Genomic DNA, 230,686 nt, shown 5'->3' with positions numbered 1-230,686 from the left:
TATATAGACAATAAGGAAGGTGGAGTGAAAAATATGTTCAATACAGATATTAGTCATTATAATACTAGACCGATGTCTATCCTATAAGATGTATATGAATAAAGTAACGATAAAAGGGTCACCCGGGATAGTGGTGACCCTAAGTAAAAATTCGGGAGGTCTCAAGTTAAACCAGTTTAGCTTAACACTATTATTTATATGCTAAGTACACTTGGGATTTATAGTTTATTGCCCTTTGATAATAAATGGTCAAGTAATCACACCTTTAAATGCATCTGATGTTCTTACTTTAAGAAATATTGATGACAGCCCAAAACCTTTATTAAATGGAAATGCAGGCATTCCGGCTGTTATCAGCATGTCTATTGTTATTTTAAGATTAGTGTAAGGGTTTTATAGTAGATCTAGAGTATGGGTCTAGAAGAGGTAAAGCTCAATTATTTTAGGTTGAAACTTCTCGACGTATTTACCAAAATAAAAGAGGTATCTATTTTAATCCTCATTAGATATACCATGTAAAAAAATGAGGAGTTTGTTCATTGTAAAGCTATTATAAGTTGCTTAAAGTTATTTAAGTTGATGTCGTTTCAGTAGGTGGTAAGCAAGATTATGTGATCAAAATACTTGATTTACGAGGAAATTCAGAATAATATCGGAATATTTGGATGGGTATGGAACAAATGGACGGGAATATCGTTAATGTATTAAACGAGATTATTTTGGGAGTGTGGAATGGATCATAAGTTAATGTCTAAATATTTATCGTACATAGTTTATTTTGTAATAGGACTTATTTTAACTTATTGTATGCAATGGGTAACAGTGCTTTTTATGGGCAGTGTAAGGTTTACAGCTGCAGATAGTTATCCAGGAGATTTGAGTACTCTTTCTTTAGTTGTATGGAGTTTTTTGTTTTCAATAAGTCATTTTGTAGTTTTGACAATATTTTCTTTTTTATATAAATTTCTAGTATCTGTTTTTAAAATTAAGTTTCAAGCCAAAATTGCGTTGATGTTTAATGCTTTTGTTACAGGCTGTTTAATAATGTATTTTATAAATGTTTTTTTACACTAAGTATCCTCTTTGGTGGATGCTTTTTAGTTGTGTCAAAAAGGATGTAAAGGACCAATATACGAATGGGATTCGATCATGAAGAAATGACGATACATGTACTTCAAAGGATTGTGCATACTTTTAATAGGAGTTCCTTGGAAACAAAAAAACCGGCAGTGGTTGCCGGTTGTGGAGCTATTGATTATTTGTATTATTTTCGTTTGCAAAACGACCAGAAGCAAATTTTTTGTTCGCTTCCGCTTGTTGGATTTGTTGTCTGATTTGATTTACATCAGTTTCTCTCCCAAATTCAACGTTCATGGAATTCATTGCATTTCTTGAACCAGAAGCTTGTTGTTTGTTCGCTTCTGCTTGTTGGATTTGTTGTCGAACCTGATTCACATCAGTTTCACTACCAAATTCAACGTTCATGGAATTCATTGCATTTCTTGAACCAGAAGCTTGTTGTTTCTTCGCTTCCGCTTGTTGGATTTGTTGTCGAACCTGATTCACATCAGTTTCACTACCAAATTCAACGTTCATGGAATTCATTGCATTCCTTGAACCAGAAGCTTGTTGTTTCTTCGCTTCCGCTTGTTGAATTTGTTGTCTAACTTGGTTCACATCAGTCTCATTCCCGAATTCAACATTCATTGAATTCATTGCATTTGGCGTTGCATTAGGAATTTTCGAGCTGAAGTTTTGGTTGTTGTTATTATTTTTTGCCATTGAAAATCACCTCCTGAAAATTAGTTTGACCAGAAGGTGCTTTAGTATCCGTAAATTTTAAAAAAACTTGGTCGAAGTAAATGGCAGGTAGTTTTCTTCTAAAAGACTACCTCATATGGAAAATAAACCAAAACTTACATTGAGGAAGTGATTTTTATGAAATTTGGAAGGAAAATAGCTTCAAATTTGTTGATCATTTATTTTTTCGTTTTTTTTAGCATATCGACTATCTTTTCATTCTCATCTACATTCAATTATATAGTTTGTGGCATAGGGATGATTATGGCAATTATTCTACATATGTATTTTAAATGTACTAATCAAAATAATTAATTCCTGATGAAATGAGAGAAGATGCAATTCCGTAAGGTATGATAGATCAATTAAAACTTACATACATAGACGATGTTGAGAAATCCAGTTTTACTAGTATAATTGGAATAGGTTTGGAGATTGGAGAAATGTATGAAAGATCGTAAACAAGTAGTCATCGAATCAACAATACAGTTATTTACGGAAAAAGGTTATCAACATACCTCTGTGCAAGATATTTTAGATAGAGCCAATATTTCAAAAGGGACATTTTATAATTATTTTTCATCAAAGAATGAATGTTTGAAGGCCGTTTTAGAACAAAATCGGCGAGAGAGGGATGTTTTAAAAGAGGAAATTCTTGTTGGACAGAAAATGAATGATGTCGAAATTTTGGTTGATCAGTTAATGGCTTCATTAAGAATTAAGGAAAAATATAATTTAATGCCATTATTTCGTGAAATCTCTTTTTTACATGATGAAGAGTTACAAAAAATTCTTGCGGATCATCGTTTCCATGAAATCACATGGTTAAAAAATAGATTGTATGATATTTATGGCGAGGACGGAAAGCCTTATTACTATGAATGTGCCGTGATATTTTTCGGTACATTTCAATACTTGTCTTTTTACTGGAATTTAGCAACGAATACGACGATCGATATCAAAAAGGTAATCTGTAGATCATTAAGATATGTAGAAAATTTCCTTCCAGAGATGATAGCATGTGGTGAGGTTTTTTTAATCCAAAAGATATGTATTTGATCGAAAGTGAATTCGAAAACAAGATGGTAACGAAAGACATGATACTAGAGAAATTGGGGAAGTTTGATAAAAACATGTCGTCTGTCGAGCTTCCCCAACAATCCATCGAACTAACTTCTTTGCTTTTAGAAGAAATGGGTCGGGAAAAGCCTAGGATTAGTGTGTTAGAAATTATGCTAAAACCATTTCGTAATGCATTTACTGACACAATCTATACTGTCGAGGCTGAAGAGATAGCCAATATTTTTTGGCTCTATATAAAAATGCAAAAAAATAGATCGTGATGAAAGATGAATGCACTTAAAACAATTTAGGATGTCTAATTTGGGGAGTCATAAGGCTTCTTTATTCAGTTGAGATTAAGTGTAGAGAATGGCTGGTTACCAGTGATAGCTATATATATGATCCTATTTGTGCTTTATCACAATAAATTACAATTTACAGGATTTTATGAAGGTCCAAACCAGCAAAAGCTACCACATTCAATATCAGTCACTTTCCTTATGACCTTTCCTGCATTATTTATCGCTATACGCATAGTTGAACCTATGACCATACAAAAGGCAGAAATGTTGCATGCACAACATTTCTGCCTTTATTAATTCGCTATTTTTGTGTAATACGTTCGAAAAATTCGTGAGTTCTGTCCATATCTGTGACATGCTCATTACATGTTTTACTATCGGCGCAAATGTAATTACTATGGTTGGTAAATGTGCCTACCACTTGGCCTTTAATGGACGTTGTAAATAAGCCGACATCTGAATGACGATTACAGATGGCGCATATACCACGCACAGTGTTGTTGGCAAATATGCCCTTAATGCCTTTTAGCTGTCCATTTTGTTCAAGAACAACATATTTACGATGTGTTCCTGGATCATCCCAAGCAAGATAGCAAATTTGTTGAAAATCCAGTTCTTCTAAATTTGGTAACTTTAGCTTTTTTCTTTTTTAAATAGAGCCTTGAGCGTGCTGGCTGTCACTGGCTTGAACGGGATGACATATGGTTTTAATTGTTCTAAAAATGCATCTCCCTGCGCACGATCTGTCACAGCAAATAGCTGTTCAATTAATTTTAATTCCTCGGCGGAAAGCTCTAATTTAGTTGTAATTTCAGTATCAACAAGCCCACGTACGGCAAGAATAACATTTTTATCCTTTGTTGTCGTAAGGGCATGTAAAATTTTATTTAACTGTTGTTCTAGTAAGTGATAATTTGCGACCGTTAAAAACGGCTGAATTGTTTGGTTTTCCATTTGAAATCTCTCCTGATTCTTAGGCTATTTTGTTAATCTATGGCCTAAAGAGATCATTCAATTTTATGTTATTCGTATAACTTAAACTAGACCTCTTTGACCTAAAGAAGTCGTTCTAGAGCAAGCATTACAAGTGAATGCTATCATTTCAATCCCTCCTTTAAAGATAACATTGATTATATAAGGTTTATTTAAGATTACATAATAAATTGAATTTAACGAGGACCCATAAACTACCCATCTTCATTTTTAGCTTTTTCTTCAATCATTTGGATCTTATAAGTACCTCTCTTTATATATTACCATGTGTATGACTTATTTGCTTTTTAAAAATCTACTTCGAGCAAAGGAATGTCATATCCCTTTATTTATTTTAACAAATTTTAACCAGAAACTCGATAATGAATTTGCTTTTTTATTGAGCAATTAAAGACAGCGTTGATAACTACACCATTGCCAAAATGGATGCGAGAAATATGAACTGGTAAGGGAGTTCAAAGTATATTTTTACCTACTTAGGCATTTCCAATAAGGTATTTATCGGAGCACACATATAGATAGCAAGACAATAAAAATAGGAGGCTAAAATAATGAACAGAAATCTGCTTATTTCATTAGTTGACAAAGTTGTTAGGGTTGATAGGGGAGGTCCAGAATCGCGTATTGGCAAGTTATTGACAGCAGGTGAGGATCATTTTGTTTTACTAACAGAAAAAGACGGTATTGTTTATTATAAAACGCAGCACATAAAAAGTATTACGGTCAATTCAAGAGATGGAATGGAATTTAAAGTTGAAGATCCAGAAGATGATTCCTACTTACTCCCAACTAATTTTAAAACAGTTGTTAGTAATTTTCTACATCAATGGGTTAAAGTAAATCGTGGTGGACCAGAAATGCTAGAGGGCATAATGGAAGAGGTCACTGATGATTATATTACCATTTTTTCAAAAGATGAAATTATCCGCCTTGCCATGTATCACGTTCGTAATATTAGTTTAGGTACTAGTAAAAAAGAAGAGGAAAATAAAAATGAAGGAAATAATGAAACAACAAACAATAATACTACCAACAATAATAGCGTAAACAATAAGGGAAGAAATGCAAGAAATCGAAAAAGATAATACTTTTTTGTACAAAGCCTAGCTAAAGAAAGGAGGAAGGAATGTGATTATGCTCCTTTACTTCTCTATCGTTGGTGGATTATTTTATAAATTATTTCTTAGGAAACCTGACGAACGTAGCAAAGAAATTACAATCAATCCTACCACATCAACCATTACTAAACATAAGGCGGCTGATGTGAATGTTGGATAGTTCAATTACTATCATGTTGGTTGTTTTTATTTTAACTATAATATTCATGCTGTGGAGACCATTTGGAATAAATGAAACTATTCCAACAACGATCGGTGCAGTGATTGTGTTGATGACAGGTATTGTATCTTGGAACGATGTCCTAGGGATATTGGGTATTGTCAGTGGTCCATCACTGACAATACTTTCAACGATCATGATGTCAATTGTACTTGAAAGTATAGGATTCTTTCGTTGGATTGCTTATAACATCGTCATTAAATCCAAGGAATCTGGTATTAGACTATACGTGTATATTATTTTGCTATGTTTTTTAATGACTATGCTTTTTAATAATGATGGAAGTATTCTCATTACAACGCCCATAATTATACACATAGTCAAGCTCCTTCGTTTTAAACCTCATCAAGCATTACCCTATTTAATTTCAGGTGCACTTATTGCCACAGCTGCTAGTGCACCTATTGCTGTAAGTAATATCTCTAATCTGATCGCATTAGAGATTGTTGGTCTTAGTTTAAATAGTTATGTGGAAATGGTATTTATTCCATCAATGATTGGTATCATAACTATTACGTTTTTATTATATTTCTATTTTAAACGATCTATCCCTAAAAGAACTAAGGCTCTACCAATCAATGTTAATACAAATGAACAGCTCTTGTATTCGCATCCGCTAGATATTCGTACAGACTATGTAACGATCGATTGGAAAATGTTTAGAATATGCTTAATTATCGTTGTAGCAACAAGGGCAAGTTTCTTTGCACTATCCCCATTAGGTATTCCAATAGAATGGATTGGTTTATTTGGTGCTGCCATTTTAATTACAGTTAGATGGCTTAGAATGAGAACAGGACTAACAGATATCATTAAAAATTCGCCATGGTATATTTTTTTATTCGCATTTAATATGTATGTGCTAGTGTATGGTCTTAAAAATGTGGGACTGAATGATATTATCATAAAAACTTTTAAGACATCAGTAGAACATGATATTTTAAACGCAGCCATGATTATGGGACTATTATCTACATTCCTGTCAAATGTCTTTAACAATCTTCCTACAGTGATGATCGGTACATTGTCCATAATGGAGATGGGACTTGACCCTTTATACTTACAAGTAGCTTATTTAGCAAATGTGATAGGTAGTGATATTGGTGCATTATTAACCCCAATTGGTACATTAGCAACGCTCATTTGGATGTTTATTTTAAAAAGACATGGAATCCTTATTACTTGGGGAAATTATTTAAAAGTTACAATCCTTGTTGTTCCAATTGGGTTAATTGTAAGCTTATTTAGTCTATATTTATGGGTTGCCTTAATATTTGAATAGAGGAGGGGAGACTTTGAAGAATTTGATTCAAGATTTTGATAAAGAAATCGTTAAATTAGAAGTAACAGGGAAAAAAATACTCAAAGGAATCATAATTGATAGCAGTAGTGAATTAGTTGTTTTATTTAACGGTAAAGAATTTTTTTATATTCCTTTTAATCACATTCATGAGATAAAAATAGATGATGTTAATGAAGATGGACTTAAAATTCCTTCATCTATAACACAGGATAAAATATTTAACGATTCAAATGAAGAAATGACGTTTGCAAAAGTTCTAACAAAATCTTTAGGGACATTTTTAGAAATTCAGGTGTTAAATAATCAGCCATTCCATGGATATATCTCCAGTATTTTAAATGATTATATTGTATTTCAATCTCCCGTTTACAAAAAAATGTATATTCCCATTAAACATATAAAAACAATCGTACCTTATAGTCACCAACAGAAGCCGTATCAACTAACAGATGATGAATTTTTAATTACTGCATGTAACGAACATTTCCCAAGTACTTTTGAGGCTCAAATTGGAAATTTAAGAAATAAACTTATAGTATTAAACTTAAGTGAAAAAAACAATTTTACAGGGAAAATAACTGAAATAAAAGGTTCAATTATCCAATTTCAAACTGCTAAGGATATCGTCTATTATAATCTCCAACATATAAAAACTATTCATACTCCATGATGCTTCATTGTTTTTTGTAGGATAAATACAATAGTTTTTATGCAATTGAATTCAATCATATCAAAATAAGAATAATATAAGAGTAAAAAAACAAACGAGAGATAATTTTTCTTGGACTACACAAAATTTTGTATTCTGTGTGGTCTTTTGTATTTTATTTTATCAATACATTCGGTTTATACATTTAGATAATGTAACAGGTCAATAGACTCACAGCACTATAATGGGAAATTGATTAAGGTAATATGATGCGATAATTACATAGGCATGCATTAATTAAGCTATTTAACGAAAGTGAATGTTTTATTGAAATTAGTTGTTTCATACAAGCATACTCATTCGAAAATTCATAAGCTATGTTAATTATAAGAAAAGGATGTAATGCCGTGGAACAACTTAACCAATATTCTATCACTATCCTTGGAAGTAAGGGCGGTGTTGCTAAGTCAATACTATCTATTCTTAATCATTCCGCTATAGATAAAAACGATCCTATCCATCATGTTATTACAAGTTCGAAACTATTTCTAATAGATATCGAACAAAATCCATTAGATTATTATGATACTTTGTTTCCACATTTAAATGATAAAATTACCCTCTTACAATTTGACCTAAGTGACACAGCTAAGTTTACTGAACATCTACAATCAACAAACACAAAATTAGTTATTGATGTATCCTGGGCTGATACAATTGACATGCTACAATGCTGTAATAAACTGGGTGTTCATTATATTAACTCCGCTTTAGAAAATACTGCGGTAGATCTGGATGAGAGTTTATATGGTTTCCCCTTGACTGAACGCTATTATCGATTTGAAGATATAAAAGAAACACTTACTAATACAAGAGCGATTATTGGCTCAGGTATGAACCCGGGAGTCGTTCAATGGATGGCATTTAAGTTATTGGAAGATCATGCTGATAACAAACCATTAGCTTGTTACATTATTGAACATGACAGCTCTTTCTATAAAGACAAAACGCTTATTCAGCCTAAAACTATTTATTCTACTTGGTCTGTTGAATGTTTTCTGGATGAAGCAATTTTAAGCTATCCAATGTTTGTCCACCACCATTTACCATTATACTTATACGATGACGTCTATGCTTCTGAATTTAAGGTGAAATTGGGGGAAAAGGAATTTTACGGTTGTCTTATGCCTCATGAAGAAGTACTGACATTAGGTGAAATATATGATTTTGAAATAGGATTTATCTATCGAGTCAATGAATATACAACCGAATTAATTAGAAAAAATCTAGATAATGTAGATGATCTTTGGGATTGGAAGCAAAAACTGATTGACCCATCTGATGGAGAGGTGGAAGGAGAGGACCTTGTTGGTGTTCTATTAGTATACAGTGATAAGGAAATTTATATGTATAACTCGATGAAAAGTAGTGATATATTCCCAAAATATAAAACTAGCGCAACTTACTTTCAAGTAGCTTGTGGAATATATGCAGGGACTGCGAGTTTAATGTTAGATAATGTTCCTTTAGGTGTATACTATGTCGATGAATTATTATTAAATACACAAAGTGATTATGGAAAATACTTGAAATATTATATGCAGAATTTCGTCTATGGTGAAAATAACAGTTCGGATGGTTTATTACATCAAAGGATGAAGAGAATGGAATAATCACTAACATACAAATGATACGCTAGACAAGATAAATAATCTTGTCTAGCATATTTTATAAATTATTTAAAGTTTACCTTTTGGAGAATATAACATTGAATTTGAAAAAAATACTACATACAAATGCAATTTTCTTCTACTTACTTTGTATGAAATTGCTCCAGATTAATAAGGCCAAGTTATGAACAAGGCTGCTCTTATTAAAGTGGTCAATAAAAAAAAAGCGACCAAAAATGATGCAATATCCAATTACAAATTGAATGAACTCTAAAGGGCAACTTCAATCATTTGATAAATGATAAAGTTCGAATTATTTTCTGAATTGTTCGATATACAAAAAATTGGTATAATAGCATGAATTGGTTAAAGAAGGGAGCGTTTTTTATGAAACAGACTACAAATCGTACAATAACAAAGGCTTGGAGAATTTATCAATTGTAGGAGGCACTATGATATTAAATAAACAGGGATTCGATTTATGGACGGATGATTATGATCAAACCGTTCAACTAAGTGAGGAAAACAATCAATATCCATTTGCAGGCTATAAGGCGATATTAAATAAAATTTTTAACGAAGTAATGGACGTTCCAGCTTCGACTGTTTTAGATATAGGCTTTGGAACAGGCATTTTAACAGCCAAGCTTTATGAGCATGGCCATAAGATCAATGGATTCGATTTTTCTTCTAACATGATAGCTATTGCGAAAGAAAAAATGCCACAGGCTAATTTAATCGAGTGGGATTTAACGAAAGGGTTACCTACCGTGCTGTTGCAGCAGTCATATGATGCCATTATTAGTACCTATGCGCTCCATCATTTTACAGATGAGCAAAAGGTGTCGTATATTACCCAATTATTAGAGCATCTAAAGCCCAATGGTAAAATGTTAATTGGCGATGTTGCCTTTAACACAAGGGAGCAGCTAGAACAATGTCGACTGGATAGCAAAGGCTATTGGGATGATGATGAATTTTATTTTGTCCACGAGGAGCTACAAGCTTTATTGCAGGATAGTTGTCAACTAACATTTGATCCGATATCACACTGTGGTGGAGTTTTTGTCATTACAAACCATATTAAGGACAATGGTTAAATGCTGATTACAGATGCATGTATGGATCATTCGAAATTGATGGTCTGCTAGAAGAACTTATTTTAAGCGAGCGAGTGCAACGATTAAAAGGAATTCATCAGGCTGGAGCGAGCTTTCTAGTCAACAGCAAGTGGAATATTTCGAGATTTGAGCATTCGATAGGTGTTATGCTACTGATCAAAAAGTTTGGGGGATCAGTGGAGGAGCAAATTGCGGGCCTATTATTTGATGTATCCCATACTGTTTTTTCTCATGAACATGTTGAAGTATGCGAGAATCAAGAGAGTTTTGATTTTCATTTTCGGAATAAGGTACGTTTAATTGATCCATTTGTTTATCACGAACAGCAATTATGGAAGGCAAACGAACTATCAGACAATGTAAAATATATGAATACCCAAGCGATTGACAGGTTTAAGAAGGGTGTTTATGTGAAGATTATCAACAGGTTGACGAATTTTCGATCTACTAAAAAAGGGGCTGTCATATGGCAGCTCCTTTTTCAACGTTAAGCGAACATCGATAGTATATATTTGCCAGATAGCATAAATACGGCATAGACAGCGAGTGCGCTCATGACCGAAATACTTGGCTTCAACCAATTCGTTAATAAAAAGACAAGTACGGTAAATAACAACATACCGACCGCGCCAAATACTGTATTTTGTAAGACGGTATGAAAGGTATCTTCTTTCATATTTTTCATTTGCATCCCCATATTGATGAGCGTCAGAATCGGTAATGCGGTAATAATGCCTGACAAAAATAAGTATTTTGATTGGCTAAGTAGCAGCGCCAGTACCATGATTGTGCCACCAACTAGAAAATAGAGAAAGTATAACATTGGATGCCCTCGATTAAATTCAGAATAGGGTAATAATAATGTAGAAAGTTGATGATGACAAGTACCTATTTCACATCGTTAGCAAGATACGCAGAAAGATAGATGATTATGAAAAATAGATAGAAATTTTAAGAAGGTTGTTGGGGAACTGTCTGAAAATAAAAACTTTAAGGATGTCTCTTTCGTTATGTCGTATTATACGATATAATCGTGTGGAACGATATAAAGGAGTCTAGACGATGATTAAAGATATAAATGACTATTTTACAACGATTTTCTATCATCTACATACAACACATGAGGATGTCATTTCCCATCAAAGCGTCCGTATTTTACAGATGATTCAAAAGGAAGCGGAAGTAACAGTACGTGATATTGCTGGATTACTAAATATTTCTCCCAATACAGCGTCAGAGCATATTAAAAAGCTGGAGCGCCATGGCTGGGTGACAAAGGAGCGGGCGAGCGATGATCAACGGAAAGTTATTCTTCATTTAACCCCAGAAGGGCTACAGGTGCTGAAGAAAAACTCCGAATTAGATGAGGACAAGCTACAGCAGGCACTTCTTCAGCTAACTGAACAGGAACAGCAAGCTATCCTACAGGCATTTAGACGCCTAAGTGAGGTGGCGAAATAATGTATACATTTTTTAAAATTCTTAGCTCGGCGGCGATTATTGGTGTTGTAACCGAGGTAGCACGAAGATTTCCAACCTATGGTGGCATTATTGCCGCATTGCCGTTGGTGAGTATTTTAAGTATTATTTGGCTGACGGTGCAAAGTGAGTCGAGCGAGCATATTCAGCGTTTTACCGTAGGAGTCATCGTTGGCCTGCCAGCAACAATGTGCATGCTTTTTGTGATTTACATGGCGATGAAATCCTCAATGCATATCGTCCTTGCTATTGGTCTAGGTGTGCTGTCATGGGCAGTGTTCCTAGGCATTCAAAAGGCGATTGCAGGTGTTTTTCATATTTCGATTTAAAAAAGGGGTTCTAAACATGACATTGACAAAAATTCACCAATTACCCCAACATGAGGTGCTTCATTTTTTTGAGGAGCATTGGGGCAGTACAGAAATGGTCATTTCCAGTGGGATCTATGACTGCAGTCAATTAGAAGGCTTTGCTTTTTTGGATGAGCAGCGAGCGATCATTGGATTGATTACCTATATCATGCGCGAAGAGGACTGTGAAATTATATCATTGGATAGTACAGTTGAGGGGAGAGGCATTGGTTCAGCGCTTGTAAAAGCTGTAGAGCAAGAAGCTGTTGGACAAGGTTGTACAAGCATTTCCCTTATCACAACGAACGATAACTTACATGCCTTGAAATTTTATCAAAAACGAGGCTATTATTTACTCGAAATATTGCGCAATGCAGTCGAACAGGCGAGAGCCTATAAGCCTTCTATCCCTTTCATTGGTAATGATGGTATCCCGATACGAGATGAAATACGTTTACAAAAACAACTTGACTATCAATAGGTCAGGTTGTTTTTGTTATACTGATGAAAGAGAAAGAGAGGGAAAGTATGAAAAAATTACTATTTATTTTTGTATTGAGTGTACTCGTGGTCGGTGCCGTTTTTATGATTTATCTCAAAAGTAATCCGCCACTTGTCATTCAAAGCTATACAAGCAAACAGGACAATGAGGCAGTCAAAATAATAGCGCTTGAAAATAAAGGGCTACGTGAAATTAAACTCAAACAACTTCTTGTGAACGATAAGCTTCCAGACAGCGTAGAGCTTGTCATTAGTAAGTCCGAACCATTTGAGGTAGAAACAAAACTAGAGGGAAATAGCCAAATGTCTTTTCATAAATTATCACAGCGCATAATTTTACCAAGTCGATACATAGATCAACAAGCGATTGGCAAGCAGCCCCAGCATTATGCTGTTCAAGTTCAAGCTTCTGACATTAAGAAAGTAACGATTCACTATGAGTATTTAAAAATACCTTTTACACTAACAGCCGAGCTTCAAGCGGGGAAATAAGGATAAGCGAAGCAAATTTTGTCTTATCCTTTATGCCCGTGTCTATTTCTAAGATTGTTTGATGAAAAGCACCTATCTCTCCTAAATCATGGTAATATTTTAGTAACAGCAATCTTGATACTAGGAGGGACCTAATGGCATTTATCATTTTTGGTATAGTACTATTTATCTGTATTATCACTGTGACGTTAGTGTTAATGAAAAAGCTTTCGAACAATGATATTATGCTTGACGTGACAGCCACTTGTAATGGGAGAAATGAAGACAATCAAACGATAATGAAAATATATTTTATGTATTCAATTGGTCGGGTTGCCAGTCGAAGACGAGAAATAATAGGTAGTATTGAATGGTCTGAAGGTTGGATGCCAGTTAGCTACAATTTAAAAGAGAACGGTGCTTATCATGAGGAGCGGCTTCTATTTGCAACAACTGAGCAATCCTATTGTACTTTTGACATCAATGCAGCAAAGGCAATTGATGAACAGGGGCGGGGAGAGGGCTATGTAGTTCTTGTGCTGGAAAGTACGACCCATTCTAATATATCGAGAGCGGGGGTTGTTCTCGCGGTCACAGCCAATATGGTCACATATCAATTATCTGACTCAACGAGCTGGCACAATGATGTTGTAGTCAATTAGCTTAGCTATCCAATGTCTTAGGGCAATGGAAAATACGTTGACGTATCCTTAAAAAAGACAACTAGCAGAAGATTTGAGGCTACTCAGAACGAACCATCGCTTGAGCATTTATGAAATTGGAGCCTTTATTCGAGTTATGGCAAAAATCTATGTTATTGCAAACTACCAAACTCTCAGGCATACAAGCATCAACAAATGCTTTGCAGCGTGAATAGACAATTCATAACGTCTCCTACATATGTAGGGGACTTTTTGTTTTCTATTGTTTGGCCGTAATAAATTTGCGAAAATTTTTAAAAAGGTGGTTTAAAATTGAAAAAAAGTTATATTTGGGGTGTTCTTTTGGTAGCTGTAGTGTTGAGTATAGGTGTTGCTTTTTGGATAAATGATAAAGAAACAGAGTCCATTGTTGAAGATGATGGGGAAGAATCACTTAATGAAACGGATTTATCTTGGGTAGACGGTGTTCATGCCGCTATGCTTGATGATTGGCAAAGTGGAGATAAAACGTTTGATGAACGTTTAGTGCAAGAAGTGATGTTAGATATGACACACCAAAAGGTTGATACGCATGTAGAAGAAGGTACAATGGAGATAACAGCGGAACGAATTGATCATTTGATGCAGATAACAGAAGAAGAGGAAGCCGTCTTTTTTCATAATGAAACATATATTGATATATTAAAACGTAGGAAAGAAAATGATTTTTCAACAGTTGAGGATGACCATCAACTACTCCATTCTCTTTATGATCGATGATTTAATTACGCTAATACAGTTTTTGTCCTTATATAGAGGCACTTACATTGGAGTAAGTGCCTCTTATTTTGTTGTATTTACTAAAATACTAAAAAAATCACTATCGTTTACAATGGCATAATTTTCTCGATTATTAACAATATGCAGCGACTTTTTGTCTGAAATAAGATACATTGTATAACCTGTATTTAATGAAATCGTTATTCGGTAATCGTACTCAATGGGGTCTATTGTTGTTTTAGCAAATTTTGCATTCTGAAAAGCTTGTATAAGCTTTTTTTACGTTTCTTCTGGAATTTCAATTCGTGTAAATATATCTTTTTTATCTGTATCAATGGTATGAACGGTTATAGTCTGCTTTTCCACATTAAAATCAGCGTTTGCTAATATATCCTTTGCGGAGTATTCAGTGTTCTCCAGTACGTCTGTTGTAGAGTTGTCATTTTTCATAACATCTGTTGTAGAATCGCTTTGGTCTTTTTTTACAATTAAAAAACCAACAGATAATGATAAGGAAAGACAAGATCATGATGATTTTTTTCATATAGACCCCCTTTTTTAATTAACTGAATTATAGCAATTTTGGTACTTGAAAGTAAAATTAGGCTGTTTATGGAACCAAATGGTGGGAATATCGTATAGAAAGAAGAAGGATCGTAGGATGGAGGAGGAGTTGGATGTCTAAAATGCCAAGCAAGGGCTACGACGACCCAAGGCTAGAAGAAATAGACGAAGAAATTTGTGTACTGTTGCAACTACGGAAAGAGCAATTCAGTCATACCCCAGGTTTCCCCACTGATGAAACCATCTCGGAATGGGCGCAAAAGTATGGCCTTGATGACTTATTTTTAACCATGCTCTTTAGTTTAATAAGATCAGAAAAATACTATCAAGCAAAGGTAGAACCTACAGGCTTTCTTCAATATATTCCCGTATTACAGACAGTTGAAGCGGGAGAACGGTTATATACAGTTTCCTATATTCGCCAGTACGAAAATGCAAGTGTGGTCCAGCTGTTAATTGACTGGGATGCGCAACAAGACGCTACTCAGCGTATTCATGAAAAATTGGACTGCAAATATTTAAAGTTGTTTATAGATGATCATTACGAATGTCGGAATACGGGTGCGAGCGGCTCGGATGGGCATGAAAGCAATAAGTTTGTGGTGACACCACCCTTACCAGATGACATCCAAGGACTCGACTTCGTTTTTACAGAATATCATGATGTTTTTGAAGAAAGGCCAACTGGATTTACTGTCACTATGCATTGTTAGGGGGAAGGCTTGTTGAAAAAATGGATACTTCCACTGGTCCTGTTTATCCTTTTAGCAGGCTGTCAAAGTGAAGAACAAGAGATTCATTACATTGCTAAAAGTGAACATTGGAAAGCGATCTATCATAATAATACCGAAGAAGGCTTACGTTTATATTATCTGGGTGACTCCCATGATTTGGGGCCTTTACAAATTACAATTGAAGGAACAAAAATCACTCAATCGTTGGATGATGCACATTTAAATAAAGAGGGATATTATTCATTCACGAAAAAAGAGAGTGAGAAAATGTTTAAACGTGATGCGAAACCTATAATTCATATGAAATGGCAAGCTAAAAGCGAGACTTTAGAAGTGAAAAATCATTAAGAGATAACAAAAATGTGCAAATTGAGCAACGGGGAAATGTAGTGGTCGTGAATAAAGATTAGCGGAACCAAAATACTCCACTTGTCAACGTTATGTCATTTATGATGATACCTTTGATAGTTTTATTTTTCACATGCTGTAATGAGTTGAAAGAGGAAATATGTGATGATCTGCATTGCCGCTACTGTGTACAGCGGCCTGATTACACACTGCCTAGCAATCGTTAATTTTTTCAAATCAGTGTTTGACAAAAAATCCACTATTCGTTATAGTAATTAACAATTTCATGCAAGATGAAATGGGCAATGATAAGGACAAGAGATTTAATCAACCATTTTCAGAGAGGGAGGCAATCGCTGCAAGCTTCCTAATGTCGTGATTTCTTCTTACTACCTTGGAGCCGTGCTTGGAAACTTGCACCGTTTTTGCAACGTTACAGCAAAATCAATGAGCCACTAGCAAATAAACTAGTGGGAATTTGGGTGGAACCACGGGTAATAACACATACTCGTCCCTTTGCTGGGGCGAATATGTGTTTTTTTATTTTGATTCAGCAATTGTTTTTATTTCGAAAACATAGCGACAACGGAATCAAGATAAACGCTCCGGCGGGTGTCATGGATGAATTTTGGAGAGAGCTTTTCGAGCAAACTCCAAAAATCTAGACAGAAACAATGCCGAGGCGCATATTATTAAATTTTTACTAAAAGGAGTAGAGAACATGTCAAATCAAGTTATTCACATTCAATTTCCAGATGGTCAACAGCAAGTATTTACGAAAGGCGTGACACTAACCGATATTGCGCAGGCAATTCGTCCCGAGCTTCGTAAAAAGGCAATGGCAGGAAGTGTTAATGGAACCATCGTTGATTTGACGCACCCGATTATGGAAGATGCTCAAGTTACATTGTACGATGCAAGCTCGAAAGAAGGGATCGAGGTTATTCGCCATTCTACGGCCCATTTATTAGCGCAAGCTATTAAGCGACTATACCCACATGCACAATTTGGGGTAGGACCAGTCATTGAAAACGGCTTTTATTATGATATAGATATTGCCAACACATTAACACCAAGTGATTTGCAGCAAATTGAGAAAAAGATGAAACAAATTGCGCAGGAAAGTATCCAAATTCACAGGCGTGAAGTATCTCGGGAGGAAGCACAGCGGCTATTTGCACACGATTCGTTGAAGCTAGAGCTAATTGAGGCTATTCCGGCAGATGAAGCGGTAACGATTTATGAGCAGGGAGAGTTTTACGATTTATGTCGAGGCCCACATGTCCCAACTACAGGTAAATTGCAGCACTTTAAATTAATGCATGTGTCAGGAGCTTATTGGCGTGGCGACAGCAGTAAGCCAATGCTTCAGCGCATTTACGGTGTAGCCTTTGCTACAAAAGAAGAGCTGCACAACCATTTTGTCTTTTTAGATGAAGCGGAAAAGCGTAATCATCGCAAGCTTGGTAAAGAGCTATCCTTATTTATGTTTTCAGAAGAAGCGCCTGGCATGCCATTTTATTTAGCAAACGGTCAAATTTTGCGCAATGAGCTGGAATCCTATTTGCGACATTTACAAGCGAAATATGATTATAGGGAAGTAAGGACACCACTAATGATGAATCAGCGCCTCTGGGAGCAGTCGGGCCATTGGGATCATTATAAGGATCAAATGTATTTTACACAGGTGGATGATCAAAGCTTTGCCTTAAAGCCAATGAACTGCCCAGGACATATGCTCATTTTTAAAAACAGCCTCCATTCCTATAGAGACTTACCAATTCGCATGGCTGAATTTGGGCAAGTACATCGACATGAATTTAGTGGAGCCTTAAATGGTTTATTACGTGTCCGATCATTTTGTCAGGATGATGCCCATATTTTTGCAACACCACAGCAAATTGAGGATGAAATTGCGCTGGCATTAAAGATTATTGACGAGGTGTACAACGTATTTGGTTTCCGCTATACAATAGAATTATCGACACGACCAGATGATTATATGGGCGATTTGGCACTATGGGATCAAGCAGAAGCGGCACTAGAGAACGTGCTAACAAATTTGGGTATTGCCTATACAATCAATGAGGGCGATGGCGCTTTTTATGGACCAAAAATTGACATTCATATTAAAGATGCAATTCAGCGCAGCCATCAATGTGCAACAGTACAGCTTGATTTCCAGCTGCCAGAGAAGTTTGATTTAACATATATTAATGAACACAATGAAAAAGTAAGACCTGTTGTTATCCATCGAGCGGTATTTGGCTCGATTGATCGCTTCTTAGGCATTCTTATTGAGCATTTTGGAGGAGCATTCCCAACTTGGCTAGCACCACAGCAAGTACAAGTTATTAATGTTGCAGAAGTGCATCATGACTATGCCAAACAAGTAGTAGAAGTATTACAAGAGCAAGAAATTCGTGTGCAATTAGATGATCGCCAAGAAAAGCTTGGGAAAAAGATACGTGAAGCACAGCTACAAAAAATTCCGTATATTCTTGTCATTGGAGATCGTGAGGTTGAGAACCAACGAGTGGCTGTTCGTAGACATGGTCAGCAAAATTCCGTTGAGCAATCACTACAGCAACTAATAGATGACATCACAGGAGCTATTCAAGAAAAAAGGTTATCTTAATTCCACTGTAGAAAAAAGCTTGCTTTGAATGTACGTGTTCAAAGCAAGCTTTTCAATTTTTAGAAAAATTTTATTTCTATTTTTTTGAAATGACTACTAGAATCTACGTGATGTGCATACAATGAATTAAAGGTCCTTGGAACTTTCTAGAAAATGTGAATGTCCAAGTATTACTTCTTGTGTTTCAGCATCGATGACAAGAAATTTTTGATAGGACTCATCGGTATTGTGCTGAAAGGATGCTAAAAAATAAACTTGTCGATTGGGATGAATAAAAGTATGTTGAGAGAGGTCGATTGTTTCCTGATTACTATTTGTTTGTAAATAAAAGTTTTGTGTCGCATTTTCTACATCTCTAAAAGCCATTTTTTGACGAATATTCAATGAAGCATTAGCATATTCCTCATAAATTGTACGATTAAGCTGCTGATAAAATTCGTCCTCATCACGAAACGATTGAAATTGGTTGTTTGGATATTGATATAGTGTATTGATTTCAGTTGGTGTGCAAAGTGTGGGTGTTGTTTGGTCTACTGAATGTTGAGGTGGCAATAATATTTTAGAAACAACCATAAAAGTTAAGATGAATACTTGCATCATTCAACCTCCAAATGTCTTCTTAAGAAAAACATCGCCTACTTTTACTGTATCTATACATTTCGGCTTGATGAATGAATGCATGCATGAAAGATAAAACCAGCCAAAAAACTTGTCTGGCTTTATCTCAATCTATTCTTTCTTCTATATAGATGCCTCGTTTGATTAGGAAGCTTGAGCTTGTTTTAAATATCTATTAAGTAGGACATCCAATTCTTGACTGTAATCTACTACAATAGGGTGGGTGAAACCAAGATCCTTTGCCTTTTTATACATAATTCTTCGTTTGATCTCAATTTCCGCCTTCAAGAATTGTTTAAGTAATAAGTTTACCAAGATATTTTCCTCCTAATTTTTTATCCATATTCCTGAAATTAATTTCTCATGACCTCGATTCAACTTTTTCATTGTATATCACTTATATTAAAAAAAATGTCATATTGTGTATCGTTTAGCAAATTCGTAATTTAGTCACATGTAGGGACCTTTATCCTGTTTAATAAAATGAAATGCTTTTTATAATGTTGAATAAAATGGTCTATTAAATTCCCTTTTTATAGAAAATTATACCATACTTAAAACCCTATTCATTGACTTGATAGGGTTATTTGCTTGCTTTTATTTAGAAAAAATTAAGTGAAAAAAAAGAAGATATTGAACCTTTTATACTATGAAAATAGTTGTGAATAGAAATTGAATTTTCCGATAATTTATCCTGTGATTTTTATCTTGTCACATTTTAGCAAATTCCCTTTTATGTTGTTTAGAATTGTGGACATTTCATTATGTATGGTGAAATGTTGAGAATTTTTGAAATTAATGGAATAATAAAAGATAGATTTGAGGTGATGAAGTGTATGGTGAAAAAGCTAGTTTATGTTGCAGTTATTGCAAGTTTACTAGCAGCATGTGAAGCGAAAGAACCCGCTCAACAACCTACCATTGATGCTGACATCGTCAAGACAGCTGCGACTGACTTTAGTTATGTAGCCAATTTACCATCAGAAAAAAAGGAGCACTATCAGACGTTCTTAAATGACGGCGATATAGCAGTTTTGCAAACCTTTTCGCCAGAGGAGATGGTACTGATAATGCTCGATTTAGTGCACGAAACACGAATAGATGCATTATATGCAATTACTTACCAAAATAGTGCAACTCCTACAAAAGAAAAGTTTGAACAGCAATATATGGATTTACGGGCATATGATTTGTTAGAAACCTATCTAATGTTTCGTTATTATGATCAAGTAGCTATTAATGAAGCGAGCACCCCAGATAGGCAGGTTGTTCAACTGGAAATTTCCGCGAGTAATCACAACTTCGCAAAAACCTTTGCTCTTCAAAGGCAAGATGGTATTTGGAAGATTCTTTTATTTTGAAAACAGGGGAGATGAAAAGAATAGGATGACTGTTATGTATTTTGTAAGACATGCTCATGCACATTATTCAGTGGATGAATATCACCGACCTCTCTCGACGCAAGGGATAAAGGATGCGGAGCGTGTTACAAAATTATTTAAAGAGAAACAAATTGAAGCAATCTATGCTAGTCCATATCGTCGAGCAATTCAAACAGTGGAGGGCATTGCGCATGCTCATCATCTACCCATACAAACCGTGGATGCTTTAAAAGAACGGCAGCTTTCAAGTGGAGCGATGACGGATTTTCATGCAGCTATTCAGCGAGTGTGGCAGGAGCCAAGCTTTGCGTGGGAGGGTGGGGAGTCAAATGAACAGGCGACGGCACGTGCTGTCGAGAGCTTGCAATCCATCATTCTTACCCATCCACAGGAGAGCCTTGTTTTAGGGACACATGGCAATATCATGGTATTGATGATGCAATACTTTGATGCCCGCTATGATTACGCATTTTGGCAACAGCTTACTATGCCGGATATCTATAAACTAACATTCCAAGGATTAGCCCTACAGCAAGTAACACGCGTATGGCAAGAGGAATAAACAAAAAGAGATACTACAGCAACCATAGTATCTCTCTTGTAGTTATTGGTTAATTTTTCTCCCATTCCGAGCGTAGTAAGCCAAACAATAGGATGTCATGAAATGTACCGAAGCGAAAAATTTCTTGGCGTAAAGTACCTTCTTTTGTGAAGCCGCATTTTTCATAGGAGCGAATAGCTGCCTGATTAAAGCTAAAAACCTGAAGCTTGATTTTTTGTACAGCGATGTATTGGAAAATAAAATCTATGAGTGTTTTCATTGCATCAGTACCATATCCTTTGCCATGCCACGCTTTTCCGATTGCAATGCCTACAGAGCAAGTGCTGTTTTGCCAGTTGACGGAAAAAACACCGCAGGAGCCAATCAGTTGATGGGAGTCCTTTTCATAAATGCCAAAAAAGAATTCCTCCTTTTTTCCACTTATACTATGAAAGAATGCAGTGTGATCCTCTTTCGTTTGAGGAAAGGGAATATCATCATTGGCAAGAAGCAATGTAGTTATTTCACTTTCGTTGGCTACGAAGGCTTCTAAATCAGTAGAAGCCATTTGCTGTAGCATAACTGATTGACCAGTTAGAAATGTGTTGACATAGTGTTCCATTGTTATTCTCCCTTGTATCAGGGCTGCAAGTAGCGTTACAACCCTTTGATTGTTGATAAAACTTTAACGTCTACTGCATAGAACGAACTCATAGGCACAACTCCTTCTTCATGAATACTTCCATAGTAGCATGACGGAATAGTAAAAGTATATTAATGTAAAAAATAAGTTTAATAGAAAGAGGGATTAATATGCGTACTAGCTATTTTCAACATTTACTCCAACACTTACCTGAAGAGGAACAACGACAATTAGAGCGTGCAACTGGTGCAACAGATACACAAATTCAGGCATTGCTTGAAGTTTTTCCGGATTGTCCGCAGTCCTTACTAGCATTACTTCAGGATGTCAATGGTACCTATTATTGTAAGCATGGTCAAGAAACAATCTGTGTTCTTGTCCTAGGTTCCGATTTAGGTGACTACCCGTATTATCTGAAATCCATTGAGCAAATCATTGAAGATTATCATGACAATCGTGAATCAATATATGAACGTTATCAAGAGTTTTTGGAGTATGTCGAAGTCGACGAAAAAATCAATATGCATGTGCCATTAAATGAACGATTATGCTTTGCCGATTGCATGAATAATGGTGGAACATCTAGCCTGTTTCTTGATTTTTCACCAAATGAAGCGGGACAAGTAGGGCAAGTGGTTCGTTATGTGCATGATCCAGATAGCTTTGAGGTCATTGCCTCCTCCTTTGACGACTACTTACAGCAGCTTCAAGAAGGGGACTACGAATTTACAGCTATTTACGAGGAGGAGTACTAAATGTCCATGAAGCTTATGTTCTATGAGGATAATGCGCAATCTTTAATAGAAGAATATACAATAACAGATGAGCAGCTCCGCTATACAAAGTCACCACAGGAAAATATTGAACTCGCTAGGCAGGATCACAGTCGGCATGCTATTTTAGCCATGGATGGAGACAAGCTGGTAACCTTTTTTGTGCTACATGAAAAAGACGGGGTCAAGCCTTACACTTCTAATGATAAGGCATTGTTAATCCGTTCATTTTCTACTGATTATTACGAGCAGGGTAAAGGCTATGCCAAGAAGGCACTACAATTGTTACCTGATTTTGTGCGGCAGCATTTCCCTCATATAAATGAGCTTGTGCTAGGTGTAAATGTACCAAATAAAGCGGCGCAAGCCCTTTATACAAAGTGCGGATTTGTGGATGAGGGAAGACGGGTCATGGGATTTCGAGATGAGATTAAGGTGATGAGCTATTCCATGAAGGATGATGATAAATGCAAAATATAATAGAAGCAGGAATGGAGCACTTACAGGTACTTTCTGCGATTGATCAAGAAGTAATTGGCGATCAATCAAGAAGCCATGAAATTCAACAAGCTATTAAAGAGCAACGCTGCCTTTTGTATCAAGCTAATAAGGATGCTGCGGGTTTTCTACTATTTAATAACGACTTTTTTGGTCATAGCTTTATTTCTTTAGTGATTGTCAAGCCTTCCGAGCGGAGAAAAGGGGTGGCGACTAGCTTAATGCGTGCATATTTGGAAGTCGCGAGGACACCAAAGGTATTTTCTTCTACTAATCAATCCAATACAAGCATGCAGCAAGTATTTCAAGCCTTAGGGTTTATTAAAAGTGGCTTTATTGACAACTTAGATGAAGGGGATCCAGAAATTCTTTATGTAAAAAAAGCCTCACCACAGGAGTAGGGTGAGGCTTTTACTTATTTTTTAGCTTTTATAAATAAAAAGGACGGACGGCGTAGCTCCTTTTCTAGGGAAGGAAGCTGAAGGATAGCTTCTTTGCTAGGAAGAGGTTCGACTATTTTCTCAATGGTTAACCCGTGGGCAATCAATGTATTGATCATCGTCGCAATGGTACGATGATATTTGACAACCCCTTCCACGAGCCATGTCTGCTCACGCAAGCCCTCTTCATGATAATGATCGATTGCATAGTGAAGACGATTATGCTCGTCATCATAAATCCAATTATCCTCCATTGCTTGACGAGCTGTAGCAATCGGATGCTCGACAGAAAAAACAAAAACACCGTTATGACGTAGCATTCGAGCTATTCGGTCAATAACCGCATCGAAGTCTTTAACATAATGAAGGGAAAGGGAGCTTGTTATACAATCAAAGCTATAGGAAGGCCCTTCATAATCCTCGATTGCTTGTAGCTGATAGTCAATTTGCGGATGGGCATGCTCTTGTTTCGCCATTGCCAACATATTACTAGAAACATCCAGTGCGGTCACATGCTTGGCCTGATGGTCGATACAATATTTGGCGAACTCACCCATACCACAGCCGATATCGAGAATGTCGCTATTCGTTAATGGTGGTAGTAAAGATTTCATTGTGGGCTGCTCCAACAGACGATTATAATTCAATTCCTTTTGCCTTAATACTTTGTATTGATGGAAAAATATCGGATTATCATAAATATTTTGTTTCATGGAAAACCTCCAATTTGTGAAACATAACGTTATGTCAATTGTGCGCATCATTATTTTCCCATGGGAGGCAAAAAAGAAATAGACTTTTTTTGCAATTTTTTGTAGGATGTAGATAGAGGCATATCACTTTTTCTATTACCATCTATTTACAGTTAGATGGTTTTTTGTTATGCTCTACGTCCTTCAATTCTCCTGCTATTTCACCGATTTGTAACAATTCAAAAAAATAAAAATATTTTCAGGGAAAACATGGCACCTCTTGCAATCTTGTATCGTTCCTATTAGTTGGAAGCAAATTCCGAAAAAGAACATGGGAGGGATTCATGTGAATCAAGAAACCTTATTATCTATTAGCAGCAATTCTTTATTTGTTGCCTTTATCTTACTACTGATTGCAATTGTGCCATTAGGACTTGCGGTCAAATCAAAGGGCAAATTATTCGGCAAGCTAGGACTGTTTCTCACGTATGTAGCCTTTGCTTTACAGCTCGTCTATTTTGTGGTGAGATGGATGGCTGTAGATCATGCACCTGTGAGTAATATGTATGAATTTATGACATTCTTTGGCATTATGCTGACAGGAAGTTATTTAATTATTCATTTCCTCTATAAACAAATTGTAGTGGGCTTATTTACTATTCCTGTTTCATTAATCATCCTTGGATATGGAAGCGTTTTCGCGAAGGAAGTATCACCACTTGTTCCTTCACTGCAAAGCCACTGGCTAACTATTCATGTTATGACAGTTGCCTTTTCTAGTGCAATTTTATCAGTGTCCTTTGCTACAGGATTGATTTATTTATTAAGAACGTTGGATGTCTCGAAGAAATCCATCAGTACATACGGTCTAGAGTTTGTTTTATATTGTTTAGTTGTGGTCATCGGCTTTATCGGTGTTTCCACGACATTTAGCTTTGCCTCAGACGATGTCAAAGTACAATTTGACAATGCGCAGGGACAGTCAGAACAAGCCGTTTACTCGATGATGCCACTTATTGTGACAAAAGGTGCGGTCACAGAAAATGGAGAAGCAGTCGGTATGATTGAAATCACGAACAAAATTGATGCCAAAAAGTTAAATTCCATTGTTTGGGCATTTATGGTCGGTACGATTTTATACGCTGTCATTCGATTAATTACAAGAAAATCTATTAGTGCATTATTAAAGCCATGGACAAGCCGAGTGCAGCCCCAATTAATGGATGAAATATCCTACCGTGCTGTCGTCATCGGCTTCCCCTTATTCGCATTAGGCGGCCTATTGTTTGCTATGATCTGGGCACAAATTGCGTGGAGTCGCTATTGGGGCTGGGACCCAAAAGAGGTTTGGGCATTGATTACCTTTTTATTCTACGCTGCCTTTCTCCATTTCCGACTATCCAAAGGCTGGGAAGGTGAGAAAACAGCCTGGCTAGCCATCATCGGCTTCGGCATCATCGTATTCAACCAAGTCTTCGTCAATCTAGTAATTGCCGGCCTACATTCCTATGCATAATTTAGAGTGCACTTGCTTGGAAGTAGACCAACCAGTGCGAGAACCGCTCCAAATCGGGTGGGTAGTGATCCAAAAGGTGAGGAAACCGCTCATTAGTAAGGGGAAAGTGATCCAAAAGGTGATTGAACCGCTCAATAGTGAGGGGAAAGTGATCCAAGAGGTGATCGAACCGCTCCAAAGTGAGTGGGAAGTGATCCAAAAGGTGATCGAACCGCTCATTAGTGAGGGGAAAGTGATCCAAAAGGTGATTGAACCGCTCCAAAGTGAGTTGGAAGTGATCCAAACAGTGAGGGAACCGCTCCAAAGTGAGTGAGAAGTGATCCAAAAGGTGAACGAACCGCTCATTAGTGAGGGGAAGGTGATCCAAAAGGTGAACGAACAGCTTCACCCCGAAGAGAACCTCTTAAATCCTCCGCTTCTCAACAAAAATAGGACGAGATGCTTGATGCATCTCGTCCTATCAATTTTAATTATGCTTTGCGAAGTAGTCTAATGTTGCTTGGCCTAGAACGTTGGCAGCAATTCGTAAGGAGCGTTCGTCGATATCGAATTTCGGGTGATGGTGAGGATATACTTCCTCCCAATTTGGATTTTTTGCGCCTGTAAAGAAGAAGGCACCTGGGATTTCCTCTAAGTAATAGGCAAAATCCTCACCACCCATATTAGGGTCAACCAGTTCAACAGCTGCTACATCTGCAATTTTCTCTGCGGATTCCATAATATGCTCTGTCTCTGCTTCATGGTTAACAACAGGTGGATAGCCTCGTACAAACTCATATTCGTAGTCTGCTTTTGTTAAATAGCATGTGGCCTTTAATAGTTCTTCAATTTCACGCTCTAGCAAACTGCGCTCTTCCTCGTGGAAAGTGCGTACAGTACCTTTCATATACACTTGATCAGCAATGACATTGAATGGATTGAGGGCCTCGATATGCCCAATCGACACTACTGCTGGACGTAATGGATTGACGCGACGTGCCACGAGCTGCTGTAAATTCGTAATAAACTGTGCCGCTAAAACAATGGAATCCTTGGTGTCACTTGGGTTGGAACCGTGGCCACCTTTGCCTTTGATCGTTATATAAATACCATCTGCTGCAGCCATTAATGGTCCCTTCGCTGTTTGTACTTTTCCAAGTTCAGTTGGAGCCCATAAATGTGTACCAAAAATAGCATCGACACCTTCTAGGCAGCCGTCCTTAATCATTGAAATAGCTCCACCCGGGGCCAGCTCCTCTGCATGCTGATGAATAAAGACGATAGTTCCTGCTAGGTCATCCTTCATTTTGTTGAGGGCCTTCGCTAAAATTAACAGGGAGGCTGTGTGTCCATCATGTCCGCAAGCATGCATACGACCTTTAATTTTTGATTGGAAAGGTAAGCCTGTTTCTTCTGTAATGGCTAAGGCGTCAAAATCCGCGCGTAACGCTACGGTTTTCCCGGGTTTACCACCTACTAGCTTTGCCACAACACCATTGCCACCTACACCTTCATGAACCTCATGACCTAAGGCGCGATGAAAGGCTGCGATTGTTTTCGGCGTTTCTACTTCCTCGAAGGAAAGTTCAGGATTTTCATGGAAATGACGACGAAGCTGAATCATTTCTTCCTCATATTGCTTTAATAACTCTGCTAATTGTTGTTGTAATGCTGTCATGTAAAACACTCCTTATTTTAAGTAAATATAATCACCAGGTCCTAGCGGTAAACCGAATAGGAACCAAAGAGCAAATAATATAATCCAGCCGATTGCAAAGAATACCGAGAACGGTAATAAAGAGGAAATAAGTGTTCCGATACCGATATTTTTATCGTAGCGCTTTGCAAACGACAGAAGAATCGCGAAATACGGTAACATCGGCGTTATTGGATTTGTAATCGAATCCCCTACACGATAGGCTATTTGTGTAATCGCTGGGGTATAACCTAAGTAGAGGAACATCGGAACAAAAATCGGTGCAAGCAAAGCCCATTTGGCTGATGCACTGGCGATTAATAAGTTAACAAATGCACAAATTAAAACAAAGCCAATCATCATTGGTAAACCTGTAAAATTTAATGCTTGTAACAGCTCAGCCCCTTTTATGGCTAAAATAGAACCAATATTACTCCAGTTGAAGAAGGCGATCATTTGTGAAGCGGCAAAAGCTAATACAATAAATGGTGCCATATCAGCGATGGATTTAAAAATTTTCTCCGCAACTTCTTTATCGTTTTTAACCTCCTTCGCTGCAATACCATAGGCAAGACCAGGTAATAGGAAGAAGAATAACATGATGGGTACAATGCCTGACATGAAAGGTGAATTTAAAAAGCCGCCTGTTTCAGGATCACGTAAAAGCCCATTCGATGGAATAACTGTAATAGCAATGACTAAAATATAAGCTAGCGTTACGATTCCAGCCCATTTTAATCCTCGTTTTTCTAGGGCTGTCAATGGCTCTAGCTTTTCAACCTCTCCGTTAAACGTACCGAAGCGAGGCTCTGTAAATTTTTTCGCAACCCACGTGCCAATAATGACTAGTAAAAACGTCGAAGCAATTAAGAAGTAGTAGTTCATCGTTGCACGACCAGTATACGTAGGGTCTGCTATATGTGCTGCTGATTCGGTAATTCCTAGTAATAATACATCGAGAGAGCTAATCAAAATGTTGGCACTGAAGCCTCCAGCTACAGCTGCATATGTAATAATTAAACCAGCTAATGGATTGCGACCAATACTCATAAAAATCATAGCTGCAATAGGTGGTAAAATGATAAATGCCGCGTCAGCAGCTAAGTTTCCAACTAAACCTGTAAAAATAATAAAAGGTACAATTAACTTTGTCGGTGCTGACATCACGATCTTCTTCATGACAGCCGAAATTAGCCCTGTTTGCTCAGCTAAACCAATACCAATCATCGTCACGATAACTAGCCCTAGAGGAGCAAAGCCTGTAAATGTAGATACCATTTGCGTTAAAATTAAGATGAGTCCTTCTTGACTTAGCAGGTTTTTGACTTCAATGACATCATCTGTACCGGGTTGAACTGCTGAAATACCTAGCATAGATAGAACCCATGATAAAACTAGTACTATACCTGCTAGAATAATAAATAACGTGATTGGGTCTGGTAATTTATTGCCTGCACGTTCGATTTTATCTAACATGTTGTCAATCCAAGATTTTTTCTTAATTGTTTGTGAATTCCCTTGCATAAATTTCATCTCCTTTTATACTTTATTAGACTTATTCTTTAAAAAATGAATGTCTGTAATTTAAGACATTAAAAATCTATGTCCTTTATACAAAGAAACCATATTTTCTGACTATTTTCAATATTTATTTTTCAATAAGGAGATATATGTATGTATAAAATTAATGTTTTTACCGCAAAACGTTCGCTTTCTTGGGTTCAGCAACTTGAAAAAATTAAACCCGCTTTTTGTAAATTTCATTACTATGCTTATAACGATAATGCACATTTACATGAGCTTTTAGAGAAGCATTTAGATGGGGGAGATGGAGCACTTTTTAGCGGGCAGATTCCTTATTTCTTTGCTAAAAGCTATTTTCAAGAAGTAACAGTACCCATGCATTATTTCGATATTTCAGAGCGTGATTTTTACCGTACCGTTACGGAGCTTTTTTATGAGAAAAAGATAGCTATGAATCGTATCGCCATCGATTTTTGTTATGAGGAAAACGGCTATCTTGGTATTCATGAATGGTCGATAGGTGAAAAACCGTTTCTTTTTAGCCAAACAATGAGCGAGTTCGCTAGTAGCGATATTATTGACAAAGCTGCAGAATGGCACATACAATTGCATAACGAAAACAAGGTTGAGCTAAGCTTTACACGCATTGCAGAAATACGTGAACGATTAGCGCTTCAAAACATACCGTTTATTGCTTTTTACCCATCTCTGTATGCCATGCAATTAACATTGGATCATTTTGTCAAACAGCTTCAAATTCGCCAGCTTAATCAAAACAAAGTCGTTGTTGTACATATTTTAATTCCGATAGACAAATCGAATCTAGATGACTTAGAATATCGGCAAATCGCCTTATATAAAGCGATTTTAGATTTCAAACAACTATATGCTTGTTCGTTTATCGTGCATCGAGAGGCTTCATTCCTTGCGATTATCACGACATATCAGCAATTCTTATCTACAACAGATCAATATACACATTGTCAGTTAGTTGATTTTTTAAATGATAAGCTATCCTTTCCTGTCAAAATAGGGTGGGGGATTGGTGACTCTCTTATTGAAAGTCAGGAGTTTGCTAAAAAAGCCGCAACCCTCTGCTCCTCAAAGGAAACACAGGGCTATATAATTGAAAATACACGAGAAATCGGACCTTTATTATATGCAACAAAGCTACAGTTTGACGATGAAAAACAACAATACTTAAAAACGTTAAGCACTACCTATGACATTCCTTTATTACAATTACAAAAAATTGACGCTATGCTGGAAAAGCTAACGACCACTATCGTCAGTGGCGAATTGCTCAGCACTCATCTTGGCATAACAGTCCGCTCGGCAAACCGAATTTTAAAGCAGCTCCATGAAAAAAATTTAGCACACGAATTGCCAAGCAATACCTCTTCAACACGTGGGCGCCCAAAAAAGTATTATCAAATTACTTTAACGAACAAGGATATTAACTAAAATTACTATCAAACAGGGGCTTAGTGGACAGTTCCTTGGAGCTTGCATGATATAGCCTTGAAACATGAAAAAGAGACATCCAATGTAGGATGTCTCTTTTTGATGCACGTCTATGTTAAGTGAAGATTATAGTTTCACTACATTCGTTGCTTGAGGTCCACGGCTTCCTTCTTCTACGCCGAATTCTACTTTTTGGCCCTCTTCTAAAGTTTTGAAGCCATCTGCTTGGATCGCTGAGAAATGTACGAATACATCGTTGCCACCTTCAACTGCGATGAAGCCAAAACCTTTTTCTGCGTTAAACCATTTTACTGTTCCTTGTGTCATGTAAACACCCTCCCAAAAAAATTCAACAATCAATTGCTTCCATCACATATAAAAAACGTATTCAAAAGCTTGTATTCCTTGTGTATACGCGTTTTTAATCATCGCAACGAAGTAATGTAATTATTACCTTTATTATAGTACAGAATTGTTTGTATATCCAGTATATTCCGTTTTTAGTAAAAGAAATTTTACAATTGTCATCAAATGGTAATGAAATTAATCAATCCATGCTTTTTCCTTGGCCACAATGACGGCCTCTGCTCGGGATTCAACATTCAGTTTGACGAATAGCTTCGATAAATAATTTTCTACCGTGCGCTGAGTGACCCCTATAGCTGAGGCAATGGCTTTGTTCGTACAGCCTTGTGCAACGAGCTGTAATATTTCCTGTTCTTTATCACTTAATAATACCTCTTGCTGAACATTAGGTAGGTTGGTACGTTGCTGGACAAAGTCTAAGAAATCGGCTGCCAGCAAAATTTCGCCTCTTAGCGCTGCTTGGATCGTTTGAATCACCTGTTCCTTCGTTGCAAGCTTTGATAATAAGCCATCAATTTTTTTCTCAATGAGTAGCTCATAATAATCGGACAGCTCGTAGCCTGTATAAAGAATAATGAGTGCTTCAGGTTGTTTTTTCTTAATCATTTCTGATAATTGAATGCCATTGATTGGCTTCATATTAATATCAATTAGGAATAACTGGAAAGCTTCGGTATCCATTCTTGGTAAAACAGCTGCACTATCCTGTTCGGTTTCGATTTTGACATTGGCTAAATCCTGTAACAATGTTTTTGTACCATCTAAAACGACAGGATGGTCATCTATAATAAGTATGTTCATCATATGAATCCCCGTCCTCTTGTATTTGTATAAAAATATGCATGCCCTCATTGTGGCTAGATTGGATGGTAATATTACCATTAAAAGCACGGACACGTTCGCGAATGCCATTAATGCCCATGGATGCAGAGGACTGGATCAAATCGTCTATGTCACAGCCTATCCCATTATCGTCATATTGAAGGATAAAGCCATGGGGAACTGCTTGTAATTGGAGCGAGACCTCCGTTGCTTCGGAATGCTTGATTGCATTATTGAAAAGCTCCTGAACGAGACGATAGACCACGAGATGGAGGGTTACATCCTGGAATTGCACCCGATCTATTCGAGCATCTAATAAAAAGTCGGCACGTATCTTTACCTTTTGAATCAGTTTTTTTAAGGCTATTTGTAAGCCAAAGGTATCTAGTAGAGGGGGACTTAAGTTCTCGCAATATTCTCGTAAGTCCTTCGTCGCATTTAATAGTTGCTCACGAATATCCAGCACGGTTTCTTTGTTAATAGTAGGTGAGCCAGCAAGAACATCAAGCTCTCTAGCTAAATGCAGCTGCTCCTGCAAAATGGTATCGTGTAATTCCTGTGCTAAAATACTTTTTTCTTTCTCAATAATATTCCACAGCAATTTATCGAGCCAATGAAGCGGTGTATCACTGGTGTTTTTAATTTGCTGTATGTCACGAACTAAATCCTCAATTTGCTGTAAATTATTGATGGACATGGACACATACAGCGCGAGCAACTCTAACCAAAGCAGCTCTTCCTTTTGTAAGGCATGTTGTATCTCTAACATAATTTTTTCCTCACCAGCATCATGTAGCAGCAGCCTCGTATAGGAGCTGGCAAGCTGTGGGGAATCTTCTGTTATCGTACAGATATGAAAGGCTGTCGTGCCTAGTTTTTCGGTAATTTCATATTTAAAACGGTCTAATAATTCTTGCTGGTTTTTTGCTTTCCCCATACGATGAACCGCCGCATATAAATTATGTACATAATTTCCAGTGGAAGAAAAGATAATTTTTCGATACTTAAAATCAATGCGTTCTTTTACATAAAAGCTAGCAATGATAACCAAAAACAGCAGTAAAAAAATACTTGTCATATGAACAATGGAAAGCTCGCCTAAAAATAATAGCGCAATCCCTGCTGTGGCTAGAAGGGCACTGAAAAAGGCCAGTGTTGAATAATAGCGTAAACGGGATAATTGGTATTCAATATCAAATAATCGTTCGTTCACCTGAATAAACAGAAATGAGAATGGAATAAATAATAAAAATAAAGCAGCTATTTCGGCGTGTAATAACGGCTTATGTCCTAAAATTTCAGGTGCCACGAAAAACAATAAAAATGGTAAAAATGGCACAATAAACGCAATGGCAATCAAACGAATTTTAGCTAGTTTCGTCCGTAAATAACTCGTTAATAAAATATAAATAGCATAGAGCACAAGAATAGCAAATAAGCTCAAGTTTAAGAGAGGTGTCAACTCACGAACGGTTGGCAAAAATTCTCCTAGTAAATCACAGACCGGGATGATAAGTGGAAACAGATATAGCCATTTACTGTCGATATAGGTCCATTTAATTCGTAAGTAGTTGAAAAAATGCTGTAAAAAGTGAAGGAAGAGAACCATACAAAAAATAATACATATGCCGATGACAAACTTGCCAATGACATTCCCTCTTGCAGAAGCGCCTGTGCTAATGTAGGCCAGGGAACAGGTTAATAAAAATAGAATCAATAAAAAAGTGGATAGATTATTTTTATTACGCTGACATAAATAAAGTGCAACAACGAAAGCTAAAAGAAAATAAAAGATAGGAAACAAAATTTGTAAATATAATTCTTCCGGCATATCTCGATGTTTTACAGCAATGGTTTGAATCGCCCCATCAGGTTTTTGAATCGTTAATGTATGGGCACTTCTAATGATGGAATATAGCTGAACAGAGCGGTCTTCTAAAGTCGGCTCTCCATCAATGGCTAGAACGATGTCCCCTTTATTAATATTTTTTTGCTGTGCCCATTGAGGATAGTAGCTATCGATGAAGACAGGTTGTCCATTTGTTAAATCAACGCTCATACTAATAAAGGGCGACTTGATTGCAATGGCTAATACATAAATGCCAAGTATAAAATAGGTAAGAAAAATACTATATGTCCATTTTTTCATTATGAAACCTCAAGTTTGCTTATGATAATAATCTCCTATATATTATCGCTAATTATTGATAAATTTGGAATACCGAAATGACGCGTTTCGGAAAACCACTATTATTTTTTCGGAATAACGAAATAGTGTTTTCGGACATGGCTATGATAGGGTAAATTTAATCATTGTGACGAATAGGGGGGCTATTGCGTGAAAAAAGGCATTTTATCACTTATTGTGTTTTTCCTCATCGCTATGATCATGAGTCCGTTGACCACGAAAGCCAAAACGGTAGATCAAGAGAAAGTCGAAGTGGAAATTTGTCTCATCGGTAGTGATAATCATTTTGTTTATAAAATTCCGAAGCGTTTACATAAGGATATACCCTACACTGAAATGAGGAATGGCATTCAAGCTTCCTTAGCTAGTCATTGGAAAATTGAAGAAGCTCATTATGAGGCGAATAATTCAAATGTTGCTTACACCTTTTACATAGGGGATTTATTTCAAGAAAAGCAAGATGGGCAGCTGAAGGTATCGATTCCTTATCGTATTTTACTTGGGATGTTTGGGGAACAGGATCCTATTCAATTGCGTATTTTAGCGAGTAAGTTATCCCATTGGACTGTCAATACAAAGGATTGGACGGCACTTGGCTTTATGGAGCCTTTTACTTTTTTAAGTGAGCGCGAATATATATATGAGGGCGCAGTCGACGATTTATTGAACCAAAGGGTGGGTCATTTTAATGGTACGATTCAGAAAAATCAATTATTAGTATACAGTGTCATTTATTTTAGTTTTATTGGTATTCAATTGCTTGCTTGTCTCATTTTGTCGAGACGCTTAAAAAGAAAAATCATTCAAAATCCAGACAATATGCATCAGTTCCGTAAACTGAATTATCTGTATCAATTACTACCAATTTTAATTATTGTTGCCCAAATCATCTTTCTTGTGATGACTGGCCTTATTACAGCATTCGGGCTTTACTTCAGCCCTGGCATCGATTTATTAGTCATCGTTGGACCTATTTTACTCAATATTATTTTACTTCCTAGCTTTTTCGTCACGGCAGAGAGTGAAATCTCCCGGGAGCTTAACAACAAGAATTCCTACCATTCGAGCTAATAATAGACGTACGAAAATACGCTGTAAAATGGTATAATGGTCAACAGCAAACTTGAAGGAGCTGTTGAAGAAAAATGACGCATCCAGAAATGGCGTACTTAAATTTACTACAACATATATTAGAACATGGCACGAAAAAAGAGGATCGTACAGGGACAGGTACATACAGTGTCTTTGGTTACCAAATGCGCTTCGATTTAAGCAAAGGCTTTCCACTATTAACAACAAAACGTGTGCCTTTTAAGCTTGTAGCGAGTGAATTGCTATGGTTCATAAAAGGGGATACAAATATTCGTTATCTATTACAGCATAATAATCACATCTGGGATGAATGGGCATTTAAAAAATGGGTAGAATCAGACGATTATACTGGCCCTGATATGACGGATTTTGGTCGCCGTTGTTTAGTGGACGAATCGTTTAATGTCCTCTATCAAAAAGAACTTGCCTCATTTTGTGAGCGTGTTTTAACAGACGATGATTTTGCACAACGGTACGGAGATCTTGGCAATGTTTATGGCAAACAATGGCGTCATTGGACAACCTCTAATGGAGAAAGCATTGACCAGTTACAGGATGTCATTGATCAAATTAAGCATAATCCTGACTCACGTCGTATCATTGTCAATGCATGGAATCCAGAGGATGTCATTAATGCGGGTGCAAAGGGCAGTAAAGCGGCATTACCGCCATGTCATGTCATGTTCCAGTTTTATGTAGCTGATGGTAAATTAAGCTGTCAGTTAATGCAGAGAAGCTTAGATACATTATTAGGCTGTCCTTTCAATATTGCTTCTTACGCCTTATTAACTCATTTGATTGCCCATGAATGTGGACTCGAGGTTGGTGAATTTATTCATAGCATTGGGGATGCTCATATCTATGCAAACCATGTGGAGCAAGTTAAGGAACAGCTTTCACGTGAGCCAAGAGACCTACCAACATTACACATCAATCCGAATAAAACATCGATTTTTGATATTGAGCTTGAGGATTTATCTATTGAAGGATATGATCCGCATCCTACGATTAAAGCTCCTATTGCCGTATAATACTAGCAGCAGCCATTATGGTTGCTGTTTTTTCTTGCTTTCATCTAGTTCTTACTAATCATTTTAGTAAACGGGTAAATAGTTAGATGACTAGTTAAAGAGAAGTTGATTATATTAATTATGGGATTATTAGCATTATTTGGAACAATGGCGTTCGTCAACATAATGGTAGAGGTGAAAGTTGTGAAGAATACACTAGTACTTCAAGCAGAAGAAAGTGAACCACATCCAAGACATCTAGAACAAAAAATTGGTTTGGAGCAACAAATGTTTTCTGTTAATACTGCAAAATTGTCAGAGCAGCAAGTCCTAGAGATGATGCAAATCATTGAGGAGATTCGGCTGAAAGGCTATAAAGAAACACTATAAATGTAAGCGCCTTCTAAGCTATAATGGCTGTGGAGGTGTTTTTTATGAACGTAATTTTTATCGATTCATTTTCAGGGGAAGAATTATTACATATGGTCTCACAGGATGTAGCGGGTATTTTGGCAGCTGCTCAGGGAGAAAGTGTGACATTTCCAGTAGGTCACTTTAAATATGAATTTCACAATTTAGATTTTTATGAGGACAATGGACAAATCCGTCAAGAATTAGTGATTTATGTGAAAAAAATATAAGTCATGCATGGGAAATAGTTAAAGGGAAACAATATTTACAGGTGACAGTGCTTGACTTTTTTCTGCACCTGTAACTATAATGGTTACAACAGGTGGTGATTCATATGGTGAACAGTCGATTTTCGGTGGCGATCCATATACTTTCGCTCATTGCCACAACATCTGATAAAAGCCTATTAACGTCCGATTTTATTGCTGGCAGTGTGAATACAAATCCGGTTGTGGTGAGACGTATGATTGGTGTCCTAAAAAAAGCGGGCTTACTTTCATCACGATCTGGGATGGCCGGCTACGAGCTATTAGTTGAGCCAAAGGATTTAACATTGTTAGCCATTTATCAAGCAATGGATGGGCCAAAGCAGCTTTTTGCGATTCATGATGAGCCTAATCCAGCGTGTGCAGTGGGACGTAAAATCCAACATACATTGGAAGGGGTTTATACATCTGTTTGGCAGGCAATGGAGGAGCAATTACAAGCACAGACGCTTCAGGACGTGCTAGATCAACTTCGTATTTAGACGGAGATGATCTTTTGTATCCAACCTGTAACTAAAATAGTTACAACTATATTTGAGGAGGAAAATTGAATGAAAATAGCAGTGATTGGTGCAACAGGGAAAGCAGGACAAAAAATAGTAGAGGAAGCGTTACAACGTGGTCATGAAGTAACAGCCATCGTTCGTTCGGCAGCAAAGGTAACAGCCTCTATTCCAGTGATTGAAAAAGAGGTTTTTGAATTAACGCAAGAAGATGTGAAGGGCTTTGATGTGGTGGTAAATGCATTTGGTGCACCAGCAGGTCAAGAGGAGTTACATGTAAAAGCAGGTCGTCATTTGATTACAATTTTCAACGGAATTGACACAAAATTATTTGTCGTAGGTGGGGCAGGCAGTCTATTTGTGGACCCAGAGAAAAAAGTGCGTGTTATGGATACACCTGATTTCCCAGAGATGTTTTTGGCAACAGCCCAAAATCAAGGTCAAAACCTAGTGGATTTACAACAATCCTCTATTCATTGGACATTTTTAAGTCCTTCCGCATTTTTTGATCCAGAAGGCCCGCGTACAGGACACTACACAGCAGGTATTGACCACTTATTAGTAAATGACGCTGGTAACAGCTATGTAAGCTATGCCGATTATGCGGTGGCTGTATTGGATGAGCTAGAACAACCTCAACATGAAAACAGCCGTTTTACTGTGACATCAAATAAATAATAATGAAATGAAAACCAATAAAGTTGACGAAGAGAACAACTTTATTGGTTTTTTGACTTTTAATTCATGTTTCCAATCCATTTAAGTTAATTTTGACTTTACCTAAGAACAATATAACGGCTAATATTGCTCGACCATTAATAAAATATGCTCGGTTTTTAGCGGATTTTTTGCTTTTTTGAAGGATTTTTTTCGTTTACAGAAAAATGACTGTTTACAATACGACTTTTATTAGCTACTATCAAGTGTGAGTATTACATAAAAGGAGACGACAATAATGTCAACACAACGAATAGAAAAAGATTTTTTAGGTGAGCGCGTATTACCAGCAGAAGCGTATTATGGAATTCAAACACTGCGTGCTACGGAAAACTTCCCAATTACAGGCTACACAATTCACTCTTCACTAATTAAAGCAATGGGGATAGTGAAAAAAGCAGCTGCATTAAGTAATATGGAAGTACACCTATTATCAAAAGAAATTGGTGAGGCAATTGTCGAAGCTGCACAAGAAGTGATCGATGGCAAATGGGATGCAGAATTTATTGTAGACCCAATCCAAGGTGGCGCAGGTACATCCATCAATATGAATGCCAATGAAGTGATCGCGAACCGTGCCCTAGAAATTTTAGGGAAAGAAAAAGGGGACTATCACACAGTAAGTCCAAATAGTCATGTTAATATGTCACAATCAACAAACGATGCTTTCCCAACAGCGATCCATATCGCTGTGTTAAATTTAATAGATGAATTACTTGAAACGATGGATTATATGCAATCTGTCTTCCATCAAAAAGCGGAGCAATTTGCTCATGTTATTAAAATGGGCCGAACGCATTTACAAGATGCAGTGCCAATCCGTTTAGGACAAGAGTTTGAGGCTTATTGCCGTGTTATTAATCGTGATATCGTACGCATTCGTCAAACACGTCCAAATCTTTATGATGTGAACATGGGTGCAACGGCTGTAGGAACAGGCTTAAATGCTTTCCCAGATTACATTAAATCTGTTGATGAGCATCTTGCTGAAATTTCTGGTTTACCATTAAAAGGTGCGACACATTTAGTGGATGCAACACAAAATACAGATGCCTACACAGAAGTATCTGGTGCTTTAAAAATCTGTATGATTAATATGTCTAAAATCGCTAATGACTTACGTTTAATGGCTTCTGGTCCACGTGCAGGCTTAGGGGAAATCCTATTACCAGCTCGTCAACCAGGTTCTTCTATCATGCCAGGTAAAGTTAACCCTGTTATGCCAGAGGTACTGAACCAAGTTGCTTTCCAAGTAATTGGCAACGACCATACAATTTCTCTAGCTTCTGAAGCTGGACAATTAGAATTAAACGTAATGGAGCCTGTATTAGTATTCAACCTAATCCAATCGATTAGCATTATGAATAATGTTTTCCGTGCGTTTACGGAAAATTGCTTAAAAGATATTGAAGCAAATGAAGAGCGTATGAAAGAATATGTAGAGAAAAGTGTAGGGGTATTAACTGCTGTTAACCCTCATATCGGCTATGAAGTAGCTGCTCGCTTAGCGCGTGAAGCTATTCTGACAGGTCGTTCAATTCGTGAGCTTTGTATCGAAGAAGGCGTCTTAACAAAAGAGCAATTAGATTTAATCTTAGATCCATATGAAATGACACACCCAGGGATCGCTGGTTCTAGTATCATGAAATTAAAATAAATCTAGATTTCAAGACTGTAGACATGCTACTTAAGCTGTCTATAGTCTTTTTTTGTGAACAATTATCGGAGATTTAAGGAATGCTTTGTGTCTTTATTCTTATAAAAATAGAGCTTTTCTTTATGATTTTTAGGATTATTCAACTATAATGATGGTATAGAAGTAATATTTTAGTTGGGGGAATTTGTTATGAGTTTACGAAAAAAGAGTTTACTTGGCTTTTCTGTTTTAAATGTCTTAATGATTGCTATTTTATTTATTGATTTAGCCAATGTAACGTCATTAGAATGGCTTTCTACCATTTTAACCATCGTAGGAATCGCGATTACACTATCTTACACGGCGTATGTGCACTACAAAGTTATTCAGCCAATTAAACAGTTAACCGAGGCTGCACAAGGGATTACTGCAGGCCATTTAGATAATGTGAACATTGAGGTTCGAGACAATAGTGAAATTTCTCAGCTAGCACAATCCTTTTTAGAAATGAAGGAACAATTACAAACAATGTCACAAAAAATTGCACACAGCTCATCTGATTTATCAGCAAGCATTGAGGAGTTATCAGCAAGTACGAATGAAATTACTCTTGCTGTAGAAGAAGTAGATCAACAAATGGAAAAAACGTCTGAGGGCTTAAAACAGGCTGCCGAGTCGGCTTATTCTAGCGCAAATGCGATGCAGGAAACGGTCGCTGGAATCGAACGAATTACCGTTGCTACACAGGATGTTTTTGATCATGCGAAGGATGCCAATGATATTGCAGGGAATGGTGCAAAGATTTTACATGTTGCGAAGGAGCAAATGCAATTTATTTCCGCTTCAACTGAAAAAACAAGTGGTCTTATGCAACAATTATCAAGTAAAATGACAGATATAAAAGCGATGACTGATATGATTACGGCTATTACGGATCAAACAAATCTATTAGCATTAAATGCAGCCATTGAAGCTGCTCGTGCTGGCGAGCATGGGAAAGGCTTTGCGGTCGTGGCTGAGGAAGTGCGTCAGTTAGCTGAGCAATCAAAGCATTCTGCTACGCAAATTGTGGACTTAGTCGTGGGGATTGAAAGTGATACAAAACAAGTTGCGTCAGCAGTGGAAGATGATTTAAAAAATGTCCAACAGGGTGTTTATGTCATTGATGAAGCAACAACATCTTTTGGAACGATTTCACAGCATGTTCGCGAAATGACAGGTCAGCTTGAGGACATTTCAACGACAGCTGAACAGCTTGCTAGTAGCGCGAATGAAGTGGCATCCTCTGTCACAACGATTGCAGATGACATGGGCAAGCTATCTAATTACACAGAAGTTGTTTTACATTCAATGGATGAACAAACTGCCTCCATGCAAGCAGTCAATCATGTTACACAGGATTTAACCGTGCAAGCTGATAATTTACAGAAGCTAACCAATCGATTTGATTATGAAAAAGAGCGTTTTTAGTCCTGAAATAATTATTTTACATAAAATAAATTTACTAGTTTTTTAATATAATTTTTCATTCGCTTTAGCTAGCAAGACAAGAGGCTTTTTTACAGATGACCAATTTTCTGTAAAATATGCCTCTTTTTTTATTAATTATTTAGCAAACTTGTAAATTCACAGATAAATAAAAATGTTGAATTTTTTAATGTAGTTTCTTATAATGGACTAGCTGTTACCTCTATTACTCACTTCAACTATTGCAACCCGCATTCGCCGGGTCAACAAGTCATTTCTATTTCTCTTCGCAAATCCCTTGCGAAATCATAATTTGTAAGACAACAACTAAATGCACGTACAACTAAATCGTTAGAACATTTCAAACTACTGAAAGGAAGTTATGTCCAGAAAAAATATTATTGAAAGATAATTCTGAATATAGGAAAGTGAGAGATTGGATTGAAGCTATCACCAGTTGAACAAGAAAAATTACTCCTCCATGTGGCAGGAGAACTTGCGCTGAAAAGAAAAGCTCGTGGCTTAAAGCTAAATTATCCGGAAGCTGTGGCACTGATTAGTAGTTTTATTATGGAAGGTGCTCGAGACGGCAAAACGGTAGCGCAGCTGATGAGTGAGGCTAAGCATGTACTTACAGCTGAAGATGTAATGGAAGGTGTCGGGGACATGATTTCAGATGTGCAGGTTGAGTGTACATTCCCAGATGGGACGAAGCTTGTTACGGTTCACCGTCCAATTCAATAAAGGAGTGTTGGAGAATGATTCCTGGAGAAATCCGACCGAAAAACGGTGTCATTGAAATCAATGTGGGTAGAGCGACGAAAAAGGTATTGGTAGCCAATACAGGTGACCGACCTATACAAGTAGGTTCCCATTTTCATTTTATCGAGGTTAATAGATTTCTAGAGTTTAATCGGCAAGATGCTATTGGTATGCATCTCAATATTCCATCAGGGACAGCGGTGCGCTTTGAACCTGGTGAGGAAAAAGAGGTGGAGCTTGTCGAGTTTGGTGGCAAACAGCATGTCTTTGGTTTAAATAGGCTAACAGAGGGCTCTACCCACCATAAGGAAGAAATTTTAGATAAGGCAATTGAAGGTGGCTTTAAAGGAGCGGAAGAAAAATGAAGGTAACACATGAAGCTTACGCGAAAATGTTTGGTCCCACTGTCGGAGATAAAGTTCGTTTAGCAGATACAGACCTGTGGATTGAAATTGAGAAGGATTATACATCCTACGGGGACGAAGGGGTCTTCGGTGGTGGTAAATCATTACGTGTCTCGATGGGGCAAAATGGTAAAAATACACGTGATGAAGGTGTGCTTGATACCGTCATTACCAATGTCATCATTATAGATTATACAGGGATTGTCAAAGCAGATATCGGTATAAAGGATGGACGTATTATTGGTATTGGGAAAGCTGGTAATCCGAACAGCATGGACGGAGTCGATCAGGACATGATTATCGGTGTTGGTACAGAGGTTTATGCAGGTGAAGGGCTTATTGCTACGGCAGGAGCCATTGATACTCATATCCATTTTATCAGCCCTGATCAGGTGGAGACGGCCCTACTAGCAGGGACAACAACTTTTATTGGTGGTGGAACAGGCCCAGCAGCTGGCTCGAAGGCGACGAGCTTAACAGCGGGTGAATGGCATTTGCATCGCATGTTGCAGGCAGTTGAGGGCTTCCCAATTAATGTTGGCTTACTTGGAAAGGGAAGTGCATCTGAGCCAGCACCCATCATAGAACAAGTCCGTGCAGGTGCGATTGGTTTGAAAATTCATGAGGACTGGGGCGCAACACCAGCAGCGCTAGATCAAAGCTTATCTGTTGCAGATGACTATGATATTCAGGTTGCTCTTCATTCGGATACATTGAATGAAGCGGGTTTTGTGGAAGATACAATTAATGCGATTGATGGGCGAGTCATTCATATTTTCCATACGGAGGGGGCAGGTGGAGGACATGCGCCAGACCAGCTTGTCATGGCATCATTACCCAATATTTTGCCAGCATCTACAAATCCAACAAAACCGTTTACAACGAACACTATAGATGAGCATTTAGATATGCTAATGGTCTGCCACCATTTAAAGCATGATGTACCAGAGGATGTGGCATTTGCGGATTCCCGCATTCGACCAGAAACGATTGCAGCGGAAGATATTATGCAAGATTTAGGGATTTTAAGTATTATGTCTTCGGACTCACAAGCGATGGGACGTGTTGGTGAGGTAACGTTACGAACGTTCCAAACAGCAGACAAAATGAAGAAGCAACGAGGTCCATTACCACAGGATGAAGGCAAGGATCATGATAATTATCGTGTTAAGCGCTATATGGCAAAGCTGAATATTAACCCGGCGATTGCCCACGGAATTAGCCATGAGGTAGGTTCGCTAGAGGAAGGGAAGCTAGCAGATATCGTCCTTTGGGAGCCAGCATTCTTTGGTGTTAAGGCAGAAGTAGTCATTAAGGCAGGGATTGCGGTCTATGGCATCACAGGTGATCCGAATGCGTCGATTCCTACGCCACAGCCAATGAAAGGACGTCAAACATTTGGCTTTTATGGTCAAGGTCCTCAAAATTGTGGCATGACGTTTTTACCGAAAATCGCTGTGGAGGAAGGCCTACCTGAAAAATTAGGCTTAAAACGAATGATTGGTACGGTTTCAAATTGCCGAAATATTCGTAAAGCTGACATGAAGCTCAACAATGCAACACCACAGATTGATGTGAATCCAGAAACCTATGAAGTAAAAATTGATGGGGAACTAGCAACATGTGAGCCTGTGGATATATTACCTATGGCCCAACGATATTTCCTATTCTAAGCCATCAAAGTGAGAGGAACAGCTAAAAATAGAGGATGAGGTGCAGAACTTATGTTAATTGAAAAAGTAATAGGCAATATTGCTAATGAAGAAGAACATCAACAGAAAACAACAGAATGGATTGAGCTAGAGTGGGAGGAATTAAGCAAACGAATTCTTCGTACGACAACGGATCAAGGTACAGATATTGCTTTGCGTTTAGAGGGAGAAGAACCATTACAATATGGCGACTTATTATTTGAGGATGCCGAACGTCGTATTGCAATTCGCACGAAGCTGGAGCCCGTTATCGTTATTACCCCAAAAGACATGTACGAAATGGGGAAATCAGCATTTGAATTAGGGAATCGCCATACACCTTGCTTAATTGAAAACAATGAAATCATCGTACGAGCAGATCATACGATTAATCCATTACTAGATGAAATAGGGGTGCATTATGAAACTACTGAAAGACGTTTCAAGCAGCCATTTAAATACCGTGGACACTCTCACTAATTTATCCTTATTGCATTTATTGCAAATCCATGATTCTGCCTTTCCAATCGGCTCCTATACCCACTCTTATGGTATGGAAACGTATATTCAAGAGGATCGCATTCGCACGAAGGAACATTTAGTTGAATTTTGTCAGGTGTATCTAGAGCAAAATTTAGTGTATGGGGATGCCATCCTAATTCAGGAGGCGTTCCATGCAGCACAAGCCCGAGATGTTACACGCCTTATTGAACTGGATGAACTGTGTGGCGCAATGAAGCTAGCGAAGGAGTCAAGAGATGCTAGTGTCAATGTAGGGAAGCAATTTATGCGAACAGTAGCCCCACTTATGGATAGCCCTTTTTTATTGCAATGGAAGGATCACATTGATCAGGAAGTCGTGAAAGGTCATTATGCAGTTTTATATGGGATTTATTGTGAAGCACTAGGTGTTAACGTTTTTCATGCTGTCATGACCTTTATGTATGCAACAATTAGTGGCCTCGTTCAAAATGCCGTACGAGCAGTGCCGTTTGGTCAAAACACAGGTGTCCAAGCCCTACATAAGCTCCTTGCCTCGGTGGAGGAAGCTGCCAAAACGGTGAAGACGTTAACGCTAGATGACCTTGCCAATAATGCGCTAGGTATAGAACTAGCCTCCATGAAGCATGAGTTTTTATTTTCGAGATTATTTATTTCATAGAAAGCGAGAGGATAGATATGAAACCAGTACGCATTGGTATCGGAGGGCCTGTTGGGTCAGGCAAAACATCTTTAGTCGATCAATTAACACGAGTGATGCATGAGCACTACAATGTGGCAGTAATCACGAATGATATTTATACAAGAGAAGATGCCCAATATTTAATCAAAAACGGTGTTTTAGCCGAAGAGCGAATTATTGGGGTGGAAACAGGTGGCTGTCCACATACAGCCATTCGTGAGGATGCATCGATGAATTTTGCCGCGATTGATGATTTGAATAAACGCTTTGCCGATTTAGATATTATTTTTATCGAAAGCGGTGGCGATAATTTATCGGCTACATTTAGTCCAGAGCTTGTTCATGGCTATATTTATGTCATTGATGTAGCAGAAGGACAGGATATTCCGCGCAAAGGTGGCCCAGCGTTAACACGTTCTGATTTATTACTAATCAATAAAACGTCATTGGCCCCTCATGTTGGTGTTGATTTAGAGCTGATGGATCAGGACGTGAAAAAAATGCGTGGTGGACGACCATATATTTTTGCAGATGTTCGCTCACAAACAAATGTTGATAAGGTGGTTGAATGGATTCAGCACCATATGCTCCTTGAAGGTGCCGAAGCAGTTGAAGAAAATGCTTAATCAAGGAAGGGTCAATCATTTCGGTAAGTTGGAGATGGCTTTTGAGCCTAGACGGGGTTTTACACGGCTTGTTCATGTGTATCAGCAACCGCCATTAAAGGCAAGTCGAGAGCTGTATGAGGGCAATCATCCAACTGCCACCGTTTTTATTATGGAGTCCTCTGGTGGTATGGTCGCGGGAGACCGCAATGAAATTTCAGTAAAGCTTGCGCCAGACAGTCAGGTGAGGTTAAAGCAACAATCGGCATTAAAAATTTACCCTTCCCACACTGGCGAGTTTTGTACACAAGCCATCACAGTGGAACTCGATGAACGAGCGCGATTAGAATGGCTTCCTGAAGTGACCATTCCATTTGAACGAGCCAAATTTCAGGTAGATACAACGATTCATCTGAAAGAGAGCGCAACATTGATTTGGGGGGAGATTGTCGCCCCTGGAAGAGAAATGCGAGGAGAAATTTTTGATTATCAAGCATTCCAATCTAAGTACAAGCTCTATGTAGAGGATTCATTGATTGCTTTTGATTCCTTTCATTTCAAGCCACAGGACATGAATTTTTCAACGATTGGCTTGCTTGAAAAGGCGCTCTATATCGGCTCCTTATGGATTGTGGCGCCACAGGTTCAACATCTCAATATACGAGATTTACAGGATTGAATTCAATTGGAACCGTCCGTTCAGGCAAGTGTGACAAAACTAACCGATCAGGCCATTCATTGTAGATGGCTCGCCAAAGAGCAACGAACACTTCACAAAGAAATCAACAATATGTTTGAGTACATCTCAACATTGCTGTAATTTCTGTTGTGATAAAGGAGATAGTAAATGAAAAAGAGTTCCCTATTCATACTTTTGATGATAGTAGCAATAAGTCTTGTTGGCTGTGCCTCTAGTCAGGGGGAAGAGAAACAACCAGCTGCTGCATCATCGTCTCAGGCAAATGAGCTTATTTTTGCCTCGGAATCTGAGTTTGCGGGTTTGAATCCGCTGTTGGAGGAAACCAATCTAGATGCATTTTTATTTAGAGGTCTGATGCGCTTTGATGAGCATAATGTTCCGGTAAATGATATTGCTCAAAGCATTAAAATATCTGATGACCAGATGACTTATACAATTACCATTCAACAAGATGTGACGTTCCATGATGGGCAGGCATTAACAGTAGACGATATTATCTTTACCATTGACAGTATTTTAGATGATGAAAACGGCTCCTATTTAAAGTCTGATTTTAACCATGTAGCATCAATGAACAAGATCAATGACACAACAATGACCATTCAATTAGACGAGCCATTTACGCCGATGTTAGATAAATTAACGGTGCCAATTTTGCCAAAGCATGCCTTCGAAGGGCAAGAAATGCGAACGGCTTCGTTTAACCAACAACCAATTGGGGCTGGTCCGTACATGTTTGAGCAATGGGATAAAGGAACAAGCTTAACACTAAAAGCATACCCAGCCTTCTTTGGCACAAAGGCTTCAATTGAAAAAGTCATTTTTAAATTTATCCCTGATAGCAATGTGCGAGCTTTACAGCTAAAATCTGGTGAGGTAGATATTGCGCTTCTTGACCCGAATCAGGTGGAGGAGCTTTCAAAAGTAGAGCATTTAAAAATGTATGAAGTTGAATCAGCAGATTATCGCGGTCTCTTATTTAATATGAAGTTTCCTATTTGGCAAGATGTGACGATTCGTAAGGCCATTAGCTATGCAACTGATCGCGCTGGTATTGTAAAGGGCATTTTACATGGTTACGGTACGGAAGCATACTCACCATTACAAAAGCATGCCTTTGCCAATAGCACGATTGAACAGTATTCTTATGATGTCAAGAAAGCCAACGAGCTCCTAGAACAAGCGGGCTGGACATTAAAGGATGACGGTTTCCGCTATAAGGATGGTCAAAAATTAGCATTTACGATTACGGCTCCGATTACCGATACAGTGCGTGTCAATATGGCTAATTATGCAGCAGAAGGCTATAAAGCGGTGGGGGCAGATGTGAATGTAGCTGCCCTAGATTGGAACAATATTGTCATTGAAGATTCAGAAGCTTTTATGGTGGGCTGGGGTAGTCCATATGATGCAGATCATCATACGTATAGCTTATTCCACTCGGGTGAATCAAGCCACACAAGTGCTGGCTATAATTACGGCAGCTATGCCAATGCTAAAGTAGATGCTTTGCTAGAGGAAGGACGAACAACCGTTGATCCTGAAAAACGTAAGGAAGTCTATATGGCATTACAAGAGGAACTAGCACAAGATCCACCTTTCGCTTACTTTGCCTACGTGGATGCAGTATATGGCATCAATGAACAGATTCATGGTGTCAAAGAGCGGATTTTAGGTCACCACGGGGCTGGCTTCCTATGGAATGTCGAGGAGTGGAAATGGAATGATCGCTAAATGGATCGGGAAGCGAGTGATAATGGGGACAATGGTCCTCATTATCGTGAGCTTCCTCTCTTTTTTCATGATGCATGCCGCTCCTGGTAATCCAGCTGCAGCTTATTATGGTGGCAATGCGCAAACATTATCCGCAGCTGAGAAGGAGCGTATTGAAAAAGCCTTTGATCTCGATCAACCAGTACTGTATCAATACGGTTCTTGGCTTCGTGGCGTACTACAAGGCAATTTAGGATACTCGGCAAAAGAGGGCAGACCAGTAGCAACAATTTTACAGGAACGTTTACCGAATACACTACAGCTCGTTGTTTTGACTTTAGTTATGGTAACGATTGCGTCCATTTGGCTCGGCTTACGGGCAGGAATGCTGGAAGGTTCATTACTAGATAGAGGACTATCTATTGTCAGTATTGCAAGTTCAGCTATCCCACCATTTTGGCTCGGTATAGTATTTATCATGGTGTTTTCCGTACAGCTAGGCTGGTTTCCTTCATCGGGGATGAATGATGTACGGGGGAATGGAGGGATGGTGGATCGACTATACCATATGGTCCTTCCTTTAACAGTCCTTGTTCTGTCACATGTCGGGGTATTCGCCCGCTTTTTACAGGAGAATGTGAAGGCTGAGAACCATAGCTATTATGTCCAAGTTGCACGTGCCAACGGAGTGCCAGAGCATGAAATTCGTAAGATGATATTACGCAATGCCATGATTCCCTATATCAATTATGTCGGTGTTACCATTCCTTCATTTTTCGGAGGCTCCATTGTCGTTGAAACCTTATTTGGCTGGTCAGGCTTAGGACAGCTTTTGGTGAAATCAGTCATGGTTAAGGATTTTCCTGTACTTATGGGGGCTATTTTACTCATTGGCGTTGTGGTTGTTATGTGTTTAATTCTCATTGATATCCTAATGATTTGCCTGAATCCTAGGTTAAGAAGAGGTGGGCTTGTATGAGAAAAGAAAAACAGCGGAAGATACCCATCTTTTGGTTAGTGCTTCTTGCTTTCATTTTTGGCTTGACCCTTTTCTCCTCTATCCTCGCTCCTTTTGAACCAAATGCGATGGATATGAACCATATTTATGAGGCGCCTACTACGACACATTTCCTCGGAACAGATCAATTAGGCCGAGATGTCCTATCCCGCTTGCTTATTGGTGGGAGGGTGACTCTTTTCATCGCCATTGTTTCCGTTGTTCTAGCCAGTATAATTGGCATTATTTATGGAGGCATAAGTGGTTATTTTGGCGGGGCTGTTGATGCCGTGATGATGCGTATATTAGAGGCCTGTTTAACCATTCCTTCTTTAGTGATCGTCCTTGCCCTTCAAGCGATTATGCAGGGGAGCGTTTGGCGCATGGCGATTATTATGGGGGTTACGAGCTGGTTTGTCACAGCACGTATTGTGCGATCTGAATTTATCCGTTTAAAGGAAGCCGAATTTGTACAAATGGCTAAAATGTTCCGTACACCGTTGTGGAAAATTCTTTTTAGCCATTTATTACGTAATAGTTTTCCTGCCATCTTTGTCGTAACGATTTTTAACTTTGCTGGCGCTATATTTACGGAGGTGTCTTTAAGCTTTTTAGGGATTGGGGTCCCACCAGCCATTCCGTCCTGGGGGACCATGCTCTATACGGCACAAAATGATTTACTAGTTGGTGCTTGGTGGATGGGGCTGTTTCCAGGACTATTAATCTTTATAACTATTTTATGTGTACAAGCAATAGGAAGTACGTTCAAGAAGGGAGGGGAGCGGACACATGTTTAAGATGTACAATGTAGCGGTACGAATGAATGAAAAAACAATTCTCAAAGATCTGTCATTCATTGTGCCGAAAGGGCAGATTACCGTGATGATTGGTGAAAGTGGTAGTGGGAAAAGCACGACTATTTCAGCCTTGCTTGGCATGCTTCCTGCTCATGCAACAGTGGAAGGGTCAATTTATTTTAATGGTCAAAATATAATGGAGCTATCGAAACAGGAGCAACTGGCACTACGTCAAAAACATTTCTTTACGATTTTCCAGGATGCCATCAATAGTTTTTCACCGACTATAAAGATAAAGCAACAAATGTATGCGTTAAGTGCTTTACGGAAGGGTCATAAGAAGAAGGATTTTTTAGCTACCATCCAAGTCATGTTAAAGGACTTTCATTTACCAGAAAATGTGTTAGATTGCTATCCCTTTGAGCTTTCAGGGGGAATGCTCCAACGCTGTATGCTCGCCTGTGCCTTATACAATGAGCCAGACATCTTAATAGCGGATGAACCAACTTCCGCCTTAGATATGCTCCATCAGCAGGAATTTATTCAACTATTGAAAAAGCTTCATACCCGACTAGGAACGACAATACTATTGATTACCCATGATTTAGGTGTTGCTGCTGCCATCGCTGATTTTATTCTTGTAATGAAAAATGGAGAAATGGTGGAGCGAGGGCATGTGAAAGACATCTTTGAACAGCCGAAGCATCCATATACGAAGCAGCTTGTGGCTAATCATTTTTAGGAGGCGTAAATTTTGTTGCTGCAGGTTGACCATGTTTTTAAAAGCTATCGAAGAGGACAGCAAGTATTAAAAGATATTAACCTTACTGTAGGAAATGGTGAATTAGTAGGTTTAGTGGGGGAAAGTGGCAGCGGCAAAAGTACATTGGCTAAAGTAATCATGCAGCTAGAAAAGCCGAACAAAGGAACAGTGCTCTTTCAAAACCAAGCTATTACCAAACATAATCGCACCTCTTTTTATGAAAGATGCCAGCTCATTTTTCAAAATGCTACAGCGGCATTAAACCCAACGTGGACGGTAAGGGAACTATTAAGAGAGCCATTACAGCATCAATTATCAGTAAATGATACGTATTTACAGACCATGCTAGAGAAAGTTAAGCTACCAGCAGATATCTTACTTGCCTTACCTACAGAGCTAAGTGGTGGTGAAAGACAACGTGTCAATTTACTAAGATCCATTTTAATTGAGCCGCAATTAATCGTCTGTGATGAAATTGTTTCGAGTCTAGATCGTTTAATACAACGGGAAATAATCGATTTATTAGTCACACTCAATAAAGAAAGAGACATGGCGATATTGTTTATTTCGCATGATCTAAAGGCCGTTTCTTATTTATGCGACCGCATTTATGTCATGAAGGCGGGAGAAATTGTGGACGAGAGCTACAAGGAACAAAATCGCTTTGCTTTCACAGACAGCTATGCCCAGAGGCTGTTTCAGGCGATCCATCATACATAAGCATTTTCCTGTAATTTCTTATGTAAGAAAAAGACTGGGAGCACGTAGATGGAGATAAAATGTAATAGGATTTAAGAGAAGAAATGACTATATATGCCATTCAAAGGGCGTTCGAGCAAGGGGGCTAACAGCCAAAGAACTAGTCATGTATTCCTAGCCAGCTTCGATCAAAAAGGACCGTATAGGCTTCCACAATAAGTACCAAAGCAGGCGATCCAACAATTGCTGTCCCAGCAGGCAATATGGCAAGTAGGAGACCCTGTGGTATTGCATTTCCTGCTACTGCATTTAGTGAAGTCACTTTAATTAAGCTAGCCTATTCTTTTGAACAAGCAATAAAATGGCAAAAGGCTCCTCAATAGCACTAAATAATCGTTAGGGTTCTACATATTAGACCAATCTACTATGTAGAACCCTTTCTTCATTTACTGGTTAGATTACTAACTTTATAGTTTAAAAGAGCTTCGCTAGTTAGAGAAAAAGTATGGACAATAGAGGTAGTAACACCTGACGGAAAAATGGTACACTATGGATAATACATATATTGGTAACAAAAACCTGTATGCTTCTTAAAATATAACATTCATTATTGAGAGGTGTAAGAATGAACTTGAAATTTATCCTCATATTATTTACTTTTACATTGTTCCTAGCTTTTGGTTTCACAGCACACGCAGAAAATCTTTATGACTATTATGAAGATGTATCTGAAAATGACTTGAAAAATAGTATGATTCTTTCTCCTGAAAGCTCCATGGCATTTATTAATGGGCAGAAAGTATCTACTGTTCAGCCGATTATTAAAGATGGAAGAACATTAGTACCCCTTCGTTTTATTTCTGAAGGATTTGGTGCAAAGGTAGATTTTAATACAAAAAAACAGTCCATTACCATTACATACGCTACTAAAACCATTTCCCTAAAAATAGGAGATAATAATATTTCAATAAACGGTAAATCGAGCGAAATGGATGTGGCAGCAAGCATATACAACAGTTCAACGTATATTCCTTTAAGGTATATTGGCGAGGCATTTAATAAAAAAGTCGTCTACTTAAAAAATGCAGAGATTCAACCATATCGTTTGATTATAATTAGGGACGTTCATGCCACAGCAATTGAAAACCTTAATCTTATCCATATTTTTAAATTACTCTATCAAGGAAAATCCATTGTCTACAGTGATCGATATATGGCAGTCATTAAAGAAAACGGTCACTTAGTATTTAGCAACACCTTTAGTGATTTCGAGCCCTTTGTTTATCAGGAATTAATTGAGGATAAAAACTCGGTTCGATATGGGGATATATGGTTTAATACGGACATGGGCCATTTTTATTTGAATTATTCCTATAACACAACGCAGGAATTTATTTTATATCGTGTGGATGGCGAAGCAATTACAAGAGTTGCGATTGAGAAAGCACCAATAAAGTCGGTAAAAACATATCAAAACAATGTCTTTTACTTGACAAGATATGAGCGTGGAATACTCAATGCTGAGGATACAAGCAATTTAAAATGTGCAACATTTACCAATGGACAATGGTTTTCCGATTATTTAGGTAAGCCTGGATTTTATTATGGCTTTGACACATTAGGTAATGTCTATGATTGGACAATTAATGGGAACGGGATCACTACATTTGGCTTTCAACGCTCCGGTGATTTAAGCTCTGATGAAAGAAAAAAAACGTTCGGACATTATAGAATCGATCTGAAGGGGAATCACCATGAGCTGATATCGCCATGAGTAAAAAGGGCCCTTTAGTCTAAATTAAACCATCATTTCTTGTCGTAGCCCTAAATAAACGGAAGTGTTTTTTTATTGCCGAACAAGGGCTATGAGTGCCTCGGTATAATCCTTTGAGATTGTGTAGATCGTATGTGTGTCTTTCGTATTCATGAGCACACTGCTTTGTCCATTCTCACCTAGCCAAAGATGATAGCCATATTTGTTGCCAGCAGTATCCACTACTTGCAAATCATATTCAGGTGAAGCCATATCCACACCGCCTTCGTTTTTGACGGCTGTAGAAATGGCATGTTGGAATAAATCAAGTGATTCCTCATCCTCATATATAACCATAAAATCAGTATTTATTTGACCAAATTCAGCTCCAATTGAGAGGCTGACCTTAGTTAACTGCCACCTGGTAGCCTCTCTTCATTACAGCCAAAGAGGAAAACGGCGAAAAAAGCAACCATCATTACACGCAACTCCTCACCTCCTATAAACTAAATAATACCATCATTTTCTTGTCGTAGCCCTTGTATCTTTGTAATACATTAAATAAACGGAAGTGAGAGGAGAAGATCATGGGATTATTTGATGGGTTAATCGGCAATGCAAGTGAGGTCGATTTAGATAAATTACAGCAGGAAGTAAAGGATTTATTAATTCCACATGAAACAATCAAAAATGCCTATAAAATTATAAGAGATACGTTTATTTTTACCGATAAACGATTAATCCTCATTGATAAGCAGGGGGTGACGGGTAAAAAAACCGAGTACCATTCCATTCCCTATAAAAATATTGTGCATTTTTCAGTGGAAACAGCCGGCACATTTGATTTAGATGCAGAGCTCAAAATATGGGTATCAGGCAGTTCGTTACCGATTCAAAAAAACTTCAACAAGGCGACAAATATTTATAAAGTACAAAGTGTCTTAGCTCAGTATGTTCTAGTAACCTAATGTATGGTATAATAAGAGTAACATTTACAAAACACATCGTCTAAAGCCCGCATGTATGCGAGGCTTTTTTTGTTGTGCAATGAAAGGGGAATGAAGATGGAAAACTTACCATGTGAAGGGTGTAAGGGGTTATGCTGTGGTCCAGTTCCAATCACAGAGAAGGAATTAAAGAACATAAAAAAGAAGCTCAAATCGATGCCTAGCAAAATGCGTTTAGAGCTTAAAAACCAACAACGATTTGAGGGTACATGTATTTTTTACGATATACAAAAGGATCGATGTGGCATCCATGCCGTACGACCTGAAATTTGTAGAATGTTTGGCTATTACAAGGAGCTAGTTTGTTTTCGAAAACCAGCAGTCGCAACTAAAACGATGGATACTTCAGCAATAGCAAATCATATAGGTATCTTATCGTTAGATTATACGTGGAAGGATTTTGAGTAGTTATCAATTTATAAGAGATACTAGGCGGGTAAACGCCTAGTCTTCTAATAATACGAACGTACTGGTGAAATAAGGTGAAGGGAAGAGGAATGATCAACCGGTTCAATGAAGATGGGTCTCATTGTACCACCAAAACTTACTTTAATCTCTTCATCTTTTATTACCTTTAAAGCATCCATTAAAAAACTGCCATCCAATGAAATACGTAGGTCACGATCACCGTTAATCGCTTTGATAGGTTGGGTTTCTTCTATTTTTCCTATTTCGGAGGAGTTGGAGGAAATTTTTATTTTACTCCCATCGATAATTTCTAAATTGACATTGTTATTTTTCCATTCGTTTGCAAAAAGGCAAGCTCTATCAATACCCTTTAATAGTTGTTTCCTGTTAAGCGGAATGATTGTCTTCGAATGATTTGGTAAGAGTTCAAAAACATTGGGATAAGTTCCAGCTATTAATCTTGTATAAAGTAAGGTAGTAGTAGATTTAAATATCATATAGTTGTCTATTACAAATAATTGTATTACACCCGATTCGTTATTTATGAGTTTCATCAGCTCACTTAGGCTTGTTCCTGGAACGGTAAATGAGCCATTTATGCTTGATTCTATTGCATATTTTCTTAAAGCTAATCGTTGGGAATTCGTTGCAACACACGTCAATTGATTCTCTTTGAATATCATATTTACTCCTGTCAAAACAGGTCTCGACTCACTTTTTGCGACTGCAAACACAGTTTGTTCAATAATTTCCATTAGTACTACACTAGGGATTTCAATATAGTCGGTTTCATCAAATAGAGGAAGACTTGGGTACTCTTCAGAATAAAAGCCATTTAAATTTGTTACAATTTCGCCAGATTGAATAGTTACGAATTGTTTTTCATTCACGTTTATATGTATTTTATTAGGCAATTTCTTAACAAGCCCACTTAAAAATTTAGCAGAAATCACAACACTACCAGGTTGATAAATCTCCAGTACTTTTACTCCGTCAATCGTTAGAGGAATCACTCTCTCAATGATCATATCAGAATTGCTTCCGACAAGTACTAAACAATGATCAAAAGCGATTATCTTAATACCTGCCAGAATGGGGAACGGTGTCTTTAAAGACACAGCTTTAGTAACGTCCGAAATAGTTTTGTTAAAACATTCATGATCTATAATAAATTCCATACAACACCTCATTTAATTGTCTATGAAACTATTTCGACAAAAAACAAGAATATCCTATCAAAATCAATAAGGAATTTTTCTGAATAATGGATGATTTCTGACTAAACTATGGTAAAATAAACCATAATAGTAAACAACGATAATTCCTTTGATTGGAGGTTAACCAGATAGATGAAAAGAGGAAGCGCAAATTTCAGGTCATTGGTATAGTTTTAATGATAGTCCTATTAGCTGCGGCGTTTGTGTTATTTTTCTTAGGTCATTATATGGTGGCGTTTGCCTTATTCGGAATTTTTATGCTCGTTCTGAATTTTGTTAGCAATTGGAAGGGACTTGATAATGCAGATTACGTTTATAGAAAAGTTCATAAGCATAATGAGAAGTGGTAATGGGGTACGCAAAACTTTGTAAGTTGAATAAGAAGCTATTACATAAAACCGCTAGAGGATATGACCGTCTCTAGCGGTTTCCAGTTTCATCGAGTTTAGTAACTCATTACATAAAAAAGCATCACCAAAGAGGAGGAGTCAATTGGAGCTTTTATCATGAGGAAACTATATGGCTTTGGGTACGATGCTTACTTTATTACTAGATATAATGGTAGATGGATACCGTTTGGAATTAAAGAAGGTTGTAAATAAATGTACTTTAATGGGTTCGATTGTTTAATTATGCGCTAACGACGATGCAAGTAGAAGGGCTTTGAATATTGTTGTGATTGGCAGCAAAGCATTGGGGGAGTAGTATGTTTATAATTAGAACAGCTATTTTATGGATTATTATATCAACTATGATAAATGCATATTTAATGACATTTCCTGTTCCTGTTTTACGAAAAAGAGGATACCCAGCTAACTATCTAATTAAACGAAATAATAGAATCGATATACAAAATAACAGGGAATGTGCAGGATTTTCAACAGCGTATGTGCTGCGACATTTTGGAATAGAGGCCGATGGTGAAGCATTATATTCTAGTTTCCCTAGTAAAATGAGGTCAGGTAATGTGTATCCAAAGGGCATCCGGACGGTGTTAAGGAAAAAGGGATTGAAAACAAGCTATTTTAAAGGAACAATAGATACATTAAAGTATGAAGTAAGTAAAGGAACACCCGTAATTGTTTTCATTAAAGTACATAAGGATTTTAATAATTTGCATTTTGTCCCTGTCGTAGGATATGACGAGCAGTTTGTCTATCTTTCAGAATCATTAAGGCAACTGGTGAATTGTAATGATGCTAACAATAGCTATAATCGTAAAGTTACTATTAAGGAATTTAAAAAATTGTGGAATGTAAAAAATATTTATATGCCTCTTTATAGCAATACTTATATAACAGTAGAACCTTTATCTTAACACACCGGTGCGATTAGGGTTACAGGTATGTGAAATAGAGGTTTTGTAAGTAAATGATAGTTTGTAAAATGTTGTGAAAATTGACTTTTAATTCACAAAGATTTACAATTGAGTTTAATAATTTATAAGGGATAAGGGTAATACTAAATTCCTTATCAACTAAATAGCGTGTAGTAATAGGTGTAAATTGCGTGCAATTTGCTTAAAAGGGAAGTCGGTGAGAATCCGACACTGTCCCGCAACTGTAAATGTGAGCGACTTTTCAGCATCCACTGTCTTTGGACGGGAAGGAGAAAAGAAGCGATGATCATGAGTCAGGATACCTGCCTGTTACGAGTACACACCATAAACCTACGAGGAATAGGAGGTGGCATGTTGACAAAACAGAATGCTCTGTTCGTCACAGTACGTCAAACGCCCAAAGTTCATGAAGGGGTTCATCATCGGGCTCATTCACATTTACTTCGGGTTTGTTTGGCATTGTGTGATGAAGAAAGTTAATGTAAAGGATTTCCTCAAAGAATAGGAAGTCCTTTTTTGTTTTGAAAAAATGTACGCAAAGGGGATGCACGTATGATGTATGTAGAAATGAACATTTGTAAGCAACCACGCACAGAAACAGCCAAGAAAGCGAAAACGAGAATGGCGGTTGAATCACTGATCGATCAATTATTAGCAACGAAGCTCATTCGCAATGATCGTTTCTTTGAGCAAATTTTATATAATAAAGATATTATTTGGATCCAAAATGGGGAGGTCAATGGTCATCTTTTTGCGAAGGCATCGGTAACGGATCAACTGAAAACGAAGACCAATAGCTTTATGATGTATATGCCGTCCAATCCAATTGTCTATGAGGTGAATGGGGAGCCGTACCATTTCATAACTCGTATTGATTCAACACGAGCAAAGCCTAATCTTGAACGGCTGACATTCGAGCCAAAGCCTATTTTAAGTGCTGCACGAGTGAATGATTTACTATGCTCGATTGTGATGCGTTTTTATGAAACGTATATACAGGATTTAGCACCACAGCACGACAAACTCATCGCATTTGTACAGCAGGAATATGCCCAGTTCATTGAAGCGGTACAAGAATTAAATAATGATCATTTCAACTGGCATCCGCGCGGTAACGGCCATGAGCTTTTGCTGAAATTAATTGATCATTTACAACTTATCAAAAGTCATCCAGGCAAAGTGTTAATTGATTTCACAAACTCGCATGACTATGTAATCGTCCAACCAGCATATTTCGTGCACAAGCCAACAAAAAAAGCAGTCGGTGCCCTATAAATATAAGCCCTCCAACCAACGGAGGGCTTATTTTAATTAAAGAATATCGCTGCTTGAGTGAAGAATACCCGCGAAAGGAGAGGAAACACCCGCGTTTGAGCGAAGAATACCCGCGGAAGGGGAGGAAATACCCGCGCAAGAGCGAGGAATACCCGCGAAAGAGGTAAACACCCGCGCTAGAGCGAGGAATACCCGCGCAAGAGCGAGGAATACCCGCGGAAGGAGAGGAAACACCCGCGCAAGAGCGAAGAATACCCGCGAAAGAGGTAAACACCCGCGCAAGAGCGAAGAATACCCGCGGAAGGAGAGGAAATACCCGCGCAAGAGCGAGGAATACCCGCGGAAGGAGAGGAAACACCCGCGCAAGAGCGAAGAATACCCGCGAAAGGAGAGGAAACACCCGCGTTTGAGCGAAGAATACCCGCGGAAGGAGAGGAAACACCCGCGCAAGAGTAAGGAATACCCGCACTAGAGCGAAGAATACCCGCGAAAGGAGCAAACACCCGCGCTAGAGCTAGGAATACCCGCGGAAGGAAGAATCCCTGCCGCCAAGAGCAAATCCCCACGCGAGCGGTGCCACCCAATCCCGATATTATTGGCAATGCATGGCGGCTTGTGCTTCTTGCCAAGGGACGGTGTAGCCTTTGCCTTTCGCGCAAAAGATGCTAGAGGAACTATATTCAGGGTCGGCATTTTTATCGTAGCCAATTTGTGCAATGACTTCCTCGGGGTTATGGCACACATCATAGCCGTCAAACTGTAGTGTTAGTGCGCCCTTTCCATTTGTATAGGCAGCAAAGGTTGTGCTATAGCTCATCAAAGTGGCAACGGGCGCACGTCCTGTTAGCACTACATCTGTTTCCGTCAAGATTGGGTCATCGAATGTACCCGCTGCTTGTTGAATGTCGGTCATCATGCGGCCAATAAAGTCATTAGAGGCTTTCATTTTAAAGCGATAGTATGGCTCCAGTAAGACATTCTGCGCTTGCTCAAGTCCTTGGCGTAACGCTCGGAAAGTAGCTTCTCGGAAATCACCGCCCGATGTGTGTTCATTGTGCCCGCGACCTGTCAACAGCGTAAAATGAACATCGGTTAGCGGGAAGCCTGTCAGTAGTCCATGATGCTCCCGTTCAAATAAGTGCTTTTCAACAAGTCGTTGGTTACCTACTGATAAATCATCCGCATGACAGGCATTGCTAAAAGTTATGCCTGTTCCACGTGGATTTGGCTCCATTAATACATGCACTTCCGCATAATGCTTGAGTGGCTCAAAATGGCCATAGCCTGTAACCGTTGTCGCAATTGTCTCCATGTATAAAATTTGTGGCTCTCCGAAAGAAACGACTAATGAAAAACGCTTCTGTAATACCTCAACAAGTACCTCTAGCTGAATAACGCCCATTATATGCACGTGGATTTCCTGGAATTTTTCCTGCCAGAGAACACGCAATGAAGGCTCTTCCGCTTCTAACAAACGAAAAATTTGTAGCACTTCTTTAATATGTTGGTCGCCTTCATATTGTACCTTTGCCTGTAAGGTTGGGACGAGCTCGTACGGCTGCGATTGTGTAGTACTGCCAATGCGGTCTCCAATAGTTGCCTGACTTAACCCTTTAACAGCAAATATCTCACCCGCTTCAACATGTTGAACGGTTTCAAAGCGATTGCCATTATAAAGGCGAATTTCTGTGATTTTTTCTGTTGTCTCGCCAAAGGTAAATTCATCCCGCACATGTAAGGACCCCTGCATGGCCTTCATAAAGGTTAAACGCTGGTGGCTGTCGTGTCGTATTTTAAAAACCTCTCCCTGAAACGGTGCATCCTGTTCAAAATGAGTATCGGTTAATAAAGGAAGCTGGGCAATAAATTCCTGAATGCCCTCATCCTTTAAGGCCGAGCCTGTAAAGCAAGGGAAAGCACATTCACTTGTAATCATGTCCTTTAGCTGTGCTAGACATTGTTCATGTTCCAACGATTCATTCAAAAAGGCATCGAGTAATTCTTCATCTCGCTCTGCCAGCCATTCCATCATACTACTAGAAAGATAATCTGCTCGAAGCGGTTCATCGATCAACAAGACATCTGGTGAGCAATCTTTACGTAGCTGCTTCATGACTGCCTCTACGTTGGCCCCTTCACGATCGATTTTATTGATAAAAAAGAAGGTTGGGACATGATATTTACGTAACAGCTGCCATACTGTTTCTGTATGACCTTGCACGCCCTCCACTGCACTGATAATAATAATGGCGTAATCCATGACTCGAATGGAACGCTCCATTTCAGGGGAGAAATCGACATGCCCTGGTGTATCAATTAACGTGTATGTATCATCGCCGATGTTCATGCGACCTTGCTCGGTAAATATGGTGATGCCACGCTTGCGCTCTAATTCATGATTATCGAGAAAGGTATCCTGGTGATCGACACGGCCTCGGGCTTGAATACTATTTGTATGAAAAAGTACTTGCTCAGAAAATGTTGTTTTCCCTGCATCGACATGGGCAAGTACACCAATTGTTTTGTACATAACCAATCCTCGTTTCTATCCATTGCTATCTTCCCATTGTAACAGAATTCTCGTAGAAATATTTCTTGTAAAATAGTTCGTCTTTATGTCGAAATAGTGCTAATATAATGGGGATTATGGATGTCACGCCATGTTCCTCATTGCGTGATTAATCTTCTTCTGCTAGTCTATCAATAGTATTAACCATTATAAAATGTATTGGTGCAAATGGCATTTGTCATTTGCTTAAAAGGGAAATCGGTGTAATTCCGATGCTGTCCCGCAACTGTAAATGGGGAGTCTATACAACGTGCCACTGTAGTGTAGCTATGGGAAGGCGTATAGATGATGAACCTAAGCCAGGATACCTGCCAATATGAACAGTTAACTAAGAACCACGAGGATGGGGATAGTGATAAAGGTGACCATACCATTTTTTCACTATGCTTCTCTCTTGGCGACAAGAGGGTTTTTTTATGCCCTCAAAACTATATTCATAACAAAGGAGATTAGGACATGAAGAAATGGAATAGTTTATGGCTCATCATGGTCATTGCCTTAGTAGCTGTTTTAGGCGCTTGTAATGCAACGGACAACAAAGAGTCTGCAGAACAGGGTGAAAAGGTTGAGCCGTCCGAGACAGCAACAACAGAAGTAACGATCGAAAATAATGATACAACGCAAACATACAAGGAAGCACCAAAAAAAGCGATTAGTTTAAATCAGCATGTAACGGAAATCATGCTGGCATTAGGATTAGAGGATTCCATGGTAGGAACAGCTTACTTAGATGATACAATCTATGAGCCATTACAAGAAGCTTACGATAAGGTCCCTGTGCTTTCAGATCAATATCCAACGAAGGAGCAAGTAATTGATGCCGAGGCGGATTTCTTATATGCAGGCTGGAAAAGTGGCTTTGGTGAAAAGGGCGTAGGAACTCCGGAAGAGCTAGAGGCATTAGGGATTCATACGTATTTACATACAGCTTCCAATATGACAAAGCCGACATTAGAGGATATTTTCACTGATATTCGCAATATCGCGAAGATTTTCCGGGTGGAGGATCGTGGAGAAGCCTTAATTGAGCAAATGACGAAAGACGTAGAAAACGTACAGTCGAAATTACCGAAAGATGATGAAAATTTACGTGTGTTAGTGTTTGACAGCGGTGAAAAGGATATCTTTACAGCTGGTCAAAACTTTATGAATGAGCTAGTGACCATCGCTGGTGGTCAAAATATTTTTGGCGATGTGGAATCCGGCTGGACAACCGTATCAAAAGAAGATGCAGTAGACCGTAACCCAGAGGTGGTGGTTGTCATTGATTACGGTGAAACAACAGCAGAACAAAAGATTCAATTCTTAAAAAATGATCCCGCATTGAAGGAGATGGAAGCTGTTAAAAATGAGCGCTTTGTTATTCTTCCGCTATCAGCAGCATCTGAAGGAGTTCGAGCAGCAGAGGCGATTGAAATTTTAGCAAAAGGCTTCTATCCTGAAAATTTTTAATCTAACAACAATCCGAGCTAGCGTTTTTGCTAGCTCCTTTTTCATAAGGAGAGATATCCATGAATGCATTTCAAAAAAACGTACCAGATCAAACCTTCGAAACACTTAGCCAACAAGGCGAATTTACACGCTTAGCTGTCAGTCCTGGCATTATTAATAAGCATTACACGCCAGCACAATTTCAAAAAATAGCCGAGATTGTTGGAGAAAAGGGGGCAATTAAGTATTCGGCTTCTTATAGTATTTTAGTATCCGTCCCGACGAGTGCTGCCGCACAAGCTGTTCAAGCCTTACAGGAAGCGGGTCTACATATCGCACCAGCAGGACCTAGTATCGTCATGAAGGCATGTGATTTTTGTGATGGTGAAAAAATGGAGGCAGTGCATATTACAGAACAGCTCTATCATACGTTAGAGAGGATTCAGGTCCCTTCGAGAGTGCGTGTTAACGTGAATGGCTGTGCCTCTGCCTGCTATAACCCATCTTTTGATGATATAGGACTCGTTTATCAAAACGAAAGCTTTGATGTTTATTTAGGGGCTATACCGATGGGGGCAAAGGCACAGGCTGGCACATTATTCGCAAAAAGGGTAGGGGTAGAACAGATTGAAGGCTTTGTGCTACAAATTATAAGCCTTTATCAGGAGTATGCACGTCCTCATGAGCCCTTTTATAAATTTTATCGTAGAACAAAATCCACTGAATATTGGGAAATAGTAAAAGATTCTATTAAATAGCAGGAATATTACTTAGGGTGTCGAAGTATTGTAATAAGGCAATAAAAATTACAAATCCAAAGGAGTAAGAACATGACATCGAAACAAGGAATTCAACCAGAAGATCTTTATCACTTAAAATCGGTAGCAGATCCCCAGCTATCACCTGATGGCACTGAGGTAATATATGTAGAGACGCGTATTGATGAAAAGAAAAAAGACTATATATCCAATTTATTTTACATACACTTGAAGGATAGAACGCCAAAGCAATGGACATTTGGAGAGGATAGAACAAGTTCTCCTGTTTGGTCTCCGGATGGCAGTCAAATTGCCTTTTTGTCAACGAGAACGGGGCAGCCCCAAATTTATGTTTTGTCAAAAGCGGGGGGTGAGGCAAAACAAGTGACACATTGTAAAAATGGTGCGTCATCTCCTGTATGGTCACCGTGCGGAAAGAAAATTGCCTTTTCTGTTAAGCTAGGGAAGGATGAATCTATCTTAGACAAGGTGGAGGATGAAAAGAAAGAAGAGAAAGAAGTAAAGCCTCTCGAAATAGACAAGATGAAACATAAATCAGATGCAGGTGGGTTCTTGGATTTGGAGCAGTTTACCCACATTGCCATCGTCGATTTGGAATCGGGTGAGCTTGAGCAAGTGACGGAAGGAAATGAACATTTCCATCTTGATACATGGTCGCCAAATGGACAATATCTTACGTATTTAGCAGATAAAGCGGAGGATTTAGATTTCTCATTTAATATCGATATTTTCTTATTAAATGTAGAGACAAAAGAGACGCGCCAGCTTACGCAAGGAACAGGCATGTATTATCAAACTTCATGGTCACCGAATAGTCGCTTTATTTCCTATGTAGGAAGTGAAAGAGAATTTGAAAATGCTACGCAAGCTAAGCTATGGGTGTATGATTTGCAAGACAATGTGCCGACATGTATCACAGGTGAATTTGATGCACCGATTGGGGATTTTGCTATTGGAGATTTCCTACAAGGTGTAGTGACACCACGTGTTCAATGGCTGAACGATAACAAAAGCTTCTACTTCCAAGTAACAGATCATGGCAATGCGGCGATTTATTTCGGTAATATAGAGGGCGAAATCTACCCAGCTATTCACGATGATCAATATGTCTATGGTTTCTCACTTGATGCTCAACAGGATAAAGCAGTTGTTGCTATTAGCACAACAACAAATCCTGGCGATTTATTTTACATCAACTTGCAAACAGGTGACAGAGAACAGCTAACATCCATCAATGAAGAATTTTTAAAGACGAGAACCTTATCGGTACCAGAAGCCATTGAATTCGAAGGAGCAGAGGGCTGGAAGGTTAACGGCTGGATTATGAAGCCAGTTGGCTATGAAGCTGGGAATAAATATCCTCTCGTTCTTGAAATTCATGGTGGGCCACATGCCATGTATGCCAACACCTATTTTAATGAGTTCCAAATCTTAGCTGCTCAAGGCTTTGCTGTGCTTTATACGAACCCACGTGGTAGTCATGGCTATGGACAAACATTTGTCGATGCAGTACGAGGTGATTATGGTGGTAATGATTATCAGGATCTGATGGCTGCCGTAGACTACACGTTGGAGCACTATGATTTTATTGACCAAGACCGTCTTGGTGTAACAGGGGGAAGCTATGGAGGCTTTATGACCAACTGGATTGTTGGCCATACGAACCGCTTTAAAGCTGCCGTGACACAGCGTTCCATTTCGAACTGGATTAGCTTCTATGGTGTTAGTGATATTGGCTATTACTTTACAGACTGGCAAATTCAAGCGGGCTTTGACGATATAGAGAAGCTATGGCATCATTCTCCACTGAAATATGTAGATAATGTGGAGACACCTTTATTGATTTTACATGGTGAAAAAGATTATCGCTGTCCGATTGAGCAGGCAGAGCAATTATTTATTGCCTTAAAGCATCGTAAAAAAGAAACAAAATTCGTGCGTTTCCCTGAGGCTAATCATGAGCTATCTCGAAGCGGAAAACCAACGTTACGAATTAATCGACTCGAATATATTCGCGATTGGTTTGTGAAGTATTTATAAGGTTTTATTCGTGGCTTAAGAACTTTCTTAGGCCACTTTTTTACATAAAAAAAGAATCACAGCAAAGTGTGATTCCCTCCTAGTTAGTCGATCTTTTGAATGAATACGACCTTCAAGTAATTAAATTCAGGGTATTCCCGAGGCACACGGAAATCCTTCGGTAAACCGTATTCCTCGACAATTTTATAGCGTGTACGAGTCTCTTTAAAGGCTTGGTCAATAAAGCTTTTAAACTTTTTCATACCAAAGCTTGCATTATTGGTAGAAGCAACAATGATACCGTTTTTGGCCGTAATCGCAATCGTGTCCTTCAGTAATTTAGGGTAGTCCTTCGCCGTTGAAAACGTCATTTGCTTCGTACGTGCAAAGCTAGGTGGGTCTAATACGACAAGGTCGAACTGTAATGCATGACGCTGCGCATATTTAAAATAATGAAAGACATCCATCACTTTTATATCCTGTGCTTCATAATCAATGTCATTGACACTAAATTGCTCAATCGTTTTAGCTAGACTGCGTTTAGCTACGTCCACACTCGTTGTTTTATTAGCGCCTCCGAGGGCAGCTGCCACAGAAAATGCCCCTGTATAGGAGAACGTATTGAGCATGTTGGTGCTGTTTGCATAACGCTCACGTATAGCCAATCGTACCTCACGTTGATCAAGGAAAATCCCCGTCATCGCACCATCATTTAAATGAACCGCATAGGTCATGCCATTTTCCTTCACCAAAAGGGGAAATTCGCCAGGCGTGCCCATGACAAAATCATCCTGTTCCATGTACTGCCCTTTACTATCAAAGCGTTTTTTCTCATAAATGGCTTGGTAGTTGACTGTTTCAGCAAGCGCCTCATAAACCATTTCTTTAAATGAATAAATGCCCTCACTATACCAACTCACCATATAGTACCCATTAAAAAAGTCAATTGTTAAACCACCAATGCCATCTCCTTCACCATTAAAAACTCGGAAGGCAGTCGTGTTGTCATTGTTAAAAAATGCTGCACGATTGTCGATCGCTTTTTTGAATTTTTTTATGAAAAAAGCTTTATCAATCGTTTCGTTGGCATCTGTTGTCAGCACCCAGCCAATCCCTTTATTTTGGATACCGTAGTATCCTGTGCCAATAAATCGATTATGGTGATCCATCAGCTTCAGGAGCGTTCCTTGCTCGGTAGGCAGCTGTTTTGCATTCACTGCATCCTTTGAAATAAGCGGGTAGCCTTTTCTTAATTGATCGGAAAATGGCTGTTGTATTTGTAGAGCAATTGTTTGTGTCATCGTGTCATCCTTTAAAAAACGTTTTGCTCTATTATCGCACTGTTTGAGTGGGATAGCCAAACTTATTTTAGGAATTGGGCGATTTTTTCCACCGTTTCAATCGTTGCATCTTCAAAATAATTCATTTTACTAAAATAGCTATGAATTAAACCTGGCATTGTGACATGCTCTACGGCAACACCAGCGTCCTTTAGTTTTTGCGCATAGCTTTGGCCTTCATCAAAGAGCACATCTGCCTCGGCCGCAATAATCATTGTCTTGGGCATACTACGAACATCCTCTAGCTGGAGCGGAGATACAAATGGGTTTGTAAAATTGGATTCATCTGTATAATGCTGTGAGAACCACTTCATGCCTTGGATATCTAAGCCAAAATTTTCACCATATAAGTGATAAGAATCCGTAGTAAAATTCACATTTGTCACGGGATAAATAAGTACTTGGGCTTGTAATGTTGGGCCTCTCATTGTAGAAGCTAAGTAAGCAACAACTGTCGCTAAATTACCGCCAGCACTATCCCCAGCAACAGTCAATTGACTAACATCTCCACCAAACGATTCCATATGGTCATGCACCCATAGTAAGCTATCATAGGCATCATGCAATGGAATTGGGAAGGGGAACTCAGGTGCTAAACGATAATCAACGGAAACGACAATAGCCTGTGCCCGATCTGCTAATAGCTGACAGCCCGCATCAGCCGAATCTAAATTGCCGTAAACCCAACCACCGCCGTGGTAATAAACAATTACAGGTAATGGTTGATCGTGGAAAGGAGTATAAATTCGAAGCGTAATTTTCGCTCCATCTCGCACAGATATTTCTTGATCCTTAATCGACGCAAGCTGTGGTTTCTTTGGTGATTGCCACTGTGTCACCGTACGCGCTGCTCTTGCTTCCTGTGGCGTTACTTTGTAATAAGGCGTACCATGATGCTGATCTTCAATATAATGAACAGCTTCTTTTCGCAATGTAGTCATCTTTATCATTCCTTTATTGTGACATTTGTTAATTCTATTATAAACTATTCATATAATTTTACTAGGATTTAGGTGTAGAAAAAGAAAATTCTTTTAGAAATAAGGTGAAACAAGCGAAATGTGTTTATAATAAAAGAGATGAACGTATTTGGAGGGACAGTATGATTTCTTTAATTGTGGCACATGATGACAACCACGTCATCGGGTATAACAACGGCATGCCTTGGCATTTGCCAGGAGATTTGCAGTATTTTAAACAGAAAACAATGGGCAAGCCGATGATTATGGGACGAAAAACATTCGAATCCATTGGTCGACCGCTTCCTGGACGTCGCAATATTGTTATTACGCGTGATAAAAACTATCATGCCGATGGTATTGAAGTCGTGACAAGCTTGGAGGAAGCATTAGCACTAGCTGGAGATGTACCTGAGATTATGATAATTGGTGGCGAACAAATTTTTCGTTTAGTCATGGAGAAGGCTGATCGTTTATACATTACAAAAATCAATCATTCCTTCCAGGGAGATACCTATTTCCCAAGCTATGAGCAGGATTTTGTTCATGTATCTTCAGAAGAGCCAGAAACAGCACCAGAAGGCTATACATTCCAATATCAAATTTTTGAACGTAAGTAAATGAAAAAGCAATCGCTCATTGTGATCGGAGCGATTGCTTTTATTATAGATAAAAATATACACACGCATACATAGAGGCACAACCAGCTAATACAAAGAGATGCCAAATGGCGTGGTTGTAAGGCAGTGAGCGCCATGCATAAAAGATAGCACCAATTGTATAAAAAAGCCCACCTGCTAGCAATAAGGCAAAGCCATAAAATCCTAAGAAAAGATAAACAGGCTTAATGGCGAAAATAATTAACCAACCCATACCGATATAAAAAATCAGTGAAAGAACTTCAAAGCGATTAATAAAGAAACATTTAAAAAGTACACCTAGCACAGCCAGTGTCCAAATAATGCATAGTAAAGTCAAACCTAAAGTGCCACCAACGGCAATTAATAAAAACGGCGTATAAGTGCCAGCAATTAAAATATAAATGGACGAGTGGTCTAAAATAGCGAAAAAGTGTTTATATTTTTCTGGCATACTGTGTAGCAATGTAGACATTAAAAACAGGATGATAACAGACGCACCAAAAATACTAAAAGTGGTAATATGTAGGGCATTTCCTGTTTGAATGGCTGCTAACAGTAAGACAACTAGTGCCGGAATACTGGCAATGAAACCAATACCGTGTGTAATGGCATTCCACAGCTCTTCCTTCCACGATTTATAGTCAAATGAATCGATCATTTGAAACACTCCTTTCGTTTATATGTTTACTATACCCCAATAATTTATACATGAACATTTACATTTGTCATATATTTCATCTCTAAAATGTCATAAGGCTGTCATATTCTCTGAGGGGCATTGATAGACAAGAGGTAGGCGAAAACGCTATAGTATCCAAGGTAGCGTTTACATGCTAGAGAAGACAAGGTTTTGCCTAATGACAAATGTCATGTTTACATAATGATTCATTAGTCTATATAATAAATTTTAATGAAGTAAAAGGATGTGTCAAAGTGGGACGAATTCATATAGTAACGGACTCAACTTGTGATTTAACGAAAGAAGAAGTAGCACAACATGGTATACATATCGTGCCTTTAACGATTCAAATTGATGGTGCAACCTATACAGATGGTGTGGATTTAGAACCGCAGCCATTTTTAGGCTTAATGAAAAATGCGAAAAATTTACCAAAAAGCTCTCAGCCAGCTCCAGGAAAATTTAAAGAATTGTATGATGAGCTTGGTAAAGATGGAGATCAAATTATCTCTATCCATATGACAGGTGGCATGAGTGGAACGGTTGAATCAGCGCGACAAGCCGCACAAATGACAGATGCGGATGTAACGGTAATTGACTCGCGTTTTATTGCCATTGGTCTTGCCATTCAGCTTCGAGAGGCGATTAAAATGCGAGATGCAGGTGCTACAGTAGCGGACATAGTGGCTCGCCTTGAAAAAGTACGCGAAAACACACATTTGTATGTTATTGTAGATACACTTGAAAACCTCATTAAAGGAGGTCGAATCGGTAAAGGAACGGGCTTTATCGGTTCACTCTTAAATATCAAAGTCATTGCCAACCTAGAAGGCGGCGTTTACAATCCGGTTTCCAAGGTACGTAGCCATAAGCAGGTAGTCAATTTCTTATTTAAACAATTCCAAGCAGACACTGCCGGAAAAACAGTCAAGGCAGTTGGTATCTCTCATGCAGATGGCCTAGTCACAATGGGGAATCCATTAAAAGAATTAATCGAAGGCACAGGCTTTACCGATGTAGAAATTGCCTTTACATCCCCAATCATCTCGACACACACGGGTCCAGGCGCCATCGGCTTTATTTATTTTGCAGAATAATAGCAAGGAGCCACTACATAAGTAATTGTAGTGGCTTTTTTCATGCTTTGCTTATTTTGCCATGATCATTTTAGTGGTAAGGAAGAGCGGTTTCGAAGCGATAATGATCACTTTAGTTTGAAAGAAGAGCGGTTTCGATACTAAGATGATCACCTTAGTGGTAAGGAAGAGCGGTTTCGAAGTCATGATGATCACTTTAGTGTCAAAGAAGAGCGGATTCGAAGCAAAGATATCACTTTAATGTCAAGAAAGATCGGTTTCAAAGTCATGATAATCACTTTAGTGGTAAGAAAGAGCGGTTTCGAAGCAAAGCTGATCACTTTAGTGTCAAAGAAGAGCGGCTTTAAAGCAAAGCTGATCACTTTAGTGTCAAGAAAGAACAGTTTCGAAGCGATGTTGATTACTTCCTTAGTGAAGAAATTTGGCAAGAACACAAAATTATGGAGAACTGAGGGTAAGTCACTTTTCATTGCGGTATGAACTATTCTATAATAGAAGTAATAGAAAGGGATGGAAGGTGGTCAAATGGACATTTGGCGATTTATGTTGTCATGTTTGACCGTCTTAGTACTAAGTGGTTGTGCAATATCAATCGATGAACCGAATCCGCAAGCAGAGCCAGACGGTGAGCAAGCAGGAACGGAGCAAGATATGACGCAGGATGAGCAACAAACAGAAGATGAGGAAAAAGCCTCTAAGAATATGTTGACGCAAATTTTTGAACATTTTTTTGAGCCATCAGCAGAGGATTTATCGCAAATTGATGAAGAAAACGCAAAGCAACTACATTACTTGGCACTGGGAGATTCGTTAACAGATGGTGTCGGTGATGAGTATAGTCAAGACGGTTATGTTGGAAGATTAGCAGATTCATTGCTGGCGTGGCCCTCGATTTCGGACGTAGATGTCGATAATCGTGGAAAACGTGGTAGGCGCAGTGATCAACTTCTAAAATTAGTGAAAAAAGGGCATTATGATGAAGAGTTGCAACAAGCGCAGCTCATTTCATTAACAATGGGCGGCAATGATGTCATGAAAGTTGTCAAGCAGGATTTGTTTAATTTGAAGCGTGACGCATTCGACAAGGAATTGAAGGCCTATAAGGAGCGCTACAGCAAAATCGTAGCAGGCATTCGCGCAAAAAATCCAACAGTGCCTATTCTACTCATTGGCTTCTATAATCCATTTTCGATTGTGACCAATGAGGCGAATGAATTTGATACAATTATTACAGAATGGAATAATGTAATTGAAGAAGTAGCGAGTGAAGATTCAAATGCTTGCTACGTTTCAGTAGAAGATTTATTCGATTCAAATGAAGAGCTCGTCTATCATACAGATTTTTTCCACCCGAATGCAAAGGGATATGAAAAAATGACCGAGCGAATACTAGCAGCAATGGAGCAGTGTGGCATGGAAAAGAAGATTAACAAGGCAATAGGCTTCGAGGAGTGACAAAATGAATAAATGGAAAGTCGCATTTTTCGCCTTAGCGGGCACAGTGCTTTTTGCAATCCTCCTCGTCGTTTTTTTAGCAACTAGACCAGTGGATGACGTCAATGTTGCGAAGAGTTCTGCAGGTGAAAGTGAAAGCAAAGGAAATGTACTCGTTGTGCAAACCACAACAAAGGAATTAGAATCGATATCGAAAAAATATTTAAAGGATGCAGCGAAGGGCTCTCCTTTACCGCTTGATTTTACAATCGGTGATGATATTCAATTAAGAAGCACATTAACCGTGTTTTATACGGAAATCCCGATTTCGATGAATTTTGATCCGATTGTGGATGAAAAGGGTAATATTATTTTAAAACAAACGGGCATGAATGTTGGACTATTGAATATTCCACCGGAGACGACAATGAAAATTATGCGTGATTCGGTGGAATTTCCCTCATGGATTACAGTGAATCCGAATAAAGCAGAAATCTATATTGATTTATCGCGTATTAACATCGCTTCAGGATCACGTGTTCGTGCCAAAGAGTTAGACTTACCAAAGGATAAAATATTATTAGAAATTATTGTTCCTGGTGAATAAGGAGTGAGATGAATGGCAAAGCAATATGCAACATTTGCGGGAGGCTGTTTTTGGTGTATGGTCAAGCCCTTTGACGAAACACCTGGTATTGACTCGGTGATTTCTGGCTATACGGGTGGACATGTTGTCAACCCCACATACGAACAAGTATGCTCAGAAACGACAGGACATGTAGAGGCTGTTCAAATCGTATTTGATGATGAATTATATAGCTACGAGCAATTACTTGCAATTTATTGGACATTGATCGATCCAACAGATGCAGGGGGTCAGTTTTATGACCGTGGAGAATCTTACACAACGGCCATTTTTTATCATAACGAAGAACAACGTGAATTAGCCGAACGTTCGAAGGCAGATTTAGAAGCATCTAAGAAGTTCGATAAGCCGATTATGGTCAAAATCTTACCAGCTAGCACGTTTTATCCAGCTGAAGATTATCATCAACAGTATTATAAGAAAAATCCAATGCACTATGAGCGCTATTCGATTGGCTCAGGTCGTCGAGCGTTCCAGGAGCATCACTGGGGGAATAAACATGAATAAAGAACAACGTTTAAAAGAACTAACAGATATGCAATATTATGTCACGCAGGAAAATGGCACAGAGCCACCATTCCGCAATGAATATGACGAGCATTTTGAGGAAGGCATCTATGTAGATATTGTTTCTGGAAAACCATTATTCAGCTCGTTGGACAAATACAACTCTGGCTGTGGTTGGCCAGCATTTACAAAACCGATTGAAAAAGAACAAGTCACAGAGCACTTCGATACATCTCACGGCATGCGTCGTGTAGAGGTTCGCAGTAAAGAAGCAGACTCTCATCTCGGACATGTCTTCCCAGATGGTCCAAGTGAATTAGGAGGCCTGCGCTACTGCATTAATTCAGCAGCCCTACGATTTGTCCCAAAAGAGGACCTAGAAAAAGAAGGCTACGGCGAATATCTTTCATTATTTAAATAACGACACCTAGCAGGAGCAATCTTGCTAGGTTTTTTTGTTGATCATCGGGATGGATATCCGGAGCGAAAGGTGCTATTGGAAGTGGAGGATAGCAATGTCAAAATTGAAGGAAAGCCGTACAAAGCGAGGAGTTTAAAACTCTTGTTGATGGATAAAATCAAGAAAGTGGTGGATAGAACGCGCAAAGTGAAGGATAGCGCATAAATCGGTGGATACAACGCGCAAAGTGAAGGAGTGCCGCATAAAGCGGAGGATAAAATCCTCTAATCGAAGGATAAAGCCAGGAAAGTAGTGGATAGAACGCCCAAAGTGAAGGATAGCCGCATAAAAAGGTGGATAGAATCCTCTAATCGAAGGATAAAGCCAGAAAAGTAGTGGATAGAACGCGTAAAGTGAAGGATAACCGCATAAAGCGGAGGATAGAATCCTCTAATCGAAGGATAAAGCCAGGAAAGTAGTGGATAGAACGAGCAAAGTGAAGGATAGCCGCATAAAGCGGAGGATAGAATCCTCTAATCGAAGGATAAAAAAGAAAGTGGTGGATAAAACGCCCAAAGTGAAGGATAGCCGCATAAAGCGATGGATAGAACTCTCTAATCGAAGGATAAAACCAAGAAAGTGGTGGATAGAACGCGTAAAGTGAAGGATAGCCGCATAAAGCGGAGGATAGAATCCTCTAATCGAAGGATAAAGCCAGGAAAGTAGTGGATAGAACGAGCAAAGTGAAGGATAGCCGCATAAAAAGGTGGATAGAATCCTCTAATCGAAGGATAAAACCAAGAAAGTGGTGGATAGAACGCGCAAAGTGAAGGATAGCCGCATAAAGCGGAGGATAGAATCCTCTAATCGAAGGATAAAACCAAGAAAATGGTGGATAGAACGCCCAAAGTGAAGGATAGCAGCATAAAGCGGAGGATAGAATCCTCTAATCGAAGGATAAAACCAAGAAAGTGGTGGATAGAACGCCCAAAGTGAAGAATAGCCATCCATATTTGAATTAATAGCCATCCATATTTGAAGAATAGCCACACAAAGCAATCAGCGAGTACTACTAGAAAACTCAAAAATAAGAGGGAATCCCAAAACGAAAGGATTCCCTGGAAAGCTAAAGTATATTTAAACTTTAAACTCACTCACTAAATTTCGGAGGCTGTCTGCTTGTTGGGCCAGTTCAGTGGCTGCTGCGTTGATTTCCTGCATGGATGCAGAGCCTTGTGTTGCTGCTGCAGCAGATGTTACGGTGTTGGCTGCGGATTGTTCTGCATAGGCATTGACGTGAACAAAGTCATTTGCCACGGCATTGCTAAAGTCTAGTGTCGTCGCAATTTTATCGACCATGGCTGCGATAATGGATGTTGTTTCTTCTGTATGCATTAAAATATTGGCTAATGATTGGTTCGTTTCATTGGTTACTTCCACGCCTCGGATGACAGTAGTGACGCCTTCATGATTTTGGGCGATGATTGACGTGACTTCATTTTGAATAGAAGTGACAATGGCAGTTACTTCTTTCGCTGCACTTTGTGATTGTTCAGCTAATTTGCGAACCTCATCAGCCACCACTGCGAAGCCTCGACCATGCTCGCCAGCTCGTGCTGCTTCTATGGCCGCATTTAAAGCGAGAAGATTGGTTTGCTCGGAAATGGCCGTGATGGTCCCAATGATGGAAGTAATGTCGGCAGATTTACGACCTAATGCCTCCACAGTTGATGTTGTGGAAGCCATTGTTTCTTCAATGGACTGCATAACGAGCGAGGATTGTTCCACTGAACGGCTCCCTTCATCGGCTGCTTGCTGCATGGCAACAGAGGCGCGATGGACGGCACTAGCTTGTTCTGTAAGCTGATGCATAGAATGCTCCAGATCACTCATTTTTTGCTGGGCACTATGCATACTGGAAATGGTATTATCACTATCACTCGCAATATCAGCTGTTGCATCCGCAATATCCTGAATCGTACGGGCATTTTCATCTGCTAGCGACATTAGCTCCTGGCTACTACTTGATACATGATCAGCTAATTCACTCACACGACGTATTAAATTGGAAATCGATTCGATTAATGTGTTCGTCGAAGCGGCAATAATCGAGAATTCATCATGATTACGAACTTTTACACGTCTCGTCAAATCGCCTCCTGCTTGTGCTATATCAAGGATAGAATCGTTAATTGTTTGGGTATTGCGTTTTAAAGATTTAAAGAGCATGAAGCCAAAAATGATAATAGCTAAAAAGCCTATGATAGATACGATAAAGAATGTAGTAATCGAAATATTGACCTGTTGATTAAGCTTGTCCAATTTGGTTTTATTGGCATCATCCATGACCACATTAATGGATTCAATATTATTATCAATATGTGTTTTCATCGTTTCCCCAGCAGCACCCATCATCAGCTTACGAGCCTGCTCAAGACCTAGCTCGTCGCGCATCGTCATCACTTTTTCTGAGTAATCAAGATAATTTTTATAATATTGTTCGATGGCCTGCATATGTCCAAGCTCTAATTGCCGATCTTTAAATTGTTCTTTTAATGCAGCTAGCTTTTTATTAATGGTATCAATTTTTAAATGATAAGAAGTAGAATAAATGCCATTACCTGTAATTAAATAGGATTGTTCTAAATTTGTCAGTCTAGCAATTTCATAGGCAAGTTGATTAACGGTTAGTTGTTCCTGGACATTTTTCTTAGTGAAATCCTCCATTTGCTGCTGCAAATTCTGTATATTGACATACGACAATATACCCATAACACCGTTAATCACAATAAGTAGTGCAAACATAATAAGCACTTTGCCCCGAATTAAATGATAAAAACGTTGTCGTTTCTCTTTAATAGGAGGGAGATCGTTCCCAAGTGTCTCTTGTATTGAAGCTTTCTTTCTTTTAAAGAGAGACGGGCGTTTTTTCACTGTATTTCGCGCTTTTTTAGTCTTTTTCATCGCCATCACCTTCCTATTTTTTTCAATAGTCGATTTCAATTTTATCTTATTTTACTAGATATTTCTATTGTTATTTCTAAAAATTAAAATTTTTCAGATAAAAAGAGACTATGACAAAAGTCAGGATAGTCCAAGAATATAGTGCTAAAATGCTGGATAGGTAAAATATCTTAGTAGTAGAAGTTATGACGAATCCTTATTTTTTTGATACACTAGCAAAAGCTAATGTATAAAAGGGGAAATGTTTGATGAAAAAAAGTTTCTATTTGTATGTCCTCACATATCGTGGTGGTGATTGGACTGACCCTAAAGTACGCTTTGCAGAGGAAATGTTCCATGAGCATAATTTTCCAAAACAAAGCACAGACTTTCATGAGCTGTCCGACTATATTGAGTCCTATGCTACGGAAAACTTAACAATTGAAACATTTGATACTTTATGGGCACTCTATGAAGAGCAGGCCTAATTGTATGAATACTATAAATAATTTTTCAGTTGCTAGACGTCTAGCATTGCGTAAATGACAGAAACACAGTATTATTTATAGTGATAACTGACAGAAAAGAGGGATTGCAGTATGAGTGTTCATATTAATGCAAAAAAAGGTGAAATTGCTGACACAATTTTACTTCCAGGAGATCCATTACGTGCAAAATACATCGCGGAAACATTTTTAGAAGATGTAACTTGCTACAATGAAGTACGAAATATGTTTGGTTATACAGGTACGTATAAAGGTAAACGTATTTCTGTACAAGGGACAGGTATGGGTGTGCCATCTATTTCCATCTATGTAACAGAATTAATGCAAGAATATGATGTTCAAAAATTAATCCGTGTAGGTACTTGTGGTGCAATTCAAAAAGATGTAAAAGTACGTGACGTTATTTTAGCGCAAGCAGCAACATCGGATACACGTATGAACCAAATCATTTGGGGCGGCGCTATTGATTTCGCACCAATCGCAGACTTTGATTTATTATTAAAAGCATACAATGCAGGAAAAGATGCTGGTCTTAACTTACAAGTAGGGAATATCTTCACAGCTGATATGTTCTACTCAGATGAGCATCAAAATGAAAAATTAGCACAATACGGTGTACTTGCTGTAGAAATGGAATCAGCAGCTCTTTACACATTAGCTGCAAAATTCGGCCGTAAAGCACTTTCTGTACTAACAGTAAGTGACCACATTTTAACTGGCGAAGTAACAACAGCAGAAGAACGTCAAACAACATTCAATGACATGATTGTTGTAGCGTTAGACGCAGCAATTCAAGACTAATCTAATAATTCATCAAAGCAACCGACCAACAGCCGACCATTTTTATGGAAAGGCTAGGTCGGTTGCTTTTTTTCTGGAGAAATTAAAAGGACTTTTCATAATTCCAAGAGAATAGGTAATTATAAAAATCGTTAGGGGTGTATACAAGTGGCATACCAAATTCTTTCTAGAACGTTTAAAGTAGTTGGGTTAACTGGGAAAGGAGCATTTGAAAATTTTGATAAGGAAGTTCCTGCTCTTGCAAAACAATTATTAAATCGATCTCAAGAAATAAAAAATCATACAGGAATTGAAATGGCTTTGTTTGAGCCTAAAAGAGATAAGAACCATCGCGTAGGGGAGTATTATGTAGGATTAATGGTGGATCAGGCATCTAGTGATGTGCCCCAAGGGATGGCGTTTATGGAAACAGCTCATCAATATGTTACAACAAGAGGGAAAGTATCGAAAATCGGTACGCTCCATTTAGATTTATTACAGTGGGCTAATGAAAAAAATTATACAAGAAATCTAGATTCATATATTGTGGAGACGTATCACCCAATGGAGGATGGGGAAGAGGAGGTGCAAATTTATTTACCGATTCATTAAAGAAGAAGCGTGTTTTGTCAAACACGCAAGATTATAGATTTTTTTTGAATATTCCTATTAGAAGTGTAACCAGTCCGCTTAAAAATAGTATTGGAAACAAAATTATCAGTAGTCCTACTGCCGCAAACCCATCTCCTTCCGATATTCCATAGGGTATAGCAATAAGCCATGACAGTAAAGGAGCTATGACAATCATAATTGTTATTCCCCAAATGATACATTTCGTTTTTTTAGATTTACCAAGCCCAATCATAAATACAATAGACATTACCAACAATAAAGTCACAATAACCATTCCAATTGCCAACTTAAACCCTCCTATTCTTTAAAAATAAAAGATAGTCGTGTTTTCAGTGTAACATATTCCCATGTAAACATAACGATGTAAAAAGGGACAATGGTTATTGTGGTATTATTTTCTATTGTTGTTTATAATCCTCAACAACAACCAACAAACAAATTTTAACTAAAAAGTGGTCTGAATCAGTATCTAAATAGTTGAGAAAAAGACTACTCCATAAGGGTAGTCTTCATCTAATTAATCAGAAAGTAATGCGACAACCTTATTTACATCATTCCACTCATAAACTAATTCTTCTAAAACTTTCCCACCAATAGTAACCTGCAGGGATGTATTGAGCGTTGCACCAAAATGTTCGTAGAAATATTTAGTATTATTTTCAGCCAGTACTTCTACAAATATAGTTTGATCATTTTTCAGACGGAAATAGAAGAATAAATCTTTCAATAATTGCTTTCCAATTCCTTTTCCTTGGTACTCTTCTAATAGATAGAGCGTTTCTACATAATTTGAATTTGGAAGGGGATTGGTGTCTCTTTTACTCGCAGATGCAAAGCCAATGATGTCACCCAAGTCATTTTCTGCGACAACTATATACTTATTACTATCTGCAAGCTGTTGTGCCCATAATTCTGTTCTTTGTTCATAGGATAAATTATTTAAATAGTCATCTGGCACGATATGTTTATAGGTAGTCCGCCAACTATCCACATGGACTTTCCCAATGCCCGTTGCATCCTTCAAGGTAGCCTTTCGAATGATCATTTTATCACCCCATAGTAAATCTTATTAAACCAGATTATAACATATTATACAGTTTATTTACTTAATAGGGTAAAATATGAAAAATGACTACGATTGTTGAGATTGATGTAGGATGATACTGGAGGAGGGTTCTAAATGCAATTAGGCAGTGCAAACTATCAACTAACAGATAGCTATTTTTTTATTATCGATCCATTGACAGTCATACTTTTAGGATTCCTTTTATTCTTTACTATGGTCGTTGGTTTTGTTTTATGGAAGAAAAGAAAAAAGCCCCGTTTGAACGATAGGTCTCACAAAGGGCTTATGTAGATAAGAGCTTATTGGATTCTTTTTTTATCCATAAAATGAATAATGGCCAGTTGCATGAGTTGGAAAAGTATAACAAACAGGAATACTACGGCTAAAATACCGAATGACAGCATTTTGATTTCAGGCGTTTGAACGGCTCCTGCTCCATCGACTTTCCTCACGCCAATAAAAACTGCGCCAGCAGCAAAAATAATGAGCCAAACGATATTTAGTAACCACCATATTTTCATCTTCAATTGAATCAGCTTCTTTCGCTAGAATTTACATTAATTACAATTATATCATATAATATGGAATTTTAATTAGTTTAGAATAACTTTTTGGGAAGGTGACAAGATGAAAAAGTTGGGTATACTGGTTGCGCTACTTTCAGTTGGTGCAATCATTATCTTTAGTAATAAGATCTATTATCCGTCACTGCCCATAGACTCTATTACACAGAAGGAAGCTATTCGAAAAATAAATACGTCATCGAATGATCTAGTAGAACTTTCTAAAGATCATAATGCTACTTGGTACATCACAGCGATTTCCACTATGGGCATACAAAAGGTTGATGCGGATATTCAACAACTGATGGAGAATGAGGGCTGGGTATTTCTTGAGAAGGAAGGGAGCGGGTTATTTTTCGAAAAAAATGAAGAACGGACGATTATCACGACAGAAATGTGGACGAAGCAATATGTGCTTATTCAAGTTCCTGCACCAATAAAACAATAGCGTATGAGGTGTCAAGAAAATGGCATAATTCCTTTTCAACAGGACAACATATACTAAAAAAGATAGAGGAGCGTTTAAATGAACAGGCGTATGCTTATAGGACTACTGCTATCTGTTGGATGTCTGTATATTGCCACAACGGACTACGTTTATGCCAATGAAAGTGATTCTCCACAACCTCTTGAAGAGTTTCTGCCTAAAATCGGCTATAAAACGGTAGAGGCTGCTTTAAAAGAGTTCGAACAGTATAATAAAACAGAGCTGAAGCTACCTTTAAAGGTTCCACCAATTAGTTTTACACACCGCTTTGGACGATTTAATCAAATGAATGGCCATACTAATCTGGAAATAGTAATGATGAATGATCAATTGCCACAAAATCATTTTAAAATTGATATTCGACCTGTTCAGGATAAAATGCCTTTTGAAAAGTATGTGACCGATGTCTTTCTTTTAAAGAATGGTAGGGAGGCAGCCTATATTGAAAATCCGCGAATTGGTTTTCATTTGTTGGTGTTTGAAAGAGATAATTGGCAGTATGTCTTCAGTATTGACAGTGATGTCGCAGATCAGGTACCAGTAGATGTGCTTCTCGATCTAGCTAATTCAATTAATGATCCAAAAAGTAATTAGTACGCAAGATCACTTTGCAGAAGTGGTCTTAATTTTTTTGCTTTCCTGTATCTCCTCCCGTAACCGTTTTATTTCTTCAGTTTGCGCCAAAATATTTTTATTAACTTGTCTAATGGAATCATAGATCGCAATAATTCCAGCAATGATAAGAATGACAAATAATAAACCCATGATGACACTCCTTTCTTTTTTACATTTTATTGTATCATATAGAGGATTTTCCAAATATATGAAGAATTATAAGGTCGGAGGTGTTTTTTATGCAGAGATATTTATATCATATGGTTCCGCGAGAAATGGTCGGTCAAGAGCTGATGCCATTACATCAGCTTAGGGAAATATCCCCGCATTTATATGAGCGATACACAAGAAAGTATTCTGATCATCCCGAGCGAATGAAACTGTTAACGAGGAAAATCCCTCACTTAAACTGCTTGTGGAACGATGTTGTACATTTCTTACCAATCCACCCTTTTCACATTTATAGCTTGTTAACTAAGCTAGAAATTGACAGGAAAGAAAACTTAACGTTTTATCGAATTCCAATACAAAAACTAGCGCCTAATCAAAATGTCATATACCTGTATTCAAAAGACAACTATCAAGGTCCAGCGGGAGAAATAAAGGCAGAGGATATAAAAATATTGATGACGGATGATTATAGAGAGCTGACACAACTGCCAACTGCAACCATTGACTATTTTATAACGGAGAAGGAAAAAGGCAAGAACTTTGGGCTGTTTGCATATATTCCACATATTTTAAGCTTAGGCAAAGTGCGCGTGGATGATGTGGAAATCATAACATGGAATCAGATGATAAACTAGGAGAGTCGTATAGGCTTTTATGTCTTGTTAAATACTTTTTGAAGCAAATACACAATCAGTCGGATAATAAGTACGTAAATAAATGCCTCAATTAAGCTTGTTACTAGTACCAGTACATATCGACCGAAATCCTCTAATTCATTAAATGAAAAATTTTGTATATGCCAATCAAAAAATAATGCTTTGTAACTTATCAGTAAAAAGGTTGGTATTAAAAGTAACCAGTAAAATAGCGGTAGCTTAAATTGATATCCTTTTACTAGCATACTACTTCCTCCTAAATTTTCCTTTAACATCTATAGTATAGGTCAAGTATTTGACAATCACAAGAAAGGAGAAATTCTATGAAAGTTATTCAATCAAAGACCATTCAACCAGAAGTAAAAACATTATTATTCTATGCCACAAAAAAAGTGGATAGCGAATATCGTCTTTATATCGAATGTCCCGAAAGAGTGCTATATGGCTATTTCATTGAAGAAAATATTGTTGGATGTATAGGAATAGCAAAAATAGACCAAAAACAATGTGAACTGAAACATATTGCCGTATCCCCAGCTTATCGTGACAAAGGAATTGGCCGTGAAATGGTCCAGTATATTAGAGATCGCTATTCCTTTTCTTCAATTTGTGCTGAAACAGATCAAGATGCTGTGAATTTTTATAAAAATATAGGCTTTCAAATTACCAGCTTAGGAGAAAAATATCCAGGTGTCGAACGTTTTACTTGTCTAATGAATTGTTGTGAATAGCTCACATGTGAAAATTGCCCACTTGTTTACTTTGTACAACCACTTGTTTGTTTATGTAAAAAAGTCATTCATTTCAATGGTACGCTAGGAATGAAAGGAGCTACAAATATGAAAAAGAACATGTGGATGATCAGCATTCTGGCATTTTTTATAGCGGGCTATTCAATCATTCAATATTTTCTATTCGATGCACAACAAGCAGGCTTTGTTCAATTAAAGCGTATGTTCAATGCTACTCTGAATTCAATGTGGTATATCATGCTATATATACATATTCTTTTTAGTGTATTCGCCTTAGTAATCGGCCCATTTACGCTATCTTCAAAGATAAGAGAGAAAAATGTGCAGCGTCATAGAAGATGGGGGACGATTTATATCGTCAGTATTTTATTTGGTGGGGTTGCTGGCCTTTATCTAGCCTATTACGCCACAGGGGGATGGTTAGCGCAGCTAGGCTTTGCTATATTATCAATATCTTGGTTAATCACGGTATGTCTTGCACTAACAAAAATTAAACAAAGAAACATTCAGGAACATCAAAAATGGATGCTAAGAAATTATGCCTTAACTTTTGCAGCGGTGACATTACGAATATGGCTCCCTTTATTCACGGTAGTATTTGGCTTTGATCATTTTGAAACTAGCTATGCTATCATTGCCTGGCTATGTTGGGTGCCTAATTTAGTCGTAATAGAATGGTTCATCCAGCGGAATAGAAGGTGTAAAGCTTTACACAACGTATATTAATAAAGAAATACATGTAATTTATTATGTTGATCAATTGTAGCTAATAGGACATCCTTTAAATCAACTTGATAAGTTGACGTTAATTGATCTGTTAACCAATCTTCAGTAATTGTTGTTTGATCTAATTCATGGTAATCAATCTTTCCTTCTTTAATAAGGATTTTTGGTAGAAAAAAGGGTTCAGGTTGTAATTTCAAATCAGCTCGCGTGGGTGCTTGATATTGTGTGTTTAAAAAGCAAGAAATCGATCCATCTGGTTCCCATAATGCCAGCGCTACATTTTGAATCTCTTCGATTTTTTCCTTTCTTAATTCAGATAAAAGAAAATCAACAGAAATCCTAGCCTTCCGTAAGTTGTTATTAATAATTTCTCCATTTTTAATTAGTGCAATGGGAGGAGAGTCAATAAAATGTCGAAACGATATCCATTTTAGGCTCAAATAAACACCTATGAGGTATAAAAAAACTAAAACTGCCATGGTGATCATGGAACCCTTCATTCCTAATCCTTCATCAGATAAGGGATGGGCAATAATATTCCCAAGCGTAATGGCCATAGCAAAGTCCAATAATCTTAGCTGGGAAATAGAACGCTGCCCCATAACTTTTGTAGCAAAGAGTAAGAAGAAAAAGGCGACAATGGCACGAAGTATCCATTGAATGGCAGTAAGTGATTCTTGACTATGTAGGAAATCCACGATGACACATCCTCTTTTTTCTTATTGTTCCCTTACCTTACATGATTATGCGAATCTGCACGATAAATTAAGCTGTAGGAAACTAAATAGACTTGTGGAAATGCAAGTAAATGGCTATTGTTTTTATAGGAGTTGCTTTTTGAAATTTAAGGAATAAGGAGGAAATTTATGCAGACAAAATTACAAAACATCGTTATGGAAATTCACCAGAAGAATGAATTCTCGGGTACGGTACTGGTGGAAAATCAAGAGAAGGTTGCTTTCCTCAATCAAAGTTTTGGCTATGCTAATCGCTCAGAACAAATCAAAAATCGCGCAAACACTCGTTTTGGGATTGCCTCTGGTTGTAAAATTTTTACGGCAATCGCTATTTGTCAGCTTATTGAAAAAGGAATGCTTTCTTTTGACACGAGATTAAGTGAATGTCTACATCATGATGTTAAAAATTTTGATGCAAAAGTTACCATTCATCATCTACTAACCCATACTTCGGGGATACCGGATTATTTTGATGAGGAAGAAATGGAGGATTTTGAAGCATTATGGGTTGAAAATCCAATGTATCAACTTCGAGAATTAAGTGATTTCCTACCTTTATTTCAGAATAAGCCTATGAAAAATGAAGTAGGTGAAAGATTTCATTACAACAATGCTGGATATATTTTATTAGGATTAATTGTTGAGCATAGTTCAGGAATGGTTTTCTCTGATTACATTCAACAAAATATATTTAATCAATTAAATATGACGGAATCTGGCTATTTCTCATTAGATTCTCTTCCAGCTAATACGGCATTAGGATACTTAGACAATCCAGACGGTTCGTGGAAAACAAATATTTACTCATTACCGGTAAAGGGAGGTTCTGATGGGGGAGCATTTGTAACAGCAACAGACATGGCGACATTTTGGCATGCGCTCATGAACTTTGAACTTTTAAGTGAAGATTTAACAAAGCGTTTACTTTCGCCTCATATTGAAATTAATGAAAGCGATTGTTATGGGTATGGTGTATGGATTAAGCGTAATAGTGAACGTGCTATTATAAAATATCATGTTATGGGGTACGATCCGGGAGTTTGCTTTCACTCAGCATTTTATCCAGACAGCTCAATCAAGGTAGTTATTTGCTCAAATCAATCAAATGGAGCTTTTGACATCATGAAAGGAATAGAAGCGGAATTGTTTGCGAGCAAAATCTTGTAAAGGAAAGAGAGCTTGTGAGTACACAATGTTATACACAAGCTCTTCCTTAATTTCTGCAGTGCTAGTATTTCAAAATCAAGTAATTCCGCCATTTTTATTACAATAGTAGATGATATCAAAATTATGTGGAGAAGAGACACCATGAAATGAATAGTAGCCAGTTACAGTAATAGAATATGCACGACCTTGATCTACGATGGAAGGGTCATAGCCCATTTGTTTCCAGTCACCATTTCCTTGTTCTATTTCAGAAGATAGTGAATGTAAGGCTGAGAATAACTGTCTTCCATCAGGCGTATTGGCATTTAACTGTGTGTCAAATGAACCATCAACACGAATGGCTATTTTATGTGACCCCATTTGTAATTCCACTAATTTGGGTACTAAACTTGGTGCATAAACTTCCTTATTTTCAATCACGACAGATGAAGTACTTATTCTTCCTTTTAACATTTCCTCAAAATCTCTCAGCTCAAGCCAATATTCATCAGTAAATGTTGTAATAGGATCTATGACAAAAGCTGTCCCATACTCTCCATTAAATTTATGGACAATGGCAGTATAGTCTTTATAAAATTGTTCTTTCTGTGCTGGGGTCAATACAAATGGAATTGGTGAATGGGCTTTTTCGGTTGTAGCTACTGTTTCTTTTTCTATTTTTTGCTCTACTGCTGAAGTTTTTGACGACGTTGAATAGTCTACTTTTTATTTTCACAACCTGTTAGGAAAGAGATTCCAAGTACAAAGCCAATAAACATATATTTTTTCAACATCCTGACCTCCAATAAAACGAATGAATCCAATCACTTAAGATTATACCATCAATAAATATGTATATTTACTTTTATTTGGTAATTAGATATTTTTTTTGCTATATTTATAAACAAATAAAACAAGAAATATAAGGGGCGCGTTAGCCATGGCTATATTAAGAAATTATTCAAACACTCCTACTTGCGAAGTAGAAATAAACATTACATTGGTCAATGCAGAAAGCGTCAGATTTCGTATTGATCTGCGCTTTGGACCTTCTTTTTCAGCTATACATACGGAACTTCTTTGTTTAAAAAGAGATTTCTTGAAACTCTTATTGGATTTAAAGCAATTGGAACCTACACATCTTAGTATGTTAGAGCCGCATGATCCAGGGCTATGTATTTATCATATCCCGCATTACGGGCAATACTTTGTGCCTGAATACGGTATATTTCAAATCCCTGAAGATGCGAGGGAAGAAGAAGAAACGCGTTATAAACTACTGTTTGTATTAGATGCTTATGAGATGAATAAATTTGGGTCAACAGAATGTGGACCTGCATTATGTCTTATCGTCACAATGGAACAAATCCATGAGTTTGCCAATAGCTTGCATGCAGAAGTTATGAATTTGGAAGACGCCTAGTTAGAGGATAGTCATTCAGTCTCGGTTTCTATCACAATACTATGGGAAATATTGAGTCGATCACTGACCCAATTCTTAAATATAAAATCAATTTGTTTTTTCATTTCAATGTCCGATAATTGTTCATCAATCCCTAATTGCTCAAACGTAAAAGTTTCTTGTATTGGATCGTTATATTTCGTATCAACTGCAAAAGTAATTGTTTTATACATGACAGTTACCTCCGATTCTAAAAGTGATTACTGCCTAGGATTAATAGTGAATTTTCTACAAAAAAGGCATATTTTATACTAAAAATATTCGTATTTAGTATATGGTTATGTGGGAAAAGGTGCAAGTTTAGAACTGGATCCTGTCTGCCTGCACATATAAACTCACACACAAAAAGGACAGGGTCGCATGGCCTTGTCCTTTATTCTTGTATAGTCTCACTAAATGTTTTTCGACCCGGATTGATTTTTGCTACTTCCACATTAATTTTACTAATAGAATGCTCATCTAATGGAATTTTCCCATCCTTCTCAAGCCTTTTCCATGTCTTTACATTGTCTCGATACAGAAACTCAGACAAACGAAAGATATCAACATCCAATGTTAAGCCCTCATGAAAAGTTTGTTGGATTTCTTTTTTGATCTCTGTCGAAATTTGATGTTTCAGTTCTTGTTCGGATATTTTTCCTCTAAATCCATTGATTGTTGCATTGATTTTTAGTTCAACCTCAAATGTCACAATCTCTTTTTTGACAAGTGGTTTCACATCGATATGAATCTTTTCTATACTAGCTGTTAATGCTTCGTCACTATTTGCGTTTATTTGAACAGTGATTTCACCTCTTTTTGTTCTATTATGCATCCATTGATTGCCTCTTGCCGCATTGTCCTGCAAAAAGCCTTTAAAGCCGTCTTTCGAGAGAATTCCGACCCCTGAAAAATAAGTTTCCTCCAACTGTTCTTCAGCTGTTTGCCAATCTTCTTTAATGGACACATATGGGATGGTTACTTCATGACTTGGTTCATTTAACCCGATGATAATATCTCTTAAATCTTTCGGCTCAATAAAGGTTTCCTGTTCAGTTGGATTGATGGGGTTACTTAATTTAGATGAGGATAGCGAATTTCTTAGGATGGGTGTGACAAGCAGCACTTCATTAACAGGATTTTTTGTACAGTACACCCAAATTTGGTATCTTGTATCCCGAAAACGGATAAATGTATCAATAACAGGAATAATATGTTCATTTTCCATAACCCGCTCTGAAAAAACTAAATAGCGCATATGACCCCAAAAAACCTCCTGATCCAACGAACGATACAATTTATAAATAGCTTCTTCTATTGTTTTTCCTGTGGCACGCCCCACTTCAGCAGGCGCTACATCTGTACTGGTTTGAATAGATTTTGCAACGTCAGCAAAATTAATGATTTGTAAATACACTACGTATTCATTATCTTCAAAGTCTACGCCTACTGCATTGATATAGTACATTCTTTGTGGTTCGGTCATATCCAAGCACCCAGCGAGTAAGGTCGTCAATCCAATAATCGTTAACAATTTGATATATATTTTCATCGTTTCTCCACTCGAATAGCTTTGACATTGTATTTTATATTGATATTGTTAGCTTAGACAAAAGACGGCTTTTTTATAGTATTGGGTTTGTAGAAGATGGCAAAAAAATGAAGGGGGTCACTGGATAACTTTTTCTTCAAAATTCATTTAGGTATGCTTGGTATACAGGGGGAGATGTATTGAAGGCTACAAAACTAGTTTTACTCGCTGTTCAGTTAATAGTATTGGTTCTATTCATGGGCATTCATTTAATGACGGCAACACCAGGCAGTTCCTCTGGCAATGGGAATCCTGCCTTGCTGCTCCTTATGATCGTCGTTCCATTATTTATCATTATGGTTTTGTTATGGCAAAGGATTTTTCGCTATTATAAGCTAACAAAACAGGTGGTTATCATTGGGCTCCTTTTCACATCTCTTCATATTATTGCTGGCATTATGTATCAAAGAATGGAGCTTGATAATTATCGAGGGGTAATAGAGAAGGCGTTGATAAAGCAATACGGGTATGCAGATCAACAATATTTATTGGATATCACGTCGGGGCTAACGATTCATGTTAACAATCAATATTTTAATCTTAACACCTTCTTCATGCTAGTCAGTTTTTCTGTTTTTATCGCCTTATTGTGGTTAGTAGTACTAGAAGAAAAAAACTAGAAAAAATTTTTTTAGTTTTTTGTAACCTTTTGAAACATCAAGCGACTACTCTATTAGTAGAATACAAAAAACTAAAGCAATATAGTAACATTCACTTTTCACAAAATGACCAGGGCTCAATTGTTGAGTACCTGGTCATTTTGTTGGTTTAAAAAGATATTATTCGCTTAGCATAGCTTTTAATGTTCGTTTTTGCCAGCCTAACTTGAAGTACGCATATTGCATGATGAAATGTACGCAGAAGGTAATTGGATAGGCTAACCAAACACCATTTAATGCCAGTGACGTATGGTGGGATAGCAGAAATGCTAAAGGCACTTGAACTACCCAAATCGTAATAACTAAAAAGATAGTTGGCCATAACACCACACCAGTAGCACGCATCGTAGCAGAAACAGTTTGTGTATGTCCGAAAATTAAGTAGCTCCAAAAGGCGATATATAAATAATCCTTGGCGATGAGCACCGTATCATGTGAATCAATAAAGAAAGCCAAAATCGGCTCTGCAAAGAGATACATCAAAATAATGATGGCGCCACCTAGAAGATAATTAATACGCACACCCATTTGACGAATTTTTTTGATCATTTCCGTAGAATTCGCACCTAATGCCTGTGCCACGAAGACAGAAGTAGCAATGGCAATACTCATTGCAGGTACTTGTGCATAGCTAGCTACCTGATTGACCACGCCATAAGCGGCAGTGGCATCAGAACCATAGACGTTGACAAACCCAATAACAGCAATTTCCGCAACAGAGATGGCAACCATACTAATGCTTGATGGAATCGCGAGCTTTAATAGGGAAGCTAAAATATCTTTCTTTAATTTAAAATGCTGTAAGATCGATTTGTCTAAACGCAGTAAATGCTTTGTCTTATGCAAATAAGCCAGTAACAAGATCATCGTTACAAGGTTGGATAACACAGAAGCATAGGCAGCGCCATTTAAGCCGAATGCTGGCAAGCCAAACCATCCGAAAAGTAGCGGTGGAAGGAAGGCGATATTTAACACGACACTGATGACTAAAAATAAAAATGGTGTTTTCGAATCACCGACGCCACGCATAAAGGTTGTATACACCATATACCAAAACATAATTGGTAAGGTGAAGAATAAAATTTGTGCATAGCTTATACTCATGTCTAAAATATTAGCTGGTGTTTGCATAAAGCGTAATATCCATTCAATAAAGAAGCCACCAAAGATTGCCACGACAATGGATAAAATGGTTGTAAAGACTAAGGTTACCCCAACGACTTCCTTCATTTTCTCTTGTTGGCCAGCGCCAAATGTTTGCCCAACTAAAATCGAGCTACCTGACCCAATACCTATCGCAAAAGCCATTAAAAAGAAGAAGAATGGGAAAAATGCAGAAATGGCAGCGAGCGCATCGACTCCTAAATTGCGACCAACTAAAAACATGGCAAAAACTTGACCAACCGACTGTAGCACATTCGCTAACATAACGGGAATTAAAAAATTAAAAAAAGCTTTTCTCAGTTTTGTATCTTCCTGTAACATTTGTTCATTCATTTTAAAGTTCCTCTTGAGTTTTAATAACCCATTTCTTTTAAGATTCGAGATAGTGTCCGAAGGCGCTCACCAATTAACTCACCATCATTATTTAATGCCTGTTGAAAAAGCTGTATATCCTCTTTAATTTGTTCATTTTCTGTACAAACCTCTACAGTCATAGCGTCTCCTTGTAAGCCTACACGATTAATAATAGGGTTTTCTTCATCATATAGATGCTCGTGACGATACGCCTCCTTAAAATAAAGTTGTGTTTCACATACTAAAATAGCCAGGTCAAGAACACGATGCAATGGAAGCTCCTCTGATTGACGCGACCATTTGCCACCAGTATGTCGCCAAACCTTCGCAGAAATATCAACCTTTCCTCGATCATTCCATTGCGCCAAGCCAAGAGAAAGCCCTTGAGCATCTGTTTGATAAGCTGTACGCCCGTCAATATTAGCGTAGTTTTCAGCAACGATAACAGGTTTATGTTTTAAATGTGTTGGGATTTTCATTTTCCGAACTCCTCGTCATGCAGATTTAGTAATTTAGTAAATTACTGCTTTAGTAAATTTAGCATCCAATGAAATAGAAGTCAAATCAAAAAAATGTAACGTTTTCTTCAATTGTCAGTCTAATAAGTAAAATGATGGAAAGGGGGATATGCATGAAGCCTTATCTACGTATGGTTTCCTTCTGCTTATTAATAATGATAATAATACCTGCCAACGCTGTTGCAACAAGCTGGGTTTATCCCTTTGTTGTTTGGGATGGTTATATGTATGAAGTGACCGATGAAAAAGTAACAACGATTGAAAATAAAATTGGAGCGGTCACGAAGTATTCAGATATGAAGGAATATGGAGGGAATTTTTCAAATGCTTATCCAAAAGGAACAAAATATTTTTCTATAAAGGGGATAGATACGGAGATTGCCATTGCGGTACAGGTTGATAAAGGGACCTACCTGAAAGCCATTAGAGACGGAGAGTATACGTATCATCAATTCAACATTGCCCACAATTTATTTAAAGCTTTAGTAGTAATCGGCCTTTTTCTTATTCTTTTCCTATTGTTCAATGCTTTGCGTAAGAGGTAAGGAGTCTAGTTATACCTCCCGATCTGCTGTATTTGTATTTTTCAATTAGTGTTTGAACGGGCTACCTTAAAACGGTACAACGTCTAACAGGAAAATGGTAAACAGGATGATTAACATTTTTTAAAATTCTTTCGAGAAACCTGTAACCTTTGCAAAGCTGATACGACTAATATAATAGTGGAATACAAAAAACTAAAGCAACCTAGTAAGTTTCACTTTTCACAAAAAGACCAGGACTCTAAATATTTGAAGAGCTCCTGGTCTTTTTGTGTTCTGGAATCAAATGGGAAGTGATGTTAAAATAAGATCAATACTTTAGAATTTTCTTAAAATGATATCAAGTCACCTATAAATGAAAAAATAACGTCCCCCATTGTTTTTTCAAATAGGCATATAAAGGAGTTAGCCAATGCAAAACGGTCCAATTTAAACATCCCCATAAAAAGCTAAAATTTTTTTATGGGGGATAAAAAGTGAATAAAAAAAACCGTTCTTTTTCAATTTTACTGACAGGTCAATCTCTTGCGGATATAGGAGATATCCTCTATATCGTAAGTGTTATTAGTATCATTTATCGTCTAACCAATTCCGCTATTTCAACGGCATTGGTGCCATTTATTATTACTTCCAGTATGTTGATTTCAAGCCTACTGACACCAATCTTTACTACGAAGTGTCCTTTGAATCGTTTGCTAACTATTTCTCAAGGCTGTAAAACAGCTGTCCTCGTTGGTCTTGCATCCTATGTAGAATGGGTAGGTGCTAAGCCAATCGTTGTCTATATTTATGTCATGATTGCGATAATTGCCTTACTGGATGGGTGTGCCAATCCCATTCGTCAATCCTTGTTACCTCATTATGTGGAGGAAAAGGATTTGTTGCGAGCAAATAGTATAGCTGAATCGGTTATTCAATCCATTCAAGTGGGTTCTTGGTTCGTTGGAAGTTCCTTGCTTATTCTTTTTACTCCATCTCAACTTTTATGGGTTGTTGTCTTTCTTTTTTTCTTGGCAACAGTTCTTTTAAATCTTTTACCAGATGTCCCTTGGAAACAAAGTCAGCAGACAAAAAAGCGGCAATTACTAGTCGAAGGCTGGCAAACCATTCTGCAAAGCCCTGTGCTAAAAATAGCGGCACGTATGGATTTACTAGAATCTATTGCAGGTGCAGCGTGGGTCGCAGCTATTTTGCTTGTCTTTGTTGAGGAGGCTTTGCAGGTTTCCTCTCAATGGTGGGGTTATCTCAATGGCATTTTTTTCATTGGAATGATTATAGGGAGTATGATATGTCTAAAATGGACTTCAGTTGTCGATCGTAAAAAAGCAGTGTTCATTTGTGGAGGTGCTTTGTTATCAGCTATTTTCACATTGTTCTTTGCCTTTAGTCCGACAGCACTTTTGGCGTTACTTTGCTCGTTTATGATTGGCATTTGTGGACAATTAAAAAACATCCCACAACAGACCATCGTTCAAACAAGTGTCACCAAGGAAAAATTACCAACCGTTTATACCTCTTTAAATGTCATTGTTACTGGGGTATTTGGCATTTCTTCGTTCATTTTGGGCATCTTATCGGAATGGTATGGAGTAAGAATGGTTTTTGTCGTGTCTTCCATGATGCTATTTGTCGTTAGCCTCATAGCTTATAAAAATAAAAAGTTGTTCACGTAAATTAGTGGCCCCTCCTTTCACGGTTGGGGCTATTTTTATAATTTTTATTATGGTTATGAATCACTAGAGGACGTTACGAAATAAATTAATTATGAGACAGCTTTAACACAATTGGACCAATCATCGAAAATGGGGAAAATGTTAATTTTTGGGTATTGCGGTGTGGCCCATGTCAACAGGAGAGTACCTAATTTAGAGGTATTCTATCAACGCAATTAATGCCACAGCCTATGATAGTCTTGCGAAGGCCGTAGTATCCGATTTTTATAGACAAAAAGGGGATACTACAAAAAAAGCTCTGTAGTGATGAATTATCCAAGTACTTTTATTTTTGATGAAGAAGGAAAACTACAATTCAGCAAGAAGGTGAAATCAATCAACAGAAACGAATACAATTAGAGGATGGCATGTAAATATCGAAAAAAGACCGATAGAAATGACAATAAATTCAGAAAAACGAAACTTTTCCCATATATACGACGTAGAAGTAGTAATTAACGGGAAAGGTGCTCTTAGAATGCGTAGGAAACACGTCATTATTATGGTCATTGCATGGATTGTGGAAATAGTGTTAACGTATTTGATTGCCACTATGTTCACGGTACGATTTATTGAAGTGATGTTTTTCACTGGTGTTGCCTTTACTCTAGGGACATTCTACTTTTCTAGTAGTGGTGGAGCTATGTCTAGACTTTTTGCATCCCAAGTGAGTGCACAAACAGGTATCATTCATGAGCGAGAACGGTTCCAGGTTCAACTTGGTCCGACCTTTTTGGCGTCTCTGCTATTTTTCCTTATTGGATTGGTTTTCTTTATCTTACTTGTAATGGGTATCATTCCACCACAAAATATGTAAAAACTACATAGGTTACGGTGGAGTGCTTGTTAAAGTCATTCAACCATAAAGAATCAGCTATTCTCAAGAAGGAATAGCTGATTTTTTATGTTAAAATGAATAATTTTTAATTGATTGAAGCTTACCTTTATTCAGCAGGAACGTTTTGGTGAACGTAGTTGATTTCTATCTCTTTCAAGATTGACACGGAAGAATTTGTTAGAATCGCAAAGTATTATTTTAACCTAGAAGATGCGACTGAATTTGAAAGTTGGTTGAATAAGAGTTCTTTATGTTATACCGGAGAAGCCTGTGGTATTTTTGTTTTAAAATGAGTGAATAAATAGCAGCCGATAATAACGATCAGTCCTCCAGCCCCTTGCAACCAAGACAGCTTTTCTCCGATAAACAAAAAGGCAAGCAGGGCCGTGAAAATAGGATTAAAGTTTAAAAAAATACCAGAGGCTGTTGCCCCTAAATTCTGTACCCCAATATTCCAAAATACCATACACAAAACAGTAGAGATAATGCCTGTATAGAGGAGTGAAAGAATGAAAGCCGAATCCATATTAGAAATGGTAAAATCCATCCTTGTAAACGGTACAAGCATGAGCACACCGAATATACCTGCGTATAATGTCGCCATTAACGGAGATGTAGTTTTCATAGCCCATTTACTACAAACCGAATAAAGTCCCCAGACACAGACGGCTGCAACCATCCATAAATCCCCAGAATTCAATTGAAAATCCAGTAATAGCTGCCATTCTCCTTTCGAAAGAACAAGAACCACTCCAAATAAAGAGATTGTCATTGCCACAAGCTGCATGCTATTTATTTTTTCTTTTAGCAAAACAAACGAAAAGAGGGCAATTGAGATTGTATTCATCGTTGAAATTAGACCTGCATTAGTGGATGTTGTCCGTTCTAACGCTAAAAATTGAAAAATATTAAATAAGGCCACACCTGTAATGCCCATCAAGAATAAGGGCACAAGAGCTTGTTTTGCAGGCACTAATTTCTTTTCTTTCCACCAGACGAATGGTACAAGGACGACGACTGCTATTAACCATCTTGCTGTGGTTAATGTCATAGGAGAAGCGTGTGCGACAAGCGTTTTAGCCACGACAAAATTTCCTCCCCAAAGTAGACTCGTGATGAGCATTAAGCCCATATAAAACTTAATCAAGGCATGTAACACTCCTTTCAATAATATGTATACTAAGAATCATAGCATTATCGGATGTTTAGCTGTATAATATTTTGTTGAATTGATTAAATTCAAAATAATTAAAAGTTATTGAAGTTTTTACAAAAAAATCTTCTGTAATTAAGCGTTATATGTCAGTTGTAAGAAATTATCGAAAGGGGGAAAATTGTGGAGGAGATTAAAAATAAGGCGCTAGATAGCGTGGACCTTCAATTATTAGATATTTTGCAGAGAGAGGTTCAACTCAGTAATGCAGAATTGGCTAGACGAGTCAATCTTTCCCCGCCAGCAACACATACGAGGGTCAAACGTTTAGAAAATGAAGGATATATCGATCAGCAAGTCGCGATTTTAAATCAGGAGAAATTAGGTTTTGATTTACTGTGCTATGTTTTTATGAGTACAAATATTCATCAAGCAAAGGAACTAGAGGAATTGGAGAACAGCTTGAAAACAATGACCGAAATATTAGAATGTCATTGTTTAACAGGTGCCTATGATTATCTGTTGAAGGTTGTTATACGAGATCGCAAGGAATTGGATTTATTTATTCGAAAATTAAATAAGCTCGGGATTTCTAGAATTCAAACGAACTTATCCTTACGTGAAATTAAATCTTCTACAATATTACCAATATAAAAAAACAGCAAGTTTGAGCAGCGAACGCTCACTTGCTGTTTTTTAGTTATCATGATGGCCTTTATTCACTTCATCTATATAACGGTATAAGGTAGATTTACTTATGCCTGTTTCGTTTTTAATGTCCATAAGTGAATAATTTTTACTTTGATACATCGCAAATGCTTTTCGTAAATTATCATCTGATTTTTTAGGTCGTCCAATCGTTTTTCCCGCTTTTTTAGCTTCAACCAGACCAAATGTTGTGGCATGGCTCTTCAGCTGAGTTTGTAGATTAGTAAAGAGGGTAACGGACTCTAATAAATCTAGCTGGAGCAATGATGTATTGGAAATCTGCTCCTCTAGGAACGTAATCCTGACACGGTCTTTTGCAAGGACGTGAAGGACATCTAATAATTGATGAAAGGAGTCTGCTAGCACCACTAGATTTTCAACAACAATTTCATCGCCTGGTTGGATTGTCATTAATAGATCCTCTAGGACATGCCTTTTTTTCGAAAAGGGATGTGCTTCTACAAATAATTGATCTACTTGTCTATCTACTAGCTGTTGTTCTCCTGATTCATCACCAATTATTGGCCGCTTATAGCCGTAAATCATCATTAATCCTCCCAAAATCATTCCTTTTTGGGAATGAGTATGTTATGCTACTTCTTGTTCGTCCCAAATAGGTATCTTTTGGTACGATTTATTCTACTATAACTAAGGGAGTTTATTTATGCAAACGTTAAAAGAACAATGGTTTGGCAATGTCCGTGCTGATCTATTATCAGGTATAGTTGTTGCCCTTGCACTTATTCCCGAAGCCATCGCATTTTCTATTATTGCAGGCGTTGACCCGATGGTAGGTTTGTATGCTTCATTTTGTATCGCGACCATCATCGCCTTTGTAGGGGGAAGACCGGCCATGATTTCCGCTGCTACAGGTGCGATGGCATTGGTGATGACGAGCCTTGTAAAAGATCATGGTCTTCAATATTTATTAGCAGCAACGATTTTAACAGGTATTTTCCAATTGTTTTTTGGGGTACTAGGTATTGCTAAGCTAATGCGTTTTATACCTAATGCCGTTATGATTGGCTTTGTCAATGCGCTGGCTATCTTAATTTTTATGGCACAAGTCCCTCACTTTTTAAAAGAAGGGCTTTGGACATATGTATTTATTGGCATAACATTGTTGATCGTGTATATTGTACCTAGATTTTTCAAAGCAATCCCAGCACCATTAATTGCTATCGTTGTCTTAACAATTGTGGCCTTCTCAACAGGTGTGGAATTAAAAACGATTGGAGACTTAGGTTCCATTGAGCGTGCATTACCGTCATTCTTCATTCCAAACGTGCCATTTACAATGGAAACGCTAATAATTATTTTGCCTTATTCATTAGCTCTCTCTATCGTTGGATTACTAGAATCCCTGTTAACCTCGCAAATTGTCGATGATATGACAAGTACGAAAAGTGATAAAAACCGAGAAGCACGTGGGCAAGGTATTGCCAATATTGTCAATGGCTTTTTTGGTGGCATGGCCGGCTGTGCGATGATCGGTCAATCAGTCATTAATGTTAAATCTGGAGGGCGAGGACGTCTATCAACACTAGTGGCAGGGGTCTTTTTAATGTTCCTCATCATTGTCCTTGGCGATTTAGTGGTAGATATTCCAATGCCGGTTTTGGTTGGTATCATGATTATGGTAAGTATTGGTACATTTGACTGGGATTCATTCCGTTATATTGTGACAGCTCCTCGGGCAGATGCATTTGTCATGATTGCTACGGTGCTCATTGTTGTATATACCGATAACTTAGCTATTGGTGTTGTCATCGGTGTTATTTTAAGCGCCCTCTTCTTTGTATCGAAGGTATCGAAGGTTTCCATCCAGCAAGCAGGTACGACCTTTATCATCGAAGGGCCCTTATTTTTTGCCTCAACGAAAAGCTTTATGCAGGCATTTGAACATATTAAAGCTTCCAGTATTACTATTGATTTATCAAGTAGTCATCTATGGGATGAATCGGCCGTTGGAGCACTCATGAAAGTCAAAGCCCGTCTAGAAGCACAACAAATTGATGTAAACCTAGTAGGCTTAAATCCTGCAAGCCAAGCGTTATATTATCAATTAAATGGCATCACAACCAACCATTAGGAGGTAAGCGTGTATCAGCGTATTTTATTAACAGTAGATGGCTCTGATAATGCGTTTCGAGCAGCACAGGAAGCTATAAAATTAGCCAAGCTGTCCGAAACCTCCACAATCGATATTGTGTATGTGGTGAATGTAGATAAAATAAAGAATGAACTGCTAATCGCTGGCACTATCGACAACGTGGAGCTAGCCCGTCAGCGCAAAATCGCCCCAGTTGAACAGGCATTACAAGAAGCAAACATTTCTTATCAAACAACATTTTTAAAAGGAGACTCTGGTCCCGAAATTGTACGCTATGCCAATGAACAACAAGTAGATCTTGTGGTCATCGGTAGCAGAGGATTAAATAGCTTACAGGAAATGGTCCTTGGCAGTGTTAGCCATAAAGTCATGAAACGTGTACAATGTCCAGCCTTAATCGTAAAATAAAACCAGCTGTCCCAACACCTTGTCAGAAACGATAACACGGTTGGGACAGCTTTTTTATTTTGAACTGCTCAATAAAATGTCGGACCCTTTTCCAAGAAGGTGAGGAGGAAGAGTCCAGGAAAAGTGATGGATCTCCTTTAAGTGATGAGATAAGTGTTCAAATAAGTGAAGGATCCGCTCCAAACAATAAGGGAAGCGCTCAAAAAAGAGAAGCCTCCGCTCCAAATGATGGGAAAAGCGCTCGATAAAGTAAGGACCCCGCTCCAAACGATGAGAAAAGCGCTCAAAAAAGTAAGGAACCCGCTCCAAATGATGAGAAAATCGCTCAAAAAAGTAAGGGACCCGCTCCAAATGATGAGAGAATCGCTCAAAAAAGAGAAGCCTCCGCTCCAAACGATGAGAGAATCGCTCAAAAAAGAGAAGCCTCCGCTCCAAATGAGGAGAGACCCGCTCATAAAAGAGTAATCTCCGCTCAAACTAATAAGGCAACCTCTCAAAAAAACTAAAACCCGCTCCAAAATGTAAGAAGCAATCCCCACAAAAACAAATCGTTCCATCCTATTCTATACATGCAACTGATTAGTTGCTTCTAATTGACGTGCAACCAAATAGTTGCATATAATCGATGTATGAATTGGGATAAAGACGCTATTTTTAAAGCACTTGGGGATTCGACACGGAGACTTATATTAGACGAACTAGCCGAACGTGACGAGATGACGTTGTATGAATTGACGGTTCGCCTTCTCATGAAGTATGAACTTTCTATTTCGAGACAGGGGATTGCCAAACATCTTTCAGTGTTAGAAAATGCAGGACTCGTCACATCACAACGTAAGGGAAAATATCGAGTGATGATCTTCAATAAAGAACCACTTCAAGATTTGCTGAAAGGATGGGTAGAGTAAAGTAAGAGACGGTACTACACCACAAAGACAAGGAGGAAAATATATTGAATATCATAGTAAACAGTATATTTGTACAAGATCAAGCGAAGGCACTGGCATTTTATACGGAGAAGCTAGGGTTTGTAAAAAAGGAGGATGTACCTGTAGGTAAATATAGATGGTTAACGCTTGTTGCGCCTAATGATCAAGAGGGTACGGAGCTTTTGCTCGAACCAGATGAGCATCCTGCAGCAAAAGATTATCAAAAGAGGATTTTCGCAGAAGGGATTCCCGCAACGATGTTTGGTGTTGCAGATATAGAAAAAGAGTACGCGAGTTTGCTGGAGAAGGGTGTAAAGTTTACTATTGCACCGACCAAAACAGGGGATGTCACAATAGCAGTTTTCGACGATACTTGTGGTAATCTTATACAGATTATACAAAGATAGTCCAAAATAGAAGCGTGTTTTGATTGTATTTCATCAAAACACGCTTTTCTTGTTAGTCATCAAGTACCAAAACACTTTGATGTTCTTTTGGCTCTGCATTGACGGTCTGTTCTTTGGCTTCGGCTTCCTCACTAGGCGGAGCTTGTTCCGCGGAGCAGCCAGCCAGGAAAAGTAGCACAATACTTAGTAACAGTAATTTCTGCATGTGACAAACCTCCATCGAGCAAACGTTGATAGGAATAGTTTGCGCAAATTCATACAGAATATGATAAGCATTAAAAATTTAAGCTACTGTATTACTAATAACGGTACTAAAGCCATTTTCTGATGCATTGTTGATAAGCTGTTGAATCGAATTCACGGCTTGCTCTGAGAAGATATACCAGCTATTTTCGGAAACATCATGTAGAAGTACCTTAGGATAGCCTTCTAGTAGTTCTTCTGGGAAAGGACCGTTTAATGAATAAATATCAAATTGCTTGATACTATTATTGTCATGAGTCATAAAATCATACTGGCCAAGCTTGTAGTAAGACCCAGGTTCATCTAAATTAAAGTGCCAATAATATTCCTTTGGAGCTTCTACTTTGTCGCCTTTCTTTTCTTGGAAAATTTTATAAATAGCGTTGTGATAGGCATTGCCCTTTATCTCCTGAATGATACCACCCATTGTCATATGGTATTCATATTGTAGGGCCTTTATTTTTTCATTTTCAATCAGCAATGGTTTAGTTGCAATAGACACTGTTCCTTGCTTGTAATCGACTTGGCTGCCAAATGTTTCGGCAATAAAGCGGAGCGGTACATAGGTACGGTTATTTTTAATGTAAGGTTTTACATCTAATTGCTCCTTTTTGCCATTTTTAATGACTGTTTGATTGTTGACATTTAAAGAAACCGTTGTTTGATTCATCGATAGGGTAATTTTTGAATCTTTCCAATCAACTTGGGCACCAAGGTTTTCGCTGATTACACGTAAAGGTACCATTGTTCGATTGTTTTTTTGCTCGGGTGCTGTATCCGTTTTTACTACAACATCGTCAATCTTAATTTGAGTCGTGGCAGCTTCAGCCGGTGAAGCCATCCATAACATTGATGTTATACAAAGTCCTGTGAAAATTTTCTTCATGGTAATAAACCTCCTACATATAAAAAATTGCAACATATACAATTTTACCATAATATTCTTCTGTTTTTAATAAAATTTTTGTATAAATACCGTAGCGTATAATCCGATTATGTTATCTAATACTAAAACTGAAAGGAGGTTATTCTGTGAAATTTTTAACTTGGGGCATTGTAGGTGTGGCGCTTTTTGCAGCCATGAAAGGCTATGGGAAATCAAACCAAGGACAGAAGGAAAGCTTTCAGCAAACGACAACACCTGTTCAATTAGTTGCAAATGCTCATCCACTGACAGCCAATACACCGAAACAATAACATGAAAAATAGGCTTATAGATTGATTTAAATCTATAAGCTCACTAAATTATACTTAAATATCCTATAATTGGTATAATAGATTGCGAGAAAAATGGGTGTAGATGCTTTATTTTAAAAATTATCATGATGACGATTTAGAAGTAATTCTGCAATTATTTTATGAATTTGTACATAATGTCAACGCTCAAGATTATTCAGAGGCACAATTGGAGGTTTGAGCACCTTCAGAAATGCAGCCAACAAAGTTTATTGGTCAGAAGTTGAAGACGTTCGGACAAGAATATATCGAGCCTTAGAAATAAATAAAGATGGAAATTGTCTACCGCAACAAAATGGTTAAATCTTATTTTGATTTGCATCTGATAAAGGTAACTTAAAAATTAACAATGAATAAGGAAGCAAAAGACCCAAATTAGTTCAGGAATCGATGAATGGTTAAAATCGCCTGGAAATGCAACCCTTCATGAAAGATAGTGCGTAGTAGTACTTGTTCAATGGTTTGCATGCCCATGTCAATAGAAGGAAATTCTTCAGCCAATCGATCACCATATCGTTCCTTGACTTGGTCAGGCTGCCGAGCCAAGTACTTTTTTAATTCCTCAAAGGTAGGCGTTTCTTTGTCAAAATGATTCGGCGATGTGCCAAAACCAAACCATTTCATGAAAACGTCTAGCTCCGCATCCTTTTCTTTTGTTAATGCTTCTATCCATAAATATTGATCGAGATAGAGATGGCCCAAATTCCAGCGAATATTATTATGAAAACCAGCTGGAATGATATTTGCCTCTTCTTCAGACACATGCTCTAGGAAGTGGAGCAACTCGCTACGGTAATGAGCTAATTGCTCAAATAAATTTTCTTGACGTTGATTCAAGTTAAACCCTCCTTTTTATTATGTATTGGCTAACATTCTTCATTTTCCTGCAAAAAAAGAAGAACACATATCGTGTTCTTCTTGAAATTATCTACTTTGTGTCTGTAACGCTAAACGGACACCGAGACCGATATAAACGAAGCCGACTGTCTTTTCAAGCCAACGTGAGCTACCACTCGTTTTCGTAAAGATTTTCTCACCGATGAAGCTTGTAATAATTGCTAGTAGGATAGTATACAAGGCACTCATTACGACAAATGTAATCCCCAACGTTAGTAATTGGCTTGTGACAGATTGTTCATTGTGCTGAATAAATTGTGGTAGGAAGGCAAGGAAAAATAATGCCGTCTTCGGGTTTAAAATTTCTGCCAAAAACCCTTGGCGGAATGACGTACTAGCTGGGCTTTGTTCCACAGTTGGTTGTTCGATTTTCTTTGGTTTTGTGAGGAGCATTTGAATACCTAAATACACAAGGTAGGCTACCCCTATATATTTCACCACTTCAAAGGCAGTGGCTGATTTCATTAAAATAGCAGAAAGACCTAAAACAGCCGCTAATGTATGCACTAAATCTCCAAGACCAATGCCTAAAGCTGTATAGATTCCATTCTTTTTACCACTTTTTAATGTTTGTGTAATCGTGATAATGACAGCAGGACCTGGAATTAAAAATAATAAAAGAACTATTGCAATAAAAGATAACATGCTAAACCATCCTATTCTAATAAACTAATCATTCTAGGGTGAATGCATGGAATATTATATTCTAGCTACAGTGCGGCTGTCGATAAAGAAATATTGAAAAAGTAATGAAAAAATATTCAGAAAAGTAATTTAACGGGGGAGTGATTGCAATGAGCAGATCTTTAGGCTTACAACTACTATTTGCTGTGGCCATTATTATGATTAGCGTTTATGGTCTCGTAACAAAGGATTTTACGTTTTTACCTGTTACGTTCACCTTATTAGGCTTAACATTTGTACTTATCGGGGTGAGAGAGTGGCGAAAGGAGAAAAAATCGGCAATGAGCATCGTATCATTTGGCACAGCTTGTTTTCTATTTTTGGTTGTAGCACTGTCATTTTTTCCTTAAGCTTTATTTTTAATACCAACTACTAATAATTAGTGTTAGAATAAGGCTATAAAAAGCTGTGGAGGGATTACGTATGTTAACTGGTCAACAAATTCAAGAAATTTTACCACACCGTTATCCATTTCTTTTAGTAGATCGTGTGTTGGAATTAGAGGAAGGAAAGCGAGCAGTGGGGCTAAAAAATGTGACCATCAATGAGGAGTTCTTTAACGGTCATTTTTCACATTACCCTGTAATGCCTGGTGTGCTAATTGTAGAAGCACTTGCACAAGTCAGTGCAGTCATTATGCTAACAAAGGAGGGGAATGAGGGACGCTTAGGTTTATTGGCAGGTATTGATCATTGTCGCTTTAAAAAACAAGTAAAACCTGGTGATCAACTACGCCTTGAGGTGACCATTACACGAGTTAAGGGAGCAATAGGAAAAGGGACAGGAATAGCGACTGTAGATGGAGAAATCGTATGTGAAACGGATCTTGTTTTTGCGTTTGGTAATTAAAAAAATTTCGCAAATGGAGGTGCTAGTATGAAGTATACCATCATGCTGTATATCGCTATTTGTATGATGCAAATTATCATTTTAGCGAACATTACTATTGCTAAAGGTGCTTATAATGGACTGGCAATGTGGCTCTGTACGACGGTTTTTGTCTTTGCTTCTACCATGTTTGGGCTAAGCTGGCAACAGAAAAGCACTAAAAAATAGTAACTTTACTTTCTGACGTACTACTTCTCCATCTTTCTATCATATATTATAAGGTCTAATTGTTTTTATCATGAGCGAATGAGGAGGTTTAAGGGTCGCCTTCATTAACATTAAAGATGAGCTATTAAAGCCTGAGAAAGCGCTGGCGAATGATTTTGGGGATCAATTTGTGCTTAAGTTTCATAAAAATATACTTCATAAAAAGCTAAACGATGAGGTATATAGGTCTTATTTTGTTATTTTTCAACAGCAATATACAATTCAAGAGGTTCAATATATCATCCGAATTTTAAAATTACAGGCGGATGAAATTATGCGTTATATGCCTATTTTTATCACGTTAAGTGGGGTTATTCTGTCCGTATTGATGTTCATTGCTGCGACGATGAATAACATGTTCTTAGTGGGGATGTCGCTTGTCCAGCTTGTGTCAATAACGGTATTAAGCTTTACGATCACTGTTTTAATGATTTCCTTTAAAATTGAAAAAGAGTATAAACGAGTGCAAGATGTCATTGCGTTGTTAGATTATTATGTTCAGATTGATCAGGTAGGGAGTGACCATTATGCAAAAGACGATTGATCAATTACAATATTGGATTATAAAAGTGCCCGAATTATTTCATGTGATGACAGCAGAAGAAATAGCGCATCGACCTGCGGCGAAAAAGTGGTCTAAAAAAGAAATAGTTGGTCATTTATGTGATTCGGCTATAGTTAATCTTGAAAGACTAATAAACATCCAGTATAAGGCTTCACCATACGTAGTGACTACATACGACCAAGTGCGATGGGTCGAGTTACAGGGTTATCAAGAAATGCCAATAGAAGCTATTTTACAGCTATGGACGAGCTTAAACAAAAAAATCATCTATGTGCTGGAAAACATAGCTGAAAAATCGTTAGAACTACCGATTGTTATGAATCAGCAACATTTGACACTAGCATCGCTTATTCAAGATTATGTGCAACATTTGGAACATCATATACAACATCAAATTTGCGAAACGTAAGCATTTTTTTATGAAATCCTCAAATAATAAAGTACGAAAAAATTATTTGGGGACGTGAAAATGTGAAAAAGCTTTTACTGTTTTTACTACCACTTTGTCTAATTACCGTGTCATTTTTTTATATGAAAGTGAGTTCTTCTGAGAATAAAGGAAGAAAGTATTATGAAGAAGCGGGACAAATTCTTTGGGAAATCCAAACAGATGAAAAAATCATTGCCTTAACTTTTGATGATGGCCCGCATCGTAAATATACAGCAGAAATTCTCGATGTCTTGGAGCAATATAATGCGAAAGCTACCTTTTTTATTGTCGGCCAAAATGCAGAAAAAAATCCAGAACTTCTTTCAAGAATGTATGAAGAGGGGCATGAATTAGCCAATCACACATTTACGCACCCTTTAAAAACAAATGTGCCGAACTTAATGAAAGAAATTCAACAAACCGATGAAGTAATTGTTGGTATTACGGGCTATCAGCCAACATTATTCCGGCCGGTCGAGGGACAATATACCGATGCAATGATTGAAGCAATTACCAAGGAAGGCTATAAAGTCGTGATGTGGTCCTGGCATTTGGATACGCTAGATTGGAAAAGCCCTGGAGTCCATCGTATCGTTAACACGGTACTGAAAGGTGTGAAGGCTGGTAATATTGTTCTCTTTCATGATGGTGGTGGAAACCGAGCCCAAACAGTCAAAGCACTGGAGCAGATTCTACCTGAGCTGGAAAAACAGGGTTATCAATTTGTAACAGTTTCTGAATTGATGGAAATACAGGGGACGCCGAAGAAAATGGAAAAAAAACAGTAGTGTTGAAGCAAAACGTCTTCAACACTTTTTCTTTATGTAAAGGGTTATTTTAACATTTTTTTAATTTGTTTAAGCTCAGTAATTAAATAATCAATTTGTTTCTGCATATTATCTATTTTCACTGTTTGATTGCCATTCCCATTGCCATTGCCATTATTATTTTGAGAAGAATCATTGTTCGCGTTTTGGAGCGCTTCTAGTACAAGACCAGCTGCAATGGTCTGTAAGCCATCCCCTAGTGTTGAAATGGCTGTACCAATATAAGATAGCTTAGCCGCGTAAATTTCTATCGATTCATTGCCTTGGTTTTGTTTATTATTTCTCCCCATTGTTTTTCCTCCTTACATGTGTCATTACTAGCATCATATGCGTAAGCTTAAGAAAAGGCGATTCACGTTCACGATAACGCTATTTGAATCATTCACCAATAATGGTAAAATTAGCAGAAATCATTATTGGAGGAAATGCCATGTCACAGATAGAAATGCTTGAAATGAACGGAGAATGGTTAGAGGGAATGGGCAGTTTCTGTTTACGGAGCAAAAAGAATTCGCCAGGCTATCTAAACAAAAACAAATGGCTCAATCAACAATTTGAAAAAGGTTTACACTACATACAGCTACTTGAAAATGGTAAACAAGTAGGTTTTATTGAGTATGCAGATGCGGAGTACTCGTCGAGGGTCGTTTATGCTGATGGCTTTGTAGTTATTCATTGTCTCTGGGTGAGTGCAGTAGGCAAGGGTTACGGAACACAATTACTGAAAAAATGTTTAGAGGATGCCAAAAAGAGAGGGAAAAAAGGAGTAGTCGTCCTATCGAATGATCAAACATCCTGGACACCGAGCAAGGATTTATTTTTACAGCACCAATTTCAATGTATTGCAACAGCACCTTATGATTTCGAATTATTAATGTTTGCATTACAAGAAAATGTTGATTTGCCTTACTTTCCTAATAACTGGAAGGAACGATTGGCGAAATTTCAAAACCTAACTATTTTGCGTTCGTTTCAATGCCCCTATGTTGAAGTAGCTACAGAAAACATTCAAGTAGCGGCGAATAAATTAGGATTGATACCAGATCTGATTGACCTTCAAAATAGAGAGGATCTGATGGAAAAATCGCCTACTCCATATGGCATTTTTTCTGTCGTTTATAAAGGGCAACTTATTACCTTTCATCGATTAACCGTCCATTCGGTCTATAAAAAACTGCAAAAATTAATGTATAGTTAATGAGGTGCAACTTTTTTGCTCTCTTGCACGTTATATTCTTATAGCTTTTCTATGTTTCTTTTCGTTTTTTGTTGACTGCTACTAGGAAATGAGTAAAATTAAAAGGCAGTACCATTATATGTCTAAACTTAGGTGAATAGGTGCTAGAATACTAGATAGGATGAAGCATGATTGGACATGGTCTGTCATGAAATTTTGACAGTCTTTTTCTTTTCGTCTTCTGTATAACCTGTTAAGATGGTAGTAGTGTGACAACAAGTTAGTGTAAATGAGAGTGGTGACAATCAAGATGGATGAACAGAAAAAAGAAAGTACAGAACAGCAGCAGGAAACGACACCAGCTGAAATAAAGCCGGCAGGACAATTTATTCAACTGAAACCGTTTAAATTTATCATGCTCATGTTCTTTACTATTCTTATCACGGCAGGTTTAACGATTTTTGCGTTAACATTTGGTGATAAGAAAGTAGTGGAAGTGAAAGTTCCGGTTGAACGTGCGGAATTTACAAAATTATATGAAGCATTTGATTTACTGAAAAATAACTATTACCAAGATATTGATGATGAAAAAGTAGTCGACGGTGCGATCAATGGTATGTTTGATGCATTAGGAGATCCATATTCTGACTTTATGGTGAAGGAAGAGGCCGACCAATTTAATTCTGGCTTATCTTCTAGCTTCCAAGGAATTGGTGCTGAAATTCAAGAACGTAATGGTTATATTACAGTTGTGTCACCTATCAAAAATTCTCCTGCTGAAAAGGCAGGCTTATTACCAAAAGATATCATCTTAACGGTTGATGGGAAAAGCATTCAAGGCTTCAGTGCAACGGAAGCAGTGGCACTCATTCGCGGGGAAAAAGGAACACCTGTGAAATTAACAGTGAAACGCGGAGAAAATACGGAGCCTATTCACATGACAATTGTTCGTGATGATATACCAGTGGAAACAGTGTATGGCGAAATGCTTGATGGCAATATTGCCCATATTCAAATTACATCATTTAGTGAACAAACTGCCCAAGAGCTTGACAAAATCCTTGCTGAATACGAAGGTAAAGGCATGAAGGGCATTGTCTTAGATTTACGTCAAAATCCTGGTGGCTACTTAAAAGCTGCAGTAGATATTTCTAACTTCTTTGTACCAGAGGGCAAGGCGATTGTTCAGGTTCAAGAAAAAAATGCAGAGCCACAAATCACAAACGCTATTGCAGGGAAGAAATATAATCTACCAATCACAGTGCTTGTCGATAATGGTAGTGCTTCTGCTTCAGAGATTTTAGCAGGTGCTTTAAAAGAATCTGTTGGTGCCAAAGTTGTAGGTGAAACATCCTTCGGTAAAGGTACTGTTCAAAATGTGACACCATTAAAAGATGGCTCTAATCTGAAATTTACAACAGGCAAATGGTTAACGCCTAAAGGTAACTGGATTAATGAAAAAGGGATTGAGCCTGATGTCAAAGTGGCTTACCCATCTTATGCCTCTTTACCATACTTGAATGCCTCTATTGAAATGAAGGCAGGTTTACAATCTGACTCTGTGAAAGCAGCAGAGGAGATGCTTCAAGTATTAGGGTATGAGCCTGGTGAGGTCGATGGCATTTTTGATGACAATACAGAGCGTGCTGTAGAAGAACTACAAGCAGCGAATAACCTTGAACAAACAGGTATTTTAACTGGTAATACAACGTACGCATTAATGGATGCTTTACGTGCGAAAATGAAAGCGGATGATCCACAGTTGTTAAAAGCCAAAGAGCTTCTTTTAGGAACAGCTGAAAAAACTGAGGAATCAACAAACTAACAGTGTAGCTGTCGCAGCAGTCGTCTTTCACGGCATCTGCGACAGCTTTTTTTATAGGAGGACGAATAAGATGAAAGATGTATACCTTTTTAGTGGCTTTTTAGGGAGTGGCAAAACGTCAATGCTCACAGATGTCATTCGCCAACTAAAAGAAAAAAACTTAAAGCCAGCAGTCATTATGAATGAGCTTGGGAAGTTACCATTTGACTCACAGGCAGTAGAAAAAGATATTCCTCTTAAAGAGATGCTAGAAGGCTGTATTTGCTGTTCAGGTGCTGAAAAAACGGAGGCACAAATTCAATCTCTTCTATTAGATAGTGATTTTGATGTGTTAATTATTGAAACAACAGGTGCAGCACATCCCGTGGAAGCATTAGATGCTGTGTATTCACCCCTTTTTGCTGATAAGCTTAATGTCAAAGGCATTGTCACAGTAGCTGATTCTAAGCTTTGGCTCCATCGTGAAACGCTAACACCGCAAGTACGTTCTTTATTTATGGAACAAATTCGCCATGCACATCTCTTATTGGCAAATAAAACAGATTTATTAACAGAGGTGGAGCAAGGTCAGGTCGTCTACGAGCTCCAGGGCTTAAACCCACATGCCTTTATTTTGCAAACAACAAATGGGCGTGTACCACTACATTTATTAGAGGGATTAAAGGCAACGACACAGGTTGATAAAGCGGACATTGTCAAAGCACCTATTGCCTCCATGCAGCTTGGCTCACGTTTAGTAGAATTCACGGATGTGGAATTTTCTCAGGAGCAGTTTGAAGATTGGGTTCGAACATTACCTGAAACGATTTACCGTATGAAAGGCTATGTACCAATTGAGGGCATCAAAAATCCGATGCTGTTCCAATACGCTTATGGGATGGTACAATGGCTGCCCGAGTATATTAAAATGCCAGCAAAACTTGTCATCATTGGAGAGAATGTTGGTTCACTACCTGTTATTGGGATGAATTAAATAAAATGTTAACCTGCGCATTTTTACACATATAGGTCATGTGTAGTTTTACGCAGGTTCTTTTATTTTTATGTAAATGAAATGTAACGCCTTTGTAACATAACTGTAATATTAGAATGGCTATCAGCTATCAATGCTAGCCATCTCTAGCTCTATTCAACAATTGAAATGAAAAAATGAGGAATAGGATCGGTTGCATAAAACATACATTTTTTATTCATTTTAAATGCTGTTTTTCGAAAATATTTACTAGTTTAAGAGGAGTGTCAACCCTCTTTCGAACGTAAGTATTTCATAGATTGGAGAAACCTACTAAAAAGTAGGGTAAAAAAAACCCGATTTTTCGCGCATTTCTTTCCTTGTTGGCGTAGTTAGCAAATGATGGTAGGAATTTAAAGAAAATCATCCCTTACGATTAATGGCAGAGAAGGAGGAATTGCAAACATGAAAAAAACACTCACTGCAATTTGTGCAACATTTCTATTAGCAGCTCCAATTCAAATAGCTTCTGCTGCTACTAATACAACAGAAGGGAATTCCGTAAAGCAGTCAACGAACTGTAATGTTTATTATTATAAATGGTCAAACAATCATAAGTGGAACATTCAATTACCACAGGCATCTACACCATCTAAAGAGACGCCAACTACAAATGATAATACACAACCGACACCAAATAATAATCAACCATCACAAAATGAAAAACCAGCAACAACACCATCTACAACAACTTCAGATGTAAACGCATTTGAACAAGAAGTAGTTAAATTAACAAATGCAGAACGTACAAAAGCAGGTTTATCACCACTTCAAACTGATGCAAAATTAATGGCTGCAGCTCGTGAAAAATCACAAGATATGCAAAGTAAAAACTATTTCTCACATACAAGTCCAACATTCGGTTCACCATTTGATCGTATGAAAGCTTTAGGTATCACTTACAAAGCTGCTGGTGAGAACATTGCCCAAGGTCAACGTTCACCACAAGAGGTGGTACAAGCATGGATGGACTCACCAGGTCACCGTGCGAATATCTTAAACGGTAACTTTACACATATCGGGGTAGGTTACGTGAAATCAGGTAACTACTGGACACAACAATTTATCCAAAAATAATCAACCGTTTAAAGAAAGATGCTCTATAAGTCTGCCGAGGCTTATAGAGCATTTTTTTTGTTGATTTAATGGGGAGCTACCTTCTAGAAAAGTAGCATATGGCAAAGTAATTAGAACGGATTTCTTCAAATAGGAGCGGGTATCCTCTAAATAGGATCGGGTATCAGGTTAATAAGAGCGCTTTTCGACCAAAAAGGAGCGGGAACCACGGTAATAAGAGCGCCTTTCATCTAAATAGGAGCGGGTATTAGGTTAATAAGAGCACTTTTCGACCAAAAAGGAGCGGGTAATAGGTTAATAAGAGCGCTTTTCGACCAAAAAGGAGCGGGTAGCAATGTAAAAGGAGCGCCTATCCTCTAAATAGGAGCGGAACCAAGGTAATCGAGCACCTTTCAACTAAATAGGAGCGTATATCAAGGAAATAAGCGCGCTTCTCTTGACACAAGAGGGTGAGAAGAAATTAGCCTTGCATAACCAACATGAAAAAATGGAAGGTAAGCCTTTTCTGTATGAGGATCTCGAGACTTATTTTAAAAAATAAAACACCATCAAGATGCTCCTTTTTCCTTAAGGGCATCTTTTTTTATGTCTCTGTTCCCTTATAAGAGTGGCGTTTGAAAACTGCTAAAAATGCTTATACTCTCCAATAGAGGAGGCGTTTTATGGATAAAGTGGAATATATGATGAAAAGCCTGCAAAAAGCATTCTACCATTCATCTGATTTGACAGTCAGACAGGTAGATTGGCATGAAGGAAACCCTGCTATTTTATGCTTTTACGCTTCTCTTGTTGATGCGAAGGAAGTACAAAAAGTATTAGATACGATTTATGCACGATTAGATACAGAAAAGCCTTTTTGGAGTGAAACCTTAATTACGACATTAGAAGATTTTGACCTCCCTCTAGCGATTGAGCGGGTATGCCAGGGCGAAACAATTGTTATATTGCCTGAAATAGGGAAAATGCTGACACTTTCTATTATCAACGATGTCCACCGAAATCTTGAAGAACCTATTAATGAACATATTCTACGTGGCTCCCATGAAGGTTTTATTGAAAGAATCGATACGAATTTAGCCTTGTTACGCAAGCGGGTGAATAATCCAGCGCTTGTCGTTAAATCTTTTCTGGTTGGCAAAGAAACCAAAACAAAAGCGTATTATCTCTACATGGATGGGGTGATCCAACCGGAGACACTGCGTGAGATAGAGAAGCGTATTAGGTCTCTCGATATCGACTATTTTTATAGTATAGGTCAATTAAGTGATGCATTGGAGGATTCTGTGTTGTCTCCATTTCCTCAATTGCTAAATACAGAACATCCTGATCGGGTTGTTGCCAATTTAGTGGAGGGTAAGGTTGTCGTGATGACGAATATTTCACCAACCGCTTTTATTGCACCCGTCACGTTTTTCTCTTTCTATCAAACACCAGACGACTACAATGGTCGAGTAATCGTTGGATCCTTTTATAAAATTGTCCGATTGCTGTCGTTTATAACTGCTGTTTTTTTACCAGCTTTTTATATTGCCGTGATTAGCTTTCACTTTGAGGTATTGCCTTTGGAATTAAGTAATCAAGTGAAAAATGATGTAAAGGATATCCCTTATCGTCCATTAATCGAAGCCCTTATTCTTGAAATTATTATGGAATTAATTCGAGAATCGAGCATTCGTTTACCACAATCCGTAGGGCAAACCATCGGGATTGTTGGAGGCTTAGTTATAGGGGATGCAATTGTAAGTGCGGGCCTAGTATCCAATTTAATGGTCATCGTTGTCGCTCTAACGGCTATTTCCAGCTATGTGGTGCCATCCGTTGAATTGAATAGTACAATTCGTATGCTACGATTTCCGTTTATGGTACTAGCCTCTATGTTTGGTTTTTTAGGGATTGTTGTGGGGATTGTTATTTTACTCATTCATCTCCTCAATTTAACGTCCTTAAAACAGCCGTATTTTTCACCGATCATTCCATTTCAGCCAAAAGCGGTCTTTAAAATCTTTTTACGCTGGCCGTTTATTAAGCCATCCGTTCAAGTTACTAGCTTTCAGCCGCCAAAGGATGCACAGGCAAAAAATGAGGATACACCATGAATGTTTCTCTTTCAAAAGCTCAATTTTTTCTTTTATTATTTATCATACAGACAGGTGTTGTTTATATTGCCTTCCAAACACCATTAATCATTGGCAGTCAGACGAATGCTTGGTGGATCTTTATGGTAGGTAGTGTCATACATTATGGTCTACTCCTATTTTTCGAACGTAATTATCAATATTTCTATTTAAATGCATTCTTTCGATGGATCTATCAAATTTATTGGCTGCTGCTAACAGCTATTTTAATTGCCTATATGGGCTATGTATTAGCCTCATGGGTACTCCCGCAGACACCTGAATGGATTGTTGTAGTCATTATTGCTGCACTATCTCTTTATGCCAATGTGAGTAGACCTGAAACAGTCATTAATATGAGTGTCATGCTACTGCCGATTATTTTGCTATTTGTGATTTTTTTAATGCTAGCGCTACCTGACTTAACGTGGAGTAACCTTTTCCCAGTTGAGTGGAATAATAAACAAATCATAGCGGGGATCATTCATAGCACTTACGCTTATTTTGGAATTGAAATGTACCTCATCTATCGACCGTATGTACAGAAGGAATTACAGGTCAAAGGGAAACCATTGTTCATCTATCAACTGGTCATTTTTATTTTTTTCTTTATGTCGATTGTTTTTACGCAAATGTTTTTTGGTTTGGAGGAGATCAAGCTTATTCCAGAGCCAATTATGTATATTTTGAAATCACAGGAAGTCACATTCGTGAAGCGGCTTGATATTTTTTTCGTTTATATATGGCTTTCTTGGTCGATTGTTACGGTCATGATTTTCGGGCTGTCTTTTCGTTTGCTGTATTTGAAGAAAAATAGGAAGAAACCGATTGGAAGTATAGTTGTCTATCACATATTGCTAGCTGTTCTTCCGCTTTTTGTTATTAAATTCCGAAGCATAGAATTAATCAAAAACTCTTTACATTATCTATTTTTAGTCTTTACGTTTTTGTTACCCATTGTCATTATCTATTGGAATAAATGGAGGGGAAAAGGTGTATCGTAAGGGGATTCTACTGATGTTGTCCGTCTTGCTGCTTGTCGCTTGTTGGGATGAACGCCTCTATAAAAATGCTTCCGTTGTGACGCTTGTTGGTGTGGAAGGGCGTGTGGGGGAATATAAAGGTTATTATGCCTATCCCAACAATACTGCTCAGCAAACAGAGATTATTATGGCTGAGGGAATTTCACCAAGGGATGTTCGTAGTAAAGCCAATTTGAATGTCGAGCAGACACTTGATTTATCAGAACTATCAACTATTCTTGTTTCTGATCAAACGGTAAAAGAGCCCCTTTATGATATTTTAGATATTTATTTCCGTGATCCCCATAACCCCATTTCCATCAAAATTGCAATAACAGATGGGGATGTACAACCGTTTATTGACTTAACAAAAGATTTATCGGGTAGTGCAGGAGGCTATTATCAACGGTTTATTGAAAGTTCAGAAGAAAATACCTATTTTCCGAAGCTGGATTTACAGACCGTTGGCTCAATGTTATTTGAACAGACAATCGATATTGCTCTTCCATATATCAAGCTAAGTGAGGATAAAAAGCATGCGGTTGCAGCTGGTTTAGCCTTGTTTTCAGGTCAAACCTTTACGGGTACAGTCTTAACGCCAGATCAATCATTAATGATGCTGCTTTTAATGAATCAATCTAGTAAACAAGCACGAATGAGCTATATGTGGAAGCATGATGGAAAAGAAATGCCGATTACAGCAAATGTTATTCATGTGAAAAGGAAATGGACAGTGAATGAGGAATTACGAAGAATCACGATGGACTATCAAATAGACATGGAAATTGAGGAATTTGCCCAAAATCATTTATATAAAGATTCCATTTTCAAAGATGTTCAACAATTGTTTCAAGATCGTGTGCAGGCTGAATTTGAGGAGGTTTTACGCATTCTTCAAAATCAAAAGTCAGATACATTAGGGATAGGTCGTCATATTCGGGCTTACCACCCAAACATGTTTCAAGAAAACTGGCGTGATGAATTTGCATCATTACAGCTTGTGCCGACAGTTCAAGTAAAAATCATTCGTACAGGAGTTATACGATAAAAATCGCCTTTCTCAACAGGAAAAGGCGATTTTTTAATCGTTAGACGGTCACTCTTTTTTGTACGATAAGTAAGCGAATGAGAAGGGTAATAGCACCCATTGTAAGGCCTGCAACAAGTCCAATCCAATAGCCGAATGGGCCAAAATCAGTATGCGTAGCAAGGACATAGCCTACAGGCAAGCCGATTACCCAGTAAGAGATAATGGCCATTATAAATGTTATCATCACATCTTTATATCCTCTTAAAGCTCCCTGTACAGGTGCTTGGATCGCATCAGATAGCTGGAAAATCGCCGCATAGACTAAAAACTGTACGGCATATTCGAGCACCATGCTGTCTGCTGTATACATATGAGCTACTGGTTCACGTAAAATGAATAGGATACAAGCAGAAATAAAGCTAAACAAAATGGCTGTTCCTACACATAGATAACTATAAATGCGGGCATCACGCATGCGTCCAGCGCCAATTTCAAAGCCTACTAATATCGTAACGCCCATGGAAATACTAAGCGGTACCATATATAAAAGGGAAGTGAAATTTAAGGCAATCTGGTGGGCTGCAATTATTTCAGTGCTAAAGTTACTCATCATCATCGTCACGGCAGAGAAAATACTTGTTTCTGCAAATAAGGAAATGCCAATCGGTACACCAATGAGTAATATTTCCTTCCAGCGCAGCCATTCTAGTTTAGGCCATTGGTGAAACAGACGGAAACGTTCGAACGGTACTCGTTTCGCGATAATCCATACCGTAATCATGAAAATGAGCCAATATGTAATGGCTGTTGCGACACCAGCACCAATCCCACCAAGCTCAGGTGCGCCGAATTTACCGAAAATAAACATATAGTTAAGGGCAATATTAATCGGCGTTGTCATTAAAGTAATAATCATTGTGACACGTGTCTGTCCGAGTGCGTCAATAAAGCAACGCATAACAAAGAATAAGAATAGTGGTAATAGACCAGCACACATTGCATAAATGTAGCCCTTGGCAATATTATGTACAGCGGATTCTAAGCTCATCTTGCTAAGTATCCAGTCAATGCCAAAAAAGAGTCCTGAGAAAATAATAATAGCTAGCATGATGGCTACATAAATGCCTTGCTGGACAGCCTTTTTAGCATCCATCTCTTTTTTTGCACCGACAAGCTGTGAGACAATCGGTGTAATGGCAAGAAGAATCCCTGACAGGCCAGTATAAATGGGCATCCATATAGAGGAGCCAATCGATACACCTGCTAAATCTGCCGTCCCATAGCGACTGGACATTAAAATATCAAAAAATGAAATGAGATAAATAGCTACTTGTGTCACTAGTATAGGGACAATCATTTTTAAGAGTAATGCGTATTTTTCCTTGATTGTAGATGTTTGGTACATGTTTTATACTTCCTTCATGAACATAATGAACAAGTATAGCATATGTAAGGAGAGAAAAGCTGAATTTTTCATGCTTCATCTATATCTTTTCGTCAGCATATAGTAAAATAGAACACTGTAAACAAAAAGTAGTGCTGACTACAATGGTTTTTAAGGAATAGGAGAATTCATGTGAAACAACAAACAATCATTTTAACCGGTGGTGGGACAGCTGGCCATGTATCGTTAAACCAAGCGATACTCCCGTCTTTACTCGAACTTGGTTATGATGTCCACTATATTGGCTCAGAACAGGGTATTGAAAAAGAATTAATAGGCGAGGCATTTCCCAATGTTCCGTTTTATGGCATTGCGAGTGGTAAATTGCGTCGTTATTTTTCAATGAAAAATTTTACAGATCCATTTAAAGTGCTTGCTGGAATGATGCAGGCTTTTCGTATTATGAAAAAAGTGAAGCCTCAAGTTGTCTTTTCCAAAGGAGGTTTCGTTTCTGTCCCTGTTGTCATGGCAGCGAAACTCGCGGGTGTTCCTGTCGTTATTCATGAATCCGATGTGACGCCAGGTCTTGCTAATAAAATTGCGTTGCCTTTTGCCTCACATGTGTTCACGATTTTTGAAGAAACGCTGAAGCATTTACCACAAGAAAAGGCAACTTGCACGGGCTCTATTATCCGTCCAGAGCTGTTTCAAGGGGATAGAGCAAAAGGTTTATCTTTCTGTGGCTTTTCTACTTTAAAGCCAGTGTTACTTGTCATGGGAGGAAGTTTGGGCTCAGTGGTCCTCAATGAGGCCTTGCGTAAAAACTTGCCAGAGCTTTTAAAGCAATTTCATATTATCCATTTATGTGGTAAAGGGAATTACGATGAAGCGTTAGCAGAGATGCCAGGCTACAAGCAATTTGAATATGTGACTACTGAATTACCTGATTTATTGCATGCAGCTGATTTTATTGTGTCGCGAGCAGGCTCTAACTCCATCTTTGAATTTTTGGCGCTTCATAAGCCAATGCTTTTAGTGCCGCTTTCTGCACAAAAAAGCCGCGGAGATCAAATATTAAATGCCAATTTATTTAAAAAACAAGGCTATGCAGAAGTGTTACAGGAAGAAGAGCTAACAAAGGAATCATTTATGAAATCTGTTCATACTCTAACAGAGCGTAAGGCAGAAATGGTGGAGACGATGGCGAAAACGCAAAAGCCAAAAACACCAGATGAAATGGCGTCATTAATTTTACAATATAAAAAATAAAGGCTATAAAAAGAAGCTATAGGGCATGTCATGTGACAAAACCTATAGCTTCTTCTTATATAAGAGCGTTACATTGCTTGCTCTTCGCCTTCTTGTATTTGATGTGCTGTTGTTAGATAGAATAAATCTTTTGGAATTTTAAATAAATTAAATTGTGCCTCGCCGCTATTGACCTGTGCTAGTAGAGTAGGATGGCTTTCGTTTGCACTCATCACATAAGGGAGCTTTAACGCAGCACGCTGTGATTTTATATTTTCAACCCGTATACGGAGAAAGACCGTATGGAAATTGTATTCAAAAAATAACTCGTTTAAAAATAACATTTTCGCTTTTTGATTATAACCTTTACCTTGGTAAGGGAGTCCAATCCACGTTCCTAAAAAGCCTGCACCGTCCTCAACATCGTGTATACTAATGGTGCCGATTGGTTGACCCCAGTCATCAGTAATGGTCCTCGAGATAGCGAGTCCTCTCGCCTCCTCCTCAATCAGTTGTTTTGTCATAAACCAATATTCATCAGCTGATGTGGCTTTCTGACGGACAAAAGGGAATACAGAAGGGTGTGATAATAGCTCATAAAGCTCTGTACATTCATGCAGGTCTCGATGTTTAAGCATACGAAACGCCTCCTTTACTAGGGTAGTTAAAACAATTCCGTTGAAGCATAAAGAAGAAAACTAAAATTCGTACTGGAATTAAAACCCAAAGAACTAGACGTTATAACTATGATATTCCATAATCTCCCGCTGTCTTACTGATTTCGACCATACCGAAAAAAGGCTAGTTTTTTAAATATAATATAACACAGAAACTGTTTGATGCAATCATTTTGCTCGTAAAAAACAAAATTTAAGTTTAATAGTCAGTAAATTCTGACAAAGGAGATGGTAATATCAATTTTATTGTTGTTTTTTAACATTAAGTCTATCCTATCACTTTTAACTAATATTAATCATTTATCCATTTCTTTAGTAGGATTTAAGTTTTGCTAGAATAGGTAATATATCAAATATTACCCTAAAAAGGATATATTATTTCTGATTCTAGAAAGGTAATTATTTATTTTTATGTTATAATAGTAGTATTATTTTAATTCTACATACGGATACATACTAACATTTTTATCATGATTGCAAGGGTTTTCTGGAGGTGACAGCATGGAGTATCTTTTAAGCGAAGATTTTTTTAATCAATTGTTTATTGGCAAGGATTTTGTTTTTCTCATGAAAAAAATAGGAGACGATTATCAATATATTCGCTTAAACCAAGCAGCTCGAGATCTGTTATCCAATGAGGCGATTGGAAAAATGCTTTCGACTGTTACCTCAAAACGAAATTTCTCGATCATTCAGAAAAAGTATCATCAGGCAATTAGCGAGCATAATCTGGTTGACTATGTAGATTATGCATATGTTCAGTCGGAGGTGCGTAAATACGAAACGTCCGTCAGACCATTGACATATAATAATGAAGACTATATTTTGGCCATCACGAAGGAAATTCTTTATGACCGCAGTATTGAAGATAAATTTTTATTTATGCGGTCCATGTTTGATCATGCCTTTTTCTCTACAGTTATTTTATCTGCTGAAGGCATGATTTACGAAGTGAATGCAAGCTTTATGGAAGGTTTCCAACTAGATAATGACAGCGTCAAGCAAAAAAGGTTTGTTGATCTACCAATCGTTCCAAAAGAAGAAGTGGAAGAAATAAATTTATGCTTACAAATGGCGGCAAGAGGGAAAAACGTTGCAGAAAAGATCATTAGATTGTACACGCTGGACCAACAGGAACGAATGTATTTAGTATCATTATCACCTGTGATGCAGGATGATAATTCTTTTGCTATATTTCTTATCATGCAAGACTTTACCCAATTCACGGTTCAAAAAGCAGAACTACGTTCGAAATCTCACGGGCTTGATGTATTTAAATCTGCATTAAACTCTGCCACGGCCATTGCCGTATTAGATCATGAAGGCAATATTTCTGAAGTAAGTGAAATGTTTTTACAGGCTTGTGGCTATAGTGCAGAGGAGCTAATTGGCCAGCCGTATGCATTAATCGAACCACGGATCCATGGGCAGGATTTTTTGCAGAGCATAAATGACAAGCTTAATGCAGGGGAGATTTGGCAGGGGGAGCTATGCTATCGGACGAAATATCATGCCGATTATTGGGTTGAAGCCACTATTGTTCCATTAAAAAACGAGTTTGGTGACATCGAACAAATTTTAACCATTAACTATGATATTACGGACAAGAAAAGAATGTTCACGGAATTAAAAAATATCGAACGAACTTTCCGCCTCATTACGGAAAATACGAACGATTTAATTGTCATCACGAATGAGGATGGCATCATTATTTATACATCCCCATCCTATAATATGTATTTAGGCTATGACAATGTAGAGCTGCAAGGACAGTTTTACAGTGACATTATTGATGGAGAAAGTAAGAGTGAGTGGCAATCATTCATTAATAATTATTCTGGTCAGACTGATACACAGTTTGAGCTACTACTGAGGGCGAAAGATGGTACGCCGATTTGGACGGAGGGCAATGTCACAGTTGTCCATGACCCTGAACGGGAGAAGGTGTCACAAATCATGATGGTGTCTCGTGAAATTACCCATCGTAAAGAACGGGAAAATGATTTGCTGTATCTAGCTTATCATGATGCTTTAACTCAGCTACCTAATCGACGTTATTTACAAAAGGAGTTTCCGAATTTACTGGTGGAAGCAAACGACAATCAGACATGTGTAGCTATGCTTTATCTAGATGGTGACGATTTTAAAGAGGTAAATGATCGCTTTGGCCATGACACAGGTGATGCATTTATTCAACGATTTGGCGATGCCTTAAACAAGACGATTCGTAGTCATGATATGGTTATTCGTCTAGGTGGCGATGAATTTATTGTCATCTTAACGGGGTTAACGAGAGATATAGAAAAAAGACATAGCCAAATGATGCATATTATTCGTCGGATTCGAGATGAATTAGCATTAGGCTGGATCATTGAAGATCATCATTTTTCACCAACAGCCTCCATAGGAATTGCTTATTATCCCGATCATGGCCAAACACTAGATGAGTTATTGGATTTAGCTGACCAAGCTTTATATAAATCAAAAGAATTGGGGAAAAATAAGCTCTCTATTTCTGGCAGCCATTAAAAAAGTCTGTCCACAAGGTAAACTTGTGAGACAGACTTTTTAATTGGTGTTATGCTAGTACCGTAAATGGATTAAAATCCTTCATACGCTATTTTGGAATAGAAGGTGATACGATGCCTAAAAAGATATTATTAGTAGAAGATGAAAAGCATATTGCTCGTTTTGTCGAACTAGAATTACAGCATGAAGGCTACGAGGTGAAAGCTGCTTTCGATGGTCGAGAAGGACTTGCAATGGCAACAGCTGAAAATTTTGATGTCCTGTTACTGGATGTAATGCTACCTGGCATTAATGGGATAGAGATTTGTCGGCGTATACGTTCACAGTCACAGGTTCCTATTATTTTATTAACGGCTAGAGATGCTGTCATGGATCGTGTAGCGGGCTTAGATGCAGGTGCGGATGACTATATCGTCAAACCGTTTGCGATTGAAGAGCTACTTGCGAGAATACGGACGATTTTACGTCGTGTCACGCCAGCGGCAGCAAACAGTGAATCCCTCTGTTTTCGCGATATCGAAATAGATGTAGCAGCCTATGAAGTTTTTGTGCAAGGGAATAAACTTGACTTAACAAAGACAGAATACGATTTACTGAAACTATTAATCGAGCACAAAAATAGAGTATGTACACGGGAACATATTTTAACGTCAGTTTGGGGATATGATACAGATATTGAGACCAATGTAGTAGATGTTTATATAAGACATTTACGCACAAAACTACCTGGTGATATGAATGCTTATATTGAAACCGTTCGAGGTGTTGGATACGTGATGCGTGAATGAACAAATTAAAAGGATATCTACGCCACCAATCTTTGCAAACAAAATGGATGTTAACGTCGAGTATCGTCATCTTTATTAGTTATACCATTATATGTGTTGTTGTTTATTTATTTCTTCATACATGGTTATTAAATGATGAAGAGAGTAAAGTAGTCCGAACTAGTAAGGATATCATCTCCTTTTTAGAATCTCAGGGTCCCAATATTACGATTCAGCAAATCCAACAAAATACAGGTTTACTGAAATCAATTGCCGATCGTGATGAAACGGTCAGATTGTTTAATGTAGATGGCATAGAAATCCTACGTATTAATCATACGTCAGAAGCCGTACCTCTTACTGCAATGCAAGAGGTTATCGAGACGACAATCGACAAGCAGGATGTATTAGTAATCAACGAGCCATTGCAACTAGGCTTTTTTCAGGGATATATTCAAGTCATACATCCGTTAACAAGCTTTCAATCACTGATGCATTATCTACTGACAGCGATGCTTATAGCAGGGATAGGCGCATTAGTGTTATCGGGTTCTATCGGCTATTATCTTGCCAATTATTTAATGAAGCCATTACGTGAATTGCGTGCATCGATGAAAAAGGTGATGGATCAGGGGTTTAATGAGCCTATCCAATTGACTTATACATCACATGATGAGATTGGCGATTTATTGAAAATGTACAATGCTATGATGAATGAGCTGCAAATTTCTTTTACTAAGCAGCAACAATTTGTGGCAGACGCTTCCCATGAGCTGCGAACACCCATACAAGCAATTGAAGGACATCTTTCACTTTTAAAAAGATGGGGCAAAAACGATCCTGCCATTTTAGAAGAATCGATAGATACCTCTTTATCGGAAATCGCACGTATGCGCAAAATGATAGAGGAATTATTAGAGCTTGCACGGCGTGAAGAAAAAGATCATGCGAGTGAGGCAAATGCACTGGTGGTACTCCAAGCGGTGATAGATGAACTGAAGCTCGTGCATCCACAAGCGCGAATTTTGCTGTCGAAGCATGGTGAAATAGGTCCGTTATTTATTACCGAAAATGCACTAAGTCAAATCGTTCGTAATATAATAGAGAATGCTATTCGTTATTGTGAAAAAATTCCTGAGATACAAATTTCTATTTCTGTTGCTGGAAATTATGCATGTTTAGAAATTGCTGATAATGGTATAGGAATAGCACAAGACAATATTCCGTTTATTTTTGATCGTTTTTATCGCGTGGATGAGGCAAGAAATCGTCAAATTGGTGGAACTGGCTTAGGGCTAAGTATTTCGAAGATGTTACTTGAAAAATACAATGCAACAGTAGAAGTCAAGAGTGAGGTTAATATTGGAACCGTTTTCTTCTTGAAAATCCCGCTAAAATATTAAGAAAAATGCACGCTTTATTTCATTATTCCATCCTTTGCGAAAAAAATTGCTTAATTTGCTAAAAAGAGTTGTATTTTTTGTGAAGAGTAGTAAGATTGAGATGGAAAAAACGTTCTTTAAAATATGGAAAAGTAGTGTGAAACATTCTTTTAAAGAACGGCTAAATATTATATAATTAATTGCAATTTAATTAATGGAACTGCCGAAAGGCAAAATTTGGAGGTCATTTTTCATGTCGAACAACGTTACAACTGTAAGTTCTCCATGGTCAGCTTTCTCTGGTCCTAACTTAGGATATGTGATGGAGCAATACGACTTATTCTTACAGTCTCCTGAAGAAGTAGAACCGGAGTTAGTATCTTTATTCCAACAATTTGGTGCACCAGTAGTAGTAGAAGGTGAAGTAGCTGTAGCTAGTCATACAGCAGCGGCTCCTGCTGGCGATTACAAAAAAGTGTTAGCCGCTGTAAAATTAGCAGACACAATCCGTACACGCGGTCATTTAGCGGCAGATATTTATCCACTGAAAAACCGTGAACTACAAACAGCTCAAATTGAAGAAAGCGCGTTCAACTTAAGCGCTGCAGATTTAGCTGAAATTCCTGCAGCAATCTTCTTCAAAGATGTGCCAGCAAACGTGAAAAATGGTAAGGATGCAATTGACTATTTAAAAGCTATTTATACAGATAAAGTAGCATTTGAATATGGTCACGTAGTAGCTACAGAAGAACGTGATTGGATTCAAGCGCAAATCGAATCAGGCTTATTTAAACAAGCATTATCTCCTGATGAGAAAAAAGCCTTATTAGATCGTTTAACTCGCGTTGAAAATTTCGAGAAATTTATTCATAAAACTTTTGTAGGACAAAAGCGTTTCTCTGGTGAGGGCTTAGATACGCAAATCGTTCTTTTTGATGAAATCATTAAAACAGCAGAAGCGAAAAACGTGGAAAACGTACGTATTGGTATGGCACACCGTGGTCGCTTAAATGTTTTAACTCACATTTTAAATAAACCGTATGACATGATGTTCTCTGACTTTGCACATGTTTCTAATGATTTATTTATGCCAGAGCATGGTCGCCTTGAAATCACAAAAGGTTGGACAGGTGATGTTAAATACCACATGGGTGCTTCTTACAACCGTGAATCAGGTATGAATGTGAAATTGGCTTACAACCCTTCTCACTTAGAAGTTGGAAATCCAGTGGTACTTGGTGCGACTCGTGCAACACAAGATGATACGTCTAAACCAGGTCAACCTGTTTTCGATCGTACAAAAGGCTTAGGCATTCTTGTACATGGTGACGCTGCATTCCCAGGTCAAGGGATTGTAACGGAAGTGTTAAACTTCGCTAAAACAGAAGGCTTTACAACAGGTGGTACAATCCACATTATCGCAAACAATATGATCGGGTTCACAACTGAACATTATGATTCTCGTTCTTCTGTGTACTCTTCTGACCCTGCTAAAGGCTATGAAGTACCAGTAATCCATGTGAACGCGGACAGCCCAGAGGCAGTGGCACAAGTGGGTCGCTTTGCAGCTAACTACCGTCAAACATTTGGCAAAGATATTATCGTAGACCTAGTAGGTTACCGTCGTCATGGTCATAATGAAACAGATGACCCAACTGTAACAAACCCAGAAACATATAAATTAGTTTCAAAACATGAAACAGTACGTGCATTATATGGTGCACAATTAGTGGCTGAAGGTCTTGTATCTACTGATGATGTAGCAGCTTTAGATACAGCTATCTATGCAGAAATGCAAGCAGCCTATGACCATGTAAAAGAAATGGCAGATAAAGATGATCATCATCAATTAGAAATGCCAGAAGAATTAAAAGTAGATTTCCCACAAATTGATACAGCGGTTGGTGCGGAACGTTTAGAAAAAATCAATGAAGAGCTACTAGTGTTTGAAGAAAACTTTGAGCCTCAGAAAAAGCTTGGTAAAATTTTAGAAAAACGTCGTGATGCTTATGCGTCAGCAAAAATCGACTGGGGTCATGCGGAAACTTTAGCATATGCAACAATTATCCAAGATGGCACACCAGTACGTTTTACAGGTCAAGATGCACAGCGTGGTACATTCTCTCAACGTCACTTAGTACTACATGATAAAAACAATGGCAATGTTTTCACACCACTTCACCATATTTCTGGTGCGAACGCATCCTTTACAGTACACAACTCACCACTGACTGAAGCAGGGGTAGTAGGCTTTGAGTATGGTTACAACCTAGAAAACAGCCATGTATTAACTGTCTGGGAAGCACAATTCGGTGACTTTGCGAATATGGCGCAAGTGATGTTTGATAACTTTATTTCAGGGGCACGCTCTAAATGGGGTCAAAAATCTGGCTTAGTGATCCTTTTACCACATGGTTATGAAGGTCAAGGTCCAGAGCACTCTTCAAGCCGTATGGAACGTTATTTACAAATGTCAGCTGAAAATAACTGGTTTGTAGCAAACTGTTCAAACGCAGGCAACTACTACCACTTATTACGCCGTCAAGCAGCGTTATTAGGTACTGAAGGGGTACGTCCACTTGTAGTCGTATCACCAAAATCATTATTACGTCATCCATTAGCAGCCGCTAATGCTGAGCAATTAGCAAATGGTTCATTCCAAGAAGTGATTGAACAACCAGGTTTAGGTGCTAAACCAGAAGCTGTAGAACGCATCGTTTTAGGTACAGGTAAAGTGATGATCGATTTAGCCGATCGCGTGAAAGACGGAGAAGGCTTCGATCACTTACACATTATTCGTGTAGAACAACTTTACCCATTCCCAAAAGAGCAAGTTGCTGGTATTATTGCTAAGTATCCTAATGTGAAAGAAATTGTTTGGGTACAAGAAGAACCTAAAAACCAAGGCTCATGGAATTATGCATTAGAAACATTATATGAACTTTCAGAAGGTAAAAAGCTTCGCTATGTAGGTCGTCCTGCAATGAGCTCAACTTCTGAAGGGGACGCAGATTCTCATAAAGCTGCACAATCGGCATTAATTGAAGAAGCAGTTGCTGAGCCAGTAAAGGTTAAATAATCACATATAAATATTGAAACCGGGCTACTTGCCCTTAAGCGGTAGCCCTTCTATGTGCGTAAGCACGTTAATCAAAGGAGGAAATGAAAGTGGCTGAAATTAAAGTCCCTGAATTAGCAGAATCGATTACAGAAGGTAGTATCGCACAGTGGGTTAAAAAAGTGGGCGATCGCGTTGAAAAAGGTGAATTCATCGTTGAACTTGAAACAGATAAAGTAAACGCTGAAATCATTTCTGAAGAAGCAGGTGTATTAACACAAATTTTAGCTGAAGAAGGCGATACTGTACTAGTTGGTCAAGTTATCGCAGTAGTAGAAGCAGGCGAAGGCGCAGCACCTGCACCAGCAGCGGCTCCAGCTGAAGCAGCTCCAGCTCCAGCAGCACCACAAGCAGCTCCTGCACCAGCGGCAGCAGCTCCAGTAGTAGAAGAAACTTCTGGTGAGCGTGTTATCGCATCTCCAGCAGCACGTCGTCTTGCACGTGAAAAAGGTATTGACCTTGCAGCAGTATCTCCAGTAGATCCACAAGGTCGCGTACGTGTACAAGATGTAGCAGCACACGGAACTGCACCAGCGGCAGCAGTAGCACCTACACCAGTAGCAACTACAGGTGGCCCAGTTGTATTCACACCAGCAGCTAATTCTGATCGTGTAACAATTGAAAAAATGAGCCGTCGTCGTCAAACAATTGCAAAACGTTTATTAGAAGTTAAACAATCAACAGCTATGTTAACAACATTCAACGAAATTGACATGACAAACATCATGGCACTTCGTAAACGTAAACAAGAAGAGTTTGTGAAAGCAAACGACATCAAACTTGGTTTCATGTCATTCTTCACAAAAGCTGTTGTTGCAGCACTGAAAAAATACCCATACGTAAACGCTCAAATCGTTGGCGATGAAATTCATTTAAATAACTTCTTCGATATCGGTATCGCTGTATCAACTGAAGAAGGTTTAGTAGTACCAGTTGTACGTGATGCAAACAGCAAAAACTTCGCTGAAATCGAAAAAGATATTGCTAACTTAGCGACAAAAGCTCGTGATAAAAAATTAGGCTTAAATGATATGGCTGGTGGATCATTCACAATCACAAACGGTGGTGTATTCGGTTCATTAATGTCAACACCAATTATGAACGGTACTCAAGCTGGTATTTTAGGTATGCATTCTATTGTTAACCGTCCAGTTGCTGTAAATGGGGAAGTTCAAATCCGTCCAATGATGTATGTAGCACTTTCTTACGATCACCGTATCATCGATGGAAAAGATTCAGTAGGATTCTTAAAAACAGTTAAAGAATTAATTGAAAACCCAGAAGATTTATTATTAAATTCATAATACCATTAAACCCTGCGAACAATGTTCAGCAGGGTTTTTTTGTGCATAATGAAATCTTTCGACCGATTCTATTTTTGAAAGAGTACTAATGTTATATCGTATAGAGGAGCAAAAAAGAAATAAACACAACTTTTCTCACATAGAAAACATACTCTATAATAAAAATATGTTGTAATTTTCAGAAATATTGACGAAAGCTCAATGATTTAAAATGGATAGAGAACGCATAATAACCTAATATTGTCATTAGTCAGAAAAATGTTAAAATCGTCTTGACGAACATATTAGTTTTATAGTAGTATCTAAATATCAATTAAATAAACAAACCTCACGAATGTTACCAGTGAGGTAGAGGCGCGGTATTTATTAGTTCATTGTTGAGTACAAGCAAGCGAAGACGCAATGAAGAAGGAAATATCGCCGAAGTATAAAAGGAGCTCGTACTTTTATGCTGGGTCTGCAGTGAATAAGTGCAGGACTGTCCTAGTAAATTGATTTCCAGGTTTACTAGGTTGTGCTATCTCGGAAATATGGAAATAATAGTGAGGATTTGGGCAACTGTCATAAAAGGTAAGACCTAAGTTCAATAAACTTAGGTCTTTTTTAGTACAGTTGTCTTATTTTTTTACAGAAAAGGGGAGTTTTTCATGAAAAGAAAATGGTTGTTAGTAATGATCTCTATCATGACAGCAATTGTGCTAGCTGCATGTGGCACTAGCGACAAAAAAGACGGCGGTTCAGGTGATGCTGGCGCGGACAAGGAAGAAGGCGGCGGTGAATTCCGCATTGGAATGGAGGCTGGCTACCCACCATTCAACTGGACACAGCAGGACGATGCTAATGGCGCGGTAAAAATTGCTGATAATGCAGAGTATGCAGGCGGCTATGATGTACAAATGGCGAAAAAAATCGCTGAAGGCTTAGGCAAAGAGCTAGTTATCGTAAAAATGGAATGGGACGGCTTAGTACCAGCGCTACAATCAAACAAAATTGATGCAATCATTGCGGGTATGTCACCAACAGAAGAACGTAAGAAAACAATCGACTTTACTGAAAACTACTACACGTCGGATTTCGTAATGGTGATTAAAAAGGGTAGCAAATATGAAGGGGCAAAATCAATTCAAGATTTCTCTGGTGCAAAAATTACATCCCAATTAAATACATCGAACTACACAGTTATTGATCAAATTAAAGGTGTAGACAAACAAACTGCTATGGAAAGCTTCCCGGCAATGCGTGTTGCTTTAGAGGCTGGCAAAATTGATGGTTATGTAGCAGAACGTCCAGAAGGAATTTCCGCTGCAGCAGCGAACGATAAGTTCACATATGTTGCATTTGAAGAAGGCTTTGATACAGATCTTTCTAACACTTCAATTGCTGTAGGTTTACGCAAAGAAGATGCAAATCGTGAAAAAATTAACGAAATATTAAAAGGTATTACAGAAGACGATCGTCAAGCCATTATGGAGGAAGCGATTAAGAATCAACCAGCAGCACAATAATGACAAGGCACGGACTAGTTGCTGGTCCGTGCATGATCATTTCATCATTATCAAAATGAGAACCTCTCTACATAATGATAATGTCCTAGCGTGACAAATCATAGAATGGTAGAAAGAGCTAGGACACGAAAAAGATAAGCAAGCAACATGACATTGTAAGGAGGAACATCATGAGTCTTGAATGGATAATTTCAATTATTGAAAACAACTGGCAAATGTTTTTACGAGGTGCGTATTATACGTTACTGATTTCGATTATTAGTACAATTATTGGTGCATTCATCGGATTTTTCATCGGAATTATGCATACGATTCCAGTTCGTAAAAAAGGAATAAAATTTTATAGCCTGAAGCTTATTAATTTTATCCTAACATGCTATGTTGAATTTTTCCGTGGTACACCAATGATTGTACAGGCTATGGTTGTCTACTACGGATTAGATATCGCGTTTGGAATTGACATGCATTTTATCACAGCAGGTATTTTAGTCGTTTCTCTTAATACAGGGGCATACATGGCAGAGATTGTGCGTGGTGGGATTGTATCGATTGATAATGGTCAATACGAGGCAGCATCAGCGATTGGGATGAATCACTTCCAAATCATGCTTCACGTAGTCCTGCCGCAAGTAGCACGTAACGTTTTACCAGCAACAGGTAACCAACTAATTATGAATATTAAAGATACAGCCGTATTAAATGTCATCGGCGTAACAGAGTTATTCTTCCAAACAAAATCAATTTCAGGTAACAACTTCCGTTATTTTGAATCGTTCTTTGTCGCATGTGTTCTTTATTTCATTATGACATTTACCGCATCTCGCATCCTTCTATATGTTGAAAAACGTTTGGATGGACCGGATGCCTATCAAAAAGAACAAAAAGAAGCAGTATAGGGGGACGCACAAATGGCAGTCATTAAAATCGAACATTTAAGTAAATCATTTGGACGTAACCAAGTGTTAAAAGATGTGAATTTCCAAGTGGAAAAAGGCGAGGTTGTTTGTTTAATTGGTTCCTCTGGTTCTGGTAAGTCTACACTACTTCGTTGCATAAATTTATTAGAAACACCAAGTGGCGGGCAAATAATTTATCAGGGAGAAGACATCCTAGATGAAAAGCACAATATCCAAGAATATCGTACCCATCTAGGAATGGTATTCCAGCAGTTCAATTTATTTAATAATCATAATGTGTTAAGTAATTGCACAGTCGGCCAAATCAAAGTACTTAAGCGCTCGAAGAAAGAAGCGGAAGAAACAGCGCTGAAATATTTGAAGATCGTAGGTATGGATCAATATGTAAACGCTAAGCCACGTCAGCTTTCAGGCGGACAAAAGCAACGTGTAGCAATTGCTCGAGCACTGTCTATGAATCCCGAAGTAATGCTATTTGATGAACCGACATCAGCACTGGACCCAGAAATGGTAGGAGAGGTGCTGAAGGTTATGCGACAATTAGCAGACGCAGGGAATACAATGTTAATTGTGACACATGAAATGGAGTTTGCAAAAGAAGTGGCAGATCGTGTCGTCTTTATGGATAAAGGTGTGATTGTGGAAGAAGGCCCACCATCACAAGTATTAGTCAATCCACAACATGAACGTACGAAAGAGTTTTTAAAACGTACTTTAAAATAAGCACAAAAAAGTGAGTCCATTATTTTGGACTCACTTATTTTCTAGAATTCCATTCTGCATAGAGCACAAAGCAGATTGCGAATGCTACAGCAATGATAAAAAACCATTGCGGTACACCACCAAAACTCATGAGAACACCCCAAATTTCATTTTTTTTTGGATAGAATAGGTATAGTATTTCTTTTTTCTCCACAAAAGACCAAAAATATTATAAAATAAGCAATAGACATTAGCTTTTGCTAGTAAAGAGAGGTAGGAGAGAATATGTTACATTTAAAATGGAAAGATGCGCCAACATTACGAACGGTTACCTGCAAACATACGAATGCATCGAAATACTTAGTGTCCAACGTCTTAACAGTAGGTAAAGAATATGAAGTAAAAAACGAAACAGAAGAATTCATTTTTATTATCGACAACACAGGTAATGTCGGCGGCTATTATAAGGATTATTTCGAATAAATAAAAACAGGGTGGTTCAGAGCATTTGCTGAGCCACCCATTTTTTAATCTCGCTGATAGCCTTGAGCACCCGCTACATCTTGCAGCTGTTGTTTCTCTTGTTCGGTTGCCGTATGCAAAGCAAAGACATCCTTAATTGCTGTTTGTAATTCATGCTGTGTTTCTTTAAATTTTGAAACTTGCTGTTCAAAAGATGGACTTGTAAAACGATCATGTGTCTTTGATAACCGTTCCTCTAGTCGGGCATAGTGCTGATCCATATGCATCGATAGCATCATTGCCAGTTGGTTTTTCCATAGCGGAATTAGCGTAACAATTGAGAACTCAATTTTTTCGGCTAACGTTTGATTAGCTTGTTGAATCATCCGTATCTGAGGAGCCGTTTGCAGGGCTACTTGCTGAGATACTTGTAAATCATAAATACGTTGGTCCAATCGTTCAATTTGCGCAGCAAAATCATTGAGCTGCTGAATAGCGAGCGGCTGTTTGCTTGCTTGGACACTCATTATTTGTGCTGGTAGCTCTACTTCAATAGCTTGTTGTTTTTTCATTTGACCTGCTGCAATGGCAGTAGCCAGTTCCTCAAAAAATCCTCGATTATGGTTATAAAGTGCTTCTAAGTTTTCCACATCTTTAATCAGCTGGAGCTGTGCACGTTCTAGTTGAACACCAATACGTTCTACCTGAATACTAATACGCTCAAATTCTGTTAACGTTTGCTTGACCGAGGGCTCTGTTTTAGCAAACATTTTTTTGAAGAACGTTTGCTTCTTTGGTTCTAAAGCTGTCGGGTCTACTCGATCTAGTGTCTGCATTAAGGAATCAAGCATTTGCCCAATTTTAGTAACGTCCTTTTGCTTCACCTGTGCAAGCATTCGATCCGCAAATTGAGATAAGGCTCGCTGCGAATCTTGCCCAAGAGATAGCAATGATTCAAAATCAGTTAAATCGATTTGACTGGCATATAGTAATGCACGACTTTGTGCAAGAGGCGATAGCGTTTCATATGTCGCCATCGCCTCATTTTGTGGAGTTGTTTCTAAGTAGGATTGGACTAGTGGAGAAAGTCCAGGTATGGTATTAAGTTGAAATGCGTGTTCATTAGCCGTCATTTATCATCGCCTCGCCAGTCCAATTGTTCTCTACGTCTTAAATTGGAGCGATTTGCGAACTCGATCTCCATTTGCAGATGATCGATATCATTAGCAAGCGCATCCTTTAAATCAATTTGTATTGTATCATTTAAATCGGTAAGAGTTTCACGTGTTTTGGATAACGTCAATTGAATTTCCTTATCCTTCACAGGCTGCCTTGAAAGCATTGTATATTTATCCGTTAATTCCACCGCAGAAGGTAAATGCGCATAGAAAAATGGTTCCACATTATAAAACTTTCGCGGGTCTGTCTTCACAATTTTAACAATATTTTTTGAGATACGTGTCATCTCAAGAAGTTGTTTAAAAGCAGATACAGAACGGACACGTAAATAGTTTTGACTTAATGTTTGAATATGCTTATTGGCTGTAGATAATTGTGTTTCAATATGCTTGAACTCTTCTTTTGTGATACCTGCTATTTGCATGACTTTCTTTTTTTGTCTATGTTTCAGCAACGTTGTACTCGTCGCATATGAACCCGCAAACAGTAAACCACCAAGGAAGAATCCAGGATTTGCCGCAATTGCTGCGATAGAAACAGTTGTAAGCGAAATAAGAAAGCTGGCACTATGTCTAGAGAAAAACTGTCCAACACTAAGCATTGTTTCATCCTCCTTGCTTTTCAATATGTCTATCTTCTTATACGAAATAATCGACATAAAGTTTCATTGAAAAATAAACCCTTACATAAATTTTACTGCTAATTGTTAACTTTCTCAATGATAATACATAGAATAAGTGAGATGTTTCGATGGAAAAATAGCGGGAGACCGCTTTTCGATAAAATGTGTGTGAGTCGATTTTCATCAAAGAGACCGATGAGCCGTTGGTTACTATGTTTTTTGCTTGAATAAGCGGTTCTATACGGTATATGATCGGTTTTGGTAGTAGTGAGAGCGGTTCTATACGAAATATGATCAGTTTCGGCAGTAATGAGAGCGGTTCTATACGATATATGACCGGTTTTGCCATTAGTGTGAGCATTTTTAATCAACCCAAGGATATATCTAACAAGGTGTGGCTTTTTCATTTGTCATTCTAAATTGATTATAGAATGTACACCGAATTATCGTCTTTTCCCTTAGCATCTGGGCAAATTGCCTAGATGTTTTTTAAAATAAAAATTTAAAAATTCTAAAAAATTAAAGGGATTTATAAAATAATGCAGAATATAACAATTGTAAACCAAATTATGAAATATATGGAGGATGGAAATGATGAAAAAGAAAAAATCGATGTTGTCTATTTTAGGTGTTCTATTTTTAAGCTTAGGATTAGCTGGTGGTGCAAGCGCGAGTGCTAGCAAACCACATTATGAAAATGACGGCGGTGGAGGTTCATCAAAGCCACCAAGTTGTGTCAAAGCACCTTGCCCAATGCAATAATTAATGAAGATAGAGCATCCATTTAATCGTGGATGCTCATTTTTTATGACAAAATTTTATGAAATACAATGATTTCCACTCATATCATGATTCATGTAAAGTAAGCTATAAAATAATGAAGCGATTTTCTGTTATATATGGTGAGGGGAAATGCAAAGTGCCATATAATGGAAGAATTCTTTCCGACAGACTTCATCAAAAATAAGAAGATGTATAATGAAACATCTCCCCAAATTTGAGGACTTCACCAGCCTCATGCGTAATTCTCGCTGCAGAGGTAATTGGTAGCTGAATTTTGACCGCAAGATACAATGTAGCAGATATACAAAATAAAAAGACTGGGGACTTTACCCCAATCTTAATAAACTTGCCCCCGGAAACGTATTCAAGATAACAATATTCATACTATCAGTAAAGGTGCCATAAACCTTGATAAAATGTTAAAAGGCAAGAGCCAAACTAAACAATGTCTGACTCCATGCGTATATAGCCTTTTAAATCATCGTACATTTCTAATGAAAAGGAATTGGAATCAGCTTGTGGACTAACGCCTTTTTGGACAAAAAGGAGGAATTCATTGAGTGCTTTTTCAGAGCCTTCCACTTCGACCTCAATTTGCTCAGCATTATTTAGTCGACAGTATCCTTTTAATCCTAATTCAATAGCCTTTTGTTTAATAAAGAAACGATAACCTGTGCCGTATACATCACCAAAAAATTTGATACTTGCTCGTTTGTTCACGGGAATACCTCCTACTAGTGAAGAGGGGAATACCTCTTCTTTTTAATGCATAACACGTTCTTTTTCTAAATAGGCAATCAAGTTATTAATATAATAGAGAACATGCTTAGATGCTTCATCCACTTCTTTGAGGTGGACATCTGCTTTTTCGATATTACCTGCTTTATGAGCTTCTGCGGCAAGCTTTGCTGATTCATGGACACGTAAATGGTAGCCATCTAAATCATGATAGTCCTGAAGATGGCCGAAACGTTCTACTGTACGAGGTGCTGTATACCATTTGCCAAGTCGACAGTCTCTATGAGAAGAAACATCATTTGGTTCAACACTTTCAAGGCCTAAGAACATGTTGTAAATACGCCACTTCCATAAAATGTGATCTGCTTTCGATAATTGAAGAAGGGCAATAGAGGAAAGCTGTACATTATTGTTGGCAATAATATCATTACGGAAACGATTAATTTCTTTCCCTAATAGATGAATATCACTAGATGTATTGTGACTATAATCACGAATATCTTCCTGCAAGCTTGAAATTTCAATCATTCGTGCGGAGACTTCATCAATCGCTGCCGCTTGTTGCTGAGAAATGGCTGCTGTATTTGTTACATCTACATTAATACCCTCAATTGCATGCACTATAGCATTTAAGAGTGGTAACGAATCTTTTGCCTCAACGGTTGCTTCTTTAATAATCGCTGTCGTTTCGGTAATTGAGTTGGACACATCATTAGAGTAACTCTTTAAATGATGTACGTTTGTCGATACTTCACTAAGTGCAGAGACTGTATTTTCCGCAAGCTTTCGTACTTCTTGTGCAACGACCGCAAAGCCTTTGCCATGTTCACCTGCTCGCGCGGCTTCTATGGAGGCATTGAGTGCCAGTAGGTTTGTTTGATCGGCGATTTGATTAATTAATGTTACAACCTGTTCAATATCATTTACCCGTTTTTGCAATTCTGAAAATGATTCGACAATGGACGTAAAGGTTTCTTCCGTTTTAAATATTTCCGCTAAGGCATGCTCAATGGCATTTTTTCCTTTCGTTGCATGATCAACCGATTCAGTCGTTTTCTCAGATATATGGGAAGACATACGCGCTACCTCATTAATAGAAGCGGCAATCTGTTCTGTTGCGGCAGTGGAAGATTGAATTTCTTCATTTTGCTTATCTAAGCTAAACACTAAATCTTTCATGTACATAATTTTTGCATTGACATCCATTAACGAGGATACTTCGCCTACTACGTTTTCAACGATGCGTTCTGTTAATACTTCCACTAGCAATTCTTGATCGACATTGACAGCGGCTTGGAAAGATTTCATGTATTGAAAAGCTTTATTCGGCTTAATTCCGAAATTATGTAAAATATAGGTAGTGATATAGAAGGCAAATTGATTGAATACAACAATTAATTTACCAGGCTCGTATTGATGTTGACGAAATAGATTGAAAAATTTTACCGTTTCATCGACGTAATCATCGTCACGCGTTGCTAAGAAAAACTGTGTTAAGTATTGATTGATATTTTCTTCACTAATGGTTAATTGAGAGGTAGGGGAAATCTCGCTTAAATAATGATGAAAAATGGCATTCATAGAAGGGGTAATATCTTTTAGCTTTTGGTAGAGTGTTTTTAAATGCTCCTCGTCCTGTGAATTGAAGTGATTAAAAGCCAATGTTTGATGAAATCGGCCTGTTGCATGTAAATCTGTACCACGTTGAAGTAGCTGTTCTAGCTCTGCTTTCGGTCGAATACTTGAAAACATAAAAATACCTCCCAAAAAGTATGTATAATAAGGTAATAATAGCATAATTCAGGTGGTTTTAATAGACATTTCAGATGTGTTTGATAAAATGAAAATATCTAATGACAGCAAGGAATGGGCAAATATGTATACAATTATTTACATGAAAGCGGACTATGAGCCTTGGTGGAAATTTGAAGGTTGGGAAGCTTTTATTCAAACAGAAGATACATTTGAAACAAAGGAGCTCTTTGAACGAGCTTTACAGCAAAAATTAGCACAATTTCGTTCCTCATATGACAATGAAGTGGCGAAGGAAGGGCAGTACTGGGCGTTTTGGTCTGAGGATGAAAGCTTTTATTGTGAGGCTTGTGATGACGATGCACAAGTATATCATGGGATAATTGCGTGTAAAATAGAAGAGAAGTAAAATAATTTTGAAATAAAATAAAAAAAGATTTTTTCTTTATTTGACAAAATTATGAATGGCGTTTATACTTAAGTTAACAATTTAATTGCTTCACCGGAAACATGAATTCACATATTACAAAAAGTGATCGCGTTAGTTCGGTACTCTTTGTAATATGTGAATTTTTTCAATCGCTGAAGAAATTACATATTGTTCACTTTTATTTTTTGGAGGTTTTCTTAAATGAAACAAGGTACAGTAAAATGGTTTAACTCAGAAAAAGGTTTTGGATTCATCGAAGTTGAAGGTGAAAACGACGTATTCGTACACTTCTCAGCTATCCAAGGCGAAGGTTTCAAAACTCTTGACGAAGGTCAAAAAGTGGAATTCGAAGTTGTAGATGGCAACCGCGGACCACAAGCTGCTAACGTAACTAAACTTTAATTCTCCATAATTAAAATTACTTTCGTTAAACCCAAGACATCCTATGCAAATAGGATGTCTTTTTTGTATCATTTGAAAGTTTATGGATTACAAATCTAAATTTAGGTTAAATATAAAGTAGGGGTAGATAGCTTTGGCAAAGTAGAGGATAGCCTTGTAAACGTGAAGGATAGCATCGCCAAAGTAGCGGATAGTTCCTCAAAAGTGGCGGATAGCCTTTCCTATGTGAAGGATAGCAATGTCAAAGTGGCGGATAGCCTTGCCAAAGTGAAGGATAGCACAGCCAAAGTGGCGGATAGCCTTGCCAAAGTGAAGGATAGCCTTGCCAAAGTGAAGGATAGCTTCCCAAAAGTGGCGGATAGCACAGCCGAAGTAGAGGATAGCTCCCCCGAAAGTAGCGGATAACTGAGCCAAAATGAAGGATAAAGCTACCAAACAGAAGGGTAACGTCCCAAAAACAGAGGGATAACCCCTCAAAATGAAAGAAAAACCCCACAAGTTTTCAAGATAGCTTGTAAGATAGGAGGCAGATCAATATGGATAACTTAGAGAAACTACCGGATGAGCAGGAGCAGCAAGATTTTTATCAGAAGCTACGTACGAAATTAGTAGCTTTTCTTGGATTGAAAAAGGGAAAAAGTAATAAGTTTACGCCGTATTTAATGTTTGTGCCTGATTTATTTCATTTATTAGTGAAGACATTAACGGATGCAGGGGTTGATAAAAAAAGCCGTACATTGATAGGGGCGTCCATTGCGTATTTTATATTGCCACTGGATTTGATGCCAGAAGGGTTGCTGGGCTTTGGTGGTTATTTAGATGATATTGTCTTAGCGACATTTGTGGTGAATACGATCATTAATAAATTGGGGCCAGATGTGGTGGAAAAGCATTGGACGGGTGATGACAAGCTGTTACATGTGCTGCAAAAAGTGGCGGAAGTCAGTGATGAGGTAGTGAGTAAAATTCCTGTTAAATCGCCCATTGCTCAGATTGTTAAGCAAGAGAGTAAAGATAAATAATATTATTATGTAAACTAAATTCCGGAATGAACCTGTGTAAGCAGGTTCATTTTTTATGTTGTTCCAGTACATGATGGAGCTGTTGAACTGGTACAAATAGGCCGACACGTCCAATAGGTTCATATTTCATCGTTGCAAAGATAATGCCAATGACCTCGCCATATTGATCAATTACTGGGCTACCACTATTTCCACGATATACAGGTGCTTGTAACATCACCACTGGTTCCTGCCAATCCTCTAATTGGATTGGTTCGAGTAATGTCCCTTCATTGGCTATACCCGTGAAGGCAAGAGGGTTACCAATAAAATAGACATGTTCATCAGTTGAAAACGGTGGATCTTCAGCAAGAGGAAGATAGGGGAGTTGCTCAGCTTGCACTTGTATTAAAGCTAAGTCGATAGCTGGATAGCTCTCAATTAATGTAGCTTCCATCAGTCCCTCATCTGGAAATACAACAGATAATGTCGTCGCATGTTCTACTACGTGAGCATTGGTGACAATTAGGCCATCAGAAGAGATGGCAAAACCTGTCCCTTTACTCGAGCCTGTCGAAATTTCAACGATAGCCTTTTTATACGTTTGGATATCTTCTTGTGCTGAGAGTCGTGTCGACACCTTCATAAATTCAATGGCAGGGATGGAGTAAATTTGAAAAATTAGCGCAAAAGTATTGAAAAACAGCATCAAAGCGATCCCCCATACGATCCAGCGTACGAAAGGTTTTTGTTTCTTGGGTTTCCTACCATGGAAGCGTTCTTCTCGTTCTTGTGCTAATGCTTTTTGCTGCTCCTCAAGTACGAGTTCAATAAATTCTTCTTCCGTCAATTCTTCTTCTTTCGTTGTTGCATTATGTATATCACTCATATAAGACCCCCTTAGCTAAAAAACAGACGCCCAAGCAGGACGCCTGTTAACAGCAAATTACTCTATTTTTTGCAAGGTAGATGTCACCACAAACGGTTCTTCTTGTTCGGTCTCCATCGTATCTTCTGAACGAATTAAGCCTATGCCATGCGCAAAATATTTGGTCGTCGTGACTTTATCATCGGTGCGTGATAGCTGGATGACATTTTGATAGACTGTTGTGCCTGTATGAACAGTGGCTGTCGTTGATTGGATGGTCCAGCCTTGAAAGCTTGTCCCCACTTTTAGGGGCTTTTGCAGAATTGTTTCTAGTACTGGGTAAGATGCAGCCTCTGTCGCACTTGGTAGGCTTGGCTTACTGTCAACAGGTTCACGATAGACTAGGTCAATACTTGAATCGGAAATGCGATAGATTTTTAAAAGAGTTACTCCACCATTATCCTCAATTTGTGCAATGTGTTGTGAATCGAGATAGGAAGTTTGCAGGGTATAGCTGGCAAATTCATTGCCTTCCCCTTGAAAATAGGCGGTTGAGCCATCAGGTGGAAAATAGGATAGAAGTGATGTTTGATCTTGTTCTACAGGTTGCTTGTCCTCCACAGGCAATGGTGATTGTTCTGATTCTTTGTTGACTTCTTCACTACAACCGAAGAATAAAAATGCAAGAGAAAGTACTAGGACATGATGTCTCATAGGCAAACTCCTTTGCTATTTTCTTTCATTATACGTGAATGGGGACGGTTATACGAATGAAAAGAGATAACAACTTATAATATTATTATGTAAACAAAACAAGAAACTTGTAACAAGGGAGAAAATTAACTATGATAGAAATGAAGTTAAAAAATGGGGGGCACACATATGTATAGACATGTAGATGATTTTTTACAGGAATGGTCGAATGCATCTAATGGAACATTAAATGTGTTACAAGCTTTAACAGATGATAAATTAGATCAAAGTATTGTGGAGGGTCACAGTACACTTGGCTGGTTGGGCTGGCATTTAGTCGGTTCAGCAGGTTATTTTAGTTATCTAGCAGGCTTAAACGTGCCATCGATTCGTCAAGAAGATCCAGTACCAACAACAGCTGCTGAAATCGTAGCTGCTTATGAAAAGGTTGCAAACGGTGTAAGTGAGGCAGTCGCAAAGCTTTCAAATGAGGACTTACTAGAAGTTGTCACTGGTTTTAAAGCTCCAATGCCAAAAGGCGCTCTATTACGAGTATTAATCGATCATCAAACACATCATCGTGGACAAATGACAGTCTTATTGCGTCAAGCAGGTTTACCAGTTCCAGGTGTTATGGGACCAACAAAAGAAATGCAATAAGCAATGATGCAGCAGATAAGTAAATAATCTGCTGCATTTTTTTATTTGACACTTACCTACTAGTAAGTTAGTATAAAGCCATGACAAATAGAAAATCACAAATAATTGAATTAACATTAAAGAATATTCAAGAAAAAGGTTTCACATCATTTAGTTATGATCATTTAGCAAAAGAGCTAGGGGTTACAAAGGCAAGTATTCACTATCATTTTGAAAAGAAAGGGGATTTAGGTGTTGCTGTTTGCGAAAGAATTCAGCATGGTTTAGAGGGGGCATATACATTCATTAAAGAATCTTCTATGCCAGCTGTGGAAAAGCCTTTCGCTTTTATTTTGCGACGTGTACAATTTCTTGAGCAAGATGGAGTTTGCCCGATTTCTGCTCTACAGGCAGACTATCAAGAATTATCACCATCTATGCAAGAAAAGATTCAAGAGCTTAGTCAAATGGAAATCGATGTCTTTGTAGTGTTATTGAAAGAGGCAAAACAACATGGTGCACTGAAATCGACAAATGAGGAGGATTTAGCGTCATTGGCTATGCTACTCATTTCCAGTACAAAAGGTGCTTTACAATATAAACGTGTTTTAGGTGAAGATTTCTTTCGGAAAACGCTGGAGCAATTAAAGGAACTATTAAAGTAAATGAAAAGGAGCGATGTCCATGGTACGTAGAGTCGTAGTCACAGGATATGGGGTGGTCTCCCCTTTAGGTAACACAGTATCAGCCTTATGGGAAAACATTAAAGAAGGAAAGTCAGGAATTGATAAAATTCATGCAGAGGAATTTAGCGGGATTAACACCCAAATTGCAGGTACCATCACGGATTTTGATGCAGCGCAATATATGGATAAAAAAGAACTGAGTAAGTATGATCGATTTGTTCAATATGCTATTGCCGCTTCACAGCAGGCTTTAGAGCAAGCAAATCTAAACATGGAACAGGTCGATAAGGAGCGACTAGGCGTATATATTGGCTCGGGTATTGGGGGCATAGATACCATTCTAGCGAATCATCAAGCGTTCATCGAAAACGGCCCAAGGAAGGTGTCACCATTTATGGTGCCGATGATGATTAGTAATATGGCTGCAGGGATACTAGCGATTAAAACAGGCTTTAAAGGGCCGAGCTTTTCACCTGTTTCAGCTTGTGCAACTGGTAACCAAGCCATTGGTGAAGCTTTTTTAGCTATTCGACATGGCTATGCTGATGGTATTTTGGCAGGTGGAGCAGAGGCACCCATTAATCCACTAAGCTTTGCGGGATTCTCACGTATGAAAGCTATGTCTACAAGAAATGAGGAGCCAACAAAAGCGAGTCGTCCATTTGATAGCGCACGAGATGGCTTTGTCATGTCAGAGGGGGCTGGAATCGTGTTCCTAGAGGAATATGAACATGCCAAACAAAGAGGTGCAACCATTCTTGGAGAGATAGTAGGCTATGGAGTTACGACAGATGCTTATCATATTACATCACCGGATTATACGGGAGCTGCCAATGCCATGAATTTAGCTTTAAAAATGGGCGAAATTGATGTATCAGCTGTCGATTATATCAATGCACATGGTACTGGTACGCCAGAGGGTGATAAATCCGAAACAAAGGCGATTAAAAGTGTCTTTGGCAACCATGCCTATCAATTAAAAGTAAGCTCTACAAAATCGATGACTGGACATCTTTTTGGAGCAGCCGGGGGTATCGAGGCGATCATTACCTTAAAAAGTATCATGGAGAATATCATTCCACCTACAATCAATTATGACACGCCAGATCCCGAGTGTGATTTAAATTATGTGCCAAACGAGGCGCTTCATCAAACGGTCAACATTGCTTTATCCAATGGCTTTGGCTTTGGTGGTCATAATGCGGTACTAGCCTTTAAAAAGTTTGAGGAATAAAATAATAGAAAGAGGATGACAAGGATGGTATGGAATTGGATGTTCATACCATCCTTTCTATTTTAATGTATAATTATGGATGAACGGTTTCAGAGAAAGGGGTTTTATATGAAGTACGAACTATATGGAGACCAACAAAGCAATATTACTATTCTTGCCATACCAGCATTAGGGGAACGAACAGAATTTTATCGTCCATTGGCCAAGCAATTAAATGAATTTCGTTGGATTGTTTGTGAACTACCAGGACATAATGGCTATGACACGAAGGATAGTTCGATTATTAGTTATATACATAAATTAAACCATTTATTAGACTCTTTAGCTGTAACAAAAGTTCATTTAGTTGGCGCATCAATTGGAGCGACAATCATACAAGCCTTTTATCAGTAGTACGCGGAGGTTGTTCAATCACTTCTTTTATTAGATGGCGGCTATTATTTTTTAGGTGATCGTCAAGGCTCTCATGAAGAAATAACTTTACAAACAATCGACAATTTTGAAGAGATCAAAACGGCAGTTCACGAATTCACCTATGGAATTGAAGGGCTAAACCCCAAGAATTACGAGCAATTTGAACAGTATTTTTTAGGGAACTATATTCTTGATAAAGGATTTTATAGACATCATTGTGATGTGGCTTCATATAATGCTCTCAGTCAGGAGGTAGAGACAATTAATTAGTGTTTAACGAAGCAGCCTACTATCCCAGTAAATTTACTTCTTGCTGAAAATAGCATAGATGAGTTTAAGGGCAAAAAAATAGTGGAATATCAACAACGGCATCCCTTAGCAAATGTTCAAATCGTTCGTAATGGTCATCACTATTTACCTTTAACCCATACGGAGGAAGTAACAAGTTTTCTACAAATTAATTTAGCAAGAAGTTTGTAATTATATAAGTTTTTCTTATGATGTATTAGCAGAAAAACAATATTCTTCTTATGACTGTTATGTGTTAAATTGAGGGAAAGGGGGTTGAAAGATGAAAATTTTTGATGCACATTTTCATATTATCGATTTAAACTTTCCGATTAATGAAAATCAAGGATACACACCACCGAGCTACATGGTAAATGATTATCTAAAGGCAACTAGTCATTTACATATAGGGGGAGGAGCCATTGTTTCAGGATCTTTCCAAGGTTTTGACCAAGCCTATCTAGTTAAAGCATTGACACAGCTAGGTCCCTCATTCTGTGGTGTGACGCAATTACCGTATACTGTGACGGATGAAGAAATAGTAGATTTACATAACAATGGGGTAAGAGCATTACGCTTTAATATTAAACGAGGTGGCTCAGAGGATGTATCTAAGCTAGATCGCTTTGCTAGAAGAGTGTATGATTTGGTAGGCTGGCATAGTGAATTGTATATCGATGCTAAATCGTTACCGGATATTGCTTCAACCATTGAAGCATTACCCGCTATATCTATCGACCATTTAGGGCTATCGGAGGAAGGGCTTCCTCATTTAGTCAAGCTAGTGGATAAAGGCGTACGGGTGAAAGCGACTGGTTTTGGACGTGTGGAACTAGATGTCAAAAAAGCTTTACAAACTATTTATAACGTCAATCCAGATGCGCTTATGTTTGGGACTGATCTGCCATCCACAAGAGCAAAACGTCCTTTTAATAATGCAGACATAGAATTGATTCAACAGCTTTTTGATGAACAGGCTGTTGCTAAAATTCTCTATCAGAATGCGATGCAATGGTATTTCAAATAAATAATAAAATCCTCTACCTAATGATCGGTAGAGGATTTTTTATAGAAATTAGCTTAAGCCTTGACTATCTTTCCATTCTAAAAATTCATCATATGTTAATTGCTTATCTAAAATAGAGCCGTCTTCACGGATTTCGATGACACGGTTCGCAATTGTTTGGATGAACTGATGGTCATGAGATGTGAAAATCATAGCGCCTTTGAAACGAATTAAGCCTTCATTTAAAGCTTGAATTGATTCAAGGTCAAGGTGGTTCGTTGGTTCATCTAGTAAAATAACGTTTGCTGTCGCAAGCATCATTTTTGATAGCATACAACGTACTTTTTCTCCCCCTGATAAAACAGAAGGTGATTTTTTTACTTCCTCGCCTGAGAATAGCATGCGTCCTAAGAAACCACGTAGGAAGCTTTCTGTTTCATCATCAGGTGAGTATTGACGTAGCCATTCAACTAATGATTTCTCAGAACCCTCGAAGTACTTATCATGATCGTTTTCGAAGTAGCTTTGAGATGTTGTGACACCCCATTTAAATGTACCAGCATCCGCTTCTCTTTCTTCCATTAAAATATCAAGAAGGGCTGTTTTTGCCATAGGGCTACCAAGTAAAACGATTTTATCTTCTTTGTTCATAGAAAAACGAATATCTTTAAATAACGTTTCGCCATCTTGAGTAGCTGTAAGGCCATCGACTGTTAAAACATCATTACCGATTTCACGGCCAATTTGGAAGTTGATGAATGGATATTTACGGCTTGATGGCTTAATATCATCTAGCTCGATTTTATCCAGCATTTTTTTACGAGATGTCGCTTGCTTCGATTTAGAAGCATTCGCAGAGAATCGTGCGATAAACGCCTGTAATTCTTTAATTTTTTCTTCTTTTTTAGCATTTTGGTCTTGTGCCATTTTTTGTGCTAATTGAGAAGATTCATACCAGAAATCATAGTTACCCACATATAATTGGATTTTAGAGAAGTCCAAGTCCGCAATATGTGTACATACTTTGTTTAAGAAGTGACGGTCATGGGATACAACAATAACTGTGTTCTCAAAGTTAATTAGGAATTCTTCTAACCATTGAATAGCCTTTAAGTCAAGGTGGTTGGTAGGCTCATCGAGTAAAAGAACATCAGGCTGACCGAATAATGCCTGTGCAAGTAATACTTTGACTTTGTCAGAGCCTTCAAGGTCACCCATCAGCATGTAGTGAAGGTCATCTGAAATACCTAAACCGTTTAATAATGTAGCTGCTTCTGAGTCAGCTTCCCAACCGTTTAGCTCTGCAAATTCACCTTCTAGCTCTGCTGCACGCATGCCATCTTCATCTGAGAAGTCTTCCTTAGCATAGATCGCGTCTTTTTCTGTTTTTACATCATAAAGGCGCTTATTCCCCATAATAACAGTATCAAGTACTGTATGCTCATCGTATTCAAAGTGGTTTTGCTTTAGGACGGATAAACGTTCGTCCTTGCCCATTGATACGTGACCTTCCTGTGCTTCAATTTCACCAGAAAGAATTTTTAAGAATGTTGATTTACCAGCACCGTTTGCTCCAATTAAACCGTAGCAATTTCCTGGTGTGAATTTTATATTTACGTCTTCAAATAGTTTACGATCGCCATAGCGAAGACCTACATTACTAACTTGAATCATGCAAGTTCCTCCTTTTTTCACAATGGCTCTAGTATATCATGAAATATGTTCCATAGTCTATAAACATTATTAAATCAAGGTTTTGCGTTCTTTCAACCTATTTTGTTAAACATAAATTGAATAAAGATACAATTAAAAAGTTTTTCTTGATGTAACTTTCTGCAAAGTTGAGACGTCTATATTGTTGTACGATTAACTATTCTTGAAAAAGAATAGAGAAATGACATCATTTACCATGGGGATTTTGGTTGCTTCTTCACAAAGATATCGACTAAAATAATGCTGACTGTTATCAGGTGAACTTAGGTTTCTAATCACCACATGTGTATGTACATAACCCCGTTTGGAATGCCAGCTGATCGTTCCCTTCGATCATTCATACTATTTTTATGCGATTACTACAATTGTCCAATTGGTTGACAAAAAGCATCCAATCCTCATTAATCATTGTATTCATTGATATTAGTAAATCAATTCACATAGAAAAGTTCCGTAGATTAGGTGTGTTTTAATGTACGGTTAAGAGGCTTACATTTGTAGGCAAATGTAGAAATTAGGACATTCAGCTCTTTCAAGAGGTGGAAATGATGATAAAATAAACATGTTTATGGAAAAATTAACTATTGGAGGTACTTTATGGGTAAGGGCTTATTATGGACAGCCACTTGTGTAATAGTAGTTTTACTAGGGTTTGGAAGCTACTATTTTATTAAAGAAATAACAAACTCTATGGCATACAATAAATTAGTGGATGAGTATAAAAAGCCAGAACCAATAAACAATATAGAGGCAGACTATGATGTGATCGTTATTGGTGGAGAACCTGAGGGGGTAGCAGCTGCAGTAGCTGCGGCTCGTAATGGCGCGAAAACATTATTGGTAGAAAAACGACAAGAGCTTGGTGGTTTATTTACATACGGAATGCTGAATTTCCTCGATATCCCTCGTGATGGCCACAATAACTCGATCAGTAAAGGTATTTTCAAAGAATGGCATGAGCTTGTCAAAGGGAATGACGCTTTTGGCATTGTCGGTGCGAAGGCAGCCTTTAAAAAACTAATTGATGAAGAGCCAAATTTAACCTTATCAGTGCAAACCGAGGTATTGAAAGCGAATGTGAATCAACAGCAAGTAACCTCAGTCGAATTAAAAAATGCGTACGGTACATATGTTGTGACGGGGAAATCTTTTATAGATGCCACACAAGATGCTGATTTTGCTGCAATGTCGAATGTTCCTTTCTTTGTAGGTGGAGAGGATATTGGCATAAAGGATAAACGCATGGCTGTGACTTTAATGCTGCATTTAAAAAATGTAGATTGGGATGAAGTGAAAAAAGCAGCGAAGTCTGACGTATTTGGCGGAGCCAACTTAAATCATACGGTTATGTGGGGCTTCACAAAGCTACATGATGAATACAAGCCTATACAAGAGGGCACGAGATTAAGAGGGTTAAATTTAGCGCGCGTCGATGATGAATATTTTATTAATGCCTTACAAATCTTTGGCATTGATGGCTTGAATGACAACTCCAAACAAGCGGCCATTGCGGCAGGTAAGAAAGAAACGTTACACATTCTCAAATATTTACAGGAAAATTTCCCTGGATTTGAAAAAGCGGAAATTGTCAGCTATCCAGAAGAGCTGTATGTGAGAGAAACAAGACATATTTGGGCCGAATATCAATTACCAATGGCAGATCTTTGGAAAAATAGTGATCAGTGGGATAGTATTGGAATTGCTTCATACCCAGTGGATGTGCAAGCACAGACACCTCATGACTATGGCTACGTCATTGCTGCACCAAAGCAGTATGCCATTCCTTTCCGTTCATTAGTACCGAAGGATATTGATGGCTTGCTAGTGGTTGGACGCTCAGCCGGTTATTCGTCACTGGCAGCTGGTAGTGCGCGTATTGTGCCTACCGGAATGGTAACAGGTGAAGCGGCTGGTACTGCGGCTGCACTAGCTTTGAAAGAGAATATCAGCTTTAGAGACATGAGCAAGGATAAAAAGCTTATTGCCTCTTTAAGAAAGCAGCTCGAAAAACAGGGAGCTTATGTTGATTCATTTTCTGTTGAGTATCCGTATCAAGGAAAATGGTATGATGAAGCCATTCAAACACTCATTAATTACGGTCTTGTAGTAGGTGGCTACGAAAATGATTTAAAAGTCGATAGTAAGGCAACAAAAATTAAGTTTGCTAAAATGCTAAAAGAGAGTATGCTCCGAGCTGGTGGAGAGAGTGCCACAGCTAAGAAGGATCAGCTCGAAATTGTCATTAATAAAGTTTATAATAATGGTGATGAAGCCATTATGAGAGATGAAATGGCACAATATTTGGTTGACGTTCTTTTAGGCAAATCCGATGCTACTAGCTGGGATACGTTGATTGAAAAAGGAATCGTCACGGAAAAAGTGGCGAAGAAGCTCAAAGAGAATAAGAATTTAAAATTAAAAGAGATGTACGCCATCATGGCCGATGTCATTCACTATGTAGAAAAAGAACGTTCCTCCTGATGAGGAGCGTTTTTTTCTAAAGGAAAATGAAAATCATATTGACGACAACTAGAAAGTCCTGTAATATATGTCAAAATCATAAAAAATTCGATGAAAAAGAGAGTAGTTGATGGGACAGCTGGCAAGCGAGTTAGGGATGGTGTGAGCCTAATACAGAAACCATGAATGAAGCGCACTTTGGAGAAGATTCTCGAACTAGTAGTAGAGAATAGCGGGGCGTCACCTCGTTAACAACGGAAAGTGGTCATAACAATGGCAACTAGAGTGGTACCACGGGATTACTATGCTCTCGTCTCTAATTTATAGAGACGGGGGCTTTTTTATTTGAACAGGAGGATGGGAAAATGAATAAACAAATTGCTAAAAGTATTGCAGAAGTTTTTAATCAACAGTTATCGGTGGATGAGATTGAACATTTATTAGAAAAACCAAGAACTTTAGAGCTTGGGGATGTGGCATTTCCGTGCTTTACGTTAGCTAAAACATGGAAGAAATCACCGCAAAGTATTGCCGCAGATATAGCGAATCAGTTAAAAAGTGATGACATCCAGCGTGTGGAGGCTGTGGGTGGCTATGTCAATATTTTTTTGAATCAACAGCAAGTGACGCAGCATGTGTTAAGCAATATCCTACACGAGAAACATTTATATGGCACCAATCAAACTGCCATGGGACGCGTCGTGTTAGATTTTTCATCGCCCAATATTGCGAAGCCTTTCTCCATGGGACATTTACGTTCAACGGTCATCGGCAATGCATTAGCTAATATTGCTACGAAAAATGGCTATCAAGCGATTCGTATCAATCATCTAGGTGACTGGGGCACCCAATTTGGTAAACTCATCGTGGCTTATCATTATTGGGGTGACAAACAGGCCATTACAGCATCACCGATTGAGGAGTTATTAAAGATTTATGTGAAGTTTCATGAAAAAGCAGAGCAAGATCCAACACTAAACGAACAGGCACGTGCAGCCTTTAAAGCGTTAGAAGACGGCGATGAAGAGGCACTCGCATTATGGCAGTGGTTCAGAGATGTCTCCTTAGTAGAGTTTCAGACAATCTATCAGCTACTCGGCATTGATTTTGATGCCTTTACGGGAGAGGCCTTTTACAATGATAAAATGACAGCCGTTGTGGCAGAGCTAAAAGATAAAGAACTCTTAGTAGAATCAGACGGGGCATATGTAGTTGAGTTAGACAATATGCCACCGTGCTTAATTACAAAAACGGATGGAGCTACGCTTTATGCAACGCGTGACTTAGCTGCAGCCTTCTATCGTCAACAGCACTACCAGCCAGAAAAGATTTTCTACGTGGTCGGTAATGAGCAATCACTACACTTTAAACAACTATTTCAAGTCATCGACAAAATGGGCTATGCTTGGGCAAACCATCTACACCACGTACCATTTGGGATGATGCTTAAGGATGGTAAAAAAATGTCTACACGTAAAGGCAAAGTGGTGTTGCTTGCTGATGTGCTCAAAGAGGCTATTGCAACGGCCAAGCACAATATTGAAGAAAAGAACCCTCATTTACCAAATAAAGAACAAGTAGCACAGCAAGTAGGGGTAGGTGCGGTCATTTTCAATGATTTAAAATATCATCGCCAAAATGATATTGAATTCTCAATCGAACAAATGATGAATTTTGAAGGAGAAACAGGGCCATATGTGCAATACACCTATGCACGTCTGTGTTCCATTTTAGAAAAAGTCGAGGTACCATCACATGACGTGACTCTCGAAGTATTAGGTGAGCAGGCTTGGCCGATTATTTTATTATTAGAACAATTTCCTAACGTGGTGGTCACAGCTTTTGAACAGGCAGATCCGTCGCTAATAGCAAAGTTCGCGTTACAGCTTGCACGTTTATTGAATAAATATTATGCACAACATAAAATATTAGCCGATGATGCACAACAAACATCACGTATAGCACTATGTTATTGTGTCGCAATCATCTTAAAAGAATCACTCACTTTATTGGGCATCGAGTCACCTGCAAATATGTGAGGTAGCACGATCATAGATTGTCTTGTCAAAGTCGCAGTAGAGAGGATATTGAACAAATGGTGAAAAAACAATGGACCGTTTCGCTCATACTGGTGGTAGTAAGTATATTTTTAATTGCGCTCAATATGAGACCAGCAGTAACAGCAATCGGACCACTATTTAACGTATTAGCATCAGCCTTGCATGTCTCCAATACGAGCATCAGTTTACTAACTTCAATTCCCGTTTTTTGTATGGGATTATTTGCTCCACTTGCTGTACCTCTTCAACGAAAGCTTGGGACGAAATCGTCTATCACACTGTTAGGCGTTATCCTTGTTGTAGCGAATGGATTGCGTTTTTTTAAAGAAAGCTATCAATTACTAGTGATCACCAGTTTTATGGCAGGTTTGGCTATCGCTATAATTGGTCCGATATTAAATGCGTATATTAAGAAAAAATTTCCGCAGCGTTTTACGGCAGTGATTGGTATCTATTCATTTGGCATTGGGGTAGGGGCTACCTTAAGTGCAGCGTTAACTGTTGCTTTTTATCATGCTTTTGCTAATAGTTGGACCATTGCACTTGGGCTATGGGTCATACTAGCTATTGTCGCAGTTGTCTTTTGGTTATTGGCCATTCCAACAGAGCAGCCAGAGTTTGGGCAAAACTTGGAAACGTCTGAACAGAGTCGGAATCCGTGGACATCTAGACGTGCCTGGGTGATTTTACTGTACTTTGGTTTACAAACGTCGCTGTTTTTCTCCATCATGTCTTGGCTCACACCTCTTCTGCAGGATAAAGGCTCGACACTAGAGTCAGCTAGTACAATGCTCACATGTATGTCAATTGTGCAAATGATTGGAAATATGGCTGTGCCAGTATTCATGGAAAAATGGCCAAATCGAATGGCTTGGATTCGAGCATTAGGCTTAGTAGGCGTCATTGGATTTACACTATTGTGGCTCACATCAGGGACCCTTTTATGGTTAGCTGTTTTATTGATTGGCATAGTCTTAAGTGGTCTATTTCCGATTGGCTTGTTGTTACCACTTGATGAGGCTCAAAACGATCAAGAGGCCAATAGCTGGTCCTCGATGGTGCTATCAGGTGGCTTTATGCTGAGTGCCATAATCCCAATCATGATTGGGGTTGGCTATGACATAACAGGCAACCATATGTGGACATATGTCATCTTTCTTGTGTTGATGGTAGGCATTATCGCAACGACAGAACTGTTAAAAAAATAAGAGGATATGCGTTAACGGTAAACCGTTCAGTTCAGTGGTAAAAAAGTTCAAAATAACATTGGATATTGCGACATATTTTACAATGAAATTATCACTACAATTAACATAGTAATTAGCATTGATTTTGACATAAAAAAGGACTTAGTTCACTTAATGAACTAAGTCCTTTTAAATTACATCGGCTATTTATAATGGAAAATAAGCCTCTGTTTGTTGAACAAGACGTTTTGTTTACCCTTCAACGATTGCAAGATACTTTTTGATTTCTCCCTCAGATTCAATAATTAAAATATCTTCTCTTTCTTTTGTAGAAAAAATCTTTGCACCAACAGGAAGTTTATTTGACATTTCATCTTTAAAATTCGTACCAGTATCATTTTTTGTTTTAATTTCACTGACTTGAACATCTTTTGTTAAAGATAATTTTTCTACCCAATCAATATTAGCCTTATAAATTACGCCCTTATATTGAAAGATATCAGCATTAGAATCCAAAGTTAATACTTCTTCGGCGTCGATACTATCATTCGTCACTGTTGTAGTTCCCCCTTGAATATTACAGCCTGTAATCATAAATAATGCTAATACAATTAAACCGTAGAAATATTTTTTTGATTTCATTTTAATCACCTCTATTACATAGACTTGAATTATCTGGAAAAGTTACAAATATTCCATAACACCAGTGAAATACAGGTGTCATTTGAAATTAAATAGTAACTGGACATTCATTCATCATTTATAGATAATATACTCCCAAGAATACACCTTAGAAGCCAAACAAAGTCGTTGTACAGGTGTTTCATCTTTTCCATTCGTTTTAAAATGCAGACAGAAGTTATAAAAATAGCCTGCTAATTACAATGAAATTAGCAGGCTATTTCTTTTTTTTTGAAAATTATTTTCCGATTCAGTTATCCTCCAATTCTCACAACAAATGTTATGTTTCATAAAAAATAATAGGTAGAATGAAATAAATAGAGACAAGTTGCTGCATTTTTCTAATATTGATATTTAAATAATAATATTATGTAAACTTGAAACATCACCATTCCTTGATTATGATAGACAATAGAGAATGATGAAAAGAAAGTTTTGGTGAAAGTATGTATAAAAAAGTGCTCGTGTTAGGAGCGACAGCTTTACTCATCACAGGCTGTGATAGTCAAATAGGAGCAGGCTGGTTTCAAAGTAAAAAGGCAGAAGTCCACAAAGAGAGATCGATTGTCGAGCAAGAAGAAAAAATTATTCCAGAAGTAAAAGTTATCGGAGAGCATGGTGTTGGGGCAGGCATTATAATTAAACAACAGGATGATCATCTGTTCATTTTAACGAGTGGAGCACTTGTCGCATCCAAACCAACGGCTCTTATCCAGTTCGGTCAAAATAAGTTAGTGGCAGCAGATGTTCATTTCATGTCAACAGCACATAATATGGCCCTTCTACAAGTTTCGTATCAAGCAAATGTCCAAGTGCCCAAAATCTATGAAGGGGAACTTAATCAGCTAGAAGTTTATGTCAATGGCATGCCCTATACCATTCAGAAATACCAAGATAAAGTAGCGGCTTATTTTATTCAAGCAGAAGAAGCCCTACCTTTAGGAAGCCCTGTTATGGAGGCAAACAACGGGGCTATTGTTGGACTTTATTTTAATCGTCAGCAACAAGGTGAGTCCCAACCATACATACTGCCAATAAAGGAAGTCCAGTCCTTTGTGGAGGAGTGGATTGAAGATGGCATGACACCTAGTGTTCGTTTATCCCAATCTAAAAACCTATATCCTTATATTGAACAGGGTGATAAGGAAGCAGTACAGCAAGCTATCGACCAATATGGCGAAAATATCTTTGCCTATAATACGGATGAAATTAAGCTATTTTTAGATACGTTCCATAAGTATTTAAAGGGGGCAGTGGCCATTCAGGATGCAAGTGTCATGGAACCAATCGTTGGATCAGAAGATTTACAAGAAACCCTTACAAGTATGGTTGCCTATTATGCCTCCAAACAGGCGAAGATCCATTTCTCTGATACGAGCATACAGGATATTCAAGTGGAAGAATCCCATCTCCTTGTGAGAGCCAAAACGGAATATATACTAACGAATGCTGCTGGGCAGGAAGCGCTTGCCCACTCCATCATGCTGTATGAATTAGAAAAAAATGACCAGGGCGAGTACAAGCTACTTCGTCTAACAACCGAGGAGTGAATTGTACATGGAGCAAGCAAGACAAATGCTACAGCATCATTTTGGCTATGACGCCTTTCGTCAAGGACAAGCCCAAATTATTGAACAAACATTACAAGGGCAATCAAGCCTATGCGTAATGCCAACAGGTGGAGGGAAGTCCATTTGCTATCAAATTCCTGCCTTAATGCTAGAGGGCTTAACCATTGTTATTTCGCCGCTTATTTCCTTGATGCAAGATCAGGTCGAGGCGTTACGTGCGGCGAACATTCCTGCTGCTTATATTAATAGTACATTGACAGCACAGGAAGTGGATGAAACGATGCAGCTAGCTAGTGCTGGGTATTTAAAACTTCTATATATTGCACCGGAGCGACTAGAAAGTACTACGTTTCTTCAAGCCCTGTCTTCATTAACTGTACCCCTAATCGCTGTAGATGAGGCTCATTGTATTTCCCAATGGGGTCATGATTTTCGACCAAGCTATCGATCTATTCAAAAGCTCTTTACTTTGTGGCCGCAAAAACCAACTGTTTTAGCGTTGACTGCCACGGCAACGCCAGCAGTCTGTGAGGATATTCGTCAATTATTATCGATTGACGAGCAGGCAACGGTTATCACAGGCTTTGCTCGTGATAATTTGGCTCTCACTGTGTTAATTGGAGAAAATAAGGAACGTTATATTAAAAATTACTTAATGAAAAATAAACAGGAAGTAGGTATTATTTACGCTGCTACTCGAAAAGCAGTAGATGCGATTTATGATATGTTAAGTCGCTCCGGGGAAGCAGTTGCCAAATATCATGCGGGCTTATCAGAGGAATTGCGAATGGCAGAGCAGGAGCGATTTTTAAAGGATGAGGCACGTATTATGGTAGCCACCAATGCTTTTGGCATGGGGATTGATAAAAGTAATGTGCGCTTTGTCTTGCATTATCAAATGCCTCGCAATATGGAGAGCTATTATCAAGAAGCGGGTCGAGCTGGGCGAGATGGTCTACCAAGTGCCTGTCTCTTACTATATGCCTCTGGCGACGTTCAAACACAGCGTTTTTTAATTGAACAAACACAGGATGAAGCACGTATCACTCAGGAGTTAGCAAAGCTCCAAACAATGGTCGACTATTGCCATACAGAGGGTTGCTTACAAAATGCCATTTTATCGTATTTTGGTGAGGAACAGGAAGAGCCTTGTGGACGCTGCAGTAATTGTAATGATGGACGCGCTGTGACAGATGTGACCGAGGATGCGCAGAAGGTGCTCGCTTGTGTCGTGCGTATGGGACAAAAATTCGGTAAGACGATGGTTGCCCAAGTGTTAATTGGCTCCAAAAATCAAAAAATCGCTGAATTTGGTTTTGCTCGATTATCGACCTACGGCATTTTAAAAGGACAGTATTCCTCTAAGGATGTCTCCAACTTTATTGAGTTTTTAATTGCAGAAGGTTTATTGGCCGTGAAGCATGGGACATTCCCAACCATTTATGTATCAGCAGAGGGCAAGGAAGTACTACTTGGCAATCGTCAGGTTATGCGTAAGGAAGCTGTCACAGTGAAGAAGCTGGTGGACAATGATCCATTATTTGAACATTTACGGGTGTTACGAAAAGAGATTGCGGATGAAGAAAAGGTACCACCATTTGTTGTATTCTCCGATAAAACATTGCGTGATCTATGTGATAAAAGACCAGCTGTACTGGAGGATTTACGACAGGTAAGCGGTATTGGTGAGGTGAAATTTGACAAATACGGTAAGCGCTTTTTTGAGGCTCTGCAATCGTTTGTAGAAGCCTCATCATAAGAATTTACAGCTGTTTTCGTACAAAAGGTGTCTCCAACATGTGAGACACCTTTTATTATTGCTTATTTTTCCCAATGTTTTGTAATGAATTCATCTCGGCCAGAAATGGCACGATCTTGCTGATAGTGTTCTGCCTCTTTTTTATAATAGTCTTGGTGATAATCTTCTGCTGGATAGAAGCGTTCAGCATCGCGAATTTTGGTTACAATAGGTTTATCAAAGCGCCCACTGTTGGCAAGCTTTTCTTTGGAAGCCAAAGCGATTTGCTTTTGCTCATCTGTATAGGTAAAGATGGCTGTTGTATAGGATTCTCCACGATCATGGAACTGGCCAAAAGCATCTGTTGGGTCAATTTGCATCCAATAAATCTCAAGAAGCTGTTCATAACTAAAAATAGTAGGATCGAATTCAATTTCGACTACTTCCAAATGACCTGAAGTCCCTTTCTTGACATCTTCATAGGTTGGATTTTCTAAATGGCCGCCCATGTAGCCAGAAGTGACTTTATGTATACCGTCCCACTCGACGAATGGCTTCACCATGCACCAAAAACATCCGCCAGCAAATGTAGCTTTTTCTATCATATTGCATCATCCTTTCTTTTGTGAAATTATTATAGCATTGTTTTGCTCCAAACTGGGTAAATGGGTGTAAAATAACGAGTAGATAGAAAAACATGGAATCGATACTGTCAAAATGAAACTTTCTAGCTAATCAATCGTTACATTAACTATATCAAAATAGAGGAGTTAGTTGTTATGGAAGAGCAAGATTATACGAGACGCTCACAACGTCCGAAAAAACGGAGACTACGTAAAGGGAGAGCTTTTTTTACATTAGTACTACTCTGTATCATTGTCATCGCAGGTTACTCTATTATGCAATATCGTAGTGGGCTTGAACTGGCTAATGATACGAATGTAGCGCAGGAAGACTTTTCTGGTGATACGATCAAAGGGGATATCGAGAACTACTTGATTTTAGGTGTCGATACACGAGGTGAGGAAAAATCACGTACAGATACGATGATGGTATTATCGTGGAATAAAGCAAATAATGATTTAAAACTCGTATCCTTTATGCGGGATATTTATGCTGATATCCCAGGCTATCAATCCTACAAGTTGAATACAGCTTACTATTTAGATGGCGTCCAACTATTGAAGGATACATTGACGAATATGTTTGGCTTGCCGATTCATCATTATGCATTAATTGATTTTAAGAACTTTGAATCATTAGTTGATATTTTGGCGCCGAATGGTGTGGAAATGGAAGTAGAAAAGGATATGTCTGAGAATATTGGGGTAGAGTTAAAGCAAGGTGTCCATCGCCTAAATGGACAAGAGCTACTAGGCTATGCTCGTTTCCGCCATGATGCTGAAGGTGACTTCGGTCGTGTCGCACGTCAGCAAAAAGTCATTGAAGCTTTAAAAAATGAGCTATTAACACCTAAAAATGTTTTACATTTACCAAAATTTGTAGGAGCAGCTCAAGGGTACGTGACAACGGACTATTCATCAGCTGAGGAAATGCAACAAGTGCTTAAATTGCTATCTAAGGGCAAAGTAAACATTGAAAAAGCTACGATTCCTATTGAAGGAAGCTATCAATTCCAAAACTTTAGCCATGCGGGTGATTCTATTGTCATCGATGTAGAGCAAAATAAAGCCTTTTTAAGTGAATTTCTTGGCATTTCACTGGAGTGATATTTCGCAAAAACCAACATTATCCTGTAATATAAAGGTAGAGATTTGGATTGGGGTGGATATATGGAAAAAGACAGACCAAAAGAGCGTTCAAACCTGCTAGCAACCAAGTTTATACGTTTTTTAGGTGGTAGAAACCTATTATTTACACTAGTTATTTTATTATTAGTTGCATGTGTTATTTTTATGTTTAATCAAGTTTCCTTTATCTTTACCCCGCTACAAGTATTATTTGAAGTAGTGATTTTACCAGGGGTACTAGCCGTCATTGGCTACTATTTATTGCGGCCATTACTGGCGTTACTCGTTAGATGGCGCATCCCAAGAATTTGGGGTATTTTACTACTCTATATAGCGGTAATTGGTGTGATAACACTTCTTGTTGTGTTGGTTTATCCGTTTTTACGTGATCAATTTACCAATTTAGCACAGGAATTCCCTGAATACTTTATGACATTCACACAAAATATTGTTGGATTCCTAAATAATTCTCGTTTTAATGAGTATTTAGCGACACTTAATTTTGATTACAATGAAGTGGTGAAAAATTTCACAACCGATATGGTGAAAACGGTGAGGGAAACAGCTACCAATGTAGCGCAGGGTGTTGCTACTGGTATTACGGGCTTCCTATCAACATTAACAGGCATTGTCCTATCCCTTGTGACAGTACCGTTTATTTTATTTTACCTACTAAAAGAGGGCGAAAAATTACCGAAATTTATGCTGAAAGTGTGCCCACCACGTATGCGTAAAGAAGTCACTGAAATTTTCCATGACATGGATAAGCAAATTAGTTCTTACATACAAGGACAAATTTTAGTATCCATGTGTATCGGGGCCATGGTAACGATTGGCTTTTTAATTATTGGAATGAAGTATGCGTTATTACTCGGCTTCCTAGCCATGATTACTAGTGTGGTGCCTTATTTAGGTCCTGTCATTGCCATCACGCCAGCCGTTATTATCGCGCTTGTTACTTCGCCATTTATGCTAGTTAAGCTAGCAATTGTTTGGACAATCGTTCAGTTAATCGAGGGGAAATTCATTTCGCCACAAATTATGGGGAAATCATTAAGTATCCACCCGATTACAATTATCTTTGTATTATTAACAGCAGGCTCGTTATTTGGTGTTCCTGGTGTCATTTTAGGGATTCCCGGCTATGCGATCTTTAAAGTGTTAATCACACATCTATTTAAGCTCTTTAAACAACGCTATAACCGTTACGAAGATGATGTCCATCAAAAATATGATATCTAATCAGCACACAGCTATTGCCATATGGCAGTAGCTGTTTTTTGATGAAAGGGATATTGATATGCTATCCTTTTATTAGATTCACCAAAGGATGGGGGAAAAGGGAATGACATACATACCGATCAATTTCCAAGAAAAATTGGCTAAATTTCAGGAGCATTGGTCTCCAAAAGTTATTGCGGAAATGAATGATTATCAATTTAAACTAGCGAAAGTACAAGGGGATTTTGTTTGGCATAAGCATGAGGATACGGATGAGGTATTTATCGTCATTGAAGGGAGTTTAATAATCGAGTTTCGAGATGGTCATGTGCAGTTAAATGAAGGTGAAATGTTTGTGGTCCCACGTAATGTTGAACATAAACCGTATGCAGCTTCCGAATGCAAAATTTTGCTTGTAGAACCGATTGGCGTAGTAAATACTGGCGAGGAACAATCGGCGCTAACCGCTGAAAATGACGTGTGGATTTAATAACCTTGATTTTCATGATAAAACCCTTCCAACATGATGTTAGAAGGGTCTTTTATTTTCACTATATCTAGTTTTTTGCCAGTAATTTTACTTGTGCTAAGCGATCTACAGCTTCTTGAAGTAGTTCCTTAGGCTGTACTAAAGCTAAACGTAAATAGCCTTGTCCAGCAGTACCAAACACGGTCCCTGGAACAGTCACAACACCAACTTGTTCAATTAATTGGAAGGCTAGCTCCGTACAGTCGATATCGTACGGATATTTCGCCCATACAAACATCCCACCATCTGAAGGTGCCGCATCCCAACCTAATGCTTGTAAGCCATTCATTAATGTCTTATGGCGTTCAGAGAAAGTGGCACGTAAGCTTTCCGTGATTTCCTCTGCGTTGTCCAGCGCTACAACGGCTGCATCTTGAATCGGCTCAAAAATACCAAAATCTAAATTGGATTTTAATTGTTTGATAATGGCGATCATTTCTGCATTTCCAGCGATGTAGGCAATACGTGTCCCTGCAAGGCTAAAGCTCTTCGATAATGAATTAATTTCCATGCCGACTTCTTTTGCACCTGGTGTAGCAAGGAAGCTAATAGGACCATCACCTGTAAAATAAAACTCTGAATACGCCGCATCATGTAGAACAATAATATTATACTTTTTAGCAAAGGCAACCACTTTTTCAAAATACGCTAAAGAGGGCATTGCGGGTACAGGATTTCCTGGTAAGTTTAAAATCAATAGCTTGGCCTTCTGCGCAATGTCTTCAGGTACAGCGTCTAAGTCAGGAAGATAATTGTTATCAGCTGTTTGAGGCATATAATAAGGTGTTGCGCCCGCTAAGTGAATCCCTGCGTCATAGGCAACATAGGCAGGGTTAGTAGATAAAACGATGTCACCTGGATCACAAAAGGCTATTGGTAAATGAACTAAGCCTTCTTGAGACCCAATTGTTTGAATGATTTCTGTAGCTGGATCTAAGTCAACGTTGCTACGACGTTTATAGTAGCGACTTACTGCTTCATAAAAACGTTGTGTACCTGTCAGTGTATAACCGTAAGACTCTGCTAAACCTGCTCGATCAGAAAGGTGCTCACGTATTTTATCATGTGGGGGAAGATCAGGACTCCCTAAGCTTAAATCAATTAACGTCATGCCCTTTGCTTGTTGTTCTCTAGCAAAATTTTTCAAATCTCCGAAAATTGCTGGTGTAAATAATGACATTTTTTTAGATGGTACGATTTTCAAAACTAGTACACTCCTTATTGTTGTATAAAGTGAAACGTCAATCGTAGGAGATGTCTTATCTCCCAATCGATTGGTTATGTTCACGAATCGGGCTTTTACAGGCCGTTGATCTTACTATGACCTGTTTATGCGAGATAACAGAATAGTAGTACACATTTTATCATACTAAAGCACATAAAGGGACAGATATTCTGAAAAAAGAAAATATTTATATAATGAAGAAGATGTGTGCATAGACTAGCGAAAATAGATTGTCTGTTGTTGGAATAAGCTACTATAAATTCCTTCATGGAGGGAAATGTATTATACTGAGTATAAAGTTTTTCAGGTAGGGGGAGTCTGATGAGAACCGAGCAAGAGATGTTTGACTTACTATTGACGACGGCACAACACGACGAAAGAATTCGAGCTGTCTATTTAAATGGCTCAAGAGCAAACCCACATGTTGCAAAAGATATGTTTCAAGATTTTGATATTGTCTATGTTGTCACGGAGACACCCTCCTTTTTAGAGGATGACAAGTGGATTCATCTATTTGGCGACTTACTGATGGTGCAGGAGCCTGATCTACTGGATAAAGGACTTGGTTTGGACAAAAACTTTGCTTATAGTTATACATATTTAATGCTATTTACAGATGGCAATCGAATAGACCTTCGCTTATTATCAACTCAAGCAATGCTAGATGAGTATGGAAAGGATAAGCTAACAGTTCCTTTACTAGATAAGGATCAGCTTTTGCCACCTATCTCTCCAACCTCTGATTGTGATTACCATATTAGTCCACCTACTAAGGGGCAGTTTGACAGCTGTACGAATGATTTTTGGTGGTGCTTACAAAATGTTGCGAAGGGGATATGGCGGGACGAGCTGCCCTATGCTAAGCAAATGTTTGAGGACACAACGAGGCACGCTCTTCATCAAATGCTCAATTGGTGGATTGGTCAGCAGCACCATTTTCAATTATCTACAGGTAAAATGGGGAAGTATTTGAAAAATTATTTGCCAGAAAATTATTGGGCATTGTATAAAAAAACCTATGCAGATGCCGATTATGATCATATGTGGAGTGCCATTTTTGCTACATGCACACTGTTTCGAAGCATCGCAAAAGACGTTGCGCATCACTTTCATTTCTCATACCCTCATAAAGATGATGCGAATATGACGGTCTATTTAAAGCATGTACAAATGCTACCACGGGATGCGAAAAGCATTTTGTAGAGTGGAGGGAGTTAGCAGTGAAGGTATATTCACTAAGCGGACCAAGCGGCACTGGCAAAAGTACTAGTGCACTTGCCTTTGCCCATAAATTAGGCGTAGTGGCCATCATTGATGATGGATTACTTATTATTAATGGCGTAAAAGTCGCTGGCGTTTCAGCGAAATTTGAAAAAAATACGATTACCGCTGTTCGGCGTGCTATTTTTACCGAGCAAGAACATCGAGAGGCAGTTAAAAAAGCGTTAGCTAGCTATAAGGTGGAGGCCATTTTGCTGATTGGGACCTCTATTAAAATGACGAATAGCATTGCGAAGCAGCTGGAGCTTGGACCTATTGAGCACTATTATCAGGTGGAAGATGTTCGTTCCTTGAAGGAAATTCAAAAAGCTCGTTTTATCCGTCAAACACAAGGTAAGCATGTTATGCCCATTCCATACCGACAAGTGGAGCAAAATTTCTTTAAACGGTTAGTGCAAAAGGGGATGGAGATTTTTTCATCAAAACGTGAAAAAATCGGGGAAACGACCATTGTGCGACCTGATTTTCAGCGAGAGTATATCGAGATTAGCAAGCATGTCTATGTTGATTTACTGACTTATTGCTGTAATCAACAAGCCATTGTCCAAAAGGTAGAGCACGCTCAATTTGTGCTAGGTGATCAGGCTGAAGCGATCCTCACTATTCAGGTGAAGCTGCCGATCGATTACCCATTAGCAGCGCATGTATTGGAACTTCAACAAGCGGTGCAGGAGTCGTTTTATCTGCATTTTGGCTATGAATTAGATGCGATCCATGTTCAGGTCAAAGTGGCTTTACAAAAGAAAAAATCATAAAAAACAGGTACTCCCCATCGCACCAGGGCGAAAAGAGTACCTGTTTTTTATTTCGGCTGTCGAGTGAAGTGCGGCTGGCGTTTTTCAACAAAGGCACGGCAACCCTCTGCAAAATCGCTGCCCACAAATGGTGTAGAGCCCTGCCATAATGTTGGCACACTATCAAGACATTCTTGCACGGATTGTTTAACAGCTAATAAGGATTCCGGCGACATCCCTGCAACGAGCTTGCCCATACGGATCATATATTTATTTAAGTCTTTTTCAGCTACCAAATAGTTGAGCATTCCTAGCTTGAAGGCTTCTTCGGCTTTAAACATTCGACCGGTAAAGACCAAATCCTTTGTTGTGGCAGGACCTACTAGCTGTACTAAACGCTGCGCAAATTTATTATTTAAAGTAATGCCTAATTTTCCGACAGGGATACCAAGTTTCGCTTTGTCGGAGCCAATACGGATATCACAGGCTAAGGCTAATTCTAAGCCAGCGCCCATCGCAGGCCCATTAATGACGCCAATCGTAGGAATGGGTAAGCGCTCAATGGTGGAAATGGTTTTTTCCATATGTACAAACGCTTCTTCGGCTTTGTCGAGGGAAATGGCATTAAATTCTTTAATATCAGAGCCTGCGGTAAAGTTTTGGCCAGAGCCTCGTAAAATAAGGACTTTATTTTTAGGATTGTCTAATACTTGTAGAGCTATTTTCGCTAATTGATCCCACATGTTTGCGGTTAACGCATTTTTGGCTTGTGGTCGGTGAATCGTAATAATGGCTAGACCAGCTGTTTCTTGATAAATAATTTTTGCATCTTCTGCTTCCAATCGAGTCGTCTTTACTTGCATAGTAGAAAGCCCCCTACATGTTAGTTTCTGTCTTTATTATATAACACAATGAAAAATAATCACGGAATTATACGAATTTTCATATAAAGTTGCGTTGTTACACGAAAATAGAAGGAAAAGATAGCATTTGTACTACAACAGGGGGAAGAAATTTACTATTGTAAGAAAGTAAAAGATGTGAGAAACTAAATGTAAGAACATACGTTTCTTATTTACGTAAGGAGTACTTGCTGCAAGAAGCGGGTGTGTGTAATGATAATACAGATTATCCGACACTAAAGTAATTGTATTTAATTATGAACTGACGCACCCAATATATAGTAAAATATAAACATACTACGCACAGTAAACAAGGAGGGGCCATATGGTGACACTCAAGGAAGCATGGGATAGTTACTTTTTACTGCTGCAATCACTGAAAAAAAGTGCTGCAACAAAAAAGCAGTACAACATGGATGGACAGGAATTTTTAACGTTTGCCCATGAACAGAAATACTTGTATGTGGATCATCAATTAAAGAATTTACTTAAGCTTTATAGTGACTATCTAAAGGAAACCTACAGCAATATCAATACATTTAATCATAAAATAGCGACTTTACGAGGCTTTGTTGACTTTATTTTTCTACGTGAATGGGTAAAGCCTTTTGATTATCAAGTTATATTACAGCCCAAAAAAAGACAAAAAGAGGCATTACAAGTACTGACAAATAAACAGATCATGCTCATTGCCAATGTTTGGCCAACTTATTTTCAATATGCCAAAACAGAGGAGCATGCCTGGCTGGCGAGACGGAATGGTGCCATTGTTCAAATGTTGATGGAAACAGGTTGTAAGCCAGCAGAGCTTGTGCGCATGAAATGGTCGCACATCATCGAAGAACATGCGACTATTTTTATTGCCAATCGGAATGGGCGTCGAGAAATAAAATGCTCAGCCGTACTTATGGACATGCTAGCACAATATAAAAAAGAGACAGCACACCTACATGGACAAGAGGTTGGGGAATGGATTTGGGTAAGTGAGGCGAGTGTGGCAAAGCCAATTTCAACGAAGACAGTGGAGCGTATTTTCCAAACGATGTCTCAAGATATAGGTAAAAATGTAAGAGCAACAGATTTGCGTTATACCGTTATGCAACGGTCATTTCAACAAGACAAAACACTGGAACATATTCAACAAGAAATGGGCTATGTACGGAAATGGGTGCTGACAGAAAGACAGCAGCGCTTCGAATAAAATCCGTGAGACCGCATTATATGACTTAAACGCAAAATCAGTGGAGTTTTTTATGCTCCACTGACTCTTTCTTGTTCTTTATAAATGATTTAATGCTTTCACACTGACTTTTACCGTTAAATCATGCTTTCCTCCAGTATAAACTCCTTCTACGGGGCTTATATCACTATAGTCGCGACCAATGCATAAAATAATATGGTTTTCTAAAACTTCCACATTATTTGTTGGATCAAGGCCAATCCAGCCTATACCTGGTATCATGACCTCTACCCATGCATGTGTCGCAATATCGCCAATAAGGGCCGAATTTTCATCTACATATAAGTAGCCACTGACATAACGAGCAGGGATTCCTTTTGCACGCAAAACAGCAAGCATTACATGGGTGAAATCCTGACAAACACCTCGTTTTAATGCAAAAGCCTCACTTGCTGTTGTTGTTACATCTGTTGCTGTTGGGTCATATTCAAAGCTTGCATATAAATATTGCATTAAATTAAGTGAAAAGAGCACAGGATTTTCAGCATGACCGATTGCATGATAGACTTCCTCTAATTGCTGATCCGTCATAAATGTAAAATGAGTTCCTTTTAAATACGGTAAATAATGCTCGTAAAATAGCTGTGAATGAAAGATTGTCTGCATTTCAGGCGAATACTGAATACGATGAATAAAGGGTGCACGCTGAATACTGACAATCGAGGATGTATGAATTTCTAATGTTTGATGCTGCTCTGGTATATAAAAAGACCCAACTGTATTACCCCATATATCTGTATGCTCACGGGTAAGAGAGGATGGCGTTATGGCAATTCGATAGGATAATAATCGCTGACGCTCATCACTACGTGGCTTTAAACGGATCGTATTTAAACTTTGGTCGACTTCAGATTCATATTGAAAAACGTTTGTATGCTGAATTTCAAATTTCATCGTGTCCGCTTCCTTCTGCTTACTGACTTGCCTGTTGAAAGGGAGCTGTGGTGGATTCCTTTCAAGGTTGTACGCTGGGTTCATATAAATGATAAATTGTCGAAAAAGTATCACTAAAAGCAATACATTGAGACAATCTTTCCTCCATTATAGTAATGGTTTCTTCAATAGTCATTTGCCAAAAATCAATATGATCGATTGCTAAGATAAGGCTTCTAATATTCCATTGAAGTGTTAAAAATCTTGAGGATAGTGCATCATGTTCAATAGCCATTATCGCATCTTCTATTTTCTTTAAACAGTACATGACAGAACTTGGGCAATGCTCATCTTGTACTAAATAGCGAATGACCGTCTGTAAATTTGTTTGGCGATGCTTGCGCATAAAAGACTCCCTTGCTGCCGCAAGCTCTAATAAAAATGCACCATCACCTTCTTCCAACGATAATCCCGCTTGCTTTTGCTGTTCTACAATAATGACTGTCATGCGAATTGTTTTTTCTGCGCGCTCAAGCCATTTCCCGACCTGCATGAAATAATAGGAGAGCGCACGATCCATTGTACTCTCTATCAATCCCGTTTCCATCCATAACGTTTTCCGCACTTCCTGTAAAAATGCCTGAAGCTCAATGAGTGGGATTGGCCGTTCTCTTGTCAGTATGGCCTGTCGCTTTGTTAAATAAAAGTCATTTTGAATTTCCCATAGTTCAGTTGGTAGACTATCACGCGTTACCCGTGCATTTTCTCGAATCGCACGTAATGTGGCGTGGAGGGCATTACTATTTTTTTCAGAAAATAGAAGATAGTCAATCAATGGGTTAACTCGTACTGTATTGTAATTGTCTAAATATTCCTCCTTGGAGGCGCAAATATTTAACACAGCCTCCCAATGATCAATATAGTCATGCTCTTGCCCAGATTGCTCCAACATATTCAACAGCTGTATCTGTAATATATGTGCATTTGTTTGTGAGCGTTCACTATACCGAGCCATCCAGTACAACGCGTCGGCTACTCGACTTAGCATGCTGCAACTCCTCCTTTAAAATCCACGTATCCTTCGCACCACCACCCTGTGATGAATTCACAACGAGTGAGCCTTCTTCAAGTGCCACTCGTGATAAACCACCAGGTAAAACATAACAATCCTCGCCCTTCATGACATACACACGCAAATCGACATGGCAAGGGTAGAATCGTCCATTTTGAAAGGCAGGTGCTCTGGATAGTTTAATCGTTGGTTGGGCAATGTATTGCAGTGGGTTCTTGCAGATTTTTTGCTTAAACAAAGCGATTTCTTCCTCACTTGCATGGGGACCAATTAGCATATCATAGCCCCCAGAGGCACTGACATTCTTAATGACTAGCTCCTGCATATGCTTAAGCACCCATTCACGCTGCTTGTCATCCCCTAGGTGATAGGTTTTCACATTCGGTAAAATCGGTTCTTCCTGTAAATAATAACGAATCATATCAGGTACATAGGCATACATCGCTTTATCATCGGCCACACCGTTTCCAACGGCATTTAGAATAGCAACATGACCAGCTTGATAGGCCGCCATTAAATGAGGAACACCTAGTAAAGAATCCTCACGAAAGACAGCAGGATCTAAAAAGTCATCATCGATACGACGATAAATGATATCTACTTGCTGTAGACCATAGATAGTTTTCATATAAACTTTCATATCCTGCACAACTAAATCGCGGCCCTCGACTAGCTTGATATTTAAATGCTGGGCTAGAAAAACATGATCGTAGTAGGCTGAATTATAAATGCCAGCTGTAAGGAGCACGGCTTTAGGCTCACGATCCGCTTGCATGAAGGGAGGTCGATGTGCCAGAAGGGCCTTTTTCATATAACACATCTGTTTATCCAATGGTAGAATAGTATGTTTTGAGAAAAACTCCGGATATACTTCCTTCATGACATCTCGATTTTCGAACACATAGGAAATGCCAGACGGATTGCGTAAATTATCCTCTAACACATGATAAAGACCTTTTTCATCTCGAATTAAATCGATACCTGCTAAAAATATATGATTCTTGATTGGCACTTGAAGTCCTGTCATCATATGCTTGAAATAGGGATTATTTTCTACAAGCTGTCGAGGAATGAGCCCATCTCGTAGTATGTTTTGCTGACCATAGACATCTTGTAAAAATAAATTTAAAGCTTCTACACGCTGTTTGACACCTGCCTCAATATGAGTCCATTGTCTTTGAGGAATAATAATCGGGACACAATCAAAAGGCATCGTGCGCTCAGTTCCATCCTGTGTTCCATACACCGTAAAGGTAATCCCTTGTCTGAGAAAGCTTGCCTGTGCTTGTCGGTATTTTTCTTCCAGTTGCTCCTGTGAAAAAAGGGATAGCTTATGATGAAAAGAACGGTAATGAGGCTTTGGCTTATTGCCGTCAAACATTTCATCGAAAAACAGACTAGAATCATATAATTTCTTCATCATATGGATCGCCTCCGAATTTAAGTAGTAGTGAAAACATGTTACACTGTGAATAAATACATAAAAAGGAGCTAACAATCATGACTATCATTAATTTAATGCAAGCTTATGAATTAGATAAACTTTCCAAATTAGATTTATCAGACGAGGAGATATTACGTGCCTTACGAGCGGGGGATGTATCAGCTTGGCAAGAACAAGTACCAAACTATGAATTTAGTGAGACAATGGCTCTTTATAAAGAAGGGGAACAACAATTCTTAGATGCACTACATGGCCATTATCGAATTAAGTATGTAACATTGCCAGGCATCCAACGTTTATTGCATCTACGCTTTCAATTAGAAGAAGGGAAGGATTACCAATTATTAGAAACGGGTATCCAGCACTTAACGTGTGATGAGGAAACAGTCACAAAACTTCAACAAATGTTATCGACAAACTGGTCACTAACAAAACAATCAGATGGAGCATACTCAGTATTTGTAAAATAATCACTTTATCCAAATAATACCATACGCATTGTGAGACGAATCGACATGGGTGGTTATCCGTCTACTGTTTTTTCAAATCGTCTCACAGCGCAAACCATTTTTGTGGAAAATCTTGATTTTTTTTGCGTACGCTCGAAAAAATTCCTCTCAATCCAAAATCCTCCCATAGTCTTTTTTCTTTAACGCAACCCAGATAAAGTCTACTAGATTTTAATATTCATATCCCGTGAACTTTATGCCTAAAATGTAGCAACTGTCACAAATCATTTATAACGAAATCCTCTTTTGAATTGAAAGGGGATTTTTCATTGCACATAAAAGAACATTTGTTCTGCATACGCAGAAAGAGCATTTTTTATGTAATAAAGTTCCCAAATTTATATTTGGGAACGTTTTTTATGGTAAAATAGAGCAAATAGAGGTGATTTTTGATGCAAAAAACGAAGCAACCAAAATTTATGAAGGATTTCCTTGTCTATTTAACAACCATCAAAGGAAAGTCACAGCGTACAAGAAAAGAATATGAATATGATTTGACTTTATTTTTCCGTTTTCATAAAGCAGTTCAAGAGGATTTGGGGATAGAGAATTTAGATGCTATAGATATTGCCACAATGACAATAGAAGAAATTCGTGCTATTACGTTAGAGGATCTTTATTACTTTATGGAGTACTGTGAAGTTCAACGAGGTAATTCTGCTGCGGCGAGAGCTCGAAAAGTCGCGACTTTAAAATCTTTTTTCAAATACTTAAAAGGAAAACGTCGACTCATTGAGGAAAATCCTGCAGATGAATTAGAAACACCGAAGATCGGCAGAAAAAGACCTATCTATATGAACCTTCAAGAAGCTACACAATTTATAGAAGGTATTCAGACCAATCAGGCATCACCGCGAAATTACTGTATGATGATGTTTTTCTTAAATTTAGGAATTCGTGTAACAGAGCTTTGCCAGCTTAATACAACCTCGATTCAAGGACGGTATTTAACGGTTATAGGGAAAGGCAATAAGGAACGAACGGTCTATTTAAATGATAGCTGCATGCAGGCACTTGCAGACTATGAAAATAGTGGCAAGACCCCTTATAAGGGAGACGGTGAGGAACCACTTTTCGTATCACAAAAAGGCACGCGCTTTACACGTCAAACGGTTGCTAAAATTGTCAAACGCATTAATCAGCAATCAGGACTGCAAAAGGAACGACTAACACCGCATAAACTACGCCATACTTCTGCAACGATGATGTATAAAGCTGGAGCAGATATACGTAGCCTACAGCATATTTTAGGGCATTCAAGTGTTGCAACAACGCAAATCTACACGCATATAGAAGATGAGCAGCTGCAGCATGTACTAGAAAACAATCCATTTAATATGGTACGGGAAAGATGATTTTCTACCATCAGTAGCGAATATATAAGAGAATACGAAATGAAATGGGGTGTTTATGATATCAATTGTAAAAGATCATCTTGATGAAACGCGAACTGCACTGCTTCAGACGATTCACACTTTAGATGATACGCTTTTTAATGTTAAACCGGATGCACAGAGCTGGAGTGTAGCACAAATTTGTCATCATCTTGTTTTAGTGGAGGAAGCAACGAAAAAAGCCATAGCATGGGGAGTAAAAGCACAAGAGCAAACATCGCCCGCACGAAAAGATGTACTGCTTATTTTGGATAGGTCAAGGAAATTTCAAGCACCAACTATCGTTGAACCTACGGAACAGCCTTTTACGATGGAAGCCATGTTGGATTTACTAGCGACAACAAGGAAGAATTTCCTAGCCTTTTTACAAACAATCGAAGAACCCGAACGATTAGCAAAGCATGCGGTGAAGCATCCTGCATTAGGAGAATTGCCACTGGATCAGTGGATTGAAATGGTCTATTTGCACGAACAGCGTCATATCGAGCAAATACAAGAAACAGTAAGAGCAATATGAAATGATTAAAGGAATTGGGGCACTCAACGTAGAGCTCGAATTCCTTTTCTTGTTAGATGAAATTTTTCTGTTATAAACTCTTGACGTGCTACATAATCTGTTATATATTAAATAAAAATAAAAACAACTGTTATAAAACAGTTTGAATTCAAGGAGGAATTTTAGATGTCAAAGTATCGTGATGGCTATGATTTTTATTGTGAAATGTGTGAACGTTATGGGTTAGAACCAATTTCTTTCCGCTATTATGTCTTGCAATTATCCCAGCAACAACTTTCTGCCTATAATATGCAGGCAAAACAATTAGGAATTTAAAAGGACGTGGTTATGACGGAAGCCGACGTGAATATTTTATGAAAAGCCCAGCCATACTAAACAAAATGGACTGGGCTTTCGTCATTCACAAGAAATTTCAGATCATTCATTGACAAGTTAATAACGCTGTTATATATTTTTAATAAAATAATATTTCTGTTATATAACAAAATATTAGTTATGAACAAATCAAGTATAGTCGCAAGAATCAACATGCGAAAACTTCAGGAGGATCAATTGAATATGAGATCTCTTAGCGTGTAAAATACCTTACTGCCTACGGAGGACGGTAAGGTATTTTTGCATATTTACATAGTTATGTGCATTTTAAAGATAAATAGCCTAAAGTTAGTGCTTTTAATAGTACTAAAGTATTTAAAAACGCCATGATTAGACGATTTTCGGGAAAAATTAATCACTAATTTTTGTCTATTCTATTAAAAACTATCAAATGGAGCTTTGATTGTTTTTGATATTTGGGTTGAATTAACTGCTTTTCTAGGACTATAATATAATTACATAAATAAGGGCGATATACCACAACTTTATACCTCGCTGTAAGATAAAGCAAAAGTACCAAACCCTTCATATTTTAATGAATGGAGAATGAGAATGATGAATATCACGCCTAGTAGTATTAATCAAATGAACTACAGTCTAAAAGAATTACAAGATATCTTTTCTGCCATGAATAGTTCTATCATTGTAGCAATAACAGATCGCACCGGAAAAATCACTTTTGTGAACGATCATTTTTGCAAAATTTCGAAGTACACGCGTGAAGAATTATTAGGTCAAGATCACCGTTTACTAAATTCAGGTTTTCATCCAAAGTCTTTCTTTAGAGAGATGTGGAAAACAATTGGTAAAGGTGATATGTGGAATGGCGAGGTGTGCAATCGTGCGAAAGACGGCAGTTTATATTGGGTGAAGACAACCATTTTCCCATTCCTAGATGAAAGGGGAAAGCCTTATCAATATATCGCCATTCGAGTCGACATTACAGCACAAAAGGACATCAAAAAAATTACTCACATTGCCTATCACGATGAATTAACAGGGCTGCCAAATCGTCGTAAATTAGAACAGCGTTTAGAAAATGAATTTCATCAATCTCGACGTACAGGAGAAAAATTTGCGTTATTTTTCATTGATGTAAATCGCTTTAAACACATTAATGACGGGCTTGGGCATATTATCGGTGATATGTTTTTAGTGGAAATGTCCAATCGATTACGAAATATTGATTTTACCTCTAATTCTTTCTATCGCCATAATAGCGATGAATTTGTCATGATTTTAAATGATGTGAGTCGTATTGAAGAAATGGCCAAGGAAATTATTAACGTTTTCCATGAGAGCTTCATCGTAGATACCTATGAATTTTATGCAAGTATTAGTATCGGCATTAGTATCTTCCCAGATCACGCAAACTCCGTAGAAGAATTATTGAAAAATGCTGATATTGCTATGTATGCAGCAAAATCGACGCGAGGTAACCAATATCGCTTGTATCGTGAGAATATGGATGAAGCCAATGATAAATGGCTTTTATTAGAAACAAAATTACACCAAGCACTAAAACAGGATCGCTTAGAATTGCACTATCAGCCTAAAATAGATTTGAAAACAGATACGGTCATTGGTATGGAGGCATTGCTGCGCTGGTATGATCCTGAATTAGGACATATTCCACCAGATCGCTTTATTCCGTTTGCTGAAGATTGTGGACTCATAAATGATATTGGTGTTTGGGTATTACGTAAGGCCTCCGCCCAAGCTTGTTTGTGGAATGAAACACATGATTTATCGTTACGCGTAGCTGTGAATATTTCTCCAATTCATATTAGTACAGATGGCTTTGTCGAAATGGTGCGGGAGGTTATTGCAGAAACTGGCATTGACCCTCATTTATTAGAAATTGAAATTACTGAAATGAGTATGCTCGATTATACGGAAGACTTAATTGATACTATTAAACAATTGCGAGCACTCGGCATTACCATATCACTAGATGATTTCGGTACAGGCTATTCATCGTTAAATTACCTAAAAAAATTCCCAGTAGATGTACTTAAAATTGATCGTGCTTTTGTGCGGGATATCGTACCCGAAAAATCAGGAATCGCTATGATTTCGGCCATGATTTCTTTAGCCCACGCCTTAAATCTGCAAGTAGTTGCTGAAGGCGTTGAGGAGGAAGCTGAATTAAACGTTCTTCGCGAGCATGGCTGCGAATATGTTCAAGGCTATTATTTCAGTAAGCCTTTATCTGTTGGGGATTTTACGAATTTAATCGTTAACACCGTCACAAAATAAAATCAGTTATGAATTGCTATTCTTGAATGATTTTGCTAAAGTGGGATAAAGTAACTGTTAATAACCATACAATTTGATGATGTGGCCAAGTAAGTACGAATTGTGAGACAGAAAATATAGCAACTGCTGAGAGCTATATCACCGCTTCTGTACTGAACACCTACCACGGAGATGTTATGCAAACATAACCGAGTCGTTTTCGTTACCAAACGTGAGAGGGTTTTATGTGAAAGCTTAAAGCTAAACCAAGGTGGTACCACGTCTATCCAGCACAAAGACGTCCTTATTTTAAGGACAGCTTTGTGCTTTTTTATTTCAAAAATATATGGAGGAATGCACATGTCAAAACAACAAGAAGATTTTTCAAAGTGGTATATTGAAACCATTCAAAAGGCGGATTTAATGGATTATACACCTGTTCGTGGCTGTATTGCCTTTAAACCAGATGGCTACGAAATTTGGGAACATATTCAGGAGGAGATGGATCGTCGCTTTAAAGAGACAGGGCATCGTAATGCCTATTTCCCAATGCTTATTCCTGAATCCTTCTTCCAAAAGGAAAAGGATCATATCGAAGGATTTTCACCTGAGCTTCCATGGGTAACAGAAGCAGCAGGAGAACAATTAGAGGAACGCTTAGCGCTTCGACCAACCTCTGAAACAATGATTGGACACCTGTACTCAAATTGGATCAAAAGCTACCGGGACTTACCAGTGCTTATCAATCAATGGGCAAATGTTTTCCGCTGGGAAAAGAAAACACTTCCTTTTATTCGCACATCCGAATTCCTATGGCAAGAAGGACATACAGCTCACGTCGATGAAGAGGATGCTCGAAAAGAAACGATGCAAATGCTCGACATTTATAAAGAAGTAGTGGAACAAGTGCTAGCAATTCCTGTCTATGATGGTCAAAAAACGCCTTCAGAACGTTTTGCAGGTGCTGTCGATACGTATTCCATTGAAGCCATGATGAAAAATGGGAAGGCTGTGCAAGCAGGAACATCGCATTATCTCGGGACAAAGTTTGCTGAAGCCTTTAACATCAAGTATTTGAATAAAGCGAATCAGCATGAATATGTTCATACGACATCTTGGGGTACGTCTACACGGTTAATTGGTTCCGTTATTATGGTCCATGGCGATGAGCAGGGTCTGATTTTACCTCCTCGTATTGCGCCAACACAGGTAGTATTAATTCCAGTTGGACCATGGAAGAAGAACCCTCAAATTATGGAACATTTAGACGAAATCTTTGCTTCCTTAAAAGCGAAAGGAATTCGAGTTCGTCTGGATGATTCAGACCAGTCACCAGGCTTTAAGTTTAATGAATGGGAGCTAAAAGGGGTGCCAGTTCGCGTTGAATTAGGACCACGTGACCTGGAGAACAACCAAGCACTAATGAAAGCGCGTGATGAAGAAGACAAACGAACAATCGATTTAGCTACAATTGTCACAGCTATTGAAGAGGAGCTAACAACGATGCAAACGCGTTTACTGGAAAAAGCCCGTCAATTCCGTGAAGCAAATGCACACACAACAATTGATACACTTCCACAACTTCAGCAGCATATCGAAACAGCGAAAGAAAACAGCTCAATTCCAGGCTGGGTACTTGCTGGATGGTGTGGCGAGGATGCATGTGAGGAAAAAGTGAAGGAAGAAACAAAATACACATCCCGCAACATCCCATTCAATCCACCAACAACAAAAACAACATGTATTGGCTGTGGAAACAAAGCAAAGCATACAGTTTGGTTTGCGCAAGCGTATTAATATCGTTTGAACACCCTCCTATTTTGTAGGAGGGTGTTGTTGTTAAGTGGAAATTCTACTCGAGCAGCTAAGTTTTCATCAAGATTATGTTAAAATAAAGGACGTTATGACTTGAATTTCCTAAAGAAATGAGGACATGCATGGCGAATGTACAAGCATTATTCTATAACTATCTTAATATCAAATTCAATCGAGGATTACCAGCTGTTCCAATGGAGGACTTTGAGTATGCAGTATTAGAAGATCAAAGTGCGGAGCTCTTTTTTAGTGCTCATGAGCATGATACATTTTTGGCGTGGGCAGAGGAGCTTCAACCTCCAGATCCACAGTACGGTGATCCACCAAATGGGAAACCTATACTTTCATCGTATTTCCATCAGCTCGATGTTTACGATGAGCAAGTATTTTACTATTTACACTATACCATTAATTCAACCACAAGGATTATTCCTCGTCATCCATATAATACAATGAATGACCGGATGAAAAATTATTGTTTCTTCCAACTAGCTCAACTATCGTATATGACAATGTTAAACGAAGAGCAAAAGCAACAATTAAAAGATTTCTTGTTCTTTTTCTTTTTGTATGCTCATCCAGTGAATGAGGAGACGCTTTACGCCTTTTCATTCCAAGACCAATCGATAGTACATACAAAAACGAATATTCGTCTGGAGCAATATCTTTCTTTTTACCATGATTATTTTTTTGAGCACGCCCACAACTATCAGGATTCATTAGTGTTAGCGCCTGAGGAAATAAACGCTTGTAAGCATCTTACGTTAGAACTCTTAAAAACATTAGAGGGGAAATCGCATAAGCTTGCGATGCCTCAAGAAGAAGGGCTTGAGGAAATCCTCCGGTTAATTAATGATGTGGACCACTTTTTACATATGTATAAGGAAAATAAATTAGCATTCTTTCAATTGCTAAACAACATGCTGTTAGAGGAGCTGTCCAATCCTTACCGAGAGCATTGTATGAGTATGTTATTACAAAATTACGCCATTTATATTTTGAATTTTCATTTTGATGAACTCCAAGCGTTAGTTGAGTATTTTCAAGACAACCCATTATTATGTAAATTTATACTCAATAAAATGTTTGCGGATACGATTTTTTTGCAGAAAATCATGAGGCAATCCAATATCGACATCAACAACTATCCGAAAATTACGCAGTTTTTCGACGAGGAAGCTAAAAGAATATATCTTGATTGATAGTAAAGGGAGAAAAGTAATATGACAGAAACAACAGGCTGGAAAAATAATGCGCAAGATCATCGATTTATTGCTTCATTTAGTGGTGGAAAGGATAGTGTCTTAGCTTTATATAAAGCATCGCAGGTAGGTCAAGCAATAGGTCTTATCGTGATGCTTGAGGAAGAAGGGCAACGCTCAAGGTCCCATGGGATGCCACCAGAGCTTATCCAGGCACAAGCAGACTCGATCGGATTACCTGTCTATACGGCTGCAGCAAGTTGGGCAGAATATGAGCATGTGTTCATTGGTCTTTTAGAAAATGCAAAAAATCAAGGGGCAGAGGTATTAGTGACAGGAGATTTAGACATGCCTGAACATGGCTGCTGGCATGATCAGGTGACAAAAAAGGCAGGATTAAAGCTGGGTATGCCTTTGTGGGAGATGAACCATCGTCAAGCTGTCGATGAATTTATTAACTTAGGATTTATCACGATGATTGTCACGGTCAACTTATCCTTAGGTATGACCGAAGAAGATTTAGGAAGAACACTTACCTACGAATATGTACAGGAGCTTGAAGCCCGCGGCATTGACCCTTGTGGGGAGGGTGGAGAATTCCATACAACTGTCATCGATGGACCACTTTTTAAGCAGCCTATTCAAGTTCGGAAATGCTCAATTGTACGAGACGGAGACTATGCATTTCTACCTTTAGAACTTGCGTAAAATCACTCAAGATAACCTTTAATGTGATGACCAATTCATTACATTAAAGGTTTTTTCACCTTAACTTGTCATTTTGTTTCATGTGTAATAAAATTATTACATATGAAAGATATATTAAAAGGTGATGAACTGTTAACAGTATTGGGTGCTCTGTCAAATCCTTATCGTTTAAAAATTATTGCTATTCTCCATCAAGAAAAGCGATATGTTAGTCAACTTGCAAGAGAGTTAGCAATCAGTAGACCATTACTATACTTACATTTACAAAAATTAGAGGAAGCTAACTTAATTAATGGCTATCACGAAGTTTCTGAAAGTGGCAAAGCGATGAAGTATTACACGCTAAACCCTTTTAGCATTACATTAAATGCCGATTTCATTGCCCAAGTTGCTAGCGGCATAACGGATAAAAAAAGAAAGGAATAACATTGTTTTTAGATGGTTTACTAATTATGAAGGGAGTTGATGAAATGTCGTCCATGTCCATTTCAATCTTTTCGGCATTCTTTGCTTTGCTGCCACTGATTGTTCTTGTTATTATTTTTGTCTTTGTAATAAGCGTTATCCGTCGTATGGAACGTCGTGCAGAGGAACGTTTAACATTAGATAAAGAAACAGCCCATTTGCAACAACTGCAAATTCAGGAAATTAATAACCGTTTAACAAATATTGAAAATATCCTAAAACAAATTGATTAAAGTACAAAGGTTCTTACCTCTGTACTTTTTTAATTCAATTTTTCTTTTAAGAGGGTATAAAAACAATTCGATATTGTCTAAAATAACATTTGACTGGACACTAATTGGTGTCATATAATTAAGACACCAATCAGTGTCCTATTAGAAAGGGTGGTGGTTTTGAGTAACAATCATCAAGAGCGTGACGTCTATGTAGCCATTGCTGATCCGACAAGACGAAAATTAATTGGTTTGTTGGCAGAGGTAGATGAGTTACCACTTCACGAATTAACCGCTCAATTTGACATGGGGCGTACTGCCGTATCGAAACATTTGGCCATCCTCAAAGATGCAGGTCTTGTTATGGCTCGCAAGGAAGGTAGAGAGACCAGGTATCGGCTGAATGCAGCACCATTGAAAGAAATACAAGATTGGGTCTCGTTTTATGAAGGATTTTGGAAAGAAAGAATATCAAAACTACATCTTTTATTGGAGGAAAACAAATGAAACCAGATGTATCATTAGATTTTAAATTTACAAGTTCCATCGAAAAAGTGTGGCATGCGTTAACAGATCCAGAGACGCTTGCAAAATGGATTTGGAGCAATGATTTTCAGCCAATCGTCGGCCATCAATTTCAATTCCGTGCTGAGCCAAATGAATGGTGGGATGGTATTGTAAATTGTGAAGTACTTGCAGTTGAAGAGCCTCATAAATTATCATACACGTGGTCTAGTGCTGGCGAAACAACAACAGTAACTTGGACACTTACAGAACAATCTGATGGAACTACACAGCTTCACCTCGACCAAAGTGGATTTAGTGAAGAAACAAAAGCTCGTCAAGGAGCTATTGAAGGGGCTAAATATGCTTGGACAAATATGGGTTCACAGCTTGAAAAAGTATTAGCCTAATCATCGTCATTCAAATAACCTTACAATGAAGAACGCAATTCCTTAGCAAGAATTGTGTTCTTTCATTTTCTAACAAGCCTAATACACACGAAAGGATCACGACATGAAGATCAATCAACTCATTGCCAATAATATCAACCGTTTAGATGTAGTTTTACCAGAAGATCAATCACTAGGAATTGCAGGGTTGTCTGGCTCAGGGAAAACGACATTTTGTCAAACGATTGGGGAGGAATCAAAAAAACGTCTCGTTTCTTTATTACCTAAGTCTGAATATCAATATTTGTTTCCAAACATTATGGAAACGAACTTCAGTGCGATTCAAATGGAGGACATGCCATTAGTTCTTTTCCTAGGGAAATCATCTATCTCTACAAATCCTCGTTCAACAATTGGTACACATACAGGTGTTTTTAAAGAAATACGTGATCGTTTGGCAGAAGAATTTCAGCTGTCTCCAGAGGTTTTTTCCTTTAATAACGCTTTAGGCTGGTGTCCTGCATGTAAAGGACGAGGCACGACGAAAAATGTAGAGTGTAAAAAATGTCAGGGTAAACGCTATAGTCCAGAAGTGGAGCAACATCGACTAACTTTATGGAATGAACCCTATAGCATTTCTGATATTCATAATTTAAGCATCGAGGCTATCTATTCTTTATCAAATGAATTAACAATTAGCGAAGAAAAACAGCATATACTTCAAAATATCATTCAAATGAACATTGGCTATTTAACATTGAATCGTATTATGGGGACATTATCAGGTGGGGAATTAACTCGACTTTACTTAGCTGAATTCATGGCAACGAGCGAAAATACAGTCATCATTGTCGATGAAATATCGGTTGGTTTGGACCATGATACGTTATTAAAAATATTGGAGCAAATTCAACAACTGGGCTATAAAAATCAAATTTGGCTTATCGATCATTCAGATACTGTGCTCGACACTGCAGATAAGCCTTTATTCTTCGGACCAGGTAGTGGGAAATACGGTGGGAAAATTGTAGACGAGTCCCCTCGACCACAGCCAATTTATTGGGAACGAAATCAGGTAATGCCCACTACCTACTACCAATTCCAAGACCTCCATTGTCGGAATATCCAAATGGACAGAATAGAAATTCCTAAAAATCGACTTGTTACTTTTACAGGGGAATCTGGTTGTGGAAAATCAACACTTGTCAATGAATGTATCGCGAAAGATTTTGTTAAACGCTATCCAAAGGATAAACTTGTGATGGTTGGACAAGATCGTAATCAATCCATTACAAGTCGATCTACTGTCGCAACATTCCTCGATATTAAAAGGAAATTAACAAAATATAGTGAGGAGATTGAAGATATTTTTCAACGTTCGATTGAGGATATCATTGATGAACTCCCTAATGAAGACATGGCCCATAAGCGGTTAAGCTTGCTGATAAAATTAGGACTTGGCTATTTAACATTGGAAAGAAAGACACAATCCCTTTCTACTGGTGAATTCCAATGTGTACATCTTGTCTCAGAGTTATTTGCGAATTCTCGAAACCCACATACACTATTTATTTTTGACGAGCCGTCTAAAGGGTTATCTCAAAATATTTTAAATCAGTTCATTGATAGTGTAAGGGACATCCTTGAAGATGAATCCATTTCCATCATCATGATTGAGCACAATGCCTATATGCTCGAAAGCTCAGATTTTATCATTGATTTTGGGAAAAGACAGCAGGAGCCTGTGACACATCTTGAGGTGGTCAGTCAAGAAGACTATTTTAATCAAGTGAAGCATTCACAAAACATAGCTCCTTTACACATTGCGTCAACACTTGATTCTAGAAATGGCATTCAATGCTTAGAAGACCATCAGATTAGCTATTTTAAAAGGGCGGAAAATATTTATAAAGGGGGAATCTTAAAAAGCCTATCCTCTATGGCTCGACTTATATACAGTGATTACGAATCGAACAGGATTGCCCCAGTCATTGCTATTGATCTAGAGCGACATTTATATAGCCAATATAGTTTTCTCTATGAAATTGGGGGGCTTATCAACCATATTGTCGCTTCACATCCAACGAATAAGGATACAAGAAGCTTTGATTTCTTTAGCCAAGAAAATCACTGTCCAAGCTGTTCGGGGCGATTAGAAATAGAAAAATTCGATTTTGATATCGTAGTACAAAATAAAAATGTGCCATTTTGGGACGGTTTATTACATCCAGATGTGATGGATGTCTTAAAATACTACCAACATTCAAAATTAGAATTCCTCTTTGAAGAGATTAAAAATGAACTTGGCCAGGATATAAGTAAAAGCTACAATGAAATGACAGAAGAAGAAAAACATACATTTTTATATGGCTATTGGGATCAATCTTTTTATGATAAGACAACGAAATCCTCGAAAAAATGGGAGGGCTTTAATTTAATCATTGGCCGCTATATTGTCATTTCGAAATCTAAGATAAAAGAGCAAATGAAAGAAACAAGAAAAATGGTGCCTTGCCCAATCTGTCATGGCACAGTGCTTAATCATCAGAAGAAATTACGATTTGGGGACACAGATATCCGAGACTTAATCCATCAGTCACTGGATGAAGTCATTAAAATTGTAGGGAGCTTACCACAATTAGAAAAAATGAAAGCAATCGTTGGTGGAGATATGTCGTTACTCCAAGATGTCTCCTTGTTGCCAAGAGAAACGCAAGTAGCGTTGAAAATGCTGGAATTGGAGCTTGCAAGCTTTGTAGGGTATGAAATCGTTCTGCAAAACGCTTTACCATTCTGGAAAAAAATCGAAAGCAATTTAGACGTTATTAGCCGTAAAAATCAAGTAACGATCTGTGATTTTGCTAATATTTACGAGACGAGAGAAGCAATAATCGACCAGTATTTTACGAATGGCAAATACAAAAAACTTACCTATGTGTATGAGGCGTTTGGCTACAAAAAAATCGTCACTCAAATCAACAAAGTTAAAGCAAATCATACTTGCCCATTCTGTAAAGGGAAAAAGGTTCTTTCAGAGGATGGTCTACATGATGGCGTCTACAAGTTAACCGTCCCTTGTGTTAGCTGTGGTGCAAGTGGTATTAATGAAGAGGGGCGTCAGCAAATCGTCGATGGTATTGCTGTACAAACTTGGCTAACAGGAAAGGTAAGGGATGTGGTAAAAGAAGGCTCTCATCTTGAGGCTGTTGCTCATATTCCAATTTTCAATCGCATTCGTGAGTTAAATAAACAAGAAATGATGGCGGTTTATCAATACTTACAACATAATAACTAAGCTCAACTTGTTAGAAAACCCATTTGCGCGCAGCAAGTGGGTTTACTTCATTTGATTAATCACACTAATTTTTCCAAAAAAGTTAACATTCAGTGTCGTCTTTGCCATTTTAATCGTACTATAAAGGTAGCTGGATTGGCAGTAAAAGGGAGGTTATTCTTTGGTCAAAAAAGTACTGTTATTTGGAGATATTGGCATTGATGATACGGTTGCCTTAATTTATGCAAGGCTAAATAAAGAAATAGAAATTGTGGGCTTAGTTGCAGACTACGGAAATGTCTCGCGAGAAGATGCGGTGTCCAATATTTATTATGTGATGAAATTATTCGATTTCCCACAGGGTATTCCCGTTATTTTGGGAGCAGAGGTTCCTTTAACGGGGGAACAACCCACTTACTACCCAGAGATTCACGGACAACGAGGGCTGGGACCTATTGTACCAAATGACGATCACGAATTAAAAATTGAAAACTTTTTTGAAATTGTCAATATAATTGAAAGGTATAAGGATGAGGAGCTTATTATTGTCAATATTGGTCGGTTAACCTCACTAGCTACAATGTTTATCCTTTACAATGACCTAATGAAAAATATCAAGGAATACTATATTATGGGTGGTGCGTTTTGGGTTCCTGGAAATGTCACTACAGTGGCAGAAGCGAATTTTCATGGTGATCCGTTTGCTGTGAAAATTGTGCTAACCTACGCAACGAATGTAACAATCATTCCATTGAATGCCACACAAAAGGCAATTGTTACACCAGGGATGGTGGACTATATTGATTCATTTGGTCAAACAAAAATCCTTAAACCATTAATGGACTACTATACTCGTTTTTATCAAGAACGGGACCCTTCTTTATTAGGAAGCCCCGTCCATGATGCATTAACGTTGATGGCAACAATTTATCCTGACATGTTTATCTATGAGTCCTATCCGGTCATCATTGTGGATAAACTTGAAGGTCCGGCAAGAGGGCAAAGTATTGCCGAAACACGGCCATATGAAAATGGTAACAATGGAGCAAAAAGACATCGTATTGCCTTTGATATTCATTATGACAAGTTCTTTCATAACTTTTTGTCTATCATGACAGGTCAATTAGTTTGAGCCTATTCAAAAACCCCATCTCGTAGGATCACAAATTTAACATTGACATTCACTTTCATATCTTTATACATTTTATGCCATTTTTTTTTTGTCAGCTTAGAATGTCTCACAGAACTTCTATATTTCTCGCCAAAGCCAAAAATATCCGATTCGGCTTCCTGACTATGCGCGATTACTCTTTCAATTTCCTTTGTTAGTTTCTTCTCGATTGCATCCTGTAGTATTTTTACATTCTTCGCGTCGCCTAAATTCATATCAGGATATACCTCTAAAACTCTTGACCGAATGTCGATGTTAAGATCAAACTCTGGTGTATCGGCATTCACTAATTTTATCTTTCTATTTGAATGGATGGCATCAAAGGCCACAGTTATTTTTTCTGCAGGTTTTTGAAGAACTTTAGATGGAATATCCTCTTTGTCTAAGATCGTTTCAAACAATCCAACTTTAAAGGTGTCTCGGACAATTTTAACGTAAAAGCTATCGTTTGCTGGAAGGGAACCCACCATTTTGCTCCCTTTAAAAAGAGCTACGCCACTTAATTCAACAAGCTCGCCATTTCTTTTAATAATTGGCATCGCTAAATCTTTCCCAAATGAATAGTAATCATGTGCGATTTGATGGAGTGTAGCCGAAATCATATATTCCTGTCTTACATTTTGTTCGATTAAACGAAATATATGTTGGCCAATATCCTCGATATCTTTGTATTCGTAGCTCAATAATGAGGATGTTTTACCCTCTACCACAGCCATATAGACACTATTACTAACACTAGCGTTTTCTAGGTTTGTATCTATATAATAGTGCAAACTTTCTTTTGCTAAATCGTCACCAAACAAGACAACCCTCATTTGACCGACCATGATTTTTTTTGAAAGCCTGCGATTCGCCTCCATACGATTTCCTTTACTTGTTTCATTTTCGGTTGTTAAAACTTCTACATTACTTTGAAATTCTGGATTTACTTCACGTATAACGGCTGTCGTCGCAATTTTTTCTTCAGTTCCTTTATCATAACCAATCAATGTAGTTAATCCTATTTTATCTAAAATATTTGTCTGCACACATCCATATAAAAAAATAAATGATATAAAAACAATAAAATAGCATTTAAGTTTGTTCATCTTTTTTCACCTTCTTTGATGTGAAGTTCTTTTTCAGCACGGCAAGCATCCATAGCAAAATAGGGTAAACAAAGATTACGTAAAATGCCACATGCCCAAAAATCGTATTAATCGTATTAATCTGAGTACGTGTTTGTATGATTAATGTACCGATAAACACAAAGAAAGAGAGTAACCAAACAAACTTTGTCCCGCTTATATTGACTAAACGAATAGCCCCTCGGTAAGCAGCCCATAAATAAAGACACATATTCGGCAAAATGATTAACATCCAATAACAAACGGCGATAAATTCAAAGCGCTCAATAAAAGGAAAGCTAATAAAACTAAATAATGTTAATGTGGCCCATATCGTTTTTAATAATTTACCTTCACTATAATAGGTAATTGACACCAGCATGACGGATAAATAGATAAAGGTTGTAAACAGCAAACCTAAATGAACATGTTTTTGAACATTTTTCTTTTCTTTTACAAAGGGATAAATAACGTTTAAGACCTCAAAGCCAATAATAGTGAAAGTCATTGAAAAGGTACCTTTTAAAATCGAACGAAAGTCATTTTCCAGAACCGGTAATAAACTTTCTGCTACTGAATACTTCAAAGGAAAAGCCAACATAGGAAAAATCCATAAGGAAAGTATAATACTAAAAAAGGCCAGACCTACAATTACGCGTAGCCCTCCAGTAAAGGCATATATAACGACAATGAGTAAAGTTGCTGACAGAAACCATGTCCCTATTCCAGGAAACAACCACACTTGGATTACTTCAATATAATTTCGTAAAACGGAAAAGAATGCTACCGAGCAATATAATACATACATGGCATTGAATAAATTGCCTATCCATTTGCCAAAGATATCTTGTTGAATGCCATATAAATCATTGGAGCCATAAATCTCTAATGTTTTAATCATAAAAAATGCGACGATATGAGAGGCAATCCCTGCAAGTAAAACTGAAATCCATGCGTCTTGTCTTGCATCTTGATAGACAATTCGTTGAAATCCCTGTATACCAACCCCAACTTGTGCGCCATGTATGACAAAAAACAGTAAATAAGCGCTAATCATATCTTTAGGGCTAAGTTGTATAGGTTTTGTCATTTTACTTCACCTTCATTTCAACTTTTTTCCGGTTTTACAGGTTGAGGCTCAAATTTATTTTCATCTTTTGGTCTAGTTAAAGCAGGTCTTTTCGCTGTTAAAGGTACAGGCATTCTGATGATGCTATCTCGAATTTCTTTCATTCTAGGTGGATAGAATGGAGACATATACGGAGCACCCAAACTTGTCTGGCGTATTAGATGAATAAGAATAAAACAGAAAGCCAACATGATACCATAAAAGCCCCAGAATCCTGCTAGTATAATAATTGGGAAGCGAATAAGACGAATAACGTTCCCCATCATATAACTAGGTGACGTGAAAGAAGCCAGAGCACTTAAAGCAATAATGATCAGTAATATATTACTTGTAATACCAGCTTGTACGGCTGCAGTACCAATTACAATACCGCCTACGATACCAATTGTTTGGCCGATTTTCGTGGGCAATCTTGCTCCCGCTTCTCTCAGCAACTCAATAATAAATTCCAGCAGCAATGCCTCAAATATCGGTGGAAAAGGTACTAACGCCCTTGATTCACTTAAAGGTACTAAAAAAGCTTGTGGTATGACTTCATAATGAAAGGTTACAGCTGCTACATAAAATGGTGTTAAATAGACGGATATAAAGAAGGCAGCTAAACGTAATAATCTTAGAAAAGTGGCAATTTGCCATCTTAAGTTTTGATCTTCCTGACTTTGGAAAAACTCTGTAAACGCTTGTGGACAAACAATAGCCATGGAGCTGCCATCTACAAGAACACCCACTTTGCCATCCAAAAGAGCATCGCATAATCTATCTGGCCTTTCAGTCATAAGCATTTGTGGGAAGACTGATAACGAATTATCATCAATCATTTCTGCCAAAACTGCGCTATCTAATAACTGATCAATATCAAGGTCTGATATTCGTTGACGCAATGTATTAACCATTTGATCGGAGGCAATACCACTCATATATAAAATGGAAACTGATGTATTCGTCCGCCTGCCAATTTTGAGCTTTTCATTACAAAGCTCAGGACTCACTATGTAGCGACGAATTAACGAAATATTTGTAGCTAGGCTTTCATTAAATCCAACCTGTGTGCCAATTACCTGTGATTCATTTTCAGGCGCTGATAATGCTCTAGATTCCCTTGTAGCAATATCAACCAATAGAACGTTAGAGTAGCCATCGACATGAATCAAAACAGATCCATTGACCATGGATTTTACAGTTTCCCTAAGTAAACTGGTTTCATTTACTTCAGGAACAGAAAGAGAAATCTCAATATCCTCCGGTTTTTCATATGGATGATTCTGTAAAATTGCTATAATATCATTATTTAACGTTTGGTTATCGACTAAATTTTCAATATAAATAAGGGTAAGATTTGGTGGAATAGATTTTATAATTAAATCAGCTGGATTATTAGTAGCAGTTTTAATCGATTGAATAAAATGATCTGTCGCTTGAGCAACCCTTACTAGATTTTCTTTAGGCGCCTCTTTTGTTGGTGGTGGTTGTTTTTTATTGAAAGGTAGTTTAAATTTCATTTTAAATAAAAGGCTCCCTTCATGGTTAACTTCGTTTATAGAATAGGCTTTAAAAGGGGATTCTATACTTTTTTCTGCAAGTTTGCAGTGGACAGCATTTAACAAAAAGTGGTAGTATTATAGGTATCTTAAAAACAGAACGGAGTTTAGACCATTATGCTAAAACTGATTATCGCAAATTAAATTCCATGGAATTTAATAGTGGGGCATTTCTATAATTTTTAGGAAATTATAGGGTTTATTTGGTATTGCCCTTTTGCGATAACGAAGAGAAGCATGATCATGTCTAATCCACAGTAAAACTGTTTGCTACTTTTGGTTGCTAGCTTTATTTTCTGTGTAACCAAGGACTTTATGAGTGTGTGCTCATAAGGTCTTTTTCTGTTTTTAGGAGGTGATGATTCCCAACAAAAAGGACGTAGTGAAATAAAAGGAGGGAATTGAAGTGGAAAAATATGAACTAGTATTTGATTATCGTCATGATGAAAAATTAAAGGCAAGTTTTAATGATTTAGCAATCAAGACATTTGGTTTAGATTTTCGAGACTGGTACAACAAAGGATATTGGAATGACCAGTATATTCCGTACTCATTTGTTATGGAAGGTAGAGTCATTGCCAATGCCTCGATTAGTAAAATGTCGTTAGTAATCAATGGTGAGCGACTAAACGGCATTCAAATCGGTACAGTCATGACCGACGAAAACTATCGTAATCAGGGTTTATCTAAGCAGTTGATGCAGGAGATTCTCAATAAATACGAAGATATCTGTGATGTCATGTATCTTTTTGCCAATAACACTGTATTGGATTTTTATCCAAAGTTCGGCTTTACACGGATTCATGAAAGTGAATTTAGCTTAGATCTCACAAAAAAAACTATTCAACCGAACAATGCTACCTTACAGCGACTAACAATTGAACAGGATCTTGTCATTCTAGAAAACTATGCGAAAAATCGTCAAGTCAATTCTAGTATTATTGATGTGGAACAGAACGAAACCCTATTAATGTTTTATTTCACCATCGTATTTCATGATGCCATTTACTATCTAGAAGACTTAGAAACAATTGTGTTAATGGAAGAAGACGGTGGCGTTATAAATATTTACGATATCATCTCCATACGGCCATTCGATGCGGAGACTGTGTTAGCAAGCGTTGTTAAAGACACTACAAAAAAAGTAGTATTCTATTTCACCCCTGACTTTACCATCGAGGGCATGACAGCAACCATCATACCAAATGATGACGATGCCCTATTTGTCCTCTCGAAAAAACCACTACTAGAAGGAAATTTTATGTTCCCTCTAACATCGCATAGTTAAGTGAGGGAGGGGGTAATCGCTACTGAAGGGGATTTTGATCACTTCAGTAGCGAGATGAGCGCTTTTGTAACAAATTGGAGCGCTTCGAGCGTGGATATGAGCGCTTTGGCATGAAAAAGGAGCACTTCAAGCATAGATAAGAGCGCTTTTGTATCAAATTGGAGCGCTTCGAGCATAGATATGAGCGCTTTGATATGAAAAAGGAGCGCTTCGGGCATAGATACGAGCGCTTTGGCATGAAAAAGGAGCACTTCGAGCAGGGTTTCGAGCGCTTTAGCATCAAAATGGAGCACTTCAGGTGAAATTCGAGCGCTTTTGTAACAAATTGGATCACTTTGAGCGTAGTTTCGAGCGCTTTGTGATGAAAATGGAGCGCTTCAAGCAGAGTTTCGAGCGCTTTGCGATGAAAAAAGAGCGCTTCGAGCAGAGTTTCGAGCGCTTTGCGATGAAAAAAGAGCGCTTCTAGCATAGATACGAGCGCTTTGACATGAAAATGGAGCGCTTATAGCGTAGATATGAGCGTTCTGACATGAAAAATGGAGCACTTCAAGCAAAGTTTCGAGCGCTTTGACATGAAAATGGAGCGCTTCGAGCAGAGTTTCGAGCGCTTTGGCATGAAAAAGGAGCGCTTCAGGCAGCGATACGATCACTTTGCAATAAAAATGATCACTTCAAGCGTAGTTTCGAGCGCTTTGTGATGAAATTGGATCACTTCAAGCAGAGTTTCGAGCGCTTTGACATGAAAATGGAGCACTTCAGGTGAAATTCGAGCGCTTTGACATGAAAAAAGAGCGCTTCTAGCATAGATACGAGCGCTTTGGCATGAAAATGGAGCGCTTCTAGCATAGATATGAGCGCTTTGACATGAAAATGGATCACTTCAAGCAGAGTTTCGAGCACTTTGATATGAAAATGGAGCGCTTCGGGCATAGATATGAGCGCTTTGGCATGAAAAAGGAGCATTTCAGGTGAAATTCGAGCGCTTTTGTAACAAATTGGATCACTTCCAGTAAAGATACGATCACTTTGCAATAAAAAAGGATCACTTCTAACAAGAATCCAAGCTCCTCATTACTATAAAAAAGAGGGAGTCACAAACTTGACTCCCTCTTTATCTATTAGGAAAGGACCTGAATAGTTGATTCTTTTTTAGTTGTCACTTTTAATGTTAGCAACATCAGAACTACCAAAGTAAATAATAATGCTATGAGGGCAACGTCAAAGGTGTTCGTTATATCTTTAATGACCCCCACGAGCATTGGAATAATCCCACTTATAATATAGCCTCCGAATTGAATCATGGCTGTCCAATCGCTTGCTTCCTTTGGTGTAGATGTTGCATCTAAAGGGAGAATCATGGCTAATGGGAATAAGCCCCCAGCACCAATCCCAGCTAATGCGGCACAGAAAACAGGTGAGATTCCGCCAATGATTAACATGAAAATGCCGGTAAAAGAACTCAATGCACAAAGCAGCATCCACGGTTTTCTCTTGGTACTATTATTAATAATGATTGGAATAATAAAGCTACAAATCATTTGCATAACGGAAAAAACCGTGACGGTTGTTGCCGCGTAGGCATCACTATAACCAACGTCCTGTACTTTCGGAGCGAGCCATGTTGCCAGGGAATAATAAACACCGGATTGCAAACCAAACATGATCATAAGGAGCCATACATATCGGTTTCCCCATGGTAATCGACTTTTTTGACTTCCAGATTCGTTTTTAGTTGGCTGTGATTGTTTTGATTTTTTAATAATGGGAATCCAAACTAGGACACCCGCAAGCGCAAACACAGACCATATCGCTAAAGCTGCGTTCCAAGATTGATGAAAAGCGTGCATGACAGGCACGACTAAACCAGCGCTGAGTGACGCCCCGATCCCCATTCCTGCAGAATAAACCCCAATCATAGAGGATGAAGATCTAGGGAAATGCTTTTTAATGTAACCAGAAATTAATGGCCCTGTTATGGCAATGCCTATACCACTTAGAATAGCAGTTACTAGTAAAAGCACAGGCGATGATGCGATTAGTCGAAATGCTGTTGACCCACCAATTAATAAAACTGATAAAGCAATTGTCAGCTCGATGCCCCAGCGTTCACTTAACTTCCCGGCTAATGGTGCAAAAATGCCCATACAAAAAACGGGTAGGGCAGTTAATAAACTGACGACAGCACTAGACATGTGCAAGTCCATCTGAATATTTTTTAGCACAGGTGAGATAGAAGTGATGGAAGCTCTTAGATTCATCGATAGAATGAATAAAGAAAAAACGCTCCAAATCATATATAGATTTTTTGATTTTACTATCATAGAAGTACATCTCCTTGTATAATTAAAAATGCTTATTTGATATACTATAGTTAACTTTTCATCAACTAAAGTAAACTATAATTTATCAACTTGTATACTATAATATACTAATTATACAAAGTCAATGGGGAGGGTGCATCTTGATGAGTGAGGAAAATATTGACTTATCTGGTCAAGTTGGGGTTAATTTAAGGGAAATACGTAAAAATAAAAGAATGAGCCTTGAGGAGTTAGCAGCTATAAGTAATGTCAGTAAATTGACGTTAGGTAAAATCGAAAGAGGGGAAACCAATCCCACTGTCAATATTCTATGGAAAATATGTAGAGGGCTTAATATTCCACTCGTTTCGTTGTTAGCTTTTGAAGAAAATATCGAGGTCCATCGTTTTGGATCAGACTATCAATTTGCAGGGCATAATAACGATTGGTTTGTTGAACCACTTTTTAAAACACATGGGACAGAATGGTATAGAGGCTGCCTTGAACCAAATAGCGAGTACAGTGAGTGCCACTTAGCTGGTTCTGAAGAAATTGTGCTCGTGTTAAATGGACAGTTGGAGCTGAAGGTAGGAGAGAAAAGCCATCAGTTAAATCAATGGGATGTCATCAAATTTAAAGGTGAAGAGCTTCACACATACATCAACCGCTCTAATGAAAAAGTCCATTTAATGCTGTCTTTAACGTATTCAACTCCGTAGTTTGGCAAGTAAAAAATCGTCCTTACTTAACAAGTAATGGACGATTTTTATAATTCCTTGATTTTCATTCATATAGAAAAAAGTCGATTTCCTCAAACTTAAGAATCGACTTTTTTGTACAAAAAAATATGTAAAACACATTGAAATATGGTAAGTAGTATGGTAAATTTATATGGATAGACATTGTATAATTATTATACACCGCATTATCCCTATTCTAATTATACAATACACTCTATTCTTTCGTCAACACTTTTATTATTAATTTTTTGAGGGGTGGTTGCGATGAAAACAGCAGGAGCAAACGAGCAGATTGGAGGAAAAACCACACAGTAGATCTACAAGGCAATTTGAATGTGTAAATGAACTTAGAGGCGATGAAAGGCTTCATAAAGATGTGAATGAAATTTTAAAAAAGAAAGTAGGACTGATACTTACATGTCGGAGAAAAACATTTCTATTCAGACGAAAACGCCATACGGCATGATTGCCATTTTATTTATTGGGGCCTTTGTTGCTATTTTGAATGAAACACTACTAAATATTGCTCTTCCTGCTATTATGGAAGAATTCAAAGTCAATGCGACGGCAGTACAATGGCTTTCAACAGGATATATGTTGATAAACGGTATTTTAATCCCAGCGAGTGCCTTCTTTATTCAACGCTTTACGGATAAAAAATTATTTATGACAGCGATGGCCTTGTTTACGTTAGGTACATTTTTAGCTAGTATTGCCCCTGCATTTGGTGTGTTATTAGCGGCACGAATGATTCAAGCTGCAGGCTCAGCGATTATGATGCCATTATTAATGAATGTGATGCTAACTGCATTTCCAGTGGAAAAACGTGGGGCCGCAATGGGGATGTTTGGTCTCGTAATGATTACTGCTCCAGCGATTGGACCTACTCTTTCTGGCTGGATCATTGAACATTATAGCTGGAGAATGTTATTTGATATTGTGTTACCAATTGCTATTTTAACCTTAATTTTTGCAGCCTTTAAGTTAAAGGATGTTACACCACAACGTGCGATTAAGCTTGATATTATTTCACTTATTTTATCAAGTATAGGATTTGGTGGCTTGCTATATGGCTTTAGTTCCGCTGGGGAAAAAGGATGGGATCATGTCCTTGTATATGGCACGATTATAATTGGAACGCTTGCTTTAATTACCTTCACCCTTCGTCAGCTACGAATGGATGAGCCAATGCTTGAGTTTCGTATTTTCAAATATCCAATGTTCGCTTTATCGTCAGCCATTTCTATCGTTATTTCAGTGGCCATGTTTTCAGCCATGATTTTAATGCCAATTTACATCCAAACGATTCGTGGTATTTCACCAATGGATTCTGGTCTACTTATGCTACCTGGTGCGATTGTGATGGGAATTATGTCACCAATTACTGGGAAACTCTTTGATAAATACGGTGCTAGAAGCTTGGCTGTCTTTGGCTTAATTATTACCATTGTGACAACGTATTACTTCAGCAAAATTAGCATGGATACGGCTTATTCAACACTAGTAATACTCTATACTTTACGTATGTTTGGCATGTCCATGGTAATGATGCCAGTAATGACAAATGGATTGAATCAGTTACCGCCCTATAATAATCCACACGGAACAGCGATGAACAATACATTACAGCAAGTTTCAGGTGCGATTGGTTCTGCCGTATTGATTACCATTATGAACAATAAAACAACAGCTAAGGCAGAGGAGCTAGCTGCGAGCGCAATGAACAATATGAGTGCCAATGCCACTCAAGCAACAACACAGTCTGCCAGCGAATTAAAACAACAAATCTTAAATGAAGCCATGCTCCATGGTATTAATTTTACGTTCTTCCTATCAACATTGATTGCGACCATCGCACTCATTCTTGCTTTCTTTATTAAGCGAGTTAAACCAAGTCATGAAGCTCATACTAGTGGGGAAGTTGATGAAAAACAGTTAGCGGAGTAAATAGAAAACGGGTATTGCTTGAATAAAGCAATGCCCGTTTTTCTTATCGAACAATTCAATCATTCTATTAGCAATGAAATATTTAATTAATGTCTTTGAAACTACTAAAACAAAGTTAGATGTTGTGAGCGTAATTTTATCAACCGTTGGCTTTGGGATCATCAATATGATTGTCACGCTGATGATGTATGCTGATATAATTTTATTACCATCAATCTACAAAACGGGAGGGGATTTTAAAGTCAGTACAAGGCAAGCTGGCTTTTTTAAAAGAGGAGAGTATGTAAAAAAGCGTCTCATCTTAAGATGAAACGCCATTTTTTGAGGTTATTGAGTTAATCGTTGGATGAAGGCATCTAATTGTGCCAATGTGACATTGTCGTTTACGCCAAATGTTCCGTCCCCTTTACCAACCGTAATTTTATTGGAGGCGAGAATGGCTACATATGTGTTAGCCCAGTGAGCGTTAGGAACATCCGCAAATTGTTCTGCAGTTCCTTGTTGTTTTAAATTAAAGGCTTCCACTAAAACTTTCGATAATTGACCACGAGTCATAGGTGACCCAGGATTGAATTTCCCATTTTCATCACCTGTGAAAACGCCGATTTTTTTAAGTGCTTCTGCAGCACCTGCATATTTGGACGATGGTTTGATATCTGGGAAACTTGAATTAGTGTTACTAGTATTTAACTGTAATTTATTCGCTAGTCGAAGAGCAACTTCACCACGCGATGCATAAATGCTAAAGTCAATTTCTGCTTCTTTTACTTCACCAAAATCATTGTCAGTAAAGGTTGCCACGCGTTTTGCTCCTACATAACGAGATCCCCAGTAATAAGGGTCGTTAATTTTATCGATTTTAACGCCAGAGCTTGTCGTTGCCGAAATAAAGCTGTTGTCACCTATGTATATGCCAACATGGGAAATTCCGCTTCCCGATGTATTAAAAAATACGAGATCACCAGTCTTTAAATTGTCTTTAGAGATTGCAGTACCCTGCTGATATTGGGCTTTTGATGTACGTTCAAGTGAAATGCCTAGCTTAGAAAAAACAATTTGTGTATAAGCTGAACAATCCACACCTGTTTGTATATTTGTTCCTCCATACTGATAAGGAACACCTAAATATGCTTTTGCTGTATTCGTTATATCTGCTATTGTCGCCGCTTTTGCATCATGAATACCTACACCTGTAAAGAACATAAACGATGCAAAAATCGGTAGTAACCATTTTTTCTTCAATTAAACCTTACCCCTTTCAAAAAGCTTTCGCCTTTGAATAATGTAAGGATAGCATGAATGAGACAAGAATTATTTTTCAATAATATTACCGATTACCCCTAAACACCAAAATTGAAACCTTATTTTTAACTCTGTAAAACTTCTGCAATAAACATGGGCAATTTTACTAAAAATATATGAAATATTTGTCTATACAGGGTTATTAGTGTTAATTTACATATAATAACCTACACAAAAAACGCACTGGTCGTAAATTTACCAGAAAAAAATGCAATAGAATACTGGAGGGCTTTCGATGTTTTTAAAATCTGATAGTGTCACTCTTAGAAAAACAAATAAGCAAGATGTAGATTTTGTTTGTAGCCTAGAAGCAATGGAAGAAAATTCGAAATATATTATTCCGTGGTCAAAGGAAAAGCATGAAAAAGCATTGGCAAATACAGATGTTCTACATTTAATTGTGGAAGATCGAAAAAGAAGTCAACCTGTAGGCTATCTTATTATTGCTGGATTAGAAAATCCCGATTTAAGCATTGAGCTTGTAAGAATTACGATCAACGAAAAAGGAAAAGGGTATGGTAAGGAATCCTTTAACCTTATTAAAGATTGGGTATTTACGAAATTTCAAGCTCATCGTCTATGGCTAGATGTGAAAGTAAATAATGTGCGAGCTTTTAAGCTTTACCAAAAACAGGGCTTTGTAGTAGAGGGAACATTAAGAGATTGTCTCAAAACAGAACATGGCTTTGAATCTTTACATATTATGTCTATTTTAAAAAATGAATATGAAGAATTAACAAAGGAGGGAACATGTTGCAGCACATCTTTAATGAGTTGATAAAACAGGACATAAAGCCGTTCTTAGCCACATTCGGCTTCAACAAGAAAGGTCTGAATTTCTATAAGAGAACGGACAACCTCATCTACCTAATCCATTTCCAAAAATCTGCTGGGAATACAGCTACTCAGGTTCTATTTTATGTGAATTGCGGGATTTACGCAGCTGAGTTGGCACAAATTCAATCGAAAGAAATTCTGACCTCACCGAAAGAAGTAGAATGTCACTTCAGGGCAAGGATGAGAGAAATAGCTGACACTGCTCCAGATCGATTTTCTATCACAGCTACTACTAATATAGATAACGTAAGAAAAATGCTACTTCCTTGTTTAGAAGATGTCCTTCATTTCTTTGAAACGATGACCAGTGCCAGATCCATTGTTGATTATTATACGTCAGGCCCATTTTTACATTTAGGTGAAGAGAGCTTTCATTTGCTATTACAGGCCAATGATGTAACTGCAGCGAAACATTACTTTAATGCATTACGTAAAAAGCATGGAGCTGAACAGAGGTGGTCCATTTTCGAACAACAATACCATGCGATATTCAATCAATATGGAGTGAAACTTGAAATAATTTAAGATAAAACCAGCACTCATCTCAATTGAGTAGCTGGTTTTTGTTATTGTCTAACGATTAAGCTCTTCCTTTTGGCTTATGTTCATTTTGTTATCTAATATTCTCCCGATTATCGGCATAAAGAAATGCAGGATAAAGCCTCCTAAACAAACTGTTAATAACGTACCGACTCCAATTGGCCCTTTAAAAATCATGGCAAGTACTAAAAATAAGACATAAATAATTGTTCTTGAGAAAAATATCGATTTTTTCGTCATTTCTTTTATTAATATAGTTAGTCGATCTACAGGAATAGGTGCAAAATTTGTATGTAAATAGGTTGCGGTTCCTAACCCAGTCACTATCAATCCTATGCCAAAACAAATGGCTTGGCTATACCAAAAGTCTGGTGTTACGAAATCGCGTAATAGAAATAACCACATATCTATCCCTATACCAGTAATAAATGCTGTAATCAAGCCTACTATTTCGGGCTTTTGTTTGGCTATTAGGGCATTACTACCGATTAATAGGATGGCCAGAATGATTTCCCAGCTACCTACTGTCAAGCCCACATTTCTAGACAAGCCTACTAAAAGAGCATCAAAAGGAGAGGTGCCGAGATTGGATTGTATAGTGAAAGAAATACCAAGCGTTAAAATTAAAAGGCCTACTACATAAAAAGCATATCTCAAATTGCAGCCCCCTTTCCATTATTTTTGTTGCAAATACAACAAAATTGCGTTACATTGACTATATACTCTTTTTATTGCATTTGCAATATAAAATCTAGAAAGAGCTTAGTAGGAGGGCAAGAAATGACAATTAAAATAAAAAAGTGTAACCGTGAAGATTTAAAAAAGCTACAAGAAGTTAGTATTGAAACATTCCATGATACATTTAAAGAGCAAAATTCACCTGAAAATATGAAAGCATATCTTGAAAAAGCCTTTAATGAAAAACAGCTGGCACAAGAATTAGAAAATGCTGCTTCACAATTCTATTTTATTTCGGACAATGAAGAAATTGCTGGCTATTTAAAGGTAAATGTTGATGAAGCCCAATCTGAAGAAATGGGGGATGAGTCACTTGAAATTGAAAGAATCTACATTCGCGACAAATTTCAAGGAAAAGGGTTTGGCAAACATTTGTTCAACAAAGCATTGGAAGTAGCTATGGCGCAAGACAAAAAAAGTATTTGGCTAGGTGTTTGGGAGAAGAATGATCATGCCATCGGTTTTTATCAAAAAATAGGCTTTGTCCAAACTGGAGCCCATTCATTCTATATGGGTGATGAAGAACAAATTGATCTTATCATGACCAAAACACTTGCCTAAATGTTTAATGGCAGAAACGTTGATATCACAACATTTCTGCCATCTATTTTATTCAGTTCTATTTTTCTTCATAGCCTCTGCCACAGCAGCCGCATGTGGATCTTCTTCTTTATAGAGCTCGCTAATAATATTAACATAGTCAGAAGCATTACGATTTTGACTTAATTTATAGGCAGCTTGCACCTCTTCTACCTTGATTTTAAATCCTTTAATTCCTTTGATTTCTTGCTGTAAAAGCTCTGGAGATAGTTTATCCCATAATACAGGATTTTCACGGAAACTTTCATATTTTTCAAGTAGACTCGTTAAGTCTTGTTCTAACTCCTTGCCATCTATTAGACTGGCTTTCCCGTAAATATGGACAGCTTGATAATTCCATGTTGGTACGTTTTCTTTCTCATACCAAGAGGATGATATGTAAGCATGAGGTCCATTAAATATGACAAGAATATCATTTACTTCCTCAAAGGTCTTCCATATAGGATTTCCATAGGCTAAGTGACCTGTTAGATAATAATCGTCCTCGATTTTATTCAGTAGTACCGGGATATGAACTGCTATTGGCTTACCTTTTATGGTTGAAACAAGTGTTGCAAAGGAATTCTCTCGAATAAATTCTGTGATTTCTTCTAAATCAGTTATTTTGTAATACTTAGGAATATACATGTCAATCTCTCCTTAGTTCTTCAAATTCATTGCGAGTATTTCGAATAAACAAACTATTACAGGTAGGCGTCTTTACATTTTCTCCTCAACAATGTAGATTTTATTATAAACAATCACTGGTACCCCTTAAAAGTGCCAACAATGCTATTTCGAAAGGAGCCAAGGAACGATGCTCGAAATAACGCCAAACTTGAATAATCAGGAACCACTTTATCTTCAATTGTACAATTATTTAAAAGCTGAAATTCAACATGGAAACATTGTGGCAAATACAAAATTGCCATCACAGCGCAGTTTAGCTAAGCATTTACATATTAGTCGAAATACAGTGGACGCAGCTTACCAACAGCTCCTTGCAGAGGGTTATGTTTGGAGTAAAGAACGGGAGGGGCTATATGTTGCTGCACTTGAAAAGGGCTATTTTCAAATGGGCCCTAGTCTTTTTGAATCACCTCCATTAGTGTCTCAGCCAGAACAAGAACTAATGACCATAAAGTATGATTTTAATTATGGGGATATCAATTTAAAAGACTTTCCCTATAAAATTTGGCGAAAGTTGACTATGCAAAGTCTTAATGAAGATAATGCCCATCTTTTTTTATATGGAGATCCTCAAGGAGAGCTCGAATTAAGGAAACATATAGCAAGCTATCTTTACGAAGCTAGAGGAGTTCAATGCTCAGCAGACCAAATTGTTATTGGTGCAGGACTACAACATCTTATGGGAATCGTATGTAACTTAATTGGACGGAACGAGCTTTTTGCCATGGAGGATCCAGGTTATTACCGGGTGCGTTATCTTTTGAAGGATCATGGTATAAAGATGAAGCCCATACCTCTTGATGATCAAGGGATTCAGATTGACCATTTAAGAAACAGTAATATTAAAGCTGTTTATGTCACGCCATCTCATCAATTCCCAATTGGTACGGTTATGCCAATCACAAGAAGACTAGAGTTATTAGAATGGGCTAAGTCAGAAGATGCGTATATCATCGAGGATGATTATGATGGGGAGTTTCGATATTCGGGTAAACCAATACCAGCTCTACAAGGATTAGATTCAAATGAACAGGTTATTTATATGGGCACCTTCTCAAAGTCATTAATTCCGTCCATTAAGCTAAGCTACATGGTTCTACCGAGAAAATTAATCGATCTTTTTAAACGGAACAGCTATTATGTTCAAACTGTATCAAGACACCATCAGCATACTTTACAATTATTTATAGAAAGTGGCCATTGGGAAAGGCACCTCAACAAATCAAGGAATGGCTATAAGCGAAGATATGAGGTATTAATAAAGGCCATTCATCAAATATTTGGAGACAAAGTAAAATTGTATGGGGCTAGCAGTGGCTTACATATTCTACTTGAACCAAATAATAAGATGTCGGAAGAGGAACTGATTGAAACTGCGAGGTTAAAAGGAGTAAAGGTTTATCCTACCTCTATTTTTTATGCGAGCCCTTCTGAGATAAAGTCTGCAAAGGTGCTGCTTGGATTTGCCAATCTAGAGGAAGCAGCAATTGAACGGGGGATTGAGCTGTTAGAAGCTGCTTGGTTTAGGAAATGAAGATTCATATTCGAACATTCTAACGTTCTATTTTTACAGCTCTTGTATATACATATAAGAGATGATTGGAATGGGGGAGAAGCATGCAGTTTTATTATGGCAATCAAATGCCGTTACGTGTTCTTGATGAAGCTGAATTTTGGAAACATCAAGAAGAGGAACATACGGTAGTGATTAGGGAGCTTGTCAAAGATTTGGAGCAGCAATACGTCGAGAGATTGAAGGAATGGGAAAAAGCCTTTGCTCAGACACATCAGCAAGTTGTTAGATATATAGAAACTGTCAATCGCTCACAAGGACAAGTTTCCCAAGCACTTTTTCAAGATATTTTGCAGCTTACTTCTTTTTGTCTCCAACAGAGTGAACAATTTATTCAATTTTGTCGTATGCTTATGCAAGACAGTAAACCGATCAGCACCAATCCAACAGCCAAAGTTGTATTAAATCATATTATTGTAGAATCAGAATATTTTATCGGCATCGCACAAACCATTTTATATCAACAATCACTTTAAACATCCATTTCCTTCGATCAAGGTCTTTATCAGATCTTGATCTTTTGTTATGATCATACTAATTTTTAAAAAAGTGATAGTATTCGAAAGTAATAGAAAATGGGGGAGAAAAAATGGAGCTAAAAGATATAAAAGATACAAAACAACTTAATGAAGAACTAGACGGGCTATCCGAGCTTTTGAAAACGGTCGTAGATGAAGGTGCATCTCTAGGATTTTTACCTCCACTAGCGCAAGAACAAGCACTAACATATTGGCAAACAGTCATAGCACCAGACGTCATTTTGTTTATTGCCAAAATCAATCAAACAGTGGCAGGCAGTATTCAATTGCATTTAATGACAAAGCCGAATGGACGTCATCGAGCTGAAATTTGCAAATTAATGACGCATCCAGACTTTAGACGTCACGGCATTGGGCGCGCTCTGATGCAAATAGCGGAAGAAAGAGCAAAGCAAGAAAACAGGTCTTTAATAGTATTAGATACAAGGGAAGGCGATCCTTCTAATCAATTGTACAAATCCTTAGACTATCAAGAAGTTGGTAAAATACCCGCCTATACTATTTCTTCAAAGGGTGAATTAGAGACAACAGTTATTTATTATAAATTGATTTAGTTTTTACACCGTTTGTATCTGTCAAACGGTGTTTTTTGTCTATTGATATGAAAACACCATCAATTAAATATAGAATATTCTGTTAATTGGTGCTAGAATTACACTTATCATTATATAGTACACATCATTATATTTTTATTTTTTGCTAGGAGGTATTCATGGTTAAGAATAATGATTACGAGAATGTTGCCTTTGACCAATTGGAAATGTTACGAAACGATTTTAGTAGTAACCGCATGACTAATCATTTTGTCGATAAAATTGATAATTATTATGTTCTTTGTATTTATGAACAAGTAACTTCTCCTCATAATAAAAAACCGAACATACCTCTTTCAGGTACATTACCCTTGCATCATCATGTTACTTCCAGCTCCTTCGTCATATGGGATCGTACTTATAAAGAGAGTGAAGATTTATTCATGAATTTAAGAATTTCCTCTAGAAATCGTGTGATAACTTGGATTGCTACAAAAATAATTATGTATTTATTTCAACAATATGAGGAACAGGTAAAAGCAACTAATAAACGAAAATCGAAACATGTCAACGCGCTTCATTTTGAGAAATATGTGCTCCGAATGGAACAAATCATTAAAGCGAATACGTTTCTTGGTGAAGATACTGCATGGGACGAGTTTTGCTCCTGGTTTCAAATGTATTTAACAGATTGGGTATTAGAGGAAATCGAATGTTCGATTGGCTTTGAAGGGATGAATCAATTAAGTACCCATGAATTAAATGATTTATTTTATCAACAAATAACAAAGAATCTTTCTTCAAACGACCGATTTATTTCAAAATATACGGACATTGTGAATAACTATACGACCGAATGGTTCAATAAAATTTTAGCTTCCATGAAGTTAGTCCATTTATCCTTAGAAGAGATAGAATCATTGCTCCGAATATCAGAACCATTGAATCAGAAAATACTTCCTCACAATCAAAATCTTATTTTAGCATTAGGGGTAGAGCATTATTTGCATGTAATGAATAACGCTCCTTATCAGTATGTTAGAGAAGCCCTTTATAAAAAAAGTTTCCAAAGCATGTACGAAACACTTTGGCCTACTACATCCTTATACAAAGGAAATGTAGAAGGAACTATTCAATTGATTCCTTTTCAAGCTAAAGAAAGGACCATCGCTTCACAAGCAATGATAGAAAAAGCGCAAGAACAAGCACAAAGCTTAACAGATTTAGACGTCGATATGTTCGATGCTTTATGTAGTATTTTTCTCTCAAAAGCACGGTATACGGAAGATATAATCGAAGTTCCTTTTCATGATTTATTAAAAATACGAGGCCTAAAACCGAAGCTAGGAGGCGAAGGGAGAAGAGGCGGTTATGAGCAAACTCAAAAGGACAAAGTTTTGCAATCGCTTACAAAGATTCAAAGTCTATGGTTAGAATTGAACAAAGCCACTGTATATGAAAAGGGTAAAGCTGTCCAAACACAGCTTCAGGGTAGAACTTTTCTTTTCGTTGATCATCATCGCAAAGAATATGATATAGCTTATATTAATCAACAAAAAACATTTACTTTTACAGTCGATAAAGTTTTTTCAAAGTATCTTTATGGGTCAGGCAGGCAAATTGCTCTTTTGCCAATCCAAACCCTATATTACAACCCATATAGTCAAAAGTGGGAGAAACGATTAGCGAGATATTTTAGTTGGAGATGGAGAACTCAAGCAAGAAAGGGAAACTTCTTGCAGCCTAATAAGATTCGAACATTATTAGACGCTATCGGAGAAAAAGTAAATGAACGTACACCATCTCGGACGAGAGACCGTTTAGAGAACGCATTGGATCAGTTGCTTGAGGATGGCGTGCTATCTGCATGGCATTATCATAAATGGGAGGAAAAGATCGTTAATCATAAAGGCTGGGTTCATATTTGGTTGGATTCTACCATTATAGTTGAACCACCTGACATCATAAAAGAACAGTATCGTTCTATTGAAAACACGAAAAATACGGCACAAAAATCAATTGATTTCCAAGACAACACATCTTCTAATGCAAAGGGAGCAGCATTGGGGCTTCAACTTAGAGCAATACGTAAGCAATGGAATTTATCCCTGCTACAAGTTTCGGAGGAAATTGAGATTTCAACTTCCTATATAAGTCATATTGAACGAGGGATTAAAACACCATCGATCAAAATTCAACGTAAAATAAAGAATTGGATCCAAAGGTTTACTTAACACTATAAAACTACCTAATATATCGTAAAAAACGGTATATTAGGTGGTTTTTTGTTTTTTATCTTCTATATCCCTGGCTATGATCCTTCCCATATGTCGTGGCTATCGAGTGTAATTGTCGTGGTTAGGATGTACAAAAAATAAATTGTGAACGTTTTAGCTCTTGCTATGCTTGTGTTTCTCCCTATTTTTCTTTTTTTTACTTCCTAATAATTAAATCATTTTACATGTACTTTTTTTCCTCGATTTTCAACTTCGTCAGATACAATGTTCACCATCATCAATTGTTTTTCTATTATTCGAAACCGAGGTGAAATAATGACGAAAGAATTGAAAGCTTATGAATCACTAGAACCTTTGTTTAACCCAAAGTCTATTGCAGTACTTGGTGCCTCTACCAATCCACATAAGATTGGATACATTCAATTGAAAGCACTATTAGATGGAGGGTTTGTTGGCGTCATTTATCCGATTAATCCTAAAGCTAGTGAGATAGAGGGAATTACCTGCTATCCTTCGATCACAGCTATCCCTGGTGAAGTAGATTTAGCTATCTTTTGTGTAGGGGCTGATCAAATTCAGGAGAGTCTTAAAGAATGTGCAAGCAAAAATGTCAAAGCAGCGATTATTTTTGCTTCTGGGTTCTCTGAAATTGGCGAAGAAGGTGTTAAATTACAGCAGGAGTTAGCAAACATAGCATTAGCAAATGGTATTCGAATCATTGGTCCTAACTGTGTGGGATTAGTCAATACAACGAATGGCATGATTGGCACATTTTCACCTGCTATCCTGGCAGTGCCCCTACATGAAGAAAAAGCAGTTGGATATGTTTCACAGAGTGGCGCATTTGGCGTTTTAACGTATATGGCCGCTGCCCAAAAAGGATTAAGCTTTAATTACTTTGTGAGTGTCGGTAATGAAATGGAAACTGAATTTGCCGATGTTGTGGAATATATGATTCATGATCCAAAAACGAAAATCATTACTGGTTATCTTGAAGGTGCAAAAGATAGTAAAAAACTTCGACATTTAGCACATGAAGCGTTAGATCGGCAAAAGCCCATCGTCTTGATGAAAACAGGGAGAAGTACTGCTGGAAGTAGAGCAGCCGCTTCACATACAGGCTCACTTGCTGGATCAGATCTCATCTATGAAGCGTTTTTCAGGCAAAGTGGTATCGTTAGAGTCGATGATTATGAAGATATTATTACCTTCTCAAAATTATTTTTATCCAATAAATTGCCAAAGGGGAAAAATACCGTATTAATTACAAGCTCTGGTGGCCGAGGAATTAATGAGGCTGATCGCTGTGAGGGGGTTGGATTATCGATTATTCCTCTATGTGAAAAGACGAAGAAAGAAATTAAAAAGCATATTCCTTCATTTGGTAGTGCTCTTAATCCAATTGACTTAACAGCAGCAGCATCAGTAACCAATCCTGAATTATTTATTGCTCCTCTTCGAGCACTTGTGGCCGATCCTGATGTTCATAATATTATCTTAACGGAATTTCCATTAGGCTGGGATGCTGATCATCCTTATCTTCAAGAATTTATAGATATCTGTAAGAATTCGGATAAATTTGTCTTTATAACAACATTCCCTTTAGAAGGCATGTCTGTCCCAAAAGGAAAAGACGAGCTTGAGAAAAATGGTATTCCGGTTATTCCTGGTGATTTAAATCCAATTAAAGGCTTAGCAAAGCTAGTGGAATATAGTGAGAGATTAAGAAAACATCAACAAACAATTCATCAAGAAGACAAATCTCCTAAGAAAACTATAGCCATAGCACGTGAATCATACTCGATATTAAGTGAATCACAAGCAGCAGACATACTAGATCTTTATGATATTCCAACAACGAAACGAGGCATTGCCACTACTGTAGAGGAAGCTGTTCATTTAGCAAATTCTATTGGTTATCCAGTCGTTTTAAAGATTGATTCAGCTGATATTCCTCATAAAACAGAGGCAGATGCAATTCGGCTTAATGTTCAAAATGCAAGCGAAGTAATGAAAGCGTTTACTGAAATTTATGAAAATGCTTTGAAGTTTAAAAAAGATGCACAAATCAACGGCATATCAGTTCAAGAGATGCTGCCTGAAGGTACTGAGGTCATTATTGGAGCTACTAAGGATCCAAATTTCGGACCAGTTATCATGTTTGGGTTAGGCGGTATATTTGTTGAAGTATTTAAAGATATTTCTTTTAGAGTGGCGCCGCTAACGAGAGCCGATGCTGAAGAAATGATTGAAGAAGTGAAAGGGAAGGCCCTTTTAAAGGGGGCGCGTGGGAAAGTACATGCAGATATCGAAGCCATTATTAGCGTGATATTGAAAGTATCGAAGCTAGTTACTGAAAATGAAACGATGATTGAAGAATTAGATATTAATCCGTTAATCGTTTATGAGGATGGCATCAAAGCAGCTGACGCAATGATTGTAGTGAGTAAAAATCTGAAAGAAAAGTTAGTAGTAAGGGGGTGAGTACATGGAGCTAGATCAAAGCTTAGTTGGTTTAACTGGACCACAGTTCGTTTTTGAGGTGGAAAAAAGACATATTCGTCAATTTGCAGAGGCAATTGGAGATCCGAATCCACTTTATGTCGATGAGGCTTACGCAAAAACAACGATTTATGGGGGGATTATTGCACCGCCAAGCTTTCCAGTAGCAATAGGAGCTGATAGTGGTCAAGGAATTGAGCTGCCCTTGGATTATAGTCGTATGCTACATGGTGAGCAAGAGTTTATTTATCGTCAACCCATTCGCCCTGGAGATCGCTTGCATTGTCAAATGAAAGTGACAGATGTTTATGAAAAGGAAGGTAAAAATGGTCCCATGCAGTTTTTAGTAATGGATACAGAAATGAAAGATGACGAGGGAGAGCTAGTTGTTATTAGTCGTACAAATATTATTTATCGTACATTAGCAAGTAATAAAGCGTAAATATTTGGTTGAACGAAGATTTTTGATGGCTTCGTTCAACCTCCAATACAAGTCAAAAGGGGGAAGAATCTTGCTTCAATTTAAAGATTTACAAGAAGGACAAAGACTTGAACCACTAGTGAAGCCACCAGTAACAAAGGTACAGCTTGTCAAATATGCAGGGGCCTCAGGTGATTTCAATCCTTTACATACGGATGATGCTTTCGCTCAAAGTATTGGGATGCCTGGTGTAATAGCCCATGGGATGCTTGTAATGGGTTTTCTTGGACAATACGTAATGGAACTAGCTGGTACATCTGCAACTCCGACTAATTTTAAAATGCGCTTCGGTTCAATGACAAGACCTGGTGATGAAATATCCTGTTCAGCTATCGTAAAAAAAGTCTATGAAGAGAAAGCAAGACAATTCGTTGATTTGGAACTATATGCCGAGAAAGCTCCAGGAAAAGTTGTGGGGGTTGGAACAGCGACTTTACAAATGATGTAACAAAAAAGGGGGATGGCCATATGACTACTATTAAAGATCGCTATGCCATTGTGGGCGTAGGAGAAAGTGAACGTTCTAAAAATTCGGGAACCACACCTTTACATTTAGCATTAGATGCTGCCCGTGCTGCTTTAAGGGATGCGGGATTAGAAGCAAAAGAAATTGATGGGTTCATGAGCTACTCTGAAAATGATTCTTGCACAGCTCATCAAGTAGCAACCTATCTAGGCGTAAGACCGAAATATGTAAAAGACATTATGGGAGGCGGAAGCAGTACAGAAATGTTAATTGCCGATGCAATTGGGTTAATTGAGACAGGTCAAGTCAGTACAGTTCTTATTTACCGTTCGATGAATGGCCGCTCTGGTGTTCGTATGGGTGGTGGTGGCTGGGATGTCAATATGCTTCAAGCAGCAATGGACGGCGGAAGTTTTTTTATTCCCTATGGAGCTGGTGGTCCTGGTCAATGGTTCGGCTTATTTGCAACACGTCACATGCACCAAACAGGAATTACTCAAGAACATTTAGGCCATGTGTGTGTCAGCTTTTACGAGCATGCTCAGCGTAATCCAAAAGCATTTTTTTACGGTAAACCATTAACGATGGAAGAGTATTTAAAGACACCACCTTTAAGCTATCCATTCAATCGACATGATTTTTGCTTAGAATCAGACGAAGCCAATGCGATTATTGTCACATCTGCTGAAAAAGCGAAGGATTGCAAATCAAAGCCTGTATATATTATGGGCATCGAAGCAAGACAAGCCGTATCACACGCACATTATTGGACGAATTTAGATGAAGTGGCATCAGATTACGTTGCACCTTCCCTTTATAAAAAAGCAGGAGTAACAGCACAGGATATCCAGGTCGCATCGATTTACGACTGCTTTAGTTGGGTAGTATTGCGTCAATTAGAGGCTTACGGCTTTGCCAAACGTGGAGAAGTCGGTGATTTTGTTGCAAACGGCCATCTAAAAATGGGTGGTAAGCTACCTACAAATACAGCTGGTGGGATGCTATCAGAAGGATATACACATGGCATGAACAATGTCCTTGAAATTGTCCGTCAAGTTCGTCATGACTATAAAGGAACTGGTCGACAAGTAGAAAATTGTGAAATAGGTATTTGTACTGGGTGGGCTGGTCCTGACATCGCAGGTGCAATGATTTTAAGAAACTAGGAGGGAAACTCATGACTTATCAAAAACCAATACCCGTGAAAACACAGGATAATGAACCCTATTGGGATGCGGCTGATCGGCATGAACTCATGCTCCAAAAATGTGAAATATGTCATGCGTATAATCATCCACCTGGCCCAGCCTGCGCAAAATGCGGTTCAACTGAACTAAGCTGGGAAAATCAAGGTACTACAATTATGGGAACGATCTATTCTTATGTTGTATCGTATCGTCCGTTCTTACCAGGGTTTCAGGATGAGCTACCAACGATTATCGTCGTTATTAAGTTAGACCATTTACAAGAAGTAAAGATAATTGGTAATTTGCTAGAGTGTTCACCTGAGGATATTAAGATTGGTATGCCAGTCAAAATGATTTGGCAGGCTATTACGGAAGATCGCGCACTTCCACAATGGATACTGGCATAGTATTGCTTTTAATTGAAAGGAATGATGAGATGGATTTTTCATTTACGGAAAAGGAAGAACAATTTCGCCAAGAGTTAAGAGCATGGCTAGAAACGAACTTACCAGCTGGATGGTTACAGGGGAAGGTCCAGCTAGATAAAGAATCGAAGGAGTATGAGCTATTTTTACGAGACTGGCAAAGGAAATTATATGAAGGTGGTTGGGCAGCAATTGCATGGCCGCAACAATACGGAGGCCGCAACGCCACGCTAATGGAGGAAATTATCTATCAACAAGAAATGGTACGCATAAAAGCTCCAGCATTGATTAATTATGTGGGTCTTCATATGGTAGCTCCAACATTAATGCAAATTGGTACTGAAGAGCAAAAGGAAAAATATATCCAAAAGATTATTACCGGTGAAGAAGTCTGGTGCCAAGGCTATTCTGAGCCAAATGCAGGTTCAGATGTAGCAGCTATCCAAACGACAGCGGTGAAAAATGGAGATCGTTGGATTATTAATGGTCAGAAAGTTTGGACAAGTTTTGGTCATGTAGCTGATCGTTGCTTTTTGATTACAAGAACGAGCCGATTAGAGAAAAAACATAAAGGAATTACGGTATTCCTACTCGACATGCATCAGCCAGGAGTAGAAACTAGACCAATTGTTTCGATGGATGGTCAAAAAGATTTTAATGAAGTGTATTTAAATGATGCTATTGCTTATGATACGGAAATTATCGGAGAAGTAGATGAAGGTTGGAAAGTTATCATTGCACTTCTTATGCATGAAAGAACGGGCATTGGTGGCCAAGTATTTACGTTAGAGCAACAGTTCAATGATCTCGTTACTTTAGCGAAGGAATTGATTGATGATAATGAACCGATTATCAAAAATCCATTTGTTCGTAAAACAATGGTGGATTTATATACCCGTTCACGTGGATCACTATTAAACTATTATCGAAATTTAACGAAGCAATTGAAAAATGGCCACCCTGGCGCAGAAAGTTCGATGGATAAGCTCCTAGTTAGTGAATTAACAAAAGAGCTTTTTGCTCAGGCTATCTCAATGCAAGGTCATCGTGGTGTGTTGTGGAAAGAAGACGCCATGATGGATTGATCCTATTGGCAAGACAATTATTTGTATTCTTTTGGACAGACCATTGGAGGGGGCACAAGTGAGATCCAAAAGAATACTATTGCAGAAAGAATACTTGGATTACCAAAGGATATGGGTCGATAACTAGGAGGGGTGTTTAAAATGGATTTTTCTTTAAATCAAGAACAAGAAATGTTTCGAAGCTATGTACGTAAATATTTAGATGATATGGGACAAACAAAAATAGCCCGTGAAATTATAGAAGGTAATATAAGCTCATTGAAAACACTACATTCTGGTTTGGCAGAGCTTGGCTGTATGGGTGTCAATGTGTCAGAAGAATATGGTGGGATGGGGCTAGGTCAGCTAGATTTAGTACCCATATTAGAAGAAACAGGTCGTGCTTTACTCCCCGGTTTATATTTAGAAACAAATGCTTTAGCAGTCCCTTTGCTAGAGAAGTATGGAACAGACGAACAGAAAGCTAATTATTTACCGGCTATTGCAAATGGTGAACATACATTTACAGTTGCATGGTTAGAGCCAGATGGGAACTATAAACCAGCTCACGTTAGACTCAATGCTACATTACAAGGCGACGTTCTAACTTTAAATGGCGTAAAAACATTAGTGCCCGAAGCCGAGCTAGCAGATAGTATACTTACCCTAGTTCGTACCTCAGACGGAGAAAATAATCAAGGGATTTCATTAGTCATCATTGATAAGGACAAAGTGACTCTGCAATTAAAACAACAAAAAAACTTTGATCAAACACGTTTACTTACAAAAGTGATATTTGATGAAGTACAAGTATCGAGGCATCAAATTCTTGGCCCAATTGATCATGGATGGGACGTTCTACTGGAGGGTCTATTATCATTTAACGCAGCACTTTGCGCGACGATTGTGGGAAGTATGGACAAGATTGTAGAGACTGCAGTTGAATATGCTAATATTCGCGAGCAGTTTAATCAACCAATTGGTAGGTTTCAAGCAATTAAGCATCGATTAGTAGACATGAAAATGGATTTGGAAACAGCTCGTTCATTAGCTTACTATGCGAACTGGGCGATAACAAGCAAGCCAGACGATCAAGTAGAAGCCATTTTGAGTGCTAGATTATTTGCAACCGATGCCTTTATCAAAGTAGCATCCGATAGTATTCAAATTCATGGTGGTATTGGCTTTACAGAGGAACTTGATTGTCATCTGTATGTGAAAAGAGCTCGTTTTTATGAAAATTATTTAGGGAGCACCCAGCAATATTATGAGCAAACAGCAATTGCATTAGGATGGTAGTGTAGTAGAATGTCTTTCAATTTCTGTGTGGCTATGTAAGAAGGCAAGCAACCTCATATTACGAAAGGGTGGGAAAGTCAGTGAAAACAATTAGTGATTTGAAAGACTATAAAAATGTTATTAATGGTCAGTTAATGCCGTCTTCTTTAGGTAAAAAAATAGAGAGCTATAATCCTGCTACTGGTAAGGCTTGGGCGACAATTCCATGTAGTGCAGTCGAAGATGTTGAAGCAACAGTGACTGCAGCTCAAAACGCACTTCCAAAATGGGCCACTCTTTCTGCTAGTGAACGAGCTAGTTATTTACGACGTATTGGGGATTTGATATCACAATTTGGAGACGAATTAGCTGAATTAGAAACAAAAGATAATGGTTGGGTTATTCGTGAAACAAAGTATGGTCTGATTCCAACATTAACAAATATTTGGTATGATGCAGCTGCAGTAGCCACAAATGTTGGCAGTAAAGGGGAAACCGTTCAACTAGGACCCAACACCGTAGGGTTTACAATCCGAGAACCATATGGGGTAGTGGTAGGAATAATTCCTTGGAATTCAGCATTATGGACATTCACCGTTAAAGCAGCATATGCACTTGCAGGTGGCAATACGGTCATCATTAAACCATCAGAGTTTGCCACTGTTGCGCCTCTTCGCTATGGGGAAATTATACAAAGTGTCTTACCACCAGGCGTAATAAATGTTATCTCAGGTACAGGAGCTGAAGTGGGCGATGCACTTGTTCGTCATCCACATGTTAACAAAGTGAGCTTAACTGGTTCTGGAAACACAGCCAAAGCAATTGCTCAATCAACCGCACAAAGCCCTAAATCCATGGTACTTGAGCTTGGCGGTAAATCACCCAATATTGTTTTTGAAGATGCGGATTTAGCTAAAGCAGCAAGTGGAGTAACGCTAAATGGGATTTTTACTGGCAATGCAGGACAGCTTTGTGTAGGTGGCTCAAGAATTCTAATTCAACGATCCATCCTTTCTAACATGATTTCCCTTATGAAAAAAGAAATTTCTCAACATATTCATTTAGGTAACACATTCGATATGCAAACGTCTATGGGACCTGTAGCCAATGAAATGCAATTTAAAAAAGTAAGCTCGTATATCGAGTTAGGGAAACAAGAAGGAAGCGAAATTATTATTGGTGGTCAATATGGTGGAGCAAACTTGTTACCCGAACAAGAAGAATTAGCAGATGGTTACTGGATCGAACCGACTTTAATATTGGTAGACAATAATCATTTGCAAATATGCCAAGAAGAAATTTTTGGTCCAGTTGCTGTAATAATTCCATTTGATACGGAAGAGGATGCACTTGCCATAGCAAATGATACTGCATATGGATTAGGTGCTGGCGTTTGGACCTCCGATTTAAACCGAGCACATCGTATGATTCACGCAATTGAATCAGGAAACGTCTGGGTAAATACGTATCGCATTGTAGGAACTGAATTACCATTTGGTGGACGAAAAGGGAGTGGCTTTGGCGCAGATACGGTCCTCGATTATACACGTGAAAAAACATGTTATATTCAAATTGGCTAACAAGTAGCAGAAAAACATGATGTCCGATAAAGTAAAAATGAAATGGGGAATAATATGCCTCAAGCAAATAAAGGGATATTTTATGGATGGTACATTGTTATAACAAGCTTCTTGATTATGTTTTCTGCATTTTCCATTGTCAATTCTCTACACAGTTTATTTCTTGTACCTGTAACAGAGGAATTAGGCATGACTAGAACTACCTTTTCATTTGTACTTTCAGTTGGTGGTTTAGGTGTCGCGATTGCCTCCCCCTTTATGGGAAAGCTACTTGCAAAAAGAAATATGAAGCTCATTATGGCGGCTTGTGTCATTCTTGCAGGTTGCGGTTTTATGCTATACTCGCTCGCACAATCAGCAGTATATTTTGCTATCGTTGCATTTTTTATCGGGATAAGCGTTGCAGGTTTTTCTAATATTCCTATTTCTATTATGCTTACGAATTGGTTTTATGAAAAAAAAGGACTGGCAATGGGATTGGCATTTGCGGGTTCAGGCGTCGGAACGGCTGCACTTAGTCCCATTTTAACAACGTTGATTGCCAATTATGGCTGGAGAACAACGTATGTGATTGCCGGTGTGCTTATTATCGCAATATCGCTACCTCTCATTTTATTCTTTACAAAGAAAAGCCCTGCTGAAAAAGGTATGATTGCACTTGGTAAAGATCAAGTAGAAATTAAGCAGGAAAGTAAAGATCAATCCGGTGTAACATTGGCAGATGCCAAGAAATCGGGCGTATTTTGGTTATTTATTTTCGGTGTTGTTTGCTTTGCACTTGTTGCAGGTGGAGTACAAATGCATATTCCAGCTTATTCAATGGATATTGGACACCCCGCGCTATTTGCAGGTACCATTTTCGGACTATTATCATTATCAAATACTGTTGGAAAGTTGATACTAGGCGCGATTTTCGATAAGTTTAGAACAACAGGCGGAATCTTGTTTGTCGGAAGTTGTATGACAATTGCAATGGTATCTTTACTGATGGCAGAAGCCAAAATCTTGGCGTTCGTGTTCGCCATTGCCTACGGTTTCAGTATTGTGATCGCTACAATTGGCCCACCATTCATGACAGATGATCTGTTTGGACAAAAAGATTTTGGTGCTATTTTTGGGTTTATTCAAATATTCTTCGTTGCTACAAGTTCATTTGGTGTGATTGTCTCTGGATTTATTTATGATGTTACACAAAGCTACAAAGTGGCATGGATTATTTTCCTAGGTTTATTTATCGTAAGTATGTTTAGTATTTTCATCGCCAATAGGAGGATGAAGAAAAAGAGAGCATATATTGAAGAGATACCAATGAATAACAGTTTTGAAGGTCTATAAAATTTTTAGCAAGAATTCATTATTTCATTTCTTTTACAAAAAAAAATCCCAGTATTAAACTGGGAAATTAATGATTCATATCCTTCAGACCAGGGCTGTGTTCATTTGGCATCTCTGGCATGAGTGGTACAGGGAACCCTTCAGGCGGGGGAGTTACATTAAGTTCTCCGCCATTTCTACTTGGCGTTTGTCCTTGGAAGATTTCACCGATACGTGTTGGATCTAATCTGAAGTTAAATTGGGCATTATGATAGCCCATTTCGACGAATTTCCTACATTCGGGATATTTGTTGATATCATAATTCGGCACTGGGAACAGTTTTCCCCAATCAACTCCTAACGTTTCTAATGCTTTGGCAAATGCGTTTTGATGGGCATTATCTCGAACGATTAGAAATGCAAGGGTTTCCCTAAATGTTTGATTTGAACTCATCTCATAAATACGTGTTTTTTGGAGTACACCTGTAGACTCAAGCACTAAATTATCTAATAAATCCGCAATCAAATTTCCATGTGCATACACCCAAGAACCATTCCAAGGATTACCTGCAGCATCTACAGGTAAAGAGGATTGCGCCCCCACAATATAATGATGAGGATTAGCATGTCTAACAGCTTCATCCAAAGGGGCTTGGTCGGCGCCGTTACTACCAGGAGCAGAAGATTCACCTGAATCGTTTAGCAATTGGTTTATTGTATTTTGTACGAGCTCGACGTGGGCAATTTCTTCTAGGAAAACGCCACGAAGTAAATCACGATATTGTGTTTCTTTCCCTCTAAAATTAGAGCTTTGGAAAAAGTATTGCATCATGGTTCTCATTTCACCATAATGACCACCTAGTATTTCTTGCATAACACGTGCTGCTTGTGGATCCGGTTTGTCAGGCTTAATAATGTTAATTAATTCTTCTTTATAGTAATACATTTGCATTCCTCGATTCGGGGAAATTGACTTTACTTTTCAGGATAATTGACATGTAATGGCGGTGGTACAAGCCATCCTTTATTTTTGTTTAAACGTAAAAGCTTTGCACCAAGTTGAGCTTTAGCCATGTGGAATTGTCCATACATTAATGCGACATCCTCACGAGTAGACGTACCCATTGCTTGACTACATGCCACTAATCCAGCAGCAACATCAGCAGTAAGAGCTGCACTAATTTCAGGATCGTTAAACTTTGCACCTGGAGGAATATCTTCCAATCTTGCGACAGGTCTTTCAGGTGAAGCTGGTGGTAGAGCTATTCCATTCGTTTTTAGAATTTTTTCTAATTGTTTTACTTCTTCTCTACACGTTTCGATCAAATCTTCAATTATTTTTTTAAGATCTTCATCACCAGCATGATTATAGAACGTTTGATAGCCAGAAATCATACCATAATCTGCAATTAAACTTGACCAAACACTAAATACTTCACCATAATGCAATGGTTCATCTTTTGGATTTCCACCAAGAATACCCATATTCTACACTTCCTTTTCTGGTTTTCACCTTTTTTTTCAAACAAAGATAGTATGGATGAATAAAGAATAAACATTCCTTTTAATCAAAAGAATTTAAAGACCTAGCATGATTTTTTGCACTTACGTATAAAAGAAGCCACAGAGAATAAATCTCTGCAGCTCTTTAAGTAGTGAGACACTACGCACTTTTATTGTGGTTGTATATTGTGGTTTTATACATGTGTATCATAATTTAAGCATGATAGTATAAATCACCGCAATAAGGACAATTTATAGCTTATTGGAGGTGAGAGTTATGGCGAAAGAAAAGAAAAAGAATGAATTAGAGCAAGAAGAAGTAGCAATGGAATTTAATATTGAAGAACTAGAAGTGAAAGAACAAAAAGAACAAAAGAAAGAACAACAACAATTTAATAAAGAAAAAAAGTAAAACATTAAAAAATATCACAATCAATCAGTTGTGGTATTTTTTTCATTATAAGAAGGTGTATCCTAGTTATTTTAGCGATACATCTTTTTTTGTTTAGTTAAGCCGATGAAAATAATTGGAATATTGTGTTAATATATACTTGAATAGCGTGTAGAAGGGGAGGGAGTAGATGAGTGAAAAGCAATTATTTGAACAAATGAAAATGTGGCGTAATTGGACTGTTGAATTTCTACGTATAATTCCCGAGGATATTGTGGACCAAATACCCGATGGCCATACGAACAATATCCGTTGGAACGCAGGTCATTTATTAGTGGGTTGGGATCATAGTATGTTTCCAGCTGTTCATCAAGAAAGACAATTACCTTTATCCTATCATTTAATGTTTCCGAGTGGGAGCAAGCCCGATAATTGGACTGAACAGCCTCCAACGATGGAACAAATAATTACGCTTCTAGAGGAACAACCGCTACTTATTGAACAAGCGTGTAGTGGCCATCTAAATGAACCTCTGAAAGAGCCTTTTTTAGGCATGAAAACCATAGGGGATATGGTCATTTTCCATATGAACCATGAAAGCCACCACATGGGCATCATCAAAAGCATGAAGCAAACGCTCTTGAAGGAAGTATCTTTATAAATAGAAAGGAATCCATTTTGATGTTTCAAAATGGATTCCTGTTTAACTACATCGATATCGTTTTAGTTGCCACAGCTTCTTGAAATGCCTCGTCATGCTCAACAAAAACCATTGTGGGATTAAAACTTTGAATGAGCTCTTCAATTTGCATGCGTGAATAAATATCTATAAAGTTTAAAGGTTCATCCCAAATATAGATATGTGCTTTTTCACACAAACTTTTAGCAATCAAGAGCTTTTTCTTTTGACCACCGGAATAATGAGAAATATCTTTTTCAAATTGAATTCGATCAAAATCCATCTTTCTTAGGATGGATTTAAATAGCGTCTCATCAATATTATGCTCTTCGATGAAGTCCGACAGCATGCCATTTAAATGCGAAGTATCTTGTTGAACATAGGAAATGATAAGGCCCGATGCTAAATGTATGGAGCCTGTATACTGAATAGGGTCTCCTAGAATTAGTTTAAGGATGCTACTTTTTCCGCTGCCATTCTTTCCATCCAACACAATACGGTCGCCTTGCTCCACCTTGAAGCTAATTGGCTTATTGACAATGTGATCATCATAGTGAATAGATACATCAGCTAAAGTTATTAATTCCTTTGATTGAATGGCCAATGGTTCTAATTTTAGTGCCTCTGTTTTTTCTACATTTTTAAGTAGTTTTGACTTTTCCTCAATGGCTTTTTGTTGTCTAGATTCAATGTTCTTTGCCCGCTTCATCATCTTGGCGGCTTTATGTCCAACAAATCCTTTATCTAGCTTAGACCCGGAATTTGTTGTCCCATTTTTGGAAGCTTCCACTTGATTTGACCAGCCTGAAGTACGCTTCGAAGACTGTTTTAATCGATCTATATCTTTTTGTAGACGTTGATTAGTTGCTTCTTCGTGTTCCTGCTGTCTATCAAAATTCAGCTTCCATGAAGAATAGTTGCCACTTTGAACATCAATATTGGCTCTATTGATGGATAAGATATGGTCTACACAGCCATCTAAAAAGGCTCTATCATGAGAAATTAAAATGAATCCTTTTTTCTTCCGTAAATATTCTGAGACAATCTTTCGTGCATCTGTGTCAAGATGGTTGGTTGGCTCATCAATTAAAAGAAATTGGCCCTCAGTTAAAAATAATGCAGCAAGCAACACCTTCGTCTGCTCTCCGTTTGATAATGTTTTGAACGGTCGGTACATAACCTCAGCATCAACATCCAAATAGGATATTTCACGAAGGCATTCCCAATCTTCAGCCTGTGGGCAAATTTCCTCAAAAATTTCGTGAGTAAATTTGTTCTGATCCGAAACAGGATAGGGGAAGTAAGTAAATTCTACTGATGAAATGATTTTCCCACTATATTCATAATTCCCTAACAAAAGATTAAAGAATGTTGTTTTACCTCGGCCATTTCTACCGATAAACCCAAGTTTCCAATCCGTATCGATTTGGAAATTTACCTCTTCAAAAATATTGTCAAAGCTACTTGGATAAGAAAATGTTAAGTTTTGTACTTGTATCATGGACATGCTAGTTCCTCCTTTGTATAGCAACAGTTTTACTTTTCATACAAAGTCGGTATATCCATCTATTTTAATATTCCTCCGTATAGGCAGATGGATATTAACGACTTATACGGAGTGTTACATGCGTAATAATAGTGTCTGAATCAATCATTTTTTCCCTCTCCTTTTTAGTAGATGAAAGTTACAGAAAAAATTCTAACTATGAGAGCATAAAAAAACCTCCCAATATCAATTGGAAGGATTAGTCTTTTGCTTTAAAAAATTCGTCATCTTACTTGCCATGAACAGATCATGACAAATAAATGGAAACTGATTATTAAAAATGGACAGACTAACCCTATATTTTGTAGTTTGAAGTATTTCATTTCAAATAAAAATATAGATTAGTTCATCATTGTTCATTCATCAGTCCTCTCATAATTGTATTTCCATAGTAACAAATTTTTTCAACGAATACAATCCTGCTTCAACATCTCACAAACTTTTCCCTTCTATCATAATAGGAACAATTAAGTGACTATATCACTTTAAAGTGCGTACTTACCTTCGTCGAATACACTTCTTATAATACATTTATGGATCAGTAATACGTCCATGAACATTAAAAATAACCGCATTTGATCAGAACTACATTTCCGATTAACTGAAGGATAGCTGGAGGTAGTGATATGAGTACTTTAAGTATAGATGAAATTTTAAAAGAAGAGGAAACACTTCAATTTTCCACTTTTACAAATGACGATGCCCTGCGCTTAGGCTTATTAATTATTGAAAAAGCGAAGCAAGAAGGGAAATCCATTGCTGTTGATATAACAAAGAATGGTGTTCAATTGTTTCATTATAAAATGACAGGAATGACTGAGGAAAATAGTCAGTGGATTGAACGAAAAAAGCGGGTTGTTTCGCTGCACAACCACAGCTCGTATTATTTACAGATGCAAAGTGAGTTAAGTGGAATTCCATATCATGAGAAATATTGCTTAGATGCCTCAAAATACGCTGCGTTTGGTGGAGCATATCCTATCCAAATAAAAAACGTTGGGGTTATCGGTATAATAACAGTTTCAGGATTAACCCCTGAGGAAGATCATGACTTAGTCATTAGAGGAATTAAAAATTTGTTAAATGATGAAGTTTAAAGGAGAATCATTATGCCATTAATTGAGGTAAATACATGGCCATCCATGTCAACGGAAGAAAAAAAGGAATTCATTTTTACACTTACTGAACTAACAACAAATTTACTAAAAATTGTTCCAGACAAAATCCAAATATTAATAAAAGAACTTGAGAAAGAAAACTGGGGAAAAGCTGGGGCAGTTGCATCTGATCCTAGCTTTGCCGATAAGAGTAGAGTCATGAATTGGAATACACAAGAGTCTTATCATACACAGGCAAATACAGTAGATGGAATGGCCATCATTACGATTGATATCTGGAATACATTTGATCAAGAAACAAAGGATATATGGGTAAAGCTGCTAACACAAACTACATCTAAATTTACGCACGCACCTTTGGATAAAATACTTATTGTCATCAGAGAAATGATTCCAGGAAATTGGGGGCAAAGTGGAGTAACAGGGGCAGAACCAGATTTTCTTTCCAAAAGTCGAACATATTAAAATTCGTAGAAACAAGTTTCAGAAGTTTTAAAAAGGGAAAGGAGCAAGAAATGCTTTATGAGTCAATTTTCCAATTATCATAGTTATAATCGAATGTATAAAGAAGGGGAGTTAACACTAGGTCTCCATATTCCATTAGAAAATTATCGTTTTGGTACGCCTACCATGGAAAAACAGGTGGAGTTATCACAATTAGCCGAGAATTATGGTTTTACTAGCCTATGGTTTCGAGATGTATTATTAGAAGATCCTTCTTTTGGTGATCCAGCAGTAGGTCAAATTTATGATATGTTGATTTATTTAACCTATTTAGCAAGCCAAACAAAGGAAATTGCTTTAGGAACATCAGCTATCGTACTTTCTTTACGTCATCCCTTACGAGTCGCTAAAGAAATAGCAACGATTGATCAGTTATTTCCCGAGCGCCTAATTTTGGGTGTTTCATCTGGAGATCGTAAAGCCGATTTTTATGGTTTAAATGTGAACCATGATGATCGAGGAGAACGTTTTATTGAAGCCTTTCAATATTTAAATCAAGTATTATATGAAGATTTTCCTTCTATTCGTTCTACTTTAGGTGCTATTCAAGGAAGTAATTTAGTTCCAAAACCAACGAAGCGCATTCCAACGATAATAACAGGTTTTGCGCAGCAATCAATGGAATGGTTTGCGAAGAACGGCGATGGTTGGATGTATTATCCACGAAGTCCACATCTTCAAGCAGAGGCTATTCGACAATGGAGAGAGCTTGTGGAACAGTACTGTCCGGGAGTTTTCAAACCATTCACACAGCCCATGCACTTAGATTTAACAGAAGATCCAAATGAAATGCCTACGCCGATTCGTTTAGGATTCCGAGTAGGGCGAAACCGGTTAATCGAACTACTAAATATTTATAAAGAAATTGGTGTCAACCATCTCTTCTTTGCATTATTTGACAGTAAAAGACCTGCAGAAGAAGTGATTCATGAGCTTGGACAAGAGGTATTACCTCATTTTCCGGCAATAAATAGCAACATCTAGAAATACAGAGGAGTGAAAGTGCTGAATTTTGCCTTGTCACTCCTTCTTTACATATTTACTGTTTAAAAGAAGTGGAGAATTCCATACTACTACTTATTCAAATAAAAACGTGCTTAGGAGTGATTACGATGTTTTTAAATTTGAAGGGGAAAACCGCGCTCGTTACAGGTTCTACAGCAGGGATTGGTAAGGCCATTGCAAAATCATTAGTATTAGAAGGCGTTACGGTCATTATTAACGGACGTCATGAAGATAAGGTTCTTCAAACAATAAAAGAACTACAGGAACAGTACCCAGAAGCTAGTCTTCAGCCTTTGATATCTGATTTAGGAACAGCAGAAGGATGCCAAAAGGCAACAGAAGAATACCCAAAAGTAGATATTTTGATCAACAACCTAGGGATTTTTGAGCCAAAAGAATACTTTAACATCTCGGATGAAGAATGGTTGAAGATGTTTGAAGTCAACATTATGAGTGGTGTTCGCCTTACACGATGGTACCTCAATCAAATGATTCAAAAGAGGGAAGGAAGGGTTATTTTTATTGCAAGTGAAGCAGCCATTATGCCATCGCAAGAAATGGCTCATTATAGCGCCACGAAGACGATGCAACTTTCCCTGTCGCGTAGTTTAGCTGAGCTGACGAAAGGAACAAATGTGACGGTCAACACCATAATGCCTGGTTCTACATTTACAGAAGGCGTCGAAACGATGTTGAATACCTTGTATCCTAATGAGCATTTGACGATGGAAGAAGCTGAAATGCGATTTATGAAAGAAAATCGTCCAACCTCTATTATACAGCGACTGATTCGTCCAGAGGAAATTGCTCATTTTGTTACGTTTTTAAGTAGCCCACTGTCTTCTGCTATTAATGGGTCTGCATTGAGAATTGATGGGGGATTAGTACGTAGCGTCTTTTAATAAAAGTATAATAAATAAGGCATTAGGACTGGATTCCTATGCCTTTATTTATGTATCCCCCTAATTAATCTGCAGGTCTTGGCCCTCTATTGTCCTGAGAACTTTCCGAGATCAAAATTGGACGAACTGTAATGTCTCCAATAACACGTATTTGACAAGAAAGCCGCAAGCAATCATCATATAAGTTTTCATCTATATTTTTAATAGCAAAAGCGTTTTTCTCTATTTTCGAAGTATCTTTATACTCTCCAGCTAATACCTCTACTCGACAGGTAGTACATTTTGCTTTTCCTCCACATTGATGCAGAATATTGATACCATTATCTTCAAGAGCTAGAACTAATTTTTTTCCTTCCTCAACCTCAAAGGTTTTCCCTCCAAATACGGTGACAAATGGCATAAATTTTACTCCCTTTCTAATGTAAATCTTAATATAAGTTTGTATGTTATAGGCGAATCTCATACAAAAAATCGTCCATTTGCTAAATATAAACAAATTGGCTTCTTTTAATATTTCGGGAGCTGAATAATCAATAATGTTAAAGTTAAAATTAATATTATTGATTATTTTAATTAAAAAATTAAATTTCATTGTTTATTTATTCAATTATTTATTATATAATCAATTTAACTTAAAGGAAGGAGTACACTATGGCTTATCAAGTAATCACAAATTGTCCTGTCTGTAGTAAAACATTAAAAATTACAAAGTTACAGTGTTCTCATTGTCACACAACGATTGAAAATGAGTTTGAATTGTCTAAGCTAGCATCCTTATCTAAGGATCAACTTCATTTTGTGGAAGTATTTTTAACATGTCGAGGGAATATTAAAGAAGTTGAAAAGGAACTAGGGATTTCATATCCAACGGTTCGCGGTAAGTTAACAGAAATTATTTCATCACTTGGCTATGGACAAAAGAAGAAAAATGAAGTAAATGAGAAAAAAATTGTGGCCATGTTGGAAAATGGTGAAATCACAACGGAAGAGGCCATCAAGCTCTTAAAAGAAGAATAAGGAGGAATTGACCATGAAAGAAGAAATTACAAAAGTGTTAACGATGATCCAAGAAGGAAAGATTGATGCAGATAAGGGTTCAGAGCTCATTCAAGTATTACAAGAGAAAGAAGAATCCGGGAATAAATTCGCTGAAAAGCCAACTAAATATTTAGATAAGACTTTAAAAGTACGTGTTGTCTCAACGGAAAATGATAACGTCACGGTCAATTTACCAATCAAACTTGTTAAAGCAGTTTTAATGGCTGGACATAGTATCGCAGCGAGTATTCCACAATCGGAAAAATACGTGAAGGATATCGACATAAACCTTCTCCTTGAAGCAATCGAAAATGAATTAGATGGCCAAATTGTTGATATTAAATCCGCCAACGGGGATTCCGTTTCGGTCTTCATTGAATAGTGGTTAGCTTATGATGCATGTAAAAGTGAAAGCAAAAGACGTTCGGCTTACTGTCCCCATTCCATATGCTTTGATAAACATCGCTCTTGCCATTTTGTCTTCTAAATTGATTCAGCAAAATGTAAACAAATGGACAAAAGAGTACTTCGAAAGGAAAAAAGTTGATTTTGTCTTTCCAATAATCGACAAAGAATCCTTAAAACCTATCGTCAACGAGATGAAAAATTATAAAGGACTTGTACTTGTAGATGTCAAAGCTAAAGATGGCACAGAGGTAAAGGTTAGACTATAATAATTAAACCACTTACTAGTCAAATAGTAGGTGGTTTTTTGTACAAAAGTTTCAAATCAATTATGAAGAAGGAGCTTATTAGCTTTCTATTGAATTAAGTACTATAGAATATATTGTTTTCTAAAGGAGCTAATGAAGATGAAAAAGGTGTTTGCAGGGATATTCATTGCTTGGATTCTCATAATGGCAACGTCAACTACTAATGCCGCAACAAAAATTCAGCTAAAAGTGGATGATGTTGTAATTGTAACTGATGTAAACCCTGAAATGAAAAATAATCGTATGATGGTACCTTTACGTGTCATTAGTGAAAATTTGGGAGCCAAGGTAGACTGGACCAAATCGCAAGTGACGCTTACAAAAAGCACTATGAAGGTAATCTTAAAACAGAACAGTCGTACAGCTGTGGTAAACGGACAAACGATATTACTTGATACACAGCCTTATGTAAAGAATGGGCGTATCTTTGTTCCATTGCGCTTTCTAGCAGAAACCTTTGGCAGTAAGGTCCATTATAATAATTTAACTGTCAAAGTTGAAACGAAGCCGTTAATTATCGATGGGGTAGAAGTAAAGTCGATACTGCATGAATACCACATGACAATGGGCGGAATTGAGGAGCAATTAAAAGGCAATGCCTATATCGAAGAAATGTACCATCTTTTTGTAAAAAATAAAGGAAGTAAGGTCGAACCACCAGCAGATTTCACGTGGTCTTTTCACAGTGCTATACCTGGGAGCTATTATAAAATAGGACAATATGATTTTTTAAACGAAGAAGGCAAAAATATCAAGCGTTTTGATCTCTATTCATTAATTCAAATTTCAGAACAACCATTTCTAGAGAAGCCAGATAGTTTGATTTACAATGCAGCTGAAGATCAATGGTATTTGTATAATAAAGCAGCCAGTCAATCTATTTACACGTTAATAGACACGGCTAAGAGAAACGGATTTGTGACTATTATTAGTAATACAGTTCCATGAGGCTATTTATTTGGTTTTAACCATCTCTCGATTTGTTTAAACAAATAAAGCGTACCTGCTATTTGTAGCCACTCAAAGAGAGTGGTTTTTTTGCATCTCAAAAAGCTAATATCTCATTATGGAGTACTTAAAATGAAATTCTATTTTATTGTGGGAATAAAGTATATAACTACTTTGTCTGCGTCTTTACTAATAGGCACTTTTTGGTGCTCATATTACTTTAAAGTGCGTACTTTTTTATTTTCTTTAGGTGCCTCATAATCAATATTGCAGATGAAAAAATGACTTTTGATAAGTAATCAGTCATTGATCATACTGGCAATCAACAAAAGAACTAATCTTAGGAGGATTTAATAATATGAGAAATCTATTACAAGGAAAATTAGGTTTTGGTACAGCGCCTCTTGGTAATATGTACCGTAATATCCCAGAAGAAGAAGCAATTGCAACTGTAGATGCTGCTTGGGAGAGTGGCATTCGTTACTTTGATACAGCTCCACTTTATGGCTCTGGTTTAGCTGAGATTCGTCTTGGTGAAGCCTTATCAAAAAGAAATCGTGACGAGTACGTTTTAAGCACAAAGGTAGGTCGAATTATTTCGGATGAGTTGGAAGATCCATCTGCACGAGATTTAGGAGAAAAAGGTGGTCTTTTCGAATTCGGACGTAAAAACAAAATTATTAATGATTACAGCGCAGACGCAACCCTTCGCTCAATTGAGGACAGCTTGAAACGTTTACAAACAGACCGTATAGATTTTGTTTATATTCATGATGTAGCGCAAGATTTTTATGGCGATGAGTGGATTTCACAATTTGAAACAGCTCGTACAGGAGCCTTCCGTGTGCTCACGCAATTACGTGAAGAAGGCGTTATTAAAGGGTGGGGACTTGGAGTAAACCGAGTAGAACCAATTGAATTACTACTGGATTTGGAGGAAGTAAAACCAGATGTATCCTTACTAGCTGGTCGTTATACATTATTAGACCACGAACGTGCGCTACAACGAGTAATGCCAACAGCTAAAAAAAATAATATGGACATCGTCGTTGGTGGCCCATATAGTTCAGGTGTTCTTGCAGGAGGCACTCACTTCGAATACCAAAAAGCGTCACCAGAAATTATGGCGAAAGTAGAAAAAATCAAAAGTATTGCAGATCGTCATCAAATCAGCATTAAGTCAGCTGCTTTACAATTTTCATTGGCGAACCCAGCAGTTGCTGCTGTCATTCCTGGCGCAAGTAAACCAGAGCGAATTGCAGAAGACCAAGCTGCATTGAAAACAATTATCCCAGCAGCATTCTGGGAAGAAATGCGCGAACAAAAATTGATCGCACCACATGCACCACTACCAATCGATTTTATATAAAAAGGAGAGTAAAGAAAATGGCAAATACTATTACATCTATTAGAATTTCAGCTTCACCTGAGGAAGTATGGCAATTAATTGGTGGCTTTGACTCGCTTCCAGACTGGTTACCCTATATTCCAAGCAGTAAAGTAACGGAAGGTGGACGTGTACGTCACCTTGCTAACCCTGATGGAGATGCTATTGTAGAGCGTTTAGAAAATTTCAATGACAAGGAACGTTACTACACGTATTCAATTATGAAGGCACCGTTTCCGGTTACTGATTATTTATCTACAATCCAAGTCAAAGAAGATACTGATGGCCAATCATCGTTGGTCGAGTGGTCTGGCAGTTTCACACCTGTGGGTGTAAGTGACCAAGAAGCTATTGAGCTATTCCATGGTATCTATCAAGATGGATTAGAAGCATTACAAAAAGCATTCTAAATTGAAGTTTTATAATGAATAAAGAGTGTCTTTAAGTTCAAATTTGACTTTAAGACACTCTTTTTTATTCTAAATCATAATGAATTTTTAAATCGCTAGATTCTAATCGTTTAGCATAAATTGTCGTAACGTGTGTGATGATAATAAATAGTAATGGAAATGTTTTTATAAAAGTTGTTGACATGGAGTTAACTCCAAGAACTACACTTCTTGTGAAAGGAGCATTCATAGATGAACGATATATTTACAATATCTGATGTAGCTAAAAAAACAGGATTAAGTCAAGATACAATCAGATATTACGAAAAAATTAAACTACTACCACCAGCAAAGAGAAATGAGCATAATAAAAGGCAGTATATTCAAATGGATATAGATCGAATTCTTTTTATAAATCATCTTAAAAGAACACAAATGCCTTTAAAACAAATCCGAGAATACGTAAAATTCTCACAAGCTAAAAATGATGAAGCTGGCCAAACAATACTTGAAGAGCATAAAAAGCAAATCACAACTCAAATTAATGATTTACAAGCTACTTTAGATATTCTAAATTATAAAATTACCAATTATCAGCACATAAAAACAGGGAAGCTTAACCATTAATATTGAAGGTGACAATTACATGTTAAATAAAAAAACTATTCAAAAACCAATGCGTTCTGGCTTTGGTGCGAGAACAACAGCAAAAGAAGCTATGGGAGGCAAGAATTTATCTGGTAATGTAGCAATCGTAACAGGTGGATATTCAGGTTTAGGGCTCGAAATCACCCGAGTATTTGCAGAAGCTGGGGCAACTGTAATAGTACCTGCAAGAAGAATCGAAAAAGCCAAGGATAATCAATCGGAAAATATACTATTATTGTAATAGCATGTATTTTACCTTAATCCAATCTTAATAGAAGAATAAAAAAAGCTAACATGTAAGTGTAGAACAGTGGCAATAGCCGTTGAAAAATGAATTTGTCAATTTAGGGTTAAACAATGTGTTTAATTATGTTGGCTTTGAATTTTTACTTTAGCTATTAAAGTTGAAGAACATCTATACTGTGTTACAAATTTCCTATAAGGAAAGAACATATTTGATGATGCTCACATGTTCTTTCCTTTAAATTACTTAGAGTAATATTAGTCCTCTAATCATTTTACCAGTTGTTCACCAAAACAATTTTCCCAACTGCTTGTCCTGACTCCATGTATTCATGGGCTTTTGAAACTTCATCAAATGTAAACATACGTGGATCTAGTAGAGGTCGTAGCTTGTCTTCCTCCACCACACTTGCAACCTTCTTTAATATTTCTCCATAATGTTTATGCATGTCTTTATTCACTATTTTTAGTAGCATGAAGGTAACATGTAGAGAAAGGCCCTTCGAATGTACTGGTGTTAGGTCATGAGTTGAACGAGTTGCAATGGCTGTTACAGTTCCATGTACCGCTGCCGCCTCAAAAGAACGGTCAAGATTTTCACCCCCAACTGTGTCAAACACTAGGTTAAATCCTTTTCCGTCAGTATATTTTTCAACGTATTCCTGAACGGTTTCTTCTGTATAATTAATCGTGATATCTGCACCGAGGCGCTTAGCCATCTCTAACTTTTCTTGTGAAGAGGCCGTTGTATAGACGGTTGCTCCTCCCCACTTGGCGAGTTGAATGGCGATGTGTCCTACACCTCCAGTTGCTCCATGAATTAATACTTCTTGCCCTGGTGTAAGTCTAGCTCGGTTAAATAATGCCTCCCAGGCTGTTATAGAAACAAGTGGCAAAGCCGCAGCTTCTTCCATTGTTAAAATTTTTGGCTTATGAGCGAGTAAGTCAGCATCTGCTAGCATATATTCAGCAAGTGCACCGCCACTAGTCCCTTTAAAACCACCCGCACATCCAAACACCTCATCGCCAATGACAAACTTAGTGACTCCCTCGCCTACTGCACATACCAAACCAGCTACATCTCCATGTAATACTGCTGGGAACTCCGGAGCAACTGCTGGAACTGAACCGGCCCGAACCTTTGTATCAATAGGGTTAACACTAGTTGCTTTCACATGGATAAGTACATGTCCCGGCTCTATTTCAGGCTTCGGAATCTCCTTATGTTGAAAGACGGATGGTTTACCAAAAGATTGAATAATTTGTGATTTCACTTTTGTCACTCCTTTAAATAAAGAAAACTAGATACGGTAGAGCTTATTGCATTTATAAGTCTATAAAAATAAGAAAAGAAGGAATATTCTGTTTTTTTCTTGTAATATCTATGATACTTTATATAAAATAAATTTAAAAGCATGCGCACTTTTGTTAATCGCAATAGTGTAGATAAATTAATAATTGCGAAAGGCAAGGGGCTAATTTAGTAGTCTATTTATATGGCTCACTAAAAGTACAGATTCGAGTTATCAGACAGAAAGGATTGAAGCAATTTGGAATTACGGCATTTAGAATATTTTTTAATGCTTAGTAAAGAGCTCCATTTTACCAAAGCTGCTGAAAAACTAGGAATTTCTCAACCTACTTTAAGCCATCAAATTAAAATGCTGGAAAAGGAAATAGGGTATTCTTTATTTAACCGGGTTGGGAAGAAGGTTGAACTAACGAAGGTTGGAGAAATCGTTCAACAAGAAGCCCTGAATATTCAAGGCTCTATCTTAAGTATCTCTTCACAAATTACGGCATTATCAAATGTGGAGATTGGAGAATTGAAAATTGCTGTGTTGCCAGGGGAAATAACGGACTTGGTCTCAACTTTATGTATTCAATTTAATCAGCTGTACCCAAATATAAAAGTCATTATTGAAACGACAGATCAAGTAGAAAAAGCCGTTTTACAAAATCAGGCTGACTTTGGTATTGATTTTCATCTAACTCCCAATGACTTGTTACAAGCGACGAAACTATACGATGAAGATTTTTACCTCATTAGTAATCAAAGAAATAAAGAGCAAAACGTATCATTTTCTTCAGTTTTAGATTATCCTCTCATCTTATTTCCAAGTATGCATCAATGTAGAAAATTACTTAATAAGGCCAGCAATGAGGTTGGCAAACCATTAGAGCCAATCGTTGAAACATCAAGTATTCGATCGATCTTAAATTTAGTTCGTCATGGTGTTGGTCGCAGTATAGTCTCTCGAACTTTATACGATTTTTATGAAACGGAGGATTTATTTTTCCAACATATCGAAAAACCATCTTTATCTAGAGCCGTTTACCTCATCATGAAAAAGGACTGTTTTATTAATTATGCAGCACGTGAATATATTAAGCTACTTGTACGTGAAATCGAAAAGCTCCATTTTCACACAGAGAAAGATGCGATAAATTCTTTGAACAGCTATGTATTATAGTTTTTTTCTATCATTATCATAGAAATCATGAGATAGACTAAAGGCTGAGTTCTTTTTACAATATAGACAAGAAGCTCATATATTTGAATATATTGTAAGGTGAGTTTTGATTGGCAATAATGTTATGCATTTTTTATCCCAAATTTACAAAGGAAAAAAGTACTACAAATCTATTATGAGGTGATTGTTAATGCGAAAAGATTTAAGCCAATTTATTAGAAGTACAGCATTTTTGGACAAGGTTGTTTCAGCTGAAGAGGCTGCTTCATGGATTGAAGATGGAATGAACCTTGGAATGAGTGGATTTACTCTATTCGGTGAGCCAAAGGAATTTCCACTTGCACTTTCTAAGCGAGGAAAAAATGAAAACTTTAAAGTTAACTTATATACAGGTGCTTCACTAGGGCCAACTGCAGACCAATCAATGGCCGAGGCAGGTATCATTAACCTGCGTGTTCCTTACCAAGGAAACTCTGTAATGCGTGGTAAAGTTAATAAAGGTGAATTATATTACATTGACCAGCATTTATCACATACTGCGGAAGAAGTTAGAAAAGGAACATTAGGCAAAATTGATTATGCCATTATTGAAGCTGCTGGCATCACTGAAGATGGTTATATCATTCCAACTGGCTCAGTAGGAAATTCACCGATTTTTGTAGAAAAAGCTGAAAACGTTATCATTGAAATTAATACTACTGCGCCTCGAGCATACGAAGGTCTTCATGATATTTTTGTTCAAAAAGAGCAAGGTGAACGTAGAGAAATTCCTATTTATACAGTATCAGATCGGATTGGAGAAATTGGCATCAAGGTCGATCCAGATAAAGTAAAAGGCATTGTTTTATCAGAACAGCCTGATATTCCATCACCGTTATTTGAACCAAATGAAGAAACACAGCAAATTGCCAATCATCTACTAGACTTCTTAGCTAATGAAGTAGCTGCAGGGAAATTGCCAGAATCGTTAGCTCCGTTACAATCTGGCGTAGGTTCAGTTGCGAATGCCGTTTTAAATGGCATGAAAAATTCTCAATTTAAAGATATTGAAGTGTTCTCTGAAGTACTGCAAGATGGTGTCTTTGATTTAATTGATGCTGGTATTGTTAAATTTGCAGCTGGTACAGCCTTCTCGCTTTCGAAGAAACGTGTTGATTCATTAGCAGAGGATTTAGAAAAATATAAAGATAAAATTATGTTTAGGCCACAAGAAATTTCCAACAATCCAGAAGTTATTCGACGTTTAGGCGTGATTTCTTTTAACACTGCCATTGAAGTAGATATTTACGGTAACGTCAATTCAACACACATTAACGGCACTAAAATTATGAATGGTATTGGTGGGTCAGGGGACTTTGCTCGAAACGCTAGAATTACCATCTTTGTAACGTCTTCACTAGCCAAAGACGGGGCGATTTCGACGATTGTACCTTTCGTATCGCATATTGACCATACAGAGCATGATGTAGATGTTATTGTGACAGAGCAAGGCTATGCTGATCTGCGTGGGCTTCCACCAGTGAAGAGGGCAGAAAAGTTAATCGAAATTGCCCATCCGAAATATCGACCACAATTACGTGCTTACTTTGAAGAAGCAAAAGAGAAAGTGGGGGGACAAACACCACACATTCTTGAAAAAGCTTTCTCATTCCATACACATTTAAAAGAAAATGGCACAATGCTATTTGAAGAGAATAAAGTAACGAATTAATGTGCGGACAAACACCTTAATGTGGTGAAATATATTTTCAAAGTTACCGTTATTATCAGTAGAAGATTTAATCAAGATAATAATAGGGAAAAGGGGGATGAAAAATGGATGTAAGATACCCAATTGGCAAACTACAGGTTCCTGAAAAAGTAACATTAGAAAATATAGAAGAATGGCTAAAGGAAATCGCAACTTACACGACTCGTTTAAGAGAAACAGTAGGCTCTTTAAATGAAGAGGAGTTAAGTAAAACTTATCGTGATGGTAGCTGGACAGTTCGTCAACTTGTTCATCACATTGCAGATTCTCAATTGAATATGTATCAACGTTTGAAGCTAGCTTTAACAGATGAGAATCCAACAGTTCCAGCTTTTGATGAAGAAAAGTGGGCCATTCTACCAGATACCAAGCTTCCTGTAGAAACTTCTATTAAGATGTTAGAAGGAATAAATGAGCGAATCCTATTTCTAGGAAGTACTTTATCTGAGGATCAATTAGATCGAAGATTTATGCACCAAAAAAACGGTAAAATAACAGTTGCCACTAAAGTGGCAAAATTAGCTTGGCATGAAGAGCATCACCTTGCCCATATACAAATCGCATTAGAAAAATAATAGAAGTGGCTTATCGAGATTCGGTAAGCCACTTATTTAATGAGAACCGGAACAACACGAATATAAATGATTTCTCCTATTATTTCTACCATAGTTTGCGTGACAATGATCGCTGCTACAAGAGTATTTATATTTTCTGGTAAAGCTAGTGCCAGTGGGAGGACAACCAGTGAGTTACGAGTTGAACCACTAAAAACTAATGCTCTACCTGATTTACTATCAAGTTTAAACGTTTTTCCAATGAATTTTGAAAGAATCGGCATAATCACCATAAATAGGATATATATTGGGATGACCTTTATGATCCACTCCAAGGAAGCCGATAATTTTCCAATTTGTGATGCGACAACAACAAAAAGAGTTAACGCCATAAAAGGGACGGGCAGCCAGGCGGATAGATGAATTAATTGATCCCCAACTTGCGATTTTTTAGCAAAAAGTTGGAGCGATATCGCAATGACTAAAGGTAGTACAATTAGCACTAAAAATGCCTCTAGGAAAGGTGACGCTTCAACAATTCTGGATGCTTCCTTTCCAAGAAATAACCACAAATATAAAGGTAATAAAAGCATTTGAGTGAAGAAGAGAATAGGTGTTGAGATCAGCATAGCTTTTTCATTCCCACGTCCAAGAGCTGTAAAGACAATCACATAATCAATACAAGGTGTAAGCAACACTAAATAAACCCCAAGCAATAAAGGTGGATGTTCGGGTAATAGCATTGTTAGTAGCCAAACAACGATAGGGACAGCAACATAGTTGACCGTTAGAAGTGCCCCAACAAAACGACGATTAGCAAATGATTCCTTCAACGCTGTAAATGGGATTTGAGAAAACATACTAAACATTAAAATAGCAATAACAAATGAAATGGTAACGTCAAGTTGTTCACCCACAAAAGGTGCTAATAATCCTACGCCAGCTGCGATTAACAACACAATTACATACAGGAAAACTTGATTGTTTTCTAATTTTTCTCTTGAAATCATGATAACTCCTATTTCAATCCCTACTTTTAACAAAGTAGAAAGAGCATTCTTTAGATTCAATTCTAATGTACCATATCATGTTTGTTCTAACTAGCTGAAAAAGGGTCGTTAACATCGGAATTGCTCCTAAAGGATACTCAATTTGAGTGTATGTGATAACGTATGGGGGAATATTCATATATTTATGGCGACTATGTCGTTCCAGCATCGGATTAAATTGAAACAATACAATACTTCCAGCTTTTCTCGAATAATGACCTATCATTAAAAATTAATTAAGAGCATCTAAAACAGCTAGAAAAGGTTTTATGAAGGGGGATTAGAATATATGAATGTTATGGAAAAAGAGGATTTAAAAATTTCTATTATCATACCTGCCCATAATGAAGAAAAGTATATTGGAAAATGTTTAGAATCTGTTTCAAGAGCCTC

247 protein-coding genes, 2 pseudogenes, 3 riboswitches and 1 other annotated feature (1 of these 253 only partly in view) are annotated in these 230,686 nt (G+C 37.9%); of the genes and pseudogenes, 181 read left to right on the top strand and 68 right to left on the bottom strand.

What is annotated here, in order from left to right:
• Nucleotides 1-732 precede the first annotated feature (732 nt).
• Nucleotides 733-1,074 carry a hypothetical protein gene (locus tag ABC382_RS04760; protein ID WP_322610928.1) on the top strand — a complete coding sequence of 114 codons (342 nt, stop codon included), beginning with the start codon at nt 733-735 and terminating at the stop codon, nt 1,072-1,074.
• Nucleotides 1,075-1,248: 174 nt separating this feature from the next.
• Here the strand turns inward: ABC382_RS04760 and ABC382_RS04755 are convergent, their stop codons facing one another.
• Complete coding sequence (locus ABC382_RS04755) at nt 1,249-1,782, bottom strand: gamma-type small acid-soluble spore protein (protein WP_322610927.1); 534 nt, start codon at nt 1,780-1,782, stop codon at nt 1,249-1,251.
• A 465-nt stretch (nt 1,783-2,247) separates the two neighbouring features.
• Between ABC382_RS04755 and ABC382_RS04750 the strand changes: the two genes are divergently transcribed.
• On the top strand, nt 2,248-2,859 hold the full coding sequence (locus ABC382_RS04750; RefSeq protein WP_412926628.1) for a TetR/AcrR family transcriptional regulator: 612 nt from the start codon (nt 2,248-2,250) through the stop codon (nt 2,857-2,859).
• A gap of 606 nt (nt 2,860-3,465) precedes the next feature.
• Here the strand turns inward: ABC382_RS04750 and ABC382_RS04745 are convergent.
• The gene (locus tag ABC382_RS04745) at nt 3,466-3,762 is read right to left on the bottom strand and encodes an FBP domain-containing protein (protein ID WP_412927252.1); all 297 of its coding nucleotides are present in this window, start codon (nt 3,760-3,762) and stop codon (nt 3,466-3,468) included.
• A 35-nt stretch (nt 3,763-3,797) separates the two neighbouring features.
• Complete coding sequence (locus tag ABC382_RS04740) at nt 3,798-4,118, bottom strand: hypothetical protein (RefSeq protein WP_412926627.1); 321 nt, start codon at nt 4,116-4,118, stop codon at nt 3,798-3,800.
• A 590-nt stretch (nt 4,119-4,708) separates the two neighbouring features.
• Here ABC382_RS04740 and ABC382_RS04735 point away from each other — a divergent pair.
• From ABC382_RS04735 to ABC382_RS04710, 6 genes and pseudogenes are all read left to right on the top strand, one after another.
• Nucleotides 4,709-5,242 carry a hypothetical protein gene (locus ABC382_RS04735; protein WP_274797002.1) on the top strand — a complete coding sequence of 178 codons (534 nt, stop codon included), beginning with the start codon at nt 4,709-4,711 and terminating at the stop codon, nt 5,240-5,242.
• A 185-nt stretch (nt 5,243-5,427) separates the two neighbouring features.
• Nucleotides 5,428-6,777, top strand: a complete 1,350-nt coding sequence (locus ABC382_RS04730; protein ID WP_274797315.1) for an arsenic transporter — start codon at nt 5,428-5,430, stop codon at nt 6,775-6,777.
• A 13-nt stretch (nt 6,778-6,790) separates the two neighbouring features.
• Nucleotides 6,791-7,468 (top strand): DUF2642 domain-containing protein, encoded by a 678-nt coding sequence (locus ABC382_RS04725; RefSeq protein ID WP_274797003.1) that lies wholly within the window; start codon nt 6,791-6,793, stop codon nt 7,466-7,468.
• A gap of 386 nt (nt 7,469-7,854) precedes the next feature.
• Nucleotides 7,855-9,120, top strand: coding sequence for an S-adenosylmethionine decarboxylase related protein (locus ABC382_RS04720; protein ID WP_322610925.1), 1,266 nt, complete (start codon nt 7,855-7,857; stop codon nt 9,118-9,120).
• Between the two features lie 449 nt (nt 9,121-9,569).
• Nucleotides 9,570-10,217 (top strand): class I SAM-dependent methyltransferase, encoded by a 648-nt coding sequence (locus ABC382_RS04715; protein WP_322610924.1) that lies wholly within the window; start codon nt 9,570-9,572, stop codon nt 10,215-10,217.
• A 17-nt stretch (nt 10,218-10,234) separates the two neighbouring features.
• Nucleotides 10,235-10,501: pseudogene (locus tag ABC382_RS04710) on the top strand (HD domain-containing protein); the annotation flags it as partial.
• A gap of 224 nt (nt 10,502-10,725) precedes the next feature.
• On the opposite strand, the gene ABC382_RS04705 reads toward ABC382_RS04710, so the two are convergent.
• Nucleotides 10,726-11,061 carry a hypothetical protein gene (locus tag ABC382_RS04705; RefSeq protein WP_274797006.1) on the bottom strand — a complete coding sequence of 112 codons (336 nt, stop codon included), beginning with the start codon at nt 11,059-11,061 and terminating at the stop codon, nt 10,726-10,728.
• Nucleotides 11,062-11,300: 239 nt separating this feature from the next.
• Between ABC382_RS04705 and ABC382_RS04700 the strand changes: the two genes are divergently transcribed.
• From ABC382_RS04700 to ABC382_RS04675, 6 genes are all read left to right on the top strand, one after another.
• Nucleotides 11,301-11,699 (top strand): MarR family winged helix-turn-helix transcriptional regulator, encoded by a 399-nt coding sequence (locus ABC382_RS04700; RefSeq protein ID WP_274797007.1) that lies wholly within the window; start codon nt 11,301-11,303, stop codon nt 11,697-11,699.
• The gene (locus ABC382_RS04695; protein WP_205443261.1) at nt 11,699-12,046 is read left to right on the top strand and encodes a DUF3147 family protein; all 348 of its coding nucleotides are present in this window, start codon (nt 11,699-11,701) and stop codon (nt 12,044-12,046) included. Before ABC382_RS04700 ends, ABC382_RS04695 begins: the two co-directional genes overlap by 1 nt.
• 16 nt (nt 12,047-12,062) lie before the next feature.
• Entirely contained in the window at nt 12,063-12,548 is a 486-nt protein-coding gene (locus ABC382_RS04690) for a GNAT family N-acetyltransferase (RefSeq protein WP_274797008.1), read from the top strand.
• Nucleotides 12,549-12,595: 47 nt separating this feature from the next.
• Nucleotides 12,596-13,060, top strand: a complete 465-nt coding sequence (locus ABC382_RS04685; RefSeq protein WP_274797009.1) for a hypothetical protein — start codon at nt 12,596-12,598, stop codon at nt 13,058-13,060.
• 134 nt (nt 13,061-13,194) lie between these two features.
• Nucleotides 13,195-13,701 carry a hypothetical protein gene (locus ABC382_RS04680; RefSeq protein ID WP_407135999.1) on the top strand — a complete coding sequence of 169 codons (507 nt, stop codon included), beginning with the start codon at nt 13,195-13,197 and terminating at the stop codon, nt 13,699-13,701.
• A 312-nt stretch (nt 13,702-14,013) separates the two neighbouring features.
• Complete coding sequence (locus ABC382_RS04675; protein WP_322610922.1) at nt 14,014-14,460, top strand: DUF6241 domain-containing protein; 447 nt, start codon at nt 14,014-14,016, stop codon at nt 14,458-14,460.
• Between the two features lie 279 nt (nt 14,461-14,739).
• Here ABC382_RS04675 and ABC382_RS04670 read toward each other — a convergent pair whose 3' ends face one another.
• A complete protein-coding gene (locus ABC382_RS04670) occupies nt 14,740-14,910 on the bottom strand; it encodes a hypothetical protein (protein WP_322610921.1) in 171 nt (56 codons plus the stop codon).
• A gap of 227 nt (nt 14,911-15,137) precedes the next feature.
• On the opposite strand from ABC382_RS04670, the gene ABC382_RS04665 reads away from it, so the two are divergent.
• From ABC382_RS04665 to thrS, 3 genes are all read left to right on the top strand, one after another.
• On the top strand, nt 15,138-15,737 hold the full coding sequence (locus tag ABC382_RS04665; RefSeq protein ID WP_322610920.1) for a hypothetical protein: 600 nt from the start codon (nt 15,138-15,140) through the stop codon (nt 15,735-15,737).
• A 12-nt stretch (nt 15,738-15,749) separates the two neighbouring features.
• On the top strand, nt 15,750-16,106 hold the full coding sequence (locus ABC382_RS04660) for a hypothetical protein (RefSeq protein ID WP_322605005.1): 357 nt from the start codon (nt 15,750-15,752) through the stop codon (nt 16,104-16,106).
• A 721-nt stretch (nt 16,107-16,827) separates the two neighbouring features.
• Nucleotides 16,828-18,744, top strand: a complete 1,917-nt coding sequence (gene thrS, locus ABC382_RS04655; RefSeq protein ID WP_322610919.1) for a threonine--tRNA ligase — start codon at nt 16,828-16,830, stop codon at nt 18,742-18,744.
• Nucleotides 18,745-18,870: 126 nt separating this feature from the next.
• On the opposite strand, the gene ABC382_RS04650 is transcribed toward thrS, so the two are convergent.
• Both ABC382_RS04650 and ABC382_RS04645 read right to left on the bottom strand, forming a co-directional pair.
• Nucleotides 18,871-19,341 carry a hypothetical protein gene (locus ABC382_RS04650; protein ID WP_312507287.1) on the bottom strand — a complete coding sequence of 157 codons (471 nt, stop codon included), beginning with the start codon at nt 19,339-19,341 and terminating at the stop codon, nt 18,871-18,873.
• 165 nt (nt 19,342-19,506) lie between these two features.
• On the bottom strand, nt 19,507-19,677 hold the full coding sequence (locus ABC382_RS04645) for an aspartyl-phosphate phosphatase Spo0E family protein (protein WP_004230265.1): 171 nt from the start codon (nt 19,675-19,677) through the stop codon (nt 19,507-19,509).
• Between the two features lie 521 nt (nt 19,678-20,198).
• On the opposite strand from ABC382_RS04645, the gene ABC382_RS04640 reads away from it, so the two are divergent.
• Together ABC382_RS04640 and ABC382_RS04635 are read left to right on the top strand one after the other, a co-directional pair.
• Entirely contained in the window at nt 20,199-20,723 is a 525-nt protein-coding gene (locus tag ABC382_RS04640) for a hypothetical protein (protein ID WP_312507288.1), read from the top strand.
• 25 nt (nt 20,724-20,748) lie between these two features.
• Nucleotides 20,749-21,306, top strand: a complete 558-nt coding sequence (locus tag ABC382_RS04635) for a histidine phosphatase family protein (protein WP_322610918.1) — start codon at nt 20,749-20,751, stop codon at nt 21,304-21,306.
• 49 nt (nt 21,307-21,355) lie between these two features.
• Here the strand turns inward: ABC382_RS04635 and ABC382_RS04630 are convergent, their stop codons facing one another.
• Nucleotides 21,356-21,907, bottom strand: a complete 552-nt coding sequence (locus ABC382_RS04630) for a GNAT family N-acetyltransferase (protein WP_312507290.1) — start codon at nt 21,905-21,907, stop codon at nt 21,356-21,358.
• Nucleotides 21,908-22,098: 191 nt separating this feature from the next.
• Between ABC382_RS04630 and ABC382_RS04625 the strand changes: the two genes are divergently transcribed.
• From ABC382_RS04625 to ABC382_RS04615, 3 genes are read left to right on the top strand one after another with little or no spacing between them, the layout of a single operon-like run.
• Nucleotides 22,099-22,683 (top strand): SMI1/KNR4 family protein, encoded by a 585-nt coding sequence (locus ABC382_RS04625; RefSeq protein ID WP_322610917.1) that lies wholly within the window; start codon nt 22,099-22,101, stop codon nt 22,681-22,683.
• A complete protein-coding gene (locus tag ABC382_RS04620) occupies nt 22,684-23,181 on the top strand; it encodes a GNAT family N-acetyltransferase (protein ID WP_322610916.1) in 498 nt (165 codons plus the stop codon). It abuts the gene before it with no gap.
• A complete protein-coding gene (locus tag ABC382_RS04615; RefSeq protein WP_412926626.1) occupies nt 23,169-23,600 on the top strand; it encodes a GNAT family N-acetyltransferase in 432 nt (143 codons plus the stop codon). Before ABC382_RS04620 ends, ABC382_RS04615 begins: the two co-directional genes overlap by 13 nt.
• A gap of 14 nt (nt 23,601-23,614) precedes the next feature.
• Here the strand turns inward: ABC382_RS04615 and ABC382_RS04610 are convergent, their stop codons facing one another.
• Nucleotides 23,615-24,352 carry a class I SAM-dependent methyltransferase gene (locus tag ABC382_RS04610; protein ID WP_322610915.1) on the bottom strand — a complete coding sequence of 246 codons (738 nt, stop codon included), beginning with the start codon at nt 24,350-24,352 and terminating at the stop codon, nt 23,615-23,617.
• 310 nt (nt 24,353-24,662) lie between these two features.
• Here ABC382_RS04610 and ccsB point away from each other — a divergent pair, with 310 nt between their 5' ends.
• Nucleotides 24,663-25,847, top strand: a complete 1,185-nt coding sequence (gene ccsB / locus ABC382_RS04605) for a c-type cytochrome biogenesis protein CcsB (protein ID WP_274797316.1) — start codon at nt 24,663-24,665, stop codon at nt 25,845-25,847.
• Between the two features lie 16 nt (nt 25,848-25,863).
• The gene (locus ABC382_RS04600) at nt 25,864-26,160 is read left to right on the top strand and encodes a hypothetical protein (RefSeq protein ID WP_322610914.1); all 297 of its coding nucleotides are present in this window, start codon (nt 25,864-25,866) and stop codon (nt 26,158-26,160) included.
• 153 nt (nt 26,161-26,313) lie between these two features.
• Here ABC382_RS04600 and ABC382_RS04595 read toward each other — a convergent pair whose 3' ends face one another.
• A complete protein-coding gene (locus tag ABC382_RS04595; protein ID WP_322610913.1) occupies nt 26,314-27,504 on the bottom strand; it encodes an amidohydrolase in 1,191 nt (396 codons plus the stop codon).
• 12 nt (nt 27,505-27,516) lie between these two features.
• On the bottom strand, nt 27,517-29,046 hold the full coding sequence (locus tag ABC382_RS04590; protein WP_322605015.1) for an AbgT family transporter: 1,530 nt from the start codon (nt 29,044-29,046) through the stop codon (nt 27,517-27,519).
• A gap of 150 nt (nt 29,047-29,196) precedes the next feature.
• Here ABC382_RS04590 and ABC382_RS04585 point away from each other — a divergent pair, with 150 nt between their 5' ends.
• Nucleotides 29,197-30,510, top strand: a complete 1,314-nt coding sequence (locus ABC382_RS04585) for a hypothetical protein (protein ID WP_322605016.1) — start codon at nt 29,197-29,199, stop codon at nt 30,508-30,510.
• 126 nt (nt 30,511-30,636) lie between these two features.
• On the opposite strand, the gene ABC382_RS04580 is transcribed toward ABC382_RS04585, so the two are convergent.
• From ABC382_RS04580 to ABC382_RS04570, 3 genes are all read right to left on the bottom strand, one after another.
• On the bottom strand, nt 30,637-30,837 hold the full coding sequence (locus ABC382_RS04580; RefSeq protein ID WP_274797030.1) for a cold-shock protein: 201 nt from the start codon (nt 30,835-30,837) through the stop codon (nt 30,637-30,639).
• A gap of 216 nt (nt 30,838-31,053) precedes the next feature.
• Nucleotides 31,054-31,680 carry a response regulator transcription factor gene (locus ABC382_RS04575; protein ID WP_274797032.1) on the bottom strand — a complete coding sequence of 209 codons (627 nt, stop codon included), beginning with the start codon at nt 31,678-31,680 and terminating at the stop codon, nt 31,054-31,056.
• Nucleotides 31,655-33,847, bottom strand: a complete 2,193-nt coding sequence (locus tag ABC382_RS04570) for an ATP-binding protein (protein ID WP_322610912.1) — start codon at nt 33,845-33,847, stop codon at nt 31,655-31,657. The genes ABC382_RS04575 and ABC382_RS04570 overlap by 26 nt, the downstream gene beginning before the upstream one ends.
• Nucleotides 33,848-34,036: 189 nt before the next feature.
• Here ABC382_RS04570 and ABC382_RS04565 point away from each other — a divergent pair, with 189 nt between their 5' ends.
• The 23 genes and pseudogenes from ABC382_RS04565 (at nt 34,037) to ABC382_RS04455 (ending at nt 53,076) form a co-directional block, all read left to right on the top strand.
• Nucleotides 34,037-34,957: a hypothetical protein gene (locus ABC382_RS04565; RefSeq protein ID WP_312507300.1), complete on the top strand. Its 921-nt coding sequence runs from the start codon at nt 34,037-34,039 to the stop codon at nt 34,955-34,957.
• A gap of 74 nt (nt 34,958-35,031) precedes the next feature.
• Nucleotides 35,032-36,009 (top strand): thymidylate synthase, encoded by a 978-nt coding sequence (locus ABC382_RS04560; RefSeq protein ID WP_322610910.1) that lies wholly within the window; start codon nt 35,032-35,034, stop codon nt 36,007-36,009.
• Nucleotides 36,010-36,114: 105 nt separating this feature from the next.
• Complete coding sequence (locus ABC382_RS04555; RefSeq protein ID WP_274797038.1) at nt 36,115-36,378, top strand: hypothetical protein; 264 nt, start codon at nt 36,115-36,117, stop codon at nt 36,376-36,378.
• A 44-nt stretch (nt 36,379-36,422) separates the two neighbouring features.
• Complete coding sequence (locus ABC382_RS04550; RefSeq protein ID WP_274797039.1) at nt 36,423-36,629, top strand: thymidylate synthase; 207 nt, start codon at nt 36,423-36,425, stop codon at nt 36,627-36,629.
• A 104-nt stretch (nt 36,630-36,733) separates the two neighbouring features.
• Complete coding sequence (locus ABC382_RS04545; RefSeq protein ID WP_274797040.1) at nt 36,734-37,147, top strand: Rrf2 family transcriptional regulator; 414 nt, start codon at nt 36,734-36,736, stop codon at nt 37,145-37,147.
• A 69-nt stretch (nt 37,148-37,216) separates the two neighbouring features.
• Entirely contained in the window at nt 37,217-37,846 is a 630-nt protein-coding gene (locus tag ABC382_RS04540) for an NAD(P)-dependent oxidoreductase (RefSeq protein ID WP_322610909.1), read from the top strand.
• A 277-nt stretch (nt 37,847-38,123) separates the two neighbouring features.
• On the top strand, nt 38,124-39,542 hold the full coding sequence (gene aspA, locus ABC382_RS04535) for an aspartate ammonia-lyase (RefSeq protein WP_274797042.1): 1,419 nt from the start codon (nt 38,124-38,126) through the stop codon (nt 39,540-39,542).
• A gap of 189 nt (nt 39,543-39,731) precedes the next feature.
• A complete protein-coding gene (locus ABC382_RS04530) occupies nt 39,732-40,991 on the top strand; it encodes a methyl-accepting chemotaxis protein (protein WP_322610908.1) in 1,260 nt (419 codons plus the stop codon).
• Nucleotides 40,992-41,429: 438 nt separating this feature from the next.
• Nucleotides 41,430-41,732 carry an urease subunit gamma gene (gene ureA, locus ABC382_RS04525; protein ID WP_012294325.1) on the top strand — a complete coding sequence of 101 codons (303 nt, stop codon included), beginning with the start codon at nt 41,430-41,432 and terminating at the stop codon, nt 41,730-41,732.
• 14 nt (nt 41,733-41,746) lie between these two features.
• On the top strand, nt 41,747-42,115 hold the full coding sequence (locus ABC382_RS04520) for an urease subunit beta (RefSeq protein WP_274797045.1): 369 nt from the start codon (nt 41,747-41,749) through the stop codon (nt 42,113-42,115).
• Nucleotides 42,112-43,827 (top strand): urease subunit alpha, encoded by a 1,716-nt coding sequence (ureC, locus tag ABC382_RS04515; RefSeq protein ID WP_274797046.1) that lies wholly within the window; start codon nt 42,112-42,114, stop codon nt 43,825-43,827. Before ABC382_RS04520 ends, ureC begins: the two co-directional genes overlap by 4 nt.
• Nucleotides 43,828-43,878: 51 nt before the next feature.
• Complete coding sequence (locus ABC382_RS04510; RefSeq protein WP_274797047.1) at nt 43,879-44,325, top strand: urease accessory protein UreE; 447 nt, start codon at nt 43,879-43,881, stop codon at nt 44,323-44,325.
• Nucleotides 44,267-45,007 (top strand): urease accessory protein UreF, encoded by a 741-nt coding sequence (locus ABC382_RS04505; RefSeq protein ID WP_322605020.1) that lies wholly within the window; start codon nt 44,267-44,269, stop codon nt 45,005-45,007. The genes ABC382_RS04510 and ABC382_RS04505 overlap by 59 nt, the downstream gene beginning before the upstream one ends.
• Nucleotides 45,008-45,024: 17 nt before the next feature.
• Nucleotides 45,025-45,654: an urease accessory protein UreG gene (gene ureG, locus ABC382_RS04500; RefSeq protein ID WP_322605021.1), complete on the top strand. Its 630-nt coding sequence runs from the start codon at nt 45,025-45,027 to the stop codon at nt 45,652-45,654.
• Nucleotides 45,647-46,312: an urease accessory protein UreD gene (locus tag ABC382_RS04495; protein WP_412927251.1), complete on the top strand. Its 666-nt coding sequence runs from the start codon at nt 45,647-45,649 to the stop codon at nt 46,310-46,312. The genes ureG and ABC382_RS04495 overlap by 8 nt, the downstream gene beginning before the upstream one ends.
• Nucleotides 46,313-46,318: 6 nt before the next feature.
• A complete protein-coding gene (locus ABC382_RS04490) occupies nt 46,319-46,453 on the top strand; it encodes a hypothetical protein (RefSeq protein ID WP_412926625.1) in 135 nt (44 codons plus the stop codon).
• A gap of 27 nt (nt 46,454-46,480) precedes the next feature.
• The gene (locus ABC382_RS04485; protein WP_322610907.1) at nt 46,481-48,067 is read left to right on the top strand and encodes an ABC transporter substrate-binding protein; all 1,587 of its coding nucleotides are present in this window, start codon (nt 46,481-46,483) and stop codon (nt 48,065-48,067) included.
• Nucleotides 48,057-49,025 carry an ABC transporter permease gene (locus ABC382_RS04480; RefSeq protein WP_322610906.1) on the top strand — a complete coding sequence of 323 codons (969 nt, stop codon included), beginning with the start codon at nt 48,057-48,059 and terminating at the stop codon, nt 49,023-49,025. Before ABC382_RS04485 ends, ABC382_RS04480 begins: the two co-directional genes overlap by 11 nt.
• Complete coding sequence (locus tag ABC382_RS04475; RefSeq protein WP_322610905.1) at nt 49,022-49,840, top strand: ABC transporter permease; 819 nt, start codon at nt 49,022-49,024, stop codon at nt 49,838-49,840. Before ABC382_RS04480 ends, ABC382_RS04475 begins: the two co-directional genes overlap by 4 nt.
• The gene (locus ABC382_RS04470; RefSeq protein WP_322605024.1) at nt 49,833-50,582 is read left to right on the top strand and encodes an ABC transporter ATP-binding protein; all 750 of its coding nucleotides are present in this window, start codon (nt 49,833-49,835) and stop codon (nt 50,580-50,582) included. Before ABC382_RS04475 ends, ABC382_RS04470 begins: the two co-directional genes overlap by 8 nt.
• Before the next feature lie 12 nt (nt 50,583-50,594).
• On the top strand, nt 50,595-51,323 hold the full coding sequence (locus tag ABC382_RS04465) for an ABC transporter ATP-binding protein (protein WP_322605025.1): 729 nt from the start codon (nt 50,595-50,597) through the stop codon (nt 51,321-51,323).
• Between the two features lie 188 nt (nt 51,324-51,511).
• A pseudogene (locus ABC382_RS04460) lies at nt 51,512-51,685 on the top strand (amidase); the annotation flags it as partial.
• A gap of 242 nt (nt 51,686-51,927) precedes the next feature.
• Complete coding sequence (locus ABC382_RS04455; protein WP_322610904.1) at nt 51,928-53,076, top strand: copper amine oxidase N-terminal domain-containing protein; 1,149 nt, start codon at nt 51,928-51,930, stop codon at nt 53,074-53,076.
• Nucleotides 53,077-53,148: 72 nt separating this feature from the next.
• Here the strand turns inward: ABC382_RS04455 and ABC382_RS04450 are convergent, their stop codons facing one another.
• Nucleotides 53,149-53,412, bottom strand: a complete 264-nt coding sequence (locus ABC382_RS04450; protein ID WP_322610903.1) for a YhfM domain-containing protein — start codon at nt 53,410-53,412, stop codon at nt 53,149-53,151.
• A 230-nt stretch (nt 53,413-53,642) separates the two neighbouring features.
• On the opposite strand from ABC382_RS04450, the gene ABC382_RS04445 reads away from it, so the two are divergent.
• Nucleotides 53,643-54,023, top strand: a complete 381-nt coding sequence (locus ABC382_RS04445) for a PH domain-containing protein (RefSeq protein ID WP_322610902.1) — start codon at nt 53,643-53,645, stop codon at nt 54,021-54,023.
• Between the two features lie 96 nt (nt 54,024-54,119).
• On the top strand, nt 54,120-54,470 hold the full coding sequence (locus ABC382_RS04440; RefSeq protein ID WP_322610901.1) for a YkgJ family cysteine cluster protein: 351 nt from the start codon (nt 54,120-54,122) through the stop codon (nt 54,468-54,470).
• Nucleotides 54,471-54,514: 44 nt separating this feature from the next.
• Here the strand turns inward: ABC382_RS04440 and dnaN are convergent, their stop codons facing one another.
• Nucleotides 54,515-55,648 carry a DNA polymerase III subunit beta gene (gene dnaN / locus ABC382_RS04435; protein ID WP_322610900.1) on the bottom strand — a complete coding sequence of 378 codons (1,134 nt, stop codon included), beginning with the start codon at nt 55,646-55,648 and terminating at the stop codon, nt 54,515-54,517.
• Nucleotides 55,649-56,393: 745 nt separating this feature from the next.
• On the opposite strand from dnaN, the gene ABC382_RS04430 reads away from it, so the two are divergent.
• The 3 genes from ABC382_RS04430 (at nt 56,394) to ABC382_RS04420 (ending at nt 58,301) form a co-directional block, all read left to right on the top strand.
• A complete protein-coding gene (locus ABC382_RS04430; protein ID WP_322610899.1) occupies nt 56,394-57,005 on the top strand; it encodes a C39 family peptidase in 612 nt (203 codons plus the stop codon).
• 161 nt (nt 57,006-57,166) lie between these two features.
• Nucleotides 57,167-57,350, top strand: a riboswitch (cobalamin riboswitch).
• 30 nt (nt 57,351-57,380) lie between these two features.
• Nucleotides 57,381-57,506, top strand: coding sequence for a hypothetical protein (locus ABC382_RS04425; RefSeq protein ID WP_312506848.1), 126 nt, complete (start codon nt 57,381-57,383; stop codon nt 57,504-57,506).
• 72 nt (nt 57,507-57,578) lie between these two features.
• The gene (locus tag ABC382_RS04420; protein ID WP_322610898.1) at nt 57,579-58,301 is read left to right on the top strand and encodes a hypothetical protein; all 723 of its coding nucleotides are present in this window, start codon (nt 57,579-57,581) and stop codon (nt 58,299-58,301) included.
• 592 nt (nt 58,302-58,893) lie between these two features.
• Here ABC382_RS04420 and ABC382_RS04415 read toward each other — a convergent pair.
• A complete protein-coding gene (locus ABC382_RS04415; RefSeq protein ID WP_412926624.1) occupies nt 58,894-60,831 on the bottom strand; it encodes a GTP-binding protein in 1,938 nt (645 codons plus the stop codon).
• A gap of 182 nt (nt 60,832-61,013) precedes the next feature.
• A riboswitch (cobalamin riboswitch) is annotated at nt 61,014-61,200 on the top strand.
• Between the two features lie 126 nt (nt 61,201-61,326).
• On the opposite strand from ABC382_RS04415, the gene ABC382_RS04410 reads away from it, so the two are divergent.
• The 3 genes from ABC382_RS04410 (at nt 61,327) to ABC382_RS04400 (ending at nt 65,120) form a co-directional block, all read left to right on the top strand.
• Nucleotides 61,327-62,322 (top strand): ABC transporter substrate-binding protein, encoded by a 996-nt coding sequence (locus ABC382_RS04410; protein WP_274797068.1) that lies wholly within the window; start codon nt 61,327-61,329, stop codon nt 62,320-62,322.
• Between the two features lie 59 nt (nt 62,323-62,381).
• Nucleotides 62,382-63,059 (top strand): precorrin-3B methylase, encoded by a 678-nt coding sequence (locus ABC382_RS04405; RefSeq protein WP_412926623.1) that lies wholly within the window; start codon nt 62,382-62,384, stop codon nt 63,057-63,059.
• 72 nt (nt 63,060-63,131) lie between these two features.
• Nucleotides 63,132-65,120, top strand: coding sequence for a S9 family peptidase (locus ABC382_RS04400; RefSeq protein ID WP_412926622.1), 1,989 nt, complete (start codon nt 63,132-63,134; stop codon nt 65,118-65,120).
• An 83-nt stretch (nt 65,121-65,203) separates the two neighbouring features.
• Here ABC382_RS04400 and ABC382_RS04395 read toward each other — a convergent pair whose 3' ends face one another.
• Nucleotides 65,204-66,400 (bottom strand): class I SAM-dependent rRNA methyltransferase, encoded by a 1,197-nt coding sequence (locus ABC382_RS04395; RefSeq protein ID WP_312506853.1) that lies wholly within the window; start codon nt 66,398-66,400, stop codon nt 65,204-65,206.
• A gap of 62 nt (nt 66,401-66,462) precedes the next feature.
• Complete coding sequence (locus tag ABC382_RS04390; RefSeq protein WP_412926621.1) at nt 66,463-67,380, bottom strand: alpha/beta hydrolase; 918 nt, start codon at nt 67,378-67,380, stop codon at nt 66,463-66,465.
• 161 nt (nt 67,381-67,541) lie between these two features.
• Between ABC382_RS04390 and folA the strand changes: the two genes are divergently transcribed.
• Nucleotides 67,542-68,018, top strand: coding sequence for a type 3 dihydrofolate reductase (folA, locus tag ABC382_RS04385; RefSeq protein ID WP_412926620.1), 477 nt, complete (start codon nt 67,542-67,544; stop codon nt 68,016-68,018).
• Nucleotides 68,019-68,061: 43 nt separating this feature from the next.
• Here folA and trhA read toward each other — a convergent pair whose 3' ends face one another.
• Nucleotides 68,062-68,697, bottom strand: a complete 636-nt coding sequence (trhA, locus tag ABC382_RS04380; protein WP_274797077.1) for a PAQR family membrane homeostasis protein TrhA — start codon at nt 68,695-68,697, stop codon at nt 68,062-68,064.
• Nucleotides 68,698-68,972: 275 nt separating this feature from the next.
• Between trhA and ABC382_RS04375 the strand changes: the two genes are divergently transcribed.
• From ABC382_RS04375 to msrB, 5 genes are all read left to right on the top strand, one after another.
• Complete coding sequence (locus tag ABC382_RS04375; protein ID WP_274797078.1) at nt 68,973-69,815, top strand: DegV family protein; 843 nt, start codon at nt 68,973-68,975, stop codon at nt 69,813-69,815.
• A gap of 525 nt (nt 69,816-70,340) precedes the next feature.
• Nucleotides 70,341-71,270 carry a GDSL-type esterase/lipase family protein gene (locus ABC382_RS04370; RefSeq protein ID WP_274797079.1) on the top strand — a complete coding sequence of 310 codons (930 nt, stop codon included), beginning with the start codon at nt 70,341-70,343 and terminating at the stop codon, nt 71,268-71,270.
• Between the two features lie 4 nt (nt 71,271-71,274).
• Entirely contained in the window at nt 71,275-71,856 is a 582-nt protein-coding gene (locus tag ABC382_RS04365) for a YpmS family protein (RefSeq protein ID WP_274797080.1), read from the top strand.
• Between the two features lie 12 nt (nt 71,857-71,868).
• Nucleotides 71,869-72,402 carry a peptide-methionine (S)-S-oxide reductase MsrA gene (gene msrA / locus ABC382_RS04360; protein WP_274797081.1) on the top strand — a complete coding sequence of 178 codons (534 nt, stop codon included), beginning with the start codon at nt 71,869-71,871 and terminating at the stop codon, nt 72,400-72,402.
• Nucleotides 72,395-72,823: a peptide-methionine (R)-S-oxide reductase MsrB gene (gene msrB, locus ABC382_RS04355; RefSeq protein WP_312506856.1), complete on the top strand. Its 429-nt coding sequence runs from the start codon at nt 72,395-72,397 to the stop codon at nt 72,821-72,823. Before msrA (ABC382_RS04360) ends, msrB begins: the two co-directional genes overlap by 8 nt.
• 1,116 nt (nt 72,824-73,939) lie before the next feature.
• Here the strand turns inward: msrB and ABC382_RS04350 are convergent.
• Complete coding sequence (locus ABC382_RS04350) at nt 73,940-75,766, bottom strand: methyl-accepting chemotaxis protein (protein ID WP_412926619.1); 1,827 nt, start codon at nt 75,764-75,766, stop codon at nt 73,940-73,942.
• Between the two features lie 248 nt (nt 75,767-76,014).
• Between ABC382_RS04350 and ABC382_RS04345 the strand changes: the two genes are divergently transcribed.
• From ABC382_RS04345 to ABC382_RS04335, 3 genes are all read left to right on the top strand, one after another.
• A complete protein-coding gene (locus ABC382_RS04345) occupies nt 76,015-76,233 on the top strand; it encodes a YozE family protein (RefSeq protein ID WP_322610888.1) in 219 nt (72 codons plus the stop codon).
• A gap of 111 nt (nt 76,234-76,344) precedes the next feature.
• On the top strand, nt 76,345-77,052 hold the full coding sequence (gene deoD, locus ABC382_RS04340) for a purine-nucleoside phosphorylase (protein ID WP_274797086.1): 708 nt from the start codon (nt 76,345-76,347) through the stop codon (nt 77,050-77,052).
• Between the two features lie 147 nt (nt 77,053-77,199).
• The gene (locus ABC382_RS04335) at nt 77,200-77,643 is read left to right on the top strand and encodes a GyrI-like domain-containing protein (RefSeq protein ID WP_412926618.1); all 444 of its coding nucleotides are present in this window, start codon (nt 77,200-77,202) and stop codon (nt 77,641-77,643) included.
• Between the two features lie 31 nt (nt 77,644-77,674).
• Here the strand turns inward: ABC382_RS04335 and ABC382_RS04330 are convergent, their stop codons facing one another.
• Together ABC382_RS04330 and ABC382_RS04325 are read right to left on the bottom strand one after the other, a co-directional pair.
• Nucleotides 77,675-77,950 carry a hypothetical protein gene (locus ABC382_RS04330; RefSeq protein WP_274797088.1) on the bottom strand — a complete coding sequence of 92 codons (276 nt, stop codon included), beginning with the start codon at nt 77,948-77,950 and terminating at the stop codon, nt 77,675-77,677.
• A gap of 231 nt (nt 77,951-78,181) precedes the next feature.
• Nucleotides 78,182-78,709 (bottom strand): GNAT family N-acetyltransferase, encoded by a 528-nt coding sequence (locus ABC382_RS04325; protein ID WP_322610886.1) that lies wholly within the window; start codon nt 78,707-78,709, stop codon nt 78,182-78,184.
• 135 nt (nt 78,710-78,844) lie between these two features.
• On the opposite strand from ABC382_RS04325, the gene ABC382_RS04320 reads away from it, so the two are divergent.
• Nucleotides 78,845-79,021, top strand: coding sequence for a hypothetical protein (locus tag ABC382_RS04320; RefSeq protein ID WP_274797091.1), 177 nt, complete (start codon nt 78,845-78,847; stop codon nt 79,019-79,021).
• An 8-nt stretch (nt 79,022-79,029) separates the two neighbouring features.
• Here ABC382_RS04320 and ABC382_RS04315 read toward each other — a convergent pair whose 3' ends face one another.
• Entirely contained in the window at nt 79,030-79,251 is a 222-nt protein-coding gene (locus ABC382_RS04315) for a DUF3923 family protein (RefSeq protein ID WP_274797318.1), read from the bottom strand.
• A 106-nt stretch (nt 79,252-79,357) separates the two neighbouring features.
• Between ABC382_RS04315 and ABC382_RS04310 the strand changes: the two genes are divergently transcribed.
• Nucleotides 79,358-79,741, top strand: coding sequence for a hypothetical protein (locus ABC382_RS04310; RefSeq protein ID WP_322610885.1), 384 nt, complete (start codon nt 79,358-79,360; stop codon nt 79,739-79,741).
• Nucleotides 79,742-79,819: 78 nt separating this feature from the next.
• On the top strand, nt 79,820-80,374 hold the full coding sequence (locus ABC382_RS04305) for a hypothetical protein (protein ID WP_412926617.1): 555 nt from the start codon (nt 79,820-79,822) through the stop codon (nt 80,372-80,374).
• A 9-nt stretch (nt 80,375-80,383) separates the two neighbouring features.
• Here the strand turns inward: ABC382_RS04305 and ABC382_RS04300 are convergent, their stop codons facing one another.
• Nucleotides 80,384-80,545, bottom strand: coding sequence for a hypothetical protein (locus ABC382_RS04300; protein ID WP_274797095.1), 162 nt, complete (start codon nt 80,543-80,545; stop codon nt 80,384-80,386).
• A gap of 89 nt (nt 80,546-80,634) precedes the next feature.
• Here ABC382_RS04300 and ABC382_RS04295 point away from each other — a divergent pair, with 89 nt between their 5' ends.
• Nucleotides 80,635-81,201: a group-specific protein gene (locus ABC382_RS04295; RefSeq protein WP_407134418.1), complete on the top strand. Its 567-nt coding sequence runs from the start codon at nt 80,635-80,637 to the stop codon at nt 81,199-81,201.
• A gap of 17 nt (nt 81,202-81,218) precedes the next feature.
• Here the strand turns inward: ABC382_RS04295 and ABC382_RS04290 are convergent, their stop codons facing one another.
• Nucleotides 81,219-81,467 (bottom strand): hypothetical protein, encoded by a 249-nt coding sequence (locus tag ABC382_RS04290; RefSeq protein WP_341386174.1) that lies wholly within the window; start codon nt 81,465-81,467, stop codon nt 81,219-81,221.
• Nucleotides 81,468-81,545: 78 nt separating this feature from the next.
• Between ABC382_RS04290 and ABC382_RS04285 the strand changes: the two genes are divergently transcribed.
• Nucleotides 81,546-81,953 (top strand): GNAT family N-acetyltransferase, encoded by a 408-nt coding sequence (locus ABC382_RS04285; RefSeq protein WP_312506862.1) that lies wholly within the window; start codon nt 81,546-81,548, stop codon nt 81,951-81,953.
• A 108-nt stretch (nt 81,954-82,061) separates the two neighbouring features.
• The gene (locus ABC382_RS04280) at nt 82,062-82,700 is read left to right on the top strand and encodes a DUF2306 domain-containing protein (RefSeq protein WP_412926616.1); all 639 of its coding nucleotides are present in this window, start codon (nt 82,062-82,064) and stop codon (nt 82,698-82,700) included.
• Here the strand turns inward: ABC382_RS04280 and ABC382_RS04275 are convergent.
• Nucleotides 82,697-83,398 carry a DUF421 domain-containing protein gene (locus ABC382_RS04275; RefSeq protein WP_341386177.1) on the bottom strand — a complete coding sequence of 234 codons (702 nt, stop codon included), beginning with the start codon at nt 83,396-83,398 and terminating at the stop codon, nt 82,697-82,699. The genes ABC382_RS04280 and ABC382_RS04275 overlap by 4 nt on opposite strands.
• Before the next feature lie 168 nt (nt 83,399-83,566).
• Here ABC382_RS04275 and ABC382_RS04270 point away from each other — a divergent pair, with 168 nt between their 5' ends.
• Nucleotides 83,567-84,604, top strand: a complete 1,038-nt coding sequence (locus ABC382_RS04270) for a serine hydrolase domain-containing protein (RefSeq protein WP_412926615.1) — start codon at nt 83,567-83,569, stop codon at nt 84,602-84,604.
• Nucleotides 84,605-84,679: 75 nt separating this feature from the next.
• Here the strand turns inward: ABC382_RS04270 and ABC382_RS04265 are convergent, their stop codons facing one another.
• Nucleotides 84,680-85,204: a hypothetical protein gene (locus ABC382_RS04265; protein ID WP_322610880.1), complete on the bottom strand. Its 525-nt coding sequence runs from the start codon at nt 85,202-85,204 to the stop codon at nt 84,680-84,682.
• Nucleotides 85,205-85,523: 319 nt separating this feature from the next.
• On the opposite strand from ABC382_RS04265, the gene ABC382_RS04260 reads away from it, so the two are divergent.
• Entirely contained in the window at nt 85,524-86,006 is a 483-nt protein-coding gene (locus ABC382_RS04260; RefSeq protein ID WP_412926614.1) for a hypothetical protein, read from the top strand.
• A gap of 11 nt (nt 86,007-86,017) precedes the next feature.
• Here ABC382_RS04260 and ABC382_RS04255 read toward each other — a convergent pair whose 3' ends face one another.
• The gene (locus ABC382_RS04255; RefSeq protein WP_312506866.1) at nt 86,018-86,218 is read right to left on the bottom strand and encodes a hypothetical protein; all 201 of its coding nucleotides are present in this window, start codon (nt 86,216-86,218) and stop codon (nt 86,018-86,020) included.
• Between the two features lie 200 nt (nt 86,219-86,418).
• On the bottom strand, nt 86,419-87,576 hold the full coding sequence (locus ABC382_RS04250) for a Ger(x)C family spore germination protein (protein WP_322610877.1): 1,158 nt from the start codon (nt 87,574-87,576) through the stop codon (nt 86,419-86,421).
• 179 nt (nt 87,577-87,755) lie between these two features.
• Here ABC382_RS04250 and ABC382_RS04245 point away from each other — a divergent pair, with 179 nt between their 5' ends.
• The gene (locus ABC382_RS04245; RefSeq protein ID WP_412926613.1) at nt 87,756-88,235 is read left to right on the top strand and encodes a hypothetical protein; all 480 of its coding nucleotides are present in this window, start codon (nt 87,756-87,758) and stop codon (nt 88,233-88,235) included.
• 159 nt (nt 88,236-88,394) lie between these two features.
• On the opposite strand, the gene ABC382_RS04240 is transcribed toward ABC382_RS04245, so the two are convergent.
• The gene (locus tag ABC382_RS04240) at nt 88,395-89,771 is read right to left on the bottom strand and encodes an MATE family efflux transporter (RefSeq protein WP_412926612.1); all 1,377 of its coding nucleotides are present in this window, start codon (nt 89,769-89,771) and stop codon (nt 88,395-88,397) included.
• A gap of 20 nt (nt 89,772-89,791) precedes the next feature.
• Nucleotides 89,792-90,271, bottom strand: a complete 480-nt coding sequence (locus ABC382_RS04235) for a DUF6530 family protein (RefSeq protein ID WP_274797107.1) — start codon at nt 90,269-90,271, stop codon at nt 89,792-89,794.
• A 152-nt stretch (nt 90,272-90,423) separates the two neighbouring features.
• Here ABC382_RS04235 and ABC382_RS04230 point away from each other — a divergent pair, with 152 nt between their 5' ends.
• From ABC382_RS04230 to ABC382_RS04220, 3 genes are all read left to right on the top strand, one after another.
• Nucleotides 90,424-90,855 carry a hypothetical protein gene (locus tag ABC382_RS04230; RefSeq protein WP_274797108.1) on the top strand — a complete coding sequence of 144 codons (432 nt, stop codon included), beginning with the start codon at nt 90,424-90,426 and terminating at the stop codon, nt 90,853-90,855.
• Nucleotides 90,856-91,328: 473 nt separating this feature from the next.
• Nucleotides 91,329-92,525 carry an MFS transporter gene (locus tag ABC382_RS04225; protein ID WP_412926611.1) on the top strand — a complete coding sequence of 399 codons (1,197 nt, stop codon included), beginning with the start codon at nt 91,329-91,331 and terminating at the stop codon, nt 92,523-92,525.
• Nucleotides 92,526-93,042: 517 nt separating this feature from the next.
• Nucleotides 93,043-93,381, top strand: a complete 339-nt coding sequence (locus tag ABC382_RS04220; RefSeq protein WP_322605078.1) for a hypothetical protein — start codon at nt 93,043-93,045, stop codon at nt 93,379-93,381.
• A 274-nt stretch (nt 93,382-93,655) separates the two neighbouring features.
• Here the strand turns inward: ABC382_RS04220 and ABC382_RS04215 are convergent, their stop codons facing one another.
• Complete coding sequence (locus ABC382_RS04215) at nt 93,656-94,534, bottom strand: DMT family transporter (RefSeq protein WP_322611026.1); 879 nt, start codon at nt 94,532-94,534, stop codon at nt 93,656-93,658.
• Nucleotides 94,535-94,738: 204 nt separating this feature from the next.
• Here ABC382_RS04215 and ABC382_RS04210 point away from each other — a divergent pair, with 204 nt between their 5' ends.
• Nucleotides 94,739-95,209 carry an Lrp/AsnC family transcriptional regulator gene (locus ABC382_RS04210; protein WP_312506872.1) on the top strand — a complete coding sequence of 157 codons (471 nt, stop codon included), beginning with the start codon at nt 94,739-94,741 and terminating at the stop codon, nt 95,207-95,209.
• 42 nt (nt 95,210-95,251) lie between these two features.
• On the opposite strand, the gene ABC382_RS04205 is transcribed toward ABC382_RS04210, so the two are convergent.
• On the bottom strand, nt 95,252-95,809 hold the full coding sequence (locus ABC382_RS04205; protein WP_322610875.1) for a recombinase family protein: 558 nt from the start codon (nt 95,807-95,809) through the stop codon (nt 95,252-95,254).
• A gap of 118 nt (nt 95,810-95,927) precedes the next feature.
• Between ABC382_RS04205 and ABC382_RS04200 the strand changes: the two genes are divergently transcribed.
• The 5 genes from ABC382_RS04200 to ABC382_RS04180 all read left to right on the top strand — a co-directional run bounded on the left by ABC382_RS04200 (nt 95,928) and on the right by ABC382_RS04180 (nt 99,120).
• The gene (locus tag ABC382_RS04200) at nt 95,928-97,355 is read left to right on the top strand and encodes a SulP family inorganic anion transporter (RefSeq protein WP_322610874.1); all 1,428 of its coding nucleotides are present in this window, start codon (nt 95,928-95,930) and stop codon (nt 97,353-97,355) included.
• A gap of 9 nt (nt 97,356-97,364) precedes the next feature.
• Nucleotides 97,365-97,784 carry a universal stress protein gene (locus ABC382_RS04195; RefSeq protein WP_274797116.1) on the top strand — a complete coding sequence of 140 codons (420 nt, stop codon included), beginning with the start codon at nt 97,365-97,367 and terminating at the stop codon, nt 97,782-97,784.
• A gap of 165 nt (nt 97,785-97,949) precedes the next feature.
• On the top strand, nt 97,950-98,249 hold the full coding sequence (locus ABC382_RS04190; RefSeq protein ID WP_412926610.1) for a hypothetical protein: 300 nt from the start codon (nt 97,950-97,952) through the stop codon (nt 98,247-98,249).
• 164 nt (nt 98,250-98,413) lie between these two features.
• Entirely contained in the window at nt 98,414-98,692 is a 279-nt protein-coding gene (locus ABC382_RS04185; RefSeq protein WP_313470507.1) for an ArsR/SmtB family transcription factor, read from the top strand.
• A 44-nt stretch (nt 98,693-98,736) separates the two neighbouring features.
• The gene (locus ABC382_RS04180) at nt 98,737-99,120 is read left to right on the top strand and encodes a VOC family protein (RefSeq protein ID WP_322610869.1); all 384 of its coding nucleotides are present in this window, start codon (nt 98,737-98,739) and stop codon (nt 99,118-99,120) included.
• Nucleotides 99,121-99,172: 52 nt separating this feature from the next.
• Here the strand turns inward: ABC382_RS04180 and ABC382_RS04175 are convergent, their stop codons facing one another.
• Both ABC382_RS04175 and ABC382_RS04170 read right to left on the bottom strand, forming a co-directional pair.
• A complete protein-coding gene (locus ABC382_RS04175) occupies nt 99,173-99,325 on the bottom strand; it encodes a hypothetical protein (protein WP_412926609.1) in 153 nt (50 codons plus the stop codon).
• A 78-nt stretch (nt 99,326-99,403) separates the two neighbouring features.
• The gene (locus ABC382_RS04170; protein WP_412926608.1) at nt 99,404-100,249 is read right to left on the bottom strand and encodes a copper amine oxidase N-terminal domain-containing protein; all 846 of its coding nucleotides are present in this window, start codon (nt 100,247-100,249) and stop codon (nt 99,404-99,406) included.
• Between the two features lie 146 nt (nt 100,250-100,395).
• On the opposite strand from ABC382_RS04170, the gene ABC382_RS04165 reads away from it, so the two are divergent.
• Complete coding sequence (locus ABC382_RS04165; RefSeq protein WP_412926607.1) at nt 100,396-100,560, top strand: hypothetical protein; 165 nt, start codon at nt 100,396-100,398, stop codon at nt 100,558-100,560.
• Nucleotides 100,561-100,974: 414 nt separating this feature from the next.
• On the opposite strand, the gene ABC382_RS04160 is transcribed toward ABC382_RS04165, so the two are convergent.
• Together ABC382_RS04160 and ABC382_RS04155 are read right to left on the bottom strand one after the other, a co-directional pair.
• Entirely contained in the window at nt 100,975-101,436 is a 462-nt protein-coding gene (locus tag ABC382_RS04160; RefSeq protein WP_412926606.1) for a DinB family protein, read from the bottom strand.
• Nucleotides 101,437-101,523: 87 nt separating this feature from the next.
• Nucleotides 101,524-102,141, bottom strand: a complete 618-nt coding sequence (locus ABC382_RS04155; RefSeq protein ID WP_274797127.1) for a LysE family translocator — start codon at nt 102,139-102,141, stop codon at nt 101,524-101,526.
• A 149-nt stretch (nt 102,142-102,290) separates the two neighbouring features.
• Here ABC382_RS04155 and ABC382_RS04150 point away from each other — a divergent pair, with 149 nt between their 5' ends.
• The 6 genes from ABC382_RS04150 to ABC382_RS04125 all read left to right on the top strand — a co-directional run bounded on the left by ABC382_RS04150 (nt 102,291) and on the right by ABC382_RS04125 (nt 105,058).
• A complete protein-coding gene (locus ABC382_RS04150) occupies nt 102,291-102,530 on the top strand; it encodes a DUF3953 domain-containing protein (RefSeq protein WP_412926605.1) in 240 nt (79 codons plus the stop codon).
• A gap of 73 nt (nt 102,531-102,603) precedes the next feature.
• Nucleotides 102,604-103,029 (top strand): 3-hydroxyacyl-ACP dehydratase FabZ, encoded by a 426-nt coding sequence (gene fabZ, locus ABC382_RS04145; protein ID WP_322605085.1) that lies wholly within the window; start codon nt 102,604-102,606, stop codon nt 103,027-103,029.
• 27 nt (nt 103,030-103,056) lie between these two features.
• A complete protein-coding gene (locus ABC382_RS04140; RefSeq protein WP_407134464.1) occupies nt 103,057-103,236 on the top strand; it encodes a hypothetical protein in 180 nt (59 codons plus the stop codon).
• A gap of 169 nt (nt 103,237-103,405) precedes the next feature.
• Nucleotides 103,406-103,819, top strand: a complete 414-nt coding sequence (locus ABC382_RS04135) for a hydroxymyristoyl-ACP dehydratase (protein WP_412926604.1) — start codon at nt 103,406-103,408, stop codon at nt 103,817-103,819.
• Entirely contained in the window at nt 103,803-104,249 is a 447-nt protein-coding gene (locus tag ABC382_RS04130) for a DinB family protein (RefSeq protein WP_412926603.1), read from the top strand. The genes ABC382_RS04135 and ABC382_RS04130 overlap by 17 nt, the downstream gene beginning before the upstream one ends.
• A 62-nt stretch (nt 104,250-104,311) precedes the next feature.
• The gene (locus tag ABC382_RS04125) at nt 104,312-105,058 is read left to right on the top strand and encodes a polysaccharide deacetylase family protein (RefSeq protein ID WP_412926602.1); all 747 of its coding nucleotides are present in this window, start codon (nt 104,312-104,314) and stop codon (nt 105,056-105,058) included.
• Nucleotides 105,059-105,102: 44 nt separating this feature from the next.
• Here ABC382_RS04125 and ABC382_RS04120 read toward each other — a convergent pair whose 3' ends face one another.
• Nucleotides 105,103-105,387 carry a translation initiation factor 2 gene (locus tag ABC382_RS04120; protein WP_412926601.1) on the bottom strand — a complete coding sequence of 95 codons (285 nt, stop codon included), beginning with the start codon at nt 105,385-105,387 and terminating at the stop codon, nt 105,103-105,105.
• Nucleotides 105,388-105,527: 140 nt separating this feature from the next.
• Here ABC382_RS04120 and ABC382_RS04115 point away from each other — a divergent pair, with 140 nt between their 5' ends.
• The 7 genes from ABC382_RS04115 (at nt 105,528) to ABC382_RS04085 (ending at nt 114,372) form a co-directional block, all read left to right on the top strand.
• Complete coding sequence (locus ABC382_RS04115; protein WP_412926600.1) at nt 105,528-106,295, top strand: GNAT family N-acetyltransferase; 768 nt, start codon at nt 105,528-105,530, stop codon at nt 106,293-106,295.
• Between the two features lie 289 nt (nt 106,296-106,584).
• Nucleotides 106,585-108,099: a lmo1851 family serine protease gene (locus ABC382_RS04110; protein ID WP_312506885.1), complete on the top strand. Its 1,515-nt coding sequence runs from the start codon at nt 106,585-106,587 to the stop codon at nt 108,097-108,099.
• Between the two features lie 70 nt (nt 108,100-108,169).
• A complete protein-coding gene (locus tag ABC382_RS04105; RefSeq protein WP_412926599.1) occupies nt 108,170-109,072 on the top strand; it encodes a CobW family GTP-binding protein in 903 nt (300 codons plus the stop codon).
• 444 nt (nt 109,073-109,516) lie between these two features.
• Nucleotides 109,517-110,188: a CAP domain-containing protein gene (locus ABC382_RS04100; RefSeq protein ID WP_412926598.1), complete on the top strand. Its 672-nt coding sequence runs from the start codon at nt 109,517-109,519 to the stop codon at nt 110,186-110,188.
• Between the two features lie 662 nt (nt 110,189-110,850).
• Nucleotides 110,851-112,284 carry a spore germination protein gene (locus ABC382_RS04095; RefSeq protein WP_407134475.1) on the top strand — a complete coding sequence of 478 codons (1,434 nt, stop codon included), beginning with the start codon at nt 110,851-110,853 and terminating at the stop codon, nt 112,282-112,284.
• A complete protein-coding gene (locus ABC382_RS04090; protein ID WP_312506888.1) occupies nt 112,281-113,306 on the top strand; it encodes a GerAB/ArcD/ProY family transporter in 1,026 nt (341 codons plus the stop codon). The genes ABC382_RS04095 and ABC382_RS04090 overlap by 4 nt, the downstream gene beginning before the upstream one ends.
• A complete protein-coding gene (locus tag ABC382_RS04085; RefSeq protein ID WP_312506889.1) occupies nt 113,296-114,372 on the top strand; it encodes a Ger(x)C family spore germination protein in 1,077 nt (358 codons plus the stop codon). The genes ABC382_RS04090 and ABC382_RS04085 overlap by 11 nt, the downstream gene beginning before the upstream one ends.
• A 40-nt stretch (nt 114,373-114,412) precedes the next feature.
• On the opposite strand, the gene ABC382_RS04080 is transcribed toward ABC382_RS04085, so the two are convergent.
• Nucleotides 114,413-115,759 carry an MATE family efflux transporter gene (locus ABC382_RS04080; RefSeq protein ID WP_274797144.1) on the bottom strand — a complete coding sequence of 449 codons (1,347 nt, stop codon included), beginning with the start codon at nt 115,757-115,759 and terminating at the stop codon, nt 114,413-114,415.
• Between the two features lie 171 nt (nt 115,760-115,930).
• Here ABC382_RS04080 and ABC382_RS04075 point away from each other — a divergent pair, with 171 nt between their 5' ends.
• Entirely contained in the window at nt 115,931-117,007 is a 1,077-nt protein-coding gene (locus tag ABC382_RS04075) for an undecaprenyldiphospho-muramoylpentapeptide beta-N-acetylglucosaminyltransferase (protein WP_274797145.1), read from the top strand.
• Nucleotides 117,008-117,075: 68 nt separating this feature from the next.
• On the opposite strand, the gene ABC382_RS04070 is transcribed toward ABC382_RS04075, so the two are convergent.
• Nucleotides 117,076-117,624: a GNAT family N-acetyltransferase gene (locus ABC382_RS04070; RefSeq protein ID WP_274797147.1), complete on the bottom strand. Its 549-nt coding sequence runs from the start codon at nt 117,622-117,624 to the stop codon at nt 117,076-117,078.
• Between the two features lie 540 nt (nt 117,625-118,164).
• Between ABC382_RS04070 and ABC382_RS04065 the strand changes: the two genes are divergently transcribed.
• The 9 genes from ABC382_RS04065 (at nt 118,165) to ABC382_RS04025 (ending at nt 130,370) form a co-directional block, all read left to right on the top strand.
• Complete coding sequence (locus ABC382_RS04065; protein ID WP_412926597.1) at nt 118,165-120,192, top strand: diguanylate cyclase domain-containing protein; 2,028 nt, start codon at nt 118,165-118,167, stop codon at nt 120,190-120,192.
• Nucleotides 120,193-120,305: 113 nt separating this feature from the next.
• Entirely contained in the window at nt 120,306-120,980 is a 675-nt protein-coding gene (locus tag ABC382_RS04060; RefSeq protein WP_274797150.1) for a response regulator transcription factor, read from the top strand.
• On the top strand, nt 120,977-122,362 hold the full coding sequence (locus ABC382_RS04055; RefSeq protein WP_312506956.1) for a sensor histidine kinase: 1,386 nt from the start codon (nt 120,977-120,979) through the stop codon (nt 122,360-122,362). Before ABC382_RS04060 ends, ABC382_RS04055 begins: the two co-directional genes overlap by 4 nt.
• Nucleotides 122,363-122,594: 232 nt before the next feature.
• Nucleotides 122,595-125,420: a 2-oxoglutarate dehydrogenase E1 component gene (locus ABC382_RS04050; RefSeq protein ID WP_274797152.1), complete on the top strand. Its 2,826-nt coding sequence runs from the start codon at nt 122,595-122,597 to the stop codon at nt 125,418-125,420.
• A gap of 89 nt (nt 125,421-125,509) precedes the next feature.
• Nucleotides 125,510-126,763: a 2-oxoglutarate dehydrogenase complex dihydrolipoyllysine-residue succinyltransferase gene (odhB, locus tag ABC382_RS04045; protein ID WP_322605095.1), complete on the top strand. Its 1,254-nt coding sequence runs from the start codon at nt 125,510-125,512 to the stop codon at nt 126,761-126,763.
• Nucleotides 126,764-127,104: 341 nt separating this feature from the next.
• Nucleotides 127,105-127,291, top strand: a riboswitch (Lysine riboswitch).
• 119 nt (nt 127,292-127,410) lie between these two features.
• Nucleotides 127,411-128,268, top strand: a complete 858-nt coding sequence (locus tag ABC382_RS04040; protein WP_274797155.1) for a transporter substrate-binding domain-containing protein — start codon at nt 127,411-127,413, stop codon at nt 128,266-128,268.
• Between the two features lie 170 nt (nt 128,269-128,438).
• Nucleotides 128,439-129,164 carry an amino acid ABC transporter permease gene (locus ABC382_RS04035; RefSeq protein ID WP_274797156.1) on the top strand — a complete coding sequence of 242 codons (726 nt, stop codon included), beginning with the start codon at nt 128,439-128,441 and terminating at the stop codon, nt 129,162-129,164.
• A gap of 12 nt (nt 129,165-129,176) precedes the next feature.
• On the top strand, nt 129,177-129,908 hold the full coding sequence (locus ABC382_RS04030; RefSeq protein WP_274797158.1) for an amino acid ABC transporter ATP-binding protein: 732 nt from the start codon (nt 129,177-129,179) through the stop codon (nt 129,906-129,908).
• 264 nt (nt 129,909-130,172) lie between these two features.
• Nucleotides 130,173-130,370: a DUF6501 family protein gene (locus ABC382_RS04025; RefSeq protein WP_016994029.1), complete on the top strand. Its 198-nt coding sequence runs from the start codon at nt 130,173-130,175 to the stop codon at nt 130,368-130,370.
• Between the two features lie 44 nt (nt 130,371-130,414).
• Here ABC382_RS04025 and ABC382_RS04020 read toward each other — a convergent pair whose 3' ends face one another.
• Together ABC382_RS04020 and ABC382_RS04015 are read right to left on the bottom strand one after the other, a co-directional pair.
• On the bottom strand, nt 130,415-131,482 hold the full coding sequence (locus ABC382_RS04020) for a toxic anion resistance protein (protein ID WP_412926596.1): 1,068 nt from the start codon (nt 131,480-131,482) through the stop codon (nt 130,415-130,417).
• Nucleotides 131,479-132,129, bottom strand: a complete 651-nt coding sequence (locus tag ABC382_RS04015) for a 5-bromo-4-chloroindolyl phosphate hydrolysis family protein (protein WP_274797160.1) — start codon at nt 132,127-132,129, stop codon at nt 131,479-131,481. The genes ABC382_RS04020 and ABC382_RS04015 overlap by 4 nt, the downstream gene beginning before the upstream one ends.
• Before the next feature lie 612 nt (nt 132,130-132,741).
• Between ABC382_RS04015 and ABC382_RS04010 the strand changes: the two genes are divergently transcribed.
• Nucleotides 132,742-132,912: a hypothetical protein gene (locus tag ABC382_RS04010; protein ID WP_274797162.1), complete on the top strand. Its 171-nt coding sequence runs from the start codon at nt 132,742-132,744 to the stop codon at nt 132,910-132,912.
• Nucleotides 132,913-133,371: 459 nt separating this feature from the next.
• Here ABC382_RS04010 and ABC382_RS04005 read toward each other — a convergent pair whose 3' ends face one another.
• Complete coding sequence (locus ABC382_RS04005; protein WP_274797163.1) at nt 133,372-133,653, bottom strand: acylphosphatase; 282 nt, start codon at nt 133,651-133,653, stop codon at nt 133,372-133,374.
• Between the two features lie 42 nt (nt 133,654-133,695).
• The gene (locus ABC382_RS04000) at nt 133,696-135,423 is read right to left on the bottom strand and encodes a methyl-accepting chemotaxis protein (RefSeq protein WP_322605098.1); all 1,728 of its coding nucleotides are present in this window, start codon (nt 135,421-135,423) and stop codon (nt 133,696-133,698) included.
• Nucleotides 135,424-135,511: 88 nt separating this feature from the next.
• Between ABC382_RS04000 and ABC382_RS03995 the strand changes: the two genes are divergently transcribed.
• The 4 genes from ABC382_RS03995 (at nt 135,512) to ABC382_RS03980 (ending at nt 137,277) form a co-directional block, all read left to right on the top strand.
• Entirely contained in the window at nt 135,512-135,832 is a 321-nt protein-coding gene (locus tag ABC382_RS03995) for a DUF1033 family protein (RefSeq protein WP_274797165.1), read from the top strand.
• A gap of 222 nt (nt 135,833-136,054) precedes the next feature.
• The gene (locus tag ABC382_RS03990; protein ID WP_004230088.1) at nt 136,055-136,255 is read left to right on the top strand and encodes a cold-shock protein; all 201 of its coding nucleotides are present in this window, start codon (nt 136,055-136,057) and stop codon (nt 136,253-136,255) included.
• Between the two features lie 162 nt (nt 136,256-136,417).
• Nucleotides 136,418-136,660, top strand: coding sequence for a hypothetical protein (locus tag ABC382_RS03985; RefSeq protein ID WP_412926595.1), 243 nt, complete (start codon nt 136,418-136,420; stop codon nt 136,658-136,660).
• A gap of 131 nt (nt 136,661-136,791) precedes the next feature.
• A complete protein-coding gene (locus ABC382_RS03980) occupies nt 136,792-137,277 on the top strand; it encodes a YkvA family protein (protein ID WP_412926594.1) in 486 nt (161 codons plus the stop codon).
• Nucleotides 137,278-137,323: 46 nt separating this feature from the next.
• Here ABC382_RS03980 and ABC382_RS03975 read toward each other — a convergent pair whose 3' ends face one another.
• Together ABC382_RS03975 and ABC382_RS03970 are read right to left on the bottom strand one after the other, a co-directional pair.
• Complete coding sequence (locus ABC382_RS03975) at nt 137,324-138,145, bottom strand: S1C family serine protease (protein ID WP_322610864.1); 822 nt, start codon at nt 138,143-138,145, stop codon at nt 137,324-137,326.
• 57 nt (nt 138,146-138,202) lie between these two features.
• Nucleotides 138,203-138,838 (bottom strand): hypothetical protein, encoded by a 636-nt coding sequence (locus ABC382_RS03970; RefSeq protein WP_322610863.1) that lies wholly within the window; start codon nt 138,836-138,838, stop codon nt 138,203-138,205.
• A 168-nt stretch (nt 138,839-139,006) separates the two neighbouring features.
• On the opposite strand from ABC382_RS03970, the gene ABC382_RS03965 reads away from it, so the two are divergent.
• The 6 genes from ABC382_RS03965 to ABC382_RS03940 all read left to right on the top strand — a co-directional run bounded on the left by ABC382_RS03965 (nt 139,007) and on the right by ABC382_RS03940 (nt 143,105).
• Nucleotides 139,007-139,477 (top strand): DinB family protein, encoded by a 471-nt coding sequence (locus ABC382_RS03965; protein ID WP_274797170.1) that lies wholly within the window; start codon nt 139,007-139,009, stop codon nt 139,475-139,477.
• An 80-nt stretch (nt 139,478-139,557) separates the two neighbouring features.
• On the top strand, nt 139,558-140,121 hold the full coding sequence (locus ABC382_RS03960; protein ID WP_322610862.1) for a TetR/AcrR family transcriptional regulator: 564 nt from the start codon (nt 139,558-139,560) through the stop codon (nt 140,119-140,121).
• Between the two features lie 19 nt (nt 140,122-140,140).
• Nucleotides 140,141-141,376, top strand: a complete 1,236-nt coding sequence (gene fabF, locus ABC382_RS03955) for a beta-ketoacyl-ACP synthase II (RefSeq protein ID WP_322605104.1) — start codon at nt 140,141-140,143, stop codon at nt 141,374-141,376.
• Between the two features lie 108 nt (nt 141,377-141,484).
• The gene (locus ABC382_RS03950; protein WP_412926593.1) at nt 141,485-141,769 is read left to right on the top strand and encodes an alpha/beta fold hydrolase; all 285 of its coding nucleotides are present in this window, start codon (nt 141,485-141,487) and stop codon (nt 141,767-141,769) included.
• Nucleotides 141,770-142,141: 372 nt separating this feature from the next.
• Nucleotides 142,142-142,270, top strand: a complete 129-nt coding sequence (locus ABC382_RS03945) for a hypothetical protein (protein ID WP_322610860.1) — start codon at nt 142,142-142,144, stop codon at nt 142,268-142,270.
• Nucleotides 142,271-142,361: 91 nt separating this feature from the next.
• On the top strand, nt 142,362-143,105 hold the full coding sequence (locus ABC382_RS03940) for an amidohydrolase family protein (protein ID WP_322605206.1): 744 nt from the start codon (nt 142,362-142,364) through the stop codon (nt 143,103-143,105).
• A gap of 48 nt (nt 143,106-143,153) precedes the next feature.
• On the opposite strand, the gene ABC382_RS03935 is transcribed toward ABC382_RS03940, so the two are convergent.
• Complete coding sequence (locus ABC382_RS03935; RefSeq protein WP_274797175.1) at nt 143,154-144,758, bottom strand: ABC-F family ATP-binding cassette domain-containing protein; 1,605 nt, start codon at nt 144,756-144,758, stop codon at nt 143,154-143,156.
• A 636-nt stretch (nt 144,759-145,394) separates the two neighbouring features.
• Here ABC382_RS03935 and ABC382_RS03930 point away from each other — a divergent pair.
• The 3 genes from ABC382_RS03930 (at nt 145,395) to ABC382_RS03920 (ending at nt 150,525) form a co-directional block, all read left to right on the top strand.
• A complete protein-coding gene (locus ABC382_RS03930) occupies nt 145,395-147,278 on the top strand; it encodes an FAD-dependent oxidoreductase (protein ID WP_412926592.1) in 1,884 nt (627 codons plus the stop codon).
• 81 nt (nt 147,279-147,359) lie between these two features.
• Nucleotides 147,360-147,578: a binding site (T-box leader), on the top strand.
• 44 nt (nt 147,579-147,622) lie between these two features.
• Complete coding sequence (gene argS, locus ABC382_RS03925) at nt 147,623-149,296, top strand: arginine--tRNA ligase (RefSeq protein WP_312507344.1); 1,674 nt, start codon at nt 147,623-147,625, stop codon at nt 149,294-149,296.
• Between the two features lie 56 nt (nt 149,297-149,352).
• Nucleotides 149,353-150,525: an MFS transporter gene (locus ABC382_RS03920; protein WP_322610859.1), complete on the top strand. Its 1,173-nt coding sequence runs from the start codon at nt 149,353-149,355 to the stop codon at nt 150,523-150,525.
• 231 nt (nt 150,526-150,756) lie between these two features.
• Here the strand turns inward: ABC382_RS03920 and ABC382_RS03915 are convergent, their stop codons facing one another.
• Nucleotides 150,757-151,146, bottom strand: a complete 390-nt coding sequence (locus ABC382_RS03915; protein ID WP_274797179.1) for a hypothetical protein — start codon at nt 151,144-151,146, stop codon at nt 150,757-150,759.
• A 485-nt stretch (nt 151,147-151,631) separates the two neighbouring features.
• Here ABC382_RS03915 and ABC382_RS03910 point away from each other — a divergent pair, with 485 nt between their 5' ends.
• Together ABC382_RS03910 and recQ are read left to right on the top strand one after the other, a co-directional pair.
• Nucleotides 151,632-152,735 (top strand): TcaA NTF2-like domain-containing protein, encoded by a 1,104-nt coding sequence (locus tag ABC382_RS03910; protein ID WP_322610858.1) that lies wholly within the window; start codon nt 151,632-151,634, stop codon nt 152,733-152,735.
• A 7-nt stretch (nt 152,736-152,742) separates the two neighbouring features.
• A complete protein-coding gene (recQ, locus tag ABC382_RS03905) occupies nt 152,743-154,515 on the top strand; it encodes a DNA helicase RecQ (protein ID WP_312507343.1) in 1,773 nt (590 codons plus the stop codon).
• Between the two features lie 62 nt (nt 154,516-154,577).
• Here recQ and msrA (ABC382_RS03900) read toward each other — a convergent pair whose 3' ends face one another.
• Nucleotides 154,578-155,099 (bottom strand): peptide-methionine (S)-S-oxide reductase MsrA, encoded by a 522-nt coding sequence (gene msrA / locus ABC382_RS03900; protein ID WP_312507342.1) that lies wholly within the window; start codon nt 155,097-155,099, stop codon nt 154,578-154,580.
• A 174-nt stretch (nt 155,100-155,273) separates the two neighbouring features.
• Between msrA (ABC382_RS03900) and ABC382_RS03895 the strand changes: the two genes are divergently transcribed.
• The 3 genes from ABC382_RS03895 to ABC382_RS03885 all read left to right on the top strand — a co-directional run bounded on the left by ABC382_RS03895 (nt 155,274) and on the right by ABC382_RS03885 (nt 157,956).
• Entirely contained in the window at nt 155,274-156,224 is a 951-nt protein-coding gene (locus ABC382_RS03895; RefSeq protein WP_312507341.1) for an LCP family protein, read from the top strand.
• A 63-nt stretch (nt 156,225-156,287) separates the two neighbouring features.
• Nucleotides 156,288-157,487 carry an AI-2E family transporter gene (locus ABC382_RS03890; protein ID WP_322610857.1) on the top strand — a complete coding sequence of 400 codons (1,200 nt, stop codon included), beginning with the start codon at nt 156,288-156,290 and terminating at the stop codon, nt 157,485-157,487.
• A 103-nt stretch (nt 157,488-157,590) separates the two neighbouring features.
• Entirely contained in the window at nt 157,591-157,956 is a 366-nt protein-coding gene (locus tag ABC382_RS03885) for a cupin domain-containing protein (RefSeq protein ID WP_322605108.1), read from the top strand.
• A 67-nt stretch (nt 157,957-158,023) separates the two neighbouring features.
• On the opposite strand, the gene ABC382_RS03880 is transcribed toward ABC382_RS03885, so the two are convergent.
• Complete coding sequence (locus ABC382_RS03880) at nt 158,024-159,199, bottom strand: aminotransferase class I/II-fold pyridoxal phosphate-dependent enzyme (RefSeq protein WP_322610856.1); 1,176 nt, start codon at nt 159,197-159,199, stop codon at nt 158,024-158,026.
• A gap of 342 nt (nt 159,200-159,541) precedes the next feature.
• Here ABC382_RS03880 and ABC382_RS03875 point away from each other — a divergent pair, with 342 nt between their 5' ends.
• Together ABC382_RS03875 and ABC382_RS03870 are read left to right on the top strand one after the other, a co-directional pair.
• Nucleotides 159,542-160,423: an aminoglycoside 6-adenylyltransferase gene (locus ABC382_RS03875; protein ID WP_322610855.1), complete on the top strand. Its 882-nt coding sequence runs from the start codon at nt 159,542-159,544 to the stop codon at nt 160,421-160,423.
• Between the two features lie 17 nt (nt 160,424-160,440).
• A complete protein-coding gene (locus ABC382_RS03870; RefSeq protein WP_322610854.1) occupies nt 160,441-161,256 on the top strand; it encodes an ATP-binding protein in 816 nt (271 codons plus the stop codon).
• Nucleotides 161,257-161,303: 47 nt separating this feature from the next.
• On the opposite strand, the gene ABC382_RS03865 is transcribed toward ABC382_RS03870, so the two are convergent.
• A complete protein-coding gene (locus ABC382_RS03865) occupies nt 161,304-162,098 on the bottom strand; it encodes an enoyl-CoA hydratase/isomerase family protein (RefSeq protein ID WP_274797193.1) in 795 nt (264 codons plus the stop codon).
• Between the two features lie 364 nt (nt 162,099-162,462).
• Between ABC382_RS03865 and ABC382_RS03860 the strand changes: the two genes are divergently transcribed.
• Nucleotides 162,463-163,338 (top strand): tyrosine-type recombinase/integrase, encoded by an 876-nt coding sequence (locus tag ABC382_RS03860; RefSeq protein WP_412926591.1) that lies wholly within the window; start codon nt 162,463-162,465, stop codon nt 163,336-163,338.
• A gap of 78 nt (nt 163,339-163,416) precedes the next feature.
• On the opposite strand, the gene ABC382_RS03855 is transcribed toward ABC382_RS03860, so the two are convergent.
• The 3 genes from ABC382_RS03855 to ABC382_RS03845 form a co-directional block, all read right to left on the bottom strand.
• On the bottom strand, nt 163,417-164,271 hold the full coding sequence (locus ABC382_RS03855) for a transglutaminase family protein (protein WP_274797196.1): 855 nt from the start codon (nt 164,269-164,271) through the stop codon (nt 163,417-163,419).
• Nucleotides 164,272-164,332: 61 nt separating this feature from the next.
• Nucleotides 164,333-165,298, bottom strand: coding sequence for an alpha-E domain-containing protein (locus ABC382_RS03850; protein ID WP_322610851.1), 966 nt, complete (start codon nt 165,296-165,298; stop codon nt 164,333-164,335).
• Entirely contained in the window at nt 165,252-166,742 is a 1,491-nt protein-coding gene (locus tag ABC382_RS03845) for a circularly permuted type 2 ATP-grasp protein (RefSeq protein ID WP_322611025.1), read from the bottom strand. Before ABC382_RS03845 ends, ABC382_RS03850 begins: the two co-directional genes overlap by 47 nt.
• Nucleotides 166,743-166,822: 80 nt before the next feature.
• On the opposite strand from ABC382_RS03845, the gene ABC382_RS03840 reads away from it, so the two are divergent.
• The 14 genes from ABC382_RS03840 to ABC382_RS03775 all read left to right on the top strand — a co-directional run bounded on the left by ABC382_RS03840 (nt 166,823) and on the right by ABC382_RS03775 (nt 181,500).
• Nucleotides 166,823-167,236, top strand: coding sequence for a hypothetical protein (locus ABC382_RS03840; protein WP_322610850.1), 414 nt, complete (start codon nt 166,823-166,825; stop codon nt 167,234-167,236).
• 431 nt (nt 167,237-167,667) lie between these two features.
• On the top strand, nt 167,668-168,630 hold the full coding sequence (locus tag ABC382_RS03835; RefSeq protein WP_412926590.1) for a tyrosine recombinase XerC: 963 nt from the start codon (nt 167,668-167,670) through the stop codon (nt 168,628-168,630).
• Nucleotides 168,631-168,685: 55 nt separating this feature from the next.
• Nucleotides 168,686-169,186, top strand: a complete 501-nt coding sequence (locus ABC382_RS03830; RefSeq protein WP_274797200.1) for a DinB family protein — start codon at nt 168,686-168,688, stop codon at nt 169,184-169,186.
• A 165-nt stretch (nt 169,187-169,351) separates the two neighbouring features.
• The gene (locus ABC382_RS03825) at nt 169,352-169,501 is read left to right on the top strand and encodes a transcriptional regulator (RefSeq protein ID WP_274797201.1); all 150 of its coding nucleotides are present in this window, start codon (nt 169,352-169,354) and stop codon (nt 169,499-169,501) included.
• A gap of 612 nt (nt 169,502-170,113) precedes the next feature.
• Nucleotides 170,114-171,820 (top strand): putative bifunctional diguanylate cyclase/phosphodiesterase, encoded by a 1,707-nt coding sequence (locus ABC382_RS03820; protein ID WP_274797204.1) that lies wholly within the window; start codon nt 170,114-170,116, stop codon nt 171,818-171,820.
• A gap of 339 nt (nt 171,821-172,159) precedes the next feature.
• Complete coding sequence (gene proS, locus ABC382_RS03815) at nt 172,160-173,596, top strand: proline--tRNA ligase (RefSeq protein ID WP_322605116.1); 1,437 nt, start codon at nt 172,160-172,162, stop codon at nt 173,594-173,596.
• 140 nt (nt 173,597-173,736) lie between these two features.
• Entirely contained in the window at nt 173,737-174,816 is a 1,080-nt protein-coding gene (locus ABC382_RS03810) for a hypothetical protein (RefSeq protein WP_412926589.1), read from the top strand.
• A 21-nt stretch (nt 174,817-174,837) separates the two neighbouring features.
• Nucleotides 174,838-175,524 (top strand): Dph6-related ATP pyrophosphatase, encoded by a 687-nt coding sequence (locus ABC382_RS03805; protein ID WP_407134537.1) that lies wholly within the window; start codon nt 174,838-174,840, stop codon nt 175,522-175,524.
• Between the two features lie 102 nt (nt 175,525-175,626).
• Nucleotides 175,627-175,950, top strand: coding sequence for an ArsR/SmtB family transcription factor (locus tag ABC382_RS03800; RefSeq protein ID WP_322605118.1), 324 nt, complete (start codon nt 175,627-175,629; stop codon nt 175,948-175,950).
• A 26-nt stretch (nt 175,951-175,976) separates the two neighbouring features.
• On the top strand, nt 175,977-176,222 hold the full coding sequence (locus ABC382_RS03795) for a hypothetical protein (RefSeq protein ID WP_274797210.1): 246 nt from the start codon (nt 175,977-175,979) through the stop codon (nt 176,220-176,222).
• A gap of 159 nt (nt 176,223-176,381) precedes the next feature.
• Nucleotides 176,382-176,708 carry an ArsR/SmtB family transcription factor gene (locus ABC382_RS03790; RefSeq protein ID WP_274797212.1) on the top strand — a complete coding sequence of 109 codons (327 nt, stop codon included), beginning with the start codon at nt 176,382-176,384 and terminating at the stop codon, nt 176,706-176,708.
• Nucleotides 176,705-177,115, top strand: a complete 411-nt coding sequence (locus ABC382_RS03785; protein WP_274797213.1) for an SRPBCC family protein — start codon at nt 176,705-176,707, stop codon at nt 177,113-177,115. Before ABC382_RS03790 ends, ABC382_RS03785 begins: the two co-directional genes overlap by 4 nt.
• Before the next feature lie 103 nt (nt 177,116-177,218).
• A complete protein-coding gene (locus ABC382_RS03780) occupies nt 177,219-180,389 on the top strand; it encodes an ATP-binding cassette domain-containing protein (RefSeq protein ID WP_412926588.1) in 3,171 nt (1,056 codons plus the stop codon).
• Nucleotides 180,390-180,549: 160 nt separating this feature from the next.
• Nucleotides 180,550-181,500 carry a nucleoside hydrolase gene (locus tag ABC382_RS03775; protein WP_274797215.1) on the top strand — a complete coding sequence of 317 codons (951 nt, stop codon included), beginning with the start codon at nt 180,550-180,552 and terminating at the stop codon, nt 181,498-181,500.
• Between the two features lie 2 nt (nt 181,501-181,502).
• On the opposite strand, the gene ABC382_RS03770 is transcribed toward ABC382_RS03775, so the two are convergent.
• The 3 genes from ABC382_RS03770 to ABC382_RS03760 are packed head-to-tail and all read right to left on the bottom strand — an operon-like array spanning nt 181,503 to nt 185,273.
• On the bottom strand, nt 181,503-182,627 hold the full coding sequence (locus tag ABC382_RS03770; protein ID WP_412926587.1) for a Ger(x)C family spore germination protein: 1,125 nt from the start codon (nt 182,625-182,627) through the stop codon (nt 181,503-181,505).
• Entirely contained in the window at nt 182,614-183,735 is a 1,122-nt protein-coding gene (locus tag ABC382_RS03765) for a GerAB/ArcD/ProY family transporter (protein ID WP_274797217.1), read from the bottom strand. Before ABC382_RS03765 ends, ABC382_RS03770 begins: the two co-directional genes overlap by 14 nt.
• A 17-nt stretch (nt 183,736-183,752) precedes the next feature.
• The gene (locus tag ABC382_RS03760) at nt 183,753-185,273 is read right to left on the bottom strand and encodes a spore germination protein (protein WP_312507336.1); all 1,521 of its coding nucleotides are present in this window, start codon (nt 185,271-185,273) and stop codon (nt 183,753-183,755) included.
• Nucleotides 185,274-185,718: 445 nt separating this feature from the next.
• On the opposite strand from ABC382_RS03760, the gene ABC382_RS03755 reads away from it, so the two are divergent.
• Together ABC382_RS03755 and ABC382_RS03750 are read left to right on the top strand one after the other, a co-directional pair.
• On the top strand, nt 185,719-186,600 hold the full coding sequence (locus ABC382_RS03755) for a GNAT family N-acetyltransferase (RefSeq protein WP_412926586.1): 882 nt from the start codon (nt 185,719-185,721) through the stop codon (nt 186,598-186,600).
• Nucleotides 186,601-186,898: 298 nt separating this feature from the next.
• Nucleotides 186,899-187,066, top strand: a complete 168-nt coding sequence (locus ABC382_RS03750) for a hypothetical protein (protein WP_412926585.1) — start codon at nt 186,899-186,901, stop codon at nt 187,064-187,066.
• 652 nt (nt 187,067-187,718) lie between these two features.
• Here ABC382_RS03750 and ABC382_RS03745 read toward each other — a convergent pair.
• On the bottom strand, nt 187,719-188,921 hold the full coding sequence (locus ABC382_RS03745; protein ID WP_412926584.1) for an MFS transporter: 1,203 nt from the start codon (nt 188,919-188,921) through the stop codon (nt 187,719-187,721).
• Nucleotides 188,922-189,064: 143 nt separating this feature from the next.
• Between ABC382_RS03745 and ABC382_RS03740 the strand changes: the two genes are divergently transcribed.
• On the top strand, nt 189,065-189,619 hold the full coding sequence (locus ABC382_RS03740; RefSeq protein ID WP_407134555.1) for a helix-turn-helix domain-containing protein: 555 nt from the start codon (nt 189,065-189,067) through the stop codon (nt 189,617-189,619).
• Nucleotides 189,620-190,057: 438 nt separating this feature from the next.
• Nucleotides 190,058-191,587 carry a DHA2 family efflux MFS transporter permease subunit gene (locus ABC382_RS03735; RefSeq protein ID WP_412926583.1) on the top strand — a complete coding sequence of 510 codons (1,530 nt, stop codon included), beginning with the start codon at nt 190,058-190,060 and terminating at the stop codon, nt 191,585-191,587.
• Nucleotides 191,588-191,914: 327 nt separating this feature from the next.
• Here ABC382_RS03735 and ABC382_RS03725 read toward each other — a convergent pair whose 3' ends face one another.
• Entirely contained in the window at nt 191,915-192,829 is a 915-nt protein-coding gene (locus tag ABC382_RS03725; RefSeq protein WP_322610842.1) for a C40 family peptidase, read from the bottom strand.
• A 295-nt stretch (nt 192,830-193,124) separates the two neighbouring features.
• On the opposite strand from ABC382_RS03725, the gene ABC382_RS03720 reads away from it, so the two are divergent.
• Both ABC382_RS03720 and ABC382_RS03715 read left to right on the top strand, forming a co-directional pair.
• Nucleotides 193,125-193,667, top strand: a complete 543-nt coding sequence (locus ABC382_RS03720; RefSeq protein WP_341386235.1) for a GNAT family N-acetyltransferase — start codon at nt 193,125-193,127, stop codon at nt 193,665-193,667.
• Nucleotides 193,640-194,251: a DUF4304 domain-containing protein gene (locus tag ABC382_RS03715; RefSeq protein ID WP_412926581.1), complete on the top strand. Its 612-nt coding sequence runs from the start codon at nt 193,640-193,642 to the stop codon at nt 194,249-194,251. The genes ABC382_RS03720 and ABC382_RS03715 overlap by 28 nt, the downstream gene beginning before the upstream one ends.
• A 48-nt stretch (nt 194,252-194,299) precedes the next feature.
• Here the strand turns inward: ABC382_RS03715 and ABC382_RS03710 are convergent, their stop codons facing one another.
• On the bottom strand, nt 194,300-194,923 hold the full coding sequence (locus tag ABC382_RS03710) for a YczE/YyaS/YitT family protein (protein ID WP_322610839.1): 624 nt from the start codon (nt 194,921-194,923) through the stop codon (nt 194,300-194,302).
• Nucleotides 194,924-195,046: 123 nt separating this feature from the next.
• On the opposite strand from ABC382_RS03710, the gene paiA reads away from it, so the two are divergent.
• Entirely contained in the window at nt 195,047-195,565 is a 519-nt protein-coding gene (gene paiA / locus ABC382_RS03705) for a spermidine/spermine N(1)-acetyltransferase (protein ID WP_412926580.1), read from the top strand.
• 48 nt (nt 195,566-195,613) lie between these two features.
• Here paiA and ABC382_RS03700 read toward each other — a convergent pair whose 3' ends face one another.
• A complete protein-coding gene (locus ABC382_RS03700) occupies nt 195,614-196,231 on the bottom strand; it encodes an FMN-binding negative transcriptional regulator (protein WP_412926579.1) in 618 nt (205 codons plus the stop codon).
• 169 nt (nt 196,232-196,400) lie between these two features.
• Here ABC382_RS03700 and pdxR point away from each other — a divergent pair, with 169 nt between their 5' ends.
• The 13 genes from pdxR (at nt 196,401) to ABC382_RS03635 (ending at nt 211,473) form a co-directional block, all read left to right on the top strand.
• Nucleotides 196,401-197,807: a MocR-like pyridoxine biosynthesis transcription factor PdxR gene (gene pdxR / locus ABC382_RS03695; RefSeq protein ID WP_412926578.1), complete on the top strand. Its 1,407-nt coding sequence runs from the start codon at nt 196,401-196,403 to the stop codon at nt 197,805-197,807.
• An 83-nt stretch (nt 197,808-197,890) separates the two neighbouring features.
• On the top strand, nt 197,891-198,322 hold the full coding sequence (locus ABC382_RS03690; RefSeq protein WP_412926577.1) for a DUF2935 domain-containing protein: 432 nt from the start codon (nt 197,891-197,893) through the stop codon (nt 198,320-198,322).
• Between the two features lie 113 nt (nt 198,323-198,435).
• Nucleotides 198,436-198,939, top strand: coding sequence for a GNAT family N-acetyltransferase (locus tag ABC382_RS03685; RefSeq protein ID WP_312507612.1), 504 nt, complete (start codon nt 198,436-198,438; stop codon nt 198,937-198,939).
• 158 nt (nt 198,940-199,097) lie between these two features.
• Nucleotides 199,098-201,152, top strand: a complete 2,055-nt coding sequence (locus ABC382_RS03680) for a helix-turn-helix domain-containing protein (protein WP_412926576.1) — start codon at nt 199,098-199,100, stop codon at nt 201,150-201,152.
• A gap of 318 nt (nt 201,153-201,470) precedes the next feature.
• Entirely contained in the window at nt 201,471-203,639 is a 2,169-nt protein-coding gene (locus tag ABC382_RS03675) for an acetate--CoA ligase family protein (protein ID WP_412926575.1), read from the top strand.
• 4 nt (nt 203,640-203,643) lie between these two features.
• The gene (locus ABC382_RS03670; protein ID WP_412926574.1) at nt 203,644-204,099 is read left to right on the top strand and encodes a MaoC family dehydratase N-terminal domain-containing protein; all 456 of its coding nucleotides are present in this window, start codon (nt 203,644-203,646) and stop codon (nt 204,097-204,099) included.
• A gap of 70 nt (nt 204,100-204,169) precedes the next feature.
• On the top strand, nt 204,170-204,586 hold the full coding sequence (locus tag ABC382_RS03665; protein ID WP_412926572.1) for a MaoC/PaaZ C-terminal domain-containing protein: 417 nt from the start codon (nt 204,170-204,172) through the stop codon (nt 204,584-204,586).
• Between the two features lie 20 nt (nt 204,587-204,606).
• Complete coding sequence (locus tag ABC382_RS03660) at nt 204,607-205,770, top strand: thiolase C-terminal domain-containing protein (protein ID WP_312507617.1); 1,164 nt, start codon at nt 204,607-204,609, stop codon at nt 205,768-205,770.
• Nucleotides 205,771-205,781: 11 nt separating this feature from the next.
• A complete protein-coding gene (locus ABC382_RS03655) occupies nt 205,782-206,198 on the top strand; it encodes a Zn-ribbon domain-containing OB-fold protein (RefSeq protein WP_341386245.1) in 417 nt (138 codons plus the stop codon).
• A gap of 29 nt (nt 206,199-206,227) precedes the next feature.
• Nucleotides 206,228-207,301, top strand: a complete 1,074-nt coding sequence (locus ABC382_RS03650) for an acyl-CoA dehydrogenase family protein (protein ID WP_412926571.1) — start codon at nt 206,228-206,230, stop codon at nt 207,299-207,301.
• Between the two features lie 141 nt (nt 207,302-207,442).
• Nucleotides 207,443-208,579 carry an acyl-CoA dehydrogenase family protein gene (locus tag ABC382_RS03645; protein WP_312507620.1) on the top strand — a complete coding sequence of 379 codons (1,137 nt, stop codon included), beginning with the start codon at nt 207,443-207,445 and terminating at the stop codon, nt 208,577-208,579.
• Nucleotides 208,580-208,659: 80 nt separating this feature from the next.
• Nucleotides 208,660-210,138, top strand: a complete 1,479-nt coding sequence (locus ABC382_RS03640; protein ID WP_412926570.1) for an aldehyde dehydrogenase family protein — start codon at nt 208,660-208,662, stop codon at nt 210,136-210,138.
• 54 nt (nt 210,139-210,192) lie between these two features.
• Nucleotides 210,193-211,473 (top strand): MFS transporter, encoded by a 1,281-nt coding sequence (locus tag ABC382_RS03635; RefSeq protein ID WP_412926569.1) that lies wholly within the window; start codon nt 210,193-210,195, stop codon nt 211,471-211,473.
• Between the two features lie 67 nt (nt 211,474-211,540).
• Here ABC382_RS03635 and ABC382_RS03630 read toward each other — a convergent pair whose 3' ends face one another.
• Nucleotides 211,541-212,398: a manganese catalase family protein gene (locus ABC382_RS03630; RefSeq protein ID WP_274797237.1), complete on the bottom strand. Its 858-nt coding sequence runs from the start codon at nt 212,396-212,398 to the stop codon at nt 211,541-211,543.
• A gap of 29 nt (nt 212,399-212,427) precedes the next feature.
• Nucleotides 212,428-212,937, bottom strand: a complete 510-nt coding sequence (locus ABC382_RS03625) for a DUF3231 family protein (protein WP_274797238.1) — start codon at nt 212,935-212,937, stop codon at nt 212,428-212,430.
• A 295-nt stretch (nt 212,938-213,232) separates the two neighbouring features.
• On the opposite strand from ABC382_RS03625, the gene ABC382_RS03620 reads away from it, so the two are divergent.
• Together ABC382_RS03620 and ABC382_RS03615 are read left to right on the top strand one after the other, a co-directional pair.
• Nucleotides 213,233-213,367, top strand: coding sequence for a hypothetical protein (locus ABC382_RS03620; protein WP_274797240.1), 135 nt, complete (start codon nt 213,233-213,235; stop codon nt 213,365-213,367).
• A 169-nt stretch (nt 213,368-213,536) separates the two neighbouring features.
• A complete protein-coding gene (locus tag ABC382_RS03615) occupies nt 213,537-214,007 on the top strand; it encodes a DinB family protein (protein WP_341386248.1) in 471 nt (156 codons plus the stop codon).
• A 46-nt stretch (nt 214,008-214,053) separates the two neighbouring features.
• Here the strand turns inward: ABC382_RS03615 and ABC382_RS03610 are convergent, their stop codons facing one another.
• A complete protein-coding gene (locus tag ABC382_RS03610) occupies nt 214,054-215,532 on the bottom strand; it encodes an Lsa family ABC-F type ribosomal protection protein (RefSeq protein ID WP_341386249.1) in 1,479 nt (492 codons plus the stop codon).
• A 665-nt stretch (nt 215,533-216,197) separates the two neighbouring features.
• Between ABC382_RS03610 and ABC382_RS03605 the strand changes: the two genes are divergently transcribed.
• The 4 genes from ABC382_RS03605 (at nt 216,198) to ABC382_RS03590 (ending at nt 219,100) form a co-directional block, all read left to right on the top strand.
• Nucleotides 216,198-216,668, top strand: a complete 471-nt coding sequence (locus tag ABC382_RS03605) for a heme-degrading domain-containing protein (RefSeq protein WP_274797244.1) — start codon at nt 216,198-216,200, stop codon at nt 216,666-216,668.
• 12 nt (nt 216,669-216,680) lie between these two features.
• Nucleotides 216,681-217,154 carry a tautomerase family protein gene (locus ABC382_RS03600; protein ID WP_412926568.1) on the top strand — a complete coding sequence of 158 codons (474 nt, stop codon included), beginning with the start codon at nt 216,681-216,683 and terminating at the stop codon, nt 217,152-217,154.
• A 57-nt stretch (nt 217,155-217,211) separates the two neighbouring features.
• Entirely contained in the window at nt 217,212-218,177 is a 966-nt protein-coding gene (locus ABC382_RS03595) for an LLM class oxidoreductase (RefSeq protein ID WP_322605135.1), read from the top strand.
• 128 nt (nt 218,178-218,305) lie between these two features.
• Nucleotides 218,306-219,100: an SDR family NAD(P)-dependent oxidoreductase gene (locus ABC382_RS03590; protein ID WP_274797247.1), complete on the top strand. Its 795-nt coding sequence runs from the start codon at nt 218,306-218,308 to the stop codon at nt 219,098-219,100.
• Nucleotides 219,101-219,164: 64 nt separating this feature from the next.
• Here the strand turns inward: ABC382_RS03590 and ABC382_RS03585 are convergent, their stop codons facing one another.
• Nucleotides 219,165-219,500, bottom strand: coding sequence for a 2Fe-2S iron-sulfur cluster-binding protein (locus ABC382_RS03585; RefSeq protein WP_274797323.1), 336 nt, complete (start codon nt 219,498-219,500; stop codon nt 219,165-219,167).
• A 251-nt stretch (nt 219,501-219,751) separates the two neighbouring features.
• Here ABC382_RS03585 and ABC382_RS03580 point away from each other — a divergent pair, with 251 nt between their 5' ends.
• The 8 genes from ABC382_RS03580 (at nt 219,752) to ABC382_RS03545 (ending at nt 224,464) form a co-directional block, all read left to right on the top strand.
• Nucleotides 219,752-220,117 (top strand): DUF2089 domain-containing protein, encoded by a 366-nt coding sequence (locus ABC382_RS03580; RefSeq protein ID WP_322605137.1) that lies wholly within the window; start codon nt 219,752-219,754, stop codon nt 220,115-220,117.
• Between the two features lie 13 nt (nt 220,118-220,130).
• On the top strand, nt 220,131-220,520 hold the full coding sequence (locus tag ABC382_RS03575) for an SHOCT-like domain-containing protein (protein ID WP_322605138.1): 390 nt from the start codon (nt 220,131-220,133) through the stop codon (nt 220,518-220,520).
• 10 nt (nt 220,521-220,530) lie between these two features.
• Nucleotides 220,531-220,812, top strand: coding sequence for a hypothetical protein (locus ABC382_RS03570; RefSeq protein WP_274793127.1), 282 nt, complete (start codon nt 220,531-220,533; stop codon nt 220,810-220,812).
• A gap of 138 nt (nt 220,813-220,950) precedes the next feature.
• On the top strand, nt 220,951-221,799 hold the full coding sequence (locus ABC382_RS03565; protein ID WP_407134591.1) for a copper amine oxidase N-terminal domain-containing protein: 849 nt from the start codon (nt 220,951-220,953) through the stop codon (nt 221,797-221,799).
• Between the two features lie 358 nt (nt 221,800-222,157).
• Complete coding sequence (locus tag ABC382_RS03560; RefSeq protein ID WP_274793129.1) at nt 222,158-223,168, top strand: aldo/keto reductase; 1,011 nt, start codon at nt 222,158-222,160, stop codon at nt 223,166-223,168.
• A 17-nt stretch (nt 223,169-223,185) separates the two neighbouring features.
• A complete protein-coding gene (locus ABC382_RS03555; protein ID WP_407134593.1) occupies nt 223,186-223,596 on the top strand; it encodes an SRPBCC family protein in 411 nt (136 codons plus the stop codon).
• 231 nt (nt 223,597-223,827) lie between these two features.
• Nucleotides 223,828-224,202, top strand: coding sequence for a MerR family transcriptional regulator (locus tag ABC382_RS03550; RefSeq protein ID WP_412926567.1), 375 nt, complete (start codon nt 223,828-223,830; stop codon nt 224,200-224,202).
• 19 nt (nt 224,203-224,221) lie between these two features.
• Entirely contained in the window at nt 224,222-224,464 is a 243-nt protein-coding gene (locus tag ABC382_RS03545) for an SDR family NAD(P)-dependent oxidoreductase (protein WP_412926566.1), read from the top strand.
• Nucleotides 224,465-224,741: 277 nt separating this feature from the next.
• Here the strand turns inward: ABC382_RS03545 and ABC382_RS03540 are convergent, their stop codons facing one another.
• Nucleotides 224,742-225,740, bottom strand: coding sequence for a zinc-dependent alcohol dehydrogenase family protein (locus ABC382_RS03540; RefSeq protein WP_412926565.1), 999 nt, complete (start codon nt 225,738-225,740; stop codon nt 224,742-224,744).
• A gap of 276 nt (nt 225,741-226,016) precedes the next feature.
• On the opposite strand from ABC382_RS03540, the gene ABC382_RS03535 reads away from it, so the two are divergent.
• The 3 genes from ABC382_RS03535 (at nt 226,017) to ABC382_RS03525 (ending at nt 229,265) form a co-directional block, all read left to right on the top strand.
• Nucleotides 226,017-226,940, top strand: coding sequence for a LysR family transcriptional regulator (locus ABC382_RS03535; protein ID WP_412926564.1), 924 nt, complete (start codon nt 226,017-226,019; stop codon nt 226,938-226,940).
• 190 nt (nt 226,941-227,130) lie between these two features.
• Nucleotides 227,131-228,651, top strand: coding sequence for a succinyl-CoA:acetate CoA-transferase ScpC (gene scpC / locus ABC382_RS03530; protein ID WP_341386258.1), 1,521 nt, complete (start codon nt 227,131-227,133; stop codon nt 228,649-228,651).
• A gap of 104 nt (nt 228,652-228,755) precedes the next feature.
• The gene (locus tag ABC382_RS03525) at nt 228,756-229,265 is read left to right on the top strand and encodes a YfiT family bacillithiol transferase (protein WP_407134600.1); all 510 of its coding nucleotides are present in this window, start codon (nt 228,756-228,758) and stop codon (nt 229,263-229,265) included.
• A gap of 32 nt (nt 229,266-229,297) precedes the next feature.
• Here ABC382_RS03525 and ABC382_RS03520 read toward each other — a convergent pair whose 3' ends face one another.
• The gene (locus ABC382_RS03520; protein ID WP_274793135.1) at nt 229,298-230,254 is read right to left on the bottom strand and encodes an arsenic resistance protein; all 957 of its coding nucleotides are present in this window, start codon (nt 230,252-230,254) and stop codon (nt 229,298-229,300) included.
• Nucleotides 230,255-230,582: 328 nt separating this feature from the next.
• On the opposite strand from ABC382_RS03520, the gene ABC382_RS03515 reads away from it, so the two are divergent.
• A protein-coding gene (locus ABC382_RS03515) for a glycosyltransferase (RefSeq protein ID WP_407134603.1) crosses the window boundary here: on the top strand, nt 230,583-230,686 show its 5' end (the start). The gene runs 637 nt beyond the window's last position; only the first 104 of its 741 coding nucleotides appear in the window; its start codon is at nt 230,583-230,585; the stop codon falls past the right edge of the window.

This window comes from Lysinibacillus phoenicis (assembly GCF_047238325.1).
In the GTDB taxonomy this organism is placed as follows: Bacteria; Bacillota; Bacilli; order Bacillales_A; family Planococcaceae; genus Lysinibacillus; species Lysinibacillus irui.
This window is presented reverse-complemented; position numbering and strand designations above follow the sequence as displayed.

What these genes read in the sequence shown, in the direction of transcription:
- ABC382_RS04760 (WP_322610928.1), top strand. Translation starts at nt 733, where the DNA reads ATGGATCATAAGTTAATGTCTAAATATTTATCGTACATAGTTTATTTT.
- ABC382_RS04755 (WP_322610927.1), bottom strand. Translation starts at nt 1,782, where the DNA reads ATGGCAAAAAATAATAACAACAACCAAAACTTCAGCTCGAAAATTCCT.
- ABC382_RS04750 (WP_412926628.1), top strand. Translation starts at nt 2,248, where the DNA reads ATGAAAGATCGTAAACAAGTAGTCATCGAATCAACAATACAGTTATTT.
- ABC382_RS04740 (WP_412926627.1), bottom strand. Translation starts at nt 4,118, where the DNA reads ATGGAAAACCAAACAATTCAGCCGTTTTTAACGGTCGCAAATTATCAC.
- ABC382_RS04735 (WP_274797002.1), top strand. Translation starts at nt 4,709, where the DNA reads ATGAACAGAAATCTGCTTATTTCATTAGTTGACAAAGTTGTTAGGGTT.
- ABC382_RS04715 (WP_322610924.1), top strand. Translation starts at nt 9,570, where the DNA reads ATGATATTAAATAAACAGGGATTCGATTTATGGACGGATGATTATGAT.
- ABC382_RS04705 (WP_274797006.1), bottom strand. Translation starts at nt 11,061, where the DNA reads ATGTTATACTTTCTCTATTTTCTAGTTGGTGGCACAATCATGGTACTG.
- ABC382_RS04700 (WP_274797007.1), top strand. Translation starts at nt 11,301, where the DNA reads ATGATTAAAGATATAAATGACTATTTTACAACGATTTTCTATCATCTA.
- ABC382_RS04695 (WP_205443261.1), top strand. Translation starts at nt 11,699, where the DNA reads ATGTATACATTTTTTAAAATTCTTAGCTCGGCGGCGATTATTGGTGTT.
- ABC382_RS04690 (WP_274797008.1), top strand. Translation starts at nt 12,063, where the DNA reads ATGACATTGACAAAAATTCACCAATTACCCCAACATGAGGTGCTTCAT.
- ABC382_RS04685 (WP_274797009.1), top strand. Translation starts at nt 12,596, where the DNA reads ATGAAAAAATTACTATTTATTTTTGTATTGAGTGTACTCGTGGTCGGT.
- ABC382_RS04680 (WP_407135999.1), top strand. Translation starts at nt 13,195, where the DNA reads ATGGCATTTATCATTTTTGGTATAGTACTATTTATCTGTATTATCACT.
- ABC382_RS04670 (WP_322610921.1), bottom strand. Translation starts at nt 14,910, where the DNA reads ATGAAAAATGACAACTCTACAACAGACGTACTGGAGAACACTGAATAC.
- ABC382_RS04665 (WP_322610920.1), top strand. Translation starts at nt 15,138, where the DNA reads ATGTCTAAAATGCCAAGCAAGGGCTACGACGACCCAAGGCTAGAAGAA.
- thrS (WP_322610919.1), top strand. Translation starts at nt 16,828, where the DNA reads ATGTCAAATCAAGTTATTCACATTCAATTTCCAGATGGTCAACAGCAA.
- ABC382_RS04650 (WP_312507287.1), bottom strand. Translation starts at nt 19,341, where the DNA reads ATGCAAGTATTCATCTTAACTTTTATGGTTGTTTCTAAAATATTATTG.
- ABC382_RS04640 (WP_312507288.1), top strand. Translation starts at nt 20,199, where the DNA reads ATGGTGAAAAAGCTAGTTTATGTTGCAGTTATTGCAAGTTTACTAGCA.
- ABC382_RS04635 (WP_322610918.1), top strand. Translation starts at nt 20,749, where the DNA reads ATGACTGTTATGTATTTTGTAAGACATGCTCATGCACATTATTCAGTG.
- ABC382_RS04630 (WP_312507290.1), bottom strand. Translation starts at nt 21,907, where the DNA reads ATGGAACACTATGTCAACACATTTCTAACTGGTCAATCAGTTATGCTA.
- ABC382_RS04625 (WP_322610917.1), top strand. Translation starts at nt 22,099, where the DNA reads ATGCGTACTAGCTATTTTCAACATTTACTCCAACACTTACCTGAAGAG.
- ABC382_RS04620 (WP_322610916.1), top strand. Translation starts at nt 22,684, where the DNA reads ATGTCCATGAAGCTTATGTTCTATGAGGATAATGCGCAATCTTTAATA.
- ABC382_RS04615 (WP_412926626.1), top strand. Translation starts at nt 23,169, where the DNA reads ATGCAAAATATAATAGAAGCAGGAATGGAGCACTTACAGGTACTTTCT.
- ABC382_RS04610 (WP_322610915.1), bottom strand. Translation starts at nt 24,352, where the DNA reads ATGAAACAAAATATTTATGATAATCCGATATTTTTCCATCAATACAAA.
- ccsB (WP_274797316.1), top strand. Translation starts at nt 24,663, where the DNA reads ATGGGAGGGATTCATGTGAATCAAGAAACCTTATTATCTATTAGCAGC.
- ABC382_RS04595 (WP_322610913.1), bottom strand. Translation starts at nt 27,504, where the DNA reads ATGACAGCATTACAACAACAATTAGCAGAGTTATTAAAGCAATATGAG.
- ABC382_RS04590 (WP_322605015.1), bottom strand. Translation starts at nt 29,046, where the DNA reads ATGCAAGGGAATTCACAAACAATTAAGAAAAAATCTTGGATTGACAAC.
- ABC382_RS04585 (WP_322605016.1), top strand. Translation starts at nt 29,197, where the DNA reads ATGTATAAAATTAATGTTTTTACCGCAAAACGTTCGCTTTCTTGGGTT.
- ABC382_RS04580 (WP_274797030.1), bottom strand. Translation starts at nt 30,837, where the DNA reads ATGACACAAGGAACAGTAAAATGGTTTAACGCAGAAAAAGGTTTTGGC.
- ABC382_RS04575 (WP_274797032.1), bottom strand. Translation starts at nt 31,680, where the DNA reads ATGATGAACATACTTATTATAGATGACCATCCTGTCGTTTTAGATGGT.
- ABC382_RS04570 (WP_322610912.1), bottom strand. Translation starts at nt 33,847, where the DNA reads ATGAAAAAATGGACATATAGTATTTTTCTTACCTATTTTATACTTGGC.
- ABC382_RS04560 (WP_322610910.1), top strand. Translation starts at nt 35,032, where the DNA reads ATGACGCATCCAGAAATGGCGTACTTAAATTTACTACAACATATATTA.
- ABC382_RS04550 (WP_274797039.1), top strand. Translation starts at nt 36,423, where the DNA reads ATGAACGTAATTTTTATCGATTCATTTTCAGGGGAAGAATTATTACAT.
- ABC382_RS04545 (WP_274797040.1), top strand. Translation starts at nt 36,734, where the DNA reads ATGGTGAACAGTCGATTTTCGGTGGCGATCCATATACTTTCGCTCATT.
- ABC382_RS04540 (WP_322610909.1), top strand. Translation starts at nt 37,217, where the DNA reads ATGAAAATAGCAGTGATTGGTGCAACAGGGAAAGCAGGACAAAAAATA.
- aspA (WP_274797042.1), top strand. Translation starts at nt 38,124, where the DNA reads ATGTCAACACAACGAATAGAAAAAGATTTTTTAGGTGAGCGCGTATTA.
- ABC382_RS04530 (WP_322610908.1), top strand. Translation starts at nt 39,732, where the DNA reads ATGAGTTTACGAAAAAAGAGTTTACTTGGCTTTTCTGTTTTAAATGTC.
- ABC382_RS04520 (WP_274797045.1), top strand. Translation starts at nt 41,747, where the DNA reads ATGATTCCTGGAGAAATCCGACCGAAAAACGGTGTCATTGAAATCAAT.
- ureC (WP_274797046.1), top strand. Translation starts at nt 42,112, where the DNA reads ATGAAGGTAACACATGAAGCTTACGCGAAAATGTTTGGTCCCACTGTC.
- ABC382_RS04510 (WP_274797047.1), top strand. Translation starts at nt 43,879, where the DNA reads ATGTTAATTGAAAAAGTAATAGGCAATATTGCTAATGAAGAAGAACAT.
- ABC382_RS04505 (WP_322605020.1), top strand. Translation starts at nt 44,267, where the DNA reads ATGAAACTACTGAAAGACGTTTCAAGCAGCCATTTAAATACCGTGGAC.
- ureG (WP_322605021.1), top strand. Translation starts at nt 45,025, where the DNA reads ATGAAACCAGTACGCATTGGTATCGGAGGGCCTGTTGGGTCAGGCAAA.
- ABC382_RS04495 (WP_412927251.1), top strand. Translation starts at nt 45,647, where the DNA reads ATGCTTAATCAAGGAAGGGTCAATCATTTCGGTAAGTTGGAGATGGCT.
- ABC382_RS04485 (WP_322610907.1), top strand. Translation starts at nt 46,481, where the DNA reads ATGAAAAAGAGTTCCCTATTCATACTTTTGATGATAGTAGCAATAAGT.
- ABC382_RS04480 (WP_322610906.1), top strand. Translation starts at nt 48,057, where the DNA reads ATGATCGCTAAATGGATCGGGAAGCGAGTGATAATGGGGACAATGGTC.
- ABC382_RS04475 (WP_322610905.1), top strand. Translation starts at nt 49,022, where the DNA reads ATGAGAAAAGAAAAACAGCGGAAGATACCCATCTTTTGGTTAGTGCTT.
- ABC382_RS04470 (WP_322605024.1), top strand. Translation starts at nt 49,833, where the DNA reads ATGTTTAAGATGTACAATGTAGCGGTACGAATGAATGAAAAAACAATT.
- ABC382_RS04455 (WP_322610904.1), top strand. Translation starts at nt 51,928, where the DNA reads ATGAACTTGAAATTTATCCTCATATTATTTACTTTTACATTGTTCCTA.
- ABC382_RS04450 (WP_322610903.1), bottom strand. Translation starts at nt 53,412, where the DNA reads ATGGTTATATATGAGGATGAGGAATCACTTGATTTATTCCAACATGCC.
- ABC382_RS04445 (WP_322610902.1), top strand. Translation starts at nt 53,643, where the DNA reads ATGGGATTATTTGATGGGTTAATCGGCAATGCAAGTGAGGTCGATTTA.
- ABC382_RS04440 (WP_322610901.1), top strand. Translation starts at nt 54,120, where the DNA reads ATGGAAAACTTACCATGTGAAGGGTGTAAGGGGTTATGCTGTGGTCCA.
- dnaN (WP_322610900.1), bottom strand. Translation starts at nt 55,648, where the DNA reads ATGGAATTTATTATAGATCATGAATGTTTTAACAAAACTATTTCGGAC.
- ABC382_RS04430 (WP_322610899.1), top strand. Translation starts at nt 56,394, where the DNA reads ATGTTTATAATTAGAACAGCTATTTTATGGATTATTATATCAACTATG.
- ABC382_RS04420 (WP_322610898.1), top strand. Translation starts at nt 57,579, where the DNA reads ATGATGTATGTAGAAATGAACATTTGTAAGCAACCACGCACAGAAACA.
- ABC382_RS04415 (WP_412926624.1), bottom strand. Translation starts at nt 60,831, where the DNA reads ATGTACAAAACAATTGGTGTACTTGCCCATGTCGATGCAGGGAAAACA.
- ABC382_RS04410 (WP_274797068.1), top strand. Translation starts at nt 61,327, where the DNA reads ATGAAGAAATGGAATAGTTTATGGCTCATCATGGTCATTGCCTTAGTA.
- ABC382_RS04405 (WP_412926623.1), top strand. Translation starts at nt 62,382, where the DNA reads ATGAATGCATTTCAAAAAAACGTACCAGATCAAACCTTCGAAACACTT.
- ABC382_RS04400 (WP_412926622.1), top strand. Translation starts at nt 63,132, where the DNA reads ATGACATCGAAACAAGGAATTCAACCAGAAGATCTTTATCACTTAAAA.
- ABC382_RS04395 (WP_312506853.1), bottom strand. Translation starts at nt 66,400, where the DNA reads ATGACACAAACAATTGCTCTACAAATACAACAGCCATTTTCCGATCAA.
- ABC382_RS04390 (WP_412926621.1), bottom strand. Translation starts at nt 67,380, where the DNA reads ATGACTACATTGCGAAAAGAAGCTGTTCATTATATTGAAGATCAGCAT.
- folA (WP_412926620.1), top strand. Translation starts at nt 67,542, where the DNA reads ATGATTTCTTTAATTGTGGCACATGATGACAACCACGTCATCGGGTAT.
- trhA (WP_274797077.1), bottom strand. Translation starts at nt 68,697, where the DNA reads ATGATCGATTCATTTGACTATAAATCGTGGAAGGAAGAGCTGTGGAAT.
- ABC382_RS04370 (WP_274797079.1), top strand. Translation starts at nt 70,341, where the DNA reads ATGGACATTTGGCGATTTATGTTGTCATGTTTGACCGTCTTAGTACTA.
- ABC382_RS04365 (WP_274797080.1), top strand. Translation starts at nt 71,275, where the DNA reads ATGAATAAATGGAAAGTCGCATTTTTCGCCTTAGCGGGCACAGTGCTT.
- msrA (WP_274797081.1), top strand. Translation starts at nt 71,869, where the DNA reads ATGGCAAAGCAATATGCAACATTTGCGGGAGGCTGTTTTTGGTGTATG.
- msrB (WP_312506856.1), top strand. Translation starts at nt 72,395, where the DNA reads ATGAATAAAGAACAACGTTTAAAAGAACTAACAGATATGCAATATTAT.
- ABC382_RS04350 (WP_412926619.1), bottom strand. Translation starts at nt 75,766, where the DNA reads ATGAAAAAGACTAAAAAAGCGCGAAATACAGTGAAAAAACGCCCGTCT.
- ABC382_RS04345 (WP_322610888.1), top strand. Translation starts at nt 76,015, where the DNA reads ATGAAAAAAAGTTTCTATTTGTATGTCCTCACATATCGTGGTGGTGAT.
- deoD (WP_274797086.1), top strand. Translation starts at nt 76,345, where the DNA reads ATGAGTGTTCATATTAATGCAAAAAAAGGTGAAATTGCTGACACAATT.
- ABC382_RS04325 (WP_322610886.1), bottom strand. Translation starts at nt 78,709, where the DNA reads ATGATCATTCGAAAGGCTACCTTGAAGGATGCAACGGGCATTGGGAAA.
- ABC382_RS04320 (WP_274797091.1), top strand. Translation starts at nt 78,845, where the DNA reads ATGCAATTAGGCAGTGCAAACTATCAACTAACAGATAGCTATTTTTTT.
- ABC382_RS04315 (WP_274797318.1), bottom strand. Translation starts at nt 79,251, where the DNA reads ATGAAAATATGGTGGTTACTAAATATCGTTTGGCTCATTATTTTTGCT.
- ABC382_RS04310 (WP_322610885.1), top strand. Translation starts at nt 79,358, where the DNA reads ATGAAAAAGTTGGGTATACTGGTTGCGCTACTTTCAGTTGGTGCAATC.
- ABC382_RS04305 (WP_412926617.1), top strand. Translation starts at nt 79,820, where the DNA reads ATGAACAGGCGTATGCTTATAGGACTACTGCTATCTGTTGGATGTCTG.
- ABC382_RS04300 (WP_274797095.1), bottom strand. Translation starts at nt 80,545, where the DNA reads ATGGGTTTATTATTTGTCATTCTTATCATTGCTGGAATTATTGCGATC.
- ABC382_RS04295 (WP_407134418.1), top strand. Translation starts at nt 80,635, where the DNA reads ATGCAGAGATATTTATATCATATGGTTCCGCGAGAAATGGTCGGTCAA.
- ABC382_RS04290 (WP_341386174.1), bottom strand. Translation starts at nt 81,467, where the DNA reads ATGCTAGTAAAAGGATATCAATTTAAGCTACCGCTATTTTACTGGTTA.
- ABC382_RS04285 (WP_312506862.1), top strand. Translation starts at nt 81,546, where the DNA reads ATGAAAGTTATTCAATCAAAGACCATTCAACCAGAAGTAAAAACATTA.
- ABC382_RS04280 (WP_412926616.1), top strand. Translation starts at nt 82,062, where the DNA reads ATGAAAAAGAACATGTGGATGATCAGCATTCTGGCATTTTTTATAGCG.
- ABC382_RS04270 (WP_412926615.1), top strand. Translation starts at nt 83,567, where the DNA reads ATGCAGACAAAATTACAAAACATCGTTATGGAAATTCACCAGAAGAAT.
- ABC382_RS04260 (WP_412926614.1), top strand. Translation starts at nt 85,524, where the DNA reads ATGGCTATATTAAGAAATTATTCAAACACTCCTACTTGCGAAGTAGAA.
- ABC382_RS04255 (WP_312506866.1), bottom strand. Translation starts at nt 86,218, where the DNA reads ATGTATAAAACAATTACTTTTGCAGTTGATACGAAATATAACGATCCA.
- ABC382_RS04250 (WP_322610877.1), bottom strand. Translation starts at nt 87,576, where the DNA reads ATGAAAATATATATCAAATTGTTAACGATTATTGGATTGACGACCTTA.
- ABC382_RS04240 (WP_412926612.1), bottom strand. Translation starts at nt 89,771, where the DNA reads ATGAATGAACAAATGTTACAGGAAGATACAAAACTGAGAAAAGCTTTT.
- ABC382_RS04235 (WP_274797107.1), bottom strand. Translation starts at nt 90,271, where the DNA reads ATGAAAATCCCAACACATTTAAAACATAAACCTGTTATCGTTGCTGAA.
- ABC382_RS04230 (WP_274797108.1), top strand. Translation starts at nt 90,424, where the DNA reads ATGAAGCCTTATCTACGTATGGTTTCCTTCTGCTTATTAATAATGATA.
- ABC382_RS04220 (WP_322605078.1), top strand. Translation starts at nt 93,043, where the DNA reads ATGCGTAGGAAACACGTCATTATTATGGTCATTGCATGGATTGTGGAA.
- ABC382_RS04215 (WP_322611026.1), bottom strand. Translation starts at nt 94,534, where the DNA reads ATGGGCTTAATGCTCATCACGAGTCTACTTTGGGGAGGAAATTTTGTC.
- ABC382_RS04205 (WP_322610875.1), bottom strand. Translation starts at nt 95,809, where the DNA reads ATGATTTACGGCTATAAGCGGCCAATAATTGGTGATGAATCAGGAGAA.
- ABC382_RS04200 (WP_322610874.1), top strand. Translation starts at nt 95,928, where the DNA reads ATGCAAACGTTAAAAGAACAATGGTTTGGCAATGTCCGTGCTGATCTA.
- ABC382_RS04185 (WP_313470507.1), top strand. Translation starts at nt 98,414, where the DNA reads ATGAATTGGGATAAAGACGCTATTTTTAAAGCACTTGGGGATTCGACA.
- ABC382_RS04175 (WP_412926609.1), bottom strand. Translation starts at nt 99,325, where the DNA reads ATGCAGAAATTACTGTTACTAAGTATTGTGCTACTTTTCCTGGCTGGC.
- ABC382_RS04170 (WP_412926608.1), bottom strand. Translation starts at nt 100,249, where the DNA reads ATGAAGAAAATTTTCACAGGACTTTGTATAACATCAATGTTATGGATG.
- ABC382_RS04155 (WP_274797127.1), bottom strand. Translation starts at nt 102,141, where the DNA reads ATGTTATCTTTTATTGCAATAGTTCTTTTATTATTTTTAATTCCAGGT.
- ABC382_RS04150 (WP_412926605.1), top strand. Translation starts at nt 102,291, where the DNA reads ATGAGCAGATCTTTAGGCTTACAACTACTATTTGCTGTGGCCATTATT.
- fabZ (WP_322605085.1), top strand. Translation starts at nt 102,604, where the DNA reads ATGTTAACTGGTCAACAAATTCAAGAAATTTTACCACACCGTTATCCA.
- ABC382_RS04140 (WP_407134464.1), top strand. Translation starts at nt 103,057, where the DNA reads ATGAAGTATACCATCATGCTGTATATCGCTATTTGTATGATGCAAATT.
- ABC382_RS04130 (WP_412926603.1), top strand. Translation starts at nt 103,803, where the DNA reads ATGCAAAAGACGATTGATCAATTACAATATTGGATTATAAAAGTGCCC.
- ABC382_RS04120 (WP_412926601.1), bottom strand. Translation starts at nt 105,387, where the DNA reads ATGGGGAGAAATAATAAACAAAACCAAGGCAATGAATCGATAGAAATT.
- ABC382_RS04115 (WP_412926600.1), top strand. Translation starts at nt 105,528, where the DNA reads ATGTCACAGATAGAAATGCTTGAAATGAACGGAGAATGGTTAGAGGGA.
- ABC382_RS04110 (WP_312506885.1), top strand. Translation starts at nt 106,585, where the DNA reads ATGGATGAACAGAAAAAAGAAAGTACAGAACAGCAGCAGGAAACGACA.
- ABC382_RS04105 (WP_412926599.1), top strand. Translation starts at nt 108,170, where the DNA reads ATGAAAGATGTATACCTTTTTAGTGGCTTTTTAGGGAGTGGCAAAACG.
- ABC382_RS04100 (WP_412926598.1), top strand. Translation starts at nt 109,517, where the DNA reads ATGAAAAAAACACTCACTGCAATTTGTGCAACATTTCTATTAGCAGCT.
- ABC382_RS04095 (WP_407134475.1), top strand. Translation starts at nt 110,851, where the DNA reads ATGGATAAAGTGGAATATATGATGAAAAGCCTGCAAAAAGCATTCTAC.
- ABC382_RS04090 (WP_312506888.1), top strand. Translation starts at nt 112,281, where the DNA reads ATGAATGTTTCTCTTTCAAAAGCTCAATTTTTTCTTTTATTATTTATC.
- ABC382_RS04080 (WP_274797144.1), bottom strand. Translation starts at nt 115,759, where the DNA reads ATGTACCAAACATCTACAATCAAGGAAAAATACGCATTACTCTTAAAA.
- ABC382_RS04070 (WP_274797147.1), bottom strand. Translation starts at nt 117,624, where the DNA reads ATGCTTAAACATCGAGACCTGCATGAATGTACAGAGCTTTATGAGCTA.
- ABC382_RS04065 (WP_412926597.1), top strand. Translation starts at nt 118,165, where the DNA reads ATGGAGTATCTTTTAAGCGAAGATTTTTTTAATCAATTGTTTATTGGC.
- ABC382_RS04060 (WP_274797150.1), top strand. Translation starts at nt 120,306, where the DNA reads ATGCCTAAAAAGATATTATTAGTAGAAGATGAAAAGCATATTGCTCGT.
- ABC382_RS04055 (WP_312506956.1), top strand. Translation starts at nt 120,977, where the DNA reads ATGAACAAATTAAAAGGATATCTACGCCACCAATCTTTGCAAACAAAA.
- ABC382_RS04050 (WP_274797152.1), top strand. Translation starts at nt 122,595, where the DNA reads ATGTCGAACAACGTTACAACTGTAAGTTCTCCATGGTCAGCTTTCTCT.
- ABC382_RS04040 (WP_274797155.1), top strand. Translation starts at nt 127,411, where the DNA reads ATGAAAAGAAAATGGTTGTTAGTAATGATCTCTATCATGACAGCAATT.
- ABC382_RS04035 (WP_274797156.1), top strand. Translation starts at nt 128,439, where the DNA reads ATGAGTCTTGAATGGATAATTTCAATTATTGAAAACAACTGGCAAATG.
- ABC382_RS04030 (WP_274797158.1), top strand. Translation starts at nt 129,177, where the DNA reads ATGGCAGTCATTAAAATCGAACATTTAAGTAAATCATTTGGACGTAAC.
- ABC382_RS04025 (WP_016994029.1), top strand. Translation starts at nt 130,173, where the DNA reads ATGTTACATTTAAAATGGAAAGATGCGCCAACATTACGAACGGTTACC.
- ABC382_RS04020 (WP_412926596.1), bottom strand. Translation starts at nt 131,482, where the DNA reads ATGACGGCTAATGAACACGCATTTCAACTTAATACCATACCTGGACTT.
- ABC382_RS04015 (WP_274797160.1), bottom strand. Translation starts at nt 132,129, where the DNA reads ATGCTTAGTGTTGGACAGTTTTTCTCTAGACATAGTGCCAGCTTTCTT.
- ABC382_RS04010 (WP_274797162.1), top strand. Translation starts at nt 132,742, where the DNA reads ATGATGAAAAAGAAAAAATCGATGTTGTCTATTTTAGGTGTTCTATTT.
- ABC382_RS04000 (WP_322605098.1), bottom strand. Translation starts at nt 135,423, where the DNA reads ATGTTTTCAAGTATTCGACCGAAAGCAGAGCTAGAACAGCTACTTCAA.
- ABC382_RS03995 (WP_274797165.1), top strand. Translation starts at nt 135,512, where the DNA reads ATGAAAATATCTAATGACAGCAAGGAATGGGCAAATATGTATACAATT.
- ABC382_RS03990 (WP_004230088.1), top strand. Translation starts at nt 136,055, where the DNA reads ATGAAACAAGGTACAGTAAAATGGTTTAACTCAGAAAAAGGTTTTGGA.
- ABC382_RS03980 (WP_412926594.1), top strand. Translation starts at nt 136,792, where the DNA reads ATGGATAACTTAGAGAAACTACCGGATGAGCAGGAGCAGCAAGATTTT.
- ABC382_RS03975 (WP_322610864.1), bottom strand. Translation starts at nt 138,145, where the DNA reads ATGAGTGATATACATAATGCAACAACGAAAGAAGAAGAATTGACGGAA.
- ABC382_RS03970 (WP_322610863.1), bottom strand. Translation starts at nt 138,838, where the DNA reads ATGAGACATCATGTCCTAGTACTTTCTCTTGCATTTTTATTCTTCGGT.
- ABC382_RS03965 (WP_274797170.1), top strand. Translation starts at nt 139,007, where the DNA reads ATGTATAGACATGTAGATGATTTTTTACAGGAATGGTCGAATGCATCT.
- ABC382_RS03960 (WP_322610862.1), top strand. Translation starts at nt 139,558, where the DNA reads ATGACAAATAGAAAATCACAAATAATTGAATTAACATTAAAGAATATT.
- fabF (WP_322605104.1), top strand. Translation starts at nt 140,141, where the DNA reads ATGGTACGTAGAGTCGTAGTCACAGGATATGGGGTGGTCTCCCCTTTA.
- ABC382_RS03950 (WP_412926593.1), top strand. Translation starts at nt 141,485, where the DNA reads ATGAAGTACGAACTATATGGAGACCAACAAAGCAATATTACTATTCTT.
- ABC382_RS03940 (WP_322605206.1), top strand. Translation starts at nt 142,362, where the DNA reads ATGAAAATTTTTGATGCACATTTTCATATTATCGATTTAAACTTTCCG.
- ABC382_RS03935 (WP_274797175.1), bottom strand. Translation starts at nt 144,758, where the DNA reads ATGATTCAAGTTAGTAATGTAGGTCTTCGCTATGGCGATCGTAAACTA.
- ABC382_RS03930 (WP_412926592.1), top strand. Translation starts at nt 145,395, where the DNA reads ATGGGTAAGGGCTTATTATGGACAGCCACTTGTGTAATAGTAGTTTTA.
- argS (WP_312507344.1), top strand. Translation starts at nt 147,623, where the DNA reads ATGAATAAACAAATTGCTAAAAGTATTGCAGAAGTTTTTAATCAACAG.
- ABC382_RS03920 (WP_322610859.1), top strand. Translation starts at nt 149,353, where the DNA reads ATGGTGAAAAAACAATGGACCGTTTCGCTCATACTGGTGGTAGTAAGT.
- ABC382_RS03915 (WP_274797179.1), bottom strand. Translation starts at nt 151,146, where the DNA reads ATGAAATCAAAAAAATATTTCTACGGTTTAATTGTATTAGCATTATTT.
- ABC382_RS03910 (WP_322610858.1), top strand. Translation starts at nt 151,632, where the DNA reads ATGTATAAAAAAGTGCTCGTGTTAGGAGCGACAGCTTTACTCATCACA.
- recQ (WP_312507343.1), top strand. Translation starts at nt 152,743, where the DNA reads ATGGAGCAAGCAAGACAAATGCTACAGCATCATTTTGGCTATGACGCC.
- msrA (WP_312507342.1), bottom strand. Translation starts at nt 155,099, where the DNA reads ATGATAGAAAAAGCTACATTTGCTGGCGGATGTTTTTGGTGCATGGTG.
- ABC382_RS03895 (WP_312507341.1), top strand. Translation starts at nt 155,274, where the DNA reads ATGGAAGAGCAAGATTATACGAGACGCTCACAACGTCCGAAAAAACGG.
- ABC382_RS03890 (WP_322610857.1), top strand. Translation starts at nt 156,288, where the DNA reads ATGGAAAAAGACAGACCAAAAGAGCGTTCAAACCTGCTAGCAACCAAG.
- ABC382_RS03885 (WP_322605108.1), top strand. Translation starts at nt 157,591, where the DNA reads ATGACATACATACCGATCAATTTCCAAGAAAAATTGGCTAAATTTCAG.
- ABC382_RS03875 (WP_322610855.1), top strand. Translation starts at nt 159,542, where the DNA reads ATGAGAACCGAGCAAGAGATGTTTGACTTACTATTGACGACGGCACAA.
- ABC382_RS03865 (WP_274797193.1), bottom strand. Translation starts at nt 162,098, where the DNA reads ATGCAAGTAAAGACGACTCGATTGGAAGCAGAAGATGCAAAAATTATT.
- ABC382_RS03860 (WP_412926591.1), top strand. Translation starts at nt 162,463, where the DNA reads ATGGTGACACTCAAGGAAGCATGGGATAGTTACTTTTTACTGCTGCAA.
- ABC382_RS03855 (WP_274797196.1), bottom strand. Translation starts at nt 164,271, where the DNA reads ATGAAATTTGAAATTCAGCATACAAACGTTTTTCAATATGAATCTGAA.
- ABC382_RS03850 (WP_322610851.1), bottom strand. Translation starts at nt 165,298, where the DNA reads ATGCTAAGTCGAGTAGCCGACGCGTTGTACTGGATGGCTCGGTATAGT.
- ABC382_RS03845 (WP_322611025.1), bottom strand. Translation starts at nt 166,742, where the DNA reads ATGAAGAAATTATATGATTCTAGTCTGTTTTTCGATGAAATGTTTGAC.
- ABC382_RS03840 (WP_322610850.1), top strand. Translation starts at nt 166,823, where the DNA reads ATGACTATCATTAATTTAATGCAAGCTTATGAATTAGATAAACTTTCC.
- ABC382_RS03835 (WP_412926590.1), top strand. Translation starts at nt 167,668, where the DNA reads ATGCAAAAAACGAAGCAACCAAAATTTATGAAGGATTTCCTTGTCTAT.
- ABC382_RS03830 (WP_274797200.1), top strand. Translation starts at nt 168,686, where the DNA reads ATGATATCAATTGTAAAAGATCATCTTGATGAAACGCGAACTGCACTG.
- ABC382_RS03825 (WP_274797201.1), top strand. Translation starts at nt 169,352, where the DNA reads ATGTCAAAGTATCGTGATGGCTATGATTTTTATTGTGAAATGTGTGAA.
- ABC382_RS03820 (WP_274797204.1), top strand. Translation starts at nt 170,114, where the DNA reads ATGATGAATATCACGCCTAGTAGTATTAATCAAATGAACTACAGTCTA.
- proS (WP_322605116.1), top strand. Translation starts at nt 172,160, where the DNA reads ATGTCAAAACAACAAGAAGATTTTTCAAAGTGGTATATTGAAACCATT.
- ABC382_RS03810 (WP_412926589.1), top strand. Translation starts at nt 173,737, where the DNA reads ATGGCGAATGTACAAGCATTATTCTATAACTATCTTAATATCAAATTC.
- ABC382_RS03805 (WP_407134537.1), top strand. Translation starts at nt 174,838, where the DNA reads ATGACAGAAACAACAGGCTGGAAAAATAATGCGCAAGATCATCGATTT.
- ABC382_RS03800 (WP_322605118.1), top strand. Translation starts at nt 175,627, where the DNA reads ATGAAAGATATATTAAAAGGTGATGAACTGTTAACAGTATTGGGTGCT.
- ABC382_RS03795 (WP_274797210.1), top strand. Translation starts at nt 175,977, where the DNA reads ATGAAGGGAGTTGATGAAATGTCGTCCATGTCCATTTCAATCTTTTCG.
- ABC382_RS03785 (WP_274797213.1), top strand. Translation starts at nt 176,705, where the DNA reads ATGAAACCAGATGTATCATTAGATTTTAAATTTACAAGTTCCATCGAA.
- ABC382_RS03780 (WP_412926588.1), top strand. Translation starts at nt 177,219, where the DNA reads ATGAAGATCAATCAACTCATTGCCAATAATATCAACCGTTTAGATGTA.
- ABC382_RS03770 (WP_412926587.1), bottom strand. Translation starts at nt 182,627, where the DNA reads ATGAACAAACTTAAATGCTATTTTATTGTTTTTATATCATTTATTTTT.
- ABC382_RS03765 (WP_274797217.1), bottom strand. Translation starts at nt 183,735, where the DNA reads ATGACAAAACCTATACAACTTAGCCCTAAAGATATGATTAGCGCTTAT.
- ABC382_RS03760 (WP_312507336.1), bottom strand. Translation starts at nt 185,273, where the DNA reads ATGAAATTTAAACTACCTTTCAATAAAAAACAACCACCACCAACAAAA.
- ABC382_RS03745 (WP_412926584.1), bottom strand. Translation starts at nt 188,921, where the DNA reads ATGATAGTAAAATCAAAAAATCTATATATGATTTGGAGCGTTTTTTCT.
- ABC382_RS03740 (WP_407134555.1), top strand. Translation starts at nt 189,065, where the DNA reads ATGAGTGAGGAAAATATTGACTTATCTGGTCAAGTTGGGGTTAATTTA.
- ABC382_RS03735 (WP_412926583.1), top strand. Translation starts at nt 190,058, where the DNA reads ATGTCGGAGAAAAACATTTCTATTCAGACGAAAACGCCATACGGCATG.
- ABC382_RS03720 (WP_341386235.1), top strand. Translation starts at nt 193,125, where the DNA reads ATGTTTTTAAAATCTGATAGTGTCACTCTTAGAAAAACAAATAAGCAA.
- ABC382_RS03715 (WP_412926581.1), top strand. Translation starts at nt 193,640, where the DNA reads ATGTTGCAGCACATCTTTAATGAGTTGATAAAACAGGACATAAAGCCG.
- paiA (WP_412926580.1), top strand. Translation starts at nt 195,047, where the DNA reads ATGACAATTAAAATAAAAAAGTGTAACCGTGAAGATTTAAAAAAGCTA.
- ABC382_RS03700 (WP_412926579.1), bottom strand. Translation starts at nt 196,231, where the DNA reads ATGTATATTCCTAAGTATTACAAAATAACTGATTTAGAAGAAATCACA.
- pdxR (WP_412926578.1), top strand. Translation starts at nt 196,401, where the DNA reads ATGCTCGAAATAACGCCAAACTTGAATAATCAGGAACCACTTTATCTT.
- ABC382_RS03690 (WP_412926577.1), top strand. Translation starts at nt 197,891, where the DNA reads ATGCAGTTTTATTATGGCAATCAAATGCCGTTACGTGTTCTTGATGAA.
- ABC382_RS03685 (WP_312507612.1), top strand. Translation starts at nt 198,436, where the DNA reads ATGGAGCTAAAAGATATAAAAGATACAAAACAACTTAATGAAGAACTA.
- ABC382_RS03680 (WP_412926576.1), top strand. Translation starts at nt 199,098, where the DNA reads ATGGTTAAGAATAATGATTACGAGAATGTTGCCTTTGACCAATTGGAA.
- ABC382_RS03675 (WP_412926575.1), top strand. Translation starts at nt 201,471, where the DNA reads ATGACGAAAGAATTGAAAGCTTATGAATCACTAGAACCTTTGTTTAAC.
- ABC382_RS03670 (WP_412926574.1), top strand. Translation starts at nt 203,644, where the DNA reads ATGGAGCTAGATCAAAGCTTAGTTGGTTTAACTGGACCACAGTTCGTT.
- ABC382_RS03660 (WP_312507617.1), top strand. Translation starts at nt 204,607, where the DNA reads ATGACTACTATTAAAGATCGCTATGCCATTGTGGGCGTAGGAGAAAGT.
- ABC382_RS03655 (WP_341386245.1), top strand. Translation starts at nt 205,782, where the DNA reads ATGACTTATCAAAAACCAATACCCGTGAAAACACAGGATAATGAACCC.
- ABC382_RS03650 (WP_412926571.1), top strand. Translation starts at nt 206,228, where the DNA reads ATGGATTTTTCATTTACGGAAAAGGAAGAACAATTTCGCCAAGAGTTA.
- ABC382_RS03645 (WP_312507620.1), top strand. Translation starts at nt 207,443, where the DNA reads ATGGATTTTTCTTTAAATCAAGAACAAGAAATGTTTCGAAGCTATGTA.
- ABC382_RS03635 (WP_412926569.1), top strand. Translation starts at nt 210,193, where the DNA reads ATGCCTCAAGCAAATAAAGGGATATTTTATGGATGGTACATTGTTATA.
- ABC382_RS03630 (WP_274797237.1), bottom strand. Translation starts at nt 212,398, where the DNA reads ATGTATTACTATAAAGAAGAATTAATTAACATTATTAAGCCTGACAAA.
- ABC382_RS03625 (WP_274797238.1), bottom strand. Translation starts at nt 212,937, where the DNA reads ATGGGTATTCTTGGTGGAAATCCAAAAGATGAACCATTGCATTATGGT.
- ABC382_RS03620 (WP_274797240.1), top strand. Translation starts at nt 213,233, where the DNA reads ATGGCGAAAGAAAAGAAAAAGAATGAATTAGAGCAAGAAGAAGTAGCA.
- ABC382_RS03615 (WP_341386248.1), top strand. Translation starts at nt 213,537, where the DNA reads ATGAGTGAAAAGCAATTATTTGAACAAATGAAAATGTGGCGTAATTGG.
- ABC382_RS03610 (WP_341386249.1), bottom strand. Translation starts at nt 215,532, where the DNA reads ATGTCCATGATACAAGTACAAAACTTAACATTTTCTTATCCAAGTAGC.
- ABC382_RS03605 (WP_274797244.1), top strand. Translation starts at nt 216,198, where the DNA reads ATGAGTACTTTAAGTATAGATGAAATTTTAAAAGAAGAGGAAACACTT.
- ABC382_RS03600 (WP_412926568.1), top strand. Translation starts at nt 216,681, where the DNA reads ATGCCATTAATTGAGGTAAATACATGGCCATCCATGTCAACGGAAGAA.
- ABC382_RS03595 (WP_322605135.1), top strand. Translation starts at nt 217,212, where the DNA reads ATGAGTCAATTTTCCAATTATCATAGTTATAATCGAATGTATAAAGAA.
- ABC382_RS03590 (WP_274797247.1), top strand. Translation starts at nt 218,306, where the DNA reads ATGTTTTTAAATTTGAAGGGGAAAACCGCGCTCGTTACAGGTTCTACA.
- ABC382_RS03585 (WP_274797323.1), bottom strand. Translation starts at nt 219,500, where the DNA reads ATGCCATTTGTCACCGTATTTGGAGGGAAAACCTTTGAGGTTGAGGAA.
- ABC382_RS03580 (WP_322605137.1), top strand. Translation starts at nt 219,752, where the DNA reads ATGGCTTATCAAGTAATCACAAATTGTCCTGTCTGTAGTAAAACATTA.
- ABC382_RS03575 (WP_322605138.1), top strand. Translation starts at nt 220,131, where the DNA reads ATGAAAGAAGAAATTACAAAAGTGTTAACGATGATCCAAGAAGGAAAG.
- ABC382_RS03570 (WP_274793127.1), top strand. Translation starts at nt 220,531, where the DNA reads ATGATGCATGTAAAAGTGAAAGCAAAAGACGTTCGGCTTACTGTCCCC.
- ABC382_RS03565 (WP_407134591.1), top strand. Translation starts at nt 220,951, where the DNA reads ATGAAAAAGGTGTTTGCAGGGATATTCATTGCTTGGATTCTCATAATG.
- ABC382_RS03560 (WP_274793129.1), top strand. Translation starts at nt 222,158, where the DNA reads ATGAGAAATCTATTACAAGGAAAATTAGGTTTTGGTACAGCGCCTCTT.
- ABC382_RS03555 (WP_407134593.1), top strand. Translation starts at nt 223,186, where the DNA reads ATGGCAAATACTATTACATCTATTAGAATTTCAGCTTCACCTGAGGAA.
- ABC382_RS03550 (WP_412926567.1), top strand. Translation starts at nt 223,828, where the DNA reads ATGAACGATATATTTACAATATCTGATGTAGCTAAAAAAACAGGATTA.
- ABC382_RS03545 (WP_412926566.1), top strand. Translation starts at nt 224,222, where the DNA reads ATGTTAAATAAAAAAACTATTCAAAAACCAATGCGTTCTGGCTTTGGT.
- scpC (WP_341386258.1), top strand. Translation starts at nt 227,131, where the DNA reads ATGCGAAAAGATTTAAGCCAATTTATTAGAAGTACAGCATTTTTGGAC.
- ABC382_RS03525 (WP_407134600.1), top strand. Translation starts at nt 228,756, where the DNA reads ATGGATGTAAGATACCCAATTGGCAAACTACAGGTTCCTGAAAAAGTA.
- ABC382_RS03520 (WP_274793135.1), bottom strand. Translation starts at nt 230,254, where the DNA reads ATGATTTCAAGAGAAAAATTAGAAAACAATCAAGTTTTCCTGTATGTA.